Here is a 227,733-nt window from a genome sequence, read left to right as displayed (position 1 = left end):
GCGTACCAGGAGCCCTGCAGGTCACGCACCTCCATGATCTTTTCATGCTCCGGACCCGCCAGCCGGAGCATCTCCGTGATGATCGTGTCCAACTCCAGATAGACCGGCGTCGGATCCCGGCAGTCCTGCGACTCGCTCTCGGCCTCGTCCCCGACTCGACTCGCGGCGCCGGCGACATGCCGAGCCTTGTCGAGCAGCTTGGTCAGGGCCTCCTCCTGGTTCTCAGGCGGAGGGACCGCCGGTTCGGACGTCGTTCCGCTCACCCACGGCAGTTGGCCCGTGCCGCCGGACGGCCCGCCCGTGAGGTCGGCGCCGTCGACCGAAGGCCGACCCGAGTTGCCGACAAGGACAAGGTCTCTGACCAGATACTCGCCGTGCTGTTGAGGCTCCGGCAAGCCGAGCGCCAACATCTTCTGCCGCAGCAACTCGAATATCGCGCCCACCGGCAGACCGTCCGGATGGTCTTTGTGCGGCTCACGCAGAAGCTGCGTCAGCGCGGCGGTGAACGGAGTCAGCTCATCGTCGTCCAAGTGCCAGGTGATGTCCTTCTCAGAGCACGCCGTAAGCACATAGGTATCGGTTTCTCGGTCTTTTCCGGGGACGATATGAGAAATGCTGTCGTGCACGGTGCTCCGATGGAGGGCCCTGCCCGAATGAGAACACTCGACGATCAAGATCTTGATCCTGGCGGGACTGCTTTTCATGCCTTCCTGCACGAGCGTCAACGGAAGTGCCGTATAGTGCAGGTTCTTCGGATTCGTGCGCTGAAGCGCGAACCATAGTTCACCGTCCCGCGCGGCCACCCCGATACCGCTCAGGTACACCACGAGAATATCTGTGGCCTCCGCGGCAACGCTCTGGAGATGCTCCGCGAGCCGTTCCGGACTTTGGAAGTCGGTCATGCCATGGCAGTGCCGCTCGTCGAACCCGCCGACCTCGGCCTGGCTCAGCACTTCCCGCATCACCTGAAGATTATTACGGACCGCCTGAATGTCCGGGTAGTTCTGATATGTCGCGGTACCAATGAGGATGACACGGGACTCGTCACGACGGGGATGGAACACCGCTTTGGCCTTTAGCTGGTTGAATTGCCTATTTCAGATCTCGGTCGGCTCCGCGTAGCGGTACACGGCAGCGGTTTCGGTATGGGCTTCGCAGGACATCGAGAACTCATTGTCCGACGTCCGCGCTAGCCGGCGGGCTTTGCGCATCAGTTCACAGAGTCGGCTCTGCGGGACAACTATTCCCGTCATAGCAAGCCCGGTTCGGTGAACGACCGTAGGCCGCACCGGACGGGAAGCGAACCAACGACTGCCCCCTGGACATCGCGCCGAGGTAAGCAAATCCTATCTTCCCGGTACATGGCACCATGCCACGAGATCGTTTTCGCGGGGAGGTGGTACTTGCGGCCCATTCGCGGTACGCGATCGAGCGTATGAGCCCTCATTAGCAGCCTCCCTTCTGTTGATCCACGAACATACTCCTCTCCGTCGGCGGAGGGATCGACCGGGTAGGCCCTTTCTCGTCCTATCAGCCCACCAAGCGGAAGCAGGCGGATTCATCGCGAGTCAGAGCGGGAACGCGTCACCGACGGTGATTGTTTCTAATCGGGGAGTAGTTGACCCGTCGCGCTCCGATTGCGCGGCTGCGCGCCATCGTCCGTGTAATGATCGAGCCGTGAGCACTCCGGATTCGCCGCTGCTGTTCGTGACATTCCCCGTCGGCACCGATGGAGCGGCCAGGGTCGAACTGCTCGACCTACTCACCGCCGCGGACGTCAGGTTTCGCAGGGTGACCCCAATGGGCGGCCGGCAGGCCAGCGCCGTGCAAGAACCTGCGGCATCGATTCGCGTCAACGTAGAAATAGGCAAATTGCATGTGGCGGAGATCACACGTGCCGCGGTCGCGGTCAGGACCTGGTTGAAGTCCCTCACGGGATCCGGAGACTCGTGCCAGGTTGAGATGGTCTGCCGACGCGATCGGGTAGCCGTTCGGCTCCGCGCCACTGATTCCGACCTGGCCATGCGTCGGCTTCCCGAAGTTTTGGACTCGTGGGCGGGCGGCCGGCCGGTGTACTGGAATGACGAAGAATGGAGTGACGGAACCTCCTCAGCCCGGCCCTCGATCGGGTCCCCGGAGAAGGCCGACCCCGGCGAGGGCAGGACATCGACCGGTCCACGATCAGTGGAAGCGAGCGAGCCGCCGAGACGAATCCTGGCGCTCGCGCTGGAGTGGGGCGCTGGCCACGGCGGGGTGTCCACCTTCAACCGCATGCTGTGCCAGGCCCTGGCCGCGGAGGGGGCTGGAGTCTACTGCGTCGTCCCCAACCCGACCGTTTCCGATCTCGACCATGCCCGCAACGTAGGGGTGCGTCTACTCCCTGCCAGGCCGGTGCCGGGGGCAAGAGGGCGAGAGGTCCTCATGCGAGTACCCGACCTCCCAGACGGAGTGACCCCCGATGCCGTGATCGCGCACGACCACGTGACCGGAGCGCCGGGCTTGAGCATCGCCGAGGACCACTACCCCTCAGCGTCTCGGATTCATATCCTGCACACCGCCGCGGAGCATCTCGAATGGCACAGGACGGATCAGAACGACGACGCCGAACTGCCGCGGGACGCCGGGGAACGTGTGGATCGCCGGTTTGGGATTCTGCGGCAGCTGGCCAGGGAGGCGAGCTTCACCGTCGGCGTCGGGCCACAACTGCACGCGAGTCTCCGATCGGCCTTGGGCGGCATCCCCGGGCTGGCGGAGCCGCTGCACATCGACCCGGGCTTCGACGTGCCCGCCTTCGAACCGGTCATCGGTCCGCCCGAAGGACCGATAAGCCAAGTCCTGATCATGGGAAGACTGAAGGACTACAAGATCAAGGGTCTGGACATAGCCGCCAGGGCGCTGGCCTACGCGATTGATGTAGCCGGACTCGACGAGTCCTCCGTCAGGCTCCTGGCGCGCGGAGCACCGAGAGGCAGTTCCGAAGAGCTGCGGGCGAGAATACTCAAATGGTCGGGAAAGCCCTCGCTGGATGTGCTGCCCCTCCCCTTCACCAATGACGACGAGGCATTGATGCTGAACGTCCGGCAATCCAGTCTCGTCCTGATGCCTTCGCGGGTGGAGGGATTCGGGTTGGTCGGCGCGGAGGCCATTACAACCGGTGTGCCGGTAATCGTGAGCGGACAGAGTGGGCTGGGAAGGCTGCTCACAAAGATCCTGCCGGAAACAGACCATCAGATGGTGTTACCGGCTCACGACGCCACCGAGGAGGTCGTCAGTCGCTGGGGGTACGCCATCGCGCGTGTTCTTCAGGACCAGGAAAAGGCGTTCCGGAACGCTGCTCGAATCCGCGAGGTCATGAGCAGGGAGCGGACGTGGTCGATGGCGGCCAAGGCGATCCTCGAGCGACTCCGGCAACATCAGGCGTAGCGATCCGAGCGAGGCGAGGACGTCCACCAGGCACCCGTGGCGTCGCGCCCTCATGCTCGGCGCGCAGGTATCGGTCAACCCGCCGCGGCCGCGCGCTCCGCGGGCTCGAACGCTTCCGTCGTGACGTCGGCCGCGAGGCTCGTCGCCTCGTGACCGAAGGTCGCGATCGAGTCCACACGCACCATGATGCAGAACCGGCTGGTCGAAGCGAGCGTCTTCGCCAGGGTGCGATACTCCCGCTTCAGAAAGGCGATTCCGGCCCGGTTCCCCACAGATGTCTGGCCGCAGAGGACGATGACAGGCCGGGTCGATCCGCGCGGGGTGAACTTGGCGATGAGAACGTGTTCACGATTGCGCCGATCGCACAGGAAGCGGCGTTCTCCCACCATGAACGCCAGCGAATCCTCATCTGAGCTGTACGGACGCAGCTTCACACCCGGCAGGTGTGCCGCCAGATGTCCGCCGGTCCGTGGGTTGGAGCCCCGTGCGGGACCTCCGATGCAGAACTCGGTGCTGTCGCCATTGTGCCCCCGAAAGTCCGCCCCCTTCGTCACGGAGATCGGGCTGTCGAGCTCCGCGGCCAGGGTGGCTATGTCGATCATCGCGTGTACGTCATGTTGCGCGGTAGTGCCCGGCTTGCTGTACTTGTCGTTCATCACGATCAGGCATTCGACGCCCCGGCCGAGTCCGAAGAAGGCGGCCTTGCGGTGCAGTAGGCGATTGTTGCGGCCCTGCTGCCACAACCAAATGGAGCCGCCGCTGATGACGCTGGTGACCATCCCGATGAGAACATTGAGGATTACGGCCGCCACCTGCATTTCCTTCCGCAGCCTTTTTGTCAATTGTACGCCAGTGCGGTCGAGACGCCGCTGTGGATCCAGGCCGACCCCGGTCACGGGGTCCCCTCCGCCGAGCGGGAAATGGAGCTGGTGGGTCAGGGGGGTGGGGTGTAGTGGGTGGTCAGGGTCTTGGCGCGGGTGTGGAGGGTTGTGCGTAGCCAGTCTGGGGTCAGGGCTTCGGCGTTTGTGGCCAGGTGCCATAGGGCCCATTCGGCGTGTCTTGCGTCTTGGAAGGACACTTGCAGGCGTAGCCAGCCGTCTGGGTCGGGTTCCTCGGCGTGGACGGATAGGGCGGTGTCCAGCAGGTCTTGTCGGCGGGCCGGGTTCACGCGCAGGAGGACGGTGATCTGGTCGCCGCCGGTGCGGAATCGGGTGCTGCGTTCCTGCCAGGCTCTGTCCAGGTCGACTTGGTCTGGGCGTTGGGCCGGTTCGTCGAGTTCCTCGGCGGCCGAGATGCGGGACAGCCGGTAGGTGCGGTCCTCGCCGGATCTTGTGGCCAGTAGGTAGCCCTGGCCTCGTGCCGTGACCAGGCCGATCGGGTCGACCGTCCGCCAGGACGGGGGCCGGCCGAAGGCCGCGTAGTGGATGCGCAGTTTGTGTCCGTCGAACACCGCGCGTCTGACCTCGGCCACGACGGCGTCGGGGACCTCCTCGGTGGGCTCGCGGCGGGAGAGGAGGTCGATGTCCGGGTCGATGAGCAGGCGTTGGGCGGCGTCGGCGGCGGTGTCGCGGTGGGATTCGGGGAGGGCGTCGACGACCTTGAGCATGGCGGAGGCGAGCGCCGAGCCGAGTCCGAACGCCTGCGCGCCGCGCCGTGATCCGGCGATCAGCAGGGCCAGCGCCTCGTCGTGGTTCAGTCCGGTGAGCTCCGTCCGGAATCCGGGGAGCAGCGCGAAGCCGCCGTGCCGTCCGCGTTCGGCGTAGACGGGGACGCCCGCCGCCGACAGCGCCTCGATGTCGCGCAGCACGGTGCGGGTGGACACCTCCAGCTCGCGCGCGAGCGCAGCCGCCGACAGCCGACCGTGCCGGCGCAGCAGCAGCACCAGTGAGACCAGCCGGTCAGCGCGCATACGAAGACTCTACGAAATACACGACAGAGGGTGTCGTGATTCCTCGGGAGGGTTGGTGTCCGCGGGCGTCGGGGGCTACCTGGCCGACTGACGTCCGCACTTGGACGATACGAATCGAATGGGGATGGTGTGGCATGGAGCGTACGGCGGTCAACCCGTGGGCGTGGTCGGTGGAGCTGGGTTACAACCAGGGCGAGATCGTTTCCGGAAGCGCCCGGACGCTCTACTGCTCCGGGCAGACCGCGATGAGCGGCGACGGCAAGCCCGAGCACGCCGGTGACATGGCGGCGCAGTTGGCGCTGAGCCTCGACAACCTGGAGGCCGTCCTCGGGGAGGCGGGCATGTCGCTCGCGAACCTCGTCCGGCTCAACGTCTACACGACGGACGTCGATCGGCTCTTCGAGCACTACGGCGTGCTGGCCGCGCGGTTGGGCGCGGCGGGCGTGCTGCCGACCACCACGATGCTCGGGGTGACGCGGCTCGCGATCCCCGACCTGATGGTGGAGTTGGAGGGCACCGCAGTCGCCTGACCGCGTCGCCTGCGGCTCGTGCCGACCGACAGGCACGAGCCGCAGGCGGGTCTTTTCAGGACGTGTACTGATACGCGGGGTAGGTCAGGTAGCCCTCGTAGAACGTCGCCTCGTCCACGGGAGCGATCGGGAGGGCGCAGGAACGCGACCGGCTGTCCGAGCGCATCGAGGACCTGATCCGCACCCGTGACGCGCTCGACGAGCTGGTGGCCGTGGCGCTGGCGCACCGCGAGACGCTGCGGACGGCGGCGGCCACCTGAGCGGCCCAGCGGAATCTTGCCCAGGCTCCGGTGATGATAACGACAACACGTCGCACCAGCGCATCTCCCGTCGCGTAATCGAAGTCGTCCGTGTACTGGATAGCGGGAGCATTTCAGCAGGTTAAGGCGGTCATCACCGCGCGGCCGCGAGAACAGATCTTCGGCCGGTCGTCCGGCTCTCGCGAAATGCAACTGTTGACTTCGTCAACAGCGCGTTCGAGACTACTCCCACCCGCCACGGGCGTCCGTTGAGGAAGGTCCCGAACGATGCCGCCTCCCCCGTCCGATCCCGTCTCCCCCCGGAGGGTCGCCGCGCCGCCGGACCCCGATCCGAAGGTCCCCGAGCTGCGGCTTCCGCCGCGCAGTTGCGACGCGCACTGCCACATCTTCGGCCCCGGCCACGTCTTCCCCTTCCCGGACGACCGCGCCTACGACCCGCCCGACGTCTCCAAGGAGGATCTGCGGCGACGGCACGACCTGCTGGGTTTGGAGCGTGCCATCGTCGTCCAGTCCGCCGCGCACGGCACCGATCACTCGGCCCTGCTCGACGCGCTGCGCGCCTTCCCCGACCGGTACCGGGGCGTGGCGCTGCTGACGCCGCGGACGGAGCCCGGCGAGGTCGCCGCGCTGCACGAGGCGGGTGTGCGGGGCGTGCGCGTGCAGTTCATGCCGCGGCTCGGGGCCCCGCCGACGCCCGACGAGCTGCGGACGATCCTCGACCTCGTCCGCCCGTACGGCTGGCACGTGGCGTTCCACATCGCCGGCGACGCGGTGGTCGAGATGTCCGGCACGCTCCGGTCCACCGGCCTGCCCACCGTGATCGACCACATGGCGCGCGTCGATCTCGCGACGGGCCTGGACGGCGAGCAGGTGCGCGCCCTCCGCGGCCTGCTCGACGCCGGGGTGTGGGTGAAGCTCAGCGCGGTCGACCGGCTGTCCAGGGAGGGCCCGCCGTATGCCGACGCGGTGGAGCTGGCCCGGCTGCTCGCCGCGCAGGCGCCCGAGCGCTGCCTGTGGGGCACCGACTTCCCGCATCCGAACGTCCGCGAGATGCCTGACGACGGTGTGCTGGTCGACCTGATCGAGCGGATCGTCCCGGACGAGAAGGCGCGGCACCGCATCCTCGTCACCAACCCGGCGGAACTGGCCGATTTCGGTGACACGCCATGACCGCGGCGAAGCGAGGATCATGGCGTCACCGCTGCGGGGGCCTGGGGGCCGCCCCCCAGAAAGGTACGACGCGATGAGCCGGTTGCCGCCGCGCGGGACGGTCTTCACCCGCGCCCCGCGCCCGTCGGACGAGGTGCTGCGCGCGTACGACGGGCTGGCGGCGGCGTCCGTCCACGAGGCGATGGGGCAGCGGAACCTGCTGCGCGGCGTCCGGCCACTGGCGCCCGGCACGCGCGCGGTCGGACGGGCAGTCACGGCGCTCGACCTGTCCGGTAGCAACCTCACCCTGCACGCGATGCTCGAAGTGGCGGGGCCCGGCGACTTCCTCGTGTGGACGTCGCAGCACGGGCCGGTCGACTCGGCCGTGTGGGGAGCGAACGTCAGCGAGTCGGCCGCCGCGCGCGGGCTGGCGGGCGCGGTGATCGAGGGCCGCGCGCGCGACATCGCGGACATCGAGCGGGTCGGGTTCCCGCTGTGGGCACTGGGCGTGACCCCGGCGGCGACCGGCAAGACCCGCGCCGGGTGGGGCAACGTCCCCGTCGTCTGCTGCGGCGCGTACGTCCGGCCGGGCGATCTCATCGTGGCGGACGGCGACGGCGTCGCGGTCGTCCCGCTGGAGGACGCCGCCCGGGTCGCGGACGCCGCAACGGCCCGTGACCTGCGGGAGGCGACCACGCTGACGCCGCGCGTACGCGAGGGCGAGTCGCTGTTCGCGGTGCGCGACTGGGCCGCGAACTTCCCCGCGGACGGCGGCCGCTTCGTCGACGCCGAATGGAACCACGACGCCGATCAAGACCGAGAGAACGGAGAGTGATGAAGGCCGTCGTCGCCGAGAGGACCGGTCCGCCGAGCGTCATGACGTGGACGGACGTCGAGCCCCCGTCCCCCGCCCCCGACGAATGCGTGGTGAAGGTCGAGGCGTGCGGGGCCTGCATGCACGAGGTGCTCGTCAGGCGGGGCGACCGGATCCAGGGCACCGGATTCCCGATCATTCCCGGGCACGAGGTCGTCGGCGAGGTGGTCGAGATCGGCGCCGCCGTCGTGGACTTCGCGGTCGGCGACCGGGTGGTCTCCAACCAGCGCCAGCGCGTCTGCGGCAAATGCCGTGAATGCCGGACTGGCCGGGAGACGCGGTGCCCGCGCAAGGTGTTCCTCGGCGACATCGGCATGAACGGCGGCTACGCCGAGCTGGTCGCGGTGTCGGACGGGAGCCTGGTGAAGGTGCCGCCGGGCGTCACGTCCCCGGACGTCGCGATCGCGTCCTGCGCCATCGGCACCCAGCTCAACGCGCTGCGCGACGTCGCGCACCTGGAGCTGGGCGAGACGGTGCTGGTCACCGGGGCGGGCGGCGGCGTGGGGCTGCACGCGATCCAGCTCGCGAAGGCGTCCGGCGCGCGGGTGGTCGCGCAGACGACGTCGCCCGGCAAGGTCGAGGCGGTCCGGGAGGCGGGCGCGGACGAGATCGTCCTCGTCGAGCGGGGCGCCGACTACAGCAAGGACGTCCTGGACGTCACGGACGGCCGGGGCTGCGACATCGTCCTGGAGAACGTGGGCGCCACGTCCTTCCTGTCGAGCGTCAAGACGCTCGCCCTGCACGGACGCCTCGTGCTGGTCGGCGAGGTGCAGAAGTCGCCGCCGCCGGTGGAGGCGAACCTCGTGGGCTGGCGCAACCGCGACATCTCGATCAGGTCGGCGGCGAGCACCACCAAGCGGCAGCTCGAGGACGTCCTGACGCTGCTGGAAAGGGGCCTCGTGACCCCGGTGGTGACGGAGACGCTGCCGATGTCGGAGGCGCCGAGAGCCCACGAGATCCTCGAAAGCGGTTCGGCGACCGGCCGCATTCTCCTCGTCCCCGACAGCACTGGATGACCTGGCGCCCGGAATGAACTGGGAAGGAAACGGAGATGGGACCTCGTAGACCGGTCTCTCTGGCATTCCGCGTAATACTGATGTGCGTCCTGGTGGCGGCGGCCGGGTGCGGCAGCGGCGACGGCAACTCAAAAGAGAACGGCGAAAACCTGCGGACCGTGAAGGTCGCGCTGGCCATCAAGGCGATGAACTCCAGTTTCGCCGCCATTCCGGTGGCCCGCTATCTCGGCTATTTCAAGGACGAGGGCCTCAAGGTCGAGACCACGTTCACGCCCGGCTCGACCCAGGCGATCCAGGCGGTGGCGGCCGGGCAGATGGACATGGCCGCGCCGGTGCCGCAGTCGCTCATTCCCGACGCGGTGAACAACAGGTCCGATCAGCGGATGTTCTTCAACTGGGCGCGGTCGCAGGTGGCGAGCTTCGCCGTCCGGTCCGACAGCCCCATCCAGAGCTGGGCGGACTTCAAGGGCAAGAAGATCGGCGCGCAGAGCCTGGGCAGCGGCACGATCCCGCTGGCCAAGGCCCTCCTTCGAGAGCAGGGGCTGAACCCGGACACCGACGTCCAGTTCGTGTCGGTCGGGCTGGAGGCCGGCGCCTACCACGCGCTGACGAGCAAGCAGGTGGACGCCCTGATGCTGTTCGACTCGCAGTACGCGGCGATGGAGAACCTCGGCGCGAAGCTCCGCTACTTCAATTCGGCGCTCTCCGAGCAGCTCTTCTCGACCGGGTTCTCCGCGAAGCAGTCGTTCATGAAGGCCAACCCGAAGGTGATCGAGGGGTTCGGGAGGGCGATGGCGAAGGCCGACGTCTTCGCCACCGCCAATCCGGAGGCGGCCATCAAGATGATGTACGCGGTCTATCCGAAGACGAACGTCCCGGGCGTCTCCGACGACAAGAAGATGAAGGACAACAAGCGGATCCTGGCGCTGCGCACCAAGCACCTCACCAGCGGCGACCCGGACGGCCACAAGAACTGGGGCTCGTTCCCCGAGTCGGGCGTGAAGGCGTGGAGCGACTTCTCGGTCGCGACGAAACTGACGCCGACGCCGTTCAAGGCCGAGCAGTTCGTGACCAACGAGTTCGTCCAGGCGTTCAACGCCTTCGACAGTCAGCAGATCAAGAACTCGGCGAAGAACTACAAGTTCGAGGGATGACATGACGACGACGGAGCACGCGGTCGAGCTCGCCGGACTGCGGCACGTGTTCGCCGGGCGGGGGCGCGGACGCCGGGCCGTGCGGGACGTCGAGGCCGTCAGGAACGTGGACCTGGCCGTCCGGCCCGGGGAGTTCGTGAGCATCGTCGGGCCGAGCGGCTGCGGGAAGAGCACCGTCCTGAAGGCGATCGCGGGCCTGCTGCGTCCCACCGCGGGCACCGTGCGGGTCTGGGGCGAGCCGGTCACCGGGCCGCGCCGCGACATCGGCATCGCGCTCCAGGACGCGACGCTGCTCCCCTGGCGGGACGTGATGTCCAACTGCCTGTTCCCGGTGGAGTTGCACGGCAAGGTCACCGGCGAGGACCGCGAGCGGGTGTCCGGGCTGCTGGAGCGGGCCGGGCTCGCGGGCTTCGAGTCGCGGCGGCCGAAGGAGCTGTCCGGCGGGATGCGGCAGCGGGTGGCGATCTGCCGGGCGCTCGCCGACGACCCCCGGCTGCTGCTGCTCGACGAGCCGTTCGGCGCCCTGGACGCCCTGACCAGGGAGCAGATGAACATCGACCTGAACCGCGTCTGGCGGGAGACGGGGAAGACCGCCGTCCTCATCACGCACGGGATCGAGGAGGCGGTGCTCCTGTCCACCCGCGTGGTGATCCTGTCCGAACGCCCCGGAACGGTGGTGGAGGTCGTCACGCCGCCGTTCCCCAGGGAGCGGACGAAGGAGCTGATGGCGACGCCCGAGTTCGCCGAGGTGTGCGGACGAGTCCGGGACCGGCTGTTCGCCGCGGACGTGGGGGTCGGCGGATGACCGTCCCGCCCGCCCGCGCGAGGGCCGGGACGGCGGCGCGCTGGGGCGGCCTCATCATGGTCACCGCCGTGCTGCTCGCGGCGTGGCAGGTCGTCCCGTCCGGTGTGCAGGGCGACGGCTCCTCGGTGCCGAAGCTGGACGCGACGCTGAAGGCGCTCGGGCCGTCCGGCGAATGGGGCGAATACCTGAAGGCGCTGCGGGTCACGCTCGGGGAGGCGTTCCTCGGGCTGCTGATCGGGCTCGTCGCCGGGGTGGTGCTCGGCGTGCTGCTCGGCGAGTCCAAGATCCTGCGGCAGGGCGTCTACCCGTACGCGGTGGCCTTGCAGGCGCTGCCGCCGATCGCGCTGGCCCCGATCTTCGTGATCTGGTTCGGGTTCGGCATGACGTCCAAGATCGGGCTGGTCGGCGCGGCGACCCTGTTCCCGATCCTGGTCAGCACGATGGCGGGGGTGGCCGAGACCGACCGGAACCGGATCGAGATGGCCACGGCGTTCGGCGCGTCCAGGGCCCAGATCCGGATGAAGGTCGTGTTCCCGGGGCTGGTCGCGCCGATCTTCTCCGGGCTGGAGATCTCGGTGGTGCTGTCCTTCCTCGCGGCCATCGCCGGTGAGCTGATCAGCGCGAACGCCGGGGTCGGCGTGATCTTGCAGGTGTACCAGCGGGACTTCCGGCTGGCCGAGGAGTTCGCCGTCCTGCTGATCCTGGTCGCGGTCGGGCTGGCGCTCGCGTCGCTGGTGCGCGTCGCCCGGCACTTCGTGATGGAGCGCATGCCCGATGAATAGAGCGACGGTGGAGCGCGCCGGACCGCGGGAGCCCGCCGTCCCGCGCCGGACGTGGCGTGCCGGGTTCCCGGCGCGGGCGGCGTTCCTGCTGCTGCCCCCGGTGGCGGTCGGGCTGGCCGGGGTCCTGCTGATCCAGCTCGTGATCTCCCGCTTCGAGATCAGCGGGGTGGTGATCCCGAAGCCGACCGACGTGTTCGCGGTGATGCGCTCGGACATCTTCCTGGAGCAGGTCGGGCAGAGCACCTGGGAGACGTGGAAGGCGACGCTGATCGGATTCGCGCTGGGCGCGGGATCGGGCGTGCTGCTCGGGCTGCTGATGGCGGAGTCGCGGATCGCGCGGTTCGTCCTCTACCCGTACGTCGTCGCGTTCCAGTCGCTACCCAAGATCGCGCTCGCGCCGGTGTGCGCGCTGTGGCTCGGGTTCGGGCTGACGATGAAGTTCAGCTTCGCGGCCATGCTCGCGTTCTTCCCGGCCGTGGTCGCGACGCTCGCCGCCCTGGCGGCGGTGCCGGAAACGCGGCTGGAGATGGCGGCGGCGTTCCACGCGAGCCGCCGCCAGCGGCTGCTGCGGATCTCGCTGCCGTCGGCGGTGCCGGGCATCGTGTCCGGGCTGGAGATCAGCATGGCGTTCGCGCTGATCGGCGCGATCGTCGGCGAGTTCGTCGCGCCCTCGGCGGGCGGCCTCGGCCAGCTCCTCCTCAGCTACAGCGAGTCGATCAACGTGGCGGCCGAGTTCTCGGTGCTGGTCGTGCTGATGCTGCTCGGCGTCGCGCAGAACAAGATCCTCTTCGGGGTGCTGCGGGCCGGCACGGAGCGGTTCTTCGAGTCGTCCCGATGACGGCGGAGTACGACCTGCTGGTCAGGGGCGGCCGGGTGCTGTCGCCGGGCGACGGCTTGGACGGCCGCTTCGACGTCGGCGTCCGGAACGGGACGGTCGTCGCCGTGGCGCCCCGCCTCGACCCGGCGCGGGCGGCGACCGTGCTCGACGCCTCGGGCGCGCTGGTGTGCCCCGGCCTGGTCGACGCCCACGCGCACGTCTACTGGGGCGCGACGTCGATCGGCGCCTGGCCGGACGACGTGTGCGCGGACGGCGGCGTCACGACCGTCGCGGACGGCGGCAGCAGCGGAACCGACGCGTTCGCCGGGTTCCACCGCTGGATCGTCGGCGGCTCCCGCACCCGCGTGCTGTGCCACCTCAACCTGTCCCGCGTCGGGCTGACCGGGCTGGTGGGCGAGCTCCGTCCCGCCTTCGTGGACCCGGACGGCGTCGCCCGTCTCGTCCGCGACCACCCGGACGTCATCGTCGGGATCAAGCTCCGCCTCTCCGCGCGGATCACCGGCGGGCCGTGCCGCCCGATGCTGGCGCTCGGGCGGCGCGTCTCGGCCGAGACGGGGAAGCCGCTGCACGTCCATATCGGCGGGACGGTCGAGAACATGGCGGAGCTTCTCCCGCTGCTGTCGTCCGGCGACACGGTGACGCACTACCAGACACCGCGGCCCAACGGCCTTCTGGACGAGAACGGGGTCCTCCTGCGCGCGGCGAGGGAGGCGCGGGAGCGCGGCGTCCTCTTCGACTGCGGCCACGGGATGACCCATTTCAGCTTCGCCGTCGCGGAGGCCCTGCTCGTCCAGGGCTTCCCGCCGGACACGATCAGCAGCGACCTCAGCCGCCGCTCCTTCCCCGACCTGAGACCCGGCCTGCTGACGGTCATGAACAAGTGGCTGGCCCTCGGCATGCCGCTGCCCGAGGTGATCCGGGCGGTCACCGCGTCCCCGGCCGCCGCGCTCGGGCTGGCCGGTCGCGTCGGCGCGCTGCGGCCGGGCGCGGAGGCCGACCTGGCGGTGCTGGCCTGGGACGAGGGCCGCTTCGACTACGTCGACGCGGCCAGCGACCGGCGGACCGCCCGCCGCAGGCTCAGGCCGGTGGCCACCGTCCGCGCGGGCGATGTCCGCCGGGCGTCCTCGCTAGAGTGAGCTGAGAAGCTCCGAAATCCCCCGGAGAAAAAATCGTGGGGGATGTCGAGAACCGGTGCCCGGCTCCGTCCCCGCAGCGAACACGGCCCCGAGGGGCCGTCCGCACAGAGGAGGATCTGATGGCCAAGTACCTGCTGCTCAAGCACTACCGGGGCGCCCCGGAGGCGGTCAACGACGTGCCGATGGAGCGGTGGACGCCGGAGGAGATCTCGGCCCACCTCCAGTACATGAACGACTTCGCGGCGCGGCTCGAAGCCACCGGCGAGTTCGTCGACGGCCAGGCGCTCTCCCCGGACGGCATGTTCGTCCGCTACGACGGCGAGGGGCGGCCGCCGCTCACCGACGGCCCGTTCCCGGAGACCAAGGACCTGATCGCCGGTTGGATGATCATCGACGTCGAGTCGCAGGAGCGGGCGGTCGAGCTGGCCGGGGAGCTGTCCGCGGCTCCCGGCGCGGGCGGCAAGCCGATCCACGAGTGGCTCGAAGTGCGCCCCTTCCTCGCCTCGCACCCCACGACCACGGAGTAGCGCCGGTGGACGAAACACGGCTGCGGGCGCTCACCCCGACCGTGATCGGTGTCCTCGGCCGCCGCGGAGCGGACTTCGCGGCGGCCGAGGACGCCGTGCAGGAAGCCCTGGTCGAGGCCGTCCGCGTGTGGCCGGACGACCCGCCGCAGGACCCCAAGGGCTGGCTGATCACCGTCGCCTGGCGCAAGTTCCTGGACGCCGCCCGCGCCGACGCCGCGCGGCGTCGGCGCGAGGAGCGCGCCGACGCCGAGCCCCCGCCCGGCCCGAGCGACGCCGTGGACGACACGCTCCAGCTCTACTTCCTGTGCGCGCACCCGTCGCTGACTCCGTCCTCGGCGGTCGCGCTGACGCTGCGCGCAGTCGGCGGGTTGACCACGCGGCAGATCGCGCAGGCGTACCTCGTCCCGGAAGCGACCATGGCCCAGCGGATCAGCAGGGCGAAGCGGTCGATCTCCGGCGTGCGGCTCAACCGTCCCGGCGACATCGCGACCGTCCTGCGCGTGCTCTACCTGATCTTCAACGAGGGCTACTCCGGGGACGTCGACCTCGCCGCCGAGGCGATCCGGCTGACCCGCCAGCTGCCGGCCCGGATCGACCACGAGGAGGTCGCGGGCCTGCTCGCGCTCATGCTGCTCCACCACGCCCGGCGTCCGGCGCGCACCGGGCCGGACGGCAGGCTCGTCCCGCTCGCCGAGCAGGACCGCGGCCGGTGGGACACCCGCCTGATCGCCGAGGGCGTCGGCATCCTCCAGGCGGCCCTGGCCCGCGACCGCCTGGGCGAGTTCCAGGCCCAGGCCGCCGTCGCCGCGCTCCACGCCGACGCCCAGAGCGCCGAGGAGACGGACTGGGTGCAGATCGTCGAGTGGTACGACGAGCTGCTGCGCCTCACCGACAACCCGGTGGCCCGCCTCAACCGGGCCGTCGCGGTCGGCGAGGCCGACGGCCCGCGCGCGGGCCTCGCCGCCCTGGCGGAGCTGGACCCCGCCCTGCCCCGCTACACCGCCGCCGCGGCCTACCTGCACGAACGCGACGGCGACCCGGCGACGGCGGCGCGCCTCTACGCCGAGGCGGCCCGAACGGCGCCGAACCTCCCCGAGCGCGACCACCTGACCCGGCAGGCGGCCCGCCTCAACGCCCGGCCGCGCGCCTGAGGTTCAGTTCTCGACGGTCATGTCGCCCGTCTCCGGGGTGCCTTCGACGAGCCCGTAGCGCAGGTGGACGATGCCGTTCGGGCTCGCCTCCGGCGGCTGGACGAGCGTGAGGCTGGTCGGCACCTCGCCGCCGTCGAACACCTTCTTCCCGACGCCGAGCACGATGGGGTGCACCCACAGGTCGAGGACGTCGAAGAGCTTCTCGTGGAGGAGCGTCTGCACCAGGTTCAGGCTGCCGACGACCTTCACCCGCTCGTGCCGGTCGCGGATCTCGCGGACGGCGGCGGGCAGGTCCGGGCCGAGCTGGCTGGACCCCGCCCACGACAGGTCGGGCTTGCCGTGCGAGGCCACGTACTTGGGGACGCTGTTGAACAGCGTCGCGATGTCGTCGGCCGGGCCGCCCTCCTGGTGCGGCCAGTAGGCGGCGAAGATGTCGTACGTCCGCCGTCCCAGCAGCAGGGCGTCGGTGCCCTCGTAGGCGGCGCCGACCTGCGCGCCCGTGACCTCGTCGATCAGGGGCGCCTGCCAGCCGCCGAACGGGAACCCGTTCGGGTCCTCCTCCGGCCCGCCGGGCGCCTGCCCGACGAGGTCGAGCGTCGCGAACATCTCGATCTGTATCTGTCCCATATCCACTCCCGGTTGTTCGTCCCTGTAGAGAGATGGACTGCCCGCGACCGCCGAACTCATCGCCACGCCGGAAAACGAGGGACGCCCACCCCGTCTGGTCGGCGGCCAAGCATCTACCGCAGAAGACGGCGGTGCTCACCCCGGTCGATCGGCCCACACCCCCGCCCGATCAGGCACTTCCACACCCGACTCACGAGCTGGCGGGTGTTGGCCCGGCCGATCTGGAGAGGATCCCACTCCCTGGCCGTCCTCCCACGATCATTGATGCGAAAGCGCCGCCCCGTGGTGGCCGGGGCGGCGCTCTGGGCGGGGGTTAGGGCTTTCGGGCTACGGCGCCGTAGCCGTTTATGTGGGCGGGGAGGCCGTTTTCGGGGTTGTCCGGGCGCCATTGGGTGATGGGGACCAGGCCCGGCTCCACTTTTTCCAGGCCGTCGAAGAAGCCGTCGAGTTGTTCGACGCTGCGCAGGATGTAGGGCAGGGTTCCGGAATCGGCGTATTGGTCGGTGCTCTGCTTGGCGGCCTCGGACGTGTCGGTGCAGTCCCACAATGCCAGCAGGCTGCCCGAGGGGACGCCCGCCATGGTGGCGGCGACGATCCGCTTGGCGGTCTCGTATTCCTGGCAGAAACCGAGCACGCCCATGAACATCACCGCGATCGGCCGGCTGAAGTTCAGGACGTTCGCGGCCTGTTCGAGGATCTGCTCGGGGTCGTGGTAGTCGGCGTCGAGATAGTCGGTGACGCCCTCCGGGGTGGTTCCGCGCATTAACGCGCGTGCGTGGGCGAGGACCATTGGATCGTTGTCGGCGTAGACGACGCGCGCCTCGGGTGCGACGCCCTGGGCGATCTCGTGGGTGTTGGACTCGGCGGGCAGCCCGGAGCCGATGTCGAGGAAGTTGCGGATCTTCTCCTCGGCCGCCAGGTACCGCACGACGCGGACCAGGAACGGGCGCGACTCCCGGGCCAGCGTGATGACCTCGGGGTTGATCGCGGCGGTGGAGTCGCCGACCAGCCGGTCGGCCGCGTAGTTGTCCTTGCCGCCCATCCAGTAGTTCCACGTCCGGGCCGGGGACGGAATGTCGGGCCTGAGCCGTTCGTGAGCGTACTGGGGCAGGTGGGGAGGAAATTCAGCGGTGGGGTCGCCGGAATTCTCGGCAGGAGACATCGTCGGCTCCTCGAAGGGGATTGACCGGTCGAGAGAATCTCATCGCACTTCCCGCCCTATTATGCCCGTGGCCGGGGCGCTGTCGCCGGTTATGCGTTTGATCGTTTCGATCATGGCCAATGGGATTTTGACCGCGATGCCTCAGCCGGGGTTGTGGTCTCCGCTGATGGCGGTGACGCGGTCGTCGAGGTCGAAGAGCACGGTCAGGCGGTACGGGTTCGCGGCGTCCCGCCGTTCGCCCTGGATGCGGGCGGGCGTGTTCGCGACGATCCTGGCGTTGTCGCGTCCGAGGACGGCGGCGACCTCCGGATGCTCCTTGGCGTTCGCGAACGGGCAGCGGACGGTGACGCGGTGCCCGTCCGCCGATTCGACGACGATGACGGCGGGCGACTCGGAGACCTCGAACCCGTGGCGTTCCATGAAGCCGCGGACCACCCGGTGCTGCTCCTCGGGCCAGACCTCGGCGGCGTGCGTGAGAAGCCGGGGGACGGCCAGCGGATCGAACGTCGCGGTGGGGATGCCCGGGTCGTCGACGGCCAGGACGAGACGCCCCTTCCCGCCGTTCACGGTGACGAGGCTGACTCCCTTGGCGCCGATCAGCGCGGCGGCGGAAAGAGCCATCGTGGACGCGCCCTCCGCCGGATGGTTGAACCGCGAGAAGTCCAGGTGGCCCTTGATAAGTTCTGGGATCTGGTGCCGTTCACCGAATCCGCGAATGGTGCGCAGTTCCGCCAGCGCGGGCAGGTCTTGGTCCCAACTCGGGTTGTCCCAGGCCCACAGCCAGGTCTGGGAAAGGTTGGAGAAGCTGCCGAGGACGGTGAGTCCGCGAAGGGTGCGGCCGTCCAGGGTCACGGTCGCGGCCTCCGGGTCCCATTCGATGTGGTTCTGCGCGAAGGCGTCGTTGAAGATGTCCTGCTGCTGGATTCCGACGGCGGAGATCTCGCTAGCGAACGCCTGGAATTCCGGGCTGTAGAACGTCGGGCCGTCCGGGAAAGCGCTCCAGAACCGGGCCATTCGGCGCCGTCCCGCATTCGCGTAGATGTCGGCGAGCCTGCGCGCGGCCTTCTCGTTTCCGACGTCCAGGACCGCTCTGCGCAGCCACGCGACTCCCTCGTTCACGTCCTGCTGTGAGAGATGGACTTCCGCAAGCGCGTAGGCGGCGTCGGGGTGCTTGAGGTCGGCGGCGCGCCGCCATGCGCCCAGGCGCTTTTCGGGTTCACCGCGGTCCTGCCAGACGAATCCCAGGTTGTACGCGGCGATGGCGTTACCGAGGTCGGCCGCCCGGCCGTACCATTCGGCGGCGGCGACCAGGTCGCCCTTCCCGCCGTCGTCATAAATCGCTCCGAGGTTGGAGGCCGCCTTGTCGTTGGCCTCCAGTTCCCAGGCGCGCAGGTAGCACCGCTTCGCCTCGTCCACGTCCCCGCGCTCGCCCAGGAGGACTCCAAGGTTGAGGCAGGCGCCCCCGTGGCCCTTCTCGGACGCCTCCCGGAAACAGCGTTCCGCCTCCACCGGGTCGTCCTCGCGCAGTGCGCGGAGACCCTTCTCGAACAGGGCGGTCGCCTCCGCCGGGTGTCCGGCATCGCTCATGGGAGCACTCCCCGTGATCTCGTGTTCGCCGATCGTTCCGTAATGACCGACGCCGAAAGCGGATCACCGGTTCGCCGCGAGCCTCCGGCCGTCGCCGCGAGGTCGTCTACGTCACTCCGGCATTTGGCATTAGTACCCAATCTCGGGGCCGCCGGGCTGGTTCGCTGAACGCACGCGAGGACCCCGCCGGTGAGGAGAGAACGTGGACACCGATTCCATCGCTCATGACCCCGCCCACGACGCGATGGTCGCCCTGAACGCCATGGGAACCTTCCAGAACTATCTGCAGCACGCCGACGCGAAGGTCTCCGTCCTTTACGCGGTGCTCGCGAGTTCGGCGGCGGCGATGCTGAGCGCGGCGGGCGACACGTCCGCGGTCTTCGCCCTCGTCTACCTGGCCGTGTTCCTCTGCGCGGGCGTCCACCTCACCCAGGCGATCCGGCCGCGTCTCAACGGCGAGCCCACGACCAGCGCGTTCGGCATCCTGGGGATCACCGAGCGGCTTCCCGCCGACGCCGTGTCCCAGCGGGACGAGGCGTGGGCGATGGCGCGGGCCCTCGCCGAGGCGGCCGCGCTGAAGCACCACCACGTCGTCCGGGCGATCCCCTGGACGGCGGCGTCCGTGGTGCTCGCCCTCGTCAAGGTCCTCTGGGGCGCGGTCGGCGGCTGACCCCGGCTCTCACCCGCTGACCATGGCTCACCCGCTGACCATGGCGAACTCCCGCAGCCCGTCGAGGTCGGACACCACGACGCTGCGGTAGCCCGTGCTGATCAGCCCGGCGCCGCGCAGTTGCTTGACGGCCTTGACCGCCGACTCCCGCGCGGCGCCGACCAGCTTCCCGAGCTCCTCCTGGGTGAGCTCGATCCCGAGGTTGACGCCGTCCGCGACCGGGTAGCCGTGCCGTTCGGCGAGCTGGACGAGCACCCGCGCGAGCCGCTGGTCGACCGGGTATCCCGCGAAGTCGAGCCGCCGCTGGTTGGACCAGTCGAGCCGGTCGCCGATCATGGTCGCGAGCAGCCGCCACGCCTCCGGGTTGCGGTGCAGGAAGCCGAGGAACCGCTCCTTCGGCAGCCGGTGGACGGCCCCGTCCGTGCACGCGATCACGGTCGCGGACCGGTCGGTGTCGCGGATCGCCGCGAGCTCCCCGACCAGGTCGCCGCTGACCCTGACGCCGAACAGGACCTCCGCGCCGTTGTCCAGGCAGCCGACCACCTTCACGCACGCCGGGGACCTGCTGCCCCGCGCCCGCAGCACCAGCACCTGGTCGGTGGACGCTCCCTGCGCCATCAGCCGCTGCCCGGCGCGCACGCTCTGCTCGGGCGCGATCGCCAGCAGCTCGGTCTGGAGGGACGCCTTGAGCCCCGCCATGAAAGTCCCGATCGGCCAGTTCTCTGTCCCCGCTTCGCCCACATTCTTACTATCCCCGTCCGAGGCGGGGCGATGGGTGTCAAGCGGTGCAGTGTTTGTCGGTGTCGCGGCGTACGGTGGCGCCGGTGAACTCCTCGACGATGGCGAGGTTCGGCGGGGAGTAGTTCGTCGCGGTGATCTTGTCGGCGTCGGGACTGCCGAGTTTGCCGGTGTAGGGCGCGGACCTGTCCAGCCAGTACGCGGTGCGCAGGAATTGGATCAGGACGAGTTCGCGGAGTTTCGGCTCGTTCTTGATCTTGGCCCAGTAGTCGGGGTGCTTGTCCTTGGCGACGCGCAGGTAGAGGAGCAGATAGCGGAGGTTGGTCGCGGCGATGTCGCGGGCGTTGCTGGCCCCGACGCCCTTGATGTACTCCTGCACGACGGTGACGGCGGGCAGCCCCATGAGCCCGGCGTTCAGTTCCGCGAGGACGCCCTGCAGCTTGTATTCGCCCTGCTGCGAGTCCCGCAGGTAGATGCCGTCCATGCTGTCGCTGAGCTTGTCGGTGATCAGCGGCAGGATCTCCTTGCGGGGGAAGCCGCCGAGCAGCGGGACGGCCGTCGTCTGCTGCGAGGCGTTGATCCAGGACGCTATTCGCACGTCCCACTGCGTCCGGGACGGATCCAGATCCCACATATGGGTCTCCTCGTGGATCGCCACCATCATCGACTCCGCGAAAGACTCGAAGCTCTTCGTGTTCACGAACTGGCTCCAGTACTTGTCGCCCGCCTGCGCGACGGCGAGTTTCTCCCCGCTGGGCCAGCGCCGCCGGTACATCTCCTGGAGGGTCGGCATCCAGTTCGACGGCCCGAAACGGCCTTTGAGATCGCTGACGTCCGCGGTAGGGGTCGAGGGCTCTCCGTAGCAGAACGGCTCCGCCGCAGCCGGTCGGCCCGGCGGCGAGGAGGCACTGGACGGGGCGGCGGCCAGCGGGCCGGACGCCAGCGCCAGCGCGACGGTGGCGGACAGGAGGGTCGAACGACGGCCGGTACGTTTCACGGGAGACCTCGCTTCGGCAGAGCCTGTCGGCCGCGCCCTGCTCCGCTGGGGGCTCCGTAAGGGCGCGACGCACGTCTGCCCGGCGATGGTATTTTGCGTCGTCCCTCTCCGCCTCTGTCGATTGCCGTGAATCGCGGTCAAGTAGGCTCTGAAACCGCAGCTCAATCCCGGCCCTTCAGAGCGTGCGGGCCTTGGAAATTCGATTCCGCGCGGGACGTTGATTCAGGTTTCGTCCGGCCCGTTGAATTCGGCGGCGTGGGCGGCGGCCCATCCGGCGAACGTGCCGGCCGGACGGCCGGTGAGGCGCTCGACGTCACCGGTCACGCGGGACGACGGCGGCCGCGCCACGGCGGCGGTGATCAGCGCCTCGACCAGGGGTTCCGGACGTCCGTCCGCGAGCATCCGCGCTCGCGCGAGTTCGGCGGGGACCGGCTCGAACCGCAGCGGGCGGCCGAGAGCGGCACCGAGGCGGGCGACCAGGTCGGCGCGGCTGAGCACCTCGGGCCCGGTCAGCACGTAGGGGCCTCGGTCTGGTTCGTCCCGAGGCGCGAGCAGCACGGCCACGGCGGCGTCGGCGACGTCGCGCTCGTCCACGACGGGTGTGGGCGCCATGTCCGGGCCCGACACGACGTCACCCGCAAGCAACTGCGACGTCCAGCCACGGGTGTTGGACGCCAGCGTGTCGCTGCGCAGCACCACGGGACGGACGCCGCCGTCGCGGAGCAGGGCCTCCATGTCCGCGTGCACCTGGACGATGGGGTCGCTCTGGCGATCGGCGAGATCGTCGATGGCGGCCGAGGACACGTAGACGACGCGCGCCGCTCGCAGTTCCGCGACCAGCGGACGCGCCGGAGCGGAATCGAGCAGCGGCCAGATGAGAAAGACGGCGTCGATTCCGGTGAGCGCCTCGCGCAGGACGGCCGGATCCGTGAGGTCGCCCACCACCGACTCGACTCCGGGACGAGGACTGCTCCGCCGCCGATCCAGCGTCCGCACGTGGGCACCGCGTGCGAGGAGACGGGCGGCGACTTCGCTGCCGAGGTTGCCGCTCGCGCCGGTGACCAGGATCGATGGACGGTGACGGGTGCCGGTGAGGTGAGTGTCGGGCATGATCGGAACGGTAAGGGTTCAGGTCGGCATGAAGGCAAGGCGCGCATGACGAGGACGATCGGACAGGTCGCCGCCGAACTCGGCGTCGAAGCCCACGTCCTCCGGCACTGGGAGGACGTCGGCGCGCTCACCGTGCCCCGCGACGCCAGCGGATACCGCAGTTACGACGACCATGCGTTGGAGCAGGCGCGCACCGTCCTGAAACTGCGGCGGGTCGGGCTCTCGCTGCCCGAGATCACGGCCGCCATGTCGCCGAAGAAGGCCACGGCGCAGGCGGTCGTGAAGGCGAAGATCGAGGCGCTCGAGACGGAGGTCGTCCACCGGCAGCGGGCGATCTCCTTTCTGCGGCACACCGTCGAATGCCGACATCGGTATCTCGACGAGTGCCCGGACTGCGCGTCCTTCGCCCGCGAAGCCTGACCCCGGCATTCCGTCAGGGCTTCAGGCCCGGCCGACCGCGTGCGGGCGGCGATCGTCGCCCAAGAGGCCGGGCTCGTCCAGGCCGAGGAGCCGCCTCCCCGCCCGGACGAGCCCGGCCTCCCCGCGAACAACGGAAGGCCGTGGCCCCCGGCTCAGTCGGACTCGGTGACCAGGGCGGCGTACCGGTCCAGGTAGAGCTGCCATCCCTCGTCGTTGTCGACGGCGTCGCGGACCGACTCCCAACCGGGCCCGTGCCGGTCGAGGTGGCGGTGCTCCAGCTCCAGGCGGGTGCGCTCCGGGGTCTCGGCGACGAACCGGACCTCGACCTCGCTCGTGTTGTCCGGATCGGTCTCGATCTGCCACTGCGGGCTGATGTCCCAGCTGAACACGACGCGGTCCGGCGGGTCGTAGGCGAGGACGCGCGCCCAGCGGCACTCGGCGCCGTCCGCGCCCCGGTCGTAGATGTGTCCGCCGACCTTCGGCTCGAACACGGTCTCGACGATCGGCGCGCCGAGCAGGTTGTGCTCGGGCGGCTTGAAGTCGCCCAGACGCTCGGTGAATATCTCGAAGGCCCGCTCGATCGTCGCGTCCACGACGATCTTCCGGCGGACCACCACGTCCGCTGCCTGAGTCATGATCACTCCTCGGTGGGTCGGTCGACGACGTCCTGGTAGCCGTTCAGCGCGCGGTCCCAGAAGGTTTCGAGCTGGTCGCGCAGCGCCGCGAGGCCCGCCGGGTTGAGCCGGTACACCCGCCGCGTCCCCTCGGCGCGGTCGGTGACCAGCCCGGCGTCCTTCAGGACCTTCAGATGCTGGGACACCGCCGGCCTGCTGATCGGCAACCGCTCCGCCAGCTGGCCGACGGCCTGCGGCCGCTCGGCCAGGCAGACCACGATGGCGCGCCGGGTGGGATCGCCCAGCGCCTCCCATCCGGAACCGCTTTGGTAAGCATCCACGAACCGTAAGCTACGGCTTACGGTTGGAGCGTGTCAAGGCGCGTCGCTACGCTGCCGTCCGTGCCGCAGACGCGCCTCGACCTCGCCCGGATCCGGGCGGCCCGCCAGGTGATCGACCCGCTCTTCCTCGACTCCCCGCTCTACCGCTGCGAGGCGCTGGAGCCCGTGCTCGGCTGCGCGGTGAGCGTCAAGCTCGAAACGGCGAACCCGGTCCGGAGCTTCAAGGGCCGCGGCACCGAACTCGTCGCGAGCCTGCTCGCCGAGAGCGGTCCGCGCGCGGCGGTGTGCGCCAGCGCGGGCAACCTCGGCCAGGCCCTCGCCTGGTCGGGACGCAAGCGGGGGCTGGACGTCACCGTCGTCGCGTCCCGGTTCGCGCCCGCCGCCAAGCTCGACCGCATCCGCGCGCTGGACGCGGCGCTGGAGCTGGTGGACGGCGACTTCGACCTGGCCCGCGAGCGGGCGGCGGCCATCGCGCGGCACGACGGCGTCCGGCTGGTCGAGGACAGCCTGGACATCGAGACCTGCGAGGGCGCCGCGACCATCGGGCTGGAGCTGGCGGAGCCGGCGGGCGCCGTCCCGCCGTTCGACGCCGTGCTGATCGCGCTCGGCGGCGGGGCGATGGCCACCGGCGTCGGGCACGTGCTGAAGGCGCTGGCGCCGGACGTCGAGGTGATCTGCGTCCAGCCGGCGGGGGCGCCCGCGATGACGCTGTCGTGGCGCGGGCGGCGCGTCGTCACCACCGACTCGACCGACACGATCGCGGACGGCGTCGCCGGTCGGCGCCCCATCGCGGCCGTCCTGGACGACCTCCTCCTCGTCGCCGACGACGCCGTCCTGGTCGAGGAGGCGTCGATCATCGAGGGCATGCGGCTGCTCCTCGACCACGCGGGGCTCGTGGTCGAGCCGTCCGCCGCGCTCGGCGTCGCGGCGGTCCTCGAAGACCGCGACCGCTTCGCCGGACGGCACGTGGCCGCCATCGTGTGCGGCGGCAACGTGGACATGGACGCTTATCGCCAGTGGGCGGGCATATCCACCCCTCACCGGGCTTGACAATTCCGCCATTCGGCCGACGAGCCCGAACATTGCCGCGCCCGGTGCTTCGCGGGCACTGATCGTTGCCCTTTTGGCTGCCTTTCCGAGGCTTACCCGTCCACGCCCGGGATGGAATGGTGAATATGCAAGAACATCCTGCGCAAAAGGAGAGTGTGATGCGCAAAGCAATCCTGGCGGGGGCCTCCCTGGTCGTCGCCGCCCTGGCGACCGGACCGGTGGCCGCTCCCGCCCTGGCCGCTCCCGCCGAGCCCGCTCCCGGCAAGGCCGACGCGTCGTGCGAGGCCCGGCTTTTCGCGGACGAGGTGACGGTCCGCGACCTGGGCCCGGACGGCATCGCCGCGGACGGCTGGTCCGTCCACTGCTCGGCCGACAGCCAGGTGAGGGTGGTCATCGACTACGTCACGGGCCGCCATGTCACCTCGGCGGCGAACGTCGCCGCCGGCGACCAGTGGCAGGGCCTCGACCTCACGCCGTCCCCCGATCGCCGCGGCACGAACGCCGTCGTCTCCGTCTACGAGGGCCGCGAACTCCTGACCCAGGAAGCCATCAACTGGGACTGATCCCCCGCCTCAAGTAGATCATTGACCACGCCGAACAAGGGCCGGAAGAATTGCACGACCCGCGCCCTTGTTCGGCGTGGCATCGCCCCCGGAGCACGACCCGTTCGAGGCGGTCGGTGGCGGCGCGGTGGACGGCGCCGCCCACCGCGCGATGGTTCCGGGTGAGGGACAGGCGGGCGTGATGCGGCAGCCGCGCGAAGAGCCTTTGCCAGTAGGGAACTTTGGGTTGGTATGGGGCTGGACAAATGGACGTCATGGGAGATCTCGCCTTCACGGACCGGACGGATTTCGAGAACGCGGAGCGCGGCCTGGTGGCGTCGCTGTCGCCGGGGGTGGTCAAGGACGCGGGCGGACGGGTCGTGTGGGACAACGACGTCTTCGCCTTCCTCGACGGCCCCTGCCCGGACACGGCGAACCCGTCCCTCTGGCGGCAGTCGCAGTTGTGCGCCAAGCAGGGCCTCTTCGAGGTGACGGACGGCGTCTACCAGGTACGGGGCCTGGACCTGTCGAACATGACGCTCGTCGAGGGCGAGCGCGGGGTGATCGTGATCGACCCGCTCGTGTCGGTGGAGACCGCCGCCGCCGCGCTCGGGCTGTACCGGGAGCACCGAGGTGAACGGCCCGTCACCGGGCTCGTCTACACCCATTCGCACGTCGACCATTTCGGCGGCGCGGAGGGCGTCATCGAGGCCGGGAATCCCGACGGGACACCGATCGTCGCGCCCGCCGGATTCGTGGAGAACGCCGTCGCGGAGAACGTGTACGCCGGGACGGCGATGGCCCGCCGCGGCATGTACCACACCGGCGTCCTGCTGGATCGGGGCCCGGACGGAATGGTCGGGACAGGGCTCGGCCAGACCGCGTCGTCCGGCCGGGTATCGCTCATCCCGCCGAACAAGCACATCACCCGCACCGGGCAGGAGGAAGTCCTGGACGGTGTGCGGATCGTGTTCCAGTTGACGCCGGGAACCGAGGCACCGGCGGAGATGAACTTCCATTTCCCGGAACGGCGCGCCTTGTGCATGGCGGAGAACGCCACGCACAACCTTCACAACATCCTGACCTTGCGCGGGGCGCTCGTCCGCGACGCGCGGGTGTGGGCGCGCTACCTGGACGAGGCGATCACGCTGTTCGCCGACTCCAGCGATGTGGCGTTCGCGTCCCACCATTGGCCGATCTGGGGACGCGACGCAATCGTCGCCTTCCTGTCGCAGCAGCGGGACCTCTACGCCTATCTGCACGACCAGACGCTGCGCCTGCTCAACCAGGGCCACACCGGCATCGAGGTCGCGGAGATGATGGAGCTGCCGCCCGCGCTGTCCAACGCCTGGCACGCGCGCGGCTACTACGGCTCGGTGAGCCACAACGTGAAGGCGATCTACCAGCGGTACATGGGCTGGTTCGACGGCAATCCCGCGCACCTCTGGGAGCACCCGCCGGTCGAGAACGCGAAACGGTACGTGGAATGCATGGGCGGCGCGTCCAAGGTGATGTCGATGGCCCGCGACTACGCAGACCAGGGCGATCTGCGTTTCGCCGCGACCCTTTACAACCACGTCGTGTTCGCCGACCCGGACAACGCCGACGCCAAGTCCGGGCTCGCCGACGTCTACCAGCGCCTCGGCCGGGGCGCGGAGAACGGGACGTGGCGCAATTTCTACCTGACCGGGGCGATGGAACTGCGCGAGGGGATCAAGCCGGTCCCGATGAGCATCTCCGGCGGGATGACCGCCGGGCTGACGGTCGAGCAGGTCTTCGACTCTATGGCGATCCGTGTGAACGGCCCCAAGGCGTGGGACGAGCACGTCACCATCGACTGGGACTTCACCGACACACGCGAGCGGTACCGGATGATGCTGTCCAATGGCGTCCTCATCCACCGGCGCGTCGCCGACGAGAACGACGGCGCCGATCTGACGCTCACGCTCACCCGTCCGCAATTGTTCGCGCTGATAGCGGGAAAGGGCTCGGAAGGCATCACCAGTTCCGGTGACGCGGGGGCGCTGCGGAAGCTGCTGGCCGTCATGGACGCGCCCGAGCCCGACTTCCCGATCGTCACTCCCTGACCATGGGCGAGGTCATCGGAGACCTGCTCCCGCTCGCCGTGGGGGTGGCGATCAGCCCGATCCCGATCATCGCGGTGATCCTGATGCTGCTGGCGCCCCGCGCCCGCGACGCGGGCCTCGGGTTCCTCGGCGGGTGGGTGGCCGGGATCGTGGTCGCCACGACGGTGCTGGTGGTGATCGCGAACGCGATCGGCATGACGGACGCGTCCGGGCAGCCGAAGACGCCGGTGTCGTGGATCAAGCTACTGCTGGGCGTGCTCGTGCTGACGCTGGCCGCCAAGCAGTGGACCGCGCGTCCCGGACCGGGCGCGCCCGCCGAGCTGCCCGCCTGGATGAAGGCGATCGACAGGCTGACCCCGGTCAGGGCCGCGTCGCAGGGGGTCCTGCTGTCGGCCGTGAACCCGAAGAACCTGGTGATGTGCGCCGCCGCCGGAATCGCCATCGCGCAGGGCGAGCTGAGCATCGGCGGCGAGGTCGTCGCGGTCGCCGTCTTCACCGTCATCGCGGCGTGCACGGTCGCGGTCCCGGTGGCCGTCTACGTCACCAACGCCGAGCGGATGCGCGGGCCGTTGGACTCGCTGAGAGCGTGGCTGGAGCAGAACAAGGGCACGGTGATGTTCGTCCTGCTGCTGGTGATCGGGGTCGTCCTGGTCGGGAAGGGCCTCTCCGGCCTCATCGACTGACCGGCACGTTCCCCGGCACGGCCCCGGTCAGCCGCGGCGGTTCCGGTAGTGGTGGACGATCAGGCACGTCGCGCAGGCCATCGTGGCCAGCCCGAACGCCGCGTCGACGACCACGTTCGCGTCGAGCCGCGACAGGACCATGTCGGCCGCCGCGAAGAACACGAGGAGCACCCACAGCACCGGCCGCACGGCCCTGCTCCGCGCCTTCGGGGACGCCCCGGCCGCGGCCGGGGTGGTCGCCTCCGACCGGCTGTGAGGATCATTCATCTTTTTTCTCCGAGTGCGGGGTGACGATCGCCGCGAATCACTCTAGGAACGACGAACGCGGCGAACGATCCAGCCTTCCCGTCCACGTTGGTATAGCAGGCTGTACTCCTGCGCCTCCTTTCGGACGATTTCCGACTTGTCGACTTAAAGTCGGGGGCGCGAGGAGGGTGCGGATGGTGGCGGGCAGGCCGGAGCCGGCGGTTCCCCGGTATGCCGGGCGGGGTCGCCTCATGCGCCGTGCCCGCGCCGTCCTCGACGCGCTGGAGCATCTCGTCGGCGGGCTCGGCACCGCCCTGCTGGCGTTCGTGGCGATGGCGTGGGTCACGTCGGTCGCGGTGCTGTGCCTCGCCGGGGTCGGGCTGCTGCTCGCGCCGAGCGCGCTGCGCGCCGTCCGCGCGGTGGCCTCCCGGGAGCGGGCCCGGCTGTCCCGCTGGGGCCCGGAGATCATCGGGCCGGGGCCGGTGCCGTCCCGGCTCAGCGCCGCCCTCGCGGACCCGGCCGTCCCCCGCGAGCTGTTCTGGGTGCTCGGGCACGGGACGGCGGGCCTGCTGTTCAGCGCGGCCGCGATCACGATGCCGGTCGCGTCCGCGCAGGACATCACCTACCCGCTGTGGTGGCGGTTCCTGCCCGCGCAGAACCGCGAGCCCACGGGTGTGTTCTGGACGGTCCGCGACTTCTCCGACGCCCTGCCGGTCACCCTCTTCGGGATCGGGCTCGCGCTGGCGTTCGTCCTGCTCGGCCCGGGGATGGCCCGGTTGCAGGCGTGGCCGGGACGGCGGCTCCTCGCGGCCACCGACGACACCGACCTGTCCCTGCGGGTCGCGCAGCTGTCGGCGACCCGGGCCGCCGCGCTGGACGCGCACGCGACGGAGCTGCGGCGGATCGAGCGCTCCCTGCACGACGGCGCGCAGAACCGCCTCGTCGGCGTGACCGTGCTGCTCGGCGCGACCCGGCGCGCCCTGGCGCGCGACCCGGCGAGCGCGCCCGCGATCCTCGAACGCGCGCAGGCGGCGGCCGAGGAGGCGCTGGCCGAGCTGCGCGCGGTGGTGCGCGGCATCCTGCCGCCCGTGCTGGACGACCGGGGCCTGACCGGCGCGCTGACCGGGCTCGCGGCGAACTGCGGCGTCCCCTGCGAGGTGGACGTCGACATGCCGGGCCGGTGCGCGGTGTCCGTCGAGGCGACGGCGTATTTCGTCACGGCGGAGGCGCTGACCAACGTGTCCCGGCACAGCGGGGCGCGGCACGTGCTGGTGACCGTCCGCCGCGACGGCCCGCACCTGCGGCTGCGGATCGAGGACGACGGCGTCGGCGGCGCGGACGCGCGCCGCGGCTCCGGCATCGCCGGGATCCGCAGCCGCGTCGAGGCGCACGACGGGCGGCTCGTCCTGACCAGCCCACCCGGTGGGCCGACGATCTTAGAGGTGGAGCTCCCATGCGGATCGTGATCGCCGAGGACGACCCGCTGCTGCGCGAGGGGCTGGCGCTGCTGCTGCGCGCCGAGTCCTTGGACGTGGTCGCGACCACCGACTCCGCGGACGCCTTCCTCACGGCCGTCGACGACTACGAGCCGGACACGGCGATCGTCGACGTCCGGATGCCGCCGACCCACACCGACGAGGGGATCAGGGCGGCGGTCGAGGCGCGGCGGCGGCGCCCGGACCTCGCCGTGCTCGTGCTGTCGGCGTACGTCGAGCAGGCGTTCGCGACCGAGCTGCTGCACGGCGGCGCCCGCCGGATCGGCTACCTGCTCAAGGAGCGCGTCGGCCGCGTCGAGCAGTTCCTGGACGCGCTGTACCGCGTCGCGGGCGGCGGCACCGCCATCGACCCGGAGGTCGTCGCGCAGTTACTCACCCACACCCGCTCGGACTGCGCGCTGGAACGGCTGACGCCGCGCGAGCTGGACGTGCTCGCCCTGATGGCGGAGGGCCTCGGCAACACCGCGATCGCGGAGGGCCTCGTCGTCACCGAGGGGGCCGTGCACAAGCACATCCGGAACATCTTCGCCAAGCTCGGCTTGGAGCCGACCAGCGGGGCGGACCGGCGCGTCACCGCCGTCCTGCGCTATCTGGAGGCCAATTCCCGTAGCTGACCCGGGCGGATGGTGGTGTTGGCTACACCTCATTTCTGGGGCCGCGCTGTCTCGTTCCGGCGGCGGCGAGTGGAGATGCTTTGAGCATCCGAGTAAACGCCACTCGCAAGGAGCTCCCGATGGTTTATCCCATCAAGTCGAAGATTCCTGTTCTGCTCGCCGCGCTCACGGTGTTCGGCGGAGCCGTCGCGGCGGGCGCGCCCGCCCTGGCCAATACGAAGAAAGGCGGGGAACCGGGAAATCCCGCCGTTCAGGCGAAGATGGACGCCCTGGTGCGCGACGGGTTCCCCGGCGTGCTCGCCGCCGTCCGGGGCCGGGACGGGCGCGCCGCCGACTACGTCGCGGGCGTCGGCGACCGCGCCACGGGCGCGAAACCGCCGGTGAACGGGCATGTCCGGATCGCGAGCAACACCAAGACGTTCACGGCGACGGTCGTCCTGCAACTGGTGGGCGAGGGGAAGGTGGGGCTGGACGCCCCGATCGAGAAGTACCTCCCGGGCCTCGTCCGCGGCAAGGGAATCGACCCGAACAAGATCACGGTGCGGAACGTGCTCCAGCACACGAGCGGCATTCCCAACTACTCCCGGTACCTCGACCTGAACGGCTTCAACACGCGCGACATCTACCGGGAACCGCGTGAACTGATCGACATGGCGCTCCAGCATCCCGCCGATTTCCCGCCGGGCGCCAAATGGGAGTACAGCAACACCAACTATGTGATCGCGGGACTCCTCGTCCAGAAGGTGACGGGACGTCCGATCGGCGAGGAGATCACCAATCGGATCGTCCGCCCGCTCGGGCTGCGCGACACGTACTGGCCGCAGGTCGGGGAGCGCGGCATCCGCGGAGCGCATCCGAAGGGCTACGACGCGGCCGAGCCCGGCGGCACGCTGCGCGACATCACCAGGCTCGACCCGTCCGCGGCCTGGGCGGCGGGGCAGCTCGTCAGCACCCCGCGCGATCTGAACCGCTTCTTCGGCGCCCTGCTCGGCGGCCGGTTGCTCCGCCCTGCGGAGCTGGCGGAGATGAAGCGGACCGTCCCGTCGCCGGGCGAGACGCCGGGAGCGTCGTACGGCCTCGGCCTCATGAAGCGGAGACTGTCCTGCGGCGGCGACCTGTGGGGCCACGGCGGCGACATCAACGGCTACGAGACGCGCAACGGCGTCACCACGGACGGCCGGGCCGCCACCGTCGCGGTCACCGCGCTGCCCAGCGCGATCAGGACGACGGAGGACGAGATGATGAAGGTGCACCAGCACGTCGTCGACACGCTGGACACCGCGCTCTGCTCCTGACCCCGCCGCAAGGCGAAGCTCCCGGCCCTCCAGCGGCCGGGAGCTTTTCCCTTGTCAGAGGTTCGGACGGCTCTCAGAGGTTCCGGACGGTCGATCGCGTGAAGAACTCGACCTCCGCTATGCAGACCTGCCGGTTGGGCGCGGCGCCGTAGGCGGAACGGATGGTGAGCCGGACGCGGACGACGCCGTCCCCGCGCAGCTTGAGCTTCTGCGGGCCGGGGGCGTCGTCGAGGCGCAGCTCCGTCGTCCTGCTCTTGCCGTCGGACGAGAAGACGGTCGCGTCCAGGATCTGCGGGCGGGCCTGGGTGGCGTACTGGTCCGGCTGCTTCGAGACCCCCGAGGTGATGATCACGTTGAGCAGGCGGCGCGGCTGGACGAACGACGCCTCCAGGAAGACGCCCTGGCTGCCGCCGCCGAAACCCGTCCCCCAGAAGGTGTTGGTGAGGCCGTCGACGGCGAGCTGCGGGCCGTGCTTCGGGTCGGTGTGCGACGCCTTCGCCGCGTTCGGCGGGGCGGGCGCCCGCTTGACGAAATGGTCCACGACGCCGTTGGCCACGTCGTCGGCCTTCACGACCGCCGTGCCGACGACGGCCACGCCCGCGAGGGCCAGCACGGCGGCGGTCAGCAGGGTGCCGGGGCCGCGCCGGATCCGCGGCCGCTCCCCCGCCCACGGCACCTCCCGGTTCCGGTCGCCGTGGACGAGCCGCTGCCACCAGGTGCGGGTGCGGAACCCGTCCTTGTCCGCCGCCGCGAGCGGCATCGCGCACTGGCGGCAGAAGTGCCGGTCGGGCGGGTTCAGCGTGTCGCACCAGGGGCACGGGACGCCGCCCGTCATCTCCGGGCTCCGCGCCCGCATCTGCGGGCGGGCCGCCTCCGGACGTCCCGGCAGCACCGGCGCCGGGCCCGCGGGAGGGGGTTGCGCCGGAGTCTCCGGGGTCACCGGGATCAGCAGGCGCCGGGCCCGGTCGTCCCGCGCGGGCGGGTGCCCCGGCAGCGGCGCGACCCGCCGGTCGGGCGGAGCGGCCTGCGGCGGCCCGGCGGGCGGACGGGGCGGGCGCGGCAGTCCACCGGGCGAACGGGGCGGGCGCGGCGGCTGGTTGGGCGCGGCGCGCGGCGGGGCGGGCGGGAGGGGCCGTTCGATTCGCGTGTCGGGCGGCGCGGTCGGCGGTTCCGCGGGCGGCGGCGGCTCGCTGGGAGGGGGCAGGGGGACGCCGTGGGCGGGCGTCCAGTTCAGCACCGCGCCGCAGCGGTCGCAGAACGAGCCGCCCTGACCGGTGGCCCCGCAGTCCGGGCAGACTCCTCCGGGGGACGTCATCGGGCCGCTCCTTTCTCCAGGACGTGCACGGCATAGGGGACGTGGGCGGGACGGACCGCGCCGACCAGCGCGTCCAGCCGCCGCGCGTCCACCCGCGACGGGTCGGGGACGCGCAGGATCACCTCAAGGCGCGGCGCGGCCTCGCCCGGGAACGCGCCGAGCGGCCGCTCCGACCAGGTCGCGCCGCCGCTCTCGACGATCTCCGGCGCGACGCCGAACGCCATCAGGACCGCCGCCGCGACACCGTGCCGGGTGCCGCGCAACCGGTGCAGGCCCGTCGCCTTCGCCACCGCGTCCCGGGCCTGCGCCTCGGGCTCGTCGCCCCGCAGCTCGGCGCCGACCCACCCGGCCAGCCAGCCGACGAAGTCGGCCGGGGCGAGCGCGGGCGAGAAGTACGCCTCCAGGTTGTCGAGGACGGCGAGCAGCGGCGCGAAGAGGTCGTCGAGCCCGGCCACGAACCGCTGCGCGAGCTCGTCCTCGGCGAACACCGACGGCAACCGCTCCCCCAACGGATGAGCCGACCGCACCCCGTCAATCCCACCCCTCACGACGCTCCATTCCTCGCTGCGGTCATGACGCTCCTCCGCGCACCCGGATCTTGTGGTCGTAGGAGAAGACCAGGGCGGACGGGTCCAGGTCGATGCGGTCTACGGCGTCGCCGCGTTTGCCGGTCAGGGGGTCGGCGGCGTGCAGGCGGACCTCGTCCACGAGTTCCACGCCCGGCACCCGCTGCAGGACGGCGAAGATCTCGCCCGCCTGGAGGGGGCGGCCGAACTGCCAGCCCTGGCCGTCCGCGCCGCCGGTCAGCGGGTCGAGGTGGGCGTAGAGGGCGTCGAGCGAGGCGCGGCGGACGGACTCGGCCTCAAGGGTCCCGAAGGCGTGCACCGTCGCGACGACCGTGACGCCCTGGTAGAACGGCGGGCCCACGGCGAGCCTGACCCCGATCGGGCGGCGGTCGTCCAGGTAGCGGGTGACGCGGCGGAGCAGGTCGTCGCCGGGGACGAGCTGCTCGAACCGGAGCCGTCCGCCCGGGTCGGCCACGGCCTGCGGCACCACGAGGACGCGGACCGCGCCCGCGCCCGCGTCGTCCACGGGCAGGCAGCGGATCCGGGCGGTCTCGGGCGCGGCGCGGCGGGCCAGTTCCTCGTAGTCGCGGGCGGTGACCGCGCGGTCCTGGGCGCGGAGCGCGACGGGGGTGCGGCGCTTGGCCTCGTCGAGGGTCTCGGCGTCGACGCCGCCGCGCGCCGCCTCGCGGTTCTCGACCTGCGCGACGTACGGGATCGACGTGCGGAGCACGCTCAGCGCGCCGCGCGCCACGTTCCCGGCGCGGCCGCCGCCGGTCCGGTAGCGGCGGGCGCGCAGCACCGCGCCCTTGTCCGGGACGGCCCCGTACTGGCGGAGCGGCCCGTCCGGGGCGCGGACGGCCGGGCCGAACGAGATCTCGCCGGTCGCCGCGTCCAACCGGAAGTGCCGGTCGTCCGGCCCGGACGCGGAGAAGTGGTCCACCATCTCCCATTCCTGCCAGCCGTCGCCGTCCGACGACTCCAGGACGAGCGGCGGGTCGCCCGCCACGACGGGCGCGTGCTCGGTGCGGAACCGCTCGCCGGGGACGCCCGCGGACTCGCCGAGCGTCTCGTCCCGGACCGTCTCGGCGTGGACGGCGCCGGTCGTCCCGCCGACCGTGGCGGCCTCCGCGTCCCGGACGGTCGGCGACACCGAGTAGAACGGCTGGCCGGGCAGCGGCTCGGTGACCCGGCAGCGCAGCCATCCCGCCTCGTGGACGCCGAGCCGCGACATGACGTGCCCGTCCGGGACGTGCAGGACGACCTCCCCGGCCCGGTTCAGCCCGCCGGTCCCGTCGGAGGCGACCTCGCACTCCCGCCAGCCCTCGCCCGTCCACGCCTCCCAGCGCAGCGGCGGCTGCCGGGGGTCGACGCCGACGCCGTCGACCCGGCTGTCCAGCCTGATCATCACCGCGCAGGACGGGACGGCCGCCGACAGCCCGAGCGCCAGCACGTCACCGGGCCGGGGCACGGCGGAGAAACACGCGAAATCCTCCCCGGATCGGACGTCGGCGGTGTGGTCGGCGACGGTCCCGCCGTCCGGCTGGGCGACGACGGCGGACAGCTCGCACGGCACGACGCGCAGGTCGCGCTCGGTGGTGAACACGACGGCCTCCTCGTGCTCGGTGCGCAGTGTCGCGATCTCCGCTCCGGCGGGCAGCAGGACGTCCTCCTCCTGCGGCGCGGACAGCCAGAACGTCACGTCCGTGCGGGCGGCGGCGGGCGGCAGCAGCGTCACGCCGAGCAGGTCGAGGAACGCCACGTAGTTCTTCTCCGGCACGCGGTTGAGCCGGTACACGAGCTGGTCGACCATGTGCGCGACGGTCTCGATCAGCGTCACGCCCGGGTCGGACACGTTGTGGTCGGTCCATTCCGGGCAGCGCTGCTGGATGTAGCGCTTGGCGTCGTCCACGAACTGCTGGAAGCGCCGGTCGTCGAGGTTGGGCGCGGGCAGGGGCATCAGGTTCCGCTCTCGAAGGACGGCCGGCGGCCCGGCCGGGATGATGTCGCGTCCGTTGCGTCCGCCTCGTCCGCCGGGTCGTCGTGGGACGGGATCACATAGAACGGGAAGACCAGGTTGCGCGGGTTGTTCGTGCCGCGGACCTCGTACCGGACGTCGATGAACAGCACCGCCGCGTCGTCCGGCGCCACGCTCACCCGGACGTCGGCGACCTCGATGCGCGGCTCCCAGCGGTCCAGGCTGCCGCGCACCTCGTAGGCGATGCGCCCGGCGGTCTCCTCGTTGACGGGCGCGAACACGAGGTCGTGGATCGCGCAGCCGAACTCCGGCCGGGACGGGCGCTCGCCCGGCGCGGTCGCGAGCACCAGCCGGATCGCCTCCTCGATCTCCCGCTCCCCGGTGACCAGCACGATCCCGCCGGACGCGCTGACCCGCATCGGGAACCCCCAGCCCGCGCCGACGAACTGCTCTCCCATCGGAATCCCCCCGTTCAGCCCGCTGGAATGATCATGACCGGCGAGTGGTTCTGGGTGAGCAGCCCGGTGACGTTGACCTTGCCCTGCACCTCGACGATGCCCTGGACCATGAGGTTCGCCGCGCGGAGCCCGATGCTCGCCGCCTGGAGGTCGAGCCGCGTCGTCGCGGCGACCCGGATGACCGGGCCCGTGACCGACACCGTCCGGTTGCCGGATATCTCGACGCTGCCGTCGCTGTGGACGGTGAGCCGCGTCCCCGTCTCCCGCATCTCCACCGTCATCCGGTCGTCGCCGCTGGCCACCTTCACGCCCTGCTGGCCGGGCGCGTCCACCAGCTCGATCCGGTTCCCGGTGCGGGACGCGACGCTGCGCCAGTTCACCCGGCCGGACGTCCCGACCACCGGCATCCGCCGGTACTTCGGCAGCCGGTCGACGCCGTTGTAGAGCCCGCCGATGACGTAGGGGTGGTCGAGGGCGCCCCGGTCGAACGCGACGAGGACCTCGTCGTTCACGTCCGGCATGAGGAGCCCGCCGCCGCGCACCCCGCCGTACTGCACCACGCGGGCCCAGTCGCTCACGTAGTCGTCGCTCAGCCAGGGGAAGCGGAGCTTGACGCGCCCCTGGTTCCGCGGGTCCTGGATGTCGGTGACGATCGCGGACGCGACGCCCGGCACCTTCGGCGCGGCGGGCGCGGCGCCGCCGGACGCCAGCCCGAACAGCGACCGGTGCTGGCGGCCGGACACCGTCAGCCACGTCTCGTAGGAGTCCCCCATCCCGAACACGTGCCGCGCGGTGGTGACCGTGTACCGGCCCTCGAAGGGGCGCCCGATCCGGTTCACCGCGACCGGCAGCCCGGGACGCAGCTTCGGGTCGCCGTCCGCCGCGAGCTCAAGCTCGGCGAACGCGCCGCTGACGTCGCCCGCGAGCGACCTCGCCGCCTCCTTCACCTGCGCGTGCGTGTCGTACGGGACGCCGGTCTCGACCAGCTCCGCCTTCCCGAACGGCTGGACGGCGTCGACGCCGGTCACCCCGATGTCCAGCTCGGGGTTGCGGGTGGCGTCGGCGCGGCCGATCACCTCGCGCTTGCGGCGGACGTCCCAGCCCCGCACCCGAACCGTGCCGACCTGGTCGGCGGCGGTGACGCCGGTGCGGCAGCGGCGCAGGTTCGTGCCGAACTCCAGCACGTACGGGCTGGACGCGGCCTTCGCCGCCTTGCCGGGCGCGCCCGACGCGGGCTTCGGCTCGACGAACCGGAACTCGCCCTCGTCCGAGAAGTAGACGTCGACGCCGTTCTCGTGCGCCAGCCTGATCAGGAACTCCCAGTCGGTGACGTTCGGCTGGGTGATCGTCTCGTACAGCGTCCGGGTCGGGTCGATCCGGCCGATCCGCAGCCGGTTCCGCGACGCGATCTTCCGCGCGATGTCGGACGCGGTCATGTTCTGGTAGCCCTCGACGCGCCGGTTCCGCAGCAGCCGGTGGCCCGGGTCGTGGCCGCGGACCACGCTGAACTTGCCGGTGTCGTCGAAGTCGGCCTCCAGCGCGGTGACCTCCCCGGTGAACAGCGGCCCGCCGCCGTCCCTGCCGACCGCGAGGGCCCGCAGCACCACCTTCGAGCCGATCTTCACGCCCAGTTCGCCGAGCAGCCGCCGGTACTGGTCCCGGAAGGTCAGCTGGAAGGACGCGGGGACGTTCACGCTGGAGTCCACCCAGGCCTGGACCAGGCTCCGCCGCTGATCGCGCGTCAGCGGACGGCCGTCGACGGTCACCGAGAGCTGGTTGGTGTATGCGCCCTTCGACACGTCTCTCCCCTTCCCGGGCCTCCTAGGCCCGGACGTCCTCGGCGGCGGGCAGCAGGAGCTCCCGCCCCGGCTCCAGCCGCATCGGGTCGTCGATCTCGTTGGCCTCGGCGATCACCCGCCACGCGGTCGCGTCGCCGTACTCCCGCCAGGCCAGCGACTGGAGCGTGTCGCCCGCCACCAGCCGGTGCACGCTCCGCGCCGACAGCGCGCCCGAGGTCGGGTTCTGGTTCGGCGTGTCCTGCGGGATCTCCTCGAGCGACACCCGGCACGTCGCCCGGACCGGCGACCCGGTCGGGCTGAACAGCGTGTACGTCGCGCTGACCCGCCGCACGTAGGCGACGAACTTCACGGTCGCGAACTTGCCCCACTCGAAGATCACCCACGGCGGGGACGACCGGTCCGGGAGGCTGGACGGCGCGGGCCGCAGGCAGGAGAACAGCGTCTCGACGTCCTCCCGCACCCGCGTGCCGTCCGGACGGTTGGACGAGTCGAGGAAGATCTCCAGGTCGAGGCTCTGCTGCTCGGAGCCGAGGAACTCCACCTTGGCCCCGTCCCGCGTCGCGACCGCCGGGGTGTACTTCCAGCTCGCCGACTTGCTCAGCTCAAGCTGCGCCGGGTTGAACTGGAACTTGACCTCCTTCATCAGACCGCCCGGCTGCGTCCCGTTCCCCGCCGGCGGGTTGTGCACGGCGAGCGTCGCCCGGACATGACTCGCGTTCCCTGCCATCAGGTTTGCGCGGAGGGACCGCCTGCTTCAGCAGACGGGGGAATCCGCGCTCCCTCCCTTCGGATTTTGTCGGTGCCGGTCGGTACCGTCGGCGGGGTCTGGTTCTGGTGTGGGGGTGGGTGTGCGCAGGTCGTTCAAGTTCCTGCTGCGTCCTACCGCGCGGCGGGCGGGGTCTTTGACGGCGTGTCTGGAGGCCGGGAGTTGTACAACGCCGCCCTTGAGCACCGCCGCACCGCCTACCGCAAAGCGGACCGGGTTCCCCCGCTTCAAGGGGCGGGGCTGGTTCGCCTCGGTGACCTGGCCCCGGGACGATGACGGGTGCCGCTGGGACTCCCAGCCCCAGCACCCGGCCGCCGCCTTCGTCCGGCTTCAGGGGGTCGAGCACGTCCGCGTTCACCTGCACCGTCCCGTCCACGGCGTGGTGAAGACCATCAGTGTGAAGCGGGAAGGGCGCCGCAAGGCGGTGGTGCGGGTGGCGGCGCTGCACGCCAGGGTGCGCCGTCAGCGGTTGGACGGTGCGTGCAAGGCCGCGCTGAGCCTGGTCCGCGCCAACGACGTGATCGTGCACGAAGACCTGCGCATCACCACCATGACCCGCTCGGCGTCCGGCACCGCTGAGGAGCCGGGGCGCAGCGCGGCGCAGAAGTCGGGGCTGAACCGCAGCATCCTGGACGCGGGTTGGGGGGTGTTCCTGACGATCCTCGCGCACAAGGCTGAAAGCCCCGGTCGAGAGCTGATCGCAGTCAACCCCGCCCATGCCTCCCTCACCTGCTCGCATTGCGGGCACTGCGCGAAGGAGAACCGTGTCACCCAGGCCGCGTTCGCATGCACGGCGTGCGGGCATACGGCACACGCCGACGTGAACGCGGCCATCAACATCCTCAGGGCAAGGCTTGCCCTTCGCGACGCCGCGGAAGCGGCTTAGCGAGAAGCCGCTTCCTTCGGGGAGCGGAGGAGTCACCAGCCCATGAACCCGTGATGCGCGATTTCCAGGACCTCGGTCGCGACGGACGAGGTGTCAGGGTCGAGCGTCGGGCCCGTCCAGCTCACCGGCACCACTTCGAGCAGCGACCAGCGCGCGACCAGCGTCCCGTTGGCCCGCAGCGCCTCGATCTGCGCGGTCGGACGCTCGATGCCCGTCGCCACGGAGGAGATCCAGGCCATCACCTTGGCCGTCTCCTCGTTGATCGGACGGGTCAGCCGGATGTTCGAGTGCCGCACCCGCGTGGGCAGCTGCCACACGTGCCCGTTGTTGCCGCCTTCTTCACGCTGCTCGATGTCCACCTGGGCGTCGAGCCCTTCGCACCCGTTGAAGTTCCCCAGGCTCTCCCCGTCGATGGAGAGCCTGAAGAACGTCGTCGAGCCGGGATCGTTCTTCTTCGGCATCGCATTCCGTTCAGTAGGTCCGCGGGTCGCGCAGCCGCCCGACCCTTTCCCGGTCCATTCGCAGTTCCGCCCGCAGCAGCCGCGTCAGCGGCCCGATGAGGCGGCGGGCGAGTTCGTCCAGGTCGATCTCCGGTTGCCGTTCTTGGGTCTTGCGCTGCGTCCCCGAGGTCTGCGCCCGCCGCTGAACAGGCGCGGGCGCGGCCGTCGCCGTCCGGGCCACGGGCGCGGGCGGGGGCCGCATTGGCGGCACCGCCGGTTCCGTCTCCTGCTGTTTTCGCGCGGGCGGCGGGGGCGACGCCGCTTCCCGCTGCACCGGCAGAGCGGCGGGCGCGGAACCGGACGGCGAACGGGGTACGGGCCCGGCGGCCTCCCAGGCAAGGGCGGTGTCGAAGGAGGCCGCCGGGCGCGCACTGGGCATACCCGGAGCCGATTGAAATCCGGGCGCCCGGCTCACCGGGACGGGCGACGCAGTGGAGGATGGGGCAACCACGCCGCGCCGAGCCGATGGCCGCGAAAGAGCGACCGGCCGAGCCGCACCAGCGCGCTCGACCCGCCGCATGACAACAGGAGCCGCCACCGCCTTGGGGACGTCCCTTCGAGCAGGAGCGGTATTCACACTCCGAGTACGAGCCGCCCGCCGAACCGGCCGAACAACGCCGACCGGACGCGAAGAACCCGCCTTCTCAACCCCGCCAGGAGCGGCACCCGGCACCGTCGAACGCCGAATCGTACGAACGACCACGGGCGGCCGAGGCGCGGAGGCATCGTCATGCGAATCGGCAGGCGGCGAAGCCGTCCCGCCGTCCCCATGCGCCGAAACCGGAGCAACGCCGGTCGCCGCGACACCCGGTGCCGACGAACGTTGGATTGGACGAGCGACCGAAGGCGGTTGTGGCGCGAAAGCACCGCCTCCCTCATCGGGAATTGGTGCGTCGGGCACGGCGCGCGGCATCGGAGGACGTTGGGGCGGAGTCGGGTGCGGATCCGCCGCCGAGCGTTGGACGGGTGGGCCAAGCCCCACCCGCCGTCCCGCCCGTGCGGTGGGCGGGACGACGGGTGAGGGACCCGGAACCTGAGCGGAGACGCGCACGGCACGTAGCGCGCTCTCTTCTCCCGCCGGTTCCGCGGCCGCCCGTCCCATCGAGGTGGGACGGGATCCAGGAAGATCAACTCGGGCTTCTGGCAAGGGGGCGTTCGTTTCCCCGCCAGGTCCTTTCACAGGCGGCTCCACACTCGAAGCCTCCGGCGACGGGACGTCCGCCGCCTTGCGCTGGACCGGACTCCCGGCGGTCGGCGGCGCCGACAACGGCGCCCCCAGCCCCGCGCGCCTCCCAGCCCGCGGGGCCTTGGACACCGGACGCCCCTGCGGCCGAACAACCTCCGCCTGGCGCGCGGGCGCATCGGCCTCCCCGCGCGCGGCAGGCGCGGAAGCACTCGACGGCCGCTCCGAAACCGGCTCCTTCACCGAGCGCTCGAAGGACGTGGGAGCGCTCGCGGGCGGCCTCGAAACCGGCATCTCCGTCGAGCGCTCAACCGGAAGTTCGGGAGCCTTCGACGGCGTCCCGTCTGAGCGCCGAACCGGAGGTTCGGCCCCTATGGGCGCGGCGGGCGTAGGAGCGCTTGACGGCGACTCCGGGACCGGCCTCTTCGCCGAGCGCTCGGAGGGCGTGGGCATGTTTGGCGGCGGCCCCGGAATCGGTGCCCCCACTGAACGCTGGACCGGCAGGTCTGGCTCGGGCGTCGAACCCGCAGCGGACGCAGGAGCCTTCGACGGGCGCTCGACCTGTTCGGGCTTGGACACCGCATGCGCGGCGGGCGCGGAAGTATTCGACGGCCGTCCCGAGACGGGCGGCTCTGCCGAACGCGCAACAACCGGCGGTTCAGTCTTGGGTGCGGTGGGCGCGGGCGCACGCGAAGACGGCGAAACCCGTGCCTCCGCCGAACGCCGCACCGGCGGTTCAGCCTTGGACGTCGCGCGGACGGCAGGCGCGGGAGGGCTCGGAGACGGCCGCTCTGAAACCGGCGCCTTCGCCGAGCGCTGCACCGGGAGTTCGGGCTCAGGCGCAGAAGGTTCGGAGGAGTCGAGGGTTCTCGACGGTGGAGTCAAAGCCGGGGGCTCCGCCGAGACCTGGGCCGGTGGTCGGGGTTCGGGTACCGGACGCGCGGACGGCTTGGAAGCGTTCGGCGGCGAAACTGAAACCGGTGGCTCCGCCGTGATCTGGGCCGGTGGTCCGGGTTGGGATACCGGACGCGCGGACGGCTTGGGAGCATTCGGCGGCGGGGCTGAAACCGGTGGCTCCGCAGGGACCTGGGCCGGTGGCTCAGGTTCGAGGGCCGGGCGTGCGGAGGGCTTGGGAGGGGTCGGCGGCGGGGCCGGAACCGGTGGCTTCGCTGAGCGTTGGATCTGGCGTTCGGGCTCGGAGATCGAGCGGGCGACACGTCCTCCGCGGGACTGCGACCGCGCGGGCGCGGCGAGCGGCTTCGCCGTCGTCCCCCCGCTCGGTTCCGCGACCGAGCGCATCGGCGCGCTCTCCTCGGCTGGCGGCGGAGGAGTACTCGGAGCCGCCCGCCGCGCGGTCGGTGTCGTCCCGGGAGCCGCCGCCTTGCGCTGGACCGGACGTCCGCCAGGCCGCGACGCGGACGCCGGGCCGCCCGCGTCAGCCGGGGCGGCGGGCTCGGCGGCGGCCGGGGCGGGCGGGAGGTCGGCGTCAGCGTCGGCGTCGGTCGGAGGGGGCGCGGGTGAGGGGGTCTCCTTTCGCCGCACCGGCGGGTCGGCGGGGCGTGACCTGAGCGGGCGCACCGGGCGGGGCACCGCGCGCGCCGCCGTCAAGGGCGTCGCCGGGCGCGGTGCCGGGTCGGGCTCCGGGGCCGCCAGTGGCATCGGCGGGGACGTGCCCTCGTGCGCGGGACGGGGCGGGTCCCACTCCATGCTGCTCGGCGCGTCCAACCGGATCCGGCGGGCGATCTCGCCCGACAGCGACGGCGACCGCCACGTCGCCAGGGCCGAGCCGAACGACGTGCTGGAGATCGTCCCGATCGGCGGCGATGTACGCGGCGACGGCAGCGAGCGCCAGCCGGGCGTGCCGGACGGAGCCGCGGCCGGGGCCGGAGCCGGGCGCGGGCGGCGGGTGAACAGGTCGCGGAGGCCCATGGCTCAGTCGCTCACCAGGGACGCGATCTGGGTGACGTACCGGCGCCGGTCCGGATGCTCCAGGTTCATGATCTCCTCAAGGGACCAGTGGAAGTGGTAGGCGATGTAGGCGATCTCCCGGTGCAGGCGGTCCGGCGGGTACGTCACGATTCCCCCAGGCGGCTCCCGGCGAGGTCCACCTGGAAGGACTCCGCGCAGGACGGGCATTCCACGCTGGCCAGGGTGTGGCCCTCGGCGTTGATCTGGCGGTAGAAGTCCTGGAGGAACGCCAGGTCGGAGGCGAACATCCCCTCCACGACGCCGTCGTGGACCTCCGTCAGCGAGCCCAGCCGGGTGATCACCCGGGCGAGCAGCACCACCGACAGGTACGGCGGGTTCTCCCGGACGCGGACGTCCTGGAGGGGGATGAGCTCGTCCTTGGCCGTGGCCAGGCGCATCGCGCCCTCGCGGTGGACGGTCCCGCTCTTGTCCACGTAGCCGCGCGGGAGTTCGAAGGTGAACTCGGTCCGCATCCGGACCGAGTCCACGGCGGGCGCTGACCGGCGCATCAGCCGCCTTCGACCTTCATCTCTTCGTAGGTGATGGTGATCGTCTCGGTGACGGGCGAGGTGCTGCCCGCCTCCAGGTCGTCGAACTTCTGGCTGCTGCACCAGGCGTTGCGGAGGTTGAACCGCCGCACCGGGTTGTTCTGGTAGTCCATTTGGATGATCGTGGCGTTCTTGCGGGCGGCGCTCATGTCGCCCTCGAACGACTTCTTGATCCAGTCGGAGAACGCCTGGCTCTGCGTCGTGGCGCGGACGACCTGGATCTCCCCGGCCTTGGCGACGCCGGGCATCTTCGCGGTCGCCGGCTGGCCCTTCGCCGAGTTCTGCTTGAACTCGATGACGTCCTGCTCCTGGCCGAGCCCGCTCACCCGCTGCAGGTACTCGACGGTGGTGCCGTCGATCTGGAGGCCGAAATTGTGCGCGGCCGCCGAGTCGGCTTTGTTGAATGCCATGGTTCTCCCTGTCCTTGAAGACCGTCACGTATTGAGCGGCGGGGCGCCCTATTCCTCCAGCTCGCCGCCGCCGGAGATCTGCGCCAGCCGGAAGACGACGAACTCGGCGGGCTTGACCGGGGCGACGCCGATCTCGCAGACCACACGTCCGAGGTCGACCGACTCCGGCGGGTTGGTCTCCTCGTCGCACTTCACGTAGAACGCCTGGTCGGCGGTGGCGCCGAAGAGCGCGCCGTCGCGCCATTCGGTGACCAGGAAGGCGGAGATGTTGCGGCGGATCCGCGCCCACAGTTCCTGGTCGTTCGGCTCGAAGACCACCCATTGGGTGCCGATGAGAATCGACTCCTCCAGGTAGTTGAAGTAGCGCCGGACGTTCAGGTACCGCCAGGCCGGGTCGGACGCCAGCGTCCGCGCGCCCCACACCCGGACGCCCCGTCCCGGAAAGGCGCGGATGCAGTTCACGCCGATCGGGTTGAGCAGGTCCTGCTCGCCCTTCGTGACCTGGAGCCCGAGGTCGACGGCGCCGCGGACGATCTCGTTCGCGGGCGCCTTGTGCACGCCCCGCTCGACGTCGCTGCGGGCCCAGATGCCCGCCATGTGGCCGCTCGGCGGGACGAGGCCCGTCTGCCCGGACGACGGGTCGAAGACCTTGATCCACGGGTAGTAGAGGGCGGCGAAGCGCGAGTCGTACCCGGCGGTCTCCTGCCGCCACTCGTGCACCTGCCGGACGTTCAGCCCCGGCGGCGGGTCGAGGATCGCCACCCGGTCGCCCATCAGCTCGCAGTGCGCGATCATCCCGAGCTGGACGGCCTTCACGCTCTCCAGGTCGAGGACGCCGCGCTCGTAGGCGCTCATCAGGTCCGGCGCGGCGACCATCGTGACCGCGTCGATGGCCTCCAGGCCGCCGAAGCCGGTCCGGTCGGCGGTGTCGCCGAGGTAGTGCTCGGGCGTGATCGCCTCCCCGCCGGCGGTCGGCGCGGCGGGCGCGGCCGGGACGGCCAGCGTCACGCTCTGGTTGTCCGGCCGGACGAGCTGCCCCGCCGCGGCCTCCGTCACCGTGATGAGCTTCGACCGCTCCCGCACCTGCGTGACGACGTAGTTGCGGGTGTTCTTCTTCGTCGAGACGTTGAAGCTCTCGACCACCGAGCCGTCGACCTTGACGACGAGCTTGAACCGGTCGTCGGCCTTCTCGCCGCCCTTGTCGCCGCCGTCGGCGTCGGCGACCTCCACCGTGACGCTCGCGGCCGCCGCCCCCGGGACGGCCGCGACGTCGAAACCGCCGAGCCGGGCGGGCTCCGGCGCGGCGGCGAGCTGCTTCGGCGCGCCGGACGCGCCGTTCCCGTTCCGGGCCGTCCCGCCGACGCGGATCACGTAGCAGGTGGCGCCGCCGTTGTTGAAGAACCCGTACACGGCGTGGGCGAGGTAGCAGCCGTCGGCGAAGTCCCCGAACGAGGCGACGTACTGCGACCAGTTCGTGACCAGCACGGGCTCGTTCAGCGGGCCTTCGGGAGCGAATCCGACGAAGGCCGCCACGGACGTGCCCACCCCCTCGATCGGGCGGGACCCGCTGGCCACCTCCTCGACGTAGACGCCGGGCGACAGGTACGTGGGCATTGGCAGCTACTCCCCCGAATCGGGACGGCTTGGTCTACCGAAACCCTGCCGTCCGGCCGCGCCGCCCGGAACGTCCGTTCGTCCCGTCCCGGGGGCACCCTCGGCTGCCCCCGCGGACCCGCCCGTCCGGACCGCCGCCCTCGGCGTCGGGTGCCTCTTTGCCCGAGCACGTCCACACATGGGGGGCAGTGTCAGCGGGGGCAGGGAAGCGTGCACCCGGGGGTGCACGCGGGGCCATGCCCGGCGCGCGCGGGCGCGCCTAGTGTCCGGTCGGTGAGCATCTGGAGTTCTCTTGATCCGGCGTCCGCCACCGTGGACCCGGGTGCCGCCGCGACCGTCACGCTGCGGCTGCGCAACACGACCGACCTGGTGGAGGAGTACCGCGTCTCGGTCGCGGGCGGTCCCGCGGTGTGGGCCGCGGTCGAGCCGCGGTCGCTGCGCCTCTACCCGGGGACGACCGGCGCCGTCGAGATCACGTTCCGGCCGCCGCGCACCCCGGACGCCCCCGCCGGCGGGCACCCGTTCGCCGTCGAGGTGATCCCGACCGAGCAGCCCGGGGACAAGACCGTCGTCGAGGGCCACCTCACCGTCACGCCGTTCACCGAGGTGCGGGCGGAGCTGCTCCCGCACACCGTGGCGGGACGGTTCCGCGCCAAGCCCAAGTTCGCCCTGGACAACCTCGGCAACACGCGGCTGACCGCGTCGCTCACCGGCAAGGACAACACGGGGCAGCTCGGCTTCGAGCTGCATCCCGCGAACGTGCAGGTCGATCCGGGTCGAGCCGCGTGGGTGCAGGGACGGATCAGGCCCGGCTCCATCACCTGGTTCGGGCAGCGCGAGTCGCACCCCTACACGGTGAACGTGCTGCGTTCCGGGGTGGAGCCGGTCGAGGTGGGAGGCGTGTTCGTCCAGCGGGCGGTGATGCCGCGCTGGCTGCTCGGCTTCATGGGCGTGCTCGTCTCGGCCGCCGTCGCTTTCACCATCGCCTGGTTCGTGTTCGACCCGAAATTCGGCTCGCGGGCGCGCGACGGCGGAATGGTCCCGGTGGGGAATCCGCTGAGCATGCCGGACGGGAAGCCGTCCAAGGCACCGGAGCCCGACCAGGAGCCGAGAAAGGCGCCGCCCGCCCCGCCGCCCGGCGGCGGCGAGGAGGAACCGCAGGGCGGCGACGGCGGCGAACGGCAGCTCGGCGGCCCCGGCCGCCGGCTCCTCTACCTGAGCAGGGCCGCCCCGTGGCCGGACCCGCCGAAGCCGGACGAGCAGCCCGCCACCTGGCCGTTCCCCGTGAAGAGCCCGGGGTTCGAGCGGCTGAACGACGAGTGGAAGTGCACGTGGAGCTCCGTCCGGTACACGCTCTGCGGGATGAAGTACGCCTACGTCCCGGGCAGCTCGACGACGTTCGACTTCTGGGTGAAGTCGAACGGCGACCCCAACGCCAGCATTTCCGTCATCTTCGACTGGAACTTCGACGGCGACAAAGAGGCGCTCCAGCGCCGCGAGGTCTTCAAGCCGTTCAAGCTCGAACCGAACCAGGAATGGCAGAAGTACACCGAGGAGGTCGGCCTGGAATTCGCCGAGGGCCAGGACTTCCGCGACATCAACGGTGGCAAGCTGAGCGTCGGCTTCTGGGTGCGGTCGGGCGACTCCCCGATCGAGGTCCGCTCGAACGTCCCGCTCGACCAGGACCAGATCTCCGCGCTGCGCATCCCCTACGACCCGCGGTGACCGAGTCGCCGGGTCAGAGGTCCGCCGCCGGGACGTCGCCCGGCAGCAGGCGGCCCAGCTTGCGGTACTCGCGGCGCGCCCCGGCGAGCAGGTCGGCCATCGCGACGGGACGCCCGGCCGCCGCCGCCAGGTACCCGGCGGTGACGGCCGCGCCGCGGATCGCGCCGCCCGCCAGCTCGAACTCCCGCGCGCACCGGTCGAGGTCGACGGCTTCGTCCACGGGGACGGGCGGGGCGAGGCAGTGCTCCCACAGCGCGCGGCGCTGCGCCGCGTCCGGGAACGGGAAGTCGACGACGATGTCGAGGCGGCGGGTGAAGGCGTCGTCGATGTTGGCGCGCAGGTTGGTGGTGAGGACGGCGATCCCGCCGAACGACTCCAGCCGCTGCAGCAGGTAGGCGCTCTCCAGGTTGGCGTACCTGTCGCGGGCGTCCCGGACGTCGGAGCGCTTGCCGAACACGGCGTCGGCCTCGTCGAACAGGAGCACCGCGTCCATCCGGTCGGCCTCGGCGAAGATCCGCTCAAGGTTCTTCTCGGTCTCGCCGACGTACTTGTCGACGACGGCGGACAGCTCCACGACGTACAGGTCGAGGCCCAGTTCGCCCGCGAGCACCTCGGCCGACATGGTCTTGCCGGTGCCGGAGTCCCCGGCGAACAGCGCCACCACGCCCCGGCCCCGGCCGCCGCCGCTGCGCAGCCGCCATTCCCCGAGCACCCGGTCGCGGTGCCGGGCCCGCTGGATCAGCTCGCGCAGCCGCCCCGCCGGTTCGTCCGGCAGGACGAGATCGTCCCAGCCCACCGCCGGGACGATCCGCCGCGCGTGTTTGTGCAGGCCGCCGGCGTTCTGGAGGCGCGCTCCCCGGTGCAGGTGCGCGGCCGACAGCGGGACGCCGTCGAGCGCCGCGTGGTCGAGCGCCGCCCGCACCGCCCGCCGGACCTGGTCCGGGGTGAAGCGGTAGGTGGCGGTGGCGGCGTCCAGGTCGAAGCCGAGGCCGTCCGGCAGTTCCGCGCGCCAGGCACCGGCCGCGTTCTCCCCCAGGGGGACGTCCAGGACGAGCGGCTGCGCCTCGCTCCACCCCGGGTCGAACGGCTGCGGGCCGGTCAGCAGCACCGGGACCTTCGCGGACGCCTCCGCGAACGCGCGCAGGAGGGCCCCGGCGTCCGGGAGCGGGCCCGCCACGACGGCCGCGCCGCGCATCGCCGCCTCCCGCACGACGACCGGGACGAGCGAGGCGTCCAGCCGGTCCGGGTCGGCGGCCAGCACGGGCAGCCCGGCGGACGCCGCGGCGGATCGGGCCGCCGCGACGCCCGCGCCGGGCCGCGGCTCGTGCAGGTAGACGAGCGGCGGGTCGGCGGAGCGCAGCCGCTCCGCGAGTCCGGGCGGCGGCGACCCGTCGGCCACGGCGTCGCCGTCGAGGCGGACCACGCCGGTCAGCTCGTCGTCGGGCGCGTCGTCGCCGAGCAGGAACGCGGCGACCCGGTCGGGGACGTGCAGCGCCCGGCTCAGGAACGGCCGGTCCGCGTCCTGCGTGGTGACGAGGCGCCCGGCGATCAGCGGCGCCCCGGCCGCGAACCGGGCGCGGCCGGGCGCCGACGTCACGGGCGTCCCGCACAGGTCGAGCGCGAGCCCCACCGACGCGCGGCGGCGGCTCACGTCGTCGTTGAGGTAGCCGTACAGCGCCTCGAACGAGCGGTCCAGGTCGGGCGCGACCGCGATGAGCAGGATCTCCAGGTCGAGGTCGGTGAGCCCGAACGCGGCGGCGAGCCGGTGCACGCGCGCCTCCGATCCCGCCGCGTCCGCCAGCTCCCGCGCGGCCCGGTCGTAGCGGGCGTCCGGGACGGGCCCCGGCCCCGGCCCCCCGGCCAGCCACCTCGCCGTCTCCGGCGGGACGTACAGGCCCCGGTACTCGTCCCCGGCGGACGGGTCGGCGCCCGACCGCTCCTCGACCAGCCGCCTGACGCGGGTGCGCAGCAGCTCGATCCGGGCCAGCAGGTATCCGGCCGGGTCGGTCACGTCAACCGCTTCCGCCGGACGTCCACCAGCGCGGACACGCTCTCGCGCACCGTCACCTCCACCTCGGTGACCGGTGGCGCGGCGCCGAGGTCGGGCGCGACCGGGAACGGCGCGAGGACGACGACGTCCAGCGACGGTTTCAGCTCGCCGCCGAGCGCCGACCACAGGTCGGTGATCGACCGCGGCTCCGGCGGCGGGACGGCGACCGTCACCGGGATCGCCATCCCCGTCGCGGCCAGCACGCCACCGTCCGGCAGCGTCTCCGCGGGGAGCGTCTCGTAGCGCAGGAGGCAGCCGAGCACCGCCGACAGGAGGCGGTGCTCGTCCTCGGGCCGCTTCGTCCACGCGCTGATCAGGTAGGAGAGGCGGTAGTGGCGGGGCGGCTGCCGGTAGCCGGTCACCCGCCCGTCCTCGCCGTGCACGCGGGCCGGGCCGAGCTCCCGCCGCGCCATGTCCTCGCGGACGTCGTACAGGTAGGCGTTCACGGTCGGGGTGTTGCGGCGCGCCGCCCAGTCGCGGGTCGGCGCGTCGAACACCAGCTGCACGTCCCCGCCCGCGAGCGCGCGGGCGCTCAGCAGGGCGCGGAGCGCGTCGTCCACTTCGTGGAGCATCAGATGTAGCCCTCCTTGAGGGCGTAGGCGACGGCGTGGGCGCGGTTGCGCAGATGGAGCCGGGTCATCAGGCCGTGCAGGACGTTCTTCACCGTCCGCTCGGAGTAGGCGAGCTTCCCGGCGATCTCGGACGTGTCGAGCCCGTCCGCGACGAGGCACAGCACCTCGCGCTCGCGGTCGGCCAGCCCCGCGGCGGCGAGGCCCTGCGCCTGCGCGCCGCGCTGCATGCGGCCGACCTGCTTGAGCAGGCGTCCTTGCAGGTCGGGCGGCAGGCTGCCGCCGCCGCCCGCGGCCGCGACGATGGCCCGGACGATCCCGTCCGGGGTGGCCTCGCGCCGCCACAGCATCGCGACGACGCCGCATTCGACGGCCTCCAGCAGGTGCGCCTCCTTGAGGTCGCTGACGATCAGGACGGGGCGGGCCCCGACGGTCCGGGAGAACCGCCGCAGGACCGTCTTGACCTGCTCGTCCACGACCTCGGCGACGACCACGACGACGACCGCCTCGGCCTCGCCGACCAGGTGCAGCTCGGGACGGCGGCGCAGCCCGCCGACCACTCCCTCGTGCGTGATGGGGTCCGGAGCGTGCACCGCCACGGGAATCGTCTGCACGGCGTCACCGCCTCCCCGCCGCCGGGCCGGGGCCGGGCGCCTCGGCGTCCGGGGGTTCGGCGTCCTCCGCCGACAGGTCGGCGGGCGGGGCGACCGTCCCGTCGCGGCGGACGCGCCAGATCGTCCCCGCGCGTTCCGGGCGCCCGACCGAGACGACCGCCGAACCCGGCGGGATCTTCTCCGGCACCTCCATGCCGTCGTCGATGAACACGGCCCGGCCGAGCTCGGCCCCCTCCTCCGGCTCGATCGACGCCTCCAGCGGGAAGCCCACCGTCCGGACGCGGACCGACCAGTGCCACGGGTCCTCCCGCAGCCGCCGCGCCATCCCGAGCGCGGCCCTGCGCGCGGCCTTCCGGCCGCCGACCAGCGCGATCGGCCCCGGATACGCGGCCAGGTTCACCCACATGCCGGGACGCAGCCCCGCGAGCAGCGGATAGGGCGCGAGCGGCTGGACGTCGTCGGTCAGCTCGTCGATGTCGCTCACGAGCAGCCGCCAGCGCCGCCCGCCGGAGACGGCCCGCCACGGCTGCGGCGCGGCCCCGTCGGCGGCGGCCAGGTGCAGCGTGACCTCGGTGTCGTCGATCGTGACCGCGCGGACCTTCGGCACGTCGCGGCCCGCCTGCTCGCAGTCGACCGCGAGCAGCAGGAGCGCGCTGTGGACGCGCGAGGCCGCCCTAGGGTCGGTGCTGGTGCGGGGCACCGGGACGGCGGTGGTGAGGCGGCGGCCCCAGGCCCAGCCGGCCGCGCCTAACGCGAGGAGCGTCGCCACGGTGCCGCCGATGGCGCCGACCGTCCCCCACGGCACGCCGCCGGAGTCGTCGGCGGACTCGTCCGCCGACGCGTTGACCGGCGGCGCCTTGGGCAGCTTCGGCATCGCGTCCAGGGACGGCAGCGCCAGGCTCGGCGAAGGGTCGACCGGCTCTTCGGACTTCTTCGGACGGTCCGCCGGAATGTCGGTGTCCTCCGCGGTCGGCTTCTCGACCGGCCTGGCCTTCTTCGGCTTCGGCCGTCCGGCGGACGCGGGTTTGCCGCACGCCGCGGAGCTGGTCGGATGGATGCGCAGGGAACTGACGCCCGATCCGATCCCGTTCAGCGTCGAGCTGGGCGGGAGGCACGCCATCAAGCCCTTGAAATTGATGTCGTCGTAGAGACCCAGGTAGCTCCCGCTCCGGTTGCTGACCGAGCGTGTCCGATCGTTGAAGAACGTCCAATCACCGTCCATTTTCAGGTCGGTGTCGGGATTGTTGGTGCCGATGAGCCCGCCGCCATCCTGAAGGTCGGGCTTTCCGTACAGGCACCAGAAACCCTCATGGTCGCGGCACGGGACGTCGCCCCGCGCACGCGCCGGAGGGCCCGTCATCGCGGCGGCCACGAGCAGCGCCCCGGACACCGCACCGGCTCTCAGAAAAGACACCGGCGGCCCTTGCCTCATGCGACGCCCCGCAAAAGCGCGGCGGCCGCGACCATGTCCCCCTTCGCGGCGGGCCCGCGGGCCTCCGCGATCACATGTCGACTCATGCCGACAAGCCTCGCGAAGGCCGCCGTCCCCGGAATCCCCGGAGGCTACCCAATCGCCGGTACAGGCTGCTGTACCCGCCGAACGATCTCGCAGTTCAGCGACGCCCCCGCCGCACCTCCGGTAATTCGCTGCTCGACTCCCCGGGGCGAGAAGGCGAAACGGTCACTCCTCGTCTTGGGGAAGGCTCGTCTTCGCCGTCCCGTAGTCGCCGGTCGGCGCGTTCGGGTCGCGGCGGTAGACCAGGTGGAGAACACCCGTCTTGAACGTCTTCGACGAGACGAGCTCCAGCGGCAGTGGGGCGTCGCGGTCCTCGAACAGCCGCGTGCCCTTGCCCACCACGATCGGGTGGACGAGCAGGTGCAACTCGTCGAGGAGCCCCGCCTCCAGCAGTTGCCGGACGATCGACACCGACCCGCTGATCCCGATCTGCGACGTGGACGGCCCCTCCTCCTTCAACGCGGTCACGGTCTCGATGAGGTCGCCCTGGAGCTGCTCGGAGTTGCGCCAGGTGAAGTCGAGCTTCTGCCCGGACGCCACGATCTTGCGCGCCTCGCCGAGCTTCTTCGCGAACGGCGCGTCCTCGCCCCCGGCCTGCTCCCGCTCCGGCCACGCGCCCGCGAAGCTGTCGTAGGTCTTCCGGCCGAACAGCAGCGTGTCGGCGGCGCCGAGCTGACCGTCGACGGCCTGCCCCATCTCCTCGTTGAAGTACGGGAAGTGCCAGTCCTGCGGGTCGTCGATGACGCCGTCGAGCGAGATGAACAGCCCTGCCGAGATCTTCCGCATGGTGCGGCTCCTTCCGATCGGTTCCTCGTGTCACCAAGTACGACCAGGGCCGCGCGCGGAACTCATCGGCATCAGGCCGACTTTTCATGGAATGACCGCTAACGGGTCACGTAGGCGAGGACGCGGCGGTGCCGGTCCCCGTCGTCGGCGACGCGGAGTTCCTGGAAGATGCCGCGCCGGGCTCAGCTCGCGGCGGGTGGGAGGACGAGGCGGAACGTGCAGCCCTGGCCGGGGGCGGTGTCGAGTTCGAGGCGTCCGCCGTGGTTCTCGGCGATGGCGGCGGCGATGGCCAGGCCGAGCCCGCTGCCGCCGTGGTCGCGGGACCGGGACGGGTCGACGCGGTAGAAGCGCTCGAAGAGGTGGGCTGCCTTGTCCGGGGCGAGGCCGGGGCCCTCGTCGGCGACCTCGATGACGCGGACGCGCGTCCCGTCCTCGATCGGCGGGGACGGGCTGACCCGCCCGTCGCGGTCCCCGCCGCAGGCAGGGCCGGCGCGCGCGGTGCCGACGCGGACGTGGATCGGGGCGCCGGACGGCGTGTGCGCCAGCGCGTTGGACACCAGGTTCGTGAGCACCTGCCGGAGCCGGTGCGGGTCCCCGGTCGTCTCGACCAGCTCCAGTTCGCCCGTGTCGTCGTGCAGCGGTTTCAGGCCGATGGGACGGCCGGGGTGCCGGACGGCGGCGGTGCCGATCGCGTCCGCCGCGATGGCGAGCAGGTCGACCGTCTCGCTGCGGTAGACGGGCTCCTGGTCCAGCTTGGCCAGCAGCAGGAGGTCGTCGACCAGGACGCTCATGCGCTCCGCGTTCTGCCTGATCAGACGGTCGGCGGCGGCGCGCTGCCGGGCCGGGAGCTCGGCGTGCCGCAGCGACAGCTCGGCGAAGCCCTGGATCGAGGTCAGCGGCGTGCGCAGCTCGTGCCCGGCGTCGGCGACGAAGCGGCGGAGCCTCGCCTCCGACGACTCGTGCTCGCGCAGCGCGCCCTGGAGCTGTTCGAGCATGGCGTTCAGGACGCCGCCGAGGCGTCCGATCTCGGTGCGGGGATCGGCGTCGGCGACGCGCTCGTCCAGCCGCCCGGCGGTGATCTCCTCGGCGGTCCGCTCCATCCGGGTCAGCGGGAGGAGGCCGAGGCGCACCACCCAGCGTCCGGCGACGACGAGCGCGGCGAGCGTCAGCGCCAGGACGACCGCGTTCAGCCACAGCAGCCTGGACAGCGCGCCGTCGACGGTGTCCATCGGGAGGGCGACGAGGACGACGCGGCCGTCGGGGGCCGTCCCGCGCCGCACCCGCCAGCGGCCGTCGCCGGCGGACGCGGGCAGCGTCCCGAGCCCGCCCGGCCGGACGTCCAGCTCGGCCAGGGTGCGCGGGAGGCGGGGCGCCGACTTCGGGCCGCGGCCGAGGGTGTGCGGGGAGAGGCGTCCGGAGGCGTCGTAGAAGTAGAGGCGGAACTCCGAAGGCAGCTCCGCGCCGTCGGGCGGCGGATGGGGCGGCTCCCGCCGTCCGGACGACGCGTCGAAGTGGCGGGGCGCCGGCGGGAAGCCGCGGAGCTGCTCGTCGACCTGCCCGAGCAGCCAGGACCGCATGACGACGTACCCGATCGCCTGCGAGGCGAGGACCGCCGCCGCCGCGAGCGCCGTCGCGCCCAGCACGAGGCGGCGGCGCAGCGACCCCGGCCCGCCGGGCAGCGCGCGGATCACGGCTCCGCCGTCTCGGCGCGCCCCGCCGTCTCCGCGCCCTCGCGCGGGAGGCGCAGGCAGTAGCCCACCCCGCGGACGGTGTGGATGAGCGGCGGGTCGAAGCGGTCGATCTTGCGGCGCAGGTACTTCACGTAGGTCTCGACGATGCGGCCGTCCCCGTTGAAGTCGTACCGCCAGACGTGGTCGAGGATCTGCGCCTTGCTCAGCACCCGGCGCGGGTTCGCCATCAGGTACGCGAGCAGGCTGAACTCGGTGGGCGACAGCCGGATGTACTCGCCCGCCCGGTGCACCTCGTGGGCCGACTCGTCCAGGACGAGGTCGGCGTAGCGGAGGACGTCGTCGCGCGGCGCCGTCCCGTTGCCGGTCGCGCCGGACCGCCGCAGGATCGCCTGGACGCGCAGCAGCACCTCCTCCAGGCTGAACGGCTTCGTGACGTAGTCGTCCGCCCCGGCGGCCAGCCCGGCGACGCGGTCCCCGACCTCGCCGAGGGCCGTCAGGAACAGGATCGGGGTGTCGACGCCCACGGCGCGCAGGCTCGCGGTGACGGTCAGGCCGTCCACGTCCGGGAGCATGACGTCGAGGAGGATCAGGTCAGGGCGGAACCGCTCGACGGCGAGCAGCGCGCCCTGGCCGGTGCCGCGGCTGTCCACCTCGTACCCGGACAGCCGCAGCGTCGACTCCAGCAGGACGCGGATGCCGTCGTCGTCCTCCACGACCAGCACGCGCCGGGGGACGTGCTCGGCGTCCGTCGCAGCCACGATCGATCACCTCGCCCACGGGGTCAGCGAGCCGCGCAGTCGTAGAGGGTAGCGCCGCGCCCGAAGCCCATCGGGCCGCCGCCGGTCGGCGCGCCCGTGCCGCCGTAGGCGGACGGCGGGACGGCCCGGCAGTGCCCGGACACCCACGCCGCCCGCCGCGCGGGCGCGCCGCCGCGTCCGGGGAACGGGCCGCCACCGGGCATCGCGGAGCCGAGGACGAAGCGGAGCTCGCCGCGGCGCGTCCACCGCTCCAGTTGCCGGACGGACGGGGCGTCGTCCGCCGACATGAAGCCGCCCATGCCGATGACGCGCGAGTCGCTGTGCAGGATGTACGGCGACGCCGCCATCGCTCCGCCCTCGACGGCGAGGGTGATCCGCGCGCGGCCCGACTCGCGGCGCGCGTATTCGAGGATCTTCCGCTGTTCGCCGCTGAGCCCGGCCCCGTCCCGCGGCCCCGGCCCGGGCGGGAACGGCCCCGGCGGAAGGGCCCCGCCGCGCGGCACGCCGCCGGGAGGGCCGCCCGGCATGCCGCCCGGCCCGCCGGGCGTCGGCGGGCCGGGCGGGAAGCCGCGCGGCCGGTTTCGTCCGCTCCCGCCGAAGGGCGTCGTCATCGGGCCCGCCGCCGGGATGACGCCGCCCATCGACGCGGACCCGTCCGCCGGGACGGCCACCGCCCACGCGCCCGGCGCGACGAGCACCGCCGCCGCGCCGACCGCGAGCGCGACGGGCAGCAGCCTCACCGGACGCCACGAAGCCGCGCACAGCAGGACGACGGCCGCCGCGCCGGTCGCGGCCACGGGCCACACCAGCCAGCCGTGCCATTCGGGCGTCCGCCGGATGACGGCGACGGCCCACGCCACCGTGACCGCGACGGTGACCGCCGCGACCGGGGCGGGCCACCGCGCGCCCGCCCGATGCGCGCGGACCAGCACGGCGACCAGCCCTCCGCACAGGGCGCCGACCGCCGGGGCGAGCTGCGTCGTGTAGTACGGGTGGAAGATCCCTTCCTGCATGGAGAACACGCCCGCGCACACCAGTAGCCAGAGGCTCCACAGCACCCATCCCGAGGCGGGAGGGACGGCCACCTCGGACAGCCGTCCGCGGCGGCGCAGCACGGCGACCGCCAGCGCGGTCGCGACCGCCGCCGCGCACACCGGCAGGAGCCAGCTGATCTGGCCGCCGACCGCGTCCCCGAACATCCGCAGCGGGCCGGTGCCGCCGCCGAACATCGCGCCCGGTCCGCGCGGCGCGCCGGGCCCGCCGGGCCCGGCCCACGGCGGCGGCCCCCCAGGGCCGGGACCGCCGCCGGGGCCGGGTCCCTGGCCGAAGACACGGCCGAGGCCGTTGTAGCCGACGACCAGGTCCCAGGCTGAACCGTCCTCGCTGCCGCCGATGTACGGCCGGTCGCCCGGCCACAGCGCCACCATCGCCACCCACCACAGCGACGAGACCGCGAGGACCAGGCCGGACGCCGCGAGCCGCCCCAGCCTGCCGAGCCACGGGCCGCCCGCCCCGGCGAGCCACGCGGCCGTGAAGGCGGGCAGGATCATCCACGCCGCCAGCATCTTGGTGACGAACCCGCAGCCGACGAGGAACGCGGCGCCGCACAGCCACCACGTCGCGGCCCGTCCCGCCCGCTCCTGGAGGGCCCGCGTCAGCGCGTACGCCGCGCACACCAGCAGCAGGAGCAGCGGGGTGTCGAGGTTGTTGCTGCGGGTGATCGCGACGGTGATCGGCGTCAGCGTCAGGACGAGCGCGGCGGCGAGCCCGGCGCCCTCGCCCGCCCAGCGGCGCACCGTCCGGTGCAGGACCAGCACGGCGAGGACGCCCTCGACCGCCTGCGGCAGGACCAGCGCCCACCCGTGCAGCCCGAAGACCTTGGCGCTGAGCACCTGCGGCCACAGTCCGGCGGGCGGCTTGTCCACGGTGACGACGCCCGCCGGGTCGTAGGAGCCGAACATGAAGTTGGTGAAGCCCTCGCCCATCGATTTCACGGCGGCCGAGTAGTACGTGTTGCTCCACCCGAGCGATCCCAGCGCCCACCCGTACAGGACACCGGCGAGGACGAGGATCGCGCCCAGCGCGGCGGTCGGTGCCCAGCCCGGCAGGGCGCGCGGGCGGCTCTCGGACGGCCCCGTCCGGGATCCTTCCGAGGCGACGACGTCGGAGGAGGAGCTCATGAGGGGTCACCTTCCGGACGGCGGCGGAACACCGCCGTGCGCAGCACGACGAAGCGGATCGCGGTGACCAGCACCGACGTGACGGCGAGGACGAGCGTCTCGGCGCCGTGCGACGCGCCGGGGTCGGCCTGCTGGAACAGCAGCACGGCGGCGGACGTCACCGAGTACCCGAGGGCGAACAGGGCCCCGGCGCCGAGATGCGCGCGTCCCGCCCCGACCGCCGAGCCGCGGAACGTGAGCCGCCGGTTGGCCTCGGTGTTGAGCACCGTCAGCACCACCAGCGAGACCAGGTTGGCCAGGGCCGCGGGCCACCACGAGCGCAGCAGCCAGTAGAGCAGCGCCTGCCCGGCGGTCGAGACGACGCCGATCGCGACGAAGCAGACCAGCTCCCAGGTGAGCACCGCCCGTTTCCGCGCGGGCGCGAGCACCGCGTCCGGGTGCGCGGCGCACGGATCGGCCCGGCGCGGCACCGCCACGTCCGCGGCCCCGGACGCCTTCCGCCTGGCCATCCGCCACATCCCCTTGAGGTCGTCCAGCGCCGTCCGGACGACGTTGACGCGGGTGTCGACGTCCTCCACCCAGTCGACCGGCACCTCGTGGATGCGCAGCCCGTTGTGCTCGGCCAGCACCAGCAGCTCGGTGTCGAAGAACCACGCGTCGTCCTCGGTCGCCGCGAGCAGCGGCCGGACGACCCGCGTCCGCGCGGCCTTGAAGCCGCACTGCGCGTCGCTGAACCGGGTGCCGAGCCCGTACCGGAGGAGCGCGTTGTAGCAGCGCGAGACCAGCTCGCGGCGCGGGCCGCGGACGGTGCGGGCGCCGGGCGCGAGGCGGCTGCCGATCGCGATGTCCGAGTGGCCGCTGGCGAGGGGCGCGATGAGCGGCAGCAGGCCGTCCAGGCCGGTGGACAGGTCGACGTCCATGTAGGCGACGATGTCGGCGTCGCTGGTCGCCCACGCCGTCCGAAGGGCGAGGCCGCGGCCCTTGCGGTTCAGATGCAGCACCGTCACTCCCGGCAGCTCGGACGCCAGCCCCCGCGCGACCCGCAGGGTGTGGTCGGTGCTGGCGTTGTCGACGACGGTGACGCGCCACGGGAACGGCAGGTGCTCCAGCAGGTAGGCGTGCAGGGTGTGCAGGCAGCCGGGAAGCGCCCTCTCCTCGTTGTACACGGGCAGGACGATCTCGACGGTCGATGTCCCGGACAGGGTCCTGGACGGCGTCCCGGACGCGGACGCGTCCGGGACGGCGGGGGGCTGGTAGGGCCCGGTCGCGCTGTGCGCGGCCGGGCCCAGCTCGCTGGGAGCGGGCGTCATGGAGACCTCGGAGGGCAGGGAGCGGGGAGCGCCCGCCGCACCGGGCGCGGGGACGCCTGCCGCGCCCCGGGGCGGGGTCCCCATGACACTTCCGGCGGCCCCGGAAGATCAACGGGGAGGACCCTGGGAATTGGCCGAGAGTCCCGAAACCCGCCGCTCGCCCTATAACGGCCGTCCCTAACGGCGTTCCAGCGCGACCCTTGGGAGGAGCCGGGCCAGCGGCGCGGGCAGCCACCAGGCGCGGCGTCCCATCAGCTCCATCGCGGCCGGGACGATCAGGCAGCGGATGATCACCGCGTCGGTGAAGATGGCCACGGCCATGCCGAAGCCGGTCTGCTGGAGCAGCCGGTCCGGGCTGAGCATGAACGCGCCGAAGATCACCACCATGATCGCGCCCGCCGCCGTGCTCACCGAGCCGGTGTGCGCGAGGCCCTCCCGGACGGCGTGCGACGGGTCGTCCGACCGCGTCCACTCCTCGTGGATGCGGGAGATCAGGAAGATCTCGTAGTCCATGGACAGCCCGACGACGATCGCCATGAACAGCGGCAGCCGTTCGGCGACCTTGTCCGAGTAGTCCTCGGACGCGGCCGTCGCCCCGCCGACCAGGTACCGCGCGCCGTTCTTCGCGGACAGCCCCGGCAGGACGTCGTCGCGCAGCGTGCCGACGAGGTCGGTGGTCGCCTCGTCCTGCGGCGCGGAGGACGGGAACGCGAGGATGGTCGCGGCCCGTCCGTCCGGGGTGGGCACCGGGTCGGCGGCGGCCTCCACGCCGGGTGTGTCGTACAGCGCGAGGACCGCGGCCGCGGCGGCCTTCTGAGCGCCCTCCCGGCCACCGTCGGTCACGACCAGCAGCGGGCCGTTGAACCCCGGGCCGAAGCCCGTGGAGAGCAGGTCGTACGCCTTCCGGCTCGTGGCGCCGGACGGGTCGCTGCCCGCGTCCGAGAAGCCGAGCCGCATCCCGAGCGCCGGGACCGCGAGCGCGCCGAGCAGCACGCCCGCCGCGAGCAGCGCGGCCGGCGGCCGCCGCTGCACCGTGCCCGCGAGCCGCCGCCAGGCGGCGCCGGGCGCGGCCCTGCCCTTGGCCTCGCGCCGCTCGGCGCGCCGGGTGAACTGGCGGGCGAAGCGGCGGCCGAAGACGCCGAGCAGCGCGGGCAGCAGCGTCAGCGCGGCGACCGTGGACCCGACGGCGAACAGCGCGATGACGATCGGCAGCCCGGCCGCGATGACCGTGCCGAACATCAGCACCAAGACGACCAGCGCGGCGAGCAGGCCCGCGCCCTCCGCCGCGCCGGTCCCGCCCTGGCCGAGCAGCCGGGCCGCGTCGCCGCCCAGCTCAACCCGGAGCCCGCCGCCCGCGGCCTTCCGGGCCATGTCGAAGATCCGCCGCGTGTCGGCCTTCGGCATCTCCCGCGCCGGGACGTCAAGCATGACGGTGGCGTACCCGATCCTCCTGTCCTCGCTGATGGCGGCCTTGTCCTGGTACGGGCTGCGAACCTGGCCGACCTTGGGCAGCTTCGCGACGTCGCCCAGCATGGCCGTCACGCGCCGTTGCACGTCGGGCTCGCCGAGGCCGCCCTCGTCGTGCAGGACGATCTGCACCGTGTCCCCCCCGCCCGCACCGCGCCGTCACCGGGACATGGGACGGACGGGATCGAACGCCGAAGACCTGCTCGCGAGGTCCTTCGAGGAGCACCGGCCGCGGCTGCTGCGGGTGGCGTACACGATGACGGGCTCGCTGGCCGAGGCCGAGGACTGCGTGCAGGAGGCGTGGCTGCGGCTGCGCGGGCTCGACGACCCGGGGACCGTCCGCGACCTCGCCGCCTGGCTGACGACCGCCGTCGGCAGGCTGGCGCTCGACGCGCTCGGCAGCGCCCGCGTCCGCCGCGAGCGCTACTTCGGGACGTGGCTCCCGGAGCCCCTGGTCGAGGCCCGTTCCGGCGGCGGCCTGTCGGTGCCGGCGGTCACGGTCGACGCCGGGCTGATCATCGCGATCCACCTGGTCCGCAACCCGGACAAGCTGGCCCGCGTCCCCGACCTCCCCTGACCCGTCAGGTGGGGCCCTGCGGGACGAAGACCTCCACGACCCCGTTCACCTGCCGGATCGCGAGGCGCGGCAGGGCCGGGATCGGGGCCTTGAGCCGGTGGTACAGGACGGCGCCGTCGAGGGCGAAGAGGGCGCCGTGGCAGGGGCAGCGCAGCTTGGTCCGCTCATGGACGCCGAGGCGGCAGCCCTGGTGCGTGCAGGTGCCGGACACGGCGCGCAGCCGCCCGCCGTCGCGGGTCAGGAAGCCGTCGACGCCGCCCGCGGAGAACCCGTGCACGGCGCCCTCGGCCACGTCCGCGGCGTTCACGACGGGATGCCAGGCGCCGATGTCGGGGGTGAGGCGTTCGGCGGCGGGCACGGCGGCCGGCGGGCCGACGATCATCCGGTCGGCGAAGACCCCGGCGGCGGCCCCGGCCGCGCCCACCGCGCCGCCGACGAGGAGGCGGCGGCGTACCGGCACGGGCGCGGCGTCGGCCTGGTCGCGGGCGAGGCGGCGGTGCAGCTCGGCGATGAACTCCTCGCGGGGCGCGCCGCAGCCGGGACGGGCCGCGCGCAGCTCGATGGCCACCCGCAGCGTGTCGGCGTCGGCGTCGTCCACCGGGAACGGGCGCGGCCGGCCGCCGTTCAGCAGCTTCTCGACGAAGCGGTGCAGTCGTCTCATGGTCACCTGCTCATCCCTGGGGAGCCTGGGCGGGCGGGTCGGCGCGGTCGAGTTCGGCCGCGCGGCGGAGCGCGCGGTGCTGGAGCACCTTGACGTTGCCCACGCTGAGCCCGAGCTCCGCCGCGGTCTGCTTGATCGTGTACGAGTGCAGGAACCGCAGCTCCAGGACGCGCCGGTAGCGCTCGGGCAGCGCGGCGAGGAGCCGCTCGGCCCGCCGCTGCGAGCCGCCCGTCCCGGCGGCGCCGCCGGACTCGGCGTCAGGCGCCGGGTCGTTGTCGGCCAGCAGTTCCAGATCGATGCTGGTGATCTCCCTTCCGAGGGTGCGCCGCCAGTGCGCGGCCAGCACCGTGCGGGCGGTGGCGAGCAGGTAAGCGCGGACCTCGCCGACCGTCGCCGACACCCGCAGCGGCCGCAGCGCGGTGAGGAACACCTCGGCCGTGAGGTCCTCGGCGTCCGGCCGGTTGCCGACCTTGCTGAACATCAGCCGGTAGATCCGGTCCACGTTGTGCAGGTAGATCGCCTCCCAGTTCGCGTACGTCTCACCGTGGACGAGGTGCAGCCGCGCCCGCGGCTCCGGCTCGTCCCCCGCCGGTTCGGCGGTGCCGCGCCGGGCTAACTTCCAGTAGCGCATGACGGTTCCCTCCGCCTCCTGCCGCCGTGCCGGAGCGCCTGCCTGGAACACGTACGCCGGACCCCGGAGGATCACCCGCCCGGCCGAGTGGACGGGTGATCCGGTCCCGGGAGCCGAGTCCGGCGGCGTCGCCAGGCCAGTCGCCAAGCCAGTCGCCAAGCCGGTCGCTAGGCCAGTCGCCGGTCCTTCACGGCCAGCGCCCGGCGGCCCTTCACGTAGCCGACCTCGCGGACGCCGAGCGCGTCGCGGAGCCGTCCCGCCGGGAGCGTGACCGGGGCGGGCGCGGGGCCGTCGCCCGGGTGCGGCAGCGGGTACGCGGTGGTCGTGGCGCTGTGGAACGTCACGTTTCCCTCCGTCTTCGTGAAGAGCTGGTGGACGTGCCCGTTCAGGCAGGTCACGGACGAGAACCGGCGCAGGAGCGACAGGACCTGTGCGGCGTCGTCCGTCCCCCAGCCCCAGTCCGGGTACATGGCGAACAGCGGGATGTGGCTGAACACCACGATCGGGGTGTCGGACGGCAGCCCGGCCACGTCCTTGCGGACGAAGTCGACCTGGTCCGCGCCGAGATGCCCGAGCTTCTTCAGGTGCAGCGTGTTGACGAGCGCGATGAAGTGGACGCCGCGCACGTCGAAGCTGTACCAGCCGTCGCCGCGCGAGCCCGCGCCGAACGCCGTCCGGTAATTCTGGCCCGCGTCGTCGATGGAGTCGTGCTCGCCGGGGACCGTCCACACGCGGCCCGTCTTCAACGTCCCCATCATCTGCTTCACCTGGTCGAACTGGGCCGGTGTCGCGAGATGGGTCAGGTCGCCGGTGTGGATGACGAAGTCCGGCCGCTCGTCCAGCGCGTTGATCTGCGCGATGGCCCGCGAGAACGAGCCGGTGACGTCGGTGTTGGCGGGCCCCTTGAAGCCGAGGTGGCTGTCGCTGACCTGCACGAAGCGCGGGGACGCGTCGTCCGGGAGCCCCCCGTCGCCGTCGTCGGCGTCGCCGACGACCTTGCTGACCACCTCGCCGCCGGTCACCGCGAGGACGACCGCGCCGCCGAACCACGCGCCGTGCCGCAGCAGCCCGCGGCGCGACATCCCCTCGGCGGCGTGCTCCCCGCTCACGGCTTCACCACCACCGTGCCGTGCATGAACGGGTGGATGGTGCAGATGTAGTCGTAGCGTCCCGGACGGGCGAAGCGGTGGCGGTAGGTCGCCTTGGCGTCCATCGCCGGGGAGCGGAGCAGCCCCTTGCCGGACGTGACGGTGTGCGGTTCCTCGTCGTCGTTCGTCCAGGTGACGGTCGCGCCCGCGTGGACGGTCAGGGTCGCGGGCACGAACGCGAAGCCTTTGATGGACACCGCGTTCCCCGCGACCGGCGCCGCCGGGGCCGACGACCCGGACGGCATCGTCATGCCCGGCATCGGCGCCCCCTTGGACGACGCCGTGCCGGATGACGCCGTGCCGGATGACGCCGTGCCGGACGGCGGCTTCCCGGACGCCGCGTGGCTCGTCCCGCCGCCGCAGGCCGCGAGCAGCAGCATGAGCCCGCCCGCCATCGCGACCGCTCCCGGCCATCGCGTCCGGACGGCGATCTCGCTCATCGGACTCCTCACTCCGGCCCTCAGCGGGTCGCGCCGTGGGCCAGGTCGAACCGGGCGACCCGGACGCCGAGCAGCGCACCGGCGACGTGGTCGGAACGGGTGTGGACGCCCGCGTAGACGCGGCTGATCCCGGCCTCGTCCGCCGCGTCCTGGTAGGACGTGAACGACCGGGTGACCCCCGGCAGCGACTCCGAGCCGACGGTGAACGTGTCGTCCGGCCCGAAGAAGGACCCCAGCACGATCGCCCCGGCCTCGGCGACGACGCTGTGCGCGCCCGGATAGGACGGGTCGGCGGGCGTCGTCGCGAGCGGGTTCCAGCCCGGGTCGGCGTGCGTGTCCGGGTTGCCGTCGGTGTCGGCCTCGCGGATCGCCGTGATCGGACGCCACACCCGGAAGTGGTACTTGCCGTCGTAGAACGCGATGACCGAGTCGGCGAACGTCCGGTCGAGCGCGGCGAACAGCGCGGCGGTGGCGGCGAGGCCGATCCCGTGGCGGCGGGCCGCGTTCTGCGCGATCTCGTTCCAGTAGTTCCAGATCGGCGCGGCCCAGAAGCGGGCCTGCGTGGTCTGGTCGGGCGTCCGGGTGGTGCTGGTGTCCTGGCCCAGCGACTGCACCTCGTTGATCCCCCTGGCGTAGGCGCGGGTGGTCAGCGCCGGGGGCGGGACGGGCCGGAACCGGTCGGCGCGGCCGAGCGCGAACGGCCGCACGGCCGCCCAGTGCGTGAACACCGGGGCGGGGAACGACGGCGGCGTCGGCCGGTAGTCGCCGGGTTGGCCGGTCGGCGTGTACGGCGGCGGCGTCGCGTCCGACCCGTCGTGCGCGCGGTCGGCGAGGACGGCCGCGGCGGCGCGCTGCCCGGCGCGGATCCCGGCGGCCTTCGCCGGGCCGTCCGGGATGCCGGCCAGCTCGTCGGCGAGCCTGCGGTCCAGGTCGGGGCGGCGCGCCGGGTAGAGGGCGGCCAGGCTGTCGTGCCCGGCCTGCGCCGCCGCGGCCTCCCCCGAAGCCGAGCCCGCCCCCGAGCCCGCCCCCGAGCCCGACGCGCCGCGCCCGGTCGCCGCGACGCCGCCCGCGATCGCCGTGTGCAGGATCGCGAAGCTCCGCGTCGGATGGACGGTCGCGGGCTGCGCGCCGGGCGTCCGGACGATCTCCAGCAGGGCCCGGTTCCAGTCGATCACCACCTCCCGGCCCTGCGCGGCACGCGCGCGGCCGCTGCCCTGGATCCCGTCCGGCTGCGCCCCGACTGCCTGGGCCCCGGACGTCGCGGCCACCGCGACCACGGTCCCCAACGCGAGGCCCGTGACGGCCAGCGTTCTCCTCATCTCCCCGTCCCTTCGTCGACAACGGTCGAGAAGAAGTAGGCAGGCGGGTTACACGAGCCCGGACTCCCAAGCCGTGTAACCCCGGCGGCTATCCATTCACCGAGACGAACCACCGCTCAGGGGGAGGAGAACGACGATGCGAATTCGCGCAGGGGCCGGGCTGCTGGTCGCGGGGGCGCTCGCGCTGTCCACGGCCGTCGCCGCGGGAGGCGCCGCCCAGGCGAAGGAGCGCCCGTGCGGCCCTCCGGTCAAGACCTCGGGGACCGGCACGGCGGGCACGCCGTGGAAGCTCAAGTCGCAGTACGACGACGACGGCACGCCGCCGAACCGGCTCGTCGCCGGGGAGGAGTTCGAGATCGACACCGGCGTCGCCGGGCAGCACTGGACGGTGGTGTTCACCGACAACGGCACGGAGTTCTTCCGCAACAACGACGACGTCTCCATCGCGACCGGGATCCGGGAGGTCCACCCGAACCCGGTGCCGCGGGGGCTGCCGAACGTGATGGCCGCGCACGCCGAGCGCAGGGACGCGTCCGGCAACGTGATCGAGACCATCGACGGTTCCGTCAGGCTCGACCCGCCGCCTCCGCGCTGCGGCTGACCGGACGGGCGTCCGGCGGCTCCCGAGCCGCCGGACGCCCCTCCGTCCTCCGGGGCTGCGCAGGGCCTCCGGGGGTCTACGGGCGACTAGGCGGTGCGGCGGCGCAGCCGGGCCTCGGACGCGGCCGCCGCCTCCCGCCATTCGGCGGCGAGCAGCTCGTAGGAGCGGACGCGGTCCGCGTGGCCGTGCGTCACCGTGGTGATGAGCAGCTCGTCCGCGCCGGTGACGCGCTGGAGGACGTCCAGCCCGGCGGCGACGGTGCGGGGCGAGCCGAAGAACTGGGTCTCGACCCGGTCGGCGACGAGGTCCAGCTCGTCCGGCTTCCACTGGTGGGCGGCGGCGTCGTCCGCCGTCGGGAACGGGACGGCGCCGAGCCCCGTCCTGATCCGGTGCACCCACAGCGGGTACGGGGACGCGAGCACCTCCGCCTCGTCGTCGGTCGGCGCCGTCACGACGTCGGCGGACACGATGACGTACGGCGCGTCCAGCACGGCCGACGGGCGGAACGCGGCCCGGTAGGCGTCCACCGCCTGGAGGACGGTCGCCGGGCTGGAGTGGTAGTTCGCCGCGAACGGCAGGCCGTGCCGCCCGGCGATCCTGGCGGTCCGGTGGTCGTCGCCGAGGATCCACGGTTCGAGGTCGGCGCCCTCGCCCGGGTTCGCGCGGACGCGCTGCCCGTCCTGGACGTAGGAGCCGTCCAGCAGGGCGAGCACGGCGGCGACGACGTCGGCGAACTCGGCCGGCATCGCGCCGAGCTGCACGAGCAGCGTCTCCTGGAGCTTCAGCGCGGCGGACCGCGCGAGGCCCGGCGGGTCCGACGCGACGGGGATGAGGAGCCCGTCCACGAACTCCACCGCCCGGCGCGGCGGGCGCCGCCTCCCGCCCGCCGCCCGGACGGTGGCCCGCTCCCGGTCGCGGTCGCGGTCGGAGCGGCCGAGGCCGAGGTCGATCCGTCCCGGGTAGAGGGCGTCGAGCGTGCCGAACTGCTCGACGATCGACAGCGCCGTCCGGTGCCTGGTCTGTAAGGCGCCCGACCCGACGCGGATCCGGGACGTGGCCGCCGCGACCGCCGCGATGAGGACCGGCGGGGCCGCCGCCGCGAGTCCGGGCGCGAGGTGGTGCTCGGCGATCCAGTACCGGCGGTAGCCGGCCCGTTCCGCGTGGCGGGCCAGGTCGAGGGTGTTGCGCACCGCGTCCGCCGGGCCGCCGCCCGCCGGGACCGGCGCGAGATCGAGAACGGAGAGGGGGATCATGGGAGACCGTCCGTCCGGGAGCGGAGGGCGGCGGGCCTGTGTCCCGCCGCCCTGGGGATGGTGAAGGGTCACGTTCCTTGCTGGGGCCGCGCCGTCGCGGCCAGGTCGTTGAAGCGCCGGTCGAAGAACCCGGCGATCGCGACCTTGTGCGGGACGAGCCCGACCGCGGCGAAGGAGTCGGCGATCCGCTGCTCCTCGGCGATCACGGAGTCGTCGATCGCGATGGTCGTGGTGAGCCGCCGCCGCACGGCGCGCTGGGCGACGGGCCCGGGGAGCCGGGTCTGCTTCGCCCAGATGGCCGCCCACTGGTCCGGATGCGTGCTGGACCACTGCACCGCCCGCTGGTACCGGGACAGGAAGTCCTTGAGCGCGGCGCTCCGGGCCTTGTTCTTGAGGGTGTCCTTGGACGTGACCTCGAATCCGTAGCCGTTGGTGTAGCCGGTCCCGTCCGCCAGGATCCGGGCGCCGTTCTGCAGCTCGGCCTGGGCGGTGTACGGCTCCCAGGTGGCCCAGGCGTCGACCCGTCCGCCGGTGAGGGCGGTGAGGGCGTCGGCGGGCTGGAGGTACTGCGGCTGGACGTCGCCGAACTTCAACCCGTTCTTCGTCAGCACGGAAAGCAGGTGGTAGTTGGCGGAGCTGCCCTTGGCGACCGCCACCTTCTTCCCCTTGAGGTCAGCCGGGGTGCGCAGCGGCGAGTCCTTGGGGACCAGGATCGCCTGCCCGGTCAGCCGGGACGTGGTCGCGCCGACGAGCACGATCCGCGCCCCGGACGCCGCCGCGAACACCGGCGGCGTGTTCCCGACCACCCCGAAGTCGACCGACCCGGCGTTGATCCCCTCCAGGATCGGCGGCCCGGACGTGAACAGCGACCACTTGACCTTGTAGGTGAGGCCGTCGAGCTGACCGGCGGCGGCCAGCATGTCCTGGAGGCTGGCGCCCTTCTGGTCCCCGACCCGCAGGACGACCTGCCCGTTCTCGTCCGACCCGTCGCCGGACGAGCACCCGCCCATCGCCGCCGCGACCAGCGCGCCCAACGCGCCCAACGCGAGCGCCGTGCTCCGCCGTCCGTTCACTTGGATCCCTCCAGAGCCACACCCAGACGAGCGAGAAGGACGGAGCGCAGCTCGACCAGCTCCGGGTGGTCGCGCTCGCGCGGCCGGGGCAGATCGACCTCGGACTGGTGGGCGATGCGGCCGCCGTCCAGGACGAGGACGCGGTCCGCGAGCAGCAGCGCCTCGTCCACGTCGTGCGTCACCAGCAGCACGCCGGGACGGTGCCGCTCCCACAGGTCGAGCACCAGCTGGTGGACGTTGATGCGCGTCAGCGCGTCGAGCGCGCTGAACGGCTCGTCGAGCAGCAGCAGGTCCGGGTCGCGGACGAGGGCGCGGGCCAGGGACACGCGCTGCGCCTCCCCGCCGGACAGGGTGAGCGGCCACACGTCCCGCCGCTCGGTCAGCTCGACCTCGGCGAGCGCCGCGTCGGCGGCGGCCACCGGGTCCGGGACGCGCAGCCCGAGCGTGACGTTGCCGAGCACCCGCTTCCAGGGCACGAGCCTCGGCTCCTGGAACGCGACCGCGACCGTGCCGTCGACGCGGAGGTCGCCGGAGGTGTCGCGGTCCAGCCCGGCGAGCACGCGCAGCAGCGTGGACTTGCCCGAGCCGCTGCGGCCGAGCAGGGCGACGAACTCGCCGCGCGCGATGTCCAGGTCGAGCCCGTCGAGGACGACCCGCGACCCGAACCGCTTGGTCAGCCCCTTCACCCGGGCGGCGGTCGGGGAGGTCACGTCCCGAGCAGTCCGCGTCGCCATGACAGGGCCCTCCTCTCCGCCAGCCGGACGAGCGCGTCCGTCGCGAGCCCGAGGACCGCGTACACGAGCAGCCCGAGGACGACGATGTCCACCCGCAGGAACTCGCGGGCGTCGTTGATCATGAAGCCGAGGCCCTTGCTCGCGTTGATCTGCTCGGCCACGATCAGCGCGAGCCAGGCGACGCCGAGGCTCTGCCGGAGCCCGACCAGCGTCTGCGGCAGCGCGCCGGGCAGCACGATGTGCCTGATCAGCGCGATCCGGCCGAGTTGGAGGACGCGCCCGACCTCGGCGAGCTTGGCGTCCACGCCGCGGATCCCGGAGTAGGTGTTGAGGTAGATCGGGAAGAGCACGCCGAACGCGACGAGGATGACCTTCGGCGTCTCCCCGATCCCGAACCAGAGGATGAACAGCGGGATCAGCCCGAACAGCGGCAGCGCCCGCAGCATCTGGAGCGGCGGGTCGAGGAGCCCCTCGCCCGCGCGGCTGAGCCCGGCGGCCAGCGCCAGCGCGAGCCCGGCGGCGGCGCCGAGCGCGAAGCCGAGCACGGCCCGCTGGAGCGAGACGGCGACGGCGGCGCCGAGCGTCCCGTCGGCGGTCAGCGTGGCGGCGGTGCGGGCGACGGTCGCGGGCGCCGGCAGCAGCCGGTCGGACAGGAGGCCCGTGCTGCTCGCGACCTGCCAGAGGATCAGCAGGGCGGGCGGGCTGACCGCGCGGAGCCCGAGGCGCGGCCGCGGCGGCGCCGGGAGCCGCGGACGCGCCCGGGACGCCGGGCGCGCGATATCGACGGACGATGTGGACATGGGCCTGCGAGTCCCTTCGTGAGAACCGGTCGGCAGGACGGCCGGTCGGCGGTCGCCGCGGCGTCCGGAGGCGCGTTCGTCAGCGCGGACACAGGGCGCTCGCCTGCAGCCGCAGATCCACGTGCAGCCGCGCGACGAGGGTGGTCAGGGCACTCACGGGAACCACGATGAACGACATTCCCTACCAAGTCAATAGGAAATACATGAAACTGCCGCCTCGACCTGGGGGGCGACGCGGCGGGCCCAGTCGTCCAGGACCTTGTCCGCCTGGTCGAACTGGCTCTCCAGCAGCACGCCGCCCGGCGTGGGGACGAACGCGCCCAGCTCCACCAGCACCGGACGCAGGTGGACCTCCACGGCGAGCGCGTGCCGCGCGTCGCCCATCACCATCAGCGGCAGCGCCACGGTCGAGGCGAGCGCCCCGCTCGACAGCCGGTCCAGGAACGTCTTCAGCAGGCCGGTGTAGGCGCCCTTGTAGGTCGGGCTCGCGACGACGAGCACGTCCGCGTCGAGGACGGTCTGCACCGCCGCCTCCACCGCCGCCGACGCGGACGGCGAGCCGAGCGCGGGCGCCAGCGCCGACAGGTCGAGGATCTCCTGCTCGACCGGTCCGATCCGGCCGCCGACCAGCTCGGCGGCCTGGACGGCGGCGGCCCGGGTGCGCGACCCCGGCCGGGGGTTGCCGATCAACGAGACGAGGCGCGTGGCCATCGGCCCTTCCTTTCGGTCTGAAATCCAGTGGAGCGGTTTACGTGAGGGCCCATTCGGCGGCGAGCATCTCGTAGGAGCGGACGCGGTCCGCGTGGTCGTGGGTGATCGTGGTGATGAGCAGCTCGTCCGCGCCGGTGACGCGGCGGAGCGTCTCCAGGCGTTCCACGACGGTGCCGGGCGCGCCGGTGAACTGGGTGTCGACGCGGTCGGCGACGAGGGCGCGGTCGGCGTCCGTCCAGCGGTGGGACGCGGCGTCCGCCGGGGACGGGAACGGCACGGCGGCGAGCCGCGAGCGGATGCTGTGCACCCACACCCCGTACGGGGACGCCAGCTCGCGGGCGTGCTCGTCGGTCCGCGCCACGACGACGTCGGCGGACACCATGACGTACGGCTCGTCCAGCTCGGCGGACGGCTTGAACGCCTCCCGGTAGGCGGTGACCGCCTCCAGCACCTTGGCCGGGGCGACGTGGTAGTTCGCCGCGAACGGCAGGCCGCGCTCCCCCGCGACCCGCGCGCTCTCGCCGCCGCTGCTGCCGAGGATCCACAGCCGCAGGTCGGCGCCCTCGCCCGGTATGACGTGGGCGGGGTGCCCGTGCGCGGAGCGGTAGGTGCCCTCCAGGAGGGCGATGATGGCGTCGACCTGGTCGGGATAGGCGGGCGGGTCGGCGCCGGGCTGCTGGAGCAGCTCCTCCATGAGCGCGACCGTCGCGGACCCGGCGAGCCGGGAAGAGTCGAACGGCTTCGGGATGAGCAGGCCGTCGACCACCCGTACCTCGGGAGGCGGGCCCTCGTCGGGCGGGCGGCGCGCGGCCTCGGCGCGCCGCCGCTGCCCGGAGCGGCCGAGGCCGAGGTCGATGCGTCCGGGGTGGAGCGCGTCGAGGGTGCCGAACTGCTCGACGATCGAGAGCGGCGTCCAGTGCCCGGTCTGCACGGCGCCCGAGCCGACCCGGATCCGCTCGGTGGCGGCGGCCACCGCGCCGATCAGGACCTGCGGCGCGGAGCTGGCCACGCCGGGCGCGAAATGGTGCTCGGCGAGCCAGTAGCGGTGGTAGCCGAACTCCTCCGCGCGGCGGGCGAGGTCGAGCGTGCCGCGCAGCGCCTCGCGCGGCGTGCCCCCGGCCGGGATCGGCGCGAGGTCGAGGACGGACAGCGGGACGGCGCTCATGATCGCCCTCCGGTGGTCGCGGCGGCGGCGGGTGCACTGGCGGGCGCGCCGTACCGGCCCTCCGGGCGGGCGAGGCCGAGCCGGGCGCGCAGCGTCGTCTCCCGGTACGCGGTCCGGAACGCGCCCCGGCGCTGGAGCTCCGGCACCAGCCGCCGGGTGATCCCGGTGAGGTCGTGCGGCAGGACGCCGGGTCGCAGCCGGAACCCGGTGAGGCCCGCGTCGCGCCGCTCCTCCAGCAGGTCGGCCAGTTCGACGGCGGTGCCGGTGAAGACCTCGACCGACGACGCGGGCCCGGCGCCGTCCAGCTCGTCCAGCCGGGCCTTGCGGACGGCCGCCGCGCCGGGCCGGTCGTCGATGAAGACCAGCAGGTCGGCGAACACCCGGAGCGGCTCGCCGCCGCGTCCGGCCGCCGCCTCGGCGGCGCGGACGCGGGACACGGCGGCCCCGGTCCCGGCGCGCGAGTCCGGGGTGAGGTAGACGACGTCGGCGCTCCGGGCGGCGAGCTCGTAGGCGGGCGCGGTGTCCGCGAGGACGGTGACGACCGGCTGCCCCTGCGGCGGGCGCGGCGTGATCGACGGCCCGCGCACGTTGAAGTACGGGCCCTCGAAGTCGATGTAGTGGAGCCTGTCACGGTCCAGGAACCGCCCGGTGGAGGCGTCGCGGATCTCGGCGCCGTCCTCCCAGCTGTCCCAGAGCCGCCGGACGACCTCGACCGCGTCGGCGGCCTCCGCGTTCAGTTCGGCGTCGGACGCGATCCGGCCCGGCGGCGCGCCGGCGGACGCGCGGCGGCGGCCGAAGTGCCCGGCCTCCGCGACTCCGGCCGAGACGCGCGGACGCCAGCCCGCGCGCCCGTAGGACGCGAAGTCGAGCGACGCGACGCCGATCGAGACGTGGAACGGCTCGGTGTGCGTGACGTCCGTGGTCGGCACCAGCCCGATGTGCCCGGTGACCGGCGCGAGCCGGGCCGCGACCAGGACCGCGTCCAGCCCGCCCTGCAACCGCCCGGCCGGTCGCGGGGTGAGCGCGTCCTCGATCGTGACGAAGTCGAGCAGGCCGCGCTCCGCCTCCCTCGCGAGGTCGGCCCAGTAGCGGGCGGTGAACAGGTCGGCCGGACGAGCGTCCGGGGCGCGCCACGCCGCCGGATGCCAGCCGACGCCGTCCAGCGCCACGGCAAGGTGCAACCCGGTCCCGCCGTACAGGCCGGTCATGACACGGCCTCGGCGTGGGCGCGCCGCACCGCGCCGCGCGGCGGGCCCAGGCCGAGATGGTCGCGCAGCGTCGTCCCGGTGTAGTCGGACCGGAAGACGCCCTTCTCCTGGAGCAGCGGGACGACGTGGTCGACCAGGTCGTCCAGCCCGCCGGGGGTCAGGTGCGGGACGAAGATGAACCCGTCCGCGACGCCCGTCTGCACGAACTCGTCGATCCGGTCGGCGACGGAGCGGGGCGTGCCGACGAACGTCTGCCGCCCGGTCGCCTCGATGACCAGTTCGCGGATGCTGAGCCCGCGGTCGGCGGCGAGCGTCCGCCACCTGCGGACGGTCTCGCCCCGGTCGCCGCGGAACTGCGCCCGCCCCTTCGAGACGCCCTCGTCCAGGTCGGGCTCGATGTCGGGGAGCGGGCCGTCCGGGTCGTAGGCGGACAGGTCGCGCCCCCACACGCCCTCCAGGTAGGCGATCGCGGTCTCCGGGCCCACCTGCGCGCGGCGGATGTCGGCGGCGCGCTCGGCCGCGTCCTCCTCGGTGTCGCCGAGGACGTACGTCACGGCGGGGAAGATCTTCAACTCGTCGGGGTGCCGCCCGTACCGGGGCAGGCGGCGTTTCACGTCGTCGTAGAAGGCGCGTCCGGCGGCCGGGGCGCCGTGCCTGCTGAAGATCACGTCGGCGTCGGACGCGGCGAACTCGCGGCCCTCCGCCGAGTCCCCCGCCTGGATGATCACCGGGTGGCCCTGCGGCCCGCGCGGCGTGCCGAACCGCCCGGCGATGTCGAAGTGGTGCCCGTGGTGGGCGAACTCCCCCTCCGCTCCGCCGTCGTCCGACCACGAGTCCCACAGTTCGCGGGCGGTCTGGAGGAACTCGGCGGCGCGGGTGTACCGGTCGGCCTCCGCGAGGAAGCCGCCGCGCCGGAAGTTCTCGCCGGTGAAGGCGTCGTAGCTGGTCACGACGTTCCAGGCGGCGCGTCCTCCGCTGAGGTGGTCGAGGGTCGCGAGCCGTCCGGCCACCTCGTAGGGCTCGTTGAAGGTGGAGTTGACGGTCGCGGCCAGCCCGAGGCGCGTCGTGACGGCGGCGAGCGCGGACAGAACCGTCAGCGACTCGGGGCGTCCCGCCACGTCGAGGTCGTGGATGCGGCCCTTCATCTCCCGCAGCCGCAGCCCCTCGGCCAGGAAGAAGAAGTCGAACTTGCCGCGCTCGGCCGTCCGCGCCAAGTGGACGAACGAGGCGAAGTCGATCTGGCTCCCGGACGCGGGGTCCGACCAGACCGTGGTGTTGTTGACGCCCGGGAAATGCGCCGCGAGATGGACCTGCCTTACGGGCATCGCGAGAACTCCCTCCGTCGGAAGACCTTCGTCAGGGCAGTCGGTGGAAGCGGCTGGCGTGGAAGACGAGCGGCTGGATCCCGGCGGCGGCGTCCAGGTCGTGGACGCGCAGCACCACGATGTCGTGGTCGCCGGACCTGACCTGCTGCTCGACGGCGCAGTCGTACCAGGCGGCCGCGTCCTCGATCAGCACGCAGCCGGTCGCGGTGGCGCGCCACGCGATGCCCGCGAAGCGGTCGCCGCCGCGCGCGCCGAGCCGCCGTCCCGTCTCCTCCTGGTGGGCGCCGAGCACGCTGATCCCGATGTGCGGGAGGTCGCGCAGCAGCGGCCAGGTCGTGGACGTGTGCGCCATACAGACCGACACGAGCGGCGGGTCCAGCGACACGGGCACGAACGAGCTGGCGGCGAGGCCGACCGGCCGTCCGCCGACGAGGCCCGCGACCGCCGCGACGCCGGTCGGGTACGTGCCGTAGACGCGGCGCAGGTCGGGCTCCGTCAGCGTCGCGCCCCGCGCCCCGCCGGGCGCGGTCCCGGTGGCGCTCACGCCCGGGCCCCCACCGCATCGGACGCCGCGTCGGACGCCGCGCCGGGTGCGGGGGCGGGCCGGGTCTCGCCGCGGCGCCGCAGCTCGGGCAGGACGCCCTCGCCGAACCAGTACGCCTCCTCAAGGTGCGGGTAGCCGGACAGGATGAACTCCTCGATGCCCAGCTCCGCGTACTCCTGGATCCGGTCGGCGACCTCGGTGTGGCTGCCGACCAGCGCGGTCCCCGCGCCGCCGCGCACCAGCCCGACGCCCGCCCACAGGTTCGGGTAGATCTCCAGCTCGCGGGCGTCCGTGCCGTGGGCGACCTTCCCGTTCGCGCGGTACCGCTCGTGCAGCGCGCGCATCCGCCGCTGGCCGACCGACTCGCTGGCGGCGAGGGCCTGCTGCGCCTGGCCGACAGCGTCCCCGTCGAGGCTGTCGAGCAGGCGCCCGGCCTCGCGCCACGCCTGCGCGGACGTGTCGCGGCTGAGCGTGTGCAGCCGGATGCCGAAGCGCAGCGTCCGGCCCTCCGCGGCCGCGAGCCGCCGCAGCCGGGCGATCTTGGCGGCGACCTGGTCGGGCGGCTCGCCCCAGGTCAGGTAGACGTCCACGTGCCGGGCCGCGACGGGCCCCGCCGCGTCGGACGACCCGCCGAAGTACACCTCCGGGGCGGGCTCCGGCCGCTCCCGCACCGTCGCGCCCTCCACCTGGTAGTGCTTGCCGGTGAAGTCGAACGGCTCGGCGCCCCAGGCGCCGCGCACGACGGACAGGAACTCGTCGGTGCGGGCGTAGCGCTCGTCGTGGTCGAGGTGGTCGCCGAACCGGCGCTGCTCGGTGCTCTCGCCGCCGGTGACGACGTTGAGCGCGAGGCGTCCGCCGGAGATCCGCTGGTACGTCGCGGCCATCTGCGCGGCGAGCGTCGGCGAGATCAGCCCGGGGCGGAACGCCACCAGGAACTTCAACCGGCGCGTCTCGCGGATCAGCGCGGCGGTCACCAGCCAGGCGTCCTCGCACCAGGTGCCGGTCGGGGTCAGCACGGCCTCGAAGCCGAGTTGCTCGGCGGTCCGCGCGATCTGGGCGAGGTAGTCGATGTCGGGGGCGCGGAACCGGTCCGCGGCGCCCCGCCGGCCGGCCGGGAGGCCGACTCCGCGGGGCACGGCGTGGCCGCCGCCGATCAGCGTCCGGCCGTCCCCGTTGGTGGGCAGGAACCAGTGGAATCGCAGCGTCATGGCGTCCCTTCCGTCGTGCTGCTGCTCCGCCGCGCGCCGCTCCCGGCGCGGGCGGTGAGGTCACCGGGTTCTCAGCGTGGACAGAGGGCGCTGGCCTGCAACCGGAGGTCGACGTGCAGCCGCGCGACGAGCAGGATCACGACAGCAAGGACGTGGTGGTACACATCAGACACTCTGCTGAAGATTCCCTATCAAGTCAATAGGAAATATGGGTTGCGCAGGCGGCGAGCCGCCGCGCGGCCCCATCTAGAGCGGGATCGGCTTGAACATCTCCGGTTCCTGGCCCGGCTCCAGGGCGGTCGGCCCGTAGAGCCAGTCGACGAACGAGTAGTCGCGGACGTCGCGGTCGCGGAGCAGCGCGTTGCGCCGGTCGCGGCGCGGCCCGTCGAGGTGCCAGAGGTCGCCCCAGTCGCGGGCCGTGGTCTGCACGCGGCGGCAGTGCTCGGGACGGACCGCCTGGTAGGCCGCGAGGGCGGCGTCCCAGTCGACGGCCCCGGACGCGGACCGGTTGCGGGCGGCGTGCTCGGCGAGCACCCAGCCGTCCTCGATCGCCATGACCGCGCCCTGCGCGAGGTACTGGAGCGGCGGGTGCGCGGCGTCGCCGAGCAACGCGACGCGGCCGAACACCCAGCGGTCGATCGGGTCGCGGTCGAACATCCGCCAGAAGCGGTCCCGCCACATCAGCGGGATGCCGCGCTGGACCTGCTCGCACGCGCCCTCAAAGGCTTGGTCCAGCTCGTCGGGGAGGCCCCAGTCGGCCTGCCCCGCCTTGGCCCGGGGCGACTCGAACACGGCGACCTGGTTGAACATCGAGCCGCCGCGAAGCGCGTACTGGACGAAGTGGCAGCGCGGCCCGACGTACACCACGACGGCGTCCTCGTGGACGTCGTTGCCGCGCACGTCCTCGATCGGCATCGCGCCCCGGTAGGCGACGTACGACGAGCTGACCGGCGCGTCCCCGACGAACGACGCCCGCGCGACCGAGTGCAGGCCGTCGGCGGCGATCACCACGTCCGCGCGCTCGACCCCGCCGTCCGCGCGGATGACGCCCGTCCCGTCCCCGGCGAGCCCGTCGACGCGGCTGTCGGTGACCAGCTCGACGCCCGCCCGCTCGCAGCCCCGGAGCAGCAGCGCGTGCAGGTCGCTGCGGTGCATGACGAGGTAGGGGAAGCCGTAGCGGCGTTCGAGGTCGCGGAGGTCGAGCCTGGTCAGCTCGGACGCGTCCAGCGCGTCGAACATGATCATGTCGGCGGGGGCGACGCCCAGCTCGCGGGCCTCGTCCAGCAGGCCGTACTCGGCGAGGATCCGCGTGCAGTTCGGGGCGATCTGGAGCCCGGCCCCGACCTCGCCGAACGTGGACGCCTGCTCCAGCACGCGGGCGCGCAGCCCCTTGCGGGCGAGCGCGAGGGCCGCGCCGAGGCCGCCGATTCCGCCGCCGACGATGATCGCGTCGGGGATCGCGTCGGGGTCGCTCTGGGACATCGAGGGTTCCGTTTCTCCAGCTTCTACAGCCAGTCGGGGAGCGTGGGCGCGCCCGGCAGTGCGGCGGCGCGTCCGGTGAGGTAGGCGGCGACGTCGGGCAGCCGGGCGGAGACGTGCGCGGGCGCGCCGTCGCCGGGCAGCTCCCAGCGGTCGCCGGAGTCGGTCGCCGTCAGGACGACCCAGGGCCCGGGACGGGTGCGGCGCTTGCCGGCCGCGTCCTCGCACAGCGCGGTGAGGAAGGCCGCCGGGAGGTCGGCGAACCCGACCCCGGCGTCCAGGTCCACGGCGTGGACGCAGACCTCGCGGGCGCGCATCCACGGCACCTCCGTCGCGGGGACGGTGCGCCCCTGTGCGGTGACGACCTCGTGCGCCCACTGCTCGGGAGTGAGCGCGGACATCGCCGCGTCCAGCTCCATGGCCGAGTTCCGCAGCCAGCCGACCAGCTCGGTGTGGCCCAGGACCGCGCCGCGCTCGATCCCGGCCTTCCGCTCCTCCAGCGAGGCGTACATCGGCGTCGGCTCGCCCGTGGCCGCCCAGTGGAGGAGGTTGCCGAGGCCCTCGGCGTTGGCGGCGACATGGGCGGCGACGTGCTTGCGCGTCCAGCCGGGCAGCGGGCTCGGCGCCGCGAACGCGGACTCGTCCAGGCCCGTGGCGGCGTTAAGGAACAGGCGGGTGCCGAGGGACGTCCAGCGGCGGGTGTCGGCGAGCGTCCTGCCGTCCATCAGGCGTCCTTGACGACGCGGTTGACCAGGCGCCCGATGCCCTGGATCTCGGTCACGACCGTCTCGCCGCCGAGCAGGTAGCGCTTCGGGTCGCGGGCGTGCCCGACGCCGCCCGGCGTGCCGGTGGCGATCAGGTCGCCCGGGTTCAGCCGGACGATCGTCGAGACGTACTCCACCAGCGCGACCGGGTCGAAGAGCAGGTCGCCGGTCGTGTCGGACTGCATCCGCTCGCCATCGACGGTCAGCGAAATGTCCAGGGCGGGACGGACGCCGCCGGGCAGCTCGTCCGGCGTCACGACGTACGGGCCCACGGGCGTGGTCGAGTCCCACGCCTTGCCCTGGAGCCATTCTCGGGTGCGGAACTGCCAGTCGCGGCACGTGACGTCGTTGAGGACGGTGAACCCGGCGATCGCCCGCTCGGCCTCCGCCGTGGTGGCCCGCCGGACCTGCGCGCCGATCACGACCGCCAGCTCCGCCTCCCAGTCGAACTCCGCCGTCTCGCCCGGCCGGACGATGTCGTCGCCCGCGCCGATCAGGCTGTCCGCGAACTTGGCGAAGAGGGTCGGGTGGCTCGGCAGGTCGCGTCCCATCTCCAGGATGTGGTTGCGGTAGTTGAGGCCGACGCACACCACCTTGGACGGACGCGGGACGAGGGGCGCGAAGTCCGCGCCCTCCGTCGGGCGGACGGGGCCGGTCGCGTCCGCCGCCCGGTCCCGCCAGTCGGGGCCCGCGAGGAACGCGCCCACGTCGGTCGAGCCGAGGTCGATCAGCCCGTCGCCCTCCGCCTTCACGGCGCGGGTGCCCTCGGACGTGCGGACGGTGGCCAGCTTCATCGGGTTTCCTCACGGCGGTCGAGACGCAGCGCCTCGAAGATGGGCGCGTCGCTGAAACGGAAGAGGTCGAGGCTGCCGGAGTCGGAGTCGGACGGCCCCGCCTCGGACGTGGCGGAGAACGGCTCCCACGACGGCACGACGAAGAGGTCGCCTCGGGAGACCGTCCAGGTCGTGTCGCCGACGGTCACGGTGCCCGACCCGTCGAACACCGTGTAGACCGACGAGCCGGTCTCCCGGACGGGCGCGGTCTCCGCGCCCCGCACGACGCGGTGGAACTCGGCGCGCACGGTCGGCAGGACGTCCCCGCCCGTCGCGGGGTCGGTGCAGCGCACCGCCGCGTGGCCGGGCTCGACCGTCCCGCCGGAGTCGAGCTGGTCGGCGAGGGCGCGGTCGGTGACCTCCCACGGGTAGCGCAGCAGCGGGGTGCCGGTCCCGGCGGGCGCCCCGAGCGGGCGCAGCCCGGCATGTCCCCACAGCCGCTCGGAGCGGGAGCGCTCCGGCGTGGCGTGCTCGTCCGCGGAGATCTGGTCGCGGCCGAACTCGAAGAACTGGGCGTCGGTCGCGTACTGGAACGGGATGTCGAGCCCGTCGATCCACGCCATCGGCTCGGCGGCGGCGTTGTGGTGGGCGTGCCAGTTCCAGCCCGCCTGGGGCAGGAAGTCGCCCCGGTTCATCGGGACGGGGTCGCCGTTCACGACCGTCCACACGCCGGAGCCCTCGACGACGAAGCGGAAGGCGTGCTGGGTGTGGCGGTGCTCGGGCGCGTCCTCGCCCGGCATCAGGTACTGGATCGCCGCCCACAGCGTCGGCGTCGCGAACGGCCGCCCGCCGAGGCCCGGGTTGGCGAGCGCGATCGCGCGCCGCTCCCCGCCGCGCCCGACCGGCACCAGCTCGCCCGCCCGCGCGGCCAGCTCCAGCAGGTTCCGCCACTTCCACAGGTGCGGGACGGCCCGCGACCGCGGCCGCCGCGGCATCAGGTCGCCGATCTCCGTCCACAGCGGGACGAGCAGCTCGCGCTCGAACCCCCGGTAGAGGTCCTCCAGGGCGGGCGTGACGGCCGGCTGGTCCGGCGCGTCGGCGGCCCGGAGCCGGACCGGGGTGTCGTCGGGGATGGTGGCCATACACGTACCATGACCTGAATTACGCAAGACGGAAAAGGACATTCTGCCTTACAGAACCGCCCTGCGGGGAGGAGCCGCGTGGACAAGCCGCTGAAGACCCCGCCGCCGTACGCGGTGGCGAGCGTCGACAACGCCCTCCGCATCGCCGCGATGCTCCAGTTGGAGGGCCCGATGACGGTCACCGAGGTGGCCGGACGGCTCGGCGTCGCCGGGTCCACCGCGCACCGGCTGCTGGCGATGCTCGTCTACCGCGACTTCGCCGTCCAGCAGCAGGACCGTTCCTACCGGGTCGGGCCCGTTCTCGAACTGGCGGCGCACTCGCAGTCGGCGGCGTCGCGGCTGCGGGCGGCGGCGCTGCCGCACCTGCGGCGGCTGGTCGACCTGCTGGACGAGTCCGCGAACCTCGCCGTCCGGACGGGCGACACCGTCCGCTTCATCGCGAGCGTGGAGTCGTCGCAGGCGGTGCGGGTCGGGTCGCGCGAGGGCATGGTGTTCCACGCGCACCGCACGACCGGCGGTCTCCTGCTGCTCGCCGAACTCCCGCCGGACGAGCTGGACGACCTCTACCGCGACACGCGGCGGGACGCGGCGGCGGGCGACCGTCCCGTCCTCGCCGACCTCAAGGCTGAGCTGGCGCGCGTCCGGCGCAACGGGTTCGCGGTCAACGACGGGCGCTCCGAGCGCGGCCTCGTCGCGGTCGGCGTCCCGGTGCGCGACCCGGACGGCACGGCGGTCGCGGGCCTGTCGGTGTCCATGCCGAGCATCCGGTACGAGAAGGAGCGGCTGCCCAGGCTGGTCGCGACACTCCGGACGGCGGCGTCCGCGCTCGAACGGAATCTCCAGACGACCTAGGCGATGCCCGCGGAGGCGCGCAGCCTGGCGACGCGCGCCTCGCCGAGCGCGGCCACGGCCTCGGCGAGCAGCCGCATCGGGGCGGCGATGCCGCGCTCCGGCTCGGCCTGCATCGCGACGAAGGCGCCGTCGAACCCGGCGATGGCGAAGTAGTCCAGCTCGTCCGCGACGGCCTGGGCGATCTCCGCGCCCGCGGCCGCGAAGGACGCGGCGATCATCGTGTTCATGTGCGCGCGGCCGTCCCGCCTGACCTGCTCGATGAGGGCGTCCACCTCGGCCTCGGCCGCCTCGGCGCTCATCACCAGCAGCAGGTGCAGGCGCAGGAAGTCGGTACGCGCCTGGAAGACCTCCCCGGTGCGCAGGAGGTACCAGGTCAGGCGCTCCAGCGGGGTGTCGCCCTCCGGGCCGTCCGCCTGCGCCTCGCGCATCGCCGCGTAGAACTCGTACGCGCCGCGCGCCATGACCGCCGAGAGCAGCCCGGCCTTCGACTGGAAGTGGTGGTAGACGACGCTCTTCGGGAGCCCGCTCTCCCGGCTCAGCACGGACAGGGACGTCGCGGCGTATCCGCGCTCCGCCATGACCCGCGAGGCGACGTCCAGGATCTCGTCCCGGGACCTGCGGCCACGGCGGTTGCCGGTCTTCTCGCTGTCCACCCGTTGAAGCATAGGCACCCCTCTGGCCCGTCCCGTCCCGGCTCCGCGACATCCCGCCCACCTGCCGTTCTGCACAGCGGAATTCCATGGACGGCCACCTGGCCGCCATGTGAGGGTGGTCACGATCGTACCGAACGATCGGTACAATACTTGTTCCGACCGGCACGTCATTCCGGAGTCCGCATGACCCAGCAGTTCGACGCCGACGTCGCGATCGCCGGCTACGGCCCCACCGGCGTGACCGCCGCGCTCACCCTCGCCCGGCACGGCGTCCGGGTCGTCGCGTTCGAGCGGGACGCGGCGATCTACCCGCGCGCCCGCGCCGTCACCGTCAACGACTGGACGATGCGGATCTTCCAGAGCCTCGGCGTCGACGAGCGCGTCGAGAAGGTGATCGAGCCGCAGCGGGCGCTGCGCTGGGTGACCTACGACGGGACCGAGATCATGCGGGTCGAGCACCCGCCGTCCTCGCTCGGCCGCCGGCCCCGCTTCTACAACATCTACCAGCCGGTGATGGAGGCGGAGCTGCGCGCCTGCGCCGCCGACCACGGCGACCTGATCGACGTGCGCACGGGTGTCGAGGTCACCGGCCTCGACCAGGACGACGACGGCGTCACCGTGACGACGACCGACGTCGTGACCGGCGAGACGCGCGCCACCCGCGCCCGCTACCTGATCGGCGCGGACGGCGGCGGCTCCGCCACCCGGAGCATGATCGGGGCGAAGCTGCTCGGCGACACGATCGACGTGCAGTGGATCGTCATCGACTGCCGGGTCAAGCGCTGGTGGCCGGACCGGGACGTCCTCACCTTCTGGTCCGACCGGGAGCGCCCGGTCGTCGACATCGCGCTGTCCGCCGGGAACCACCGCTGGGAGATCCCGCTCAAGCCGGGCGAGACCGAGGCCGACTTCGCCTCCGAGAACGACGTCTGGCCGCTGCTCAAGGCGCTCGGCGTCACCCCGGACGACGTCTCCATCCACCAGTGGGCGTTCTACCGCCACCACACCCGGATGGCCGACACCTGGCGCGCCGGGCGCGTGTTCCTCGCCGGGGACGCCGCGCACCTCATGCCGCCGTGGGCCGGGGCCGGGATGCAGACGGGCATGCGGGACGTCCACAACCTCGGCTGGAAGCTCGCCCGCGTCCTCAGGGGCGAGCTGGACGAGGGCTGGCTCGACACCTACGAGGCCGAGCGGCGCCCGAACGCCGCGTTCTACACCGGGCTCGCCGTCCAGCTCGGCCGCGTCATCAAGCAGGAGGCGACGCCCGCCGAGATCGAGGAGATGAACCGCGTGCCGGAGCACACCGTCACGCCGTTCGAGCCGCCGCTGACCGCGCCGCCGGTGCTCGACGCGGGCTGGATCCGCGGGCCGGTCGGGGACGCGAGCGTCGTCGGCCGCATGGTCCCGCAGCCCATCGCCGGGGACGTCGCGGGCCGCATGGCGCGGCTCGACGACCTCCTCGGGGACGGCTTCGTCCTCCTCGGCGCGGACGTCGACCCGGCCGACCTGCTCACCCCGGAGGAGAAGGCGGGCTGGGACGCGCTCGGCGCCCGCTACGTGGCGGTCCGCCCGCGCGCCGCCTACACGCGCGGCCCGGACGAGCTGGTCGACCTCGCCGAGACGCTGCTGCCGTGGCTCGCGCGGTACGGGGCCCGCGCGGTCGCGGTGCGCCCGGACCGGTTCGTCGCGGCGGCGGACGTGTCCGGCCTCGCCGTCCCCGACCTGCCCGCCTGAACGCCCGTGCCCACGAGGGAAGGAACGTGATGACCGGAGTCAACGAGCTGGCCTACGTCGTGTACGAGGCGAGCGACCTCGCCGACTGGGAGCACTTCGCGGTCGACTTGCTGGGCATGCAGCTCGCGGGTAAGGACACCGACACGCTCGCCCTGCGGACGGACGAGAAGGCGTACCGCTGGCTCGTCCGGCGCGGCCCCGCCGACGACCTGGTGGCGAGCGGCTACGAGGTGGCGGACGGCGCCGCCCTCGACGCGATCGCCGCCCGGCTCGCGGCGGCGGGCGTCGCGGCGACCGAGGGCGACGCGGCGCTCGCCGCGTCCCGCAAGGTCGACCGGATCCTCGTGACCGCCGACCCGATGGGCAACCGGATCGAGCTGGTCACCGGATTCGCCGACGCCGAGAGCCCGTTCCATTCCGACGTGCTGCTCGGCGAGTTCGTCACCGGCTCCGGCGGCGCTGGGCATCAGGTTCTGCTGTCCAAGGGCGTCGCCCGCGAGACCTATCTGGAGTTCTACGAGGGGCTCCTCGGATTCCGCATCTCCGACATCATCGTGGAGGAACTGGCGCCCGGCGTCGTCGCGGACCTCATCTTCCTGCGCTGCAACCCGCGCCACCATTCCGTGGCGTTCGGCGACATGCCGCACCCGAAGCGGACGCACCATTTCATGGTCGAGGTCACCGACATCCGCGACGTCGGCACCGCCTACGACCGCTGCATGGACGCCGGGCAGCCGTTCGAGATGACCCTCGGCATGCACCCGAACGACCACATGTTCAGCTTCTACGTGCAAACGCCGTCCGGGTTCAGCGTGGAGTACGGCTGGGGCGGCCTGCTCGTGGACGACGAGACATGGCAGGTCAAGACCCTGGACCGGCTGCACAGCTGGGGCCACCGCCCGCCGGAGGCCGTCGCCTCCCTGCTCGCCAAGGCCAGCCCCGCCCCCGGAGAGGACGCCCGCTGATGACGCTCACCCAGGCCGAGGCGGCGCGGACCGTCCGGACCAAGGAATGGAACCTCCGCTATTACGAGGCGGGCGAAGGGCATCCCGTCGTCCTTCTCCACGGAAGCGGTCCGGGCGCGACCGGCTGGAGCAATTTCGCCGGGAACATCGAGGCGCTCGCCGAGCACTTCCACGTGTACGCGGTGGACATGCCCGGCTGGGGCGACTCGGACGCCGTGACCGTCGACCGGCTCGACCACGTCGAGGCCGCCGTCCAGTTCCTGGACGCGCTCGGCATCGACAAGGCCGCGTTCGTCGGCAACTCGATGGGCGGGCAGACCTCGCTCCGCCTCGCCACCGAGCACCCCGACCGGATCACGCACCTCGTCACGATGGGCCCGCCGGTCGGCCGGGCGCCGTCGCTCTTCGCGCCCGGCGACGGGCCGTCCGAGGGTCTCAAGGTGCTCATCGAGGCGTACCGCGACGCGAGCCCGGAGAACATGCGGCGGCTCGTCGAGATCATGTGCTTCGACAAGGCCCGCTTCGCCACCCCCGAGCTGTGCCAGGCCAGGTCGGACGCGGCGCTGGCCCGTCCCGAGCACCTGCGCAACTACGTCGACGGGCTGCCCGGCGGCGCGCCGCTGCCGGTCTGGGTGAAGCCCGAGCTGCTGCCCGGGATCGCCGTCCCGACGCTGCTGATCCACGGCCGGGACGACCGGGTCGTGCCGTTCGAGAACTCGCTCCGGCTGCTCGCCGCGATCCCCGACAGCCGCCTGGTCCTCCTCAACCGGTGCGGGCACTGGGCGATGATCGAGCACGCCGACGAATTCAACCGGCTGGTCGCCGACTTCGTCCGGCACGCCTGACGAAATCCCACGTCAACGGGCCTTTATCACGCACCGTAACGGTTTCAGCGCTGATTGAAATCAACATTGAACATCTAGTTGATTCACCCGGTGGTAAAGGCCCGGATCGCTCGACTACCCTCCCGTAGTTGTGGCAACCGCGAGAGAATTAATGGAGCAGCGCAGCGCCCTGTGCAGGCGTTGCTCCATTATGCCGTTCCCTGGCGCCATTCTCGCAACCGGATTCCCGTGCCGTCCGCCGGGAAATTGTCAGGGCGAGCACGTCTCGCCGGCGGAGATCGACACCGCATCGTCGACGAAGGCCCAGGTGGGCAACTTCCCGGTTCTCGGGTGGGCACTTCGCGACCGGCTCCCAGCTCCCGGGTCGACACGCCGCGACGGAATCGCCATTGAGAGTTGCAGTCCCCTCGCCAAACCGGACTCGCATGGCCCGGCAACGCCATGCCCGACCATTCGCGCCGTCGGCGGTCGCGAGGAATCCAGGCCACGTCCGGGACGCGGAGACAGGCTCCGCGGCCCCGAGCGAACCCGCCGTTCCGGGACCGCGCCACCCCGCTCCGATCGCGTGGCGGGAGCACCTCCCCGGAACGAACCGCCGATTGGAGAATCACCATGCGCAAGCTGATGCGAGCGACGGTGGCCGCCTGTGCGGTCGCCCTCGCGCTGAGCGGTGCGTCCGCCGCCAACGCGGCCGGCCCCGACAGCGGGGGCGGCCAGCAGCCGATCATCGGTGGCCACAACGCCACCGAGACCTACCCCTGGATGATCGCGCTGAGCAACGGCTGCGGCGGCAGCCTCGTCGCGCCCCAGTGGCTCATCACCGCCAACCACTGCGGCTCCGCGTCCTCGGGCCGCATCGGCTCGAACAACAAGAGCTCCGGCGGCGAGGTCGCGCAGATCGACCGGCGCGTCACCAACCCCGGCACCGACCTCACGATGATGCACCTCAGCTCCCCGGCCAAGTCCACCCCGGTGAAGATGGCGCAGTCCAACCCCGCCGCGAACACCCCGGTGCGGCTGCTCGGCTTCGGCTGCATGAGCTGGCCGAGCTGCCAGCAGGCCAGCTACCTCCAGGAGATCGACCTCACGATCCTCCCGAGCAGCAACTGCTCCGCGGGCGGCGGCACGTCGAACGACGTGTGCGTCTCCGGCGGCCAGGGCCGGTCCGCCTGCCACGGCGACTCCGGCGGCCCCGCGGTCACCGGCAGCAGCGGCAACTGGACGCTCGTGGGCGAGACCCACGGCCCCGGCGACAACCGCGGCGAGTGCGCCACCACCACCCTCTACACCGGTATCGCGCCGTACCTGAACTGGATCAACCAGCAGATCGGCCGCTGACCCCCCGCGTCCTCGCACCAGAGGAGTTACCGAATGTCCTTCCGTAAGATCATGGCGGCGCTGTCGGTCGCCTTCGGTGTGGCCTTGCTGGTCCCCACCGTCTCCACCGCTCCGGCGTCGGCCGCCGCTCCCGTCGCGGTCCGCACGATCTACTACGACGCCAGCCAGTCCCAGGAGTTCAAGGCGGCCATGGACGAAGGCGCCGCCGCGTGGAACAAGGCCGTGCCGATCATCGAGCTCAAGCCCGCGACGACCGCCGGCCAGGCCACCATCAGGATCACCGCCGACAACGGCTGGCCCCGCACCTACATGCAGGGCTTCGGCCGCGCCGACATCGTCATGGGCCGCCAGGCCGTCCAGGACGGGTTCTACCCGCCGCGGATCGCCGCGCACGAGCTCGGGCACGCCCTCGGCCTGCCCGACAACCGCAACGGCCGCTGTGACTACCTGATGTCGGGCCACAGCTCGCCGACGTCCTGCCAGGTCACCGCCCCGCACCAGACCGAGGCCGACCAGGTCCGGCGGAACGCGGGCGGCCGCACCCCGGTGGCGCTCGCCGCCAAGCAGGCCCAGTACGCGGACTGCTTCGTCTTCTAACGGGTCGTTCACCCCAGGCCCCATCGCGGACACACCGTCATCGCCGTGTCCGCGGTGGGGCCTCGGCATTTCCGGGGGCGGTATCGCCGACCCCGGCCGCGCGGGGCCGATCACCGATCTGACATGCTATGGAGTGCATGATTCATTTCGGATGGTCCCGGACGCGGAGGTAAGCGCTTCATGGGGAGTCAGCCGTTCAGTTGCCCGTTCTTCCTGGCCGTGGGACTGCGGGCCGAACCGGGCGAGCCGGAGGCCGAACTCCGCGCGCTCGCCGACTTCTACGACTCGGTCCATCTCGCCGAGGTGGTCCGTTTCAACGAGGGCTTCGTGAGCGCCGCGCGATATGAGGCCGTCGATCCGGTGGACGACGAGGGCGTCCCCCATTGGCTGGCCGTCTACGGGATCGGCGACGAGCAGTCGGCCCGCGATTTCCTGAAGCGCGAGCGTCCCGTTTACACGCAAGGGCCGGGCGCCTGGCAGCGCGCCACCGCCGTCTGGCGGATGATCTGGGAGAACACGGGTTCGGTCGGCGCGGCCGACGTCGACCCCGGCCGGATGTCGATGATCGGGATGGATCCCGCCGCGGACGCGACCGCCGCCGAGATCGCGGAGTTCGACGATTTCTATACCGGCGTCCATCTCCCCGAGATCCTTCCTCGTTTCGGCTATGACCGGGGTTCGCGTTTCCGGCTGTGGCACGAGTTCATTCACCCCGCGCCCGGCTCCCCCCGGTACAACGCCGTCTACGAGGCGGACGACCCCGAGCCGAAACCGCCGTCCGGAGAACCGCTGACGCCCGGCCCGCGCGCCTGGGAGGAACGCCAGGTGCGGTGGCGGGTCAAGTTCCGGCGGGCGTCCTGAAATGGAGCGCGAAATGGCAGTTCCTCCGGCGGCCTCTCCGGCGACCTATGCGGTCGGCCGGACGCGGATATCGCATCTCAGCGACGGCGTGGCCACCGGGCCGCGCCGCTTCTGGTTCACCGGGGCCGAGCCGTCGGAATGGATGCCGGTCGTCGGCGTCGACGACCCGGACACCCCGTTCCCCGTGACGTTCGGCGGGTTCGTCGTCACCGGCGACGGCCACGTCACGCTGGTCGACGCGGGCTGGGGCCACCGCGCGCACGAGATCCCGGGCCTCGCGGGCGCCGGGAGATTCCTGGACGGCCTCGCCGCGCTCGGCATCTCCCCCGCCGACGTCGACCAGATAGTGCAGACCCATCTGCACGCCGACCATTGCGGCTGGCTGATCCGGGACGACGAGGGCTCGCTGACATTCCCGAACGCGACCGTCCACGTCCACGAACGCGAGGCCGCCTACTGGACGGGCGACGACGTCAAGGCCATCCCCTTCAACAATGGAATGGCCGACAAGGTGCGCGCCCGCCTGCGCGCCGTCGAGAACGCAGGACGGCTCCACCTCTTCGACGGGGACCTCGCCCTCTCCGAGGAAATGCGAATAGTGCGCACCCACGGCCATACGCCCGGACACGTGTCGGTCGTCGTCGCGGACGGCCCCGACACCGCGATCCTCGCCGGAGACCTGGCGCACCATCCGGCGCATGTCGAGCACCATTGCTGGCTGCCGTCCGTCGACGAGGAGCCGTCCGAGTCGGTGCGCAGCCGGGAGAAGATCGCGGCGCTCGCCGCCGACACCGCGGCGATCGTCCTCGCGCCGCACTTCCCCATTCCGACCGCCGTCCAGGTCGGCCGCGACCCCGGCGGCAAGATCAAGACAGTTGCCCGCGACGACCTTCAGGAAAAGGAATGACCGAGCCGCGCATAGCCCCGCTGGACATCGACGCCTACCACCGCCTGGAACGCGAGGCGTTCGGCCCGGACGGATGGACGGGAACCGCGCACGTCTCCCGCACCTGGGCGCACAGCCCCGGCCTGATGAAGGCGCAGCGTCCGCTCCAGCATTACCTGCTCAACGAATCGCCGCTCCCCGCGCGCGACCGCGAACTCGCCATTCTGCGGGTCGTCTGGCGCCGCCGCTGCGAGTACGCCTTCGGGCAGCACGTGCGGATGAGCGCCGCCGCCGGGGTCACCCCGGACGAGATCGAACGTGTGACGCGCGGCCCCGGCGCGGAGGGCTGGACGCCGTTCGAGGCGACCCTCCTCCGCGCCGTGGACGAGCTGCACGACGACGGCAACCTGGCCGACGCCACCTGGGCGGAACTCGCCGGGACCTACGACCGCGCCCAGCTCATCGACCTGATCGCCGTCGTCGGCCGGTACTGGACGGTCGCCACCACGCTGAACACGCTCGGCGTCCCGCCCGAGCCCGGCCTCCCCGGCTTCCCCTCCTAGAAGCTATTGCGCGGACGCCGTCGGGGCGGCGGCGTCCGCGATCGGCGGGCCGTAGATCTGCGTGCCGAGCGACTGCCCGCCGTCCGCGGTGAGGATCGAGCCGGTGACGTAACCGGCGCGGTCGCTCAGCAGCAGCCCGACGAGGTCCCCGACCTCGGGGGCGCTCGCGAACCGGTTCAGCGGGACGGACGCGAGGACGCGCTCGCGGTCGGCGTCGTCCGCCCACAGCGCCGCGCCCGCGCCCTCCGTCTCGGTCGGCCCCGGCGCGACGCAGTTCAGCCGGATCCCGTAGCGCGCCCATTCGACGGCGAGCGTCCGGGTCATGGCGACGACGCCCGCCTTCGCCGCCGCGCTGTGCACGGTGCCGGGGTGGCCCGTCCAGGCGTAGGTGGCGATCACGCTGACGATCGCGCCGGGGGTGCCCGCCTCGATCATCCGGCGGGCGACGGCGGACGTGCAGTTCCACGTCCCGTTGAGGACGATGTCGACGACCGCGCGCCAGCCGTTCGCGGACAGCCGCTCGGCGGGCGCGACGAAGTTCCCGGCCGCATTGTTGACGAGGCCGTCGAGCCGCCCGAACCGGGCGAGCGCCGCGTCGGCCGCCGCCTCGACGGCGGCCGGGTCGCGGACGTCGGCGGGGTGCGCCAGGGCGTGCCCGCCCTGGCGCTCCACGTCCGCGACGACCGCGTCCAAGGGTTCGCCGCGGCGCCCGACCACGGTCACCGACGCGCCGAGCGCGGCGAGGCGGCGGGCGGTGGCCGCGCCGATGCCGGTGCCGCCTCCGGTGACGAGGTAGGCGCGGCCTGCCAATGATTCCACTGCGTTCTCCCTTGGTGCGGGCCGGTGCGCACAAGCGCGGTCAGGACTTCGAGAACTCCTGGAAGCGCTTGAGCACGGTGTCGCGGTTCTTGCCCCACCAGTCGGCGTCCTGGAGGAACTGCACCTCCACGTTCTGCGGGTGGGAGGGCAGCGTCTTCGCGAATTCCTTGTCCATCAGGTCGAGCGCCTTGGCGTTCGACGGGCCGTTCGGGTACTTGCTCCAGACGCTCGCCTGGATGTCCGGACGGACGGAGAACTCCATCAGCTTGAAGGCGTTCTCCTTGTTCGGCGCGCCCTTCACGACCGACCAGGCGGCCAGCTGGAACATGCCGCCGTTCCACGTGAAGTCGAGCGGCGCGCCCTTCTGCTTCAGCTCGCCGATGCGGCCGGAGAAGATGCTCGACGCGCCGACCTGCTTGCTGACCAGCATCTGGCCGGGCTGGGCGCCGGACGTCCACCACTGCGGCACGTGCGACTTGAGCTTGTCGAAACTGCGGAACGCGCGGTCGACGTCGATCGGGTAGACCGACTTCATGTCGACGCCGTCCGCGAGGACCGCGAACTCCATGTCCGGCGGGACGCCGTTGTCGGCGCCGCGCAGCGAGCGCCGTCCGGGGAACTTCTCGGTGTCCCAGAAGTCGGCCCAGCTCTCCAGCTTCTTCCCGCTGCCGACCACCGACGTGTTCCACGCCAGGACGATCGAGAAGAGGTAGTAGGTGAGCCAGTTCGGGTCGACGTAGGACTTGTCGACGCCGGGGATGTTGAGCAGCTTGTCGGGCAGCGTCTCGAAGTACTTGCGCCCGATCGGCAGGACGGTGCTCGGGCCGCCCGCGATGAGGTCCCATTCGATGTTGCCGGTCTCGACCATCGCCTTGATCTTGGCGGGCGTCGGCGGCCCGGCGACGACGACCTCGATGCCGGTCTCCTTGCTGAACGGCTCGAAGATGTACTTCTTCTCCGCCTCGACGAGCGCGCCGCCCCAGTCGGCGACGACGACCTTCTTGCCGCCGCCGCCCCCGCCGCCGGAGCCGCCGCAGGCGGACAGCAGCGGCGCGGCGGCGATGCCGCCGGCGAGCAGGGCGCCGCCGCGCAGCAGGTTCCTGCGGGACAGTGCGGGACCGTGCGAGGTGCCGGGAATGTTCATGATTCGTTCCTTCGTTGCTGGCGCGATTCCGGGGGGTGGGTGGTGACCTGGCCGAGGCGGGAGTCAGCGGAACATTCCTCGTTTGAGCAGGTTGCGGGCGATGATGATGCGCTGGATCTCGGAGGTGCCCTCCCAGATCCGCTCGATCCTGGCGTTGCGGTAGGCGCGTTCGACGTAGGTCTCGTTCATGTAGCCGGTGCCGCCGAAGATCTGCAGGACGCGGTCCGCGACCCGGCCGAGCGCCTCGCTGGCGAACAGCTTCGCCGTGGACGCCTTGGCGTGCACCGTCTTCGGCGGCTGCCCCTGGTCGGCCGCCCACGCCGCCTCGTACGTCATGAGGCGGGAGGCGTGCAGGTCGGTGGCGCAGTCGGCCAGCATGAACTGGATGGCCTGGTAGTCCGCGATGGGCTTGCCGAACTGGACGCGCTGCTTCGCCCATTCCAGACCGTCGTCGATCAGCCGGGCCATCGGGCCGAGGCAGCGGGCGGCGGTCATGATCCGTCCGGCGCTGAGCGCGCCGTGGCCGAGGCCGAAACCGCGTCCCGGCTCGCCGAGCACGTTCGCGGCCGGGACGGCGCAGTCGTCGAAGACCAGCTCCGCCTGCCGGTAGCCGCGGTGCCCCATCGTCTTGTGGAGCTGCCCGACGCCGAACCCCGGCGTGCCCTTCTCGACGAGGAACGCGGTGATGCGGTTCCGCTCGCGGTCGGGGTGGGTGAGCGCGAAGACGATCGCGAAGTCGGCCGTGTCGCCGTGGCTGATGAACCGCTTCCGCCCGTTGATCACCCACGAGCCGTCGTCGCGGAGCGCGGCCCGGGTGCGGATCCCGGCGGCGTCCGACCCGGTGTCCGGCTCGGTCAGCGCGAAGCACCACTGGATGTCGCCGCGCACGCACGGGATCAGGAACCGCTCGCGCTGCTCGTCGTTGCAGGCCAGCATGACGCTCGGCGTCGTCGGGACGCATTCGGCGACGCCGCCGAGCGCACGGAACAGCTCCTCCGTGACGAGGACCTGGCCGAGGACGTCCATCCCTCCCCCGCCGACCTCCTCGGGCATGCCCATCGAGTTCAGCCCGATGGCGAGTGCGCGTTCCCGGATGCGCCGTTCGACGTCCTCCGGAAGCGCGTCGTGCTCCTCCACGTAGTCCTCGTGCGGGATCAGCTCGGTCTCGGTGAACCTGCGGACCGTCTCGCGGAACTCGACGAGATGGTCCGGGATCGCGAAGTCCATCAGGACGCTCCTCCTTTCCTTGCCGGGTCCGCGACGATGAGCGCGTCGAGCGCGAGGCAGCCCTCGCCCTTCGGACGGCACAGCAGCGGGTTGACGTCGATCTCGGCGATCTCGGGGTGGTCGGACAGCAGGCGGCCGACGCGCAGGGCGGCGTCCGCGAGCGCCTCCACGTCGGCGGGCGGGCCGCCCCGGTGGCCGCCGAGCAGGGCGTTCACGCGGAGCCGCGACAGCGCGGCGTGGACGTCGTCGCGGCCGAACGGCCAGAGCAGGCTTGCCGCGTCGTCCAGCAGCTCGGTCAGGACGCCGCCCGCGCCGAGCACGACCAGCGACCCGGCCGTGTCGTTGCGGCCGCCGACGATCAGCTCGACGCCCGGCCCCGCCATCCGCTCCACGAGCACGCCGGGCGGCGGGCCGCCGTCGAGGCCGTCGAGCGCGGCGGCGGCGCGGCGCATGATCCGGTGGAACGCCTCGCGCACCGCCGTAGCGTCGGCGAGACCGACCTCCACGCCGCCTATGTCGGACTTGTGGGCGACGCCCGGGGCGTGGAGCTTGCCCACGACCGGGTAGCCGAGCCGGTCCGCGATCGCCACGGCGGAGTCGGCGTCGGACGCGACCTCCCCGTCCGGCGACGCCACCCCGTACAGGGCCAGCAGCCGCTTGGACTCGGTCTCGGTCAGAGCGCCCGTCCGTCCGTCCAGCAGCTCGGCGGCGCTCCGCCGCGTGGCCGAATCGGTCGGGTCCGCCTCCTCCGCGCGGACGGACGGGCGCGGCCTCCCGGCGAGCGCGATCGCGCGCAGCGCGGGGCGCGCCCCCGCGAGCAGCACCACCCCGTTCCGGCGCGCCAGCTCGCCCAGCTCGGGCGTCACATCGGTGGTCATGGTCATCAGCACGACCGGGACGTCCAGCTCCGCCGCCGCGTCGCCCGCGCCGCCCATCATCTCCGGCCAGCCGAACTCGTCCAGCGGATCGGAGTGCGTCGGGGCGTCGCCGGAGAACGCGACGACGTCGACCGCCGGGCACTCGCCCATCGCGCGGGCGGCGGCGTAGTAGGAGTCCCGGTCGCCCCACGCGGACGCGCCGAGGTCCATCGGGTTGCGCGGCCGCTGGTACGGCGGCACGGCGGCGGCCAGCGCGGACTCGGCGGCCTCGTCCAGGTCGGCGAGCCGGACGCCCGCCGCGTCCGCGACGTCGGCGGTCAGCCCGCACTCGCCGCCGGAGCTGGCGAAGAACCCGATCGCGGTGCCGCGCGGCCGGTTCGGGACGGCGAGCAGCGAGCACAGCGCGACCATCTCGTCCAGGTCGTCGACCCGGTAGACGCCGGTCTGCCGGAACAGGGCCTCGTAGGAGGCGTCCCGTCCGGCGAGCGTCCCGGTGTGCGCGACGGTCGCGGCCTCGCCGCCCGCCGACCGGCCCACCTTGAGGACGATCACCGCGACGTCGCGCTCTGCCGCCCGCTCCGCGAGGACGCGGAACCGGGCGAGGTCCGCGAGCCCCTCCATGACGAGGCAGACGACGCGGACGCCGGGGTCGGTGAGGAAGTACTCCAGGCAGTCCGCCAGGTCGAGCACCGCTTGGTTCCCCGCTGACACGGCGTAGGCGACGGCGGGGAGACGTCCGGACAGCATCGTCGTCAGCGCCATGTTCCCGCTCTGCGCCGCGAGCGCCACCGTCCCGTCGGCGCCCGCGTGGACGTAGGGCATCTCGATGCCCCAGAGCGCGGCGCGGCCCCGGTAGCTGACGGCGCCCAGGCAGTTCGGGCCGATCAGCGGGAGGCGGCCGTCCGCGGCGGCGACCAGCTCGGCTTGGAGGGCGCGGCCCGCGTCGTCGCGCTCGGCAAACCCGGCGCCGTAGACGACCATCGAGCCCGCGCCGACCCGCACGGCCTCGGCCGCCAGTGCCGGGACGCCCGCCGCCGGGATCGCCGCCGCCACCGCGTCGGGCGCCTCCGGCAGGTCGCCCAGCGACGGGTACGCGCGGACGCCGCCGACCTCCGTCCGGCCGGGGTTGACGACGTAGAGGCGTCCCTCGAACCCGACTCCGCGCATGTTCCGCAGAATCCGCAGCCCGTACCCGCCCTTCGGCGACGCCCCGACCACCGCCACACTCTCGGGTCGGAACAGGCGATCTAGCGGATGCCTCTTCATCAGCGGCCCTTGAAGACGGGGCGGCGCTTCTCGACGGCGGCGCGGAGGCCCTCGGCCATGTCCTCGGTGTGGACGCAGGCGTGCCCGCCGCGCTGCTCGTTGCGGAGCGCCTCCTCGATCCCGATGGTGTGCCCCATCCGGATGTTCTGCTTCGCGATGCCGATCGCGACGGTCGGCCCGGCGGCGAACACCGCCGCCTGCTCCAGCGCGCGGTCCATCAGCTTCTCCGGCGGGACGACCTCGCTCACCACGCCGATCCGCAGCGCCTCGTCCGCGTCGATGATGCGGCCGGTGTAGATCAGCTCGGCGGCGCGGGCCTCCCCGACGACGCGCGGCAGCAGGTAGGAGCCGCCCGCGTCCGGGCAGATCCCGCGCTGCGCGTAGACCTGGCCGAACCGGGCCGCCTCCGACGCGATCCGCATGTCGGCGGTGAGCGCGATGTCGAACCCGGACCCGGCGGCGACGCCGTTCACGGCCGCGACCACCGGCTTCGGCAGCCAGTAGAGGCGCGCGATCGTCCGGTGCATCTTCGCGGGCCAGGACTCCTCGTCGGCGTCGGCGCGGGCCGCCCACTCCTTGACGTCCGCGCCGGAGCAGAAGCCGCGTCCGGCCCCGGTGATCACCACGGCGCGGACGGCGGGGTCCTTGCCCGCCCGCATGATCACCCGGTCCAGCTCGTCGATGTCCCGGTTGGAGATCGCGTTGAGCCGGTCCGGGCGGTTCAGCGTCAGCACACCGACGTCGCCGTCCATGTGCCACGTACAGCACGTCAGTGCCGGTGAATTCATCGCTTGCCCTTCCGTGCGAGTGCAGGCATGCCGAACAGAGGTCGTGGCGGGAGGCGGTATGGAGAGAGATCGAGAGAAGCCGTCAGTCGACGCGGGGGAGGAAGCGGCAGTCGCCCGGGCCCCAGCTCAGCCAGTGCGGTGAGCCGACCTCGAAGTCGGCGCGCAGCTCCGCGGGCACCATCGCCTCCAGTTCGGCGCCCTCGGCGGTGCGCAGGTGGACCTCGATCTGCGGACCGAGGTAGACGTGCGCCGCGACCGTGCAGCGCGCCGCGTTGCGGTCGGCCGCGTCCGGGCGCTCCGCGGAGATCCGCAGCCGCTCCGGACGGATCATGAACTCGGCGTCGTCGGCGGCCGAGCAGTCGTTGCCCGCCTCGACCAGGACCCGCCCGTCCACCCCGGACACCTCCAGGACGGTGCGCGCGCCCTTCTCCACCCGCCTGGCGGGCAGGCAGATCGACTTGCCGAGGAACTTCGCGACGAACGAGTTCACCGGCGCCTCGTACAGCTCGTGCGGCGGCGCGGTCTGCTGGAGGACGCCCCGGTGCATGACGCCGATCCGGTCGGAGAGGGCGAGCGCCTCGTCCTGATCGTGGGTGACGTACAGGACGGTCGCGCCGATCCGCTGTTGCAGCGCCTTCAACTCCAGCCGCATGTGGTCGCGGAGGTTGCGGTCGAGGGCGCCGAGCGGCTCGTCCATCAGCAGGACGCTCGGGTCGAACACGAACGCGCGGGCGAGCGCGACGCGCTGCTGCTGCCCGCCGGAGAGCTGCCGCGGGTAGCGGTCCCGGAACTCGGTGAGCTGCGTCATCGTGAGGACGCGGTCGATCTCGCGGGCCGCGTCCGCCTTCTTCATCCGCCGCATCTTCAGCGGGAACGCGATGTTCTGCGCGACGGTCATGTGCGGGAACAGCGCGTAGTTCTGGAAGACGAGGCCGATGTTGCGCTTCTCGGGGACGTCGTCGGTGACGGCCCGTCCGGCGAGGTACACCTCCCCGGCGGTCGCCGACTCCAGCCCGGCGAGGATGCGCAGGCTCGTCGTCTTGCCCGACCCGGACGGCCCGAGCAGCGTCACGAACTCGCCCTTGCGGATCGCGAGGTTGAAGTCGTGGACGGCGGGCGCGTCCCCGTACCACTTGTGGATCCCGGAGAACACCACCTGGTCTTCGGCGGCGGCGGGCGGGTCCGGCCGCACCGGGCGCTCGTCGGTCACCGGCGCGCCGACGCCGGCGCTTGCTTGCTCGCTCATCGGCGCTCCCGCCGTTCACGGAGGATCTTGATCAACTCGGACAGGAGGAACAGCCCGACGCAGACGGCGATGAGGATCGTCCCGGCGACCGCGAGCGTGGGCGTGAGGTCGTAGCGCACGCTGTCCCACAGCTTGCGCGGCAGCGTGACCGACCCGGTGCCGGACACGAAGAGGATGATCACCGCCTCGTCGAAGGCGATCACGAACGCGAACAGCGCGCCCGCGGAGATGGCCGACGTCAGCGACGGCAGCGTGATCCGCAGCAGGGTCTTCGGCAGCGAGGCGCCGAGCGTCCGCGCCGCGTTCTCCAGCTCGGAGTCGAACTGCTGGAGCGCGCTCGACACCGCCACCAGGACGTACGGGACGCCCATCACCGAGTAGGCGACCGCGATCACCTGCCAGTGCCCGATGACGCGGAAGTCGGCGAACGTGAAGTAGTAGCTCATCGCCAGGACGATGATCGGGATCACCAGCGGCGAGTACATCAGCGCGAACACGAGGCCCTTGCCGCGGGCCGGGCTGCGGGCGAGGCCCCAGGCCGCCGCCGTCCCGACGACGGTCGCGATCGCCGCCGCCAGCAGCGCGATCCGCGCGCTGAGCAGCGTCGCGTCCACCCACGCCGAGTCGGCGAAGAACTGCCGGTAGTGGGTCAGCGACCAGCCCTCCAGCGGGAACGACAGGTAGTCGACGCTGTTGAAGGACTCCAGGACGACGATCAGGATCGGGATCACCAGGAAGGCGAGGATCAGCGCGACCAGGCCGCGCAGCGCCCAGCCGAGCGCGCGCTCCGTCTTGGTCGCGGGGCTCCGCCTCCCGCGCCGCCTCCCCGGGGGAGGCTTCGGGCGCGCGGGCGCCGTCGCGAGGGTGCTCACAGCGTCACCAGCCCCTTCACCTTGGTCAGCCGCCGCACGATCATGGTCAGCGCGGTGGCCAGGATCAGGAGCAGGGTGGCGAGCGTCGCGGCCATCCCCCAGTCGAAGTTCACCTGGACGGCCTCCGCGATCACGACCGCGATCGTGCTCTGCTTCGGCCCGCCGACCAGCGCGGGCGTCACGTAGAAGCCGAGCGCGATGACGAACACCAGCATCCCGCTGCTCACGATCGCCGGGACGGCCAGCGGCAGGTACACGTGCGCGAACGCGCGGACCGGCCCGGCGCCGAGGGACCGCGCGGCGCGCGGCAGCGAGGCGTCGATCTGGTCCAGCGTCCCCTTGATGATGAGAATGGGGAACGGCAGCAGAATGTGCGTCATCGCGATGATCACGGCGCTCTCGCTGTAGAGCATGCCCTGCCCGTCACCGGTCAGCGGTTCCAGGATCTTCGTCACGAGGCCGTTGTCGCCGAGCAGGACGATCCACGCGAACGAGCGCACGAGAATGCTCGTCCAGAACGGAATGACGACGAGAAGCACGAGGAACCGCGCTTTGCGTTTGGACGTCCGGGCGAGAAAATACGCGACCGGGAATCCGAGCAGAACGGTCAGCACCGCGACTTCGGCGGACATCCGGACGGTGATCCAGAGGACGTGCCACATCGTGCGGTCGGTCGCCGCCTCGGTGAAATTCCCGAATCCCGCCTTCGGCTCGGTGACGCTTTTCAGCAGCATCGCGCCGACCGGATAGGCGTAGACGATCGCCATGAACGCGACCGGCAGGCCGAGCGCCGCGGTGACGAATCCCGGCCGCCAGGTCCGCCGCCGCGCCGCCGGCGGGCGGATGTCAGCGGCGGGTGGCGGACGCGTCGCCGAGGTCTGCGCCGTCACGATTCACCGTCCCTCCGTTCCGGGGCGCCCTCGAAGGGCGGGTTGCCGTGCCGGGCCGTCGCGGCCCGTGCCGTTGTCGACACAGTGAACGTTTACGGTCTGCCAAATGTCATGGGGGCAGGGTCACAAAAGTCCCTGGGGGTGCCTGTGTGGGGCACACAGTCGCCCAGGAATCGGACGCCTCCGAAGGGCCCGCCGAACTACCGCTCGCCTGGCCGGAGCGGCGGGCGGGGCCCGGCACAACGCCGTTGACGTGGGCCGAAATAGCGTGATACACCTCCACGGACCTGGGTCAGGAGCGTGACGTGAGTCTCCCCGGCCCCGGTCCGGGGAAGGTGATCATGGCATCATCCGACACGTCCGCGGCGCTCGCCGGCCACCTGTCGGCCGTTGCCCGCGATCTGAGGTCGGCGTCCACCGCCATCGCGAACGAGTTCGTCCGGCAGTACGTGAGCACGACCGAAACCGGCACCGTGGACCGCCAGGCGCCCGTCGAGGCGTTCGAGATGGCGGTGCGCGTGATCGAGCTGTGCGGCGACGGGCTCGCCGGGAACACCCCGGTGCCCGAGCTGCCGCCGGGCCGCGGCGCGCGGGTCGCTTTGCAGGGCCGGTCGGTGGCCGAGGCGGTCGAGTGGCTGCGGCTGCTGGAGCGCGTCCTGACCGACCACGTGCTGGCGCACACCGAGTCAGGCATGGACGAGATCCGCATCGTCCTCGGACGGCTCGGTGAGCTGTTCGACGTGCTCTGCACCCACGAACTTGAGGCTTTCACCAGCACTTACAACGAGCTGGCAGGGTGGCAGGCGCGGGTCAGCACCGACCTGCTGAGCTGCCTGATCGCGGGCCCGGCGGTCGACGCGAGCACGGTCAACGACCAGGCCAGGATGCTCAACATCAACCCGCACCAGCCGTTCCGCGCGGTGGCCGCCTACCACGATCCGGTGCCGACGGCGCAGCAGTGGATGCGGATCCGCCGCCGGGTCATGGAGGCGCTGTGGAAGCACGACCCGCGCCGCGAGATCCTGATCCGCGAGCGGCGCGGCGTGCTGCTGGCACTGGTGCCGACCGACCGTCCGGGCCCCGGCCTCGTGCCGCTGCTGAGCGAGATGCTTGAGGGCGAGCCGGGCCGGTCGCTGTTCGTGTCGGCGGGCGAGCCTGGCGCGACCCTGTCCGCCGCCGGGCACAGTTGCCGCCAGGCGCTGTCCGCGCTGGAGATCAGCATCTACCGCGACCAGCGCGGCCAGGTCACGCAGTGCACCGACGTGATCCTCGAAGTCCTGCTCGCGCACAACCGGTGGGTGTCCAAGCGGCTCATCGAGACGCGCATCGGGCAGCTCGTCGAGAAACCGCATCTGCTCGACACGCTCCGCGTCTACATCGCCTGCGATATGGCGTTGCAGCGGACGGCGGAAGAACTCGTCGTCCATCCGAACACGGTCGCCTATCGGCTGCGCCAGATCGCCACGCTGACCGGACGGGATATGCGCCGCATCACCGACATCGGGGATCTCAATGTCGCGCTGATGGCGTTCGACGCCGTCCAGATGCGGCGCGACCGGGAAGAGGCCCGGACCGATCTGCGCGCCCGGCTGTTCGCCTGACCTTCCGGGGCGCTGTGTCCCGAACATAATGCCCGGTGGATTTCTTTGGTGGTCCGGCCTCAACGGTTTCGCGGTGGATGATTCTAGGCTTCGACCCGATCGCGCAGAACTGGATCGCGCAGGACTGGTGAGCGGAGCGACATGGACCACCGTGCGGACACATACATCGACGGAGAATGGGTCGAGAGCAATGGCGAGGACGTCATCGCCGTCATCGATCCCTCCACGGGGCAGTGCGTCGCCACGGTCCGCGAGTCGTCGACCGCGGACATGGACCGGGCGGTGGCGGCGGCGTCCCGGGCCCGGACGGTGCTGCGCGGGATGCCGCCCGGCGAGCGGGCCGCGCTGCTGGAGCGGGTCGCGGACGAGATCGAGTCCCGGCTCGGCGGCCTCGCGGGGCTGATCTCCAGCGAGATGGGGATGCCGCGCAAGCACTCCCCCGACTACCAGGTGCGGACCGCGATCGGAACGTTCCGCAACACCGCGCGGGCCGTCGCGGACGTCGCGTTCACGGCGGAGACCGGCGGCTCGACGGTGCTGCGCGAGCCGGTCGGCGTGGTCGCCGCGATGACGCCGTGGAACTTCCCGCTCCTGCAGACCGCCGCGAAGATCGGCCCGGCGCTCGCCGCCGGCTGCCCGGTGGTGCTCAAGCCCAGCGAGGTCGCCCCGCTGGACGCGTTCGTCCTCGCCGAGGCGATGGCGGCGGCGGGCGCCCCGCCCGGCGCGTTCAACCTGGTCTTCGGCAACGGGATGCACGTCGGCGAGTACCTCGCCCGGCACCCCGGCACGTCGATGGTGTCGCTGACCGGCTCGACCCGCGCGGGACGCCGGGTCGCCGAAGTCGCGGCCGAGTCCGTCAAGCGGGTGACGCTGGAGCTCGGCGGCAAGTCCGCCGCCGTGGCGCTGCCCGGCGGGGACCTCGCCGGGGCGGTCGAGAAGAGTGTGCGGACCGTCCTGATCAACAGCGGGCAGACGTGCACGGCGCTGTCCCGGCTGCTCGTCCCGTTCCAGTCGCTGCCGGAGGCCGAGGAGCTGGTCGCGACGGCGATGGCGAAGTACCGGGTGGGTCTCTCCGACGACCCGGATGCCGACGTCGGCCCGCTCGCCAGCGCGAACCAGCGGCACCGGGTGACCGACCACGTCGAGCGCGCCCTCGTCGACGGCGCCCGGACGATCTGGTCCCACCCCGACTCCGACCTGCCCCAGTCCGGGTACTTCGCGTCCCCCGCCGCGTTCACCGTCACCGACCCGCGCATCGCGCTCGCCCAGCAGGAGGTGTTCGGCCCGATCCTGGCCGTGATCCCCTACGTGGACGAGGACGAGGCCGTCGCGATCGCCAACGGCACCCAGTACGGCCTGGCCGGAGCGGTGTGGGGCGCGGACGACGAGCACGCCCTCCGGTTCGCGGCGCGGATGGAGGCGGGCAGCATCCAGATCAACGGCGCCCCGTTCGACGGCATGGCCCCGTTCGGCGGCTACAAGCAGTCCGGGTACGGCCGGGAGCTGGGCGCGTACGGGATCGCGCAGTTCACCGAGCTGAAGGCGATCCAGCGCCCGGCGGGGAGCGGGCGATGAGCGCCCGCACCGGCGGCGACCTGGTCGCGGAGGCGTTGCGGGCGCTGGACGCGGAGGTCGTGTTCGGGGTGGCGAGCGTCCACAACCTGCCGATCCTGGACGCGGTCCGGCGGCACGGCGGGATCCGGTTCGTGGCCGTCCGGCACGAGCAGGCGGCGGTGCACGCGGCCGACGGGTACTCCCGCGTCACCGGACGGCTCGGCGTCGCGCTCGCGTCGACCGGCCCCGGCACGGCGAACACGATGGGCGGCCTGTTCGAGGCGCAGTTCGCGGGCTCCCGCGTCCTGCTGATCACCGGCCAGATCGAGTCCGGCTACCAGGGGCGCTCCAAGGGCTACCTGCATGAGGCCGACCAGCAGCAGGCGATGTTGCGCACGTTGACCCGCGAGACGTGGTCGGTGCGCCGAGCCGAGGACATCGGGGACGCGGTCGTCGCGGCCGGACGCGCGGCGGGCGCCGGGTGGCCGCGCCCGACCGCCGTGGAGATCCCGGTGAACCTCCAGTACGCGGAGGTACCGGACGCGCTGACCGTCTCAGAGCCCGCGCCGCCCGCGCCGGGCGTGCCGCCCGAGGACCGGCTGCGCGCGGCGGCCGACCTGCTCGCGGACGCCCGCCGCCCGCTGATCTGGGCGGGCGGCGGCGTGCTGAGCGCGGGCGCCTGGCCGGAGCTGCGCCGCCTGGTCGAGCGGCTGGAGATCCCGGTGGTGACGTCCGTCCAGGGACGCGGCGCGCTGCCCGAGGACCATCCGCTGTGCCTCGGCGCGCTGGTCACGACGCCGCCGCTGCGCGGGACGGTCGAGAGCGCCGACGTCGTCCTCGCGGTCGGCGCGCGGTTCCAGATGTACACGACCGACGCCTGGACGCTGCGCCTCACCGACCGGCTGATCCACGCCGACGCCGACGCGAGCGTGTTCGGCCGCACCTACCCGCCCGCCGTCGCGCTGCACGGCGACGCCCGCGAAACACTCCGCGCGCTGGACGAACTCGTCGCAACGAGCGCGGCCGACGAGCGGTGGGGCCCGTCCGCCAGGCGGGCCGCGGCCGACGCGCGCGACGCGGCCCTGGAGACGCTCGGCCCCGACCATCGCGCCGTGATGGCCTCGATAAGGCGGCACCTGCCGCGCGCGGGCGCGGTCGTCCGCGACTCGACGGTCCCCGCGTACGCGTGGGGCGACCGGCTGCTGCCGGTGCTCGCGCCGCGCACGTCGCTGCACCCGGCGTCCGCCGCGATCGGGCCGGGCCTGCCGCTCGCGCTCGGCGCGGCGGTCGGGACCGGGGAGCGCGCCGTGGTGATCCACGGGGACGGCGGCATCATGCTGTCCATCGGCGAGCTGGCGACCCTCGCGCAGGAGGACGCGCCCGTCACCGTCTGCGTGTTCAACGACCGCGGCTACGGCGTGTTGCGCGACGTCCAGGAGGCCACCTTCGGCGGCGACCGGCACGACGTCGACCTGCACACCCCCGACTTCGTCGCGCTCGCGGCGGCGATGGGCGTGCCCGGCGAGAAGGTCGCGTCGGCGGACGGCTTCGACCGCGCGTTCGCCCGCTCGACCGAGGGCTCCGGGCCGTACCTGATCGAGATCGACCTGACCGCGCTCGCCCCGATGAAGCGGCGCGCGGGCCGCCAGCGCCTGCTGAGCTGAGGGACGCCGTGTCGCGACGCAAGGAAGGGGCACGCTCGTCAACCGTCCAGAATAGATGGTACGGTTTGCAGTATGGTTCGCCTCTCGTCCAGCTCCTACCTCGTGCTGGGGTTGATCGGACTGCGCGGTCCGAGTTCGTCCTACCAGCTCGAACGCGCGGTCGAACGCTCGATCGGGCACTTCTGGCCGTTCCCGCACAGCCAGCTCTACGTCGAGCCGCGGCGGCTCGCCGAGGCCGGGCTGCTGGACGAGTCCGCCGAGACCGAGGGGCGCCGCCGCCGCACGTACTCGCTGACCGAGCGCGGGCGCGAGGCGCTGCGCGAATGGCTGAACGACCCCGCCACGGAGGTCTTCCAGGTCCGCAACGAGGCCGAGCTGAAGCTGTTCTTCAGCGAGCTGGGCGACGAGGGGACGGTGGAGCGGCTGGCCGAGTCGCAGATCCGCAGCCACCGCGACCGGCTGGCCGAGTTCCACAAGACGCTGGAACGGCTGTCGGACGTCCCCGACCTGGAGAAGCGGGTCGTCCCGCTGGTCCTCGGCGTGCGGATCGAGGAGGCGTGCCTGTCCTTCTGGCGGGACGTCCGCGACAACGGCGTCCGCGACGTCCTCGCCCGCGCCGGAGTGACACGGCTCAGCAGCGAGCAGCTCCCCGACGAAACGTCCGAACCACCCGGTGGCCGTGCGGGGCGTCACCCGGGCTGAGCAAGCCACCCCGTGCACGGCGGCCCTAGAAAACGGTCCGCGCGGCGGACGGGAAGGGGACTCTCATGGCCATCACCACCTCCGAGATCGGGAAGCAGGGGCTGCGTTGCCGGGGCCCGCGGCAGGAGACGCTGCTGCGGATGCTGGAGAACACGCTGAGCCACGCCGAGCGGCCGGACGACCTGATCGTCTACGCCGGGCTCGCGAAGGCGGCGCGCGACCACGCCGCGCTGGAGAAGATCGTCCGGGCGCTGACGGAGATGGAGGAGCACGAGACGCTCGTCATCCAGTCCGGCAAGCCGATCGGCGTGTTCCCGACCGGGGCGCGGGCGCCGCTCGTCCTGATGGCGAACAGCAACCTCGTCGGCCGCTGGGCCACCAGCGAGCACTTCTACGAGCTGGAGAAGCGCGGCCTCATCGCGTGGGGCGGCTACACGGCGGGCGACTGGCAGTACATCGGGTCGCAGGGCATCGTCCAGGGGACGTACCAGACGCTCGTGGCCGTCGCCGACGAGCACTTCGGCGGCGACCTCGCCGGACGCCTCATGGTGACCGCCGGGCTCGGCGGCATGGGCGGCGCGCAGCCGCTCGCGACCGTGATGGCGGGCGGCGTCGCGCTGTGCGTCGAGGTCGACGCCGACCGGATCAAGCGCCGCGTCGACAGCGGCTACCTGGAGCGCGGCACCGAGTCCCTGGACGAGGCCCTCGCCTGGGCGCGGGAGGCGATGGACGCGAAGCGGCCCGCCTCGATCGGGCTGCTCGGCAACGCGGCCGAGGTGCTGCCCGCGCTGCGCGAGCGCGGCCTCGTCCCGGACGTCGTCACCGACCAGACCGCCGCGCACGACCTGCGGTACGGGTACGTGCCGGCCGGGATGTCGCCGTCCGAGGCGGTCGACCTGCGCGACAGCGACCCGGAGGAGCTGGCCCGCCGCGCCCGCGCGTCCATCGCGACCCACGTCGAGTGCATGCTCGCCTGGCAGGACGCGGGCTCGGTCGTCTTCGAGTACGGCAACAACCTGCGGGCGCAGGCCGCCGAGAACGGCGTCGACGCGTTCCGCATCCCGATCTTCGTGGAACGGTACATCCGGCCGCTGTTCTGCCGCGGGCTCGGCCCGTTCCGGTGGGTGGCGACGTCCGGCGAGCAGGCCGACATCGACGTCATCGACGACCTGGTCGTGCGCGAGTTCCCGGACAACCCGCTCGCCCAGCGGTGGATCCCGACGGCCCGCGAGTTCGTCCGGCAGGCGGGGCTGCCGTCCCGGATCTCGTGGCTGGCGCACGGCGAGCGGGCCAAGCTCGCGCTGCTCGTCAACGACGCGGTGCGGAGCGGCGAGCTGCGCGGCCCGGTCGCGTTCACCCGCGACCACCTCGACCCGGGCGGGGTGTCGCAGCCGCTCCGCGAGACCGAGAACATGCCGGACGGCTCCGACGCCGTGTCCGACTGGCCGCTGCTGAACGCGCTGCTCAACGCCGGTTCGGGCGCCGACCTCGTGGCGATCCACGCGGGCGGCGGCGGGTACGCGGGCTACATGCAGAGCGCGGGCGTCACGCTCGTCGCGGACGGCACCGCCGCCGCCGACGACCGGATCACCGCCGCGCTCACCGCCGACACCGGCATCGGGATCATGCGGTACGCCGACGCGGGCTACGAGACGGCGGCCGACGCCGTCCACGCCAGCGGCCTCCGGTGGTTCGGATGACCGCGCTGGAGCAGGAGGCCGGACGATTGGCGCTGGAGGGCGTCCGGGTGCTCGACCTGAGCCGCGTCCTCGCGGGTCCGCTGTGCGGGCGGATCCTCGCCGACCTCGGCGCGGAGGTCATCAAGGTCGAGTCCCCGGCGGGCGACGACGCGCGCCTGTTCGGACCGTTCACGGACGCGGGCGACAGCACGTTCCACCGCCTGCTGAACCGCGGCAAGTTCGGCATCACGCTCGACCTCAAGGACCCGGCCGACCGGGAGCGGTTCGCGCGGCTCGTGGCGCGCTCGGACGTCCTGATCGAGAACTTCCGGCCCGGCGTCCTCGACCGGCTCGGCTTCCCGCCCGACGAGCTGCTCCGCCTCAACCCGCGCCTGGTCGCCGTCGCCATCAGCGGCTTCGGCCGGACGGGCCCGCTCGCGGACCGTCCCGCCTACGACCTGATCGTGCAGGCGATGTCCGGGCTGATGTCGGTGACCGGGCCGGACGGCGGCCCCGGCGTGCGCGTCGGGATCAGCGTCGGCGACGTCGTCCCCGCCCTGTACGCGGCGGTCGCCGTGTTGTCCGCGTTGCACCAGCGCGGGGAGAGCGGAGGCGGGCAGCACATCGACGTGTCCATGTTCGACGGGCTCGTCTCCGTCCTGGAGTCGGTCGCGATGCGGGCGCTGCACACCGGCGAGGAGATCGCCCCGAGCGGCGGGCACCACGCGATCAGCGCCCCGTACGGGACGTTCGCCGTCAAGGACGGCACGATCACGATCGCCGTCGCCAGCGACGCCCTGTTCGCACGGCTCGCGGACGTCCTCGACCGGCCCGGCTGGCTCGCGGACGACCGGTACGCCAGCGACGCCGAGCGCGGCCGCAACCGGGTCGCGCTCCAGCACGAGATCGAGGCGGCGCTCGCGGACGTGACCCGCGAGGAGGCCCTCGAACGGCTCGGCGCGGCGGGCGTGCCGTGCGGGCCGGTCCTCGGCGTCCGGGAGGCGCTGTCGCATCCGCACGCGCGGGCCCGCGGCCTGGTCGTGGACGAGCCGGACGGCTTCCGCACGCTCGCGGGCGGCGTCCGCACGACCGGGACCGTCCGGGAGTTCCGGCCCGCGCCCGCGCCCGGCGAGCACGACCACCTGCTGGCGCGCTGGCTCGCCGAGGAGCCGCGCGCCGCCGTCCGGAAGGGGTAGCCGTGAAGTCCGTACCGCACAAGATCGACCTCCTGGACGGCCCGGTCACGATCGCGGGCGCGCTCGACGTGGAGCACACCGACACGGGCCTGATCCCCCGGCGGCTCCCCGCGTGGACGCGGCCGCAGCTCACCGACTCCTACATGCGGCTGATGGTGCCGCGCCCGGCCGGGGTGCGGCTCGTGTTCCGCACCGACGCGGACGTCCTTGAGCTGGACGTCTTCGTCACCCGCTACCGCAACGCCTACCACCAGCTCTTCAAGGTCTCGTTCGACGCGGTGATCGGCGGGAACCGGATCCTGTCGGTCCCGGTGACGCGCGGCGACCTCGGCGTCGTCCGCGCGGGCCAGGTGGTGGAGACGGTGCCGGGCCAGGCGGAGACGATCCGGTTCGACGGGCTCGGCCCGTCCTGGAAGGACATCGAGATCTGGCTGCCGCAGGCCGCCCTCGTGGAATTGCGGGAACTGCGCGCCAATGGGGACGTCGCGCCCGGCGGACTCCCGTCCCGCAAATGGATTCACTACGGCAGTTCGATCAGCCATTGCGCGGAGGCGGGCGGCCCGACCGACGCCTGGCCCGCGTGGGTGGCGCGGCGCGCCGGGCTCGACCTGACCTGCCTCGCGTTCGCCGGGAACTGCCATTTCGACCCGTTCGTCGCCCGGACGATCCGCGATCTGCCCGCCGACGTCGTCACCCTGAAACTCGGCATCAATATCCAGAACCTCGATTCGCTGAAGGAGCGCACTTTCCTCCCGGTGTTGCACGGGTTTCTCGACACGGTCCGGGACGGCCATCCCGACACGCGGCTGCTCGTCGTCTCGCCGATCGTCTGCCCGACCGCCGAGGACCGGGCCGGGCCGTGCGTCCAGGACGGGACCGGCCGCTACGTCGCGACGGGCACCACGTCCGGGGGCCTCAGCCTGCGCCGGATCCGGACGCTGCTCGAAGAGGCGGTCGCCGTCCGCGCCGACCCGAACCTGACCTACCTCGACGGACTGTCACTACTCGGCCCGGACGACACGGGCGACCTCTACGACGGCCTCCACCCGAACGCGGCCGGATACCGGCGCCTCGGGGAACGCTTTCACGACCTGGTTTTCAAGAATCCGCGATAGGCGCCTGTGCGCGTCCCATAGCCGCACCCGGAATTCTTTGGTGCGGCGCCCCGAAGACGTCCGAGAAGAACGATCCTACGCTCGTCAAGAATCGCCTGGAACGCACCAATCCAGCCGCGCCTCGACCGGAGAACGAACGCCATGGCACCCGTAGTGACGGACGATCACGCGGCACACGTGATCGACATCATCGACCGGAACGAGTCGGAGATCATCGCCTTTCTGCGCGATTTCATCCGCATTCCCAGCGTGTGGGGCGACGGCCCGAACCTGACCGCCGCCGCCGGGCACCTCGCCGCCGCGCTCACGGACGCGGGCGTCGCCGCGGAGCTGCCCGGCTCCGGCACGGACGGCATGCCGAACGTCCTCGCCCGCGCGGCCGGGGCGGCGCCCCCGGACGAGGCGCTGATCTTCAACGGCCACATGGAGGTCTACCCGCCGTCGGAGTCGTGGCGGCGCGACCCGTTCGGCGGCGACGTCGACGACGGGCAGGTCTACGGCGTCGGCGTCGCGGACATGAAGGCCGGGACCGCGGCCATGACCATGGCGACGGTCATGCTGGCGAGGTCCGGCGTGCCGCTGCCGAGGGACGTCGTGGTGCTCGCCGTCCCGAACCACTTCGAGGGCGGCGAGGGGACGCGGCAGGCGCTGCGCGACGGCCTGCGCGGCGCGTACGCGATCAACTGCGAGCCGAGCGAGCTGCGCGTCCTCACCGGCCAGCGCGGCATCGCCTACGTGACCGTGACCGTCACGGGCCGGGCCGCGCACACGACGGCGCTGGACATCGGCGTGAACGCGGTCGCGCGGGCGGCCGAGGTGATCCGCGAGGTGCTGGCGATGCCGATCACCGGCGCGGGCGGCGACGTCCTCGACGAGGTGAAGATCTGCAACGTCGCGCAGATCTCGGGCGGGGTCGCGCACAACCTCGTCCCGGAGAAGTGCGAGATCACGTTCGACTTCCGGTTCCCGGCCGAGCAGACGCAGGACGACGTGTTGCGCGACGTTCGCGCCGCCGTCGAGCGCGCCGTCGACCGGCTCGCGGAGTTCCCGGTGGACGTGTCGCTGGAGGCGACCTGCCTGAAGAACCCGCGCAGCTCGCTGCGGGTCCCGGACGGCGAGCGGCTCCTCACCGACGTCGCCGCCGCCCACCGCCGCACCACCGGCGAGGACGCGCGGCACGGCTTCCACCAGGCGTGGCCGGACACGCCGATCTTCTGGGAGTCGGGCATCAAGGCCGTCACCTACGGGCCAGGCTCGATGGACTGCTACTGGGACGACGAGTCCGTGCCCGTCGCGGACTACCTCACCGCCGTCCGGACGTACGCGGTCGCGGCGCTCACCGTGGGGAACGGCGATGGCTGAGCCCTCACACCTGCCGCCGGTCGAGGAGATCTGCTCGGACCTGATCAGGTTCGACACGAGCAACCCGGGCTCGTCCGAGCGGAAGGCGGCCGAGTACGTGGCCGCGCTGCTCTCCGGAATGGGGCTGGAACCGCGCATCATCGAGGCGGAGCCGGGGCGGAGCAACGTTGTTGCGCGTGTTTCGGGCACCGATCCGGGCTTGCCCGCGCTGCTCATCCAAGGCCACCTCGACACGGTGCCGGCCGACGCGTCCGCCTGGACGCGCGACCCGCACGGCGGCGACATCGCGGACGGCCACGTCTGGGGACGCGGCGCGGTCGACATGAAGAACGCGGTGGCCATGACACTGGCCGCGGTCGGCGGCACGTTCGCCCGGGGCCGCCGACCGCGCCGGGACCTCGTCCTCGCGTTCCTCGCGGACGAGGAGACCGGCGGAAAGCTCGGGGCGGGCCACCTGGTGGCCGAGCACGCCGACCTGTTCGAGGGCTGCGGCGCGGCGATCGGCGAGGTCGGCGGCTTCAACGTCCCGGTCTCCTCGGGCTCGCCGTTGTTCGTGGTGTCGGTCGCGGACAAGGGCCTGCGCTGGTACGAGGTGCGGGAGGAGGGCGTCGCCGGGCACGGCAGCATGCTGCCGCGGGACAACCCGATCCCCCGGCTGGCGGAGACGACGCTGCGGCTGCTGTCGTCCGAGCAGCCGTACACGGTCACCGAGCCGATGCGCGTCCTCGCGTCCCGGATCGCCGGGCGCGAGGTCACCGACCCGGCCGAGGTCGCGGACGTGCTCGCGACGCGGACCGGCCCGTTCGGGCGGATGTTCGCCGCCGGTGTCCGCACGACGGTCAACGTCACGCGGGTCGGCGCGGGCTACAAGGAGAACGTGATCCCGGGCGAGGCGTGGGCCCGGTTCGACTGCCGGTTCGTCCCCGGGCACGAGGACGACCTGCACGAGCACATCACGTCGAGTGCCGGGGAACGGGCCGAGGTGTCGCTGCTGCGGCGCAGCCCGCCGGTCCTCTCCGACCACGAGAGCGAATGGTTCGGACGGCTCGGCGAAGCGCTCGAAACGGTGAGCCCGGGATGCGCGGTGGCGCCGTTCGTGTTCAGCGGCGGCACCGACAACAAATGGTTCCGGACGCTGGGCATGGAGACGTACGGCTTCACGCCGATGCTGTTCCCGCCCGGCTACGACTATCCGGCGATGTTCCACGGGGTGGACGAGCGCTGCCCGGTGGACGCGCTGCATTTCGGGGTGCGAGTGATGGAAAGACTGATGTCCCTATGAGCCGGACCACGGGCCGGACGGCGAGCCGGAGCATCGGGCCCCGGGTCGCGATCGTGGGCTGCGGTTTCGGCGGTATCGCCGCCGCCGTGAAACTGAAGAAGAAGGGCGTCACCCGTTTCACGGTCTTCGAGCAGTCGGACGGCCCCGGCGGCACCTGGTGGGACAACCGATATCCCGGCTGCGAGGTCGACATCGCCTCGCACGCCTATTCGTTCTCGTTCCTCACCTACGACTGGAGCCGCACCCACGCCCGGCAGGAGGAATTGCAGGAGTACGCGGAGCACGTCCTCGACCGGTTCGACCTGCGGCGGCACTGCCGGTTCGGCGTCCGCGTCGAATCGGCGACGTGGGACGAGTCGGCGTCGCGCTACGACGTCCGGCTCGCGGACGGAACGGTCGAGCGGTTCGACGTCGTCATCAGTTGCCTCGGGCTGCTGAGCCGTCCCCGCTATCCCGAATGGCCGGGCCTGGACGAGTTCGAGGGTCCGAAGTTCCACACGGCCCGCTGGGAGAGCGAGCACGATCTGACCGGGAAGCGGGTCGCGGTCGTCGGCACCGGCTCCACGGCGACGCAGATCGTCCCGGCGATCGCGGGCAAGGTCGAGCGGCTGTACGTCTTCCAGCGGCAGCCGGGCTGGATCCTGGCGAAGGGCGAACGCGACTTCACGGCGCGGGAACGCGCCATGTACCGGCGGTTCCCGATCCTCCAGAAGTTGCGGAGGCTGCGCCTGTTCTACCAGTTCAGGGTGATGTACAAGGGCTACGACCTGCACGGCCGGCGGCAGCAGGAGAACCTGCGTAAATGCCGCGAGTACATTCGGGAAACGATCAGTGACCCGGCGCTGCGCGAGCAACTCACCCCTGACTATCCTTGGGGATGCAAGCGGCCCGTGCTGGCGAGCGGTTTCTACCCGGCACTGAACCGGCCGAACGTGGAACTCGTCCCGCACGCGGTGACGCGGATGACGCCGAAAGGCATCGTGGACGAGACCGGCACCGAACGCGAGATCGACGTCCTGATCATGGCCACCGGATTCCACGCGACGAAATTCCTCGCCTCCCTGGACGTGCGCGGCGTCGACGGAATCTCCATCCACGACACGTGGAAGGACGACCCGAAGGCGTTCATGGGAATCACCGTTCCCGGGTACCCGAACTTCTTCATGCTCTACGGCCCGAACACCAATGGCGGTTTCTCCATCATCGCCCAGCTCGAACGGCAGGCCGAGGTCGCGGCGCGGACGGTGGCCCGAATGCGCCGCCGCCGCGTGCGCGCCGTCGACACCCGTCCGGAGGCGGCCGACCGCTGGGTGCGCTGGGTGGACGACCAGCTCGTGAAACACGCCTCCGCGATGGGCGCGAACTGCACGAACTACTACCGGTCGGAGTCGGGGCGGAACGTCACGCAATGGCCGAAGCCGCACGGCGAGTACTACCTGCTGACGAAGGCGCTCCCCTTCGTCGGCTTCGTGGAACGGCGCTGACCTGATGGACATCGACCCCGAGTTCGAGGCCGCGGCCGCGAGGCTGGCGGACGTCGCGTCGCGGCACCCGTCCTTCGCCCCGAAGATCCGGGAACTGGTCGCGCTCGCGGTGAACGCGGCGGTGACGCATCTGCACGAGCCGGGAATCCGGCGGCATGTGCGCGGGGCCCTGGAGAACGGCGCGACGCGGGCGGAGATCCTGGAGACGTTCCAGCTCGTGTCCGTGCTCGGGATCCACGCGGCGAGCGTCGGTTTCCCGTTGTTGCACGACCTGCCGCTCCCTCCGGCCGACGTGGACCTGGACGAGATCCGGGCGGAGTTCGTCCGGCGGCGCGGCTACTGGGACTCCGCCTGGGACGAGGTGCTGCGCCGCGCGCCCGGCTTCTTCGCCGCCTACCTGGACTTCTCGTCCGTCCCGTGGCGGCGCGGCGCGCTGGACCCGAAGGTGAAGGAGCTGATCTACGTCGCGATCGACGTGTCGGCGACGCACCTGTTCACCGAGGGGCTGCGGGTCCACATCGGCAACGCCGCCCGGCTCGGCGCGACGCCCGACGAGATCGTCGCCGTGCTGGAGATCGCCAGCGCGATCGGCGTCCAGACGTGGGACGTCGGCGTCCCGATCCTCCTCGAAGAGCTCGACAGGCTGGACGGCTCCCCTTGAGCGCCCCGCCGGGCGGACCGTCCGCGAACGGTCCGCCCGGCGGGCAGCCAGCCGGTTACCGGTAGCGGTAGGAATAGACCGAAAGGCCCGCGCCCACGGCCACCCCGGCGCCGCCTCCGGTCGGCGCGACGTCGATGCCGTGGCCCTGCTGGAAGCGCGGGCTCGTGGCGAGGACGCGGCCGTCCAGCGACAGCACGTGGACCTTGGTGCGGTTGCGTCCGCCGCTCTCGCTGACCGCGATGACCGGGTCTCCCCCGCCCTGGGGCAACAGGGTCAACGGCCCGGCGGTGGCGGCCTCGGAGACGATCCGGGTGCGGAACGATATCCGTCCGGTGGCGGCGTCGAGCAGCGCGACCTCGCCCGCGTCGGTCGAGGCGGCCACGCCCGACCGCTGCGGGACGAGGGTGCCGAACCCCACCTTGGAGCCGAGCCTCGTCCGCCAGCGCGGCGCCCCGTCCGCGGCGGACACGGCGGCCACCGAGCCGGTCTCCGACCTGGACCCGAAGATGACGGCGCCGCCGGAGACGGTCAGCCAGTCGCGGATTTCGAAGTTCTCCTGTTTCCACCGGACGTCGCCGGACGGGGACAGCAGCGCGAACGTCCCCGGCGTGTCGGGCGGGTACGGCTTGCTGGAGTAGGCGATCTCGTCGAGGCCGTCCCCGTCGACGTCGGCGGCGGCCAGCGTCGCGCCCGCCGAGCCGATCATGTGCTCCCAGAGCGTCGCGCCGGTGCGGGCGTCGAACGCGGCCACCCCCGACGACCCGCCGCGCTGGACGGCCGCGACGATCGCCTTCGGCCCCGAGGCGGTGAGCCTCGCCGTGATGAGCTGGACGATCCTGCCTTCCGCGCGGCCCGTCCACAGCTCGGCCCCGCGCCCGTCGTAGGCGCGGACGACGCCGCTCTCCTGCGTGCCCGCCCCGCCGGCGACGATGGCCGGTTCGCTCCGTCCGACGTCGGCGAACACGACGTCCTCGGCGTCGGCCTCGTCATCGCCGCCCAGCCAGCGCCGCCACAGTTCCGTTCCCCGCTCGTCGGAGAGGACGACGTGGCCCTGGTCGTCGGTGTGGGCGATGGCGTCCGCCTGGCCGACGCGTCCGGAATCGACGCCGGTGACCCAACTGTGGCCGAGGTAGTCGAAGGCGGGTTCGCCGCTGTCGGCCCACACGGCGTGGACGACGGCGTCGTTCGCTCCGGCGATGGCGACGCGGCGTCCGTGCCAGGTGCCGACCGTGAAGTCGTTGACGCGGCCGTAGACGGTGGACTGCCAGGTCCGGCGGTCACCGTCCCGGTCCGGGTCGACGGCGACGAACCGTCCCACCCGACTGGCGACCGCCACCGCGGCCAGGAGCTTCCCGCCCTTGCCGAGGTCGGCGGGCTCCAGCTTGGTGACCTGCCCTTCCATGGGCTGCGACCAGAGCCGCTTTCCCGCCGCGTCGAAGGCCACGACGTTGTCGTCGGCGGCGGCGTAGACCCGGCCGCCCTGGACGGCGACGGCGCCCACGGACCCTTCTCCCGCCTGGACGCGCCACAGCAGCTCACCGGTCGGCGAATAGGCCGAAACATGGCCTTGGTTGTCGCCCGCCACGGTTTCGGCGAGCCCGTCTCCCGTGACGTCGTCCGCGACCATGGACGTGGTCTGCCCGCCGGGCTTCACCTCCCAAAGCCGCTTTCCGTCCCCGCTGTAGGCGAAAAGGTGCCCGGTGCAATCGGGGCCGCCGCCGGGCCCGCAGTCGGACTCCGCGCCGAACACGACGCCCGGGTTCGCGCCCCGGGTCAATTGCGCGGCGGTCACCCAGCCCGGCGCGAAATCGCCTTCCGGGACGGTGGCCGTCCAGAGCGGACTGCCGTCGGCGCTGGAATAGGCGGTCGTCCCGTATTCGCCGACGATGGCCGGGGGCTTTCCCGCGCCCTGCGAGACGAGGCTCAGGCGGTCGCCGAACGTGTAGAGGAAGGCGTCTGCGCGGCGCCAGACGATCCGCCCGGTCCGGCCGTCGAACCTGATCAGCTCGTTCTCCGAGGTGGACGTGATCTGGTCGGTGCGTCCGGTGGCCGGGTCGCGGAGCGGCTCCACGGCGGTGATCCACTGGTTGTCGCCGCCCTGGCCGCGGACGGGGAAGTCACCCCAGTGGTAGGACCAGCGCGGCTTGTGCGTCTTGAGCGAGTTGTCGTCCAGGACGGCGAGCCCCCGCCCGCCGAGAACGACCTGGTCGCCGGTGCCGCCCAGCGGGGCCATCGCCACCGCGGACCCCTCGCCGAACCCTTCGTAGACGCCGACGTCGGTGAGCGCGGCGGCGGCGTCCGCGCGCCCGGCGGGCAATGCCGACGCGGCCAGCACGACCAGCGCGGCGCCCGTTCTCAACAATGCTTTCTTCCTCGTGGAAATCAAAACTCCTGCCCTTCCCTCCGTGGCCGAGTCGCCTTGATCATGTACACGTCCCGACCGCGAAAGGAAGAACGAAAGCCGAATACTGCCCGCACGCACCGCCCATTCGGGCAAACGACTCTGGCCGAGAGGGCAGCATTCACCGCCGCGGGAATGGGCCGGACGAATAGAAAGCCCCCGGGACCCCAAGTGGGGGACCCGGGCCCCGGGGGCGCTCACGCGGGAAGCACTGGGGTGACGCCTCCCACGTGAGAGTTCATTCGGAGCACTCCGGAGGCGTCGCCGTTTCGTCCAGCGTGTCCCGCATGATTTCCGACGCCAGCGACCGCAGCCGGTTCGCGGTCTCCGGGAGATAGCCGTGGGCGAGCAGGAGCCGACGCATGACCGGATGCACCACATCGCAGGCCGCGCGCAACGCGTCAACGGCGGGCTTCTCCGCCGTCATGGCCAGCAGCCCCCGGGCCTCATCCTCGGCGATCGCGCAGACGACATGTCCCAGCCGCATCGGCATCCGCTCCTGCCGCCACGCCTGCTCGTAGGCCGCGACCGCGACGGGCACCAGCGCCTCCGGCCGCGCGACCAGCTCACCGCCCACGCCCGGACCCTCCCGCCAAGATCTCCATCACCACGCGAACCCCGACATGGAGCCGCCCGGCATCGGCCAGCCACCGCGTTCCATCGCCCCAACCCGTCACGATCCACCACGCGCCGCGCTCCCGGTGATAGGCGCAGCCGACCAACAAAGACCCGCCGCCGTCCAGCCGCGCGACCCGCAAGGCCGGATATCCGCGATCTTCGGTAATGACCGCCGCCAGCCGCCTGTCGGGCGTCAGGAGTTCCTGCATCGTCCGGAGAATCGTCAGCCGCTCGGAATGCACGGGCGAAAGCACGTGCAGCACGTCCAGCATCGCGGATGCGTCCGGCACATCCGGAACGTCCGGAATGCGGCGAGGCTGGACATCCGGAGAAGTCCGCACCGTCCGAGCATTTGCCCGAGTTCGACCGGATTTCCTTTCATGTAAGCCCATGCCCGACACCAACTCCCAGGCCAGATGTTTGTTTCTTCGGCCCCAATGATGCGCTCGCGCGAGGTAAATTCGCTACGTTCGCGAATCGATTGCAACAGGGAGGTGAAGCCGTGGTCGAGCGACTCGATCTCGACCCCGACCGCTCGCTCTGGCACTTAATAGCGGTCCAACTGCGGTTCCACCGCGAGCAACGAGGCTGGTCAGGCACTCGCCTGGCGGACCAGATAGACCGAACCCGTTCGGTGGTTTCGCGCTACGAATCGGGGGCGATTCACCTTCCCCTCAAGCTCGCCAAGGTGATTGACGAGGCTTGGGACACAAATCTGCTGTTCACCCGTCTTGTCGGATTCGCCAACGCGGCGCAAGATGGAGACTGGCTGGTCGGGCTCACGGACTGGGAGCGACGCGCCACACGGCTACGGCTGTGGGAGCTCGTCCTCATCCCGGGCCTCTTCCAGACCGAGGCATACGCGCGGGCCGTGATGGCGTCAGGGCTCTCGGGAGAACTGGAGGAGCGACTGCAGCGGAGAATGGACAGGCAGAAGGCCGTCTTCGAGCGCGCCGACCCCCCGCAGATCTCCGCCTTGATCAACTGGGCGTGCCTCACGCAGCCCATCGGCGACAAGGACGTCATGCGGGACCAGATCGAGCACCTCGCCCGACTGGCGGACCTTCCGAACGTGAGCATCCGACTCGTGCAGCCGGAGGCGAACGCGCATCCGGGTCTCAGCGGCGCGTTCGAACTCCTGACCGTGGACGCCCGCGACGTTGCGTACACCGACGATCCCGACGAGGGGCGACTCATCATCAGCCCGCCGGACGTGCAGCGGTACGCGCTGCTGTACGACCGGATAGGCGAGGTGGCCGCTCCGCGGGGCCCTTCGCGGGCCCTGCTGACGGAAGCACTGGAGAGGTACTCATGACCAACTGGCGCAAATCGAGCCGGAGCAACACGGAAAACGGCGCGTGCGTCGAACTCGCGAGCCTGATCGGACGGGTGGGCGTCCGAGACAGCAAGAACCCCACCGCCCCCGCACTCGCCCTCACCCCCGACTCCTTCCGCACCCTCCTCCACAACGCCAAGGCCGGAAACCTCGACCTCCCCTAACCCGCCACCCTCAACGACATCGAACCCCGGCCGCCTCGGTAGGCCGGGGTTCTCTCATCTAACACCCATCATTAGTCCCGACGACCATGAAAGCCGGGCCGTCAATACCCACCCTCGGACGTTAAAATGACAAGTCCAGATGTACGTTCCTACCAGGCGTGGTCCGATCACGAAGCGAACTAGTCGCTTCGCTGAGCCAGTCCCAGGCGCAGCCAACGGAAGCACTGGAGAAGTACACATGACGATCAAGTGGCGCAAATCCAGCCGAAGCAACGCAGACAACGGCGCGTGCGTCGAACTCGCAAACCTCCCCGGCCGGATCGGCGTCCGAGACAGCAAGAACCCCACCGCCCCCGCACTCGCCCTAACACCAGACTCGTTCCGCGCCCTCCTAGGCGACGCCAAGGCCGGACACTTCGACCTCCCCTAAACCCGCCCTGCGCGGACGACAACGGCGAGACTTCGACAACTCGGGAGCCTCGGACCTCCACAGCGCGCTACTTTGTGTACGCCCACCACGGTCGTGTCAGTGGAGTTGGCCGGTTTGGTGGAGGTGGTCGAAGATGATCTGGTCGACCGGTGATACCCGGTCGCGGTCGGCGTAGGTGAGCCAGACCACTTCCGCGATTTCCCTGCTAGGCGTCGGCTGGCCGTGGTGGTCGGCGGTGTAGCAGGTCATTTGCACGGTGATGCCGGTGCTGTGGCCGTGGGCTTGCGCCTGGAAGGTGCCCACGTGTGCGGCCGTGCCCGGGACGATGGCGATGGCGAGTTCTTCGTCGATTTCCCTGACCAGGGTGTCGAGGTCGCTTTCGCCTTCTTCGCGTTTGCCGCCGGGGATGTAGTAGACGTCCTTGCCGTGCGAGCGGGTGCTGAGGATCTTGCCGTTCTCCAGGTGGATCCAGGCGATCTTGTCGATGGTCGTGGTCACCGCTTGATCTTCTCGCACGAGACTTCCCGCCTGGCGCGGACGCAGCGGATACTGGGCTGATGCGGCAGGCATTCGTCCATGACGCGGTGGTGAGCCTGGCACCGGGCGGCGACGTGCGAGCGCCAGGAGCCGCCATCACCGTCGCCCTCTGCGGACATTGGGAGCACGAGCCGCCGTGCCCGCTCGCGCCCCACCACACCAGCGCGGAACGCTCCGGCGACGAGGTCCGGCTACGGGTGCTCTTCGCGGCCGACCCCGCAGACGAGGCCGAAGTCCGCGGCCGAATCGAAGCGGGTCTCTCCCGAGCCAGCCTCGACGGCCCGGACGGCGCCACCACACACTGGCAGCTCCGCAGCGCACACCCCGGCCGCATCCGACCCGACGAAGCCACCCACGCCGAGCAACTCGTCCAATCCTGAAACCCTCGATCACCTGGCGCTCTGATCACGAGCTGCGGTGTCTCGGACATGGACAGCAACCGGGGTCCGCTCGGCTGGTTGGCCGAGCGGGCCCCGGTTGGGTTGGTGGCGGTCAGTGGTGCTTGGTGCCTATGACCTTGGTCGTGGTGGTGATGGTGCAGTCCCAGCGGACCTTGTCGGTCTCGGGTGCGCGGCAGTGCCAGGTGACGTGGTTGTGCAGCTTGCCGGGCTTGCGGGCGACGAAGGTGTAGGTGATCTCGGCGGTGGCGCCGGGTTCCAGGTCGCCGACCCAGTGCAGCCTGGGCGGGACGTAGGTGACGTGCCCGGTGCTGGCGTGCGGGGATCCGACGAGCTGGGCGTCGTCCAGCACGCCGGACAGGTCGTCGGTGAAGGAGGCGTCCCGGAAGACGGTGTCACAGGTGTTGGTGACGCGGACGCGGTAGGTCACGTGCTCGCCGACCCTGACCGCGGTCCGGTCGGCGGTCTTCTCCACCTTGAGCTTGTCCCAACCGCACGGCCCCGGCGGCTCGGGTTCCTCGGTGATGGTGACCGTCACCGGTTCGGACGTGGAGGGCGGGCATCTGCCGTTCCCCTCGTAGCGGGCCCTGATCTGGCGCTGTCCCGGTTCCAGGCTGGTGGTGGTCAGGGTGGCGGTTCCGGTGGCGTCCAGCTCGGCGGTGCCGATGACGGTGTCACCGTCCAGGAAGGTGACGGTGCCGGTCGGGGCGCCCGCGTTGCAGGTCACGTTGGCGGTCAGGCTCACCTCTTGGCCCGGGGCCGCTTCGGTGGGCTCGGCGGTCAGCGCCGTGGCGCTCCTCGCCGGTTCGGCCAGGAGGAGGGAGTGGTACGCGCCGGCGGAGATCGCGGTCGCCACCTCGCCCTCCGGGAGAATCATGAAGACCGGGGTGGTGCGTTGGGTGGTGGTGCCGTCCCCCAACTGCCCGAATATGTTGTAGCCCCAGGACAGAACCCGGCCATCGGACGTCAACGCGAGACTGTGGAACTGCCCGGCGTCGGTGTCGACGACGGTGACACCCGCCGGCAAGGGCACCTCACCCGGGGTGGAACGGTTGGTGGTGGTGCCGTCCCCCAACTGCCCCTGGAGGTTCCGGCCCCAGGACAGCTCCCGGCCATCGGACGTCACCGCCAGGCTGTGGTAGTAACCGGCGGCGATCTGGGTGATGGTGGTACCTGTGGGCAGCAGCACGTAGACCGGCGTGTGGCGGTCGGTGAGGGTGCCGTCGCCCACCTGCCCGTACTGGTTCCGGCCCCAGGCCAGACCCCGCCCGTCCGAGGTCACCGCCAGGCTGGTCTGCTCGTACGTATCGACCTGGGTGATGGCGGCGCCCGCGGGCAGCAGCACGAAGACCGGCGTGTGGCGCTCCGTGGTGGTGCCGTCCCCCAACTCGCCGTACTGGTTCCAGCCCCAGGCCAGGCCGCGCCCGTCCGAAGCCACCGCCAGGCTGTGGTACTCGGCGGCGGCGACCTGGGTCACGCTGACGCCCGCGGGCAGATCGACGAAAACCGGGGTGCTGCGCGGGGTGGTGGTGCCGTCGCCCAACTGCCCGTGGAGGTTGCCGCCCCAGGCCAGCACTCGGCCGTCGGACGTCACCGCCAGGCTGTCGCTCCAACCGGCGGAGACGTGGGTGACGGTCACGCCCGCGGGCAGATTCACGTACACCGGGGTGGTGCGCTGGATGTTGGTGCCGTCCCCCAGTTGCCCGGAGAGGTTCTGGCCCCAGGCCAGCACCCGGCCATCGGACGTGACCGCCAGACTGTGGTTGCCGCCGCCGGAGACCTCGGTGAGAGTGACGCCCTCGGGCAGCGCCACCTCCACCGGGACGGTTCGCTCGGTGGTGGTGCCGTCGCCCACCTGCCCGGATTCGTTGTAGCCGGTCGCGAGAGCGAGATCGGTGGGCGGGGCCGCCGCGGCCGGACGGCGGGCCGCCGCCGGGTCGGCGATCATGCACATGGCCGCCATCACCAGGGCCATCAGGCCGGTCAGCCATACCCGGCCCCATCGCCGTCTTCGGTCTTTCCTCATGCCGACCCGAGACATGGTCATCGCGTATTCCCCCCGAGATTGCCGCTCACCGGTCTAGGAGGCCGTTCGCGGCATTCAGCGCGACGGCCTCGCCCCACGGACCTCGGGCGGCTGGATCAACTCATCATGACTCTTTGTTCCCGCACAAGATCAGAAAGTAACCTCGGTTTGTTTATGGCGAGTCGTCCAGAAGGGCGTGGTGTGGCCGGGAAGGGTCAGGTAATGGCGACGGTTGTCCAGGTGCTCGTCGACCATTGTTTGGACGGTTTGCGCGTAATGGTGGGCGGGGGTCGTGTCGCCGTCCAGGAGGCCGAGTGCGGCTTCGGCCGCCGGGCTGGCCATGCGGAGGGCGTTGTACAGGCCGGACGATGACAGCGGGTCCACCGCCATGGCCGCGTCGCCTGTTGCGATTAGTGCGTCCGTCCAGGGTGGATTTGCGTGGCCGATCGTCGCTACCCGGTATCCGGACGAGGCGGGGAGCGGTCGGCCCAGGCGTTGCGCCGTGTGCGGTGGGGGCGCGGTATCCACTGCCAGGTGGTCGCCCACTCGCATTACGGTCAATTGTCCGGCGGCGGCGTCGGGGGCCGTGTACCACCAGCCGTCCGGGGCTGCCTCTACCAGTGACCACGGTTGCGGCGTTGGGGCAGGTGTCTTCCACAGGGTGCAGCGCAGACGGTCCAAGCGCGTCCAGGAAAGGCGGGTTCGGGACGCGGCGCGAGTTGCGCCCGTTGCGTCGATCACGATGCGGTGACCTTCGACAGGCTCGTGGACGAGGCGGGCGCCTGCCTGTACGGCGGCGTCGCGGAGCAGGGCGTCCAGGCGGGAGCGGTCAACGGCGAGCGGCGGGCCGAACGGGCTCATGATGGCCGGACGGCAGACGATCGCCGGGCCCGGCCACGCGCTGCGCGCCTCGTGGACGGGCACGGACACGGCGGCCACCGCGTCCAGCAACCCCATCTCGTCCAGGAGGGGACGGGCGGGGGCGGCCAGCTCCTGCCCCACCGGCCGCCACCGGTCCCGCCCGTCGTGGACGAGCGTCACCGCCGCCCCCGCGACCGCCAGCCGCCACGCGACCGCCGCGCCCGCCGGTCCGCCGCCGATGACGGCGACGTCGGGCGGTCGGGTCACGGCAGGTCGTCCGTCCGCAGGAGGCGCTCCCGGACGAAGGGGTGCCCCATCGGAGACGTCCCCGTCACCTGAATCCGCAGGTATTGGGCCTTCTGGATGGCGATCTGGCCCGCGACCCGGTCGGCCGCCGCGCCGGACGCGCCCTCCGACCGCAGCGCGACCTCCTCCAGCTCCCGCTCCGGCGACAGCGGCCGGACGCTGGCCGTGCCGTCGCTGATCGGCGCGCCGGTGAAGTCGACGCGGGCGCTGATGGAGCCGTCCTGCCCGGCGGTCGTCACGGACGGGAACGTGATCAGCGAATCGGCCGTGGCGGCGAGCTGGTACACCACGTCGCGGTCGGCGCTCACGTCCACCCGCCACAGGCCCGCCCTGGCGTAGCGGCCCGCCTGGACGTGGAACGGCAGCTCGACCCGCAGTTCGAGGCGCCCGTCCGCGTGGGACGTGACGACGCCGAAGTCGTCGGGCGCGAGGGCCGGGCCCATCGGCGGCGCGAGCCTGACCTCCAGCCGGTCGAGGTCCGCGCAGCGGATCTCCACGGTCAGCTCGCCGTCGAGCTCGGTCAGCCAGAGCGGCCAGGTGTGAGGGCCGTCCTTCCCGGTCGTCGCCTGGCCGAAGGAGAGCACGGCGACTCCGGTGAGGTCGGCGGCGAGGCGGCCCGGGTCCGGCCACAGGGGCTCCGGGCCGGAGACGGCGGCGTCGACCTCGTGGACGACGCGGGTCAGCTCCCGCGCGGTCGGGCTCGGCAGGCTCCGCGCGACCTCCACGTAGCGGCCGTCGGCGTCGCGCAGCACATAACCGAGCTGCGACCATTTATTGATCATGTTCACGTCGTCGCCGAGGCCCCTGTCCCACGCCACGTATCTGGTCTTGTTGCGGGGGACGACCTCGTTCGGTCGCGGCGCGGGCCACCACACGGGGCCGCAGGCGTAGAAGTCGGCCTGCCAGGGGACCGCCATTCGCGCGGTGACGTCGCCGGGCTTCACATGGGACGCGAACCGGAGCCGCGGATAGGGCGTCTTCCAGTTCTTGGGCTTCCCGTCCTTCTTCTCGATCAGGAATCGGCCCGCTTCGATGCCGGGGTAGAACGCGGCCCCGACGCAGGCGTGCAGGGCCGCCCGGTCCAGGCCGTCCGGGGTTATCGGGAAGGACTCGAACGGCGGCCTGTCATATCCCCATTCCGCCTTCCAGTCGTTGTCGAAGGTCCCCGCGCGCCATTTCTTCATGATCTCGTACTGGCGCGGGGTGAGGCTCGGGTACTCCTTGGCCAGCTCGGTCAGCTGCGGCATGAGGGAGTCGGTGCCGCCGGTGCCGTTCTTCGTGGGGTCCCCGATCCGTTTGAAGACGCGCCGCCGGGTGGGCTCGTCGGTGACGGGATGCCGCCAGCCGTGATGCCCGCCCGCCGCCTCGCTCACCCCCTTCATCGTCCGCGGGCTCTGCAGGATGGGGAAGATGTCGCGCACGTAGGACGGCCGCGCCGGGGCCTTGACGCCGAAGGCGTGCATGATCTGGTCCCACAGCGAGGTCGGGCTCTCGGCCTCCGGCGCGAACTTCGGCGGGGTGGCGAGCACCCAGGCGGGCTCCGCGGTGAACTTCCGCTCCGCGTCGCCGACCTTGATCGTGACCTCCGCTTTCACGGGGCCGTCGGAGACGTCGTCGCACCAGTTGGAGCTGTTGAACGTGTCCCCGAGTTTCGCCTTCGGATGGCGTTGCGAAAGGCCCCGGCCGCCGAGCACCAGGAGGCGTCCGTCCTCGTCGGTGCGCAACTCGCCGAGATAGATCTTGTCGATCACCTTCGCGACGGTGCCGATGGTGAATTTCACCCGGCCGTTGTCGAAGGCGACCGGCGCGGGCGGCGTCGCCGTCTTCGTTCCGACGATGCTGCGCGAACCGGGCGCGATGATCAGGTCCTTTTCCTGCTGGCCGGGGTTGCGCCGCTTCTTGCCGTCCGGGAACTCCAGCGCCGCCGCCTTCTTGTTGGCGAGGGTGACCTCCCATTTGATGGTCACTTCGGCTTTCCCGGTGAGGTCGACGTATTTCCCGGTGTCGTCGTAGCCGAAGCAGCGGAACCGCGCCGCCTGCCGTTTGACGCGGCCCTGCGCGTCCTTGAACCTGGTCTCCAGCGTGCTCCCGGACGGCTCGGGCACGGCGCCCGGCACCTCCGGCCCGATGAAGTACTCGTCGCTGTCGCCGACCCGGGCGATTCCGATGGCGGGGTGGATCTCCACCTTGGTGACGTCCGCGATGCTGATCTCGGCCATTGCTCGCCCCTCAGTCGGTCAACGCGGCGCTGCGGTCCGCTTGTTCGCGTGTGTCGGTTCGCGGGGCGGGCGGGGGTGTGAACTCCGGGCCGTAGATCTTCGGAAGCCTCTTGGCCACCTGGTACTTGATGAGCTCGGCGGCGCCGTCCTCAAGGTTGCGCATCCGGTCGACGGCCAGGTCCATGTCGTCCTCCCGGCCCGTCTTCCAGGCGGTTTCGAGATCGCTCAAGATGAGGTGGTAGGTGTCGTTGCATTCCTTCAGCCTCTTCTTCAGCTCCGCGCTCGGGGACGGGACGCCGGACGCCCCCATCTTCGCCAGCGGATACACGGCCGGACGCTTCATCACCGGCCCGTCGAACTTCCATTTCCGCTGCGCCGAGTGGTATTTCAGGTGGTGGCCGGTCCAGATCTCCTTGAAGCGGTAGTAGTGGGCGACTTTCGCGGGGCTGCGGTCCGCCGGGAATTCTTCGAGGGTGCCGGGACCGGTCTCGGGCCTGCCTTCACCCTGGTCGATGATGAGGTCGACGGCCTTGTTCGCGTCGGCCAGCTTGCCGATTCTGAACAGCCCTATCGCCCGCGCCGTCTGCTGCGTCCCGCCGAACTGCGGCGAAAGCTTGTTGATGCACTTCTTGACCGCCTGGTAGAAGGCGCCGATGGTGGGGAACGTCTCCCGGCCCCCGGAGCCGTCCGTCGGCGCGAACGCCACCGGGTGCTCCGGCATCTCGATCTCCATGTAGACCTTCTTCACCACGTCACCCGGCTTGTTCGGCGCGGCGGCCAGGCCCTCCAGGTAGACGGGGAAGTTCTCCCGCACGCCGCCGGGAAGCTTCGTGGGATAGCGCAGCGCCGCCGCCGAGATCCGGGGCTGCCCGCCGACGGCCGAGAGCAGATTGCACGCCAGGCCCATGTGCAGCATCTCCTGCATCACGATGGCGTGGATATGGCGGTAGACCTCTTGGGACTTGTCCTTGATCGACCACAATCCGTATAGATAGGGCGGAATCGTCGCCAGTTCTACGGCGATGGCCGCCTGCAGGCTCTCGCGCAACCAGGTGATGTCCCGATCGGCCTCGGGCACGGTGAGCTGCGCCGAGATCGTGTCGACCAGCATGGCCATCGCATACCCGTCCTTTCCTAACGCGCTTCGCACTCCCTATGGCCCCCTTACCGAATCGCGCTCGGCGCAACCGCGCCGCTGAGAAATAGCGGGGTGAACCTTTGGTCAAGCAGGCGTACTCTTGCCGCGCCCCCGGACGTACCGCCGGCCCCGTGCCGCGGGACGTACCACCACCATGCTACCGGCCGTCCGCTTGGCCTCCGGGGTTTCTAGATCACCGAACCGGGCCGGCGCGAAGACCGCGCGAAGTTCAATCCGTTTCCTTCGTTCAAGCAGGTTGACCGGCCTTTTCGATGCGATGTAGAAAACTCGTCCGGTCCTGCCGTTTACCCCGCCAATGACCGCGTATAGCATCCACCGAAATCCCCCCTCTGGCGCGGCATGCGCCAGAGCCCCCCGCCAGGAGGAATTGCGAAATGCGCGACACGACACCTGCCAGGCTCCTGAAACGCAGAAGCCTGCTCGGCTCGGCCGCGATCGGCGCCGGGCTCCTCGCCGCGCTGCTGGGAGTCCCCGGCGGCGCGCTGGCGCAGCCCGCCCCGCGTCCGGCGCTCGTCGCCGTCCAGTCGCCGGACATTCCGGCGGCCAACTCGTTGGCGCACGCCCAGCAACTCCAGACCATCGCCACCGCGAACGGCGGCAACCGCGCGCACGGCAAGGCCGGATTCAAGGCCTCCGCCGACTACGTGAAGTCCAAGCTGGACGCGGCCGGATTCCAGACCACCCTCCAGTCCTTCACCTACAACGGCGCGACCGGCTACAACGTGATCGCCGACTGGCCCTACGGCGACGCCAACCAGATCGTGTTCCTCGGCTCCCACCTCGACAGCGTCCCCGCCGGGCCCGGCATCAACGACAACGGGTCGGGGACCAGCGCCGTCCTGGAGACCGCGCTCGCCGTCTCCCGCGCCAACGCCCGTCCGACCAAGCGGCTGCGGTTCGGCTGGTGGGGCGCCGAAGAGCTCGGCATGATCGGCTCGAAGTACTACGTGCAGCAGCTCCCCGCCGCCGAGCGGTCGAAGATCAGCTCCTACCTCAACTTCGACATGGTCGGCGCGAAGAACACCCGCACCTGGGGCGTCTACACCGACTCGTCCACCCTCGGCGCGACGTTCACCGAGTACTTCCGCAGCAAGGGGCTCGCGACGAACGGCATCAACGTCGGCGCCCGGTCCGACCACGCCTCGTTCAAGAGCGCGGGCATCCAGGTCAGCGGCATCAGCAGCGGCGACGACCCCTGCTACCACACGCGCTGCGACGACATCAACAACATCGATTCGTCCGTGCTCGGCACGGCCACGAACGCCGCCGCGTACGCGCTGTGGAAGCTCGCGGGCATCCCCGCGGTGCCGGCCGTCCCGTACCGTCCGGCCGCGTAGGGGCCCGCGATGAGACAACGAAGCCTCAAGGCGGTCCTCGCAGCGGCATGCCTGTGCGCGGCGGTCCTGCCCGCCGGGCAGGCGCAGGCCGACGCTCAGCCCGCGCCGTCCGGTTCCGCCCGCTATCTGGTGACGGGGCCGAAGACGTCCGAGCAGCGGACGCAGCTCGCCCGTACCGGCGCGGCCATCGACCTGCAACGTCCGGACGGCGGGATCGAGGTCAGCGCGATCCCGGCCGAGACCGCCGCGATCAAGAAGCTCGGGTTCAAGGTGCAGCCGCTCGGCGCGTTCCCGCGCTACCCGGCGAGCGCCGCGTCGTACCACACCCACGCGGAGACGATGGCCGAGCTGGACCAGGTCGTCGCGAACTACCCGCAGATCGCGAAGAAGTTCACGATCGGGAAGACCTACGAGGGCCGCGACATCGTCGGCGTCAAGATCAGCGACAACGTCGCGACGGACGAGGACGAGCCCGAGGTCTTCTACCAGGCGAACATCCACGCCCGCGAGCGCCTCACCAACGAGCAGGCGCTCTACTTCATCAACATCCTCACCAAGGAGTACGGCTCCACCAAGCGGATCACCGACCTGGTCAACAGCCGCGAGTTCTGGATCATCCCGATCCTGAACGTGGACGGCCAGATCTACGACATGACCAGCGACACCCAGGCCGGGCGGATGTGGCGCAAGAACCGGCAGGGGCAGGGCACCGACCTCAACCGCAACTACAACTTCAAGTGGGGTTGCTGCGGCGGGTCGTCCACCAGCCCGTCCAGCGAGACCTACCGCGGGCCGTCGCCCGAGTCGGCGCCGGAGCTGAAGGCCGTCACGAACTTCATCCGGAGCCGGAACATCGGCGGCAAGCAGCAGATCAAGATGTTCCTCGACATCCACTCCGTCGCGAACCTGGTGCTGTGGCCGTTCGGGTACACGACGGCCGACACCGTCTCCGGCTCGATGTCGGCGGACGAGGAGGCCGCGCACCGCGCCATCGGCACCCAGGTCGCCCGGATCAACGGGTACACGCCTGAACAGTCGAGCGACCTCTACATCAACGACGGCAGCTCCGGCGACTGGACGTGGGGAGACCAGCGCATCTTCTCCTACACGTTCGAACTCGGCGGCGGCAGCTTCTACCCGGCGCCTTCGCAGATCGAGTCGCTGACCCAGATCAACCGGGACCCGCTCCTCATTCTCGCGGAGTTCGCCGACTGCCCCTACCGGGCCATCGGAAAGCAGGACCAGTACTGCAAGGCGAGCCACTGAACCGTGGCGGTAGCAGCTGGTCGCATTTAGGTCGCATTTAGGACGCGCCGCCGGGCTGTGCTTTCCGCCCGGCGGCGCGTTCATGCGCTCGGACTCAGGGTCGGGTGCGAGCGAAGCCCGCGGTGGCGGCCCATTCCGCGTAGGTGAACGCTGGACGGCCGGTGACCTCTTCGACCGTGGGGAACACGTCGGCGCTTCTTCCGACGTTCTCGGCGAGCAGGTCGAGGAGTTCGTCGACGCCCGCTTCGGGCAGTCCGGCGTGCCGCCGGAGGATCAGTTCCCGGTGTTCGTCCCGGGACAGTTCCTCGAAACGCACCGGCCATCCGACCGTGTCCGCGATGATCCGCACCCGCTCGTACTGGGTGAGCGATTCCGGGCCGGTGAGGGTGAACGACTCCCCGGCGCGCTCATCGAGGAGTGCCCGGACGGCGACGGCCGCGATGTCGCGCGAGTCGACGGGCGCCGTCGCGGCGTTCCCGTACGCCGCGCGGACGACCCCGGCCTCCTGGATCTCCCGCTTCCAGGCCAGGTCGTTGGTCATGAACGCGTCCGGGCGGACGAACGTCCACGGGATTCCGGACGCGCCGACCTCGTTCTCCAGCCGCAGATGCATCTCGCCTATCCAGCCGAGCCGGGGAAAGGTGACGGCCGCCGACGACAGCATGACGAGATGGCGGGTGTCCGCGCGGCACGCCGCGCCCAGAAAACCGTCGAGACCGCTCATGACGGGGAACAGGAACACCCGGGGAGCGCCTGCCAGCGCCGCCGCCAATGTCTCCGGACGTCTCAGGTCTCCGGGGACGACCTCGATTTCGTCCGGAAACGAATGCGCGTCAGGGTCGCGGGTGAGAACCCGCACCCTCTCCCCCGCCTCGACCAATTGGCGGACGACATGACCGCCCACATTCCCGGTGCCGCCGGTGACCAGAATCACGGCGAACTCTCTCCTTTCGCTGTCGGGTCACTCGTTGGACGTCGGGTCATTCGTTCGGTGTCGGGTCATTCGTTTTGGTGTCGAGTCATTCGTCGAGTGCCGGGTCAGCCGTGCCAGGGGCGCAACCGGGGCACCCATCCGGGGACGGCCGACCGGTAGCGCTCGTATTCCTCGCCGTACTGCTCGATCAGCAGCGGGGCCTCGTGGAAGGTCGCGAACACCCACATCAGCGCGGCGACGACGACCGAGTAGCCGAAGAGGACGGGGCGTCCGAGCAGCAGCGCCTGCCCGATGACGGCGACGACCAGCGCGATGTACATCGGGTTGCGCACGTGGCGGTACATTCCGCCGACCACGAGGCGCTCTGGCATGCCGACCGGTGCGGGTGTGCCCCGTCCCTCGAACACGAACTTGGCGAAACTGTGCAGGAGCACCGCCCCGCCCGCCACGACCAGGACCGCGCCCAGCGCCCGCACCGGGAGCCACCACGGGTTCGCATTCCATTTCGTCAGTAACCAGGGGACGAGTCCGGCCACCGTTCCCGGGGCGAGAGCGAGGAACACCGAGCTTCCCATTGCCGCAGTTGAGATACGCACATGATCAAGTATCCACACCGTCAATGGGAATGCCAGACCGGATTGAGGGCACCTGGATCCACATAGCGAGTTTCGGTCATCACCATTCTCACTTCGTCTGACAAGGATGGTGTGCGATCGGGTAGGGCCGCTGACCTGCTGCGACGCGGGAACGAACTCGCTTTGTCGTAAATTACCGATAAAACCCGCTTGGCGGGGTAGGGAAGGCCGTAATCCCGCTGGCCGGGGCGGCGGTCCTCGCCGTGGACGGCGATGGGCGGGTGTTGTGATCGAGGCTGGAGGGCGTTCCCGGTTCTTCTTCTGTGCGCGTGCGGACTTTGTCCGACAAAACCGAGCGGCCGAGCGTGAGACGCCTGGTCTCCCTGGCGAGGTGGCGGCGCGTTCCGCTCCGGCGTAGCCGTGCGGGTCACGGCAGGGCCGTCGCGGCGGTGAACGGAGAACGGCGAGTCGCCGATTTCGGCCACCCCGGCGAAGGTGCATCGGAAGCGTCCCGGACGGTGTACCGCTCCGCGAGACGGTCGTCAGGCGTCATCGACGTCGACCTGCGAGACACCGTCACGCAGCACCAACGTCCTCAGACGATCACCTCCAAGGCTGCCTTCGCGATCATGGCCGCATGGAGGACGTTGAGGTCGTCGTAGCCCATGCGAGCGGTTAGTCGGCCGTGGGCCTTGCGGTTCCTGGTGTTTCGTGGACGCGGGCGATCGTCACCGAGATGTCGAGGCGGAGCGGCCGCTCGCCGATGACCGTGAATCCCGCCCTGTCGAGAAGGCGGCGGTATTCGTCGCGGGTGCGCTCTCGTCCGCCGACGTTGTTCACCAGCATGTTGAGGTCCCACAGCGCGGACACGCAAGGGTCGCTGGGATCGTCGGAGAGGGGGCGCTCGATGACGAGCAGCGTGCTTTCGGTGGTCGCGGCGGCCCGGATGGCGCGCAGGATCGAAAGGCACTTCTCGTCGTCCCAGTCGTGCAGGATCCGGGCGACGATGTAGACGTCGGCGCCGACCGGCATGTGCGCGCTGTCGGTGAAGGAGCCGGGGAAGAAGGAGCAGCGGTCCAGGTGGCCCCGGGCGTCGAGGTTGTCCCTGGCCGCGCCGATGACCTCGGGACGCTCCAGCAGCGCGCATTTCAGGTGCGGGTGGGTGTCGCACAACTGGGCGAGCAGCTCGCCGTTCCCGCCGCCGATGTCGGCGACGAGCGCGGCCTCCGAGAGGTCGACGACGGTCGCGACGTCCGCGAAGAAGGCCGATCCCTCGGCCATCGCCCGGGTGAAAAGGTGCCGCTGGCGCGAATGGTCGGTGAGGTAGTCGAACGGCGCTTGCCCGTACACGCTCGTGAAGGGCTGCGCGCCGTCCCGGATTCCCTCCGTCAGCGCGCCGAAGCTCGCGTAGAAGAGGTCCCCGTACATCCGCGCGAGATGGTGCATCGAGTTCGGTGCGTCGCGCGAAAGGCGGCGGCCCAAGTCGGTCAGCGCGAAGGCCGCCCGCCCGGACGGTGCGACCGCGCCGATCCAGGGGTGGCACAACGCGCGCAACAGCCGGTGGAGCCGGTCGGCGTCGACACCGGTGAGGTTCGCGAGTTCCGCGCACGACAGCGGGCGTTCGGCGAGGTGGTCGGAGAGGTCGAGCTCGGCCATCGCGCGGAGGGCCTGGGTGGCCCAGGCGCCGGTCAGGCGGCGCAGCAGCCGCCGGTCCTCTTCGTCGGCTTCGCGGGAAGCGGTCTCGGCGGCGAAATGGCGCAGCAGAGTATCGGTGTGCCGTCCCGAGGCGATGACCTCCAGGCGGCGCGGCCAGCCCAGCTCGGTGCGACCGTCCGCGCGGAAGTGCAGCACGGTGGCGCCGACTTCGCCGTGGTCCGGGTCGTATCCGCCGCCGTCGGCGCGCGGGCCGCCGGGACGTCCGAGAGCGTCCCGCACTTCCTCCAGAAGGGCGGGATCGGTGAGCCGCACGGCGAGATGGTTCTCGTGTTGCGCCACACGCTCGTCGCGCAGTGCGAGCGCGTCGAGTTCATCGCCCGGATCGACGCAGAAGAGCTCGACGCCACGGGACATATCGTCCGGGAATTGCGCCTGGACGGCCTTGACGTCAAGGCACCCGGACTTCAATCGAGTTTCCGGGACGCGGTACCGGACGGCGAGCCGGTCGCGCACCAGCGCCCCGGAACTCGGCCGCGTCAGCCGAAACCCGAGATCCCGCAGATGGGACCGCACGGCCTGAATATCGGAGGAGAAGACGAGGCAGCCGACGTGATCCACCGCACAGTTCTCGGTCACCGCCTCGACCATCTCAAGTGGAGCGTTCAAGGGCAGGACATCGGCCACGGCATCGGAGTCACTCCGGGACCGCAGATAGTCACGGACTTCCCCGATTCGCCGCCGGTCATCGCCGGTGACGTGGGACGCGGGAGCGACAGCCCTACGCGAGCCGCTTTCCATGCACACTCCATTTAAAACTATGGTTTTCCCGACCCCCGGCGAGAGTACCACTCGCCCCTTAATAACTGTTCTCCGCACCACCCGAACCGGGTCACCGTATTTATGTTGGACCTCAGCATATGATCTTGCTTGTCCTCTAATAAGAAGGCTCGCGAGCCGCGCCGGACGCCGATTCGGAAGGCCGCGATCAGCAGATGGTGCGGAACTTCTGCCCGGGGACGTAGCGCGCCCATTCTTCGCGGGTGAGGGAGCGTCCAGCGATGGCACAGACGGCCGCGTAGAGGCCGCCGCATCAGCTCTGTTTGATCACTCTGCGTGTCCTCACCTACACGCTCATTCCAACCCATCGCGCACGGCGAGGGGCGGCGAACACCGCAGTCGATCAGTGGCGACGCGCGAATGACCAGGTCGTCCAAGCCGGGCGTGTCATGGCGTTAGGAGGAGGTGGCGGTAAGGCGGGAGCAGCCCAGCGTTCCGGACGATCGCCACGCACCGCGGATCCGCGCCGCAGGCCCGTCCAGGATTGGCGGGAGACAGCTTCGTGTTCCTCTCGAAGTGCAGTTTCCGTGGCTCGCCGCACCCCTCTTCCGGGTTCTGCTCGTCGGCCGGAGGCCAGGCCCCGGGGAACTCGCGGCGCTTCACCCAGGAGGGGACGGCGTCGTCCCAGAAGTTGCCGCGATAGCGCACGTTCTGGACGGGCCGGTTCCCCCACTCCTCGCTGCATCCGCCGATCGAGGCGACGTAGTCGTAGACGACGTTGCGATCCACGGTGACCCAATTGGTGCTGTCGTCGGTGTAGATCCCGACGTTCCATTCGGGGTTGAACTTGCTCTCGGTGACGACATTGCCGCTGATGACGGCGCCGTCCGCGAAGCCCGTCCCTTGCTCGCCGCGCAGATAGATGCCGCCGCCGTCCGCCAGCAGGCGGTTGGTGCGGAACACCCGGTTATCGAGAATCCGGTTGCCGCGCATGATGCCCCGCAGATCCTCGCTGGGCCCGGACAGGATTCCGCTGTACGGGACGTCGTTGACCTGATTGTGGGCGATGGTCGTGTGCTGCGTCGCGGTGTCCCAGATGGCGGACGACGCGCTGTACTCCGCCCCCGTCCCGTGAATCCAGTTGTTGGTGACGCGGTTGCCGCGATTCGTGCCCTTCATGTCGGGCGGGACGACGCCCAGCAGGATTCCCCCGTCCGAGACGTCCGTGACGACGTTCCCGTCGACGACGTTGTACGAACTGTTCTTGGAGAACTCCAGCGCCTGGGCGCCCAGGTGAGCGAAGCGGTTGCCCTCCACGGTGATGCGCTCGGACGTGTGGAAGGCGACGTTACCCGGCACCGTCAACGCCGTCATGCCGTCCTTCGCCGGACGCATGTACATGCTCCACGCGGCGGCGAATCCGCCCGGCTCGTTGGGCGCGAGCCACGTCGCGTGGGCGAACGTCAGGCCCTTGAAGGCGATGTCGTGCAATGGACGTCCGGGCCGTCCCGAACCATTGACGAGGGATTGCAGGACAGGGGCCGTCACCCGCACGCGGCGCATGTCCTCCCCCGGCAGCGGACGGTAGAGCAGCACATGCCGACCGGGCCGGGAACGGTCGAGATACCAGCTGCCCGGCCTGCTCGGAAAGCTCGGCGAGTTCTCGATCGCGAACCATTCCTTGAGCGCTTCGGCGCCGTACAGGTTGCGGGCCATGTCCCAGCACGGCTGGTCCATGGTGATCGTGGTCTTACCGGCGCCGCCGGAGATCCCGGCCACTCCGCACCGGCCTTCGACATACGAGTACCGGTAGACGAACTCGATGTCGGCGGGATTGCGCCACGTCCGCGGAACGGCGCTCGTGGTGGTGTAACCGGTCCTCGTCAGTTTCAGCACGCCGCCGTCAGGCCCCGAACTACCGCGGCTGAGGCGCGGCGCCCGCCGGTCGTTGACGTAGAGCTGGCGGACGTCCGTTCCCCCGACGTCGGCCCGCCAGAACCCTTTTAAGTTCTCGGCGGGCCGCCAGCCGGTGACCTCGCGCCCGCCGCTGAGCGTCACCTTCTCCTGGTGCGGCGTCCCGTAGCCGTGCGCCTGGTAGATGACGCGGTGGCCGTTGCGGCCGGAGTCGCCCGCGTCATCCGTCAGGGTGAGCGGCTCCGCCAGCCGGTACAAGCCCGTCCGGAAATCCACCACGACGTCCGACGCCATTGTCGCCGTCAGTTTCCGAACGGCCCGTTGCGCGCGTTCCGGTGTCGCGAAGGGCCGCTCGATGGTGCCCGGCCAGGCGTCGTTCCCCCATGGCGCGACGAACAGCCGCAGGCCGGGCCCCGCCGACGCCGACCGCGGCAGCGTCGCCAGCGGCACGCCGATCACCAGCATCGCCGCGGCCGAGGCCGCGACCGTCCGCTTGATTCCCATTCCGCCTCCCGAAACGGATCGATGAGCTCCTCTCGACCCTCTCCGGAGGCGGGCGGCCCGCGCGTCGGCTGAACGTCGATCGGACCCTCGTCCTCAGGTACCGGAAGACGGCGACTTTCGGACCGAGGGCCTACGACGATCGGCTGACCCGCCCGCGCCCCACCTGGGGGTTGACGTTTCGGAGATACCCCCCTAGGGTAAGCCCCGTTTTCCGGATATATACCCCCTAGGGGTAGGAGAAGGAGATGGTCATGTCCGCTCGTTCCGCACCGTCCGCGAGCCGCCGCTGGTGGGCGCTCGCGCTGATCGCGCTGGCCCAGTTCATGGTGATCATGGACACCTCGATCATCGGGGTGGCGCTGCCGCGCATCCAGGACGACCTGGGCTTCTCGCAGGAGAACCTGTCCTGGGTCTTCAACGCCTACGTCGTCGCGTTCGGCGGCCTGCTGCTGCTCGGCGGCCGGCTGTCCGACCTGTTCGGCGCCCGGCGGCTGTTCTCGGCCGGATGGGTCGTCCTGCTCGCCGGGTCCGCCGTGGCGGGCGCCGCCGGGAACGTCGAGGTCGAGCTGACCGGGCGCGCCCTCCAGGGCGTCGGCGCGGCGCTCATCGCGCCCGCCGCGCTCACGCTGTTGATGATGTTGTTCGGCTCCGAGCCGCGCGAACTGACCAAGGCGCTGTCGCTGTACGGGGCGGCGGCCCCGGCGGGCGGCACGGCCGGGGTGTTCCTCGGCGGCGTCATCACCGAGTACGTGTCGTGGCCGTGGGTGTTCTACGTGAACATCCCGATCGCCGTCCTGGCGCTGGCCGCCGCGCCCGCGCTGATGCCCGGCGGCAGCGGCCGCGCGCGCGGCTCGGTGGACGTGGTCGGCGCGCTGACCTCCACGGCCGGGCTCGGCGCGATCGTGTTCGCCGTCGTCCGCGCCCCCGAGGTCGGCTGGGACGCGGGCGAGACCTGGCTGGTGCTCGCCGCCGGGCTGGCGCTGCTCGGCGCGTTCCTCGGCGTCCAGGCGTCCCGGCGCGCCCCGCTGATGCCGCTGTCGATCTTCCGGGCGCCGAACCTGGGCGCCGCGAACCTCGCGCAACTGCTGCTCGGCGGCGCGTGGATCCCGATGTGGTTCTTCCTGAACCTCTACCTGCAGCAGGTCCTCGGCTACAGCGCCTTCCCGTCGGGCGCCGCGCTCGTCCCGATGACGGTGCTGATCATGCTCGGGATGATCGTGCTGGCGCCGCGGGCGATCGGCCGGTTCGGGCCGAAGGCCGTCACCGTCGCGGGCCTGCTGGTGCTCGCCGCCGGAATGGGCTGGCTGTCGCTCGTCCGCTCGGACGGCTCGTACTGGGTGGACGTCCTGCCCGCCTCGCTGCTCGCCGCGCTCGGCATGTCGCTCGCGTTCATCCCGTCGCTCGGCACCGCGATCTCGGCGGCGCGCCCGGAGGAGGGCGGGCTCGCTTCCGGCATCGTCAACACGAGCTACCAGGTGGGGTCGGCGCTGGGACTGGCGGCGATGACCGCGATCGCCGCGTCGGCCGGAGCGGACCAGGTCGGGAACCTGCCCGCGCTCACCGACGGGTTCTCCGCCGCGTTCGTCGGCGCGGGGCTGGTCGCCCTCGTCGGGGCGGGCCTCGTGGCCGCCACGCTGCGGACGCCGCGGCCGGAGCGTCCGGTCCCCGCGCCCGTCTCCGGGGCGGAGCACGAGAAGTCCGCGGGGCGTTGACCGTCCCAGGAGATTGTGCGGGGGGCCGCGATCGGGCGGCCCCCCGCACAATTCATTAACCGGCCCGAAGTATTGAAAGGCCAATGAACGACAGCTTTTGAGGAGGTTTTGGATTATCGCAACGCGCCTCAGAAACGGCGGCTGGTAGGTCTGGCGAAGAGGCGGTGAAAACCGACACGCGAAAGGACGGACCCCGCCATGACCGAGACCAGCCCATTCCCGCCGCCGAGACGCGACCTGTGCGGGGCCATGCAGGTGCACCGCAGGCTGCTGAACGAGAGCATGACCTACCGCGCCCAGCGGCAGCGGATCGAGAACCGGGCGCTCATGTACGAGACCGGACGGCGCAGCGCCGCGCGGCGCGGCGTGGTGACGTTCCCCGTCGTCGTCCACGTCGTCTACAACGACGCGGACCAGAACATCGACGACGCGCAGATCGCCAGCCAGATCGACGTCCTCAACCGCGACTACCGGGCCACCAACCCGGATGTGTCGAAGGTGCCGGACGTGTGGCGCTCGCTCGTCGCCGACAACGAGTGCCAGTTCGCCCTCGCCACGACCGACCCGCTCGGCAATCCCACGGACGGGATCGTCCGGGTCAAGACCGACCAGACGGGCTTCGACGCCAACGATGGGGTGAAGGCCGCTGCGACCGGTGGGTCCGACCCATGGCCGACCGACCAGTACCTCAACATCTGGGTGTGCCGGTTGGGCGGCGGCCTGCTCGGCTACGCGCAGTTCCCCGGCGGGCCTCCGCAGACGGACGGCGTCGTCATCCTGGACACGGCGTTCGGGACGACCGGCACCGCCGCGGCCCCCTTCGACGGGGGACGCACCGCCACCCACGAGATCGGCCACTGGCTCGACCTCTTCCACATCTGGGGCGACGACGACGGCGCGTGCACCAACGACGACCGCGTCGCCGACACGCCGAACCAGGCCGACTCCAACACCGGCAAGCCTAAGTTCCCGCACATCACCTGCGACAACGGGCCGAACGGCGACATGTTCGTGAACTACATGGACTACGTCGACGACGACACCATGTTCATGTTCACCAAGGGGCAGCGCGAGCGGATCAACGCCTGCCTGGACGGTCCGCGCGCCTCGTTCGTCGTCGCGCACCAGGCCGGGACAGCGCCCGCGCCCGCCGCCGCGCCCGCGCCCGCCGCCGCGAAGGAGCCCGCCGGGGTTCCCGGGCAGGACGGCGACGTCGAGCAGCTCCTGCACGACTCCGAGCGCCTGACCAGGGAGGTCCTCACCGACATCCAGAACATGCTGGGGCTCGTCGGCCACGGCTCCGGCTCGTGAGCGGCTCCGGCGCGCCCGACGGAGCGCCCGACGGAGCGCCCGACGGTGCGCCGCCGGACGTGACCGGCGCCTGGATCCACGCCTTCGAGGAGGACACCGAGGAGGCCGCCGTGTACCGGCCCGCCGACCACCCGTTCCGTCCGGCGCGGCGGCCCCGGCGCCGCATCGAGTTCCGCGCGGACGGCACGTTCGCCGAGTACCGTCCCGGCCCGGACGACCGTCCGCGCGAGGTGCGGGGCCGCTGGGAGCGGCACGGCCCCGACCGGATCGCCGTCGCGTTCCCGGCCGGACGGGGCGCGCCGTACGGCATCACCGTCCTGTCCAGGACCGCCGACCGGCTCGTGATCGCCAAGCCCGCGGAGTGAACGGGGCGCGGCTGGATCATTACCGGTTTTGGCCAAGTACGGGAAAGCGACTGTACGCGACTCGGCGATACTGCGACCGTCGAGATGTGCGAGGGCGGCGCGTTCGGGGCCGCCGCCCGGACGAACGCGAGGGTGGCTGCGATGCCGATCGACGGTTATGGCGTGCTCAAAGCGGCGGTCGCCGACCGCCGTATCGAAACGACCGATACGCCGCATTATCAGATCCATCTCAAGGCCGGGGAGACCGATTTCCGCTGCGCGGTGAACATCCGCTCGCAGACCTCCCCGCCCGACCTCCTCTACCTGGCCGTCGACGATTTCAGGCATCCGGTCACCGATGCCGTCGCCGGGCTGGCGGACGGGTTCACCCCGCTCGACAGCAAGCCGGGCGGGGCGGCGCTCGACTTCGTCCGCGGGAACCTGTTCGACCGGACGGCGATGCGTCCCGCGCCGACGAGCCTGCCCGGCCCCGACAACGACCTCGGGGAGTTCCTCGACCACCACGTCCAGAAGGCCCTGAACGACCAGGACGCCCGCGTGTTCGCGTTCGGGCAGCGCTGGGGCCCGGAGGACAAGCGCGACAAGATCTTCGGGTTCGCGCCGGGGAACGGCGTCCACGACATCCACATGAACCAGGGCAACACCGGACGGTTCACCGCCGACGACGGCGTCTGGCAGGACGGCGGCCTCCTCATCCGGCTGTCGTCGGGACGCTGGATCGCGCTGTTCCTGGCGTTCGGGTCGCAGTCGTGGCACACCGACGACACCACCGGGCACACGATCCCCGACACCGGCGACCCCGGCCCCGCCCCCGGCCCGGGCTCGCCCGACAGCCTGGTGCGGATCGTCGGCGCGCTGGTGAACCCGGTCGGCCCCGCGCCCGAGCACGAGACCGTCACGCTGCTGAACGCGTCGCCGGGGCGGATCGTCCTCGACGGCTGGTCGATCGCGGACCGGTTGAAGAACCGGCTGCCGCTGTCCGGGACGATCGAGCCGGGCGCGGCGCTCGCCGTGCCGCTGGCGCCGCCCGTCCAGCTCGGCAACGGCGGCGGCGCGATCACCCTGCTGAACGCGGACGGCCTCAAGGTGGACGGCGTCGCCTACACGCGGGAGCAGGCGTCCCGCGAAGGCTGGACCCTGGTCTTCTAGGAACTGGTCTTCTAGGAGAAGGTCAAGGCGACCAAGGGTCAAGGGGACCAAGGGTCAGGGCGGCGGGGCGCGGCCCGTCGCGGACGCGGGCGCGGCGGGCGCGGGCCGCGCCGCCGAGGGCGTGGCGGGGACGGGCTCGCGCACGCTGTCCAGCACGGCCTGCCCCTGCCGGTCGACGAACCGGGTGAACAGCTCCTGCGAGTACCCGAGGACGACCGCCCAGGCGATGATCTGCGCCGACGAGTCGAGCGCGTTGAGCCCCGGGACGAACGCGCCGCGCATCAGCAGCAGCCCGAGCACGGCGGTGAGGGCCCCGGTCGGGAGCTTGAGCATGGCGAGCGCGACCGGGATGCCGAACGCGGTGGACGTCCCGCGGATCTTGCGTAGCGCGGTCGCCGCCGCGATCCCGGCCGCGACGATCCCGACGATCTCGACGACGACGTAGTCCGCCCACCCGGCGGTCTGCCGGGTGACCGCCGCGACGTCGGCCCGCGGGACGTCCATCCTGGAGCCCACCGGGCAGACGACGCTGACCTCGCCGTTCGAGCCGGGCGCCGACACGGGGAAGAAGCACAGCGGGACGGCCGAGTCCCGCCACGCGGTGAGCACCCCGATGACGATCACGAGCAGGAACAGGGAGATCGTGACCCAGTGGACGATCCGCACGAAGCTGTTGGCGCGCAGCTTCTCCCGCAGCGCGGCCTGCCGCGCCGCGGACACCGACGCGACCAGGGTGACGAGCTGGTCCCCGGACAGCCGCGCGGGACGCCCGGTGACCTGCGACTTCCGCACCCGGCCGGCGATCTCCTCGACCACGGCCCGGTTCTCGTCGGTCGGCACCAGGTACTGCTTGACCGTGGCGATCATCGCGGGCAGGTAGCACTGGAGGTCCCGGGGCGACAGCGTCCGCATCCACAGGGAGCGCCCGGAGTTCAGGTGCAGTTGGGCGCTCGTCACGTGGGACGCGGTGAGGCCCCTGCGGTGCCTGTCGAGGGCGATGGTGCGGGAAGCCTCGCGCAGGGCGTCGTCGGCGCCGCGCAGCAGCTCGGCGTCCTGGCGGGACACCTTGCCGTCGTTCCTGCGGGCGGCTACGAGGACGTCCAGCTCGCGGATGCCCGCGCGCACCTCCTCGCAGAGCACCCAGGAGCCGCGCTCGCGCAGCCGCTCCCGGAGCCGCGCGGCGCCGGGGATCCAGTCGGTCCAGCGGCTCATCCGGCCTCCCGGCCGTCCGGAGGGGCTAGGCGGGGGCCGCTTCGCGCCAGGCGGCGTCCCAGGTCTGGTAGTCGACATTGCCCGTCACCGGCAGGCCGTAGGCGGCCTGGAGCGCCTTGCAGGCGGCGGCGGTCTCCTCGTCGAAGGAGCTGTCGACGTGCTTGACCGGCCAGCCGCGGTGGTCCGCCTGCTCCTCCCAGACGGCGACGGCGTCGCCGTAGGAGCCCACGTGCAGGACCTCGGCGGGGGCCTGCGGGGCGAGCGTGCTCGGGGCCTCCCAGGCGGCCCGCCAGGTGATCGGGCCGACGATGCCGTCCGGCTCAAGCCGGTGCTCGCGCTGGAAGTTCACGCAGATCCGCTCGCTGATCGGGCCGTACTTCCCGTCCGGGACGAGGTTCCAGCCGCGGTTCTTCATCTGCTGCTGCCACTGCCGGACGGTCGCGCCGCTCGTGATCGGCGGATACTTCATCTCCGGGGGCTGGAACGGTGGGGCCGGCATGGTGATCTCCTCTCTCGCGCATTTCCTCCAGTCAAACAAAGCGATTTGGGAAAAGACCACCAAGGGACCGTAGGTCGTCGACAGGGTTGCGCCCATACGCCCGGCGCGTCTCCATGGCGGGCAAAAGCCGGTGCGGCTACGGGAGGCCGGGAACGGTGACGGCGGCCAGGCCGCCGCCGATGATCCAGCCCATTCCGAAGGCGGACAGGAGGCCGTTGCCGGAAAGGTAGCCGTCCGAATGGGGCCCGGCGAGGCCGCAGGCGGTCCCGCCGCCCGCGTAAAGCCCGGGGATCGGCTCGCCTTCGGCGTTCAGCACGCGCCCGGACGGGTCGATCACCAGGCCGCCCTGGGTGGTGAGAAGGCCGTGGGTGACCCAGGCGAAATGGTAGGGCGCGGTGAGGGGGCGGCGGCCCGGCAGCGGTGTCAGGGCGCGCTCGGTGTCCGCCGCCGTCAGGCTAAGGGAACCCGCGAGTTCCTCGACGGTCGGACGGTCGTGAACGGCCCCCGCGGCGAGGCATTCGCGCATCATCTCCGATTCGCGGGTGGCGGCCATGGCGGTGGCGTCCCAGACCATCGCGGCGCGCTCGCCCGGCTGGTTCCGCAGCACTCCCGCCATGGACGAATAGCCCTTCGACTCCTCGTCCACGAAACGCTCGCCGTCGCGGTTGACCAGGACGGCGCCGTTGAACGGCAGCGCCGGGGACACGCGGGTCCCGTGGCCGACGACGACCAGTCCGGAACGCAGCCCCGCGCCCATGTTCCGCAGTTGCCCGCCGAGGCGCAGCGCCCAGGCGAGCGCGTCTCCGGTGGACGTGGACACTCCGCCGTAGAAAGGCGTCCCGAGGTACGCGAGGTGCTCCGCGACCAACGCCTGGTTACCCGCGAAACCGTCGGCGGCGAGGACGACCGCGTCGGCCCTGACGCGCTGGAGAGAGCCGTTCTGCGAGACGACGACGCCGACCGCCCGGCCCTCGTGCGACACGAGGTCCACGACGGGCGCCTCGTCGACGAAGGCGACATTGTCGTGGGTTTCGAGAACGGCGCGCAGGTGGCGCATGAGCCGGGCGCCGCCGAGCCGTCCGGTGTCGGTGTGCAGCCGCCGCGCGGTCATTCCGGCGCGGGGCATGTCGGTGCCGAGTTCGATCGGGTATCCGGTGTCGGCGATCCATTCCACGACGTGCGGGGCGGCGGCGCAGAGCGCCTCCACCACCGGACGCCATTCCTCGTCGCCGCTCGCCCGCAGAATGTCGTCGGCGTGCCGCTTCGGGGAATCCTCGATGCCCGCCGCCGCCTGCCAGCGGGTGCCTCCGGCGGCGAGCGACCCCGACGAGATGGCGGCGTTGCAGCCCTCGCGCGTGGACTTCTCGAATACGGCGACGAGACGGCCGGGATTGCGCGCGGCGCGGAGCGCGGTCATCACCCCGCAGGCTCCGCCGCCGACGACGGCTATGTCGACCTCGGTGTCCCAGGCGGTCACGTCAGGGTCCTGTTCGTCCCGTAGAAATCGCGGGCGGCGTCGACGAGCGGGCGCGGCGGGCGCGCGCCGTAGAAGCCCCGGCGCGCGGGGACGAGACCGGTGGCCCGGAATTGCGCGGCGCGCAGTTCCGCGACGCGCACGCAGGTGCCGAGGGAATCGAGCACCGGCACGTCGTCGACCCGGGAGACGCCCTGGTCGGCGAGGAACACGTTCAGCGGGCCCTCGCCGGGCACGATGACGTTCGCGCCCGCCTCGATCGCCTTTCGCGCGGCCCACGTGAAGGCTTTCAGCAGTGGTTGCGGATCGGCGTAGGCGGCCATGACGTCGGAGAATTCGGCGTCCACCTGGACGATGGGGCCGACCAGCGGGTCGAGCCGGTAGTCGCGCATGTTCCGGCGGAGCCGCGGTTCGAGGGCGCCGATGAAATTGACGATCCCGACGCGGTCGCCGAGCTGCGCGGCCATGAGCACGGACGTCTGCCCGAACGCGACGACGGGGATGTCGACCAGCGTCCGGACCTCCTCGTACGCGGTGTCGGGAATGGTGGCGATGAGGAAGGCGTCGCAGCCTTCGTCCTCGGCCTGGAGCGCGGCGTGCACGAACTGCTCCTTGTGCAGCCCGGAGAGGTAGGCGTAGCCGATGTGCGTTCCCGGATAGTCGGACGGATACGTGCCCGCCTTCATCCCGTGGAATTCGATCTCGGTGTCGGGACGTGCCTGCGAACGCAGGTGCCGGGCCAGCGCGTCGCGGTAATGCGGGACGTCGTCCAGAACGGTGAACGACTGGTGCCAGATGCGCATGCTCACGTCCCCAGCGCCAGGGCGGCGGCGTTCACGCCGGCGATGCGTCCGAACGTCGCGCCGCGCAGCACGGACGTCGAGCCGGTGTAATTGGAGTAGTACAGCCCGGTCAGTTCCCCGGCCGCGTAGAGGCCGGTCATGGGGCGGCCGTCGCGGTCGACGACCTCGGCCTCCGCCGTCGTCTTGAGGCCGCCGAAGCTGAACACGTTCGCCGCCATTATCGGGTAGGCCGTGAAAGGCCCGTCCGCGATGGCACGGCTCCAGTTCGACTTCGCGGGAGTGAGCCCGCTGGTCGCGAGCCCGTCCGGACGAGTGTGGTCGAACCCGTCCGGCGGCGGGCAGGCCGCGTTGTACTCGGAAATGGTCGACTCCACGGCCTCGACGGGCAGTTCGAGGCGGCGGGCCAGGTCGCCGATGGTGTCGGCGCTGACGGGCGCGATGTCGGTGCGGACGCCCGCCATCAGGTTCGGCACCGCCATTCCCCGCCGGTCGAGAATGACCCAGGCGATCCCTTCGGGCTGGGCCTGGATGGCGCGGGTCGTCCGCTCGTACCAGGCGTCGACGGTGCCGCGCGCCTCGTCCACGAAACGGCGCCCGTCCTTGTTGACGAGCACGCCGTAGGGGAAGCAGAAGATGGCGGCCTCGGGCTCGCCGCTGCGCGGGTCGACCGGCTCGGCGTGGAAGAGGGCGAAGTTCCCGGCGGTCGCGGCGCCGAGCGCGAGCGCCATTTCCAGCCCCTCGCCCTTGTTGTAGTTCCCGCCCTTCGCGACCGGACGGCAGGTCAGCGCCCGGTCGCCGTGGTAGCGGGCCATCAGCTCGAAATTCCCCTGGTAGCCGCCGCTGGCCAGCACGACCGCACCCTCGAACGTGGCGGGCCCGTCCGGCGTGTGCGCGACGACGCCGTTGACGCCCTCCTCGGAGAAGGCGAGCCGCCGCGCGGTCGTCTCGAAATGGAACTCCACGCCGAGCCCGCGGGCGGCCTTGCCCATCGTCTCCACGATGGCGAGCCCGCCGCCGACCGGCGCCATCCGCGTGGTCGACTGGGTGAGGAACGGGGTCGGCATGAAATCGAACCGCACGCCGTGCCCGGACATCCAGCGCAGCGTCGGCGGCGCCTTCTCCGCCAACGCCGCGACATATTCGGGGTCGACGGTGTGGGTGGCGCGATAAAGCGCGCTCTGCCTGCGGGGAGGAAGGGCCGCGTCATTGACGATGGACGGATCCGGGTGACCCATGAAGTCGTCCACGAGGGCGTCGGCGAAACCGTCCGCGACCTCGTCCAGCGACTTCATGCGCAGGAAAGCCTCGGTGTGGCGGGTGTTGCCGCCGGTCTCGGCCTCCGGCGAGCGCTCCAGGACCGCGACGCGGGCGCCGTTCTCGGCGGCGGAGACGGCGGCCGAAAGGCCCGCGACGCCGCCGCCGACAACGACGACGTCATAACGGTGAGTCCGCAAAGCCGTCTCCTCTCAGAATTCCAGCTCGGCGGAACCGACCACGGAACCGAAGAGCGGCAGCATGTTCGCCACGGAGAACTCGTGGAAATCGGGGCGGAAGGAGGCGCACATGTCCTCCACCACCGTCACCTGGAGCCCGGAGTCGGAGGCGTGCCGCGCCGCCGACTCGACCACCAGGTTCGTCGCGACGCCGCCGAGCACGACCTCCGTCACGCCTTCGGCGGCGAGCAGGTCGCGCAGCGGCGTCCCGACGAACGGGTCGACGCAGCCCTTGTCGATCACCGGCTCGCCCGGCTGAGGCGCGAGCGCCTTCACGATCCGCGCCTCCGGCGAGTCGGCGAGCATCGCGCGCTGCTCCTCGTACGGGTCGAAGCGCGGCAGCCGGTTCGTGCGCAGCTTGTAGGACGGGTCGAACGCCAGCCGGACGTGCACGACGAGCGTCCCGGCGGCGCGGGCGGCGGCCAGCACCCGCTCCGCCGTCGCGAGGACGCCGCGTTCGGCGATCTGCGCGGCGAGCGGCGGCATCCGCAGGTGCGGGCCCTCCTCGCACAGCGCGGCCTGGTAGTCGAGCATGAGCAGGGCCTTCTTGGCGGCGGCGGTCATTCGAGTCTCCTCGGTCGGGTCGGTCGGAGGGTCACCACGCGGACCAGCCGCCGTCCACGTACACGACCTGCCCGGTCATGTACGCGGCGGCGGGGCTCGCGAGCAGGAGCAGGGGCCCGGCGAAGTCGGCGTCCGGGTCGCCGAGGCGGCCGAGCATGGTGCGTTCGCCGAACCACTTCAGCCGCTCGGGCTGCGCGCCGAGCGCGGCCGTCATCTGCGTCGGGTAGAAGACGCCGGGGGCCAGGCAGTTGACGTTGACGCCGTGCGGGCCGAGTTCGGCAGCGAGCGCCCGCGTGACATTCACAACCCCGGCCTTGGACGAGTAGTACGCCGACTCCGGCACCGGACCGACCCGTTCGGCGTAGACGGTGGTGAGGTTGACGATGCGCCCGCCATGTCCCTGCCGGGTGAGGGCCTTGCCCGCCTCGCGTCCGACCAGCCAGGTCCCGGTCAGGTTGACCCGGACGACGTGCTCGAACTCGTCCACCGTCGTCTCGTCGTAGGGCTTGCGCAGCATGACGCCCGCCGCGTTGACGACGATGTCGAGCCGTCCATGCTCGGCGACCACGGCATCGAGGGCAGCGGTTACGGATGTTTCGTCGGTGACGTCGATCTCGTGCGCGCTCGCGCCGCGGTCGCGTGCGGTGGCGGCGAGGTCGGCGGCGCGGGACGGCAGGTCGGCGGCGGCGACCGTCGCGCCCGCGTCCGCGAGGGCCCGCGCCGCGCGCTCCCCGAGGCCGCCGGACGCCGCGCCGACCACCAGCGCCACCTGCCCGGACAGGTCGAACAGTTCCGCTGACCTCACCATTCGAGCTCGCTTTCCTCGTTTGCCGCGTTGCGTCCGGCGAGGCGGCCGAAGACGCCCGACTTTCCGATGGACGTCCCGGTCATGTAGCCCGCGCCGTGCAGCCCGCCGGTGATCTCACCGGCGGCGTAGAGGCGCTCGATCGGCGCGCCCCACCAGTCGAGGACGCGCATTCGCGTGTCGACCGTGAGCCCGCAATAGGTGGCGAGCATGACCGTTCCCGACGGGTGCGCGTAAAAGGGCGGACGGTCGATCGGTGTCGGCTTCCCGACTCCCCCGGACAGGTGGGCCCGTCCGAGCGGATCGGGTTCGCCTCGCTCGATCGCCGTGTTGTATTCGGCGACCGTCCGCTGCAAGGAGCCTTCGGGGAGGCCGATCTCGGCTTCGAGCGCGGCGATCGTGTCGGCCTTGGCGAGCATTCCGGCGCGTTCCCGTCCGGCGAACTCGTAGATGGGGACCTCGTCGTTGGCCTGGGCCATCGTCCGGGCGTCGAAGACCTGCCAGGTCGTCACGCCGGGCTGGACGAGCGCGGCGTCCCCGATCTCCTTGTAGTTCCTCGACTCGTCCACGAACCGGCGGCCTTCGCGGTTGACCGCGATCGCGCCCTTGTAGACGGCGAGGATTCCGGTGCCGTCCTCGTCCGGATGCTCGACGTGGTAATGGCCGTAAGTGCCCTTGATATAAGGGGTGTCGCGCAGGCCCGCGCCCAGTGCCATGGCCATTTTCAGGCCGTCGCCCTGATTGCCCGCGCCGCCTTGGCGCAGCGCGTGCTCCATTTGCGGCGCGAACGTGGCGAGCAGTTCCGGGTTCATGGAGAAGCCGCCGGTGGCGAGGACGACCGCGTCCACGCGCACCTCGCGTCCGTCCGCCAGGCGGACGCCGGTCACCCGCGTGCCGTCGTGCAGGAGCCGGTCCGCCGCCGCGTCGAACATGAGCCGCGCGCCGCGCTCACCGGCCGCCCTGAGCAGTAGTTCCAGCATGCGGGTGGTGTCGGTGGGGTGGCTGCGCGGCGCCGACTGCCCGGACGCGGCGTGGATCTCGCCGTACCGGACGCCGTGCCCCTTCAACCAGCGGTACGTCGCGAGCTGGTGCTCGCAGTACAGGTCGACCAGCGCCGGGTCGTTGCGGTTCTTGCCGACGTCGAGCAGGTCCTTGCGGAGCAGGTCGACGGAGTCGGCGATGCCCTGCTCGGCTTGCTCGTCGGTCTCGGAAAAGGCGGAAAGTCCGGCGGACTTCACGGTGGAGCCGCCGATCTCGCCCGTCTTCTCCAGCAGCAGGGCGTATTGCCCGGCCTCGGCGGCGGCGAGCAGCGCGGCGCATCCCGCGAGCCCGGCGCCCAGCACCAGGACGCCGACGCGCTCGGGCAGCTCCGTCTCGACCGGCAGGCCGCCGGGGGCGGAACTCACCCGAAGCTCCCGAACTCGCGGTCGAGCGCGCTCTCGGCGGCGCTGAACCTCGGCAGGTTGAAGAGGTTCTGCCGCTGCGTCCAGTCGGCCATCCGTCCGGCGCGGGACGCGGTCTCCCCGTGTTCCCGCAGGTGCGCGAGCGCCTCACGGCCCGCGAAGTGCATCGAGCGCATCAGGTAGTTGGCGAAGAGCACGACGCCGAAGCCGAGTTCGGCGTATTCGGAAACCGTGAGCTGCGGCGTCTTGCCGCCCTCGACGACGTTGACGACCAGCGGGATCCCGGCCAGCTCGCGTCCGACGAGGGCCAGCTCGTCCACGGTCCGGGGCGCCTCGACGAACAGGACGTCGGCCCCTGCCTCGGCGTAGGCACGGCCCCGCTCGATCGCCTCGTCGATCCCGTGGACGGAGCGGGCGTCGGTGCGGGCGATGATCACGAGCCGGTCGTCCGTCCGCGCCTCGCAGGCCGCCGCGATCTTGGTCTGCATGTGCCCGGCGGGGATCAGCGCGTGCGAGTCGAAATGCCCGCACCGCTTGGGCATTTCCTGGTCTTCGAGTTGGAGGCCCGCGACCCCGGCGCGCTCCAGCAGCCGGACGGTCCGCATCGCGGCGAGCGGCCCGCCGTAGCCGGTGTCGGCGTCGCAGACCAGCGGGACGCGGGTCGCCTCGGCGAGCCGTCCGGCGTGGTCGACCACCTCGGCCTGGGAGATCAGCCCGATGTCGGGCAGGCCGTAGCCCGCGTTGGCGAGCCCGGCGCCGGTCGCGTATGCGGCGGCGAAGCCCGCCTCCTCCACGAGCCGGGCGCCGAGCGCGTCGGTCACGCCCGGCAGCACCAGCGGAGCCCCGCCGGAGGCGAGCGCGGAGCGCAGCGCGACCCGCTTGTCGTGGGCGCTCGGACCGGGCCCGACGCCGGTCAGCGACGCGAGCAGGCCCGGCTCCCAGGGCGGGGTGTGCGGCACAACGACTCCTCCATGTAGTGATTACTACAGAGCCTAACCGTGACACCAGTCACCGCCGCAACGCAACCCCGGTCCAGGGCTTGCCATCTTCAGCTCACAATTTACGCTGGAGCCTCTTGCCTTCCCTGGAACGATCGCTCTACGGTCCATGTAGTGACTATTACAGAGATGTCGGTCACCTGGTGACCGTCCACCCTGACCACCCCGACCACCGAAGGAACTGACGCCGATGACCGTCCTGGACGAGATCCGCCGGTTGGAGCCGGAGTTTCGCGCCGAGGAGGACCTGTCGGCCGAGCAGCGCTCGCTGACCGGCCGGGCCTTCACGTTCATGCAGGAGTCCGGCCTGATGCGCGGCCTCCAGCCGAAGCGCTGGGGCGGCGCCGAGCTGTCGCTGCGTGAGCACCTCACCGCCGTCTACGAGCTCGGCCGGATCGCGCCGTCGGCGGGCTGGGTGGCCGGGGTCATGGGCTCGCACCCGTGGCAGCTCGCGCTGTTCCCCGAGGAGACGCAGGCCGAGATCTGGGAGTCCGACCCGGACTGGAACGCCTCCTCGTCCTACGCGCCGACCGGGAAGATCGAGCCGGTCGACGGCGGCTACCGGGTGTCGGGACGCTGGTCGTTCTCGTCCGGCTGCGACCACGCGCAGGGCGTGATCCTCGGCGGGTTCGCCGGGAAGGTCGAGGCGGCGCCGGGCGTCGAGGTGCCGAACTACGGATCCGCGCTGCTGCACCGCGACCAGTACGAGATCGAGGACACCTGGCACGTGCGCGGGTCGCGCGGCACCGGCAGCAAGGACATCGTCGTCGCGGACGCGTTCATCCCCGCGCGGCGCTTCCTGTCCAGCCCGCTGTACGAGTACAACCCGGACCGTCCCGCGCCCGGCATGGAGACCAACCCGGCCGCGCTCTACAAGGTGCCGTGGGCGGTGATGTTCAACCTGGTCCTCGTCGCGCCGATGCTCGGGCTCGGGCGCCGCGTCCTGGACGACTGGACGTCCGACACCCGCGTCCGCAAGGCGAACTGGGGCGGCACCTACGCCGACGACCCGCTGATGCAGATGCACCTCGCCGAGGCCGAATGGGTGCACGACGCGGCCGTCATGAAGATGTACGACGCGATCGACACGATCACCGAGGCCGCCGAGGCGGGCGTGCACCTCGACAAGCGGCAGCGGGCGCGGCTGCGCTGGAACGTCACCAAGGGCTGCCAGGAGGTCGGGTTCGCGATCAACAAGCTGATGCGCGCCGCGTCCGGCCGGACGGTCTTCGTCGACCACCCCCTCCACCGCGTCTACCAGGACGTGATCGCCGAGCTCGGGCACGCGTTCCTCGTCTCCGACGGCGTCGGCCGGTACTACGGCGCCGCGCTTCTCGACTCGTCCGCTCCGGAGGTCATGCTGTGATTTCGCAACTCGCTTACCTGGGGATCGCGTCCCCGAAGGCCGAGGAGTGGCGCGACTACGCCACCCGGCTGCTCGGCGCGGTCATCGCCGAGGACGGGGCGGACGGCGCCGTCCGGGTCAAGGTCGACGACCGGGGCTACCGCATCGCCGTCCACCCGGCGGAGCGGGACGAGCTTCGCTACGTCGGCTGGGACTGCGGCAACGAGACCGTCCTGCGGTCGTACGTCGCGGAACTGCGCGGCAAGGGCGTGGACGTGCGCGACGGCGGCGCGGACGAGCTGAAAGAACGGCAAGTCGCGGAGCTGTACTGGTTCACCGACCCGTTCGGCAACCGGCATGAGCTGGTCTGGGGCCAGTACTCGCACCCGAACTCGTTTTTTCCGGGGCGTCCCATGCGGGGCCGCTTCGTCACCGGCGACCTGGGGCTCGGGCACATCGTGCTCATCGTCCCGAACCTGGACGAGGCGAACGCCTTCTACGCGGACACGCTGGGCTTCCGCCTGTCCGACCGGGTGAAGAGCGACATCTTCAACCTGCGCTTCTACCACTGCAACGGCCGCCACCACTCGCTGGCCGTCGCGGAGATCCCCGGCATGACCGGGATCAACCACCTGATGCTGGAGGTCGAGTCGTTCGACGACCTCGGCACGGCGATCGACCTGTTCACGGCCGACCCGGAGCGGGAGATCCTGCTGTCCCTCGGACGGCACACCAACGACCTGATGACGTCGATCTACGTGCAGACGCCGTCCTCGATGCAGATCGAGTACGGGCACGGCGGGATCACGGTGGACGACCTGACCTGGGTCGCGGGCACGCACGACCTGCCGTCCATCTGGGGGCACCACCGCTCCCAGGCGTACCTGGACGGCCCGCCCGGAATTTTCCGGACCCTCCCCGAGGCGGCCGAATGAGCGCCTCCGGGATCCGGGTCGAGGACGTCGCGATCGGCGGCGGCCGTCACCTGCGCGTCAACCAGACCGGCACGCCGGGCGCGCCCACGCTGCTCTTCCTGCACGGTTCCGGGCCCGGGGTGACGGCCGCGTCGAACTGGCGGGAGGTCATCGAGGGGCTCGGCGACACTTTCCACTGCGTCGCGCCCGACATCCTCGGCTTCGGCGACTCCAGTTTTCCGGACCCGCAGCCGAAGGGCTTCAAGGCGCAGGCGGAGGTCCGCATCGACGCGCTTTTCCAGCTCGTGGACGCGTTGGGCCTGGAGAAGGTCGTCCTCGTCGGAAACTCGATGGGCGGGATGTACTCGCTGCGGATGGCGCAGCTCCGTCCCGAACTGGTCGAGGGGATCGTGCTGATGGGCTCGGGCGGCATGCCCGGCCTGGAGCCGACACCCGAACTGATCAAGCTGATCACGTACTTCGACGACCCGACCGTGGAGGCGATGGCGGATCTGCTGATCCAGTTCGTCCACGACAAGAGCGCGTTCGGCGACACGGTGGAGAAGGTCGCGGCCGAGCGGATGCCGATCGTCCGGCGGCCGTGGATCGAGGCGGGGCACCGGGCGATGTTCGGCCCGGAGATGCTGAGCTTCACGCCGGACGACCTCGCGAAGATCGACTTTCCGACGCTCGTGGTGCACGGCCGCCAGGACGTGATCGTCCCGCTGGAGTGCAGCTACTACCTGGCCGAACACCTCCCGCGGGCGGATCTCTACGTGATCAACGAGTGCGGGCACTGGACGCAGATCGAGCAGGCCGCGCGCTTCCAGGCGATCGTGCGGACCTTCCTCGGAGGACGGAACGAATGAGCATGATCGACAAGGCGCGGGCGGCCGCGCCGGCGCTCGCGGCGGCCGACGCTTCAAGCGCTGAGCAGGGAAAACTCACCGCGGAGGCGGTGGCCGCGCTCGACTCGACGGGCGTGCTCCGCGCGCTCCAGCCCGCTCGATGGGGCGGCGGCGAGGTCCATCTCGCCGAGTACGCGGAGACGGTGATCGAGATCGGGCGGGCGTCGGCGTCCGCCGGGTGGGTGGCGTCCGTCGTGGGCGTCCACCCGTGGCAGATCGCATTGTTTCCGGAGGAAACGCAGAAGGAGATCTGGGGCGCTGACCCGGGGCGGCGGATCGCGTCGTCCTACACGCCGACCGGGAAAATCGAGAAAGTCCCCGGCGGGTACCAGGTGTCGGGACGCTGGTCGTTCTCGTCCGGCAGCGGGATCTGCTCCGGCGTCATCCTCGGCGGCATCGCCGGACGGCGCGAGCTGAACGGCGTCGAGTACCCCGACTTCACGTCCGTGATCCTCGACGAGGGCGACTACCGGATCGAGGAGACCTGGAACGTCGCGGGCCTGCGCGGCACCGGCTCCAACGACATCGTGGTGGACGGCGTGTTCGTCCCCGAGCACCGCGGCCAGTCGCACGTGTTCTACACGCACGGCCTCGGCACGCCCCTGCCCGGCCAGGAGTTGAACGACGGCCCGCTGTACCGGACGCCCTGGGCCGTCACCTTCAACCTGATCATCGCGGCGGGCGCGCTGGGCGCGTGCCTCGGTTTCTACGACCAGTGGGTCAGCGAGACGCGCGGCCGCCGGACCAACTACGGGCAGCTTCTCCGCGAGGAGGCGACCGTCCAGAACCAGGTCGCGGAGGCGGCCTGGCAGCTCGACGCGGCCGTCCTCAAGGTGCGACGCACCGCCGACGAACTGATGCAACACGCGGAACGCCACGAGATCCCGTCACTGGAGCAGCGCGCCTTCTGGCGCTGGGACGTGGCCCGCTCGGCGAACGCGGCCCTCGACACCGTCCAAACCCTGATGCGGGTGTCGTCCGGCCGTTCGGCCTTCATCGACCACCCTCTCCAGACGAAGTTCCAGGACGCGGTGGCCGCCGGAAGCCACGCCTTCCTCTTCGGCGACCCCCTGGCCAAGGCATGGGGCGGACGCCACCTCGGCGCCGAAAAGCCCGCGGAGGTGCACCTGTGACCTCCCCGATCACCTCCTCCGACATCGCGGTCAGCGTCGGCGGAGACAAACTGACGTTCCGCCTCCACGAGTCCGGCACCCGCGCCACGGAAGCCGTACTTTTCCTGCACGGTTCCGGCCCCGGCGCCACGGGCCTGTCGAACTGGGAACGCACAATCGCCGACCTCGGCGACCGCTTCTGGTGCCTGGCCCCCGACCAGATCGGCTTCGGCGACTCCACCCACCCGCTCGACCCGCCCCGCGGAATGGGCCCGTTCAACGAACTCCGAGCCGAAGCCCTACTGGCCCTGGTGGACGTCCTCGGCCTGGAGAAGGTCCACCTGGTCGGCAATTCCATGGGCGGACAACTGGCCATCCTGATGACGCTGGCCCGTCCCGACCTGGTCGGCAAGGTGCTGCTCATGGGCAGCGGCGGCGCGCCGAACATGCCGGTCAGCCCCGGCCTGACGCACCTCCGCGAGTTCTACGCCTCACCAAGCGCGGAATCCCTGAAGGGCCTGCTCAGCGAGTTCGTGTACGACCTAGAACCCATGCTCGACACCGTAGACCGCGTAGTGGCCGAGCGAATGTCCTACGTGAACCGCGACGACGTCCGCCGGTCGCACGAGGCGTCCTTCGACCCGAACGGCACCCGCCGCTTCTTCACCCGCGAAGAGCTGGCGACCATCACACACGACGTCCTATGCGTCCACGGCCGCGACGACCGAATCATCCCGGTAGAAGCAAGCCGCTACTTCGCCGACGCACTCCCCAAGGCCAACCTCTACGTAATCGCCCAATGCGGCCACTGGACCCAAATAGAACACCCCGAAAAATTCGAGACCCTCCTCTTGGCCCTCCTCAACAACCAGATCTAACGTCGCCGTCCGGCACAGCGAGGCGGCACAGCTCTTCCCAGCCTCATACCGCCTCGCTGGTGCCGACCCTGACATCGGACAAAGCCTCGACCAGCTCCACGGTGAAGGCGCGGACCTCTTCAGTGCTCAGGTGACGGATCCACGGGAACACGTCGGGCATGGCGATGAGAAGACTCCTCTCAGTTGCCCTCGTATCTGGAGAGGTCTTCGGTGGTGCCGACCAGGCGGAACACTTGGCCTCCCGGGGCTTGGAAGTACAGGTGCGGATCCGGGACGTCGAGTACTTTGACGCCGAAGTCGATGATTCTCTGTCGCATTTTCTCGACGTCCTCGGCCTTGAGTTCCAGGAAGATCGCCTTCAGGAAGTCGTCATCGGTCAGGGCGTCCTCTGCGGCGTAGGTCACGCCCTTGTCCACATCTCGCCCGTCACCGGCTTCGTAGAGAAAGGCGATATAGAACTCGTCTCCTATTCGGAAGTCGTCCTTGTCGTCGAACTTCCTGAGGAGTTCGCAGCCCAGGACGTCGCGGTAGAACTTCCGGATTTTGTCCCGTTCCGTCCTGCGCACTCGAACCGCCGAATGGTTCCCGAAGATTACTTGGGTCATGATCTCGCTCTCCTGCATGCGGGCCCTGACGGTCGGGCCTATTCGTTTTTCGGGCGCAGTGCCTGGATCGACTCGGCGATCGTCTTGATGCGGCGTAGGCGCGCGTCCCATGCCGCGCCGACCGAGGCCAGTTGCTCGACGGCGCGGGCGAACTGCGCTTCGTTGACGACGTAACGCACCTCGCGGCCCTCCTTGCGAGGCACGACCAGTTCGGCGCGCTCCAGGACGCCCAGATGCTTCGCGACCGCCTGGCGCGTCACCGGCAGATGGCCGCTCAGGCTCGTCGCCGTGCCGGAGCCGTCGGCGAGCAGCACGTCCAGCAGGCGACGCCGGGTCGGGTCGCCGATGGCCGCCCACAACTCGTCGTCGATCGTCGAGGTCACGACCGCACCAGGCCCGCCACGTAGGCCGCCAGGTTCGGGAGGTGCTCGTCCCAGCCGACACGATGGCTGCGGTAATGCGCCTCAAGCTGCGCGGCCTCCCAGCCGATCTCCCGGAAGCCGGCCTCGGTCAGGCGCAGCAGCGTCCCACCGTCGGCGGGCACCAGCTCGAACGTCACGAGGAGCGAGTTCTGCGGCGTCGCCTGCTGATCCTTCGGGTGAACCCAGCGGAAGACGAACCGCCGCGGCGCGTCCGCCTCGACGACGTGGATCGGCACGACGAGCGTGCCGGTACCGTCCCGCCGTTGCCTGGTCATCCGCCCGTCGCCCCCCGGCACGGCCGGGAACGAGGCGTCAAATCCCCACCATTGCGCGATGTGCTCAGGTTTCGTGATGACCTCGTAGACGACGTCGGGAGTGGCGTCGACATGGATCTCGCGCCCGATGGAGCCGTACTCCATGACCCCTCCCCAGCAAGTAGCAACCATTGGTTGCACTTTAGCTCGCGCCCCATCGACACGCAACCATCGGTTGCGATGATCTGTAATCACATGGTCACTGAGCGGGGTTCTGGGGTACTGGTGCCGAGAAGCGGGGCTCCGGGCCGCGCGGTGGGCAAGGAGGACCAGTCATGCGCAAGCCCGGGCCGAGCCCGGTCGACCGCGCACGAACGGGCTCCAAGCACCACATCCTGACCGACGGCTGGTCGCAGCCAAGGGCATCAAGCACCGGAGCGGCCGCCGCGACACCAAGCACGGCTCCGGCCTGGGCAAGCACCGCTACTTCGTCGAACGGACAATCGCGCTGCTGCGCTGGTTCCGCCGCCTGCGCATCCGCTGGGGGATCCGCGACGACGTCCACGAGGCGTTCCTGACCCCGGCCGCCTCCATCATCTGCTGGCGCCGCCTCGTCCGCTGATCTTTCCGCTAGGACCTCCAAGACTCAGTGGGCGTCGGGTTTGCCTGGGAACGTGCACGTGCGCGGAGGAACCAGTGCGCGGCGACCAAGGGGATGACACCGGCGGGGTACCAGGCGACATCAATGAGGTCGAACCGAGCACCTAGCAGTTGGCGCGCGAGCCAGCTGCGTTGGGAAAGTGCCGCTGGCACGGGAGTGAGCTGTGCGAACTCGATGAACCAGCAATACGCGATCACGGCGCTGCCAGCGGGCACAGGGGAGATCCGCGGCCAGATGAAGATCACTATCGCGTAGACGATGATCGCGGACAAGGCGGCGCCTGAGTACTGTTCGATAGGCCCGTCCATCACGGCGCGGATTGCGTAGGCCGCGCCTGCGGAGCCAGCTGCCAGCACCACCATCAGCAGCCGGGTCAAGCGCGTTGCGAGCGACATCGCGCGATCATAGGTGGCAGCGACGCCATGGCGCGATCGTCTGGTTGAATCAAGATCTCCAAGTGCGGCTGGAGTACCAGCGACCCCTCGACCACAGTGATCATTTGGTTAGGAGCTCTAAGCCCACGGAGAAGCAGCGTCACGCAGGTGTCAGCCGCCTGACAGCAGGAGCCTGGCGAAGCGGTCGGCTCAGGTTCCCCAGCCGAGCGCCTTTCGCAGTGCGGAGCTCGTTCCCGCGACCACTGCCGTCAGGGCGCGAAGGACCACGGATTTTCCACGTATTCTCACCTGAACCCGTTGTAGACCACGTCCTCTATATGCGCCTTGACCAGTCGGAGGTTCGGCGGCCCGTCACGTTCGGTCATTTTGTGGGTGACGCAGCGGATTACCTCCAGCTCCGGGTGCAGGTAGGCGTTGTCCTTTCTTCGCGCCCCGGCGATCTGGCTTATGGCGCCTCGTTCAGCCCAACGTACGAGGGTGGACGGCGACAGGCCGGTGAGTCTGCTCGCCTCATGGGTGCGGAGCCAGTTGCTGGTTTGGACGCCGTACAACACGGCGATCCAGCCCCAACTGATCCGGTCGGTCGTGTCGTTGATCGGGTCGACCAGGATCACGCGTTTACCACCTGGTTGCTGACTTCCAGTTCTGCCCACACGACCTTGCCCCAGGGGGCGACGGGGTAGAAGCCCCACCGCATAGAAAGGGCTTCGACCATCTGGAGGCCGCGCCCGGTCGTGGGGAGCTGATGTGTGAGGAGCGTGGAGTCGAACGATTGCAGCTCGGGTTCGCCGGGTAGGCGATCCCAGACTTCCACGGCCACGGTGGACGAAAAGCTCAGCACCCGAATGCGAATGTACTTGCATACGCCGTTCATCTGCCATTGATCCGTCTGGCAGATCTCACCGCATGCGTCCACGGCGTTCGTCACCAGTTCGCCGCCGACAGTGAGCATGTCGTCCACCACGCTGGGCGCTCCCCAGCGTTGGAGGTTCCGCTTCAGGAAGTGACGTGCGACGGCGAGGGAAGCGGGATGCCCGGTGATGTCGAGGATGTCACTGGAGCGGATGGGATTTGCCAGGTGCGTGGCGTGTTTGAGAGTCATACGTCGTCCTGCAGGCTGGGGCGATCGGGGATGAACTGAACTGCGACGTCCGAGGGTTCGAGGTCGGGGAGGAAGAGGCGCCGCGGCCTGCCGAAGGCGTGGCCGCGCCACCAGCCGGGATGCGGGTCGCTCGGGGGCGTAGAACGCGCCGACTACCGGGCCGTCCCGCTCGGCGATGATGAATACTCCGTTCTTGCTGTACATCTCGTATGCGCTATCGGGGGTCATATGGGCCGCCTTGCCGGGTCGATCACCTGCCGCCACCGCGACGGGGACCATTCCCGCCGGACGGCACGTGAGCGTCTTCCCGCTTTCCGCCCTCTGGAGGGCGGGGTTCACAGCCGCCGCCCCCGCCCGTGGTACTTATCGACCTCCGCGATACGCGCGGTGAGCATTTCGGGAGAGTCGCCCTCGACGATTCCGAACCACGGGTACGGCGGACGGGGCATGCCCCAGTAGTGGCCGGTCGCGTGCCCGTACCAGCACACCCACCGGCCGCGCGTTTGCGACTGGATGCTCTGCGCCGTTGTGTCTTGGGGCACTCTGCGTAGGAGGTCACTCCTAGTCGATGCCGGTTCGTGTAGGTTGCGCACGGGTCGGAACCACCTTTCCGATCAAGGCCCCGCATCCGGTGTTGGCGCACCGGTCGGGGCCGCCCTCATGTCGGGCGTCCCCACCTGCGGGTTACGCGCTCTCGGGGTATTCACAGTGACCCGAGCCACCTAAGATTGGTAGGCGAAAGCACAGGCACGCCGACCGGTCAACCCCCCGCCCCCCATGCGTGCGGAGATGTACCCCCCATGAATCAGCGCAACGGTAGGTCGCCCCGAAAGTTTCTTGGTAAGGAAATCATGCTTGCCCGCCAGGAAAAAGGGATGAATCGGGACGAACTGGCTAAGGCCGTCTTTGTGTCTGAATCCTCTATCCGACAGTGGGAGCGTGGCAGACGGATACCGCGCCCCGAAGACCTGATGAGTGCCGAAAAAATTCTCGGCCTCGGCGATGGGGAGAAGCCTGGCTTTCTCGCCAGGATGCGAAACGAGCTGGTTAGCGATGCGGTGCCGGTCGAGTGGTTCGGCCAGTGGCGGGAAGTCGAAAAAGTCAGCAACGCATGGTGGACGTTCGAGCCGCTTCTCATTCCTGGGCTGCTTCAGACCGAAGACTACGCAAGTACGGTCTTGCGTGCTTCGCATCGAAACGCCGATCCAAAACGCATGCTCGCCGAGCGTCTAGAACGTCAGCAACTCCTGGACGCGGAAGAACCTCCGAAGCTCGTAGCCTTGATCGCTGAGGGCGCTTTACGGAACTTGGTCGCCGATTGCAGGACCATGCGTGGCCAGCTTAGTCACCTGGTCGAGATGGCCCGACGAGCCAACGTCATCGTGCAAGTCATCCCTGCCGATTCCTCAGTGTGCGCCGGATTCCTAAGCGGGTTCGTCATCGCGAGCATTGAGAACGCCGAAGACGTCGCTTACGTAGACAACCAACTGACCGGCGAAGTAATCGAGGACACGCAAGAGGTAGCGCGCCTCAGGTACATGTTCGACGACTTTCGCGCAGAGGCCCTCCGAGCGCACGAGTCAATCAGCTTTATAATGAAGATAATCGAAGAACTATGGACGGAGTCGGATGATGAAATGGCGTAGGTCATCGCACACCGGGGCGAACGGAGGTAACTGCGTTGAACTCGCAGACCTTGACCGATCAATCGCCGTGCGGGATTCCAAGAACCCGGATGGCCCGACGCTGACTGTGGCGCGGCACACGTGGGCCGCCTTGCTCATTGACGTCAAGCGCGGTCGGCACGACCTATAAGGCGGTAAACCAGATAGCCCGCCCCAAAGAACCTCCCGTTGGGGGGTTCTTTGCGTCTATGCCTCCGCTCCAAGGGGAGCCGCACAAAGGAGCCGCCCCAAGGTCGTGCGGAGAGTCTCCGAGCACGAGAATTTATCGCGTTCATCAGGAGAGTGATCGAAGAACTATGGACGGAGTGAAAGTCATGAAATGGCGTAAGTCTTCGTACACTGGTGCCAACGGTGGTGACTGCGTTGAACTCGCAGACCTTGACCGGTCAATCGCCGTGCGGGACTCCAAGAACCCGGATGGCCCGACGCTGACTGTGGCGCGGCACACGTGGGCCGCCTTGCTCATTGACGTCAAGCGCGGTCGGCACGACCTATAAGGCGGTAAAGCAGATAGCCCGCCCCAAGATTTCGCCGGATGGCTCCCGAGTCCGTCGGACCCGGTATCCGAGTATCCGCAGGTCAGAGCCTACTTAGCAGTCTCCGTCGGACTCGGTGGGGTAACCCTTTGTGTCCAGGCCGTAGCCGTTTGCCCTCGGGCGCTGACGAAGGCGGCCCTGCGACCTACGCTGAGGTCATCGAGACCTCCGGGAAGGCAGGGCCATTGCGCGACGGAATCGTGGACGAGGTCGTCCCGGCTGACCTGAGGTCGGCGATCAATCCGCCTTGCGGATTCGGCGGCAACCCGCTGTACGGCACCGCCGACCTCGATCATCCTGACCTCGGCAGGCTCGGCCGCGCCGTCGACGCGGCTGCCGAGAAGTACCACGGCGACGACTACGACGGCTTCGCGGCGGTGATGCCTGCCCTCGTCCGGTCCGCGCACCACCACGTCGACGCCTACGACACCGGGGGCGACCGCCGCGAGGCGCTTCGCCTCCGCGCCCATGTCACTGGACTGGCCGGGCGGTACCTCATCCAGATCCGCGCGCACGACCTCGCGCTGATCGCGTTGCGTACGTCCCTGCGCGACGCACTGGAGATCGGGAACATCCCCCTGGCCGCGGCGTCGGTGTCCTCGCAGGCGTGGGCGATGCTGCGGCAGGGCCGCCTGGACGAGGTGCAACAGCTCTGCGTGGACGCCGCCGACCAGATCGAGCCGAAGACGTCCGCAGCCGCCCGGGGCGAATTGTCCGGCTGGCGATACCTGCTGAGACGTGCCGCTGCTGCCGCCTCCCGCAACAACCGTGCCGCCGAGGCGGGCGAATACGCGCGGAGGGCGGCGACGGCTGATGCGCGGCTCGGTGAGCAGACGCACGACTCGGCCAGACCCAAGACTTTCGGGCTGCTTGCAAGGATTGAGATATTCGACGACCGCCCGGACAAGGCAGTCCAGCCCGTGCAGGACACGTCTCGCGGCGTCGGACGCGTCACCACCTCGACGGACCGGCATCGCCTCGGCATGTCCAAGGGCGCGGCTTCAGCCCGAGGACGTCGACAAGGCGACTGACATTGATGCCTGAGCACAGTGCCCAGTCGAGTTCCCGCCGCCATCGACTTCACCGATGCCCGCGCGGCCACCGCGCGGATCGCGGCGGAGTTCGACGGCTGGGCGCCCGAGCTCACCGCGCTGATCAGCGACTGCGACACCGGGCCGGTCCTGCGGCCCCACTACGCTCTGCCGACCGAGCACCGATGGGGCCGGGTGCCCGGCGTGACGCTGCTCGGCGACGCCGCCCACCTCGCGGCCCCGAGCGGCGAAGGCGCCAACCTGGCCATGCTCGACGGCGCCGAAATGGGCAAGGCCATCGCCGCGCACCCTGACGACCCCGAAACCGCGCTGAGCGAATACGAGCAGGCCATGTTCGCCCGGAGCGCCGCGGTCATCGCCGAACACGAACAACTGAATGAGTTCCTTTTCGGCGACGACGTATCCCGCCTCGTGGAGAAATTCCAGCAGCGGCGTTGAGCCGGGACGGACCCGACTGGTCCTTGATGACTCTGCTTAGAAGAGGTCCCAGAAGTCGGGGCGTTGCTTCATTTGTTCGGCGGTTTCTTCGAGGATTATTTGGCCTGAGCGCATTACGTAGGCGCGGTCGGTTACCTGGAGGGCCTGTTTGACGTTCTGCTCCAGGAGGAGGATGCCGATCTGTTCGTCGTCGGCCAGGGAGCGCAGGCGGGCAAAGATGGTCTCCACGACAGACGGCGCCAGGCCCAGGGACGGTTCGTCCAGGAGTAGGAGGCGGGGGCGGGCCATCAGGGCCATTCCCAGGCTCACCATTCGTTGCTGGCCGCCCGACATTGAACCGGCTGGTTGCTTTTCGCGTTCGTCCAGGATCGGGAACAGTTCCTTGACGGCCGCCAGGCGTTCGGCGGTGTTGGTGCCGGAGGGGGCGTTCGCGGCGCCTAGGAGCAGGTTGTCATGTACTGAGAGGTCGGGGAACACGAAGCGTTCGGACGGGATCATCGCGGCGCCCGCCGCTACGGCGCGGCGGACGGGGCGGCGTGTTGTGTCTTGTCCGGCTATTCGGACCGTCCCGGAGCGGGGGCGGACGGCGCCTAGCACCGACCTGATCGTGGTCGTCTTTCCGGCGCCGTTGTGGCCCATCAAGGTGACGATCTCGCCCGCGTGTACACGGAGGGCGACGCCGTGCAGGACCTCTTTGCGGCCGTAGCCTGCGATCAGGTCGTTTACGTCGAGCAGTGGCTCGTTCTGCACCGTGGTCATCGCGTCCCCCTTACTGTGCGCCGAAGTAGGCTTCGGCGAGCCGGGCCGAGCCGGTCAGTTCCGCGAGCGTGCCGGACGCGGTGATCTCGCCCAGTTCCATGAAGTAGGTGTGGTCGGCCAGTTCGCGCACCACGTCGAGGTTGTGTTCCACGAGGCAGACGGTGCGGCCCTCCTCTCGGACGGCGGCGACCATGCTCAGCATGGTCTCGACCCAGGTGGCGTCTACGCCGGACGCGGGTTCGTCCAGCAAAAGGACGTCCGCGCGGGTGGCGAGAGCCCGTGCTAGCGAGACGAGTTTCGACTGTCCGTAGGAGAGCGCGTCGGCGGGCGTTCCGGCGTGGTCGGCCATGCCGACGAAGTCGAGCCATTCCATCGCCTGCGCGGCGACGGCGCGGTCGGCGCGGGAGACGGCGCGGCCGGGGACGAACAGGCGGCCGAGGCGTTCGCCCGGCTGGTCGGGGACGGCGAGCATGACGTTCTCCAGGCAGGTCAGGCGGTCGAGCAGCCGGACGTCCTGGAAAGTGCGCACCAGCCCGGCTCGGACGATCAGGTCGGGACGCATCCCGACCAGCTCCGCGCCGTTCAGCCGCACCGATCCCGTGTCCGGGACGACGGTGCCGGTGAGCAGGTTGAACGCCGTCGTCTTCCCGGCGCCGTTCGGGCCGACGAGTGCCGTGATGGTGCCGCGCCGCAGTTCGAGGGCGAGGTCCTTGGCGGCGGTGATGCCGCCGAAGCGCTTGGACAGGCCGTCCGCCCGCAGCACGACCTCCGCGTCCGCGTAGGGCGCCCCGGCGGACGGCGAGCGCGGCGTCGCCTTCGCGCCAGTGCCGGGCGGCGCTACGCGCTTCGACCGCTCCGGGAACAAGCCCTGCGGTCGGACGATCATCACGAGCACCAGCAGCGCGCCATAGAGGACGACCTGCCACAGCGCGGCCTGCGTGCTCTGCACGCCGAGAACCTCGCGCAACACCGGCTCGATCATCGTCAGGACGACACCGGCCACGATCGAGCCGACCAGGTTGGCGTTGCCGCCGACGATCACCATCGCGAACACCGCCATGGCGAGCGGGAAGCCGAAAGCGGACGGCGTCGCCTGCCCGAGCCAGCCCGAGTAGACGCCGCCGATCAGCCCGGTCAGCCCGCTGGTGATCGCGAAGATGCCGACCTTGCGGCCGAAGGTGTTCTTGCCGAGCGCGCGGGTCGCGACGGTGTCCTCTCGGATGCCCTTGAGGACGCGTCCGTACGGCGACTCGCCCAAGCGGTGGCAAACCGCGAACACCAGGACCAGCACGACGGCGGACGGAATCAGCCAGTCGGACGGCCCGTCCAACTCGAAGCCGAACAGGCGCAGGCCGTCGACGCCCGTGAGGCCCATGACGCCGCCGAGCGAGTCGAACGTGGCGAAGACGCCGATGATCCCCAGCGAGAACGCGAGCGTCATCAGGATGAGGAACTCCTGCGCGAGCCCGAGCGCGATCAGCCCGATGACCACGCCGAACGCCGTCGCGACAAGCACGGCCACGACCAGCGACGCGAGGTAGGGCCAGCCGTGCTCGCCCGCGAGGAAACAGACGGCGTACCCGCCGACACCCGCGAACGCGGCGTGCGCGACCGACACCTGCCCGGCGTAGCCGACGAGCAGGTTGACGCTGACGGCGAGCGCCGCGAGCAGCAGCGCTTGGTCCAGATAGTTGATCCACACGGCGTCAGGCCCTCCGCAGCGACACGGAACGGAACCGGGGCAGCCGTCCGCGAACCGCGAGGAACGCGAGGTACCCGGCGAGGACGGTGAACACGGCGGTCTGCGTCCATTGCAGCGACAGCCAGATCGACGCCCACTGCTCCAGCAGTCCGAGCCCGATGCCGACCGGCAGCGCGCGCAAAGGAGACGAGCGCGTCCCGGCCAGGAACGCGACCACGAATCCGTAGATGACCGTCGTGTCGCCCATGGTGGGCTGCACCGTGTAGAGGAGGCCGTACCAGAGCGCGCACGCGCCCGAAATCAACCCGGCGATCGCGAAGCAGACGAGGTTGACCCGCCGGACGCTGATCCCCAGCACGGACGCCAGACCCGGGTTGCTGCGCACCGCCTTGATCGAACGTCCGATCGGCGTGAACGCGAGGAACGCCGCCAGCCCGGCGACCAGGACGAGGCAGGTCGCGACCTGGTCGATCTCGAAGTTGGAGATCCGGACCGGGCCGACGTCGTGCCGCACCTGGTCCGGCCCGTAGAACGGCAGGCTGCTGGTCCCGAACTTGAGCTGGAGCAGGGCGATGCCCGCCGTGCTGACGCCGATCGACGTCACCAGGACGGCGAGCATGGCGCGGTCGGCGGCGCGGCGCGCGACCGGCTCGTACACCCCGGCCTCCAGCAGGACGCTCACGACGACGGCCGTGGCGAGCCCGACCAGCGCGGACGGCCAGAACGGCACGCCGAGACCGTCCATCACCCAGAAGGCGATGTAGGGCGCGACGGTGTAGGTGAGCGCGTAGGCGAAGTGGAAGCGGGTGGTGACCCCGATGACGAGCGCCAGCCCGGCTCCGAGCGCCGCGTAGAACGCGCCTCTGACCAGGCCGTTCGCGGTCAGCTGCCAGAGTTCGGCGTCCAGCAGGTCGTGCATGGCTCCTCCGGAGTCGAGGCACGGGGGACGGCCCGCGCGGGCCGTCCCCCTACAGACCGATCAGTCCGCGAGGCGGAAGTCCTGACCCTTGACGTCGTAGGTGGCGAGCGGCTTGACCTTGCCGTCCTTGTACTCGAAGACGCCCATCGGGCGCTTCGCGACGCCGTGCGTGGCGAGGTCGATCTGGAGGGTGCCGACCGTCCCGCCGTCACCGCCGTAGACCGACGCGAACTTCGGGTCCTTCTCCAGCGCGGCCTTGAGCTGGGCGCTGTCGGACGGGTCTCCCCCGGCGGCGACGACGCGGCGGATGAGGTCCCAGACCATCAGGGTCTCCTCGTAGGCGTTCGCGGCGTAGAAGTCGGCGGGCTCCCCGTACGCCTTCTCGTAGGCCCCGGCGAACAGCTTGGCCAGCGGGTTGGACGGCTTGGCCGCGTCGAAGTAGTCCATCGCGAACTTGAAGCCGTCCTTGTCGAGCACGCCCTTGGACGCCTTGACGGCCTCCTGCGTGAACTCGATGCCGAGCAGCTCGCTGCCGATCCCGGCGCTCTTGGCCTGCGCGGCGAACGCGCCGGGCGCGGCGCCGCCGAAGGCGACCCAGAGCAGGTCGGGCTCGTTCTTCTTGACCTTGGAGATCATGCTCGCGTAGTCCTGCGAGCTGGGCGAGACGGTCTCCCACAGGCCGTTGAAGGTGAGGCCCGCGGCCTCGATCTTCGCCTTCATGTCGGCCTGGATCGCGGCGTTCAGCGGCCCGAGGTCGACGCCGACGAGGCCGACCGTCTTCCCCTTGGGGTTGGCGCGCTTGAACCATTCCAGCGCGCCGGGCACGGCGTCGGACGGCGCGACCTCGCGCGTCCCGTAGAAGTACTGGGTGCCCTTGGTGAAGACCTGGGCGCCGCCCACGCCGTCCAGGCTGAGGATCTTGTTCTTGTCGGTGTCGGCGAGCATCGCGCCGAGCCCGTCGCCCATCGAGGTGATCTTGGCCGGGACGCGCTCGGACGCCAGCTCGGACGCGGCCTGCTTGGCGGCGACCGGGTCGGGGCCCTTGATGTCCTTGACGCTCAGCGTGATCGTCGGGCCGCCGGCCGCCTTGATCTGCCTGGTGGCCAGCTCGATCGCGTTCTTCATGGAAGCGCCGTTGCTGGCGGACGGGCCGGACAGCGTCAGCGCGGCGCCGAGCTTGAACTCGACCTTGCCGCCGAGGTCGGTCCCGTCCTTGATGTTCAGGAGTTTGACCAGGTCGGTGGCCTGGCTCTGGGCGTCCTCGGCGCTGACTCCGGCATCGCCGGAGCCGCAGGCCGCGAGGGCCGCCGCGGTGAGCGCGGCGACGACGGGGGCGATCAGCCGCCGCCGGACGGTGGGGCCGCGGTGACTGGTGCGAGGGATGGGCATCCGGGTGGGCATCGTGTTCTCCGTTTCGCTGACCAACGCCGCGGCGTTGCCAGGAAGCACATGCGTCCGGGAAAATCCGTACTGATCACTACACTGACTGGAGTGATCACTACAGGGACGCAAGGCGACCGTACCCATGATGTGATGGGCGGCACAACCCCCTGCCGGGGCCGAGTTTCCAAAGGCCAGAGGAGTAGAAGCGGATGCGGAAGACGGCGCGTCGCCATCAACGGGGCGAGGAGTCGAGGTCGCGGATCCTGGAGGCGACGCTCGCGATCGCCGCCGAGCGCGGCTATGACGGCACCTCGATCGCCTTGGTCACGGAGGCGACCGGGCTGCCGGCGAGCTCCGTCTACTGGCACTTCCGCAACAAGGACGAGCTGCTCGCCGAGACCCTGGAGTTCAGCTACCGGCGCTGGCGCGAGACCGCCCCCACCTGGCAGGACCGGGTCGGCATCTCCGACCCGGCCGAGGAGGTCCGGGACCGGTTGCAGCGCGCCTCGCACGCGATCGCCGACCAGCCGGAGTTCTGGCGGCTCGGGCTGATGCTCGGGCTCGCGAACCGGCCGAAGGAGCCCGCCGCGCGGCGCCGCTACATCGAGGTGCGCGGCGAGACCCGCGCCGCCATCCGCGACTGGTGGGAGCAGGTCCTCCCGGACGGCGACCCGGACCGGGCGCGCGAGGTCGCCGACCGGATGTCCCGGTTCCACCTCGCCGTCATGGACGGGCTGTACATCGGCGTCCACTCGGGCCGGGGCTGGAACCTGGAGCGGATCGTCGACCTGATCGCCGCGGGCGTGCACGCGCAGGCCCTGAGCTGGCTGGACGAGGCGGCGTGACCACGATGGCGACCACCGGCGACTCCCCCGAGGAGCAGGAGATCTCCCGGGTGCGCATCCTGCGGGCCGCGGCCGAGATCGCCTCGGAGCTCGGCTACGAGGGCACGACGATCTCCCGCGTCACCAAGCGCTCCGGCCTTCCGGCGAGCTCCGTCTACTGGTTCTTCCGCGACAAGGACCACCTGATCGCGGAGGTCGTCCGGCACAGCTTCGAGCAGTGGATCGCCGCGCAGCCGCGCTGGGAGCGCGACCCGCGCGACGAGCGCTCGCTCGCCGACGGGCTGCGCGCGATCCTGTCCCGGTCGGTGCGCACGCTGCCCGACGCGCCCGACTTCCTCCGCATCGGGCACATGCTGCTGCTGGAGTCGCGCGAGGTCGAGGCGGAGGCGCGGCAGTACTTCCTCGCCACCCGGGACGCCGTCGCCAACAGCATCGCGGCCTGGTTCACCTCGTATTTCGACGCCGAACTGCAGGCCCGGCGGCCCGAGCTGGCGATGGACCTGGCCCGGATCGTCCTGGCCTCGACGGACGGGCTGTTCCTCGCCCACCAGATCCACGACGACTGGGACCCGGACGACTTCATCGAGGTCATCGTCGCCATCGTCCAGCGGGCCGTCGCGGGCTGAGCTCGCGGCCCCGCGCGGTCTGAGCCGGAGGCCCCGGCGCGAACGAGACGGTTGTCACGCCGGGGTCTCTCATGGCAATCTCTGTAGTGATCGCTACAGGGAGGAGTTCCGTCATGCCGCTGACCGCCAACGGGGACGGCGCGCCGGTCATCGATCAGGCGCGCTTCCGCCACGTGCTCGGCCGCTACCCGACCGGCGTCGTCGTCGTGACCGCGCTCGACGCGGCCGGCACGGCCCTCGGCATGACCGTCGGCTCGTTCACCTCCGTCTCGCTCGACCCGCCGCTCGTCGCGTTCCTGCCGGACAAGAGCTCCAGTTCGTGGCGGGCGCTGCGCGAGTCGGGCGAGCGGTTCTGCGTGAACGTCCTGTCGGCCGCGCAGGAGGACGTCTGCCGCGCCATCGCGATGCGCAAGACCGACAAGTTCCACGACATCGGCTGGCGGCCGTCCCCCGCCGGGAACCCGGTCATCGACGGCGCGGTCGCCTGGATCGACTGCGTCACCGAGCAGCTCCACGACGCCGGGGACCACCAGATCGTCGTCGGCCGGGTCGAGCACCTCCAGCTCGGCGACGACGACACCCCGCTGCTGTTCCACCGGGGCGCCTACGGGACGTTCACACCGCACTAGCGGTTCGGCAGGTATTGAGCGTGTCGGCGGGGCCCGCCCCGGGGACCATCATGATCATCCACCGAGGAGGTTGTGATGTCTCCCAAGCGTTCGTTGTCGGTCTTCGCCGGGCTCGCCGCGCTGGTCGTCGGGCTGTCCGGCTCCCAGCTCCCGGCCGCGGCGGCCTTACCCGCGCGAGCCCCCGCGACCGTGCCCGGGGGCGGTGTGCGGGACGTCGTGTTCGCCGTCCACGGCGGCGCGGGCTCGCTGCCGCGCGGGAGCCTCACGCCCGAACAGGAGAAGGCGTACCGGGACGGGCTCGCCAAGGCCCTGCGCACCGGCTACGGCCTGATCAAGGACGGTAAGCCCGCGCTCGACGCGGTCGAGAAGGCGGTCAACGTCCTGGAGGACGACCCGCTCTTCAACGCGGGCAAGGGCGCGGTGTTCAACACCGACGCCGAGCAGGAGCTGGACGCCTCGATCATGAACGGGAAGGACCAGCGGTCGGGCGCGGTGGCGGGCGTCCACCACACGAAGAACCCGATCTCCCTCGCCCGGCTGGTGATGGAGAAATCACCGCACGTCTTCCTCGCCGGAAAGGGCGCGGACGAATTCGCGCTCCGCAACGGCGTCCCGTACACCACGCAGGACTATTTCTGGACGCAGCGCCGCTGGGACCAGCTCATGGCGGCCAAGGGGAACCCGAGCGCGCGGCAGTCCGAGGTGGGCGGGACGGTCGGCGCGGTCGCCCTGGACGGCTCCCGCGACGTGGCGGCCGCGACGTCCACCGGCGGCCTGACGAACAAGGAGGTCGGACGGGTCGGCGACTCCCCCGTCATCGGCGCCGGGACCTACGCGAACAACCGCACCCTCGCCATCTCCTGCACCGGCACCGGTGAGGTCTTCATCCGGGGCGTCGCCGCGCACGACGTGTCCGCGCTGATGGAGTACGCGCACCTGCCCGTGACCAAGGCCGCCGCGACGGTCGTCAACCAGAAGATCACCGCGCTGGGCGCGACCGGCGGCGTCATCGCCCTGGACGGCCGCGGCACCCTCGCCACCCCGCACAGCACCAAGGGGATCATCAACGGCTACGTGACGAAGGACGGCGAGATCGTCACGCGCCTCTACGACGACGAGACCCCGGCCGAATGAGCGGCTAGTCGAAGGAGGCGATGGCGCGGGCGTGCTCGCCGAGGACGTGCGCGAGCAGCGCCGGGACGCGGGTGCCGTCGCCCGCGTCCGGGAGCACCTCGGGGGTGAGCGTCCAGTCGACGCCGACCCACAAGTCGCCGATCGTGCCCTCGCTGGACGGCAGGTTGTTGCACGACTGGCGGAGCCGGATCGCGCGCACCGACTCCGCGGCCGGGGTGTCGGACTCGACGAGCAGCACGGGGACGCCGACCAGCGGCCCGTCCTCCACGAGGCGGAGCAGGTGGTGGGCGTCCTCGCCGTCGAGGGCAGCGCCCGCGTCCATGATCACCACGAGCCGGACCGGCGGCCCGGCGGCGGCCGGGTCGTCGTCGGAGCCGCCGATCCGGCGCAGGTCGACGAGGTCGAGCAGCCGCCGGACCCGGTCCGCAGCGGCCGGGCCGGTCGCCACGCCGCCGCCGAGCAGGCGCGTCCCGGCCGGGTCGAGCGTGTTCAGCATGCCCGCGCCGGACAGCCCGGTCGGGTCGATCACCTCGAGCCCGGCCACGCCGGGCGGGACGGCGGCGAAGAACCGCGCCACCAGCGACCAGGCGTAGGCCGCCGCGTCGCCGGGCGCCGTCCCGCTGGAGATCCACACACCGCCCCGCCACGGGACGCGCAGCACGAGCGGCACCCGCAGGTCGGGCAGCTCGGCGGTGGACAGGCGGCCGAGCAGCATCCCCTCCGCCAGGTCGGCGCGGGGCCGCCAGGTCAGCCAGGACGGCGCGTCGAACGGCGCCGCCTCCGCCGTGACGTGCGGCTCCACGCCCGCGAGCTCGTCGCGGAGCTGCGCGGCGTCGTCGCGCAGCCGCCGGTCGGCCGCCGCCATGAGCTCGTCGAACCGTCCGCGCGGCGTCCGCCCGGTCACCTCGTCGTTGCGGACGTTGAGCGCGTGCTCGGTGGACGCGCGGAACGCCGCCACCGAACGGCTCGCGTCCTCCCAGACCAGCCAGCACCGTTCGAGATACCCGACCTCCGACGAGGACGGCCCCGGAGTCGGCGGGGGCCCGCTGGAAGGGCCGGGCGGCGCGCCGAGCGACGGGCCGGGCGGCGCGGAGCCGAGACCGGCGTCGGCCGCCTCGCCCGGGTCGTCCACCTCGACCCCGTGCGCCTCGACCAGCTCGGCCAGCCCGCCCGCGTAGCCCTGGCCGACCGCGCGCACCTTCCACTGGTCGGCGCGCCGGTAGACCTCCAGCCCGATGATCGCCTTCTCCGCGCCGAGGCCCGCGACGGTGAACCCCGCGACCGCCTCGCCGCCCGCGGCAGCGACCTGGACCTGCGGGGGCGGGACCGTCCCGAACGAGACGCCGCCGCCGGTCAGGCTGACCGCCACCAGCACCGCGTGGACGCCCGCGGCGACCGCGTCGAGGTCGAGCTCGACGCGCTGCCGTCCGCCGCCGTCGGCCCACCGCACGCCGGGGACCTCGGGCGCGTTGAAGAACACGAGGTCGTCGTCGGACCGGACGCGCATGTCCGGCCCGACCAGCAGCGCGCTGACGTCCACGGGCACGGCGCAGGACACCGTGACCGTGACCCGGCGCGCGGGCAGCGGCGCGTTGGCGCCGGACGAGAGTTCGAGCATCGGCGCTCAGGCCAGGCCGGTGATGGTCGGCAGCATGTCCTCGAAGGTGCGGCCGTGGCACGGCTCGCCGATCGCGTTCATCTTCCACGCCTCGCCGTGCCGGTAGAGGCGGGCCATCACCATCGCGGTGTGCGCGCCGCCGCCGGTCAGCGTGTAACGGGCCAGCTCGCCGCCGTCGGTCTCGTTGACGAGGCGGCAGAACGCGTTCTCGACCTCGTTGAAGGTCTGCCCGTTGAACGAGCTGACCGTGAACACCAGCGACGTGACGTGCACGGGCAGCCGCGTCAGGTCGACGATGACCGACTCGTCGTCCCCGTCGCCCGCCCCGGTCAGGTTGTCCCCGGTGTGCCGGACGGACCCGTCGTCGCTGGTCAGCTTGCCGAAGTACACCACGTCCGCGATGCGGCCGTCGGCGAAGAGCACGCAGGACGCGTCGAGGTCGATCTCGCGCTCGCGGGAGCCGAAGAAGCCCTTCTTCTTCACCGCGTCCCAGCCCAGGCCCATCCGGACCATGCGCAGCGCCCCGCCCGGCTTCTCCAGCGAGATCCGCTGGCCCTTCGTCATAGAGACGGTCACAGCCGTCGCCTCCTCATGTCCCCTGAACGGCGACCCGGTCCCCGGAAAGGCGGACCAGGTGCGACGAAAGCCTGGCAGCCCGGCCCGCCGTTGTCATCCCATTCGCCGGCCCTGGTCATTCTCGTCTTGAGGAGAACTGTCGTACCCGTGCGGGAGGCTGCGCGCCATGCCCATCCACGTGGCCGGCCGCCGCCGCACGACGCTCCACCGCGACTTCCCCGACGCCCTGATCCTGGACGTGACGTCCCGCGCCCCCGAGCCCTGGACGCGCCTCAGCCCCTTCTATCCGCACGGCGGAATTCCGGTTCCCGGCCGTCCGGATCTGACCTCGCAATCCGTGGAGGGCGTCTGGCAGGCGCTGAAGGTCTTCGCCTCCGAAGCGGAGGACTTCGGCAAACTGAACATCACGACGATGAAAGGCATCAAGCGCACGGCCCGGCGCCTGGGACCGCCACTCGGCCACCGCCTGGGTGATCGCCTGTTCGGGTACGAGGAGGCGAGACGCCTGATCTACCTGCCGACCTATTCGTGGATGCTCGACAATCGCGCCGCGGACCTGGTCGCCGAACTCCGCGAACTGAGCCGTGCCAAGACCGTCGTCCTTCTCGACTACACGACGAATGGCGACGTGAGCGACCTTTCCAAGCCCCTTTCCCATGCCGCTTTGATAGCGCGCCGAATCGAGGACCCGCCTAGCCGGACCCGGACGCCCGGCTAGGTCATCCGACATCCAGGACATGTGTGACAATTGGGGCGGCTGTGGCGCTCCCTGATCATGGGCCTGGCCGTGAACGGAGAAACATCGTGAAGCGTACGTTGATCGGGGTGTCGGCCGCCGCCGCCGTGGCGGTGGCCGGGACCGTGACCTGGACGGTCTCGGCCCACTCGACCGCCACGCGGGCGTCCGAGGAGAAGCCGGGCCGCGGCCGGGTGCAGGCACGGGCGCTCGCCGACCTCCCCGCCTCCGGTTCCACGGCCGAGCCCGCCGGACGCAAGGTCGTGGGCCTGCCCGCCGCGCGGACGGAGCCGTTCAGCCTGGTCGGCGTCACCTGGGACAAGCCGCGGGACGAACTCCATGGAACGGTCCACCTCCGTACCCGCGACGCCCGCACCGGCGCCTGGTCGGGCTGGCGTTCCGTCGAGCCGGCGTCCGCCGACGCCCCCGACCGGGGCGGCCGCGGCGGCACGAGCGGGCTGTGGGTCGGGCCGTCCAACGGCGTCGAGGTGCGCGTCACCGGGCAGGGCCGCACCCTCCCGGACGGCCTGCGCGTCGACCTGGTCGACCCCGAGACCGGCCGGACGGTCGTGCCCAAGCCGCGCGCCGCCGCGCCCGGCACGGGGATGAAGCTCGTCGCCGCGACCACTCCGCTGGCCGGGCCGGTCACCGCGCCGAAGCCGACGATCGTGCCGCGCTCCGGGTGGGGCGCGGACGAGTCGATCGTCCGGAACCCGCCGACCTACGACACCTCGGTGCAGGCGGCGTTCGTCCACCACACGGACACGGGCAACGACTACACGTGCGCGCAGTCCGCGTCCGTCATCAAGTCGGTGTTCCTGTACCACGTGCAGAGCCAGGGCTGGGACGACATCGGCTACAACTTCCTCGTCGACAAGTGCGGCACCGTGTTCGAGGGACGGGCCGGGGGCGTCGAGCGTCCCGTCCATGGCGCGCACACGTACGGGTTCAACACCGACAGCACGGGGATCGCCGTCCTCGGCACCTACACCGCCGCCAACGACCCGACGACGCCCGGCGTGACGCCGACCAAGGCGTCGCTCGACGGCGTCGCGAAGGTCGCGGCGTGGAAGCTCGGGCTGACGGGCGTCGACCCGACCGCGAAGACGACGCTGACCTCGAACGTGCCGGACGGCAAGTACCCGCAAGGCCAGAAGGTCGACTTCTACACGATCTCGGGCCACCGCGACGGGTTCGCGACCGCATGTCCGGGCGCGCAGCTCTACGCCGCGCTTCCGGCCGTCCGGACGGCGGCGAAGCAGATCACCGTCCCCGCGCTGGCCGCGACGCTGACCGGCGCGAACGCCGCCGGGGGCCGCTACTACACGACCGGCCCGGCCACGCTGAACTGGACGCCCGCCGACGGCGCGTCCTACACCGTGAGCGTGGACGGCGCGACCGCCGCGACGCCCGCCGCCGGGGACACGTCCGCGCCGGTGAACCTCGCGCCCGGCGCGCACGCGGTGCAGTTGAACGCGACCTTCGCGGACGGGACGACGTCCGCGTCCCCGCAGTTCACGGTGGTCGCGGACACGACGCGCCCGGCCGTGTCGTCGCTGGCGCTCGCGCTGCGCAAGTCGACCGTGAACAGCACCGCGATCCCGGTCACGTTCGGCTGGAAGGCGACCGACAACACGCTGCTCACCGCGCTGAAGGCGACGTCCCCGGCCGCGAAGACGTTCACGCCGACCACGACGACCTGGGCGGCGAGCGCGAAGCCGGGCGCCACGCAGTCGTGGGCGCTGGCCGCCGCGGACGCCGCGGGCAACACCGGGACGGCCGCCATCAGCCGCTACGCGGGCGGGATCAGCGAGGGCTCGGCGCGCCGCACCGGCACGTGGAAGGTCACGACCACCAAGTCCTACCTGGGCGGGCGCGGCCTCTACAGCGGCTCCAAGGGCGCCAGCGCGAGCTGGACGTTCACCGGCCGCACCGCCGGGCTGATCTTCAAGCGGGCGACCAACGTCGGCGCGGTGGTCGTCTACGTGGACGGCGCCAAGATCGGCACGCTGGACACGCGGGCCTCGTCCACCGCCTACCGCCAGCTCCTGTGGACGCGCACCTGGAGCACCGGCGGCAAGCACACCATCAAGATCGTCGTCGCGGGCACGAAGGGGCGCCCGACGGTCGGCATCGACGGCCTGGTCTACCTGCGCTGACATGCGGGTCGGAGCGGGCGGGGGCGCAGGCCCCCGCCCGCTCCTCACCTCTCACCGCTTGAGCAGGGACCGCATCTTCTCGATCTCAGCGGATTGCGACGAGACGATGTCGCCCGCCATCCGCTTCGCCGCCGGGAACCGCCCCGACGCCTGCTCGGCCTTCGCCATCTCCACGGCGCCCTGATGATGCTTGATCATCATTTCCAGGAAGGCCGTGTCGAAGGCCCGGCCCTTGGCGGCCTCCAGGTCCTTCATCTCCTTCGCGGACATCATGCCGTCCATGCCGCCGTGGTGCATGGAGCCCATCCCGGACGACGGCACGGCCACGCCCCAGGACGTCAGCCACCCGGTGAGCCGGGTGATCTCCGGGTCCTGCGCCTTCTTGATCGCGGCGGCGAGCCTCCCGACCTCGGGCGAGGACGCCCGGGACGCGGCGAGATCCGCCATCTCGATCGCCTGCCGGTGATGCGGGATCATCATCTGGGCGAACATGACGTCCTGCTCGTTGTGCGCCGCCTGCTGCGTCCCCGGCTGCGTCCCCGCGCTGGAGGACGAACCGGGCCGCATCGAGTGCTCCGGCATCGAGCCGGAGTCGTCGTCACCGCAGGCCGTCAGCGCGACGGCGAGCACGGGGACGACGGCGAGCGCGAACACGCGCTTCATCGTGAAACCTTCCGTGTCGAGTTCTGTGAAGGGCCTTGCGCACGCCAAAGGGCGCGTGCGCCACGGCCCCGTCACAGCCGCAACACGCTCAACAAGTGCAGGGACGGTGCCGGCGGCGGCCGACCACCTCGCAGGCTCCGGACGAGAGCCGCCATCCGCAGGGCTGAGACGCCCCGTTCGCGCGACCGCGAAGCCAGCAGCACGGCGGCGACGAGGAACACGAGCATCGTCAGCATGGCCAGGCACACCTGGCCGCCGGGATGGTGATCGCCCGAGTCGTCGGAGGCCGGGGCCCGGTCGGCGCCGTGCTGCCCGGCGCTCATCGACGTCAGCGGAACCCCGGACATCTCCATCTGGTTCGGCGACGCCTGGAACCCGTGCATCGCCAGCACGCAGAACAGGAGGAACAGCCCGACGGGCAGCAGGAAGGCGCGCCCGTCGCGGCGCCGAGCCGCGCCCTTCAGCCGTCGCACCCGCCACTCCCGAGCCGTCCGTTTCCGGGGCCAGGGTAGTCGACGATCACGGCCGGGCGATGAGGCCGCGGTCGAGGGCGACGATGACGGCGTGGGTGCGGTCGCTGACGTCGAGTTTCGCGAAGACGCGCAGGAGGTGCGTCTTGACGGTCGCCTCCGCGATGACGAGGCGGCGCCCGATCTCGGCGTTGGACAGGCCGTCCGCGACGGCGTTCAGCACGTCGATCTCGCGCGGCGTCAGCGCGACCGGGGCGGGCGCCCGCATCTTCGCGACGAGCCGCTCCGCGACGCGCGGCGCGAGGACGGTCTCCCCGCGCGAGGCGGCGTGGATCGCGTCCACGAGCTGCGCGCGGGTCGTGTCCTTGAGCAGGTAGCCGATCGCCCCGGCCTCGATGGCGTGCTCGATGTCGGCGTCGGTGTCGTAGGTGGTGAGGACGAGGACCCGCGTCCCGGCGGCGGCGATCTCGGCGGTGGCGGCGACGCCGTCCAGGACGGGCATCCGCAGGTCGAGCAGCGCGACGTCGGGGCCGAGCCGCCCGGCCAGCTCGACGGCGGCGCGCCCGTCGCCCGCCTCCCCGACGATCTCGATGGACGGCTCGGCGGCGAGGAGCGCGACGACGCCCGCGCGCATGACGGCGTGGTCGTCCACGACGATGATCCGGACGGTGCGGCCGGTCATGCCGGGCCCTCCTCTGCGAGGTCGCGGACGGGGACGGGGACGGGGTCGCGGACGGGGACCACGGCGAGGATCCGGGTGCCCTCGCCGGGCGAGCTGGTCACGGTCAGCTCGCCGCCGAGCTCGGCGAGGCGGCGGCGCATGCCGTCCAGGCCGAAGCCGCGCGAGCCGGCGACGGTGAAGCCGCGCCCGTCGTCGGTGATCTCCAGTTCGACGCCGCCGGGACGCCGGCCGAGGACGACGCCGACCGCCCCGGCGGCGGCGTGCTTGCGGACGTTGGCGAGCGACTCCTGCGTGCAGCGCAGCAGCGCGATCCGGGTCGTCCGGTCGCAGTCGACGTCGGGCAGGTCGGCGGTGACGGTGATGCCGGTGTCCTGCGCGAACCGGTCGAGGGTGCGGCGCAGCGTCGGCGCGATCGACGCGACCGCGGCCTCCGGGCCCGGACCGCCCGGACCGCCCGCCGCGCCGGACGCGACCAGCGCGCGCGCCTCGGCGAGGTTCTCCCGGGCGGTCCGCTCGATCGAGGTGAGCTGCTCCGCGCTCCGGCCCGGGTCGGCGGCGAGGCCGTCGCGGGCCGCCTCCGCCAGCACGACGATGGACGCGAACCCCTGCGCGAGCGTGTCGTGGATCTCGCGGGCGAGCCGTTCGCGCTCGTCGGCGGCGCCCTGGCGGCGCTGCGCCTCGGCGAGCCGCTCCCGCGCGTCCGCCAGGTCGGCGGCGAGGACGCGGGCGCGCTCGTCGCGCTGCCCGACGACCCGGTGCATCCAGAGGCCGAACAGCACCCCGGCGGCGCAGCCGATGAGGGCCGCGACGGAGTTGCCGGTGAGGAGTTCGCCGTCCGCGCCCTGCCGGACGGCGTTCCCGGCGACGGCCGCCGCGGTGGCCGCCCCGCTGAGGGCGACCGCCCGCCGCGGCCCGCCGCCGAGGATCCAGAAGTGCGGCAGCGACACGATGAGGAGCGAGGCGGCGCCGTCCATCAGGTAGGAGACGCCGCCGAGCCCGGCGATCAGCAGGCCGAGGAACGCGTACCGGCGGACCGCGAGCGCCCCGGACACGATCTCGGTGAGCGGGTAGGCGAGGCCGAGCACGACGAGCAGCGCCAGCGTCGTCGAGCGGGTCGAGTCGGGCCGGTCCCACACGGCGATCGCGTTCGGGACGAGCCCCAGCAGCACCCACGCGGTGGCGTACCACCTGCGCAGGGCCGCGTTCTGGCGCGCTCGCTCCATGCGCGTCAGCCTACTTTTCGGAGCGACCGCCCGGTCACGTCCGGGTCGGGGGCCGCCGCCGTCCGGGCGCGGCCCGGCCACCAGGTCCGCTCGCCGAGCAGCAGCAGGAGCGACGGCAGGACCACGATCCGGATGACGGCGGCGTCCAGCAGGACGGCGACCGCCAGCGCGAACCCCATCTGCTTCATCTCCATGATGTGCAGGGAGACGAAGCTCGCGAACACCGTGACCATGACGAACGCGGCGCTGGTGACGACGCCCGCCGAGCCGCGGATCCCGTCCAGCACGGCGGCGCGGGTCGAGGCGCCGCGCAGCGCCGCCTCCCTGATCCGGCTGAGCACGAAGACCTGGTAGTCCATCGACAGGCCGAACAGGATCACGAACAGGAACAGCGGGACGCGGGAGCCGATCGAGCCCGTCGAGGTGAAGCCGAGCAGGCCCTCCGCCCACGTCCGCTGGAAGACGAGGGTCAGCAGGCCGAGCGACGCGCCCGCCGACAGCAGGTTCAGCACCACCCCGACCAGGCCCAGGACGACCGACCTGAACGCCCACGCCGTCATCGCGAACGTCGCCAGCAGCAGGGCCCCGATGACGAGCGGCAGCTTGCTCTTCTGGTGGTCGGGATAGTCGGCGTAGCGGGCGACGTCGCCGGTGACGGCGGTCTCGACGCCGAACCGTCCGGTGGACGCGGGCACGAGGTCGCCGCGGAGCGCGGTCAGCGTGGCGCGCGCGGCCTCCGACCCGGCGTCGCGCGGGACGGAGATCTCCAGCAGGCCGATCCGCCCGTCCGGCGAGGTGCGCGGCGCGGACGTCCCGGCGAACCGGGGATCGTCCTGGACGCGGGCGGCGAGCGCGGCCAGCGCGGCGGCCGTGCGCTCCCGATCGGCGCGGACGACGACCCGGTGCGTGGCCTTCAGCTCGGGGAACGCCGCGTTGAGCCGGTCGAACACGCGCATCGCGGGGATGGCGCGCGGGTGGGTCTCGCGTCCCATGTCGGTGAGGTTCAGGCTCAGCAGCGGCGCGGCGAGTGCGAGCATGACGAGGACTCCGGCGGCGAGCGTGACGGCGGGGCGGCGTTCGACGGGACGCAGCATGGCGGCGGTGATCCGTCCGCCGCCCCGGCGTCCGCGGGTCCGGCCGGTCCGGCGCGCGGCGCGCCGCTCCGCCCGCCGGCCGAGCTTCGCGAGCAGCGCGGGCAGGACCGTGAGCGAACTGACGACCGCGACGAGCGTGACGACGATCGCGGCCGTGGCGATGGACGAGAAGATGACGTCGTCGGCGAGGTAGAGCGTCGCGCTGGACACGGCGACCGCCAGCCCGGACAGCACGACGGCCCGTCCGGACGTCGCGGCGGCCAGTTCGACGATGGCCTGCGCGGAGAGCCGTCCGCCGGAACGGGCCCGCTCCTCCCGCTCGCGCTTCAAATAGAACAGCGTGTAGTCGACGCCGACCGCCATGCCGATGAGCAGGATGACGCTGACGCCGACGCCCGCGTCCGGGAAGACGTGCGAGGCGAGCATCGACAGCCCGACCGCCGCCGCGATCGAGGACAGCGCCAGCAGCACCGGCACCACGGCCAGCGACACCGACCCGAACACGACCAGCAGGGTGAGCAGCGTGACCGGCAGGGCGATGACCTCGGTGCGGGACAGGTCCTCGCCGCGCAGCTTGTCCACGCCCTTGCCGATGGACGGCCCACCGGTCTCCTCGACCTTCACGGTCGGGTGCGCGGCCTGGACCTTCGCCGTCTCCGCCTGCAACGGCGCGACGTGCTTCTTCCCGTCGAGTTCGGGGCCCCTCATGGTGACCTCGACCCGGACGGCCGTCCCGTCGTCCGACCGGATCGGCCGGGACACCGACTCGACCTCCGGCAGGCGGCTCATCCGGGCCGCCGCGTCCCGGGCGGCGGCGTCGAGGGCCGCGCCGGGCCCGGCCGTGATCAGGATCTGCTCGACGGGCCGCTGCTGGAGGCCGCCCTCGGCGGCGATCGCCTCCGCGCGTCCGGCCTCGCCGATCCGGAAGTCCTCGGTGGACGCGGCGTTCCCGCCGATCGCGATCCCGGCGCCGAGGCACAGCGCGACGAACAGGAACCATCCGGCGATCGCCCGCCAGGGATGCGCGGCACTCCAGCTCGCCGCCCGTGTCGTGAAATTGCGTAGGGGAGGTTGCGTCATGCCGAAATGCTCGTCTTTAGGCCCTACTCGGCATGAGCCTCGACCGACTGAACCTGATGTCCACCGATCGGTGGACATCAGGGCATGAGGTCGGGACCGCCCGGCAGGCGCGGCAGTTCGTCCGCGACGGCGTCGGCGGCGATGGCCGTGATCCGCCGTCGCTCGCCGGGGTCGGACATCAGCCGCCGCAGCGCCGCCTGGAGTCTCGCCAGGTGGGCCTCCTCCGGCAGTGCGAACGCCGGGCCGATCCGCAGCATCCCGTTCAGCCTGGCGCGTCCCCGCGCGCACCGGCTCTTGACCGTCCCGGCCGGGACGGCGAGGACCTGGGCCGCGTCGTCGACGGAGTAGCCCATCATGTCGACCAGGACGATGGCCGCGCGCTGCTCGAACGGCAACCGCCCAAGGGCGGCGTGGATGTCGAGGGACTGGACGTGCGCGTCCGTCGGATCGGGCATGACCGGCGCGACGGAGTCGAAGGCGGCGTCGTCCCCCAGCGGCGTCGCGGGCCGGGCGGCCCGGCGCCTGATCCGGTCCAGGCAGGCGTTCACGACGATCCGGTGCAGCCAGGTGGTGACGGCCGTGTCGCCGCGGAACCGTCCGGTGGCGCGGAACGCCGACAGGAGGGCGTCCTGCAGCGCGTCGGCGGCCTCCTCGGGGTCGCCCAGCGTCCGCAGCGCGACCGCCCACAGCCGGTCGCGGTGGCGGCTCACCAGTTCGGCGAACGCGCGCGGGTCTCCCTCGGCGTGGCGGCGGAGCAGCTCGTGGTCGGCCACGGCGCCCGGATCCGCGCCGGTCCGGTGATCGCGCTGGTGGGCGGCGTCCTTGCTCACTGCTCGCCCTCCATCCAGTAGGTGAAGTCCTCGCCGAGATCGCGCCTGAGCCGTGCCCTGGCGCTCTCCAGGTACTTCGTCACCGTGCCCTTGCTGATACCCATTCTGGACGCCACCTGCGACACGGAACGGTCGGCGAGGTAGAACATCCGCGCGGCGGCGCCCTCTCGGGCCGGGAGCCTGCCGATGGCCTCGTCGAGGACGAGCCGCAACTCCGGGCTCGCCACCCGCCGGGCGGGTTCGGGGCGCGACGTGAGCTCGTGCGGGTCGGGGTGCGGGACGCACCTGCCGCCCTCCCTGCCGAGCAGCTTCCGGGTCCGGTTCTCGGCGACCCGGTACAGGTAGGCGCGCGGGCGGTCCAGCCCGCGGACGTGGACCCAGCGGAGCCGGGTGGCGAGGAAGCTGTCCTGGACGACGTGCTCGGCGAGCGTCCGCGAGGCGCCCAACCGCACGAGGTGGTTCTCCAGCCGCGCGGCGTGGGCGAGGAAGAGCTCGCAGATCTCCTCGTCGTACTTCGCCCGGAGGTGGGCGGGTTCCTCCTTCACGGCGCCGGATCCACCTCGAGGTCCGCCGGCGCCTCACCGTACGCGCGGCGCCGCGCGGGCGCCCCTCCCACCGCAAGGGTGATCGCGCCGATGTCCGTCACGCGTCCTCCCGGGTCCCGTCGTCTCATCCTCACCGCCTACAGGCCCCGGGGCATCGGAATGATGGGGCGTCCGCGCGGACTTTTTCGCGAGCGCCCCGAAGACCGATGAGTTTTCGGGGCGTTCCGGGTCTGTTCTGGCATGACGACTTCCTATGAGCCCGCGGGGCGGACCCCCGCCGTGGTGCGGCTGCTGGTGCTGGCGACGTTCGTCGTGATCCTCAACGAGACGATCATGATCAACGCGATTCCGCGGCTGATGACGGATCTGCGGGTCAGCGAGCAGGCGGCGCAGTGGCTGTCCACGGCGTTCATGCTGACGATGGCCGCGGTGATCCCGGTGACCGGGTGGTTCCTGCAGCGGGTCAGCACCCGGCGCGCCTACGCCACCGCGATGGGCGTGTTCCTCGCCGGGACGGCGCTCGCCGCGGTCGCGCCGATGTTCGAGGTGCTGCTGCTGGCGCGGATCGTCCAGGCGTCGGGGACGGCGGTGATGATGCCGTTGCTGATGACCACGCTGATGACGGTCGTCCCGGAGAAGGACCGGGGCCGCGTGATGGGCAACGTGACGATGGCGATCTCGGTCGCGCCCGCGATGGGGCCGGCGGTGTCCGGGCTGATCCTGCAGCTCGGCTCGTGGCGGCTGCTGTTCGCGGCGGTGCTGCCGATCGCGGCGCTGATCACCTGGCGCGGGCTCGGCAAGCTGGAGAACGTCGGGGAGCCGCAGCTCAGCACCATCGACTGGTTCAGCGTCGTCGCCGCGGCGGGCGGGTTCGGCTCGCTCGTGTACGGGCTCAGCCGGTTCGGCGAGGGCGGGGCGGCGCTGCCCACGGCGATCGTCGTGACCGGGCTCGTCCTGATCGCGGTGTTCGCGGCGCGCCAGCTCCGGCTCCAGCGGCGCGGCACTCCCCTGCTGGACCTGCGCATCCTGCGGCACCCGACCTACGCGCTGTCGCTGCTGCTGATGTCGCTCGGGTTCATGGCGATGCTCGGCTCGATGATCCTGCTGCCGATCTACCTGCAGAACCTGCGCGGCCTCTCGCCGTTGCAGACCGGGCTGCTGGTGATGCCGGGCGGCCTCGCGATGGGGCTGATCGGCCCGACCATCGGGCGCCTCTTCGACCGCTTCGGCGCCCGGGTCCTGATCGTCCCCGGTTCGGTGGGGATCGGCCTCGCGCTCGCGGGCTTCACCCAGATCTCGCTGACGATGCCGTACTGGCAGGTCCTCGGCCTGCACGCGCTGCTCATGATCTCGCTGGCGACGACGTTCACGCCGGTGTTCACGCTCGGGCTCGGCGCGCTGCCGATGCGGCTGTACTCGCACGGAAGCTCGATGCTCGGCACGCTCCAGCAGGTCGCCGCCGCGTTCGGCACGGCGCTGGTCGTGACGGTCATGGCCGGACGCGCCGAGAGCCGCGTCGCCGAGGGCGTCGGACAGGCCGCCGCCCAGCTCGACGGGATGCGGTTGGCGTTCGTCATCAGCGCGGTGCTGTCGGCCGTGATGGTCGGGGTCGCGGTACTGCTCCCGAAGCGCCCGAAGGCCATTGTGGAAACGGCCGTCCCGGACGACGCGGCCGACCTCGGCGCGACTCCCGGCGCGGGTCTCGAAACCGTCCACTGAACTGCGATAACAGAGTTTTTCAAAGCCGGTCTGATCTCCCTGGAACTTCCTGACTCCCCGAGTCGTCAAACTGTCAACAAATCAAAACACCCCGCGTACCCCGCGCAACCCCGCGCAGCACGAGGGCCGCCGCGAAACGGACCGGTGGCCTCCGCACGAACGGGAGTTCCAGGGGAATTTCGCACATGCCAGTGAAAAGGGTGTACGACGTCGTGGCGATGCACGTGCCGATCGTCTACGACGCACACGGGGACCATGACCGCAACGGAATGATCTTCACCCTCGCGGAGCACGAGGGGACGCTGACCGAACTCCGAGAGACCTTTCCGACTCCTTTTCCCGACCCGCTGAAGGAGCCGGAGCGGCTCCCGAGACCCCATCCCCTGGTCCGGCCGCTCGTGCTGCGGGCGCGGGCCGGGGAGCGGGTCGTCGTCCGGTTCCGCAACGAGCTGCGGCGGCGCGCCGGGATCCACGCCCAGGGCGTCGGCTACCGGGTGCGGAACGCCGACGGCGGCGCGGTCGGGCGCAACCCCGACTCGTCCGTCGAGCCGGGCGGCACCATCACCTACGAATGGGACGCCTGGCATGAGGGCGTCTTCCACTTCGGCGACCTCGCCGACCTGCGCGGACGCGAGGACGGCTCGCAGGCGCACGGCCTGTTCGGCGCCCTCGTCGTCGAGCCCGAGGACGCCACCTGGACCGACCCGGTCACCGGCGGCCCGCTGGTGGACGGGCTGTACGCCGACGTCCACGTGCCGGGACGGCCGAGCTTCCGCGAGTACACGTTGTTCATGCAGGACGAGACGCCGAACGACAACCCCGTCCCGCCGCCGCATCCGACCTACGAGTGCGAGCGGCCCCGGCCGCACACGCACTCCCCGGCGGCGGGCGGGGAGCGGCTCGCGCCCGTCCTGTTCCCGGACCACGACGGCGGCCACGGGGACGGGGACGGGCACGGCGGCGGCCAGGACGAGCACGCCATGTCGATGATGCTGATGAGCTACCGCACCGAGCCGATGGGCTGGCGCTCGCTCGCCTACGAGCGGCTGCTCGAACGCGGCGAGATCGACCCGGCGCGGGACGCGATCGTCGGCGAGGAGCAGCACCACAGCTCCTGGCTGTTCGGCGACCCGGAGACGCCGATCTTCCGCGCCTACGGCGGCGACCCGGCCAAGATCAGGCTGGTGCACGCCGGGGTGAAGGAGACCCACGTCTTCCACCTCCACCTGCACCAGTGGCGCGCGGCGCCGGGGCACGACGAGTCGCCGATCATCGACTCGATCACGCTCGGCCCGCAGCAGGCGTTCACGATCGAGCCCATCCACGGCGCGGGATCGGTGCAGGAGGCGACCGGCGACATCATCTTCCACTGCCACCTCTATCCGCATTTCCACTCCGGGATGTGGGGGATGTGGCGGGTGTTCGACGTCCTCCAGGACGGCGCCGGGCACTACCCGGACGGCACGCCCATCGCGCCGCTCCGCCCGCTGCCGACCCGTCCGGCGCCGCCCGCGCCGACGCCGGAGCAGCCGGGATTCCCGGCGTTCATGGAGGGCTCGTACCCGCAGAAGTCGCCGCGCCCGCCGCGCACCCCGGGAATGCCCAAGGGAATGGGACGCGAGCCGTCCGCGCTGGAGCGGAACGCATTCGCCCCGGACCCGCAGCCCGGCGAAGCGTTCACCAAGGTCACGCTCAATCCCGATGCCCCGGTGCGCCGCTATCACCTGGTCGTCATGCAAGGCACGCTGCACTATTACCAGGGCAAGGAAAGCGGCGGGCACCACAACACGTGGCATGACCATCGCGGGGTGTTCTTCGTCCTCCAAGAGGAAATCGACGCGGCAGGCGGCATCGAGAAATTCCAGCGCGAACTGGAGGAGGGAAAGCGGCGGATCGAGCCCATCGCGATCCGCGCCCGGAAAGGCGAGGTCCTCGAACTCACGCTCACCAACGCGCTGCCGCCCGGCTGCCACGAGGCGACGGCGTTCGACACCGTCCTGCCGTTCCAGCCGGAGGCCGGACTGCACGTCCACCTGGTGAAGTTCGACCCGCTGGTGGCGGACGGCGCGAGCGTCGGCTGGAACTACCTGTCCGGGACGACGACCGCCGACGCGGGCGAGCTGGACCACGAGCGCTACCGGTCGTGGATCTACCGCTGGTACTGCGACGAGGAGTTCGGCGTCGTCTTCTTCCACGACCACCTGCTCGCCAACGAGCGGCAGCGGCACGGCCTGTTCGGGTCCATGACGGCCGAGCCGGAGGGCGCCGTCTGGGTCGACCCGCACGACCTCGGCCGGGAGGTCCGCAACGCGGCGACGGCCGTGGTGAAGCTCCCGGACGGGACGGCCTTCCGCGAGCGGGTCGTCCCGGTGGCGGACTTCGTCCCGCTGTTCGAGCACGGCGCCGGGGAGACCGGCAACCCGATCAACCCGCCGTCGTTCCCCGGCGCCATGGACGACCAGGGGACCATGGCCGTCGGCTACCGGTGCGAGCCGCTGCACGAGCGTCCCGGCGACCCGGCCGACTGGTTCTCCAGCGCCGTGCACGGCGACCCGCAGACCCCGATGCTGCGCGGCTACCCGGGCGAGAAGGTGCGCGTCCGGCTCTACCAGGGGTCGCACGAGGAGCAGCACGGGTTCACGGCGAGCGGGCTGCGCTGGCACGCCTGGCGGGACGACCCGCGCTCGCCGCTGCGCACCCAGCAGACGCTCGGGATCTCCGAGGCGTTCAGCCTGCACCTCGGCGAGGCGCCCGTACCCGGCGACTACATGTGGTCGTTCTCGGCCGTCGACGACACCTGGCTCGGCTGCTGGGGCCTGTTCCGCTTCCACGAGGAGCCGCAGGCCGACCTCCCGCCGCTGCCCGGCGCGTTCCGCGGCGCGGGCCTCCCGCCGTTCGACCCGGCCACGGCGCGCCGGTACAACGTCCGGGCGGTCGCCCGCGAGATCGCCTACAGCGACCGGCGCAGCGACCCGTTCGGCCTCGTCTACACGGTCGACGGCCAGGACGACGAAGGGCCGCTGGTGCTGCGCTGCCGGGCCGGGGAGTGGGTCGAGGTGACGCTCACGAACGAGGTGGACGTCCCGCCCGAGCCGACCCCCTACGACCCCCGGCTCCCGGCGCTCGACGAGCCCGCCGAGCGCGAGGTGTCGGCGCGGGTGTCGCTGCACCCGGTGGGGCCGCTGCGGTACGACGTCCGCGACAGCGACGGCGCGCACGCCGGGCGCAACGGCGACGGCACCGTCAAGCCGGGCGCGGCCGTCACCTACCGCTGGTTCGCGGACACCCCCGGCGTCGTCCTCCTGGAGGACCGCGCCGACCTCCGCACCCACCGGCACCGCGGGCTCGTCGGCGCGCTGGTCGTGGAGGCGGCCGACGCAACGCCGAGGGGCGGCGCCTGGACGGGCCACCAGGCGACGATCCGCCGCCCGCAGGGCGACGACGTCCACGAACTGGTGCTCGTGCTCCAGGACGGCGTCCGCCAGTACCACCACGGCGACCCGACCCAGCCGGTGACCGACCTGGACGACGAGCCCGAGGACTCGGGGCAGAAGGCGTTCAACTACCGCAGCGCCCACCTGCTCCCCTCGCGCCCGTCGCTGGCGGTCGAGACGCCGGGGACGCCGCTGCTCGTGTGCCGTCCGGGCGAACTCGTCCGGGTGCACCTGGTGGTGGCGGCGGACCGGCCGCGCAACCACACCTTCCAGATCCACGGCCAGACGTGGCCCATGGAGGAGCACCTCGAAGCGCCGCGCGTCGGCGCGATCGGCGGGCTGGCCAACGGGTCGCTGCGCACGCTGACCTTCAGGGCCGGTCCGCCCGGTGACTACGCCTACCGGACGGGCGCGTTCCGCTGGGCGCTGACCGAGGGGCTGTGGGGGGTGATCCGCGTCCGCTGACGTCCTAGACGACCGCCGACCGGTGGGACGGCCCACCCCCACCGGCCGGCGGTTCCGCTTAGAGGGCGAGGACGCGGAGGAAGCGGTGCGGCTGGGCGGCGTCGCCGGGGGCGACGACGGGAACGTCCGCCGCCTCGACCCAGGCGTGGAACCGGTACGGGTCGGGGACGGCTCCGAGGCACCAGTTCAGGCGGCGTCCCGTCAACGCCGTCATGAGGACGGCCGCGAGGGACTGTTCCATGCACGCGGCGCGGAACGGGTACCTTCGGGCCGCGCGCTCGACGGCCGCGACGATCCGGGTGGCACGTTCTACCGGGACGTCCGCGCGGCACCACAGCCGGGTCAGCGACACGGCCGCGCAGGCGGCGCGGAACGGCGCCTTCGTCAGAATCACCGCCGCGACCAGGAACGGGAAAGCCGCCAGCGCGAGGATCCGGCCGGACGCGGACCGCGCGGGCACGGCGGCCTCGACCATGGTGACCGCTTCGCCCGCCGAGCACGACGCCGGGTCAGCCTTGAGGAGCCCGCGTTGGACGAGGTCGCCGAGCAGGCGCGCCGCGTCCTCACGCAACTGGTCGGCCGGGACGTCCGGGTGCCGTCCCGCGACGGCGGCGACGGACTGCTCGAACCCGGAGCCCTCGCTCCAGTGCCGCCACAGCAGCCCGGCGGTCGTGTTGAGCGCGTGCCATTGGCCGGTCTTCCGGTTGAGCACGACCACCCCGCCGTGCGCGTTGGACCGGTGGTCGAGGTGGGCGGGCACTTCGATGGCGAGCATGGCGAACCTCTTGGTCTGGTGGCTTGGTCTGGTGGCTTGGTCTGGTGGGACGGGAGACGGAGTCAGGGGCGCGCGGCGGGTTCCGGGCCCGCCGGCGCGGGCAGGCCCGGGACGGGCGGCGCGGGCGAGCGCAGCCACGCCTCGGTCGCGAGCAGCACGTTCAGCGACCCCAGCGGCACCTCCACGCCCGCCAGCAGCCGGTCGACGGTGCGGCCGACCGCGGCGGGGTCGACGACGCCGAGGTCGGCGAGCCGGGAGCCGGCGAGCAGCCCGCGGATCGCGGCGGCGGCGCGGCGGGCGCCGCGGTAGTCCTCGCCGGTGTAGTCGCCCTTGGTGCGGCGGCCCAGCACCTCGCCGGGCACGAGGCCGTGCACGGCGCGGGCGAGCAGCGGTTTGAAGGCGTCCGGCGCGACCTTCGCGGACGCCGGGACGCGCAGGCACGCCGCCACGACCGCGTCGTCCAGGAACGGCGCGTGCACCGCGACGCCGAGTCCCGCGCCGAGTTCGCGCAGGTGCCGTTGCGTGTCGGCGGAGTGCCGCAGCTCGGTCCGCGCCGCCATGTCCGCCGCCGAGCGGACGCCGGGCACGGCGCTCCCACCGGCGGCGAGGTCGGCGAGGTCGGCGCGGGCGCGCGGGGTCAGCCACCGCAGGGCATCGGGCGCGACCGGCCACCAGGCGACGCCGTCCGGCCAGCCGAAGGCGCCCGGCTCCGGCGGCCGGGCCAGCGTCCCGGCCAGCGCGGACAGCGCTTCGGCCGGATCGCACTTGGCCGTCCGCCGGGCCCGGACGGCGAGCCCGAACGCCGACGTGTGCCGGAGCCTCGCCTGCCGCGCGCAGTGCGCGGCGAACCGCCGCGCGGACCCGGGACGGGCGAGTTCGGCCAGGTAGGACGGGGCGGCCCCGAGCAGCGCGTCGGCGCCCTCCCCGGTCAGGTGCAGCCGCGCCCGGACGGCCGCGGCGTGCTGGAGCCGCAGCGCGGAGCGCCGCCAGGCCAGCGCGCCCGGCGCGGGCTCACCGAAGGCGGCGGGCTCCCCGAGCGCCTGGTAGGGCAGGGTGTCGTCGGTGCCGTGCACGACCGCCGGACGCAGCCGCGAGTCGAGCGCGGCGCTCCGCGACGCCTCCGCGAGGTCGGCCGCCGGGACGGCGGGATGGTGGTAGGTGACGGCCTCGACCGGCGCGGCGGCGTGCCGGGCCGCGAGGAACGCGACGGACGTCGAGTCGAGCCCGCCGCTCAGATCGGCGGACACCGGCTCGGACTCGGTCGCACCAGCACAGCGCAGCCGGACGGCCTCGTCCAGCGCGGCCCGCAGCTCGCGGGCCCCTTCGTCCAGCGACACCAGTTCGCGGGCGGAGCCGCCCGGCGTGGCCTGTCGGCCGGACGAGGTGATGTGCAGCCAGGTGCCGGACGGGAGTCGCGTGACGTCCTGGTACGGGGAGCGGTCGCCCCACAGAGGCATGACGTGCGGGCAGGCGATGCGGCCCGCGAACGACAGCGGGTCGAACCCGCGCCCGTGCGCCTCGGCCACGAGATTCGGATGGGTGCCGACGACCGTCTCGCCCGCGCGCCCGGACGAGTACAGCGGGAACTGCCCCGCCAGGTCGGTGCGCGCCTGGAACTCGCAGGCGTAGGGCGGCTCGCCGGGACGCGGAAGCCGGACGATCAGGATGAGGCAGGCGCCGAAACGCCCGGTGAGCCGGTCCGGGTCGCCGGATTCCAGGGCGGCGCGGAAGTCGGCGGCGACCGTCCCGGCGCCGGCGAGACGGTGGTCGGCGAGATGGTGGTCGGCGAGATGGTGGTCGGCGAGATGGTGCCCGGCGACGAGGAGCCGCGCGGACGGCTGCCGGACCGAGATCACCTCGTCCGGACGCCATCCGCCGTAGAGGCGGACGCCGGGGACGTCGTCCCACACCGGGCTCCCGGCGAGGGCCGGCGGCGCCCCGGACGCGGACGCCACGGCGATCACGCCGGGCGGTGTGCCGCGGGCCATGGCATTACCAGTAGTACTGGGAATTGGCGTCCGAGGTTCCGCTGGCGGAGCTGCCCTTCACGAGGTCGCGGATCGTACCGACGTCCAGGACCGCGGGCGGCTCGTAATTCGATTCGGTGATCTTGGGAAGCGGGCCGGCAAGGTGGTCGGCGCCTTGGTCGGTGCGGCCGGGGAGGATGTCCCCGGAAAGGCTGGGAATGGTCATGGCGTTCCTCGCGTTCGCGGACATGGCCTGCTCATGCGCGCCGCCACCGCCGAGCACAACCTCGGGTTTCTTCAAAAAGCGTAACACCGAACGCGGCTCTGTAAAGCCGAACGCAGGCAAACTCTGCGGGTCGAAAATGCAGGATAGATTCAGAGAATTGGAGGCTTTGAATCTAACGGTGCGCCGGACGCGCCATTGCGGCACGGTTAGAATCAGCCAGCCGGAAATCGAGTACCGAATCAATCCCGGTAGGTGGTGCCCTCCAGGCCGAGCAGCAGCGCGCCCTGCGCGGACGCGTGCTCGACGGTGCTGGCCTCCACCACGAACCCGGTGTCGGCCTCGTAGGCGGCCGTCATCGCGGTGGCCTCGATCGCGTCCCGGCACGGGCCGAGCACCAGCGACCCGGCCTGGGCGAGGCTCCCGCCCACCACCACGACGTTGGGGTTGATGATGTTGCAGGCGTTCCCGATGGCGTATCCGAGCTGCGTCCCGGCCTCGCGGAGCATGCGGCCCGCGAGCGCGTCCCCGGTCCGGGCCTTCTCGATCATGTCGGTCAGCCCGCGATAGGCGGTGATCTTGTCGCCGAGCACCAGCCGGGCCCGGTCGACCAGCCGGTCCGCGCCGATCAGGGTCTCCAGGCAGCCGCGCCCCCCGCACAGGCAGAACCGGCCGTTCGGGTCGACCATGACGTGCCCGATCTCGCCCGCCACCCCGTTCGCCCCGCGGAACAGCCGCCCGCCCACGCACAGCCCCGCCCCGACGCCGGTCGACGCCTTCACATAGAGCAGGATCTCCCGGCCGGAGTGGGCGTAGATGCTCTCCGCGAGCGCGCCGAGGTTGGCGTCGTTGTCGAGGAGGGGCCGCGGCAGCGGCGCCCGCTCGCCGCCCCCGGTGGCGGCCCGCAGGTCGGCGAGCTCCTCGGCGAGCGCGACGTCCGGGACGCTCCCCTTCTCCCAGGGCGGCAGCGTCGGCGGCGCGAACCTGCCCGTCCGCGGGGAGATCATCCGCGGCACGGCGAGCCCGAGGGTGGCGAGGTCGTGCGGCTCGCCGAACTCCGAGACGAGCTCCTGCACCGCCACCGCCACCGCGCGCACCCAGTGCGTCTCGCCGCTGGACGCCCCGACCTGGAGGGTGCGGCTCACGCACTCGTGCCGCTCCTGGTGGGCGAGCCTGCCGACGATCACCGTCTTCTGGTAGCCGAGCTCGACCCCGACCGCGACGCCCTCGACCGGGGCGAGCCGGACGAGCGTGTCGCGGCCCTGCTTCTCCGTGCGGACGATCCCGTTGCGCTCCAGCTCGCGGACCGCCTCCGAGACCGTGGCGGACGACATGCCGCTGCGCCGGACGAGGTCGGTCTGGTTGCCCGCGCGGCTCAGCACGGCCCGGACGATCTTCTGCCGGTTCTCCTGCTTCGCACCCCTGGTCACGCTCAACAGCTCACGCAGCCGCACGCCCGTCCCCCTACCGTCGAGTCGACCCCGCCTCATTTCTCGGCCTTTTCAACATAAATGAGGCGGACATCGCTCGAAGTGAACTGACGTTCGGCTTGATTAAGCCGTTATGCGAGGCCCAAGGCGCGCCGGATTCTCCGGTATTACGGCGCGCCGCAAACAGAATTGTGCACCGTCCGGCGGCAGTGGTTCAGCGGTGTGGTTCAGCGGTGGTGGATCACATCCCGGACCGGCTGCGCGCGAAGGCCCCCTTGGCCGCGACGTGGCGGTCGGTGATGAGCAGCACCGGAACTCGGCCGAGCATGTCGGCGTGCTGCGCGCCGCGGCAGACCATCCGCTCCCGGAACGGGGTGTCGGACACCAGCAGCTCGCCGATTCCGGGGGCCTGCAGCACGCTCCCGCCGAGCCAGACCTCCGCGCCCTCCGGGTGCGACACGAGCAGCAGGTCGCGGAGGAACTGGCCGAGTATCCCGCCGTACAGCGAGAGCAGTTCGCGCGCGAAGCCGTCGCCCGCACCGGCCGCCGCCGTGAGCACCGGGCCGAGCTCGCCGCCGGACGCGATCCGCTCCGCGACCCGTTCCCGCAGGCCGGGGCCCGCGTCGCGGCGCGTGCTGAGGAAGTCGTACAGGTGCCCGAACCCGGCCAGGCCGCCGAGCACCTGCTCGACCGTGACGACCGGCCCGCCCGCCGACGCGCGGACGAACCGCAGCAGCGCCTCCTCGTCGTCCGTCACCGGCTGCCACGACACGTGGCCCGCCTCGCTGGACCGGACGGCGCCGTCCGCGTCCACGACGGCCGCGCCCACGCCGGTGCCGACCGCGACGACCGCGCGGGCCGCGCCGCCGAGCCGCGGGACGTCGGGCAGCAGCGCGCGGTAGCCGTTGCCGTCGAGCTCGCCCGCGCCCATCGCGGTCGCGACCAGGTCGTTGACGACCGCGACGTCGACGCCGTGCGCGGCGGCGAACGCCGCCCGGCGGAACACCGGCCACGCGGGGCGGTTCGTCACGTGCACGTCGCCGTCCGGCAGCACCCGGCCCGCGACGCCCGCGACGAGCGCGCGCGGGACGCACCCGGCCAGCCGGAAGCAGTCGCTCAGCAGGTCGTCCAGCGAGTCGTAGCGCTCGCACCGCGTCTCCACGGACCGGACCTCGCCGGTGCGCGGATCGGGGTAGCGCATGTGCGCCTTCGTGCCGCCGACATCGACTCCGGCGCCGCCGGTGCGCGGCAGTCCGCGCCCGGGTCCGTCCGTTCTGGCCGTCATCGCCACTCCCTCTGGGACGTTCATGGCACTTCCCTCTCCTTTCCCTGGACGTCCTGCTGGGGCCCGCCGAAATGCACTGACCTGATCCAGCGCAGTCGGCGCAGGACGTGTTCGATGTCGTCGACGGCCGAGCGCAGCGCCGCGCCCTCGCCGTCCGGTTCGTGGACCGCCGTGGAGCGGACGAGGTCCGCCGCGCACGCGACCAGCTCGCCCGTCGCGCGGACGACCCGCCCGTCGTAGCCGGTGGCGCTGCTCGCGGCGGCCAGCCCGGCGAGGCGGTCGAGCGCGGCGTCCAGGGCGGCCGCGGCGTCCTCGGGGGTCGCGGCGCCGTCCGGGATCGTTCCGGCGTCCGCGGTCATTCCGACGTCCCGGAGCGGCCGCGGATGAGCAGGCGGGGCAGGCTTTTCAGCATGTGGGTGCTCTCCACGTGGGTCCGCGCGATGTTGAGGTCTTCGAGCGCGGTCAGCTTCGCCAGCGGGGACACGTCCCGCACCCGTGTGCCCTCCAGGTCGATGGACCGCAGCTTGGTCAGCTTCGCGAGCGGCGACACGTCCACGACCGGCGCGTCGACGAGCGACAGCTCCTCCAGCCGGGTCAGCCCGGCGAGCGGGCCCAGGTCGCGGACGGACGTCCCGCTCAGGTCGAGGACGCGCAGCGTCCGCAGCGGCGCCAGCTCCGCGGCGTCGGCCAGCGCGCACGACACCTCAAGGTGCGTCAGCCGCGACACCGACGCCAGGTGCGGCAGGTACGCCGGGTCCTGGACGGCGACCGGGATGCCGGTGAGGTCCATCCCGGCGAGGACCTCGGCGGCGAACGCCTCGGGCGTCTGCGAGTCGTACCAGGCCCGCACCACCTCGGCCCGGACGGTCTCGTTGTGGTGCTCCCGGAAGCGCTTCAGCATGCCGAGCGTCTGCGGGCCGCCGACCAGCCGGATCGTCAGCACCGTCGCGGCGGCCTGCTCGCCGCGCGGCGGCCGCCCGTCGATCGCCTCCGCGAGCAGGTCGAGGACGAACTCGCCGGCCGCCGCGAGGCTCGCCGCCTCGTCGGCGTTGCGCGGCGGCAGCAGGCCGCGCGTCTTGCTGCGGATGCGCTCCGACAGCTCGGGGTCGACGATGTCGACGTCGGCGATGCAGGCCGCCGCGAGCAGCCACAGCCGCCGCGCCTCGGTGGACCCGCCGCGCTTCTCGGCCCGCGACACGAGCCCCTGCAGGATGAGGCGCTGCCGCTGGTCCTCGCGCTGCTGCTGCCCGACGACCATGATCAGGACGTCCTGGAAGAGCGGGTCGTCGGCGTTGCGGAGCAGCTCGTCGACGTAGTTCTTGCGGAACACCTCGATCCCGGCGAGGTAGTCCTGGAAGCTCGGATGGCAGAACTCCATCAGGTCGCCGTCGAACTGGAGCACCCCCGACCGCTCCACGAGACGGCGCAGCACGAGCGCCGCCGCGCCCTGCCCTCCCGTGTGCCCTCCCGTGTGCCCTCCCGGGTACGCGCCCGGATGCCCGCCCGGGTGCCCGTCCGCGTCCGGGAAGTGGACGCGGACGCTGGGCAGCAGGTCCTCGATGAGGTTGAGGGCGTCGCGCTCCGGGATCGTCCGGCGGAAGTTGTGCGTCATCCACATCGCCATGTTGGCGAGGAACGCCTCGCTCTGGACGTAGGTGAGGGTGACCGTGTCCTCCGGCACCCCGCGCTCCCGGTCGAGGTTCTCCAGCAGCATCTCCAGCGCGGCGCGGTACAGCGCGATGCGCCCGCGCGGAAGCTCGGCGCTGCGCACCCGGTTCAGCGCGCACAGCACGCTGCACAGCAGCGGGTTGGTCGCCAGCCTGGACAGGTCGCGCCGCTTGAAGAGGGCCTTCTTGAGCGCCACCCGCGGGTCGGGACGGTCGTCGGCGTCGGCCGAGACGACCCGCGCGCTCCCGTACCAGCGGTCGATGAACCGGTCCACCTGGAGCGGGGTCATCGGGTCGAGCGTGGTGGTCACGTAGCCGCGGCGGCGCAGGACGCGCTGCTCCTCGTCCAGCTCGCCCGCCGGACGGGACGTGACGACGAACCGCGCGTCCGGGAAGGCCTCCTCCAGTTCGCGCAGCCAGTCGAGCACCGCGCGCCTGCACCGCGACGGCACCTCGTCCAGGCCGTCCAGCAGGACGGCGGCGCGCCCGCCGCGCAGCAGGTCGGAGGCCCAGCCGTCCGGGATCGTGCCCTGGAGCATCCGCACCGCCTGCACCGGGAAGCTCTCCGGGGCGGGCAGGTCGAGGTCGCCGTTGCGCAGGAACTGGCGCAGCCGGAGCGGGAACGGCACGACGTCGCGCCAGGACTGGAGCTGTTCGGGGAGGCGGTCGCGGCACAGGTTGAGCGTGAGCATCTTCAGCAGCGTCGACTTGCCCGCGCCCGCCGACCCGATCAGCAGCACCCGGGAGCTGGTGGCGAGCAGGCTCTCGAAGGGGCGGCCGCGCGCCGTGGTCTGCCGCTCGCCGCCGTCCGCCGACTTCGTCCCGCGGTCGGTCCGCACCCGTGTCGACAGCTCCACGTACGCGGTGTCGAGCGGGTACTCCACGTCCTCCTCGGGCAGCGCCAGGCCGAACAGCCTGGTGTTGCGGTGCCGCCGGGAGAGCAGCGCGCGGTAGCGCTCCTCGAACGACAGCGTGACGCGGTCGCCGCCGGGGAGGCGTTCGTCCAGCTCGCCCAGCTTGCGGAAGATCTCCAGGAGCGTCCGCGCGGTGAACTCGGGATTGCGGGTGAAGTACTCGACGATCTGCGTGGCGCAGGGCCCGACCATCAGCTCGTAGAGCCGCCGGCCGCGCTCGCTCAGCCCCTGGGCCGGGTCGTGCGCGGCCTCGGTCATCGCGGCGGCGAGCCGGTCCGGGTCGGCGTAGACGTCGTGCAGGGTCTCCCAGGTGACGTCGCCGAGCGCCATCAGCGTCCGCGCGACGGCCTCCACGACGGCGTCGCCGTCGTCCTGCAACCGCAGGTCGGGGTGCTCCTCGGTGACGACCCGCGCCATCTTCCCGGCGAGCCTCCGGACCTCCCGCGCGACGATCGTCCGCGCGTCGCCCCGGCTGAGGACGCCCCGCCCCTTGAAGCCGATCTGGTCGGCCAGGCCCGCGCCGGGCAGCGGAGCCGGCATGAGCTTGCCGATCAGCGGTTTCACCACCGCCGCCGCGAGCGGGCCGATCGGTACGTCCACGAGACCACCCCTCCCGCGACCGCCGGGGGACGGTCGCGGAATTACCGCCGAAATCAACGCCGCCGGGAGTGTAACGCGAAATGGAAAGGCGTCCCGTTTCGATCTTGAATGAAGGCCACATTTGGACACTTCATTTCTAACGGTCGGATCGTGCGATCCAATCGCGCGGCATTTTCTTTTCGACGGGAAAGGGCGGCCGGGCGGCCGCGGTCAGCGGCCGGTGGTGCCCGCGGGCGGGGCGGTGAGCGCGTAGATCAGCAGGACGCACATCGCGATCGTCAGCACCGACCACAGCGGGAACGCCTGGAGGAAGGCCAGGTGCCCGATCGCGGCGACGACGGCGAAGAAGACGCCGACCGCGCGGGCCCACAGCTTTCCGGACAGGATTCCCGCGCCGACCGCTATCTGGACGATCCCGAGGATCAGCCAGATCCAGCCCCACGCGGTGTAGTCGAAGACGAGGATCCTGTTCTCGCCGACGAGGTAGTAGTTGTCCCGGAAAAGGGCGACCAGCCCGTCGATGATGTTGAACGCGCCGACCACCAGCGAGAGGGTCCCGGCGAAGGTCAGCCAGCCGGACGTCCGGTACCGCCGCTCCGGGACGGAGCCGGCGCCATGGGTCATCCTGCTCGTCATCGAACCTCCCTGAATCAGGTACCGGGGTGCTAATCACGTGGTACCGGGGTGCAGGGAGAAATGCCACAGATCGACCCCCGCAAACCCTGATCAATGGCCGCTTGTCCATTTCTTGGGCGGTGATTTACCGCCCTCCGGCGCGCGGATCAACCAGGCGTGGCCGCGCCGAGGCTGCGCAGGACGAAGGTCGTCACGCGGGCGACGGTCTCGTCCAGGTCGCGGGCGCCCTGGCCGAGCGGGTAGCGCTCGGCGCCGAGGCAGGCGAGGACGAGGTGCGCCGTCCCGGCCGGGTCGCACGGCGCGAACTCCCCGGTCTCGACGCCGTCCTCGATCATCTCGGTGAGCAGCCGCCCCAGCGGGCGGACGTGGGCGTGCATCTCCCGGTAGCCGTCCGGGCCGAGGAGGGTCGCCAGCTCCGGCCCGGCGGGCTGCGGGTAGGCGGCGAAGTCGGCGAGCTGCTGCCGGACGTACATGGTGATGCGCTCGGTCGGCCCGGCGGCGCCCGCGAGCGCGCGGTGCAGCTCGTCGGTGAAGCGGGTCGTCTCGTGCTCGGCGTGCGCGATGATCAGCGCCCGGACGTCCGGGAAGTAGTTGTAGACGACGCTGCGGTTCAGCCCCGACCGGCTCGCGACCTCGGCCATGGACAGCCGGTCGACGCCGTCCTTCGCCATGATCTCGCGGACGGCCACGAGGACGCGCTCGCGCGTCGCGGCGCGGTGCTCGTCGAGGGAGCCGGTGATGCGGGGCACGCCCGCATGCTAGAAGGCAGCAATACTACGAGACGTAGTAGCAGACTGTCTGTATCGTTGCCCGCGTGAAATCCGACCCGGGCACCACGACCCTCGATTCAGATGCCGGCGCGGCCTGCACGGTGAACGGCCTGGTCCGCGCCTATCGAGGCACGGACCGCCGCGCCGTCGACGACGTGTCCTTCGACGTCCGGCCCGGCGAGGTGTTCGGCGTGCTCGGCCGGAACGGCGCGGGAAAGACGACGCTGGTCCGCATGCTGGTCGGCCTCCTGCGCCCGGACGGCGGGACGGTGCGCGTCGCCGGTTCCGACGTGACCGGACGCGCCGCCGACGCCGCCGCGCACGTCGCCTACCTGCCGCAGGCCGAGTCCGCGCTGACCGACATGAGCGTGCGGACGGCGGTCGAGACGACGGCCCGGCTGCGCGGCCTCCCCCGCGCGGACGCCCGCCGCGAGACCGCCGACCTGCTCGCCGAGCTGGAGCTGACCGGCCTCGCGGGCGCGCGGGTCGGGAAGCTGTCCGGCGGGCAGCGCAGGCTCGCCGGGGTCGCCGCCGCGCTCGCCGGTGGCCGCCGCCTCCTGGTCCTGGACGAGCCGACCACCGGCCTCGACCTCGACGCCCGCCGCGCCGTGTGGCGGGCGCTCGACCGGCGGCGGGCCGGCGGCGCGGCCGTCGTCCTCGTCACGCACAACGTGCTGGAGGCGGAGACCGTCCTCGACCGCGTGCTGGTCCTGCACCGGGGCCGGACGGTCGCCTGCGACACCCCGGGACGGTTGAAGGAGCGGTTCGGCGGGCTCGTCCGGCTCGACCTGTCCTGGCGGGACGCGCCGCCGCTCAGCCCCGCCGACCTCGGCGGCGAGGTCCGCGCGACCGGGAACCGCTGGTCGGTGCGGCTGCCGCTGGAGGACGCGCGGCGGGCGCTCGACACCGTCCTGACCGGGGCCGCCTACGCCGCGCTCGACGACTTCGGCCTCGCCCCGCCCGGCCTGGAGGACGTCCTGCTCGCCTGCGACGCCGAGGAGCGGGGCGCATGACACCGATGATCACGAGCATCGCCGCCGTCCACGCCGCGCAGCTCGGCCGGGCCCGCGCGGGCGGCGGCGCGGTGGTGGTCGTCGCGACCGTCCAGTCCCTCGCGATCCTCGCGCTGCTGCGCGGCGTCGGCGGCACGGCCGACACGGGCGCGCGGGCCGCCGTCGTCTCCGGCGCCGTCCTCACGGTCGTCGCGTTCATCGCCTGGAACCTGCTCGCGCAGCGGCTCGCCGCGCTCAAGGCGGGCGGCGGCCTCGACTACTTCGGCACGCTCCCCGTCCGCCCGGCCGCGGTCGTGCTCGGGTTCTGCTCCAGTTACGCGGTGTTCGCCGTGCCGGGCGTCGCGCTGACGGCGGTCGCGGGGATCGCGCTGTTCGGGCTGCCGTTCGCGCAGCTCTGGGTGCTGGTCCCGGCGGCGGTCACGGCGGCCGTCGCGTTCGGCGGGCTCGGCGCGCTGAGCGGGCTCGGCCCGGCCCGTCCGGAGACCGCGACGCTCGCCGGGCAGCTCGGCCTCACCGCCGTGATGTTCGCCGGGCTGATCCCGCCCGGACCGCTGCCCGGCTGGGTCGCGGCGGCCCGCGCCGCGACGCCGCTCGCCTACGACGTGGACGCGTTCGCGTCCGCGCTCACCGCGCACCCCGACTGGCCTGGCATCGCGCTCCGCCTCGCCGGATCCGCCCTGTTCGGCGTGGGCTGCCTGGCCCTCGCCGCCCGCGCGTACGGGCGGTCCCTGAACCGCTGACGGGCCCCTCGGGGTTCGTCCGTCCCGGTACGATTCGGCGGGCGAGTACGGATTTCGGTACCAGCGACGTTCGGCGGAGGCATGGCAGCGAGCGGGCGGACGCCCGGAAGGCGGCCCGGCGCCGCGCGGACCCGCGAGACGATCCTCGACGCGGCCCGCCGGTGCTTCGCGGAGGACGGCTACGCCGGGACGTCCATCCGCCGGATCGCCCGCGACGCGGACGTCGACCACGCCCTCGTCCTCCACTTCTTCGGCACGAAGGACGCGCTGTTCGGCGTCGTGCTGCGCTCCGTCCCGCTGCTCTCGGGCCTCGTCCGCGAGGTGGGCGAGGGCGGTCCGGACGGTCTCGGCGAGCGGTTCGTCCGCGGCTACCTCGGCCTCTGGGAGGACCCGGACGCCGGGCCCTGGCTGCGGGTCGTCGTCCGGGCGGCGTCCGCGTCGCCGAACGCGGCGGCGGCGCTCACGTCGCTCATCGCCGACGAGGTCATGGCCGTCCTCGCCCGCCGCATCGGCGGGGACGACGCGGAGCTGCGCGCGAACCTGATCGGCGCCCAGCTCCTCGGCGTCGCGACGGCCCGCTACGTGCTGCGGACGGAGCCCCTCGCCTCCGCCGCCCACGAGGACGTGGTCGCTCACCTGGCGCCACTCGTCCAGCACCTCGTGACCGGCGAGGCCGCCGCGCCCTGACCCGATCGTGCCACCCGGCTGGAATACCTGCCGGTCGTGCGGTGCAATGTCATATGTTGTTGAGCATGAAGGTGGATCTGCCGTCCCTGGGGCCCCGGCAGAAGGTCCGCGAGCAGGTCGCGCACGCGCTGCGGGCGGCGCTCGTGTCCGGGGAGATGCGGCCGGGCGTCGTGTACTCGGCGCCGGCGATCGCCGTCCGGTTCGGGGTGTCGCCGACGCCGGTCCGCGAGGCGATGATCGACCTCGCGCGGGAGGGGCTCGTCGCCGTCGTCCGCAACAAGGGGTTCAAGGTCACCGAGCTGTCCGACCGCGAGCTGGACGAGATCACCGAGGTGCGGGAGCTGATCGAGGTGCCCGCCGTGGTGCGCGCCGCCGAGCGCGGGCAGGCCGCGCGGGTCCGCGCGCTGCGCCCGCTCGCCGGGGAGATCGTGGCCGCCGCGGAGCGCCGCGACGTCCTCGCCTACATCGACGCCGACCACCGCTTCCACCTCGAACTGCTCGGGCTGTGCGGCAACGCGCACCTCGTCCGGCTGGTGAGCGAGCTGCGGTACAAGGCGCGCCTGTACGGGGTGCCGCGGCTCGCCGAGCGCGGCGAGCTGGCGCCCTCCGCCCGCGAGCACGAGGACCTGCTCGACGCCGTCGCGGCGGGCGACGGCGATGGCGCCCGCACCCTGATGCGCCACCACCTCCGCCACATCCGCGGCATCTGGGCGGACCGTCCCGAACAACACGGGCCCGAACACCACCGGCCCGAAAGGCGCTGACCGGCCCGTCACGCCAGGTCCTCGCAGTGCCGGACGACCTGCTCGACGACCTCCACCTCGTCCGACGGCGGGTACCGGACGGCGACCCGGCCGGGGCCGTCGAGGTCCAGCGCGCCCGCCCGGGGCGTCGATCGGCCGCGGCGCCGGGCGCCGCGTCGAACACCTTGAAAACGATCTCCGGATTCGTCCGGCCGCGCAGGTACGCCCAAACCTCGGCGCGTTCCCGGCCGCCGTGCAGAATGGCGTTCGCGGCCAACTCCGAAATGATCAATTCCGCATCGGCGGCGGTTTCCGGCGGCAACTCGAATTGGGCGAGGACGGTACGGGCGATGCCCCGCGCGGCCCCCGCCGCGCGGGGTCCGGGCGGCAGCGCCCAGGCCGGGAAGGCGCCGCCGCCCACGTCGGTCATGTCAAGCTCGGCCAGCCGCGGCTTTTCCGCCATGACGATCACTTTCCATGAGACGCACGGGACGGCCCGGCCGGGAAGCCGCCGGGAGAGGGAGGCGGTGAGGAGGCCCTCTCCCGGCGGGAGGAGTACCGGCATTCTGTCCGCACTCCCCGGCCGCACGTCATCCGCTAGTGCATAATTTCCGGCTATGGATCTCGATATCAGCCATCTGCGCATGGTGTGCGCGATGGCGGAGACCGGGAGCATCACCCAGGCGGCGGCCCGGATGGGCATGTCGCAGCCCGCGATGTCGAACCAGCTGCGCCGCGTGGAGGAGATCGTCGGCGGGCAGCTGTTCGTCCGCAGCCGCACCGGTCTGGAGCCGACGACGCTGGGCGGCCAGGTCATCTCGCGGGCGCGGACCGTCCTGTCCGAGCTGGACACGCTGTTCGGCGACCTGCACGGCGGGGACGGCCCGGCCGGCACGCTCGGTCTCGGCTGCGTGCACCTGGCCTGCGTCGCGAGCATCGTCGCGCGGGTGAGCGAGGCGCTTCCCGGACGCACGGTGTCGCTGCGCATCGAGCCGTCGTCGATCCTGCTCGGCGACGCCCTGGCGCGCGGCCATCTCGACGCGGCGCTGATCGGGGTCATGGAGGGCTTCGACGTTCCGCTCAGCGCGCCGGTCGTGACCCGCACGCTGGTGCCGCGCTACCCGATCTACGTGACGCTCGCGGCGGCGCACCCGCTGGCGGACCGGGACGAGATCAGCCTCTCCGACCTGAAGGACGAGCACTGGATCGGTCCGCCGGGCGCGGACGACGGCTCGCTCGCCTCGCTGCGGGCGTCCTGCCGGAAGGCGGGCTTCGAGCCGACCGTCCAGTACGAGGCGCCGAGCGGCGCGGCGATCCCGCTGGTCGCGGCGGGCCAGGCGATCCGGCTGGTGGACCCGTCCTGGCCGCCGAACCCGGGCACGGTCGTCCGCCCGCTGGCGGGCGAGCCGCAGGTGGCGAAGCTCCTGGTGGCCTGGCGGCGGGACCGCCTGAGCCCGGAGAGCGCCACGGCCCTCTACCGCGGCCTGGCCGCCGCCTTCGTGGAACACGTGGGCAACAACCCGTCCTTCGGCGACTGGTGGGAGTCCCACCCGGAAGTTCACCCGATCGTCTAACCAGGACGGCGGGCCGCCGAGACCAGATCCGAACCAGCGAACCTATATTCTGATCGTTGGTGAGGAGGGGGCATATGGATCCGGTGGCCGATGCCCTGGTCGGGCTGCCGGAGCTCGGCGGGCGCGACAGCCTGCGCGGGCAGGTCGCCGAGGCGTTGCGGAACGCGCTGATCGGCGGAAAGCTGCGCCCCGGCGTGGTGTACTCCGCCCCCGCGCTGGCCGAGGAGTTCGGTGTGTCGGCGACGCCGGTCCGCGAGGCGATGATCGATCTGGTCCGGGACGGACTGTTCGAGGCCGTGCGCAACCGCGGGTTCCGGGTGGTGCCGCTGTCGGCGCGCGATCTCGCGGAGCTGACCGAGCTCCGGGAGATGGTCGAGGTGCCCGCCGTGGCGCGGCTCGCCGGGGCCCTCCCGGACGACGCGCTGCTCCGGCTCCGCGCCCTGGCCGCAGAGACCGCGACCGAGGCGGGCACGGGCGACCTCCTCCGGTTCCTGGACGCCGACCGCCGCTTCCACGCCGAGCTGCTCGCGCTGACGCAGAACAGGACGCTCGCGCGGACCGTCCTCGACCTGCGGAGCCGGTCCCGCATGTACGGGCTGGCGAAGCCCGCCGCGAAGGACGACCTGGAGACGGCGGCGGCCGAGCACGCCGAGCTGGTGGACGCGCTGGCCGACGGCGACACCGCCAAGGCGCGCGAGATCATGCTCCGCCACCTGGACCACGTGCGGAACGCCTGGAGCTGACGCTCCCCCGCGAGAACCCGCCGGAACTTCGGGTCTTGGCAAGTAGGGTTTTACATTTTACAGTGCAATTTCACATTGCAGAGCGGACGCCACCGCCTCCGGTGGCAGCCCCCGTCCGCGAAGGAGGAACCCCCCGATGGTCCGCCCGAAACGCAGTAGCGCGGCCCTGGCGATCGCCTCGGCCGCCGCGCTGACCTCGGTCTTCACGGCCGTACCGGCACACGCCGGTGCGCCCGCAGGCCGTGGCGCGTCCCCCGCGCACCCGCAGCAGGAGGCGAGGCAGGCACTCGTCCAGCAGATCGTCAAGGACCAGGGCGTCCCGGCGGCCGAGGCCGCGCGGCGCGCCGACCGGCAGCCCGCGCAGCTCAAGCTGGCCGCGTCGGTCGGCCGGACGCTCGGCGCCCGGTACGGCGGCGCCTGGATCGACCAGAGGCACGGCGGCAGGCTCACCGTCGGCGTGACCACGGACAAGGCGGCGCCCGCCGTGGCCGAGGCCGCCACGACAGCAGGGATGGGAGACACCGCGACGGCCCGCGTCCGGTACGGGTACCGGCACCTCCAGCGGGTGTCGGACGCGCTCGCCAAGCGGGTCGCCGAAGCCAACAAGGGCGCGAAGGACGGCCTCCAGACGGGGCTCGTCACGTCCGGGAACAAGGTGCGGCTGACCAGCCTGCGCGGCGCGCCGGTCACCGCCGCGCAGCGGGACGTCCTGCGCTGGGCGAAGCGCGAGTTCGGCGGCGCGGTCGAGGTCTCGGCCCACGCGCAGAGGTCGGTGCCGCGCTACTGCCAGGACGACTACGCCTGCGACCCGCCGCTCCGCTCCGGCCTGGCGATCTTCACCGGCGGCGCGCGCTGCACGTCGGCGTTCACGGCGTACTCCGGCGGCGGCTACTACATGATGACCGCCGGGCACTGCGCCGAGATCGGCTACTGGTGGGACGTCTCCACCTACAGCTACGGCTACCAGAACGTCGGGGGCGTCGCCGGCTACGAGTTCAGCTGGTACGGCGACTCGGCGATCGTCTCCGTCGGCGATCCCGGCTGGTGGCAGCCGCGCGGCTGGGTGCTCTACGAGACGCCGGTCTCCGGCAGCGAGGCCGACTACGTGGGCGGCTACGTCTGCAAGCAGGGCTCGACGACCGGCTACACCTGCGGGACGGTCACCGAGGTCGACGCCACCGTCTCCTACCCGGACCGGACGCTCTCCGGCATGACCTGGAGCACCGCGTGCGACGGTCCCGGCGACAGCGGCAGCGGCGTGTTCGCGGGCGGCTACGCCCACGGCATCCTGAGCGGCGGCCCGTTCTCCGGCTGCGGCATGATCCACGAACCGATCGGCCGGGCCCTGTCGGCCTGGGGCGTCTCACTGCTCACCGGCTGAGCCGCCGAGTACGAACGGCGCCGCGCCGGGCCCCCGACCCGGCGCGGCATCGTCCATCCCCGGCTCAGGCGAGCGACTGCACCCAGTGCTCGACCTCTTCCGGATGGCGGGGCAGCCCGGCGGACATCAGGCGGGCGCCGTTCTCGGTGACGACGACGTCGTCCTCGATCCGGACGGCGATGCCCCGCAGTTCCTCCGGGACGGTCAGGTCGTCGGGCTGGAAGTAGAGCCCCGGTTCGACGGTCAGGACGTGTCCCGGTTCCAGGACGCCGTCGAGGTACTGGGACGCGCGGGCCTGCGCGCAGTCGTGGACGTCCATCCCGAGCATGTGCCCGCTGCTGCACAAGGTGTAGCGGCGGTACACCCCGGACGCCGGGTCGAGCGCCGCATCCGCGTCGGGCAGGACGCCCCACTCCGCGAGGCCCTCGGCGATCACACGCATCGCGGCCTGGTGGAAGTCGCGGAACCGCGCCCCAGGCCGGACGACCGCGAGCGCCGCCTCCTGCGCGTGGTAGACGAGGTCGTACACCTGCCGCTGGCGCGGCGTGAACCAGCCGTTGACCGGGATGGTGCGGGTGATGTCGGCCGTGTAGAGCGTGTCGGTCTCCACTCCCGCGTCGAGGAGGAGGGTGTCGCCCTTGCGGAGCGGGCCGTCGTTGCGCGTCCAGTGCAGGACGCAGCCGTGCGCCCCGGCGGCGGCGATCGTGTCGTAGCCGACGCCGTTGCCGGACGCGCGGGCGGCGCGCTCGAACGTCCCCTCGATCCAGCGCTCGCCGCGCGGGCGGCCGAGCGCGCACGGGATGGCGGCGACGGCGTCCGAGAACCCGTCGGCGGTGTGGCCGACGGCGGCCTGGAGCTGGGCGATCTCCCAGTCGTCCTTGACGAGCCGCAGTTCGGCGACGGCGGCGGCGAGCTCCCGGTCGAGCGCGGGGTCCTTGACGGGGACGGCGGCGTCGACCTCCGAGTCGACGCCGCGCATCGTCCGCGCGGGGACGGCGAGCCGCAGCGCGCCGGGCAGCGCGTCCAGCGGGCGGCAGACGACCCCGAGCCGCCGCTCCGTCTCGGCGAGCGTCTCGCGCGGCCCGACCCAGAACTCGCCGTCGCGGCGGTCCCGGTAGAAGGCGTCGCCGTGGCGGCCGGACGGCGGCCGCCGGTACACGACCGCCTCGTGCCCGCCGCCGGACGGCTCCAGGACCAGGACGGCGCCCGGCCCGGTGTCGGCCGTCGTGTCCCCGGTGAGGTGCGCGTACGCGGTGTGCGGCCGGTAGCGGTGGTCGCAGTCGTTGCTCCGCACCTTCGGCGGCCCGGCGGGGACGACGAGCCGCTCGCCCGGGAACCGCTCCGCCAGCGCGGCGCGGCGGAGGGCGGTGAAGGGCGCGACGGGATCTGTGGCGGTGGGAGGCGTGGCGGGGGGCGTGGCCCATTGCGTCCGCATGAAGGCGGCGAGGGCCGGCGAGACCGGCAGGTCGTGGCTGCCGGTGGCGAGACGGTCCATGTGCGGTCCCGAGGGTCGGAGAGTCAGGCGAGGTCGGAGGGGCGGACGGGGTGGAGATTCGGTAACGCTTCTCGACGTACAATTTTACTGTACTATTTTATATGACACTTCGCCCACCGATGTTCGGAGTGTCATGACACGTCCTCTGGGCCGCTCGCGCGGTCCGCTGCGCACCACGGCCGCCCTCTCGCTCTCCCTCGTCCTCGCCGGCGGGCTCGCGTCCTGCGGGTCGGACGGCGACGGGTCCTCCTCCGGCGCGGCCGGCGGCACGCTCACCGTCCTGTACACGCAGGACGTCGCCCACCTCGACCCGCAGCGCAACTACGTGATGTTCGCGATGGACTTCGGCGTCCGGCTGCTCTACCGGACGCTCACCACCTACGCCGCGAAGCCCGGCCAGCCGGGCACCGAGATCGTCCCGGACCTGGCCGAGGACGCCGGGAAGACCTCCGACGGCGGTCAGACCTGGACGTTCCGCCTCAAGCAGGGCCTCAAGTACGAGGACGGCACGCCGATCACCAGCCAGGACGTGAAGTACGGCGTGGAGCGCTCCTTCGCCCCCGACCTCCCGGAAGGCCCCGGCTACGCCCGGACGATGCTCGCGGGCGGCGACAGGTACAAGGGTCCGTACAAGGGCGGGAGCCTCGCCTCGATCGAGACGCCGGACGCCCGCACGGTCGTGTTCCACCTGAAGGAACCGTCCATGGACTGGCCGAAGATCGCGACGCTGCCGACGTTCGCGCCCGTCCCGAAGGCGAAGGACACCGGGGTCAACTACGACAAGCGGCCCTTCTCCTCGGGCCCGTACAAGGTCGAGTCGTACGACCGGGGACGGCGCCTCGTGCTCGTCCGGAACCCGCACTGGGACAAGGCCACCGACACCGTCCGGCAGGGGAAGCCGGACAGGATCGTCCTGGAGGAGGGCCTCGCGCAGACGGCCATCGACCAGCGCCTCATCGCCGACCAGGGCGCGGACAAGCGCGCCGTCACCCTCTACAGCGTCGCGGCGGCGAGCATGCCGCGCATCCTGACCAGGGCGGACGTCAAGAAGCGGTTCATCAGCGCCACGAGCCTGTGCACGCGGTTCCTGGCGATGAACGCGTCCAAGCCGCCGTTCGACGACCCGCGCGTCCGGCAGGCGATGCAGTACGCCGTGGACAAGGAGGCGTACCGCACCGCGCACGGCGGCAGCGGCGTCGGGGAGCTGGCGGGCTCCTACCTCCCGCCGACGATGACCGGCGGCAAGGCGCTCGACGTCTACCACGCGCCGCCGAACGGCGACCCGGCGCGGGCGAGGCAGATGCTCACGGCCGCGGGCAAGGCCAACGGGTTCTCGGTCACGCTGACGACCACGAGCACCGAGCAGGGCAAGGCGGAGGGCGAGGCGGTGCAGCAGGCGCTCGCCCGCGTCGGCGTGAAGGTCCGGCTGAACCCGGTCGCGAAGAGCGTCTACTACGACGCCATCGGCGACATCAAGAAGGAGGACGAGCTGGTCTTCTACGGCTGGTGCGCCGACTTCCCGTCCGCGTCGTCGTTCATCCCGCCGGTCTTCGACGGGCGCAACATCACGCCGAAGGGCAACACGGTCGTCTCGCAGTACGACGACCGTGCGCTGAACGAGGCGATCGGCGCGGCGGTGAAGGGCGGCGACACGGCCGCCTGGCAGGCCGTCGACCAGCGGATCATGCAGGCGTCGCCGATGGTCCCGCTGATCCACGACAAGCTGCCGCTGCTGCGCGGCTCGAAGGTCACCGGGGCCTTCGGCCACCCGATCTGGGAGGGCGAGTTCGACTTCGCCACGCTCGGGGTGTCGGAGTGAGCGCACCCTCCCTGGCCGAGGGGCGGGCGGCGACCCCGCCGCCCCTCGGCCGCTCCCCGTGGCGGACCGCCGCCGGGCGCCTGCGGCGCGATCCCGCCGCCCTGATCGGGCTCGGGATCGTGCTGCTGTTCGTCCTGATGGCGCTGACCGCGCCGCTGCTGACCGCGCTCAACGGGCACGGCCCGAACGAGTTCCACCCGGAGAAGATCGACAAGGCGCTGGCGGGCGCGCCGAAGGGCGCGCTCGGCGGCGTGGACGGCGACTTCTGGCTGGGCGTCGAGCCCGGCACCGGACGGGACGTGTTCAGCCGCATGGTGCACGGCGCGCGGATCTCGCTGCTGATCTCCGTCCTCGCGACCGGCGTCGCGACCGCCGCCGGGACCGCGCTCGGCCTCCTCGCGGGCTTCTCCGGCGGACGGCTGGACGCCCTGATCAGCCGCGTCATGGACCTCGTCCTGTCGTTCCCGCAGCTCATCTTCATGATCGCGCTCGTCTCCGTGCTGCCGGAGGGGAACCGGACGCTGGAGCTCGTCTTCGTCATGGGCTTCTTCGGCTGGCCCTACGTCGGGCGGATCGTGCGCGGGCAGGCGCTCGTCCTGCGCAGCCGCGAGTTCGTGGAGGCGGCGCGGGCGGCGGGGATGACGCGCGCCCGCATCCTGTTCCGCGAGGTGCTGCCGAACCTGCTGGCGCCGATCCTCGTGTACGCGACGCTGACCGTCCCGATCAACATCGGGACGGAGGCGGCGCTGTCGTTCCTCGGCATCGGCGTGCGCCCGCCGGACTCGTCCTGGGGGCAGATGATGGCGACCGCGATGACCTGGTACCAGGTCGACCCGATGTTCTTCGTCGTGCCGGGCGTGTGCCTGCTGCTGACCGTCCTCGCGTTCACGCTGCTCGGCGACGCCTTCCGGGACGCCCTCGACCCGCGGAGCGCCGCCCGATGATCCGCTATGTCGCGCTGCGGCTGGCCGGGATGGCGGGCGTCCTGCTCGTCATCTGCGCGGTCACCTTCACGATCTTCTACGTCTTCCCCGCCGACCCGGCCCTCCAGGCGTGCGGCAAGTCGTGCACGCCGGAGCGGCTCGCGATGCTGCACCACCAGATGGGCCTGGACCGTCCGCTGTGGCGGCAGTTCACCGGCTACCTGACCGGCGTCTTCGCCGGACGGTCGTACGGCGAGGGTGCGCTCGCCGTCCAGTGCCACTTCCCCTGCCTCGGCTTCTCGTACCAGAACAACACGCCCGTCTGGGACCTGATGATGCGGCGGCTGCCGACGACGCTGTCGATCGCGGCGGGCGCGGCCGTGCTGTGGCTGGCGGGCGGCGTCGCGGTAGGCGTGATGTCCGCGCTGCGCAAGGACACGCTGCTGGACCGGACGATGATGGTCGGCACGCTTACCTCCGCGTCCCTGCCCATCTACTTCACGGCGATGACGCTGACGGTGCTCGTCGTCCAGGTCGGCGGGCTGCTTCCTTACTCCAGCTACGTTCCGGTTGGGCAGGACCCTGCGGGATGGGCGAAGAACCTCGTCCTGCCTTGGGTCGCGCTCGCCTTGCTGTATGCCGCGATGTACGCGCGGATGACGCGGGCGTCGATGGTCGAGACGATGGCGGAGCCGTTCATCCGCACCGCCCGCGCCAAGGGCCTCCCGGAGCGGACGGTCGTCGCGAAGCACGGGCTGCGCGCCGGGCTGACGCCCGTCCTCACCGTGTTCGGGATGGACCTCGGCGCGCTGCTCGGCGGCGCCGTGATCACCGAGAGCGTGTTCGGGCTGCCCGGCCTCGGACGGCTCACCATCGACTCGATCGAGACGTCCGACCAGCCGGTCGTGATGGGCGTCGCGCTGCTCGCCGCCTTCTTCATCACGTTCGCCAACCTGGTCGTGGACCTCGCCTACGCCGTCGTCGACCCGCAGGTGAGGTTCTCATGAGCTTGTTGAACGTCCGGAATTTGACCGTCGAGTTCCCGCATCCGAAGGGGCCGCTGCGGGCCGTGGACGGGGTGTCGTTCGCCGTGGAGCCGGGGCGCACGGTCGGGATCGTCGGGGAGTCCGGGTCCGGCAAGTCCGCGACCAGCCTCGCGATCATGGGGCTGCACGCGGCGGCGCGGATCGGCGGGTCGATCGAGCTGGACGGCGTCCAGCTCGTCGGCGCGGGCCGCGAGAAGATCCGCGCGGTGCGCGGGCGGCGGGTCGCGATGATCTTCCAGGACCCGCTATCGTCGCTGCACCCGCACTTCCGCGTCGGCGAGCAGATCGCCGAGGCGCGGCGGCTCCACTTCGGGGAGTCGCGGCGGGCCGCGCACGCGCACGCCGTCCGGCTGCTCGCGGACGTCGGCATCCCCGACCCGGACGAACGGGCCCGCGACCATCCGCACCGGTTCTCCGGCGGGATGCGCCAGCGCGTCATGATCGCGATGGCGCTGGCCTGCGAGCCGGACCTGCTGATCGCGGACGAGCCGACGACCGCGCTGGACGTGACCGTCCAGGCGCAGATCCTGGAGCTGATCGCGGGCGCGCGGCGGGAGCGCGGGCTCGCCGTCCTGATGATCACGCACGATCTCGGGGTGGTCGCGCGGGTCGCCGACGACGTCCTCGTGATGTACGCGGGACGGGTCGTCGAGCACGCCGACGCGGAGACCCTGTTCGCCGCGCCCCGGCACCCCTACACGCGCGGGCTGCTCGGCTCGCTGCCGCGGCTGACCGGGCCCGCCGGGGAGCTGAGCCCGATCCCGGGGAGCCCGCCGTCGCCGCTGGCCCCGCCGTCCGGCTGCCCGTTCCATCCGCGCTGCCCGGACCGGGTCGCGGCGTGCGAGATCGCGCGCCCCGAGCTGGAGGGCGCGACCCACCGGGCGGCCTGCCACCTGACCGCCGCGAAGGAGCCCCGATGACCGCAGCGAAGCGAGGATCTTCGGGGCTCCCGCCCGAGGGTCTGGGGGTCGTCCCCCAGAAAGGTGACCCGGCGCTGCTCTCCTTGGAAGGGCTGACGAAGACGTTTCATACTCGGCGCGGGAGTGTCCGTGCGGTGGACGGGCTCGACCTGGAGGTGCGGTCCGGCGAGACGCTCGGGCTGGTCGGGGAGTCGGGCTGCGGGAAGTCGACGACCGGGCGGATGCTCGTCCGGCTGCTCGACCCGACGTCCGGCCGCATCACCTTCGACGGGACGGACATCACCGCGCTCCCCCAGCGGCGGATGCGCCCGCTCCGGAGCGAGTTGCAGATCGTCTTCCAGGACCCGTACTCGTCGCTGAACCCGCGGCAGACGGTCGCGTCGATCGTCGGGGCGCCGCTGCGGGTGCGGGGCGTCCCGGCGGCGGAGGCGCACGCCCGCGTGCGGGAGATGCTGGGCCTCGTCGGGCTGGACGCCGAGCACGCCGGACGCTACCCGCACGAGTTCTCCGGCGGGCAGGCGCAGCGCATCGGGATCGCCCGCGCGCTCGTCACCCGGCCGCGGCTCGTCGTCGCGGACGAGCCGGTGTCGGCGCTCGACGTCTCGATCCAGGCGCAGATCGTCAACCTGCTGTCTGGGCTGCGGCGGGAGCTGGACCTGGCGCTCGTGCTGATCGCGCACGACCTCGCCGTCGTCCGGCACGTGTGCGCGCGGGTCGCGGTGATGTACCTCGGCCGGATCGTCGAGATCGGCGACCGGGACGCGATCTACGACGCGCCCGCGCACCCGTACACGCGGGCGCTGCTGTCCGCGATCCCGCTGCCCGACCCGGTGGCCGAGCGGGCGCGGGAGCGGATCGTGCTGCGCGGCGATCCGCCGAGCCCGGCGGCGCCGCCGTCCGGCTGCCCGTTCCATCCGCGCTGCCACAAGGCGGAGTCGCGGTGCCGGGTGGAGCGTCCCGTCCTTTCGCGCGTCGCCGGACGCGAAGTCGCCTGCCATTTCCCCGACACCTCCTGAGTTCCGGACGAGAAAGGGCCGGGATCGGGCTGCGGGGCCCGATCCCGGCCTTCTTTCACGCAGGGTCACACAAGGTCGGAATCAGTACTCGACCTTTACCGAAGCTCCGTTGAAGGCCTCCTTTCCGTACAGGCTGATGTAGTTGTAACCGGCCGGCGGGCTGCTGACCGTCAGGGTCTCCGCGTTGCCCGCGTTCATGGACCGCTGGCTGTAGGACGTCGGCGTCGCCCACGTGCTGCCGTTGTAGTAGAGGTCGGCGTCGCCGGTCCCGCCGGACGAGGTGATGGTGATCGACCGCGTTCCCGACGGGATGTAGATGTACAGGTAGTACGTGCCGCCCTTCGCGGCCGAGAGGTTGCTCCGCTGGCAGTTCCGGTCGAGCTGCCTGGTGTCGGAGCCGGTGCACTCCTTCGTCCCGCCGCCGCCTCCGGCGGACACCGAGACCTGCTGCGTCACGGTGTCGGTGCCACCGGCGTTGTCGGTGACGGTGAGGGACACGGTGTAGTTGCCATCCGCGCCGTAGGTGTGGGACGGGTTCGCCGACGTGGACGTGGTGCCGTCGCCGAAGTCCCAGCGGCGGGACGCGATCGTCCCGTCGGAGTCGGTGGACTGGTCGGTGAACGCGACCGCCAGGCCGTTCGCCTGGTAGCCGAACCGGGCGACGGGCGCCTGGTTGCCGCCACCGCCGCCACCCGCGCAGGCGCCGGCGGCGCAGGCGGCGAGCCACGTCCACCAGTCGCTGTCGTAGCGGCTGCCGATGGTGCTGGTCAGGTACGTCCGGGCGGCGTTCCAGTTGCCGGTTCGGTAGTAGCCGAGAACGGTGGAGATGTCGCCGGGATGCTTCTCGAACATGTACCGGACGGCGAGATATCCCCAGTAGTAGATGCGCGTCGTGTCATGGCTGTACGTGGTGTTGAAAAGGGTGCTGAGCGCGTACGTCCGCCGGGCGGCCTCGGCGATGGCCGAGTCGTTGTTCACCTTCCGGTAGGAGTAGGAGACGTACTCGGCGAAGCCCTCGATCCACCAGATGGTCGGCGTGGTGACATTGGCGTTGAAGTCGCCGTACATGTCGAACCGGCCGTCGAGGTAGTGGGTGTACTCGTGGTTGAGGTTCCAGATCTGGAACGTCGGGCGCACCCATTCGGCCTCGTAGGCGATGAACCTCGGCTGGTTCCCGGACGCGGCCGGGTCGCCCTCCAGGTACATTCCGCCGTTGTTGGTGTCGATGCCGAACATCGCTCCGGCGTACGTCTGGTAGTCCGTACTGGAGTCGAAGACGCAGACCTCGATCGTGGTGTTGTTGTCGTTCGCAACCGGCCTGTTGCCGTCCTTCACCAGGCCGTGGAAGTAGGCGTCCTGGTTCATCAGGCTCGCGCACGACTCGGACAGTTGCGACGCCGTCATGTCCTGCGCCCGGATCCGGATGCTGGAACTGCACGTGTGGTTGATGGTCAGGACGTTCTGCGCCAACCGCTGCTGGAGGTTGCAGGTGTCGTAGTAGGTGCAGTTCGCCTTGTCGTAGAAGTCGGTCATCTCGGCGATGCCGACCCACAGCGGAGCCGTCTTCCCGGTCATCGCGCTCTGCCCGAGAAGGCCCTTCGCCTGCGGCCTCACTTTCGCCTGGAGCGGCGAGTGCTGGAGGAAGCGGGCCATTTCGCGTCCCGCGTTGGAGACGAGGTAGCTGCGGTCCGTTCCGAGCAGGGAGAGGTGTCCGGACGCGAACGAGTTGAGCGTGTCCAGAACACTCGGATCGGACTGCACCGCGGACACGAACTCCGGAACCTGGTGACCGCGGAACAGGATCGTGTAGACGTTGTTGACCGCGTTGAGCATCCACCAGTAGGCGTCGTAGGAGCTGTTGTATCCGCTCAGCATCCGCTTGATGACGTAGATGTACCGGGCGTTCTCCTGGGCGCTGTCGACCAGCGTGACCGCCTCGGCGAGCACCTCGCCGTTGGCGTCGCTGACCGTCGACGACCTGGAGTTCCCGAAGTAGGCGTCCAGCCCCGACTGGATCGCCGTCTTCAACGACGCGCCATAAGCGCCCACGTCACTCGGGTAGTACCACTGCACGTAATAACCGGCGCGCAGGTAAAGGACGAGCTGGGCAGTGCCCGTGGTGTTGTCGCCCGGGTAGTAGAGGCCGTTGTCGCGCAGCGCGTACGCGACCGTCGACATCTGGGATTCGCGGAAGGCGTAGTAGGCGTCGCCTCCGGTCAGGCTGAACAGCGTGTTGACGCAGTCCGTCGTGCTGCTCTTGATCTGCTGCACGAGCGCGCTTCCGGAACGGCTGGTGAAGTCACTAGGACTGCACGCCGCCGCCGCTTTCGCCTTCGGCGCGCCCTTCGGGGCCTGCTTCATGGACGGCCGCCGCCGTTCCGCGGATTTCCGCGGCTTGTCCGGACGGCTCTTCAGCGCGTCGTCCGTGGCGGGGACCGGCGGCCGGTCCTTGACCGGGAGCGGCGACTTCCGCAGGTGCCCGCTCGCGTCGTCTCCGGTGCGGGCCGTGACGGGGTGCGGACGGGGCGTGGGAGCCGCGCCGGCGGGGTTGGCGGGCGAGACCATGAAGCTGATCCCGAGCACAAGGACCAGCGACGCCCGCAGGCATCTGATCGAGGTATGTCTTTTTCTCACGGGGGGTTCCTCCGGGGCATCCCGGCGGGGCCGGGATGGGATTCCGATGGCTCGTGGACGAAAAGGCGCCGCCGGCCTCCAACTCCCGACGGTCTAGGCGATCTCTGCGCCCGCAGTGTGAGCGCCCCGTCCGTCCAGCGGTCATACGCCGCCCCATACATCTCCGTTATGCAAGACCCCCGAGTCCGCGGCCGCGTGCTTTGGCGGTGAGCGTCCCCGAGTTCAGTCGCGGGCGCGGGACTCGATGCCGAAGGTCAGTTCGGCGTTCTGCTCGTCCAGGTTCCACCGGCCTTCGCCGCGCGCCTGGTTGCTGATCCAGAACACCATGACGCGCTGGTCGGGGAACCGGGCGAACTCGCCGAACGACCAGTCGTTCCCACCGTCGTGCTCCACGAGCCAGCGCGCACCGGCGTGGACGACGCCCCAGCCATATCCGTAGTACGCCTTGAGGCCGTCGCGCTCTCCGACGTAGACATGCGGCTTGAACATCTTGCGCTTGGCGTCGTCCGAAAGGACGCCGGTGCCTTCCAGGGCCCGATGCCAGCGGAACATGTCGCGCGGCGTCGACAGCACACCGCCATTGCCGCGCAGATACCAGTAGGGCCCGTCGGACGCCCACGGGTGCTCGTTCGGCCGTCCCTGGGAACGCCCGTGCTCGTCGTATTCGACCGCGATGTCGTCACGCTTCCAGCGCGGCAGGACGTATCCCGTCTGCGTCATCCCGGCAGGCGCGAACAAATTTGTGGCCAAGTAGCGCTCGTAGCCGACACCCGAGACCTTCTCCACAACCGCGGCCAGAACGCTGAATCCCAGGTTGGAGTAATGAAACTCGGTGCCCGGCTCCGACTGGAGTTTCGACCGGAGCGCCACTTTCAGCATCCCGTCGCGCGAGATCGGCTCGTAGTCGTCGCCGCCCTGCTCGTCGTCCAGCCCGGATGTGTGCGTCAGCAGGTGGTGCAGCGTGATCCCTCGCTTGTCGGCGGGCACCGGCCCCACGTATTCGGAGATCGGGTCGCTGACCCGCAACCGCCCCTGCATCTCAAGCTTCACAATGGCGGCGGCGGTGAACTGCTTCGTCATCGACATGACGTCGTAGACGGTGTCGCACCGCGCCGGGATTCGCCGCTCGCGGTCCGCGAAGCCGAAGCCTCGGCAGTGCACGAGCGTGCCGTCGTGGGCGGCGGCGACCGTCCCGCCGGGCCCGTTCGGAATCTTCGCCCGCAGAAACTCCTGAATGGACAAGTCCACGGGTTCGGCCGGACGTTCGTGAGCCCGAAGCGCCGCCCGTTCATCGTCGCCGCACCCGCTGAACGCACCCGCCACCGCGAGCAGAACGGCGACCATTCCGATTCCCCACACATAATGGCTCCGCCTCATCCCCGGAACGCTACGGAGACGACCGCCGGACGTCGTCCCTCCACAAGGGGAACCGTGCACCCCTCCCGCCGGGGACGCCGGTCACTCGTCCGGGCGGACCACTATCGCGTCGGCGGGCAGGTCGTCGAGCGGGGACAGGTCGCCGTCCAGGATGTCGGCGCGGATACGCACCTCGCGCAGGGCCGGGAGTTCACGGAGCGGCCGAAGGGAGACGATCTCCCCCGTATACGCCAACGTGATCGTCTCAAGCCCCTTTAGGCCGGTCAGCACGGAAAGGTCGAGGCGCGTCCGCACCTTCGGCTGGTAACCGGGCATGAGGCGCAAGACCCGGAGGCCCGTCAGTTCACGCAGCGGCTCAAGACTGTCCACCTGCGCATCGCTGACCTCCAGTTCGGTCAGGTCGCGGCATCCTTCGATGCCGTCCAACGTCGCCAGCTGTTTCTTGCCTTCGAGGCGCAGCACCTGGAGCGGCGGCGGAGGGTCGCCGAGAAAGGACAGATCCGCTCCCTTCCACAAGCAGATCAGCAGCTCACGCAGCTCTCGCAGTTCCGCGATGTGCTCCTTGCCCGGACGGTCGTCGATTCCGAGCCGGGTCAGACCGGCCGCGGCGAAGCCGGGGATCGCCCGCGGGCTGCGCGTCAGCAGGACCAGTTCCCGCAGATCCGGCAACCGGAACGACGCCAGATCGTCACGAATGCGTCCGGTGACCTCCAGATACCGGAGCCCAGGACAGTCCGCGAGGAAATCGAGGCTCTTGAACGCCGCCGGATGCATGAACCGCAGGTTCAGCCCGTCATACCCGCCCTGGAGGTACTGCTCGGTCAGGCGTGCGAGGTCCCAGGGGCCGTCTGTCGGCCCCCGGGACAGCACGTCATAGTCACCTCTCATCACACCGCCAGGCTCTCAGGGGACTTCGTTTCTGCGATTGAGCAGCGTACCGCCCCCGATTCCGCCATAGGTTTCGATGAACTCCTGCTCGACGTATTGGATGTCCTCCCAGCTCATTCCGCGCAGCGGGGTGACGTAGATCGCGCGGATGTTCCGCTTCGTCAGTGCCGCCTGGTTCACGGCGGACTTCGGATCGGTGAAGGCTTTGTGGAGCCGGTTGTGGACGTCGGTCGCGCTTGAGCCGACGTAGATCTTGCCGTTGTCGAACACGATCTCGTAGATTCCGGGATGCGTCGGCGCACTCGTGATGCCGTAACGGCGGAAGCTGCGGCAATTCGCATTGTGGACGAGGACCGTCAGGGAACCGGCGCGGACGTAGAAGGTGTGGAAACCGGCGACGGTCAGGTCATGGACCTGCGGATGCCCGGTGCCGCGCTCGACGCGGACGACGTGGAGCGTCCGGCCCTCGGCCGTCCTGACCGTGGAACCCCGCTGGAGCTCGTCGGCGCGTACCCACCGCTGCCCCGCCGGATCCCAGAACCGGTGGTGCTCGGTCGCCGTGACCGCGCCGGTCGCGTCGCCGCGCCTGCCGTCCGTGTCGATCGTGATGACGACGATCCGGCTGTATTCGAAGCCGCTGTAGGAGGCCATGACCTCCTTGCGTTCGGTCTTCCCCGTCCGCGGATCGGTGGAGACGACCTCGTCGCCCGGCCGGACGTCCTCGATGCGCTTGTAGGCGCCGTTCGCCAGGAGGACGAGAGTCCCGCTGGTGAAGCTGTTGCAGAGCCTCGTGCGCTGCCCGAACTTGGCCCCGATGCCCGCCCCCAGGCCGTTCTGGAGCATTTCCCCGAAGCTCGGCCCCTGCGGCCACGGCCATTCGATGTTCCGCCCGCTCGCGAGGGCTTCGAGGGGCGAGTTGCAGTGCAGATAGCGGCAGTAGTCCTTGCCGAGCGCCTCGGCGACGTCGACGCCGAAGCCCTGCTTGATCAGCTCCCGCTGGACCTGGCAGACCACGTCGTCCGCCCCGCAGATTCCTGACGGTCCCTGATCGGCGAACGCCTTGAACAGCGGGTCGTTCATGCCGCGTCCCTTGAGGACGTTGCGGCTGCCTCCGCACCCTCCCTGCATGCGGCAAACGGTCAGCAGGAGCGCCGTCTTCACTTCGAGGTCACGCTGGCTGCCAGGCCCGTACTCGTTGCGGCCGGGTGTGACGCCGTCCGAGCCCATCCCGTTGGGGATGCCGTCGTTGTCGGTGTCGGTGCAGCCGCCGAGGCCGGGCGCGCAGCGCGCCTGCTCCGGGGTCGGGCACACGCCGACGTCGCACTTCGTCTTCCCGTCCGGGTCGCTGGACGTGACCGGCGAGTTCCCGGCGTAGCTGTAGCCGTTCATCTGCTGCGGGTCGGTCAGGTCCATGACCGGGTCGACCGAGATGAAGCGGCCGGTGCCCGCGTCGTACTCGCGGGCCCCGAGGTGGACGAGCCCCGTCGACACGTCGTTCGTGCCGCCCACGAACCCGCGCTCGCCGGGCCAGGCGTCCGCCGGGGTGCCGCGCGCCTGCCCGAACGGGTCGAACCGCCGGACGGTCGTCGTCAGGTCGGCGGCGTTCGTGGCGATCTGCGCGGTGCCCTGGTGGTCGCCCGCGAGGTGGACGACGCCGGACGCCTTGCGCAGCGCGACCGTCTGCCCGTTGTGCGTGTAGTAGCGGGTGCCCGTCTTCACCGCGCCGGGCGCGACATGGATCTCGGTGCCGGGCAGGTAGAGGGTCGTGCCGGACGAGTCCCTGCGGATCAGGCGGTTGCCCTCGGCGTCATAGACGAACGACGTGTCGTTCCCGCCCTGGGACGCCTTGGTGAGGAGCCCTTGGCCGTCCCAGTCGAACGTCTGCCCGCCGGGGGCGGCGCCCCGCGACGTCATGTTCCCGATGGCGTCGTAGCCGTACCTGTCGGTGCGGGCCCCGGCGTCGCCGGTCTGCACGACCTGGTTCAGCCTGCTGCCGTGGCCTGGGTCGGCGTAGGAGTAGGTGCGGACGGTGTCCGGCCTGCCGCCGATCCCGTGCCTGGTCTCGGTCTTGCGGTTGCCCACCTTGTCGTAGGTGAACGTCTGCCAGTAGGGCGCGGGCCCGCCGATGACGCCCGCGGACGGGGCGGCCGAGCAGGTCCCGTCGGACTCCGTCCACGCCTCGGCCAGCCTGCGCAGACCGTCGTAGCCGAAGCACTGGTCGTCGCGGCCGTCGCGGGACGCGTCGTCGATCGACAGGATGTTGCCCGCGTCGTCGTACCGGTAGGTGGCGTTGCGGTCGTCGCCCGCGACGGTCTCGCGGTAGGCGCGGGACGTCTGGAGCCGCTGCGTCCCGGGCTCGTAGGCGAACGTCTGCCATTGGCGCTTTCCGGTCGTCCCCAGCTCGACGAGCTTGGGCTTGCCGGTCGGCGTGTACTGCGTGGTGCCGACGTACGTGCCCAGCGGGCTGGTCAGGCCGATGGGACGCTGGAAGTCGTCGTAGGTGTGGGTGACCGTCTCGGCCGGGAGGTCGCCCGCGGCGGGGAGCGTCTGGGTCTTGACGGTGCCGTCGAGGTTGTAGGTCTGGCCGAAGGTGTAGGAGCCCGCGAGGTCCCCCTCCGACGCGGGGACGGTGACGGTGGTCGCCTCGGTGCGTCCGAGCACGTCGTAGCCGGTGACCTGGCTGACGTAGTCGCCGTTCGTCCCGTGCCGGACAGACGTCGCGGGCAGCCCCTTGCCGCGCGGCGCCGTGTCGTAGGTGAGCGAGGTCAGCAGGGGCCCGGACGGCGAGTCCGCGCGGGTCTCGGTCTCGCGGCCGAGGCCGTCGTAGAGGGTGAAGACCTTCTTGCCGCGCGCGTCGGTGCTGCTCGTCTCCCGGTCGAGGTCGTCGTAGGTGTAGGTGGCGTCGCCCTTGTCCGGGTCGGTCGTCGCGACCTTCCGGCCGCGCAGGTCGTAGCGGGTCGTCCAGGTGCTTCCGGTCGGGTCGGTCGCGCGGACGAGGCGTCCGGCCGCGTCGTAGGCGTAGGTGGTCGCGTCGTACGCCCCGGTCGGCCCGTCGCCCGAGTACTGGCGGCGTTCGACGACCTGGCCGCGCGCGTCGTAGACGGAGGCGGACGGGACGCCGCCGCGCGGCGGGTCGATCGTCGACCAGTTCCCGCCGTAGGCCATCGTCGTGCGCCACTTCTCGGTGGCGCCCGTCCCGGCCCCGGCGAGCGTGCGCTCGACCGTCTTGCGGCCGAGGCCGTCGTAGGAGTAGGCCGTCTGCGTCTCGACCGCGCCCGGCGTGTCGACGCCGAACAGGGTCGTGGAAGGCGCGCCCGCGGCCGAGTACGTGGCGTACGTCGAGGCGACCTGGCCGCGCGCGTCGTAGAACGTGTCGGTGATCAGCCGGCCCTCGGGGCCGGGCGACTGCTTCTGCCGGGAGCGCAGCAGCCCGTCGAACAGCTCGACGGAGGGCCGCTGCTTCCCGTCGTTGGCGAGCGTCTTCGCCGTGACCGCGACGATCTTCCCGTCCGCGACCTGGTAGGCGTACTCCAGGTTCGGGACGTCGCCCTTGGTCTTGGACCGGTCGGGCAGCCACACCTTCTGGAGGCGTCCGAGCGAGTCGTACAGCAGGTCCGTGCGCAGCGAGTTGGCGTCGATCTTCGCGGTGGCCTGGCCGCGGGCGGGGTCGATCTCCTGGACGGTGGTCTGCGCCGTGCTCGCGTCGCCGGGCTTCGCGGGCGGCGTGATCTGCGTGGTCCTCGTTGTCAGGCCGACCGTGTCGGTGTAGCGGGTCGTGGTGGTGCGGTCGGCGGCGTCGGTGACGGTCAGCGGGCGGCCGAACTTGTCGTAGGTGGTCTTCTTCTCCACCACGTAGGTCGCCGCCGAACCGTCGTGCTCGGCGATCTTGTCGGTCTTGGTGATCTCGCCCTTGGTCGGCGCGTCGCCCAGACCTCCGCCGTCGTAGAACGTCCGCTTGTCGGAGACGACGTCGTCGGGACGCTTCGGCGTCTTGTCGCAGGCCACCGACACCGTCTCCGTGCGGGACGGGAACGACACCATCCACGCGCCGACGTTGTCGGCGTACTCGGTGGTGGTGCATTTGTCGTCGGCGGCCGTGGACACGTCGCCGAGGTCGTTCGCGGTCTTGAGCCGTCCGACCGTGGCGAAGTCGGTCTCGTAGGTGTTGGCGATCTTGGTCTGGCGCCATGCGCCGCCGTCCAGGGCGGTCCAGGTCTGGGCGTTGCCGACCTTGATGGCGTTGGCGGTGACGGTGCCCCAGGAGCGAGTGCGGGAGGCGGTCTGCTGCCGCCAGGGGGTGTTGACGGTCTTGTCGTGGACGGTGCCGCCGGGGGCGGTGTAGTGGACGGTCTTGAGTTCGAAGCCGTCGAGTCCTTCGGCGTCGGTGTGGGTGCCGCCTTCGCCGTCGGGGACGGTGACGGTCTTGGTGCCGCCGTCGGGTGTGGCGCGGTCGCCGTGCATGCCGCGCAGGTAGTAGGTGTCGGTCTGGGTGGACGGCGTGGCCGGGCTGCCGGTGGTGACGCGTACCTGGCCGTACCCGCGCCATTGCGACCAGGTCTTGTTGCTCTCGCGGGTCAGGCCGTCGTCATCGTCGAAGTGCCAGGCGGCGCCGCCCAGGTACTGGTAGCGGGTGGCCATGTCGGGTCCGCCGCCGGTGCGGTCCTTCTGCACCACTGCGGTGACGACGTACTTGTTGAACCAGTCGGGGATCGGGGTGGGTGAGCCGGGCACCCGGTACAGCAACGGGTAGCAGCGTTTGGTGTTGGTCTCCGGGGTGGGTGGTGAGGCGCGGGAGCATTCAGGGTCGGAGTAGGTGACGTCGATCTCGCCGCCGGACTCGTCGAAGACCCTGCTGAGCCGGTAGCGGGTGTAGGCGGGCAGGCCGTCGCCCGCCTGGTCGAGCCGGTTGGCCTTGGGGTCGTGCTTGAAGGTGACCTTGGGCAGGGCGATGTCGTCGGCCGGGGTGGGCCCGGCGTGCCCGGTGTGCTGGATCTCCTTGAGCAGCAGGTCGCGCTCGTCGTTGACCGCGCCCCATTCGTGGTCCAGCGTCCAGGAATCGATGTCGCGGGCGGGCCAGCCCGCGCCGCGGTTGATCCGGGCGGTGACCTTCTTGAGGCGGTAGCGGGACCAGAAGGTGGGGGTGGTGGAGCCGTGGCCGTCCTTGCATTCCTGACCGGCCTTGCAGTTCATGTCCCAGGGGACGTCCCACCACTGGTCCGGATTGGTGTCGATCTTGGCCGGGGCGCAGTCGAAGGTGGCGGTGGGGACGCAGCGTTCGGCCTTGTCGAACAGGACGTAGGCGGGGGGCGCGCCGCGGAAGACGTTGTCGCCGCGCAGCCCGTACTCGATGGAGGTGAGGTAGCCGCCGCGGGTGTAGGGGGTGGCGTCGGCTGGTTTGAGGTTGCGGCCGTAGTAGTTGGTCTCTTTCTCGTACAGGTAGATGGCGGCGTTGTCGTGCGGGTCGACGACCATGTCCAGGTTCCACCGCCACGCCTGCTGGCACCAGGAGTCGGCGAAGCCGGAGTCCTTGTGGCAGGGCTCGGTCGGGTCGTCACCGAACACCGGGACCGTCCACGCCGAGTTGGTCTCCGGGCCACCCGAGCCGAAGCCGGGCAGCCGGTTCAACCCGAAGTAGTACCGGGTCCCGTCGGTGGTGGTGACCTTCCAGTACTCGCCCTCCTTGTCACCGTTGCCGGTGTCGAGGGAGGTGAGCTTCTCGAACTTGGTGCCGTCGTCGTTCTTCAGCCGCCACGTCCCGTCGGCGGCCTTGACCAACTCGCCGCCCTTGCCGTTCCAGGTGACGGTCGCGTTCTCATAGCCCCAGCACAGGTCGCCCGGGGACCTGCCTTGCGGGTCCTTGGGCGCGCCGTCCTCGGCGCACGGCTTGTATTCCTGCTCGATGAAACCGGGCCAGAAATCGAATCCCTCGCCGATCCAGGACGGCTGGCTGTTGGTGTTGGTCGTCCGGCCGTCCACGCTCTGCGCCGAATAGCCCAGCGCGATCGAGGGCTCCAGCCCGCCCGGCACCGGCGCGCCCTTCATGGGATACGACCAGGTGAAATCGCCGGTGTTCCCGGACGCCTTCCACGTCGCGGACGGCTCCAGTTTCGTCGCCGAATAGTCGCCCTGCGACCCCGCCGGAGCCGCCACCGCCGCCAGAACGGTCGGGCTCCCGGACGCCGTGGTCACGTCGGCGGCGAGCGTGCGAGTCTCGCCATTGTTGACGGTCGGAATCGGAGACGAGGAACGGCATTCGGGCTTGGCCGGAGTGGTCAGGGCGCAGGCCGGGAGCTGGGCCAGGCGCAACCGCGCGCCATACGAGCCACCGAACGCCTGCGCGAACGCGGCGTAATCCACCCGCACCCCGACCCGTCCCGGCTCGGCGGCTGCCAGGGTGAACAGCGGGCCCGCGACCCCGTTCCGCCGCGCGGTATCGCGGTCCAGGACGGCGACCTTCACCGCGCCCTTCAACGCCGGCGCGGTTCCCGGTCCCGGCGCCGCCAGCGCGATCGGCAGGTTCTCCGCGCGCACCAGCCCATGCGACGAGCCAGAACGTCCGGCCTCCCGGCCCGACACGGTCAGCTCGGCCGTGCCTGGCTTGGGCCATGCCGCCTTGGCGGCGGGTACCGGCTTGCCCGCCGGATCGGGCTCCCGGGGACGGACCTTCAACGGCCTGCCCTCGACCGTCCGTTCATGGTCGGCGACCCTCGGACGCTCCGAGTGCGGCGGATCGGCCTGCGCGGCCGGAGCCGCGACCAGCCCCGCCGCCATGATCACCGCCGTTCCGGCAGCGGCCGAGCGGAGCGAGCGTCCCATGCGCAGCAGTTGCCGTCTGCCGGTCCCCGTCACCAGTTCCTCCACGACAGCGGGCGGCCTCGACGGCCGGGAGCGGACGCCGGCGGCGCCCCGCGGGGTTAGGGCGCATGCCGGTGGTCGGACGTCCACGACGATGCGTCCGCAGCCGCAGATGATCAAGACCCGGAACGGTCGGCGGCCGCGCCCGGAACGCGGAACCGCAGGCCATCGACAAGATCAAGTCCGTTGTCGGACACGATGGCAACCAATCGGCGGGGAAAGGCGTCCGCGCGCCCGAAATTAATAATGCCTAACCGTCGAACAGATATGCGGAACCCAAATAACAAAAACGGTCGGACTCGATGTTGTCGCGGGCCCGATGAAATGTGATGATCATGACGACCCCGGATCGCGACATTTCCTGGATGGACTTGATGAGCCCGGCACGCCGACTCGCACCGGAACGTCCGCCACGACTCCGTCACCTCCGCCATCGGCAACTCCGCACCCGTCCCGGCGCGGCCGTCCTGGTCGCCGCGCTCGCCGGCGCCCTCCTCGCCGCCGCCCCGGCGGCGGCCGACACCGCGCCGCCGCCCGGACAGCCCGCGACCATCACCGCCGACCCGCTGCCCACCTGGCAGACCGACGGCGTCGTCTGGTCGATCGCCGTCGTCGGGAGCACCGTTTACGTCGGCGGGAACTTCGACCACGTCCGCCCGCCCGGGGCCGCGCCCGGCGACGCGCGGGAGCAGACGCGCCACAACCTGGCCGCCTTCGACGTCGCGACCGGCGAGCCGCTGCCGTGGGCGCCGAACGTCGACGGCACCGAGTTCACCAGCACGACCCCGCAGCACGACTGCGACGATCTCGGCGGCAACCGCTGGCGCTGCGACGCGGTCTGGGAGGTCAGGCCCTCGCCGGACGGCTCCCGGCTCTACGTCGGCGGCGACTTCACCAAGGTCGACGGGCTGCGGCGCGGGAAGATCGCCGCGTTCGACCTGCCGGGCGGCGCCCTGAACGGCTTCCAGCACGAGGTCAACAGCCGGGTGCAGGCCCTCACCGCCAGCGCCACGACCGTCTACGCGGGCGGCTTCTTCACCACCGTGGACGGCACGCCCCGCCAGCGCCTCGCCGCCTTCGCCGCCGCCGGGGGCGCGCTGACCGCGTGGGCGCCCACCGCCGACCGCGGCGTGCACGCCATGATCCTCTCTCCGGACGGCAGCCGGGTGATCGTCGGCGGCGACTTCAACCGGCTCAACGGGAACCCGCCGCACGGGCTCGGAGCCGTCCTCACCGCCACCGGGGCGAGCGCGCCGTGGGCCACGGGCGTCGACTACATATCTGACACCCGCCGCTCCTGGGTCACCGACCTGGTCACGGACGGCGAGGCGATCTACGCCTCCGCGAACGGCGAGAGCACCTTCGACGGGCGGCTCGCCCTCAACCCCGACGACGGCACCACCCGCTGGATCGACAACTGCCAGGGCGCGACGCAGGCGATCACCATCCTGGACGGCCTGCTCTACAGCGGCTCGCACGCCCACAACTGCGCCACCCAGCCGAACGGGTTCCCCGAACTCACGCCCGGCCTGCCCTACCAGCGGCTCCTCGCCGAACCGACCCACCCGGCGGCGGAGTACGACACGCCGCCGATCCTCTACTGGTTCCCCAACACCAACGGCGGCCCGACCACCGAGAGCCAGGGCCCGCGCGCGCTGGGCAACGACGGCCGCTACCTGTGGGTCGGCGGCGACTTCACCACCGTCAACGGCTCATCCCAGCAGGGGCTCACCCGCTTCGGCTCCCTCGCCGTCACCCGCGACGCCGACCCGGCCGAGCTCATCCGCAAACCCGTCGCCGCGAAGCCCGACGGGACGACCGGCCAGCTCGCCGTCACCTGGACGGAGACCTGGGACCGCGACAACCAGAAGCTCGTCTACGAACTGATCCGCGACGACAACACTGTCATCGACACCTTGCAATCCACGTCCGTCTTCTGGGATTTGAAGACCCACACCTTCACCGACACCGGCCTGGCCTCCGGCAGCACGCACACCTATTCCGTGCGCGCGATCGACCCGTTCAACAACCGCGTCCGGTCGTCAAGGAGCGTCCCCGTTCAGGCGGGCTGACTCTCACTCGGGGCGGGCGAGGGGCCGCGAACCAGGATCACGGCCAGCAGCAAGGCCAGCAGTACCGCGATGACGACCAGGGCCCCCACCACTCCCACGGCGGGGGCCGCGAAGGTCGTGAGGAGGGCGAGGACGGCCGTCCCGACGATCAGTTCGGGACGGACGGCCCGCCGTCCCAGTGGCGCGTGCAAGACCGCGAGCATGACGAGCACCACGGCGAGCGGTACCGCGACCGCCGCGACCACGGTCCGGTCGCCCGCCGGGATGTGCGGGCCCGCCGACACGACCGCGACCTCCAGTCCCGCGCCGAGCGCGGCCAGTGCGGCGAAGACGGCGTAATGGCCGTAGCCCCAGACGAACGACCACTCGCGGTGCTCGGCGAGCAGTTCGCCCGCGGGCTCGGAGAAGTAAATCCACCAGAGCGTGAACAGGATGGCGAGGCCCGCCAGGGCGATCGTGACGAGCTCGCCGCTGAGGCCGTGCTCGACCGCGTCCTGGACGGCGTTCGTCGCGGCCAGCACGCTCTCCCCCAGCAGGATGATCGTGAACAGGCCGTACCGTTCGGCGATGTGGTGCGGGTGCCACGTCGTCATGCCGGGACGCTCCGCGATCAGCGGGACGGAGACGTCCATCAGCACCAGCACGAAGAACAGCCACGTCGGTCCGTCGCCAGGCAGGGCCAGCCGGGACACCCAGAAGACCTGGACGATCGAGACCCCGACCGCGTAGCGGAGCGCGGTGCGGCGGCCGTCCGGATGCTCGATCGCGGCGCGCACCCACATGCCGACCAGGCCGACGCGCATCACGAGGTAGCCGAACGTCACCGTGGCGAAGTCGCCGCCGAACGCGTCCGGCACCCCGGCCGCCAGGAGCAGCACGCCCGCCATCTGCACGAACGTCATGACCCTGTAGAGGACGTCGTCGGTCTCGTAGGCGGACGCGAACCACGTGAAGTTCATCCACGCCCACCAGATCGCGAAGAACACCATGAGGAACGGCTGCACCCCGTCGCCGGCGTGCCCCTCCTCGACGGCGTGCGCGAGGCGCCCGGCCACCTGCGAGACGGCGGCGACGAACGTCAGGTCGAAGAGCAGTTCCAGCGGGCTGGAGACGCGGTGGGGCTCGCCCAGGTCGCGCGCGACCATCCGGCTGCGGAACGGCTGCATGCGTTCACCCTACGGACGCGGCACGCGTTCAGAGGAAGGCGGGGCCGCGTCGCAGGACCGCGTCGTCCAGCATGTGCTGGACGTTCTCCCGCACGTGGTCGGTGATGTCGAAGAGCGTCATCGGGTCGTCGGCGGTGTCGGCGTCGTACTCGTCCAGCGTCATCGGCTCGCCGAACCTGATCAGCCACTTGGACGGCAGCGGGATCAGCCCGGCCGGTCCGAGCAGCGGGAACGTCGGCGTGATCGGGAAGTACGGCAGCCCGAGCAGCCGGGCCAGCGGCCGCAGGTCGGCGATCTTGGGGTAGATCTCCTCCGCGCCGACGATCGCGCACGGCACGATCGGGACCCCGGCGCGCAGCGCGGTGCCGACGAACCCGCCGCGCCCGAACCGCTGGAGCCTGTACCGCTCGGAGAACGGCTTGCCGACGCCCTTGAAGCCCTCCGGGAACACGCCGACCAGTTCGCCCTTGGCGAGCAGCCGCGCGGCGTCGGCCTGGCACGCGAGCGTGTGCCCCGCCTTGCGGGACAGGTGCCCGAGCAGCGGGATCTGGTAGACGAGGTCGGCGCCGAGCAGCCGGACCCGCCGGTCGGCGTGGTCGTGCAGCGCGACCGACAGCATCAGCGCGTCGATCGGGATGGTGCCGGAATGGTTCGCGACGAGGAGGGCGCCGCCGTCCGGGACGTTCTCCACCCCTTCGAGGTCGACGCGGAACCAGTGCTCGTAGAAGGCGCGGGCGAGCGGCAGCAGGACGGTCGAGTTGAACTCGGGGTCGAAGCCGAACTCGTCCACCTCGTACTCGCCGGACAGCCTGCGCCGCAGGAAGGCCAGCCCGGACGCGATGCCACGTTCCAACGACCCTCGCTCGGGCGCTCCGCCGGACGTGTCGTCCTTCGCCTCATCGCCGTCGCGGACGGAGGCCAGCCGGATGACCCGCGCGCCCGCCTCCCCGTCGTCCGGATCGTGCGGGTCGTGCGGGTCGTGCTCGTGGCGGGCGTCGTTCATCGTCGTCGCCTTCCGTCAGCCGCGTCCGAGCAGCGTGGTCAGCGGGCCGTGGCCGAACCCGTGGGCCGCGGCGAAGTCGGCGAACGCGGCCTCGGAGCTGTACTTCGGACGCCACGCCAGCTCGTCCTCCAGCGCCGCGGTGTCGATGACGCGGCCGTACGTCAGCCAGCGCAGCAGCTCCGGCGAGAAGCCGGTCAGGCCCGCGAAGCGCCGCCCCATGTCGCCGAGCACCGACAGGGAAGGGGACGGGACCGGCAGGTACGGCCGCCCGGCGCGGCGCAGCGCCTGCGACAGCAGCAGGACGCCGTCGCCCGCGACGTTGTAGCAGCCGGGGTGGTCCTCGACGGTCATCCGGCGCAGCACCTCGACGCCGTCGTCCTCGTGGACGAACTGGAGCCGCGGGTCGAAGCCGAGCACGGTCGGCACGACCGGCAGGCGCAGGTAGCGGGTCAGCGGCGAGTCGACGCCGGGGCCGAGGAAGTTCGCGAAGCGCAGCACGGACACCGTGAGGTCGGAGCGGCGCCGCGTCAGCCCGCGGACGTAGCCCTCCACCTCGACCGCGTCCTTCGCGTACCCGGACTTCGGCGGCTCGACGGGCTCGTCCCACTCGCCGAAGACGGCGGGGTCCATCGGGGACGACCCGTACACGGCGGCCGAGGACCGCACGACCAGCTTGCGCGTGTCGGGCGAGCGCTGGCACGCGGCGAGGAGCTGCATCGTCCCGATGACGTTGAGCTCCTTCGCCTTCGCCCGCGACGCGGACGCGGACGTGACGAGGTTGAGGTGCACCACCGTGTCCACCCCGGCGGACTCGATGATCTTCGCGATGCCGGGGGTGCGGATGTCGACGCGGACGAACTCGGTGCGGCCGAGCGGCACGTCCGGCGCGACGGTGTCGACGCCGATGACGCGCTCGATCCCCGGGTCTGCCTGAAGGGTGTTCGCGACCCGCGCCCCCAGGAAACGGGAGACGCCCGTGACGAGGACGACACGGGCCGCGGCGGCGGGCATGGAGGTCACCGTGCGCCCCACCCCCTCAAGCGAATGGCCGGCGTGGCTACTTCTTGTTTCGGCGCTGGATGCGCGTCTTCTTCAGAAGCTTGCGGTGCTTCTTCTTGGCCATCCTCTTGCGACGCTTCTTGATGACAGAGCCCACGGGACCTCGCTCGGCGTTTCGGGTGGTGTTCAGGAGGCGGGCGTGCCGCAGGCGAGCTTCACTCGATACGCGCACACGGTCCGCCGCCCAAGGGTACCGCTGTACCGGAGAAGTGCACGCCTCGGCCCCGGTGGCACGCCTGCCGCGGGACGGGCGGGCGTGTACGGGCGCCGGCACCGCAAGTCGCGCGGTGCCGGGCACCGTTCCGCGCGGGCCGAGGCCCCCCGCCCCTTTCGGGGGGCGCGCCTCGCCCGCCCGGTGTCCGGACCGTCGTCGCGGTCCTCGTCCCTGTTCCCCAGCTTCGGGGCGATCACGGGGATCGTCCCGACGCCCCCTGCGCGGCCGGGTATGGAGTTCGCGGCGGGGCCTGTCTAACGCCCCGCCCCTACCCGTTATCCGGCTTCGATGTACGCGTCGCGCAGGTAGTCGTGTACGGCCTGCTCGGGAACCCGGAACGAACGTCCCACGCGGATCGCGGGAAGCTCGCCCGAGTGGACGAGACGGTAGACGGTCATCTTGGACACCCGCATCACCGCCGCCACTTCGGCGACGGTCAGGAACCTGACCTCGCTCAGAGGTCGCTCGCCTGAGGTCATCGGACGCCCTCTTCCACACGTGCCGCGCACCGGCCTTTCGGGTGA

The 227,733-nt window shown here is 71.6% G+C and carries 209 protein-coding genes and 1 pseudogene (1 of these 210 only partly in view); 86 read left to right on the top strand and 124 right to left on the bottom strand.

Annotated features, from left to right (window positions below):
* On the bottom strand, positions 1-1,064 hold the 5' portion of the coding sequence (locus FXF68_RS13235) for a tetratricopeptide repeat protein (protein WP_148759188.1). Its footprint begins 517 nt before the window's first position; 1,064 of the gene's 1,581 nt are visible here — the first part of the coding sequence; the start codon lies at positions 1,062-1,064; its stop codon lies off the left edge, out of view.
* A 613-nt stretch (positions 1,065-1,677) separates the two neighbouring features.
* On the opposite strand from FXF68_RS13235, the gene FXF68_RS13230 reads away from it, so the two are divergent.
* Complete coding sequence (locus FXF68_RS13230; protein ID WP_148759187.1) at positions 1,678-3,423, top strand: glycosyltransferase family 4 protein; 1,746 nt, start codon at positions 1,678-1,680, stop codon at positions 3,421-3,423.
* Positions 3,424-3,497: 74 nt separating this feature from the next.
* Here FXF68_RS13230 and FXF68_RS13225 read toward each other — a convergent pair whose 3' ends face one another.
* Positions 3,498-4,319, bottom strand: a complete 822-nt coding sequence (locus FXF68_RS13225) for a hypothetical protein (protein ID WP_222869909.1) — start codon at positions 4,317-4,319, stop codon at positions 3,498-3,500.
* A gap of 38 nt (positions 4,320-4,357) precedes the next feature.
* On the bottom strand, positions 4,358-5,332 hold the full coding sequence (locus tag FXF68_RS13220) for a helix-turn-helix transcriptional regulator (protein WP_148759186.1): 975 nt from the start codon (positions 5,330-5,332) through the stop codon (positions 4,358-4,360).
* A 134-nt stretch (positions 5,333-5,466) separates the two neighbouring features.
* On the opposite strand from FXF68_RS13220, the gene FXF68_RS13215 reads away from it, so the two are divergent.
* The 11 genes from FXF68_RS13215 (at position 5,467) to FXF68_RS13165 (ending at position 15,554) form a co-directional block, all read left to right on the top strand.
* Entirely contained in the window at positions 5,467-5,862 is a 396-nt protein-coding gene (locus FXF68_RS13215; protein WP_148759185.1) for a RidA family protein, read from the top strand.
* A 527-nt stretch (positions 5,863-6,389) separates the two neighbouring features.
* On the top strand, positions 6,390-7,292 hold the full coding sequence (locus FXF68_RS13210; protein WP_148759184.1) for an amidohydrolase family protein: 903 nt from the start codon (positions 6,390-6,392) through the stop codon (positions 7,290-7,292).
* Between the two features lie 73 nt (positions 7,293-7,365).
* Positions 7,366-8,106, top strand: a complete 741-nt coding sequence (locus FXF68_RS13205; RefSeq protein ID WP_187437889.1) for an RraA family protein — start codon at positions 7,366-7,368, stop codon at positions 8,104-8,106.
* Complete coding sequence (locus FXF68_RS13200; protein WP_187437888.1) at positions 8,106-9,161, top strand: alcohol dehydrogenase catalytic domain-containing protein; 1,056 nt, start codon at positions 8,106-8,108, stop codon at positions 9,159-9,161. The genes FXF68_RS13205 and FXF68_RS13200 overlap by 1 nt, the downstream gene beginning before the upstream one ends.
* A gap of 80 nt (positions 9,162-9,241) precedes the next feature.
* Positions 9,242-10,315 carry an ABC transporter substrate-binding protein gene (locus FXF68_RS13195; RefSeq protein ID WP_187437887.1) on the top strand — a complete coding sequence of 358 codons (1,074 nt, stop codon included), beginning with the start codon at positions 9,242-9,244 and terminating at the stop codon, positions 10,313-10,315.
* Position 10,316: 1 nt separating this feature from the next.
* On the top strand, positions 10,317-11,120 hold the full coding sequence (locus FXF68_RS13190; protein WP_148759180.1) for an ABC transporter ATP-binding protein: 804 nt from the start codon (positions 10,317-10,319) through the stop codon (positions 11,118-11,120).
* A complete protein-coding gene (locus FXF68_RS13185; RefSeq protein WP_148759179.1) occupies positions 11,117-11,902 on the top strand; it encodes an ABC transporter permease in 786 nt (261 codons plus the stop codon). The genes FXF68_RS13190 and FXF68_RS13185 overlap by 4 nt, the downstream gene beginning before the upstream one ends.
* The gene (locus tag FXF68_RS13180) at positions 11,895-12,740 is read left to right on the top strand and encodes an ABC transporter permease (RefSeq protein WP_148759178.1); all 846 of its coding nucleotides are present in this window, start codon (positions 11,895-11,897) and stop codon (positions 12,738-12,740) included. The genes FXF68_RS13185 and FXF68_RS13180 overlap by 8 nt, the downstream gene beginning before the upstream one ends.
* Positions 12,737-13,876: an amidohydrolase family protein gene (locus tag FXF68_RS13175; RefSeq protein ID WP_148759177.1), complete on the top strand. Its 1,140-nt coding sequence runs from the start codon at positions 12,737-12,739 to the stop codon at positions 13,874-13,876. Before FXF68_RS13180 ends, FXF68_RS13175 begins: the two co-directional genes overlap by 4 nt.
* Positions 13,877-13,995: 119 nt before the next feature.
* Positions 13,996-14,403, top strand: coding sequence for a YciI family protein (locus FXF68_RS13170; protein ID WP_148759176.1), 408 nt, complete (start codon positions 13,996-13,998; stop codon positions 14,401-14,403).
* Between the two features lie 5 nt (positions 14,404-14,408).
* Positions 14,409-15,554 carry an RNA polymerase sigma factor gene (locus FXF68_RS13165; protein ID WP_148759175.1) on the top strand — a complete coding sequence of 382 codons (1,146 nt, stop codon included), beginning with the start codon at positions 14,409-14,411 and terminating at the stop codon, positions 15,552-15,554.
* Between the two features lie 3 nt (positions 15,555-15,557).
* Here FXF68_RS13165 and FXF68_RS13160 read toward each other — a convergent pair whose 3' ends face one another.
* The 3 genes from FXF68_RS13160 to FXF68_RS13150 form a co-directional block, all read right to left on the bottom strand.
* Positions 15,558-16,181, bottom strand: a complete 624-nt coding sequence (locus tag FXF68_RS13160) for a dihydrofolate reductase family protein (protein WP_148759174.1) — start codon at positions 16,179-16,181, stop codon at positions 15,558-15,560.
* 313 nt (positions 16,182-16,494) lie between these two features.
* On the bottom strand, positions 16,495-17,343 hold the full coding sequence (locus FXF68_RS13155) for an SAM-dependent methyltransferase (RefSeq protein WP_148759173.1): 849 nt from the start codon (positions 17,341-17,343) through the stop codon (positions 16,495-16,497).
* 141 nt (positions 17,344-17,484) lie between these two features.
* Positions 17,485-18,930: a tetratricopeptide repeat protein gene (locus tag FXF68_RS13150; protein WP_148759172.1), complete on the bottom strand. Its 1,446-nt coding sequence runs from the start codon at positions 18,928-18,930 to the stop codon at positions 17,485-17,487.
* A gap of 202 nt (positions 18,931-19,132) precedes the next feature.
* On the opposite strand from FXF68_RS13150, the gene FXF68_RS13145 reads away from it, so the two are divergent.
* Positions 19,133-19,600, top strand: a complete 468-nt coding sequence (locus tag FXF68_RS13145) for a Pycsar system effector family protein (RefSeq protein WP_148759171.1) — start codon at positions 19,133-19,135, stop codon at positions 19,598-19,600.
* Positions 19,601-19,627: 27 nt separating this feature from the next.
* Here FXF68_RS13145 and FXF68_RS13140 read toward each other — a convergent pair whose 3' ends face one another.
* The 3 genes from FXF68_RS13140 to FXF68_RS13130 form a co-directional block, all read right to left on the bottom strand.
* Positions 19,628-20,299 carry a Crp/Fnr family transcriptional regulator gene (locus FXF68_RS13140; RefSeq protein ID WP_148759170.1) on the bottom strand — a complete coding sequence of 224 codons (672 nt, stop codon included), beginning with the start codon at positions 20,297-20,299 and terminating at the stop codon, positions 19,628-19,630.
* Positions 20,300-20,378: 79 nt separating this feature from the next.
* Positions 20,379-21,335: a hypothetical protein gene (locus tag FXF68_RS13135; protein WP_222869908.1), complete on the bottom strand. Its 957-nt coding sequence runs from the start codon at positions 21,333-21,335 to the stop codon at positions 20,379-20,381.
* A 222-nt stretch (positions 21,336-21,557) separates the two neighbouring features.
* Positions 21,558-22,445: an NmrA family NAD(P)-binding protein gene (locus FXF68_RS13130; protein ID WP_148759169.1), complete on the bottom strand. Its 888-nt coding sequence runs from the start codon at positions 22,443-22,445 to the stop codon at positions 21,558-21,560.
* Positions 22,446-22,490: 45 nt separating this feature from the next.
* On the opposite strand from FXF68_RS13130, the gene FXF68_RS13125 reads away from it, so the two are divergent.
* Positions 22,491-22,865: a MerR family transcriptional regulator gene (locus FXF68_RS13125; RefSeq protein ID WP_148759168.1), complete on the top strand. Its 375-nt coding sequence runs from the start codon at positions 22,491-22,493 to the stop codon at positions 22,863-22,865.
* A gap of 152 nt (positions 22,866-23,017) precedes the next feature.
* Here FXF68_RS13125 and FXF68_RS13120 read toward each other — a convergent pair whose 3' ends face one another.
* Both FXF68_RS13120 and FXF68_RS13115 read right to left on the bottom strand, forming a co-directional pair.
* The gene (locus FXF68_RS13120) at positions 23,018-23,500 is read right to left on the bottom strand and encodes an SRPBCC family protein (protein ID WP_148759167.1); all 483 of its coding nucleotides are present in this window, start codon (positions 23,498-23,500) and stop codon (positions 23,018-23,020) included.
* Positions 23,501-23,502: 2 nt separating this feature from the next.
* The gene (locus tag FXF68_RS13115; protein ID WP_187437886.1) at positions 23,503-23,820 is read right to left on the bottom strand and encodes an ArsR/SmtB family transcription factor; all 318 of its coding nucleotides are present in this window, start codon (positions 23,818-23,820) and stop codon (positions 23,503-23,505) included.
* A 60-nt stretch (positions 23,821-23,880) separates the two neighbouring features.
* Here FXF68_RS13115 and FXF68_RS13110 point away from each other — a divergent pair, with 60 nt between their 5' ends.
* The 4 genes from FXF68_RS13110 to FXF68_RS13095 all read left to right on the top strand — a co-directional run bounded on the left by FXF68_RS13110 (position 23,881) and on the right by FXF68_RS13095 (position 28,182).
* Positions 23,881-24,870 (top strand): threonine ammonia-lyase, encoded by a 990-nt coding sequence (locus tag FXF68_RS13110; RefSeq protein ID WP_148759166.1) that lies wholly within the window; start codon positions 23,881-23,883, stop codon positions 24,868-24,870.
* A gap of 158 nt (positions 24,871-25,028) precedes the next feature.
* The gene (locus FXF68_RS13105; protein WP_148759165.1) at positions 25,029-25,433 is read left to right on the top strand and encodes a hypothetical protein; all 405 of its coding nucleotides are present in this window, start codon (positions 25,029-25,031) and stop codon (positions 25,431-25,433) included.
* 254 nt (positions 25,434-25,687) lie between these two features.
* On the top strand, positions 25,688-27,499 hold the full coding sequence (locus tag FXF68_RS13100) for an alkyl/aryl-sulfatase (RefSeq protein ID WP_148759396.1): 1,812 nt from the start codon (positions 25,688-25,690) through the stop codon (positions 27,497-27,499).
* A gap of 2 nt (positions 27,500-27,501) precedes the next feature.
* The gene (locus FXF68_RS13095; protein ID WP_148759164.1) at positions 27,502-28,182 is read left to right on the top strand and encodes a GAP family protein; all 681 of its coding nucleotides are present in this window, start codon (positions 27,502-27,504) and stop codon (positions 28,180-28,182) included.
* Between the two features lie 27 nt (positions 28,183-28,209).
* On the opposite strand, the gene FXF68_RS13090 is transcribed toward FXF68_RS13095, so the two are convergent.
* Positions 28,210-28,449 (bottom strand): hypothetical protein, encoded by a 240-nt coding sequence (locus FXF68_RS13090; protein ID WP_148759163.1) that lies wholly within the window; start codon positions 28,447-28,449, stop codon positions 28,210-28,212.
* A gap of 230 nt (positions 28,450-28,679) precedes the next feature.
* Between FXF68_RS13090 and FXF68_RS13085 the strand changes: the two genes are divergently transcribed.
* The 3 genes from FXF68_RS13085 to FXF68_RS13075 all read left to right on the top strand — a co-directional run bounded on the left by FXF68_RS13085 (position 28,680) and on the right by FXF68_RS13075 (position 31,833).
* Positions 28,680-29,894: a sensor histidine kinase gene (locus FXF68_RS13085; protein ID WP_246178653.1), complete on the top strand. Its 1,215-nt coding sequence runs from the start codon at positions 28,680-28,682 to the stop codon at positions 29,892-29,894.
* Complete coding sequence (locus FXF68_RS13080) at positions 29,882-30,538, top strand: response regulator (protein ID WP_148759161.1); 657 nt, start codon at positions 29,882-29,884, stop codon at positions 30,536-30,538. The genes FXF68_RS13085 and FXF68_RS13080 overlap by 13 nt, the downstream gene beginning before the upstream one ends.
* A gap of 119 nt (positions 30,539-30,657) precedes the next feature.
* Positions 30,658-31,833 (top strand): serine hydrolase domain-containing protein, encoded by a 1,176-nt coding sequence (locus tag FXF68_RS13075; protein WP_148759160.1) that lies wholly within the window; start codon positions 30,658-30,660, stop codon positions 31,831-31,833.
* A gap of 73 nt (positions 31,834-31,906) precedes the next feature.
* On the opposite strand, the gene FXF68_RS13070 is transcribed toward FXF68_RS13075, so the two are convergent.
* The 6 genes from FXF68_RS13070 to FXF68_RS13045 are packed head-to-tail and all read right to left on the bottom strand — an operon-like array spanning position 31,907 to position 38,589.
* Positions 31,907-33,148: an NADase-type glycan-binding domain-containing protein gene (locus tag FXF68_RS13070; RefSeq protein ID WP_148759159.1), complete on the bottom strand. Its 1,242-nt coding sequence runs from the start codon at positions 33,146-33,148 to the stop codon at positions 31,907-31,909.
* A complete protein-coding gene (locus FXF68_RS13065) occupies positions 33,145-33,696 on the bottom strand; it encodes a phage tail protein (protein WP_148759158.1) in 552 nt (183 codons plus the stop codon). The genes FXF68_RS13070 and FXF68_RS13065 overlap by 4 nt, the downstream gene beginning before the upstream one ends.
* Positions 33,697-33,718: 22 nt before the next feature.
* On the bottom strand, positions 33,719-35,671 hold the full coding sequence (locus FXF68_RS13060; RefSeq protein ID WP_148759157.1) for a putative baseplate assembly protein: 1,953 nt from the start codon (positions 35,669-35,671) through the stop codon (positions 33,719-33,721).
* Complete coding sequence (locus tag FXF68_RS13055) at positions 35,671-36,147, bottom strand: GPW/gp25 family protein (RefSeq protein ID WP_148759156.1); 477 nt, start codon at positions 36,145-36,147, stop codon at positions 35,671-35,673. Before FXF68_RS13055 ends, FXF68_RS13060 begins: the two co-directional genes overlap by 1 nt.
* Positions 36,148-36,161: 14 nt before the next feature.
* Positions 36,162-37,946, bottom strand: a complete 1,785-nt coding sequence (locus tag FXF68_RS13050) for a VgrG-related protein (protein WP_148759155.1) — start codon at positions 37,944-37,946, stop codon at positions 36,162-36,164.
* A 22-nt stretch (positions 37,947-37,968) separates the two neighbouring features.
* Positions 37,969-38,589, bottom strand: coding sequence for a CIS tube protein (locus FXF68_RS13045; protein ID WP_222869907.1), 621 nt, complete (start codon positions 38,587-38,589; stop codon positions 37,969-37,971).
* A 502-nt stretch (positions 38,590-39,091) separates the two neighbouring features.
* Between FXF68_RS13045 and FXF68_RS43840 the strand changes: the two genes are divergently transcribed.
* The gene (locus FXF68_RS43840; RefSeq protein WP_246178652.1) at positions 39,092-39,598 is read left to right on the top strand and encodes an RNA-guided endonuclease InsQ/TnpB family protein; all 507 of its coding nucleotides are present in this window, start codon (positions 39,092-39,094) and stop codon (positions 39,596-39,598) included.
* A 32-nt stretch (positions 39,599-39,630) separates the two neighbouring features.
* Here the strand turns inward: FXF68_RS43840 and FXF68_RS13035 are convergent, their stop codons facing one another.
* The 6 genes from FXF68_RS13035 to FXF68_RS13015 form a co-directional block, all read right to left on the bottom strand.
* Positions 39,631-40,059, bottom strand: a complete 429-nt coding sequence (locus FXF68_RS13035) for a phage tail protein (protein ID WP_148759153.1) — start codon at positions 40,057-40,059, stop codon at positions 39,631-39,633.
* Positions 40,060-40,069: 10 nt separating this feature from the next.
* On the bottom strand, positions 40,070-40,300 hold the full coding sequence (locus tag FXF68_RS13030) for a hypothetical protein (protein ID WP_148759152.1): 231 nt from the start codon (positions 40,298-40,300) through the stop codon (positions 40,070-40,072).
* A 2,913-nt stretch (positions 40,301-43,213) separates the two neighbouring features.
* Positions 43,214-43,357 carry a DUF6760 family protein gene (locus FXF68_RS42310; protein ID WP_169809383.1) on the bottom strand — a complete coding sequence of 48 codons (144 nt, stop codon included), beginning with the start codon at positions 43,355-43,357 and terminating at the stop codon, positions 43,214-43,216.
* Positions 43,354-43,758, bottom strand: a complete 405-nt coding sequence (locus FXF68_RS13025) for a hypothetical protein (protein WP_222868598.1) — start codon at positions 43,756-43,758, stop codon at positions 43,354-43,356. The genes FXF68_RS42310 and FXF68_RS13025 overlap by 4 nt, the downstream gene beginning before the upstream one ends.
* Complete coding sequence (locus FXF68_RS13020; RefSeq protein WP_148759151.1) at positions 43,758-44,207, bottom strand: phage tail protein; 450 nt, start codon at positions 44,205-44,207, stop codon at positions 43,758-43,760. The genes FXF68_RS13025 and FXF68_RS13020 overlap by 1 nt, the downstream gene beginning before the upstream one ends.
* 48 nt (positions 44,208-44,255) lie before the next feature.
* Positions 44,256-45,821 carry a phage tail sheath family protein gene (locus tag FXF68_RS13015; RefSeq protein WP_148759150.1) on the bottom strand — a complete coding sequence of 522 codons (1,566 nt, stop codon included), beginning with the start codon at positions 45,819-45,821 and terminating at the stop codon, positions 44,256-44,258.
* A 273-nt stretch (positions 45,822-46,094) separates the two neighbouring features.
* Here FXF68_RS13015 and FXF68_RS13010 point away from each other — a divergent pair, with 273 nt between their 5' ends.
* On the top strand, positions 46,095-47,546 hold the full coding sequence (locus FXF68_RS13010) for a COG1470 family protein (RefSeq protein ID WP_148759149.1): 1,452 nt from the start codon (positions 46,095-46,097) through the stop codon (positions 47,544-47,546).
* Between the two features lie 13 nt (positions 47,547-47,559).
* On the opposite strand, the gene FXF68_RS13005 is transcribed toward FXF68_RS13010, so the two are convergent.
* The 10 genes from FXF68_RS13005 to FXF68_RS12960 all read right to left on the bottom strand — a co-directional run bounded on the left by FXF68_RS13005 (position 47,560) and on the right by FXF68_RS12960 (position 60,619).
* Complete coding sequence (locus FXF68_RS13005; protein ID WP_148759148.1) at positions 47,560-49,557, bottom strand: ATP-binding protein; 1,998 nt, start codon at positions 49,555-49,557, stop codon at positions 47,560-47,562.
* Positions 49,554-50,168, bottom strand: coding sequence for a Pvc16 family protein (locus FXF68_RS13000; RefSeq protein WP_148759147.1), 615 nt, complete (start codon positions 50,166-50,168; stop codon positions 49,554-49,556). The genes FXF68_RS13005 and FXF68_RS13000 overlap by 4 nt, the downstream gene beginning before the upstream one ends.
* Positions 50,168-50,779 carry a helix-turn-helix transcriptional regulator gene (locus tag FXF68_RS12995; RefSeq protein WP_222869906.1) on the bottom strand — a complete coding sequence of 204 codons (612 nt, stop codon included), beginning with the start codon at positions 50,777-50,779 and terminating at the stop codon, positions 50,168-50,170. Before FXF68_RS12995 ends, FXF68_RS13000 begins: the two co-directional genes overlap by 1 nt.
* 4 nt (positions 50,780-50,783) lie before the next feature.
* Complete coding sequence (locus tag FXF68_RS12990; RefSeq protein ID WP_187437885.1) at positions 50,784-52,193, bottom strand: peptidase inhibitor family I36 protein; 1,410 nt, start codon at positions 52,191-52,193, stop codon at positions 50,784-50,786.
* A gap of 267 nt (positions 52,194-52,460) precedes the next feature.
* The gene (locus FXF68_RS12985) at positions 52,461-53,081 is read right to left on the bottom strand and encodes a dihydrofolate reductase family protein (RefSeq protein WP_148759145.1); all 621 of its coding nucleotides are present in this window, start codon (positions 53,079-53,081) and stop codon (positions 52,461-52,463) included.
* Between the two features lie 182 nt (positions 53,082-53,263).
* A complete protein-coding gene (locus tag FXF68_RS12980; protein WP_222869905.1) occupies positions 53,264-54,772 on the bottom strand; it encodes a sensor histidine kinase in 1,509 nt (502 codons plus the stop codon).
* On the bottom strand, positions 54,769-55,530 hold the full coding sequence (locus FXF68_RS12975; protein ID WP_148759144.1) for a response regulator transcription factor: 762 nt from the start codon (positions 55,528-55,530) through the stop codon (positions 54,769-54,771). The genes FXF68_RS12980 and FXF68_RS12975 overlap by 4 nt, the downstream gene beginning before the upstream one ends.
* Before the next feature lie 23 nt (positions 55,531-55,553).
* Positions 55,554-57,710, bottom strand: a complete 2,157-nt coding sequence (locus FXF68_RS12970; RefSeq protein WP_148759143.1) for an ArnT family glycosyltransferase — start codon at positions 57,708-57,710, stop codon at positions 55,554-55,556.
* A complete protein-coding gene (locus FXF68_RS12965) occupies positions 57,707-59,104 on the bottom strand; it encodes a bifunctional glycosyltransferase family 2/GtrA family protein (RefSeq protein WP_246178651.1) in 1,398 nt (465 codons plus the stop codon). The genes FXF68_RS12970 and FXF68_RS12965 overlap by 4 nt, the downstream gene beginning before the upstream one ends.
* A gap of 93 nt (positions 59,105-59,197) precedes the next feature.
* A complete protein-coding gene (locus FXF68_RS12960; protein ID WP_246178650.1) occupies positions 59,198-60,619 on the bottom strand; it encodes an MMPL family transporter in 1,422 nt (473 codons plus the stop codon).
* Between the two features lie 37 nt (positions 60,620-60,656).
* Between FXF68_RS12960 and FXF68_RS44445 the strand changes: the two genes are divergently transcribed.
* Positions 60,657-61,064, top strand: coding sequence for a sigma factor (locus tag FXF68_RS44445; protein WP_148759142.1), 408 nt, complete (start codon positions 60,657-60,659; stop codon positions 61,062-61,064).
* Between the two features lie 4 nt (positions 61,065-61,068).
* Here the strand turns inward: FXF68_RS44445 and FXF68_RS12950 are convergent, their stop codons facing one another.
* The 5 genes from FXF68_RS12950 to FXF68_RS12930 form a co-directional block, all read right to left on the bottom strand.
* The gene (locus FXF68_RS12950) at positions 61,069-61,725 is read right to left on the bottom strand and encodes a Rieske (2Fe-2S) protein (RefSeq protein ID WP_246178670.1); all 657 of its coding nucleotides are present in this window, start codon (positions 61,723-61,725) and stop codon (positions 61,069-61,071) included.
* A 10-nt stretch (positions 61,726-61,735) separates the two neighbouring features.
* Complete coding sequence (locus FXF68_RS12945; protein WP_148759140.1) at positions 61,736-62,356, bottom strand: RNA polymerase sigma factor; 621 nt, start codon at positions 62,354-62,356, stop codon at positions 61,736-61,738.
* A gap of 167 nt (positions 62,357-62,523) precedes the next feature.
* On the bottom strand, positions 62,524-63,465 hold the full coding sequence (locus FXF68_RS12940; RefSeq protein WP_222869904.1) for a metallophosphoesterase family protein: 942 nt from the start codon (positions 63,463-63,465) through the stop codon (positions 62,524-62,526).
* Positions 63,462-63,944: a cupredoxin domain-containing protein gene (locus FXF68_RS12935; RefSeq protein WP_148759139.1), complete on the bottom strand. Its 483-nt coding sequence runs from the start codon at positions 63,942-63,944 to the stop codon at positions 63,462-63,464. The genes FXF68_RS12940 and FXF68_RS12935 overlap by 4 nt, the downstream gene beginning before the upstream one ends.
* A gap of 20 nt (positions 63,945-63,964) precedes the next feature.
* Positions 63,965-65,263, bottom strand: a complete 1,299-nt coding sequence (locus tag FXF68_RS12930) for a vanadium-dependent haloperoxidase (RefSeq protein WP_148759138.1) — start codon at positions 65,261-65,263, stop codon at positions 63,965-63,967.
* Positions 65,264-65,399: 136 nt separating this feature from the next.
* Between FXF68_RS12930 and FXF68_RS12925 the strand changes: the two genes are divergently transcribed.
* Positions 65,400-65,864, top strand: coding sequence for a hypothetical protein (locus FXF68_RS12925; RefSeq protein ID WP_148759137.1), 465 nt, complete (start codon positions 65,400-65,402; stop codon positions 65,862-65,864).
* A gap of 86 nt (positions 65,865-65,950) precedes the next feature.
* Here FXF68_RS12925 and FXF68_RS12920 read toward each other — a convergent pair whose 3' ends face one another.
* The 14 genes from FXF68_RS12920 to FXF68_RS12850 all read right to left on the bottom strand — a co-directional run bounded on the left by FXF68_RS12920 (position 65,951) and on the right by FXF68_RS12850 (position 80,043).
* Positions 65,951-67,117, bottom strand: a complete 1,167-nt coding sequence (locus FXF68_RS12920; protein ID WP_148759136.1) for an LLM class flavin-dependent oxidoreductase — start codon at positions 67,115-67,117, stop codon at positions 65,951-65,953.
* Positions 67,118-67,185: 68 nt separating this feature from the next.
* Positions 67,186-68,190, bottom strand: coding sequence for an ABC transporter substrate-binding protein (locus tag FXF68_RS12915; protein WP_246178649.1), 1,005 nt, complete (start codon positions 68,188-68,190; stop codon positions 67,186-67,188).
* Positions 68,187-68,924 carry an ABC transporter ATP-binding protein gene (locus FXF68_RS12910; RefSeq protein ID WP_148759135.1) on the bottom strand — a complete coding sequence of 246 codons (738 nt, stop codon included), beginning with the start codon at positions 68,922-68,924 and terminating at the stop codon, positions 68,187-68,189. The genes FXF68_RS12915 and FXF68_RS12910 overlap by 4 nt, the downstream gene beginning before the upstream one ends.
* Positions 68,897-69,724 carry an ABC transporter permease gene (locus FXF68_RS12905; RefSeq protein WP_148759134.1) on the bottom strand — a complete coding sequence of 276 codons (828 nt, stop codon included), beginning with the start codon at positions 69,722-69,724 and terminating at the stop codon, positions 68,897-68,899. The genes FXF68_RS12910 and FXF68_RS12905 overlap by 28 nt, the downstream gene beginning before the upstream one ends.
* A 189-nt stretch (positions 69,725-69,913) precedes the next feature.
* Positions 69,914-70,435: an NADPH-dependent FMN reductase gene (locus FXF68_RS12895; protein ID WP_148759133.1), complete on the bottom strand. Its 522-nt coding sequence runs from the start codon at positions 70,433-70,435 to the stop codon at positions 69,914-69,916.
* A 37-nt stretch (positions 70,436-70,472) separates the two neighbouring features.
* Positions 70,473-71,600 carry an LLM class flavin-dependent oxidoreductase gene (locus tag FXF68_RS12890; protein WP_148759132.1) on the bottom strand — a complete coding sequence of 376 codons (1,128 nt, stop codon included), beginning with the start codon at positions 71,598-71,600 and terminating at the stop codon, positions 70,473-70,475.
* Positions 71,597-72,808: an LLM class flavin-dependent oxidoreductase gene (locus tag FXF68_RS12885; RefSeq protein ID WP_148759131.1), complete on the bottom strand. Its 1,212-nt coding sequence runs from the start codon at positions 72,806-72,808 to the stop codon at positions 71,597-71,599. The genes FXF68_RS12890 and FXF68_RS12885 overlap by 4 nt, the downstream gene beginning before the upstream one ends.
* A complete protein-coding gene (locus FXF68_RS12880) occupies positions 72,805-74,133 on the bottom strand; it encodes an NtaA/DmoA family FMN-dependent monooxygenase (protein WP_148759130.1) in 1,329 nt (442 codons plus the stop codon). Before FXF68_RS12880 ends, FXF68_RS12885 begins: the two co-directional genes overlap by 4 nt.
* Positions 74,134-74,164: 31 nt before the next feature.
* Positions 74,165-74,677, bottom strand: coding sequence for a flavin reductase family protein (locus tag FXF68_RS12875; protein WP_148759129.1), 513 nt, complete (start codon positions 74,675-74,677; stop codon positions 74,165-74,167).
* Positions 74,674-75,885 (bottom strand): LLM class flavin-dependent oxidoreductase, encoded by a 1,212-nt coding sequence (locus FXF68_RS12870; RefSeq protein WP_148759128.1) that lies wholly within the window; start codon positions 75,883-75,885, stop codon positions 74,674-74,676. Before FXF68_RS12870 ends, FXF68_RS12875 begins: the two co-directional genes overlap by 4 nt.
* A 246-nt stretch (positions 75,886-76,131) precedes the next feature.
* Positions 76,132-77,367: an FAD-dependent oxidoreductase gene (locus FXF68_RS12865; protein ID WP_148759127.1), complete on the bottom strand. Its 1,236-nt coding sequence runs from the start codon at positions 77,365-77,367 to the stop codon at positions 76,132-76,134.
* Positions 77,368-77,390: 23 nt separating this feature from the next.
* A complete protein-coding gene (locus tag FXF68_RS12860; RefSeq protein WP_148759126.1) occupies positions 77,391-78,089 on the bottom strand; it encodes a maleylpyruvate isomerase family mycothiol-dependent enzyme in 699 nt (232 codons plus the stop codon).
* Positions 78,089-78,922, bottom strand: a complete 834-nt coding sequence (locus FXF68_RS12855; RefSeq protein WP_148759125.1) for a fumarylacetoacetate hydrolase family protein — start codon at positions 78,920-78,922, stop codon at positions 78,089-78,091. The genes FXF68_RS12860 and FXF68_RS12855 overlap by 1 nt, the downstream gene beginning before the upstream one ends.
* On the bottom strand, positions 78,919-80,043 hold the full coding sequence (locus FXF68_RS12850) for a cupin domain-containing protein (protein ID WP_148759124.1): 1,125 nt from the start codon (positions 80,041-80,043) through the stop codon (positions 78,919-78,921). Before FXF68_RS12850 ends, FXF68_RS12855 begins: the two co-directional genes overlap by 4 nt.
* A gap of 78 nt (positions 80,044-80,121) precedes the next feature.
* Between FXF68_RS12850 and FXF68_RS12845 the strand changes: the two genes are divergently transcribed.
* Positions 80,122-80,895: an IclR family transcriptional regulator gene (locus FXF68_RS12845; protein WP_148759123.1), complete on the top strand. Its 774-nt coding sequence runs from the start codon at positions 80,122-80,124 to the stop codon at positions 80,893-80,895.
* Here the strand turns inward: FXF68_RS12845 and FXF68_RS12840 are convergent.
* Positions 80,892-81,548 carry a TetR/AcrR family transcriptional regulator gene (locus FXF68_RS12840; RefSeq protein WP_222869903.1) on the bottom strand — a complete coding sequence of 219 codons (657 nt, stop codon included), beginning with the start codon at positions 81,546-81,548 and terminating at the stop codon, positions 80,892-80,894. The genes FXF68_RS12845 and FXF68_RS12840 overlap by 4 nt on opposite strands.
* A gap of 183 nt (positions 81,549-81,731) precedes the next feature.
* Between FXF68_RS12840 and FXF68_RS12835 the strand changes: the two genes are divergently transcribed.
* The 8 genes from FXF68_RS12835 (at position 81,732) to FXF68_RS12800 (ending at position 89,340) form a co-directional block, all read left to right on the top strand.
* The gene (locus FXF68_RS12835; RefSeq protein WP_148759121.1) at positions 81,732-83,285 is read left to right on the top strand and encodes a bifunctional 3-(3-hydroxy-phenyl)propionate/3-hydroxycinnamic acid hydroxylase; all 1,554 of its coding nucleotides are present in this window, start codon (positions 81,732-81,734) and stop codon (positions 83,283-83,285) included.
* Positions 83,286-83,314: 29 nt separating this feature from the next.
* The gene (locus FXF68_RS12830) at positions 83,315-84,250 is read left to right on the top strand and encodes a VOC family protein (RefSeq protein ID WP_148759120.1); all 936 of its coding nucleotides are present in this window, start codon (positions 83,315-83,317) and stop codon (positions 84,248-84,250) included.
* Complete coding sequence (locus FXF68_RS12825; protein WP_148759119.1) at positions 84,250-85,095, top strand: alpha/beta fold hydrolase; 846 nt, start codon at positions 84,250-84,252, stop codon at positions 85,093-85,095. Before FXF68_RS12830 ends, FXF68_RS12825 begins: the two co-directional genes overlap by 1 nt.
* Positions 85,096-85,707: 612 nt before the next feature.
* Positions 85,708-86,433, top strand: a complete 726-nt coding sequence (locus tag FXF68_RS12820; RefSeq protein WP_148759118.1) for a S1 family peptidase — start codon at positions 85,708-85,710, stop codon at positions 86,431-86,433.
* Positions 86,434-86,466: 33 nt separating this feature from the next.
* Positions 86,467-87,030, top strand: a complete 564-nt coding sequence (locus tag FXF68_RS12815; protein WP_148759117.1) for a snapalysin family zinc-dependent metalloprotease — start codon at positions 86,467-86,469, stop codon at positions 87,028-87,030.
* A 180-nt stretch (positions 87,031-87,210) separates the two neighbouring features.
* The gene (locus FXF68_RS12810) at positions 87,211-87,891 is read left to right on the top strand and encodes a hypothetical protein (protein WP_148759116.1); all 681 of its coding nucleotides are present in this window, start codon (positions 87,211-87,213) and stop codon (positions 87,889-87,891) included.
* Positions 87,892-87,904: 13 nt separating this feature from the next.
* On the top strand, positions 87,905-88,798 hold the full coding sequence (locus FXF68_RS12805; protein WP_187437884.1) for an MBL fold metallo-hydrolase: 894 nt from the start codon (positions 87,905-87,907) through the stop codon (positions 88,796-88,798).
* Positions 88,795-89,340: a carboxymuconolactone decarboxylase family protein gene (locus FXF68_RS12800; protein ID WP_148759114.1), complete on the top strand. Its 546-nt coding sequence runs from the start codon at positions 88,795-88,797 to the stop codon at positions 89,338-89,340. Before FXF68_RS12805 ends, FXF68_RS12800 begins: the two co-directional genes overlap by 4 nt.
* A 3-nt stretch (positions 89,341-89,343) precedes the next feature.
* On the opposite strand, the gene FXF68_RS12795 is transcribed toward FXF68_RS12800, so the two are convergent.
* The 8 genes from FXF68_RS12795 to FXF68_RS12760 all read right to left on the bottom strand — a co-directional run bounded on the left by FXF68_RS12795 (position 89,344) and on the right by FXF68_RS12760 (position 98,470).
* The gene (locus FXF68_RS12795) at positions 89,344-90,159 is read right to left on the bottom strand and encodes an SDR family oxidoreductase (protein WP_148759113.1); all 816 of its coding nucleotides are present in this window, start codon (positions 90,157-90,159) and stop codon (positions 89,344-89,346) included.
* A 40-nt stretch (positions 90,160-90,199) separates the two neighbouring features.
* The gene (locus FXF68_RS12790; RefSeq protein ID WP_148759112.1) at positions 90,200-91,303 is read right to left on the bottom strand and encodes an ABC transporter substrate-binding protein; all 1,104 of its coding nucleotides are present in this window, start codon (positions 91,301-91,303) and stop codon (positions 90,200-90,202) included.
* Between the two features lie 63 nt (positions 91,304-91,366).
* Positions 91,367-92,530 carry an acyl-CoA dehydrogenase family protein gene (locus FXF68_RS12785; protein ID WP_148759111.1) on the bottom strand — a complete coding sequence of 388 codons (1,164 nt, stop codon included), beginning with the start codon at positions 92,528-92,530 and terminating at the stop codon, positions 91,367-91,369.
* Positions 92,530-94,674, bottom strand: a complete 2,145-nt coding sequence (locus tag FXF68_RS12780; protein WP_148759110.1) for an acetate--CoA ligase family protein — start codon at positions 94,672-94,674, stop codon at positions 92,530-92,532. Before FXF68_RS12780 ends, FXF68_RS12785 begins: the two co-directional genes overlap by 1 nt.
* Positions 94,674-95,426 (bottom strand): enoyl-CoA hydratase/isomerase family protein, encoded by a 753-nt coding sequence (locus FXF68_RS12775; protein ID WP_187437882.1) that lies wholly within the window; start codon positions 95,424-95,426, stop codon positions 94,674-94,676. Before FXF68_RS12775 ends, FXF68_RS12780 begins: the two co-directional genes overlap by 1 nt.
* 118 nt (positions 95,427-95,544) lie before the next feature.
* Complete coding sequence (locus FXF68_RS12770) at positions 95,545-96,708, bottom strand: ABC transporter ATP-binding protein (RefSeq protein ID WP_148759108.1); 1,164 nt, start codon at positions 96,706-96,708, stop codon at positions 95,545-95,547.
* A complete protein-coding gene (locus tag FXF68_RS12765) occupies positions 96,705-97,580 on the bottom strand; it encodes an ABC transporter permease (RefSeq protein ID WP_187437881.1) in 876 nt (291 codons plus the stop codon). Before FXF68_RS12765 ends, FXF68_RS12770 begins: the two co-directional genes overlap by 4 nt.
* On the bottom strand, positions 97,577-98,470 hold the full coding sequence (locus FXF68_RS12760) for an ABC transporter permease (RefSeq protein WP_148759106.1): 894 nt from the start codon (positions 98,468-98,470) through the stop codon (positions 97,577-97,579). Before FXF68_RS12760 ends, FXF68_RS12765 begins: the two co-directional genes overlap by 4 nt.
* Positions 98,471-98,811: 341 nt before the next feature.
* Here FXF68_RS12760 and FXF68_RS12755 point away from each other — a divergent pair, with 341 nt between their 5' ends.
* The 11 genes from FXF68_RS12755 to FXF68_RS12705 all read left to right on the top strand — a co-directional run bounded on the left by FXF68_RS12755 (position 98,812) and on the right by FXF68_RS12705 (position 112,770).
* Positions 98,812-100,071: a PucR family transcriptional regulator gene (locus FXF68_RS12755; RefSeq protein WP_148759105.1), complete on the top strand. Its 1,260-nt coding sequence runs from the start codon at positions 98,812-98,814 to the stop codon at positions 100,069-100,071.
* Between the two features lie 141 nt (positions 100,072-100,212).
* Complete coding sequence (locus FXF68_RS12750) at positions 100,213-101,646, top strand: aldehyde dehydrogenase family protein (protein ID WP_148759104.1); 1,434 nt, start codon at positions 100,213-100,215, stop codon at positions 101,644-101,646.
* Complete coding sequence (locus FXF68_RS12745) at positions 101,643-103,289, top strand: thiamine pyrophosphate-binding protein (RefSeq protein WP_148759103.1); 1,647 nt, start codon at positions 101,643-101,645, stop codon at positions 103,287-103,289. Before FXF68_RS12750 ends, FXF68_RS12745 begins: the two co-directional genes overlap by 4 nt.
* A gap of 72 nt (positions 103,290-103,361) precedes the next feature.
* The gene (locus tag FXF68_RS12740; RefSeq protein WP_148759102.1) at positions 103,362-103,991 is read left to right on the top strand and encodes a PadR family transcriptional regulator; all 630 of its coding nucleotides are present in this window, start codon (positions 103,362-103,364) and stop codon (positions 103,989-103,991) included.
* A 65-nt stretch (positions 103,992-104,056) separates the two neighbouring features.
* Positions 104,057-105,691 (top strand): urocanate hydratase, encoded by a 1,635-nt coding sequence (locus tag FXF68_RS12735; RefSeq protein WP_148759101.1) that lies wholly within the window; start codon positions 104,057-104,059, stop codon positions 105,689-105,691.
* Complete coding sequence (locus FXF68_RS12730) at positions 105,688-106,866, top strand: CaiB/BaiF CoA transferase family protein (RefSeq protein WP_148759100.1); 1,179 nt, start codon at positions 105,688-105,690, stop codon at positions 106,864-106,866. The genes FXF68_RS12735 and FXF68_RS12730 overlap by 4 nt, the downstream gene beginning before the upstream one ends.
* 2 nt (positions 106,867-106,868) lie before the next feature.
* Positions 106,869-107,981, top strand: coding sequence for a GDSL-type esterase/lipase family protein (locus tag FXF68_RS12725; RefSeq protein ID WP_148759099.1), 1,113 nt, complete (start codon positions 106,869-106,871; stop codon positions 107,979-107,981).
* A 141-nt stretch (positions 107,982-108,122) separates the two neighbouring features.
* Positions 108,123-109,343 (top strand): M20 family metallopeptidase, encoded by a 1,221-nt coding sequence (locus FXF68_RS12720; RefSeq protein WP_148759098.1) that lies wholly within the window; start codon positions 108,123-108,125, stop codon positions 109,341-109,343.
* The gene (locus tag FXF68_RS12715) at positions 109,336-110,625 is read left to right on the top strand and encodes a M20/M25/M40 family metallo-hydrolase (RefSeq protein WP_148759097.1); all 1,290 of its coding nucleotides are present in this window, start codon (positions 109,336-109,338) and stop codon (positions 110,623-110,625) included. The genes FXF68_RS12720 and FXF68_RS12715 overlap by 8 nt, the downstream gene beginning before the upstream one ends.
* Complete coding sequence (locus tag FXF68_RS12710; protein ID WP_148759096.1) at positions 110,622-112,109, top strand: flavin-containing monooxygenase; 1,488 nt, start codon at positions 110,622-110,624, stop codon at positions 112,107-112,109. Before FXF68_RS12715 ends, FXF68_RS12710 begins: the two co-directional genes overlap by 4 nt.
* A gap of 4 nt (positions 112,110-112,113) precedes the next feature.
* On the top strand, positions 112,114-112,770 hold the full coding sequence (locus tag FXF68_RS12705) for a carboxymuconolactone decarboxylase family protein (protein ID WP_148759095.1): 657 nt from the start codon (positions 112,114-112,116) through the stop codon (positions 112,768-112,770).
* A 55-nt stretch (positions 112,771-112,825) separates the two neighbouring features.
* Here the strand turns inward: FXF68_RS12705 and FXF68_RS12700 are convergent, their stop codons facing one another.
* From FXF68_RS12700 to FXF68_RS12695, 3 genes are all read right to left on the bottom strand, one after another.
* Positions 112,826-115,129: an outer membrane protein assembly factor BamB family protein gene (locus tag FXF68_RS12700; RefSeq protein WP_187437880.1), complete on the bottom strand. Its 2,304-nt coding sequence runs from the start codon at positions 115,127-115,129 to the stop codon at positions 112,826-112,828.
* 280 nt (positions 115,130-115,409) lie between these two features.
* On the bottom strand, positions 115,410-115,748 hold the full coding sequence (locus tag FXF68_RS42305) for a hypothetical protein (protein ID WP_187437879.1): 339 nt from the start codon (positions 115,746-115,748) through the stop codon (positions 115,410-115,412).
* Entirely contained in the window at positions 115,738-116,061 is a 324-nt protein-coding gene (locus FXF68_RS12695; protein ID WP_148759093.1) for a hypothetical protein, read from the bottom strand. The genes FXF68_RS42305 and FXF68_RS12695 overlap by 11 nt, the downstream gene beginning before the upstream one ends.
* Positions 116,062-116,291: 230 nt before the next feature.
* Here FXF68_RS12695 and FXF68_RS12690 point away from each other — a divergent pair, with 230 nt between their 5' ends.
* The 3 genes from FXF68_RS12690 (at position 116,292) to FXF68_RS12680 (ending at position 117,719) form a co-directional block, all read left to right on the top strand.
* A complete protein-coding gene (locus FXF68_RS12690; protein WP_148759092.1) occupies positions 116,292-117,104 on the top strand; it encodes a helix-turn-helix domain-containing protein in 813 nt (270 codons plus the stop codon).
* On the top strand, positions 117,101-117,289 hold the full coding sequence (locus FXF68_RS12685) for a DUF397 domain-containing protein (RefSeq protein ID WP_148759091.1): 189 nt from the start codon (positions 117,101-117,103) through the stop codon (positions 117,287-117,289). The genes FXF68_RS12690 and FXF68_RS12685 overlap by 4 nt, the downstream gene beginning before the upstream one ends.
* 238 nt (positions 117,290-117,527) lie before the next feature.
* Positions 117,528-117,719: a DUF397 domain-containing protein gene (locus FXF68_RS12680; RefSeq protein WP_148759090.1), complete on the top strand. Its 192-nt coding sequence runs from the start codon at positions 117,528-117,530 to the stop codon at positions 117,717-117,719.
* Between the two features lie 96 nt (positions 117,720-117,815).
* Here the strand turns inward: FXF68_RS12680 and FXF68_RS12675 are convergent, their stop codons facing one another.
* Positions 117,816-118,217: an NUDIX hydrolase gene (locus FXF68_RS12675; protein WP_222869902.1), complete on the bottom strand. Its 402-nt coding sequence runs from the start codon at positions 118,215-118,217 to the stop codon at positions 117,816-117,818.
* Between the two features lie 59 nt (positions 118,218-118,276).
* Between FXF68_RS12675 and FXF68_RS12670 the strand changes: the two genes are divergently transcribed.
* On the top strand, positions 118,277-118,636 hold the full coding sequence (locus tag FXF68_RS12670) for a hypothetical protein (RefSeq protein ID WP_148759088.1): 360 nt from the start codon (positions 118,277-118,279) through the stop codon (positions 118,634-118,636).
* Positions 118,637-118,748: 112 nt separating this feature from the next.
* Here FXF68_RS12670 and FXF68_RS12665 read toward each other — a convergent pair whose 3' ends face one another.
* The 4 genes from FXF68_RS12665 to FXF68_RS12650 form a co-directional block, all read right to left on the bottom strand.
* Positions 118,749-120,680: an RCC1 domain-containing protein gene (locus FXF68_RS12665; RefSeq protein ID WP_187437878.1), complete on the bottom strand. Its 1,932-nt coding sequence runs from the start codon at positions 120,678-120,680 to the stop codon at positions 118,749-118,751.
* Between the two features lie 150 nt (positions 120,681-120,830).
* Positions 120,831-121,808, bottom strand: a complete 978-nt coding sequence (locus FXF68_RS12660) for an NAD(P)/FAD-dependent oxidoreductase (RefSeq protein WP_148759086.1) — start codon at positions 121,806-121,808, stop codon at positions 120,831-120,833.
* Complete coding sequence (locus tag FXF68_RS12655; RefSeq protein ID WP_148759085.1) at positions 121,805-124,066, bottom strand: LodA/GoxA family CTQ-dependent oxidase; 2,262 nt, start codon at positions 124,064-124,066, stop codon at positions 121,805-121,807. The genes FXF68_RS12660 and FXF68_RS12655 overlap by 4 nt, the downstream gene beginning before the upstream one ends.
* A gap of 10 nt (positions 124,067-124,076) precedes the next feature.
* A complete protein-coding gene (locus FXF68_RS12650) occupies positions 124,077-125,183 on the bottom strand; it encodes a ferritin-like domain-containing protein (protein ID WP_148759084.1) in 1,107 nt (368 codons plus the stop codon).
* A 416-nt stretch (positions 125,184-125,599) separates the two neighbouring features.
* Here FXF68_RS12650 and FXF68_RS12645 point away from each other — a divergent pair, with 416 nt between their 5' ends.
* Positions 125,600-126,562, top strand: a complete 963-nt coding sequence (locus tag FXF68_RS12645) for a M28 family peptidase (protein ID WP_148759083.1) — start codon at positions 125,600-125,602, stop codon at positions 126,560-126,562.
* A 9-nt stretch (positions 126,563-126,571) separates the two neighbouring features.
* A complete protein-coding gene (locus FXF68_RS12640; protein ID WP_148759082.1) occupies positions 126,572-127,828 on the top strand; it encodes a M14 family metallopeptidase in 1,257 nt (418 codons plus the stop codon).
* A 94-nt stretch (positions 127,829-127,922) separates the two neighbouring features.
* Here FXF68_RS12640 and FXF68_RS12635 read toward each other — a convergent pair whose 3' ends face one another.
* The 4 genes from FXF68_RS12635 to FXF68_RS12620 form a co-directional block, all read right to left on the bottom strand.
* Positions 127,923-128,762, bottom strand: coding sequence for an NAD(P)H-binding protein (locus FXF68_RS12635; protein WP_148759081.1), 840 nt, complete (start codon positions 128,760-128,762; stop codon positions 127,923-127,925).
* 104 nt (positions 128,763-128,866) lie between these two features.
* Positions 128,867-129,337 carry a methyltransferase family protein gene (locus FXF68_RS12630; protein WP_148759080.1) on the bottom strand — a complete coding sequence of 157 codons (471 nt, stop codon included), beginning with the start codon at positions 129,335-129,337 and terminating at the stop codon, positions 128,867-128,869.
* A 675-nt stretch (positions 129,338-130,012) separates the two neighbouring features.
* Positions 130,013-131,629, bottom strand: coding sequence for a methyltransferase (locus tag FXF68_RS12625; RefSeq protein WP_187437876.1), 1,617 nt, complete (start codon positions 131,627-131,629; stop codon positions 130,013-130,015).
* A 588-nt stretch (positions 131,630-132,217) separates the two neighbouring features.
* Positions 132,218-134,188, bottom strand: a complete 1,971-nt coding sequence (locus FXF68_RS12620; protein WP_222869901.1) for a right-handed parallel beta-helix repeat-containing protein — start codon at positions 134,186-134,188, stop codon at positions 132,218-132,220.
* Positions 134,189-134,439: 251 nt separating this feature from the next.
* On the opposite strand from FXF68_RS12620, the gene FXF68_RS12615 reads away from it, so the two are divergent.
* From FXF68_RS12615 to FXF68_RS12600, 4 genes are all read left to right on the top strand, one after another.
* Entirely contained in the window at positions 134,440-135,900 is a 1,461-nt protein-coding gene (locus FXF68_RS12615) for an MFS transporter (RefSeq protein ID WP_148759078.1), read from the top strand.
* Between the two features lie 198 nt (positions 135,901-136,098).
* Positions 136,099-137,211 carry a zinc metalloprotease gene (locus FXF68_RS12610; protein WP_222869900.1) on the top strand — a complete coding sequence of 371 codons (1,113 nt, stop codon included), beginning with the start codon at positions 136,099-136,101 and terminating at the stop codon, positions 137,209-137,211.
* Positions 137,208-137,576 (top strand): hypothetical protein, encoded by a 369-nt coding sequence (locus FXF68_RS12605; protein WP_148759077.1) that lies wholly within the window; start codon positions 137,208-137,210, stop codon positions 137,574-137,576. Before FXF68_RS12610 ends, FXF68_RS12605 begins: the two co-directional genes overlap by 4 nt.
* A gap of 141 nt (positions 137,577-137,717) precedes the next feature.
* Positions 137,718-138,725, top strand: coding sequence for a DUF2278 family protein (locus FXF68_RS12600; RefSeq protein ID WP_148759076.1), 1,008 nt, complete (start codon positions 137,718-137,720; stop codon positions 138,723-138,725).
* A 54-nt stretch (positions 138,726-138,779) separates the two neighbouring features.
* On the opposite strand, the gene FXF68_RS12595 is transcribed toward FXF68_RS12600, so the two are convergent.
* From FXF68_RS12595 to FXF68_RS12555, 9 genes are all read right to left on the bottom strand, one after another.
* Entirely contained in the window at positions 138,780-139,937 is a 1,158-nt protein-coding gene (locus tag FXF68_RS12595) for a hypothetical protein (protein WP_148759075.1), read from the bottom strand.
* A gap of 25 nt (positions 139,938-139,962) precedes the next feature.
* Positions 139,963-140,436 (bottom strand): peptidoglycan-binding domain-containing protein, encoded by a 474-nt coding sequence (locus FXF68_RS12590; RefSeq protein WP_187437875.1) that lies wholly within the window; start codon positions 140,434-140,436, stop codon positions 139,963-139,965.
* Positions 140,437-140,572: 136 nt separating this feature from the next.
* Complete coding sequence (locus FXF68_RS12585) at positions 140,573-141,913, bottom strand: FAD-dependent oxidoreductase (protein ID WP_148759073.1); 1,341 nt, start codon at positions 141,911-141,913, stop codon at positions 140,573-140,575.
* The gene (locus FXF68_RS12580) at positions 141,910-142,713 is read right to left on the bottom strand and encodes an aspartate/glutamate racemase family protein (RefSeq protein ID WP_148759072.1); all 804 of its coding nucleotides are present in this window, start codon (positions 142,711-142,713) and stop codon (positions 141,910-141,912) included. Before FXF68_RS12580 ends, FXF68_RS12585 begins: the two co-directional genes overlap by 4 nt.
* A 2-nt stretch (positions 142,714-142,715) precedes the next feature.
* On the bottom strand, positions 142,716-144,167 hold the full coding sequence (locus FXF68_RS12575; protein ID WP_148759071.1) for an FAD-dependent oxidoreductase: 1,452 nt from the start codon (positions 144,165-144,167) through the stop codon (positions 142,716-142,718).
* A 12-nt stretch (positions 144,168-144,179) separates the two neighbouring features.
* Positions 144,180-144,770, bottom strand: coding sequence for a cysteine hydrolase family protein (locus FXF68_RS12570; protein WP_148759070.1), 591 nt, complete (start codon positions 144,768-144,770; stop codon positions 144,180-144,182).
* Between the two features lie 31 nt (positions 144,771-144,801).
* Entirely contained in the window at positions 144,802-145,578 is a 777-nt protein-coding gene (locus FXF68_RS12565) for an SDR family oxidoreductase (protein WP_148759069.1), read from the bottom strand.
* On the bottom strand, positions 145,572-146,981 hold the full coding sequence (locus tag FXF68_RS12560; protein ID WP_148759068.1) for an FAD-dependent oxidoreductase: 1,410 nt from the start codon (positions 146,979-146,981) through the stop codon (positions 145,572-145,574). Before FXF68_RS12560 ends, FXF68_RS12565 begins: the two co-directional genes overlap by 7 nt.
* Positions 146,978-147,937: an isocitrate lyase/PEP mutase family protein gene (locus FXF68_RS12555; protein WP_148759067.1), complete on the bottom strand. Its 960-nt coding sequence runs from the start codon at positions 147,935-147,937 to the stop codon at positions 146,978-146,980. The genes FXF68_RS12560 and FXF68_RS12555 overlap by 4 nt, the downstream gene beginning before the upstream one ends.
* A gap of 229 nt (positions 147,938-148,166) precedes the next feature.
* On the opposite strand from FXF68_RS12555, the gene FXF68_RS12550 reads away from it, so the two are divergent.
* From FXF68_RS12550 to FXF68_RS12530, 5 genes are read left to right on the top strand one after another with little or no spacing between them, the layout of a single operon-like run.
* Positions 148,167-149,342, top strand: a complete 1,176-nt coding sequence (locus tag FXF68_RS12550; RefSeq protein ID WP_148759066.1) for an acyl-CoA dehydrogenase family protein — start codon at positions 148,167-148,169, stop codon at positions 149,340-149,342.
* The gene (locus FXF68_RS12545) at positions 149,339-150,256 is read left to right on the top strand and encodes a VOC family protein (protein WP_148759065.1); all 918 of its coding nucleotides are present in this window, start codon (positions 149,339-149,341) and stop codon (positions 150,254-150,256) included. The genes FXF68_RS12550 and FXF68_RS12545 overlap by 4 nt, the downstream gene beginning before the upstream one ends.
* Complete coding sequence (locus FXF68_RS12540) at positions 150,253-151,104, top strand: alpha/beta fold hydrolase (protein WP_148759064.1); 852 nt, start codon at positions 150,253-150,255, stop codon at positions 151,102-151,104. Before FXF68_RS12545 ends, FXF68_RS12540 begins: the two co-directional genes overlap by 4 nt.
* Positions 151,101-152,276: an acyl-CoA dehydrogenase family protein gene (locus tag FXF68_RS12535; RefSeq protein ID WP_148759063.1), complete on the top strand. Its 1,176-nt coding sequence runs from the start codon at positions 151,101-151,103 to the stop codon at positions 152,274-152,276. Before FXF68_RS12540 ends, FXF68_RS12535 begins: the two co-directional genes overlap by 4 nt.
* Entirely contained in the window at positions 152,273-153,133 is an 861-nt protein-coding gene (locus tag FXF68_RS12530) for an alpha/beta fold hydrolase (RefSeq protein ID WP_222869899.1), read from the top strand. The genes FXF68_RS12535 and FXF68_RS12530 overlap by 4 nt, the downstream gene beginning before the upstream one ends.
* 179 nt (positions 153,134-153,312) lie before the next feature.
* Here FXF68_RS12530 and FXF68_RS12525 read toward each other — a convergent pair whose 3' ends face one another.
* From FXF68_RS12525 to FXF68_RS12495, 7 genes are all read right to left on the bottom strand, one after another.
* On the bottom strand, positions 153,313-153,738 hold the full coding sequence (locus tag FXF68_RS12525; protein WP_148759388.1) for a VOC family protein: 426 nt from the start codon (positions 153,736-153,738) through the stop codon (positions 153,313-153,315).
* A 38-nt stretch (positions 153,739-153,776) separates the two neighbouring features.
* On the bottom strand, positions 153,777-154,121 hold the full coding sequence (locus tag FXF68_RS12520; RefSeq protein ID WP_148759061.1) for an ArsR/SmtB family transcription factor: 345 nt from the start codon (positions 154,119-154,121) through the stop codon (positions 153,777-153,779).
* Positions 154,118-154,579, bottom strand: coding sequence for an SRPBCC family protein (locus tag FXF68_RS12515; RefSeq protein WP_148759060.1), 462 nt, complete (start codon positions 154,577-154,579; stop codon positions 154,118-154,120). The genes FXF68_RS12520 and FXF68_RS12515 overlap by 4 nt, the downstream gene beginning before the upstream one ends.
* A gap of 465 nt (positions 154,580-155,044) precedes the next feature.
* The gene (locus FXF68_RS12510; protein WP_148759059.1) at positions 155,045-155,470 is read right to left on the bottom strand and encodes a ribosomal maturation YjgA family protein; all 426 of its coding nucleotides are present in this window, start codon (positions 155,468-155,470) and stop codon (positions 155,045-155,047) included.
* A gap of 284 nt (positions 155,471-155,754) precedes the next feature.
* The gene (locus FXF68_RS12505; protein WP_148759058.1) at positions 155,755-156,084 is read right to left on the bottom strand and encodes a MerR family transcriptional regulator; all 330 of its coding nucleotides are present in this window, start codon (positions 156,082-156,084) and stop codon (positions 155,755-155,757) included.
* Positions 156,081-156,572, bottom strand: a complete 492-nt coding sequence (locus FXF68_RS42300; protein ID WP_187437874.1) for an ATP-binding protein — start codon at positions 156,570-156,572, stop codon at positions 156,081-156,083. The genes FXF68_RS12505 and FXF68_RS42300 overlap by 4 nt, the downstream gene beginning before the upstream one ends.
* Positions 156,573-156,907: 335 nt before the next feature.
* Positions 156,908-157,114, bottom strand: a complete 207-nt coding sequence (locus tag FXF68_RS12495; protein WP_148759056.1) for a hypothetical protein — start codon at positions 157,112-157,114, stop codon at positions 156,908-156,910.
* A gap of 258 nt (positions 157,115-157,372) precedes the next feature.
* Here FXF68_RS12495 and FXF68_RS12490 point away from each other — a divergent pair, with 258 nt between their 5' ends.
* The 5 genes from FXF68_RS12490 to FXF68_RS12470 all read left to right on the top strand — a co-directional run bounded on the left by FXF68_RS12490 (position 157,373) and on the right by FXF68_RS12470 (position 160,283).
* Positions 157,373-158,218 carry a helix-turn-helix domain-containing protein gene (locus FXF68_RS12490; protein ID WP_148759055.1) on the top strand — a complete coding sequence of 282 codons (846 nt, stop codon included), beginning with the start codon at positions 157,373-157,375 and terminating at the stop codon, positions 158,216-158,218.
* On the top strand, positions 158,202-158,387 hold the full coding sequence (locus FXF68_RS12485) for a DUF397 domain-containing protein (protein WP_187437873.1): 186 nt from the start codon (positions 158,202-158,204) through the stop codon (positions 158,385-158,387). Before FXF68_RS12490 ends, FXF68_RS12485 begins: the two co-directional genes overlap by 17 nt.
* Before the next feature lie 58 nt (positions 158,388-158,445).
* Complete coding sequence (locus FXF68_RS44635; protein WP_342787122.1) at positions 158,446-158,754, top strand: DUF397 domain-containing protein; 309 nt, start codon at positions 158,446-158,448, stop codon at positions 158,752-158,754.
* A 239-nt stretch (positions 158,755-158,993) separates the two neighbouring features.
* Positions 158,994-159,824 (top strand): hypothetical protein, encoded by an 831-nt coding sequence (locus FXF68_RS12475; RefSeq protein ID WP_148759053.1) that lies wholly within the window; start codon positions 158,994-158,996, stop codon positions 159,822-159,824.
* Between the two features lie 18 nt (positions 159,825-159,842).
* Positions 159,843-160,283 (top strand): FAD-dependent oxidoreductase, encoded by a 441-nt coding sequence (locus FXF68_RS12470; RefSeq protein ID WP_246178648.1) that lies wholly within the window; start codon positions 159,843-159,845, stop codon positions 160,281-160,283.
* Positions 160,284-160,319: 36 nt separating this feature from the next.
* On the opposite strand, the gene FXF68_RS12465 is transcribed toward FXF68_RS12470, so the two are convergent.
* From FXF68_RS12465 to FXF68_RS12450, 4 genes are read right to left on the bottom strand one after another with little or no spacing between them, the layout of a single operon-like run.
* Positions 160,320-161,042: an ABC transporter ATP-binding protein gene (locus tag FXF68_RS12465; protein ID WP_148759052.1), complete on the bottom strand. Its 723-nt coding sequence runs from the start codon at positions 161,040-161,042 to the stop codon at positions 160,320-160,322.
* A gap of 10 nt (positions 161,043-161,052) precedes the next feature.
* Entirely contained in the window at positions 161,053-162,744 is a 1,692-nt protein-coding gene (locus FXF68_RS12460) for a branched-chain amino acid ABC transporter ATP-binding protein/permease (RefSeq protein ID WP_148759051.1), read from the bottom strand.
* Between the two features lie 4 nt (positions 162,745-162,748).
* A complete protein-coding gene (locus FXF68_RS12455; protein ID WP_148759050.1) occupies positions 162,749-163,663 on the bottom strand; it encodes a branched-chain amino acid ABC transporter permease in 915 nt (304 codons plus the stop codon).
* Positions 163,664-163,723: 60 nt separating this feature from the next.
* On the bottom strand, positions 163,724-165,052 hold the full coding sequence (locus tag FXF68_RS12450) for an ABC transporter substrate-binding protein (RefSeq protein WP_187437871.1): 1,329 nt from the start codon (positions 165,050-165,052) through the stop codon (positions 163,724-163,726).
* Positions 165,053-165,255: 203 nt separating this feature from the next.
* On the opposite strand from FXF68_RS12450, the gene FXF68_RS12445 reads away from it, so the two are divergent.
* From FXF68_RS12445 to FXF68_RS12430, 4 genes are all read left to right on the top strand, one after another.
* Positions 165,256-165,891, top strand: a complete 636-nt coding sequence (locus FXF68_RS12445) for a TetR/AcrR family transcriptional regulator (protein ID WP_148759048.1) — start codon at positions 165,256-165,258, stop codon at positions 165,889-165,891.
* A 5-nt stretch (positions 165,892-165,896) separates the two neighbouring features.
* Positions 165,897-166,517 carry a TetR/AcrR family transcriptional regulator gene (locus tag FXF68_RS12440; RefSeq protein WP_148759386.1) on the top strand — a complete coding sequence of 207 codons (621 nt, stop codon included), beginning with the start codon at positions 165,897-165,899 and terminating at the stop codon, positions 166,515-166,517.
* A 113-nt stretch (positions 166,518-166,630) separates the two neighbouring features.
* Positions 166,631-167,146, top strand: coding sequence for a flavin reductase family protein (locus FXF68_RS12435; RefSeq protein ID WP_148759047.1), 516 nt, complete (start codon positions 166,631-166,633; stop codon positions 167,144-167,146).
* A gap of 75 nt (positions 167,147-167,221) precedes the next feature.
* Positions 167,222-168,280: an isoaspartyl peptidase/L-asparaginase family protein gene (locus tag FXF68_RS12430; protein WP_148759046.1), complete on the top strand. Its 1,059-nt coding sequence runs from the start codon at positions 167,222-167,224 to the stop codon at positions 168,278-168,280.
* Positions 168,281-168,284: 4 nt separating this feature from the next.
* On the opposite strand, the gene FXF68_RS12425 is transcribed toward FXF68_RS12430, so the two are convergent.
* Both FXF68_RS12425 and FXF68_RS12420 read right to left on the bottom strand, forming a co-directional pair.
* Positions 168,285-169,898, bottom strand: coding sequence for a TerD family protein (locus FXF68_RS12425; RefSeq protein ID WP_148759045.1), 1,614 nt, complete (start codon positions 169,896-169,898; stop codon positions 168,285-168,287).
* Positions 169,899-169,904: 6 nt separating this feature from the next.
* The gene (locus tag FXF68_RS12420) at positions 169,905-170,474 is read right to left on the bottom strand and encodes a TerD family protein (protein ID WP_067902026.1); all 570 of its coding nucleotides are present in this window, start codon (positions 170,472-170,474) and stop codon (positions 169,905-169,907) included.
* A 178-nt stretch (positions 170,475-170,652) separates the two neighbouring features.
* Between FXF68_RS12420 and FXF68_RS12415 the strand changes: the two genes are divergently transcribed.
* Together FXF68_RS12415 and FXF68_RS12410 are read left to right on the top strand one after the other, a co-directional pair.
* A complete protein-coding gene (locus FXF68_RS12415; RefSeq protein WP_246178647.1) occupies positions 170,653-171,192 on the top strand; it encodes a DUF6939 family protein in 540 nt (179 codons plus the stop codon).
* An 86-nt stretch (positions 171,193-171,278) separates the two neighbouring features.
* On the top strand, positions 171,279-173,369 hold the full coding sequence (locus tag FXF68_RS12410; protein WP_148759043.1) for a peptidoglycan recognition protein family protein: 2,091 nt from the start codon (positions 171,279-171,281) through the stop codon (positions 173,367-173,369).
* Positions 173,370-173,420: 51 nt separating this feature from the next.
* Here FXF68_RS12410 and FXF68_RS12405 read toward each other — a convergent pair whose 3' ends face one another.
* The 7 genes from FXF68_RS12405 to FXF68_RS12375 all read right to left on the bottom strand — a co-directional run bounded on the left by FXF68_RS12405 (position 173,421) and on the right by FXF68_RS12375 (position 179,956).
* On the bottom strand, positions 173,421-174,032 hold the full coding sequence (locus FXF68_RS12405) for a DUF305 domain-containing protein (protein WP_148759042.1): 612 nt from the start codon (positions 174,030-174,032) through the stop codon (positions 173,421-173,423).
* 71 nt (positions 174,033-174,103) lie between these two features.
* The gene (locus FXF68_RS12400) at positions 174,104-174,505 is read right to left on the bottom strand and encodes a DUF6153 family protein (RefSeq protein WP_148759041.1); all 402 of its coding nucleotides are present in this window, start codon (positions 174,503-174,505) and stop codon (positions 174,104-174,106) included.
* 46 nt (positions 174,506-174,551) lie between these two features.
* A complete protein-coding gene (locus FXF68_RS12395) occupies positions 174,552-175,184 on the bottom strand; it encodes a response regulator (protein ID WP_148759040.1) in 633 nt (210 codons plus the stop codon).
* Entirely contained in the window at positions 175,181-176,407 is a 1,227-nt protein-coding gene (locus tag FXF68_RS12390; RefSeq protein ID WP_148759039.1) for a sensor histidine kinase, read from the bottom strand. Before FXF68_RS12390 ends, FXF68_RS12395 begins: the two co-directional genes overlap by 4 nt.
* Before the next feature lie 5 nt (positions 176,408-176,412).
* Positions 176,413-178,581 carry an MMPL family transporter gene (locus FXF68_RS12385; RefSeq protein WP_148759038.1) on the bottom strand — a complete coding sequence of 723 codons (2,169 nt, stop codon included), beginning with the start codon at positions 178,579-178,581 and terminating at the stop codon, positions 176,413-176,415.
* Between the two features lie 77 nt (positions 178,582-178,658).
* Positions 178,659-179,354 carry an RNA polymerase sigma factor SigM gene (sigM, locus tag FXF68_RS12380; RefSeq protein ID WP_222869940.1) on the bottom strand — a complete coding sequence of 232 codons (696 nt, stop codon included), beginning with the start codon at positions 179,352-179,354 and terminating at the stop codon, positions 178,659-178,661.
* A 53-nt stretch (positions 179,355-179,407) separates the two neighbouring features.
* Positions 179,408-179,956: an RNA polymerase sigma factor gene (locus FXF68_RS12375; RefSeq protein WP_148759036.1), complete on the bottom strand. Its 549-nt coding sequence runs from the start codon at positions 179,954-179,956 to the stop codon at positions 179,408-179,410.
* Positions 179,957-180,196: 240 nt separating this feature from the next.
* Between FXF68_RS12375 and FXF68_RS12370 the strand changes: the two genes are divergently transcribed.
* The gene (locus tag FXF68_RS12370; RefSeq protein WP_148759035.1) at positions 180,197-181,675 is read left to right on the top strand and encodes an MDR family MFS transporter; all 1,479 of its coding nucleotides are present in this window, start codon (positions 180,197-180,199) and stop codon (positions 181,673-181,675) included.
* Between the two features lie 185 nt (positions 181,676-181,860).
* Entirely contained in the window at positions 181,861-185,574 is a 3,714-nt protein-coding gene (locus FXF68_RS12365; RefSeq protein WP_148759034.1) for a multicopper oxidase domain-containing protein, read from the top strand.
* Between the two features lie 58 nt (positions 185,575-185,632).
* Here FXF68_RS12365 and FXF68_RS12360 read toward each other — a convergent pair whose 3' ends face one another.
* The 9 genes from FXF68_RS12360 to FXF68_RS12320 all read right to left on the bottom strand — a co-directional run bounded on the left by FXF68_RS12360 (position 185,633) and on the right by FXF68_RS12320 (position 195,820).
* A complete protein-coding gene (locus tag FXF68_RS12360; protein ID WP_148759033.1) occupies positions 185,633-186,349 on the bottom strand; it encodes a lasso peptide biosynthesis B2 protein in 717 nt (238 codons plus the stop codon).
* Between the two features lie 62 nt (positions 186,350-186,411).
* Entirely contained in the window at positions 186,412-188,337 is a 1,926-nt protein-coding gene (locus tag FXF68_RS12355) for an asparagine synthase-related protein (RefSeq protein WP_148759032.1), read from the bottom strand.
* 4 nt (positions 188,338-188,341) lie between these two features.
* Positions 188,342-188,785, bottom strand: coding sequence for a lasso RiPP family leader peptide-containing protein (locus FXF68_RS12350; RefSeq protein WP_148759031.1), 444 nt, complete (start codon positions 188,783-188,785; stop codon positions 188,342-188,344).
* Positions 188,782-189,993, bottom strand: coding sequence for an ROK family transcriptional regulator (locus FXF68_RS12345; RefSeq protein ID WP_187437870.1), 1,212 nt, complete (start codon positions 189,991-189,993; stop codon positions 188,782-188,784). Before FXF68_RS12345 ends, FXF68_RS12350 begins: the two co-directional genes overlap by 4 nt.
* Before the next feature lie 217 nt (positions 189,994-190,210).
* The gene (locus tag FXF68_RS12340; RefSeq protein ID WP_148759029.1) at positions 190,211-191,278 is read right to left on the bottom strand and encodes a glucokinase; all 1,068 of its coding nucleotides are present in this window, start codon (positions 191,276-191,278) and stop codon (positions 190,211-190,213) included.
* A complete protein-coding gene (locus FXF68_RS12335) occupies positions 191,275-191,613 on the bottom strand; it encodes a hypothetical protein (RefSeq protein WP_148759028.1) in 339 nt (112 codons plus the stop codon). The genes FXF68_RS12340 and FXF68_RS12335 overlap by 4 nt, the downstream gene beginning before the upstream one ends.
* Positions 191,610-194,435 carry an NACHT domain-containing protein gene (locus FXF68_RS12330; protein ID WP_148759027.1) on the bottom strand — a complete coding sequence of 942 codons (2,826 nt, stop codon included), beginning with the start codon at positions 194,433-194,435 and terminating at the stop codon, positions 191,610-191,612. The genes FXF68_RS12335 and FXF68_RS12330 overlap by 4 nt, the downstream gene beginning before the upstream one ends.
* A gap of 210 nt (positions 194,436-194,645) precedes the next feature.
* Positions 194,646-195,071 carry a DUF7144 family membrane protein gene (locus FXF68_RS12325; protein WP_148759026.1) on the bottom strand — a complete coding sequence of 142 codons (426 nt, stop codon included), beginning with the start codon at positions 195,069-195,071 and terminating at the stop codon, positions 194,646-194,648.
* Positions 195,072-195,217: 146 nt separating this feature from the next.
* Positions 195,218-195,820, bottom strand: coding sequence for a TetR/AcrR family transcriptional regulator (locus FXF68_RS12320; RefSeq protein ID WP_148759025.1), 603 nt, complete (start codon positions 195,818-195,820; stop codon positions 195,218-195,220).
* A 65-nt stretch (positions 195,821-195,885) separates the two neighbouring features.
* On the opposite strand from FXF68_RS12320, the gene FXF68_RS12315 reads away from it, so the two are divergent.
* The 4 genes from FXF68_RS12315 (at position 195,886) to FXF68_RS12300 (ending at position 199,045) form a co-directional block, all read left to right on the top strand.
* Positions 195,886-196,854, top strand: coding sequence for an ABC transporter ATP-binding protein (locus tag FXF68_RS12315; RefSeq protein WP_222869897.1), 969 nt, complete (start codon positions 195,886-195,888; stop codon positions 196,852-196,854).
* Positions 196,851-197,594, top strand: a complete 744-nt coding sequence (locus FXF68_RS12310) for an ABC transporter permease (RefSeq protein WP_148759024.1) — start codon at positions 196,851-196,853, stop codon at positions 197,592-197,594. Before FXF68_RS12315 ends, FXF68_RS12310 begins: the two co-directional genes overlap by 4 nt.
* 81 nt (positions 197,595-197,675) lie before the next feature.
* Positions 197,676-198,281, top strand: a complete 606-nt coding sequence (locus FXF68_RS12305; RefSeq protein WP_148759023.1) for a TetR/AcrR family transcriptional regulator — start codon at positions 197,676-197,678, stop codon at positions 198,279-198,281.
* Positions 198,282-198,346: 65 nt separating this feature from the next.
* Entirely contained in the window at positions 198,347-199,045 is a 699-nt protein-coding gene (locus FXF68_RS12300; RefSeq protein ID WP_246178646.1) for a GntR family transcriptional regulator, read from the top strand.
* An 8-nt stretch (positions 199,046-199,053) separates the two neighbouring features.
* Here the strand turns inward: FXF68_RS12300 and FXF68_RS12295 are convergent, their stop codons facing one another.
* Together FXF68_RS12295 and FXF68_RS44765 are read right to left on the bottom strand one after the other, a co-directional pair.
* Positions 199,054-199,254 (bottom strand): hypothetical protein, encoded by a 201-nt coding sequence (locus FXF68_RS12295; protein WP_148759021.1) that lies wholly within the window; start codon positions 199,252-199,254, stop codon positions 199,054-199,056.
* Positions 199,233-199,454 (bottom strand): annotated as a pseudogene (locus FXF68_RS44765) (ATP-binding protein); the annotation flags it as partial. The pseudogene FXF68_RS44765 and the gene FXF68_RS12295, both read right to left, overlap by 22 nt.
* A gap of 187 nt (positions 199,455-199,641) precedes the next feature.
* On the opposite strand from FXF68_RS44765, the gene FXF68_RS12285 reads away from it, so the two are divergent.
* The 3 genes from FXF68_RS12285 to FXF68_RS12275 all read left to right on the top strand — a co-directional run bounded on the left by FXF68_RS12285 (position 199,642) and on the right by FXF68_RS12275 (position 202,722).
* Positions 199,642-200,598 (top strand): LysR family transcriptional regulator, encoded by a 957-nt coding sequence (locus FXF68_RS12285; RefSeq protein ID WP_148759020.1) that lies wholly within the window; start codon positions 199,642-199,644, stop codon positions 200,596-200,598.
* Between the two features lie 74 nt (positions 200,599-200,672).
* The gene (locus FXF68_RS12280) at positions 200,673-201,341 is read left to right on the top strand and encodes a GntR family transcriptional regulator (protein WP_148759019.1); all 669 of its coding nucleotides are present in this window, start codon (positions 200,673-200,675) and stop codon (positions 201,339-201,341) included.
* Between the two features lie 136 nt (positions 201,342-201,477).
* Positions 201,478-202,722 (top strand): S1 family peptidase, encoded by a 1,245-nt coding sequence (locus FXF68_RS12275; RefSeq protein ID WP_148759018.1) that lies wholly within the window; start codon positions 201,478-201,480, stop codon positions 202,720-202,722.
* A 64-nt stretch (positions 202,723-202,786) separates the two neighbouring features.
* On the opposite strand, the gene FXF68_RS12270 is transcribed toward FXF68_RS12275, so the two are convergent.
* Positions 202,787-204,217, bottom strand: coding sequence for an aminopeptidase P family protein (locus FXF68_RS12270; protein WP_148759017.1), 1,431 nt, complete (start codon positions 204,215-204,217; stop codon positions 202,787-202,789).
* A 133-nt stretch (positions 204,218-204,350) separates the two neighbouring features.
* Here FXF68_RS12270 and FXF68_RS12265 point away from each other — a divergent pair, with 133 nt between their 5' ends.
* The 5 genes from FXF68_RS12265 to FXF68_RS12245 are packed head-to-tail and all read left to right on the top strand — an operon-like array spanning position 204,351 to position 209,941.
* On the top strand, positions 204,351-206,036 hold the full coding sequence (locus FXF68_RS12265) for an ABC transporter substrate-binding protein (protein ID WP_148759016.1): 1,686 nt from the start codon (positions 204,351-204,353) through the stop codon (positions 206,034-206,036).
* Positions 206,033-206,980, top strand: a complete 948-nt coding sequence (locus FXF68_RS12260; protein WP_148759015.1) for an ABC transporter permease — start codon at positions 206,033-206,035, stop codon at positions 206,978-206,980. Before FXF68_RS12265 ends, FXF68_RS12260 begins: the two co-directional genes overlap by 4 nt.
* Positions 206,977-207,966 (top strand): ABC transporter permease, encoded by a 990-nt coding sequence (locus FXF68_RS12255; protein WP_148759014.1) that lies wholly within the window; start codon positions 206,977-206,979, stop codon positions 207,964-207,966. Before FXF68_RS12260 ends, FXF68_RS12255 begins: the two co-directional genes overlap by 4 nt.
* Positions 207,963-208,925 (top strand): ABC transporter ATP-binding protein, encoded by a 963-nt coding sequence (locus FXF68_RS12250; RefSeq protein WP_148759013.1) that lies wholly within the window; start codon positions 207,963-207,965, stop codon positions 208,923-208,925. Before FXF68_RS12255 ends, FXF68_RS12250 begins: the two co-directional genes overlap by 4 nt.
* A complete protein-coding gene (locus FXF68_RS12245; RefSeq protein WP_148759012.1) occupies positions 208,922-209,941 on the top strand; it encodes an ABC transporter ATP-binding protein in 1,020 nt (339 codons plus the stop codon). The genes FXF68_RS12250 and FXF68_RS12245 overlap by 4 nt, the downstream gene beginning before the upstream one ends.
* Positions 209,942-210,022: 81 nt before the next feature.
* Here FXF68_RS12245 and FXF68_RS44440 read toward each other — a convergent pair whose 3' ends face one another.
* The 4 genes from FXF68_RS44440 to FXF68_RS12225 all read right to left on the bottom strand — a co-directional run bounded on the left by FXF68_RS44440 (position 210,023) and on the right by FXF68_RS12225 (position 221,689).
* Positions 210,023-212,575, bottom strand: coding sequence for a collagenase (locus tag FXF68_RS44440; RefSeq protein WP_281292205.1), 2,553 nt, complete (start codon positions 212,573-212,575; stop codon positions 210,023-210,025).
* Between the two features lie 222 nt (positions 212,576-212,797).
* The gene (locus tag FXF68_RS12235) at positions 212,798-213,952 is read right to left on the bottom strand and encodes a serine hydrolase domain-containing protein (protein WP_148759011.1); all 1,155 of its coding nucleotides are present in this window, start codon (positions 213,950-213,952) and stop codon (positions 212,798-212,800) included.
* Between the two features lie 81 nt (positions 213,953-214,033).
* Positions 214,034-214,726, bottom strand: a complete 693-nt coding sequence (locus tag FXF68_RS12230) for a hypothetical protein (RefSeq protein ID WP_148759010.1) — start codon at positions 214,724-214,726, stop codon at positions 214,034-214,036.
* A 129-nt stretch (positions 214,727-214,855) separates the two neighbouring features.
* A complete protein-coding gene (locus FXF68_RS12225) occupies positions 214,856-221,689 on the bottom strand; it encodes a polymorphic toxin-type HINT domain-containing protein (protein WP_148759009.1) in 6,834 nt (2,277 codons plus the stop codon).
* A 380-nt stretch (positions 221,690-222,069) separates the two neighbouring features.
* Between FXF68_RS12225 and FXF68_RS12220 the strand changes: the two genes are divergently transcribed.
* Entirely contained in the window at positions 222,070-223,767 is a 1,698-nt protein-coding gene (locus tag FXF68_RS12220; protein ID WP_187437869.1) for a hypothetical protein, read from the top strand.
* On the opposite strand, the gene FXF68_RS12215 is transcribed toward FXF68_RS12220, so the two are convergent.
* The 5 genes from FXF68_RS12215 to FXF68_RS12195 all read right to left on the bottom strand — a co-directional run bounded on the left by FXF68_RS12215 (position 223,755) and on the right by FXF68_RS12195 (position 227,688).
* Positions 223,755-224,933: a low temperature requirement protein A gene (locus tag FXF68_RS12215; RefSeq protein ID WP_222869896.1), complete on the bottom strand. Its 1,179-nt coding sequence runs from the start codon at positions 224,931-224,933 to the stop codon at positions 223,755-223,757. The two genes, FXF68_RS12220 and FXF68_RS12215, sit on opposite strands and share 13 nt — an antisense overlap.
* A gap of 28 nt (positions 224,934-224,961) precedes the next feature.
* A complete protein-coding gene (locus tag FXF68_RS12210) occupies positions 224,962-225,936 on the bottom strand; it encodes a lysophospholipid acyltransferase family protein (RefSeq protein ID WP_148759007.1) in 975 nt (324 codons plus the stop codon).
* Between the two features lie 15 nt (positions 225,937-225,951).
* Positions 225,952-226,947: an NAD-dependent epimerase/dehydratase family protein gene (locus tag FXF68_RS12205; protein ID WP_148759006.1), complete on the bottom strand. Its 996-nt coding sequence runs from the start codon at positions 226,945-226,947 to the stop codon at positions 225,952-225,954.
* 46 nt (positions 226,948-226,993) lie between these two features.
* The gene (locus FXF68_RS12200) at positions 226,994-227,092 is read right to left on the bottom strand and encodes a 30S ribosomal protein bS22 (protein WP_018654693.1); all 99 of its coding nucleotides are present in this window, start codon (positions 227,090-227,092) and stop codon (positions 226,994-226,996) included.
* Positions 227,093-227,484: 392 nt separating this feature from the next.
* Positions 227,485-227,688: a helix-turn-helix domain-containing protein gene (locus FXF68_RS12195; protein WP_021591693.1), complete on the bottom strand. Its 204-nt coding sequence runs from the start codon at positions 227,686-227,688 to the stop codon at positions 227,485-227,487.
* Between the last annotated feature and the right edge of the window lie 45 nt (positions 227,689-227,733).

Origin of the sequence: Actinomadura decatromicini, assembly GCF_008121305.1 — a bacterium.
Classification (GTDB): domain Bacteria; phylum Actinomycetota; class Actinomycetes; order Streptosporangiales; family Streptosporangiaceae; genus Spirillospora; species Spirillospora syzygii.
This window is presented reverse-complemented; position numbering and strand designations above follow the sequence as displayed.

Bases quoted from the DNA above. Each gene is read 5' to 3' on its own strand.
- FXF68_RS12255 (WP_148759014.1), top strand. From the start codon at position 206,977: ATGATCCGCTATGTCGCGCTGCGGCTGGCCGGGATGGCGGGCGTCCTG.
- FXF68_RS13200 (WP_187437888.1), top strand. From the start codon at position 8,106: ATGAAGGCCGTCGTCGCCGAGAGGACCGGTCCGCCGAGCGTCATGACG.
- FXF68_RS42300 (WP_187437874.1), bottom strand. From the start codon at position 156,572: ATGACTCTCAAACACGCCACGCACCTGGCAAATCCCATCCGCTCCAGT.
- FXF68_RS12680 (WP_148759090.1), top strand. From the start codon at position 117,528: ATGACGATCAAGTGGCGCAAATCCAGCCGAAGCAACGCAGACAACGGC.
- FXF68_RS12805 (WP_187437884.1), top strand. From the start codon at position 87,905: ATGGCAGTTCCTCCGGCGGCCTCTCCGGCGACCTATGCGGTCGGCCGG.
- FXF68_RS12340 (WP_148759029.1), bottom strand. From the start codon at position 191,278: ATGAACGTCCCAGAGGGAGTGGCGATGACGGCCAGAACGGACGGACCC.
- FXF68_RS13075 (WP_148759160.1), top strand. From the start codon at position 30,658: ATGGTTTATCCCATCAAGTCGAAGATTCCTGTTCTGCTCGCCGCGCTC.
- FXF68_RS13155 (WP_148759173.1), bottom strand. From the start codon at position 17,343: ATGTCTCCTGCCGAGAATTCCGGCGACCCCACCGCTGAATTTCCTCCC.
- FXF68_RS12425 (WP_148759045.1), bottom strand. From the start codon at position 169,898: ATGCTCGAACTCTCGTCCGGCGCCAACGCGCCGCTGCCCGCGCGCCGG.
- FXF68_RS12925 (WP_148759137.1), top strand. From the start codon at position 65,400: ATGCGAATTCGCGCAGGGGCCGGGCTGCTGGTCGCGGGGGCGCTCGCG.
- FXF68_RS12365 (WP_148759034.1), top strand. From the start codon at position 181,861: ATGCCAGTGAAAAGGGTGTACGACGTCGTGGCGATGCACGTGCCGATC.
- FXF68_RS12750 (WP_148759104.1), top strand. From the start codon at position 100,213: ATGGACCACCGTGCGGACACATACATCGACGGAGAATGGGTCGAGAGC.
- FXF68_RS12705 (WP_148759095.1), top strand. From the start codon at position 112,114: ATGGACATCGACCCCGAGTTCGAGGCCGCGGCCGCGAGGCTGGCGGAC.
- FXF68_RS12385 (WP_148759038.1), bottom strand. From the start codon at position 178,581: ATGACGCAACCTCCCCTACGCAATTTCACGACACGGGCGGCGAGCTGG.
- FXF68_RS12285 (WP_148759020.1), top strand. From the start codon at position 199,642: ATGGATCTCGATATCAGCCATCTGCGCATGGTGTGCGCGATGGCGGAG.
- FXF68_RS12830 (WP_148759120.1), top strand. From the start codon at position 83,315: ATGACCGGAGTCAACGAGCTGGCCTACGTCGTGTACGAGGCGAGCGAC.
- FXF68_RS12445 (WP_148759048.1), top strand. From the start codon at position 165,256: ATGCGGAAGACGGCGCGTCGCCATCAACGGGGCGAGGAGTCGAGGTCG.
- FXF68_RS13025 (WP_222868598.1), bottom strand. From the start codon at position 43,758: ATGCGCCGGTCAGCGCCCGCCGTGGACTCGGTCCGGATGCGGACCGAG.
- FXF68_RS12615 (WP_148759078.1), top strand. From the start codon at position 134,440: ATGTCCGCTCGTTCCGCACCGTCCGCGAGCCGCCGCTGGTGGGCGCTC.
- FXF68_RS12870 (WP_148759128.1), bottom strand. From the start codon at position 75,885: ATGACGCTGCGATTCCACTGGTTCCTGCCCACCAACGGGGACGGCCGG.
- FXF68_RS13015 (WP_148759150.1), bottom strand. From the start codon at position 45,821: ATGCCCACGTACCTGTCGCCCGGCGTCTACGTCGAGGAGGTGGCCAGC.
- FXF68_RS13045 (WP_222869907.1), bottom strand. From the start codon at position 38,589: ATGAAGGAGGTCAAGTTCCAGTTCAACCCGGCGCAGCTTGAGCTGAGC.
- FXF68_RS12485 (WP_187437873.1), top strand. From the start codon at position 158,202: ATGATGAAATGGCGTAGGTCATCGCACACCGGGGCGAACGGAGGTAAC.
- FXF68_RS13095 (WP_148759164.1), top strand. From the start codon at position 27,502: ATGGGCGAGGTCATCGGAGACCTGCTCCCGCTCGCCGTGGGGGTGGCG.
- FXF68_RS13175 (WP_148759177.1), top strand. From the start codon at position 12,737: ATGACGGCGGAGTACGACCTGCTGGTCAGGGGCGGCCGGGTGCTGTCG.
- FXF68_RS12440 (WP_148759386.1), top strand. From the start codon at position 165,897: ATGGCGACCACCGGCGACTCCCCCGAGGAGCAGGAGATCTCCCGGGTG.
- FXF68_RS13035 (WP_148759153.1), bottom strand. From the start codon at position 40,059: ATGCCGAAGAAGAACGATCCCGGCTCGACGACGTTCTTCAGGCTCTCC.
- FXF68_RS12970 (WP_148759143.1), bottom strand. From the start codon at position 57,710: ATGAGCTCCTCCTCCGACGTCGTCGCCTCGGAAGGATCCCGGACGGGG.
- FXF68_RS12395 (WP_148759040.1), bottom strand. From the start codon at position 175,184: ATGACCGGCCGCACCGTCCGGATCATCGTCGTGGACGACCACGCCGTC.
- FXF68_RS13000 (WP_148759147.1), bottom strand. From the start codon at position 50,168: ATGCTCCACGAAGTGGACGACGCGCTCCGCGCCCTGCTGAGCGCCCGC.
- FXF68_RS12595 (WP_148759075.1), bottom strand. From the start codon at position 139,937: ATGAGCCGCTGGACCGACTGGATCCCCGGCGCCGCGCGGCTCCGGGAG.
- FXF68_RS12510 (WP_148759059.1), bottom strand. From the start codon at position 155,470: ATGTCGCTCGCAACGCGCTTGACCCGGCTGCTGATGGTGGTGCTGGCA.
- FXF68_RS12815 (WP_148759117.1), top strand. From the start codon at position 86,467: ATGTCCTTCCGTAAGATCATGGCGGCGCTGTCGGTCGCCTTCGGTGTG.
- FXF68_RS12755 (WP_148759105.1), top strand. From the start codon at position 98,812: ATGGCATCATCCGACACGTCCGCGGCGCTCGCCGGCCACCTGTCGGCC.
- FXF68_RS13130 (WP_148759169.1), bottom strand. From the start codon at position 22,445: ATGCCCGACACTCACCTCACCGGCACCCGTCACCGTCCATCGATCCTG.
- FXF68_RS12670 (WP_148759088.1), top strand. From the start codon at position 118,277: ATGCGGCAGGCATTCGTCCATGACGCGGTGGTGAGCCTGGCACCGGGC.
- FXF68_RS13190 (WP_148759180.1), top strand. From the start codon at position 10,317: ATGACGACGACGGAGCACGCGGTCGAGCTCGCCGGACTGCGGCACGTG.
- FXF68_RS12785 (WP_148759111.1), bottom strand. From the start codon at position 92,530: ATGGACTTCGCGATCCCGGACCATCTCGTCGAGTTCCGCGAGACGGTC.
- FXF68_RS12930 (WP_148759138.1), bottom strand. From the start codon at position 65,263: ATGAGGAGAACGCTGGCCGTCACGGGCCTCGCGTTGGGGACCGTGGTC.
- FXF68_RS12880 (WP_148759130.1), bottom strand. From the start codon at position 74,133: ATGCCCGTAAGGCAGGTCCATCTCGCGGCGCATTTCCCGGGCGTCAAC.
- FXF68_RS12935 (WP_148759139.1), bottom strand. From the start codon at position 63,944: ATGAGCGAGATCGCCGTCCGGACGCGATGGCCGGGAGCGGTCGCGATG.
- FXF68_RS12695 (WP_148759093.1), bottom strand. From the start codon at position 116,061: ATGCTGGACGTGCTGCACGTGCTTTCGCCCGTGCATTCCGAGCGGCTG.
- FXF68_RS13125 (WP_148759168.1), top strand. From the start codon at position 22,491: ATGACGAGGACGATCGGACAGGTCGCCGCCGAACTCGGCGTCGAAGCC.
- FXF68_RS13140 (WP_148759170.1), bottom strand. From the start codon at position 20,299: ATGGCGGGGCTCAAGGCGTCCCTCCAGACCGAGCTGCTGGCGATCGCG.
- FXF68_RS13020 (WP_148759151.1), bottom strand. From the start codon at position 44,207: ATGGCATTCAACAAAGCCGACTCGGCGGCCGCGCACAATTTCGGCCTC.
- FXF68_RS12850 (WP_148759124.1), bottom strand. From the start codon at position 80,043: ATGGCCACCATCCCCGACGACACCCCGGTCCGGCTCCGGGCCGCCGAC.
- FXF68_RS12740 (WP_148759102.1), top strand. From the start codon at position 103,362: ATGGTTCGCCTCTCGTCCAGCTCCTACCTCGTGCTGGGGTTGATCGGA.
- FXF68_RS12685 (WP_148759091.1), top strand. From the start codon at position 117,101: ATGACCAACTGGCGCAAATCGAGCCGGAGCAACACGGAAAACGGCGCG.
- FXF68_RS44445 (WP_148759142.1), top strand. From the start codon at position 60,657: ATGGGACGGACGGGATCGAACGCCGAAGACCTGCTCGCGAGGTCCTTC.
- FXF68_RS12270 (WP_148759017.1), bottom strand. From the start codon at position 204,217: ATGGACCGTCTCGCCACCGGCAGCCACGACCTGCCGGTCTCGCCGGCC.
- FXF68_RS13160 (WP_148759174.1), bottom strand. From the start codon at position 16,181: ATGGGACAGATACAGATCGAGATGTTCGCGACGCTCGACCTCGTCGGG.
- FXF68_RS12390 (WP_148759039.1), bottom strand. From the start codon at position 176,407: ATGGAGCGAGCGCGCCAGAACGCGGCCCTGCGCAGGTGGTACGCCACC.
- FXF68_RS12250 (WP_148759013.1), top strand. From the start codon at position 207,963: ATGAGCTTGTTGAACGTCCGGAATTTGACCGTCGAGTTCCCGCATCCG.
- FXF68_RS13030 (WP_148759152.1), bottom strand. From the start codon at position 40,300: ATGCGGCCCCCGCCCGCGCCCGTGGCCCGGACGGCGACGGCCGCGCCC.
- FXF68_RS12800 (WP_148759114.1), top strand. From the start codon at position 88,795: ATGACCGAGCCGCGCATAGCCCCGCTGGACATCGACGCCTACCACCGC.
- FXF68_RS12325 (WP_148759026.1), bottom strand. From the start codon at position 195,071: ATGACGAGCAGGATGACCCATGGCGCCGGCTCCGTCCCGGAGCGGCGG.
- FXF68_RS12810 (WP_148759116.1), top strand. From the start codon at position 87,211: ATGGGGAGTCAGCCGTTCAGTTGCCCGTTCTTCCTGGCCGTGGGACTG.
- FXF68_RS13220 (WP_148759186.1), bottom strand. From the start codon at position 5,332: ATGCGCGCTGACCGGCTGGTCTCACTGGTGCTGCTGCTGCGCCGGCAC.
- FXF68_RS12435 (WP_148759047.1), top strand. From the start codon at position 166,631: ATGCCGCTGACCGCCAACGGGGACGGCGCGCCGGTCATCGATCAGGCG.
- FXF68_RS12275 (WP_148759018.1), top strand. From the start codon at position 201,478: ATGGTCCGCCCGAAACGCAGTAGCGCGGCCCTGGCGATCGCCTCGGCC.
- FXF68_RS12715 (WP_148759097.1), top strand. From the start codon at position 109,336: ATGGCTGAGCCCTCACACCTGCCGCCGGTCGAGGAGATCTGCTCGGAC.
- FXF68_RS12265 (WP_148759016.1), top strand. From the start codon at position 204,351: ATGACACGTCCTCTGGGCCGCTCGCGCGGTCCGCTGCGCACCACGGCC.
- FXF68_RS12205 (WP_148759006.1), bottom strand. From the start codon at position 226,947: ATGCCCGCCGCCGCGGCCCGTGTCGTCCTCGTCACGGGCGTCTCCCGT.
- FXF68_RS12465 (WP_148759052.1), bottom strand. From the start codon at position 161,042: ATGACCACGGTGCAGAACGAGCCACTGCTCGACGTAAACGACCTGATC.
- FXF68_RS13215 (WP_148759185.1), top strand. From the start codon at position 5,467: ATGGAGCGTACGGCGGTCAACCCGTGGGCGTGGTCGGTGGAGCTGGGT.
- FXF68_RS12860 (WP_148759126.1), bottom strand. From the start codon at position 78,089: ATGGACGGCAGGACGCTCGCCGACACCCGCCGCTGGACGTCCCTCGGC.
- FXF68_RS12780 (WP_148759110.1), bottom strand. From the start codon at position 94,674: ATGAAGAGGCATCCGCTAGATCGCCTGTTCCGACCCGAGAGTGTGGCG.
- FXF68_RS12905 (WP_148759134.1), bottom strand. From the start codon at position 69,724: ATGTCCACATCGTCCGTCGATATCGCGCGCCCGGCGTCCCGGGCGCGT.
- FXF68_RS12550 (WP_148759066.1), top strand. From the start codon at position 148,167: ATGACCGTCCTGGACGAGATCCGCCGGTTGGAGCCGGAGTTTCGCGCC.
- FXF68_RS12220 (WP_187437869.1), top strand. From the start codon at position 222,070: ATGAGCCCGGCACGCCGACTCGCACCGGAACGTCCGCCACGACTCCGT.
- FXF68_RS12195 (WP_021591693.1), bottom strand. From the start codon at position 227,688: ATGACCTCAGGCGAGCGACCTCTGAGCGAGGTCAGGTTCCTGACCGTC.
- FXF68_RS12620 (WP_222869901.1), bottom strand. From the start codon at position 134,188: ATGGGAATCAAGCGGACGGTCGCGGCCTCGGCCGCGGCGATGCTGGTG.
- FXF68_RS12310 (WP_148759024.1), top strand. From the start codon at position 196,851: ATGACACCGATGATCACGAGCATCGCCGCCGTCCACGCCGCGCAGCTC.
- FXF68_RS12655 (WP_148759085.1), bottom strand. From the start codon at position 124,066: ATGGCCGAGATCAGCATCGCGGACGTCACCAAGGTGGAGATCCACCCC.
- FXF68_RS13150 (WP_148759172.1), bottom strand. From the start codon at position 18,930: ATGAGCGATGCCGGACACCCGGCGGAGGCGACCGCCCTGTTCGAGAAG.
- FXF68_RS12370 (WP_148759035.1), top strand. From the start codon at position 180,197: ATGACGACTTCCTATGAGCCCGCGGGGCGGACCCCCGCCGTGGTGCGG.
- FXF68_RS12945 (WP_148759140.1), bottom strand. From the start codon at position 62,356: ATGCGCTACTGGAAGTTAGCCCGGCGCGGCACCGCCGAACCGGCGGGG.
- FXF68_RS12640 (WP_148759082.1), top strand. From the start codon at position 126,572: ATGAGACAACGAAGCCTCAAGGCGGTCCTCGCAGCGGCATGCCTGTGC.
- FXF68_RS13185 (WP_148759179.1), top strand. From the start codon at position 11,117: ATGACCGTCCCGCCCGCCCGCGCGAGGGCCGGGACGGCGGCGCGCTGG.
- FXF68_RS12730 (WP_148759100.1), top strand. From the start codon at position 105,688: ATGACCGCGCTGGAGCAGGAGGCCGGACGATTGGCGCTGGAGGGCGTC.
- FXF68_RS12215 (WP_222869896.1), bottom strand. From the start codon at position 224,933: ATGCAGCCGTTCCGCAGCCGGATGGTCGCGCGCGACCTGGGCGAGCCC.
- FXF68_RS13080 (WP_148759161.1), top strand. From the start codon at position 29,882: ATGCGGATCGTGATCGCCGAGGACGACCCGCTGCTGCGCGAGGGGCTG.
- FXF68_RS12580 (WP_148759072.1), bottom strand. From the start codon at position 142,713: ATGCGCATCTGGCACCAGTCGTTCACCGTTCTGGACGACGTCCCGCAT.
- FXF68_RS12515 (WP_148759060.1), bottom strand. From the start codon at position 154,579: ATGGAGTACGGCTCCATCGGGCGCGAGATCCATGTCGACGCCACTCCC.
- FXF68_RS12645 (WP_148759083.1), top strand. From the start codon at position 125,600: ATGCGCGACACGACACCTGCCAGGCTCCTGAAACGCAGAAGCCTGCTC.
- FXF68_RS12650 (WP_148759084.1), bottom strand. From the start codon at position 125,183: ATGGCCATGCTGGTCGACACGATCTCGGCGCAGCTCACCGTGCCCGAG.
- FXF68_RS13055 (WP_148759156.1), bottom strand. From the start codon at position 36,147: ATGGGAGAGCAGTTCGTCGGCGCGGGCTGGGGGTTCCCGATGCGGGTC.
- FXF68_RS12775 (WP_187437882.1), bottom strand. From the start codon at position 95,426: ATGGACGGCGACGTCGGTGTGCTGACGCTGAACCGCCCGGACCGGCTC.
- FXF68_RS13085 (WP_246178653.1), top strand. From the start codon at position 28,680: ATGCGCCGTGCCCGCGCCGTCCTCGACGCGCTGGAGCATCTCGTCGGC.
- FXF68_RS12300 (WP_246178646.1), top strand. From the start codon at position 198,347: ATGAAGGTGGATCTGCCGTCCCTGGGGCCCCGGCAGAAGGTCCGCGAG.
- FXF68_RS12570 (WP_148759070.1), bottom strand. From the start codon at position 144,770: ATGACCGCCGCCGCCAAGAAGGCCCTGCTCATGCTCGACTACCAGGCC.
- FXF68_RS12450 (WP_187437871.1), bottom strand. From the start codon at position 165,052: ATGCCCATCCCTCGCACCAGTCACCGCGGCCCCACCGTCCGGCGGCGG.
- FXF68_RS12735 (WP_148759101.1), top strand. From the start codon at position 104,057: ATGGCCATCACCACCTCCGAGATCGGGAAGCAGGGGCTGCGTTGCCGG.
- FXF68_RS12825 (WP_148759119.1), top strand. From the start codon at position 84,250: ATGACGCTCACCCAGGCCGAGGCGGCGCGGACCGTCCGGACCAAGGAA.
- FXF68_RS12360 (WP_148759033.1), bottom strand. From the start codon at position 186,349: ATGCTCGCCATCGAAGTGCCCGCCCACCTCGACCACCGGTCCAACGCG.
- FXF68_RS12985 (WP_148759145.1), bottom strand. From the start codon at position 53,081: ATGCGGAAGATCTCGGCAGGGCTGTTCATCTCGCTCGACGGCGTCATC.
- FXF68_RS13205 (WP_187437889.1), top strand. From the start codon at position 7,366: ATGAGCCGGTTGCCGCCGCGCGGGACGGTCTTCACCCGCGCCCCGCGC.
- FXF68_RS12230 (WP_148759010.1), bottom strand. From the start codon at position 214,726: ATGCATCCGGCGGCGTTCAAGAGCCTCGATTTCCTCGCGGACTGTCCT.
- FXF68_RS12610 (WP_222869900.1), top strand. From the start codon at position 136,099: ATGACCGAGACCAGCCCATTCCCGCCGCCGAGACGCGACCTGTGCGGG.
- FXF68_RS12600 (WP_148759076.1), top strand. From the start codon at position 137,718: ATGCCGATCGACGGTTATGGCGTGCTCAAAGCGGCGGTCGCCGACCGC.
- FXF68_RS12405 (WP_148759042.1), bottom strand. From the start codon at position 174,032: ATGAAGCGCGTGTTCGCGCTCGCCGTCGTCCCCGTGCTCGCCGTCGCG.
- FXF68_RS12335 (WP_148759028.1), bottom strand. From the start codon at position 191,613: ATGACCGCGGACGCCGGAACGATCCCGGACGGCGCCGCGACCCCCGAG.
- FXF68_RS13210 (WP_148759184.1), top strand. From the start codon at position 6,390: ATGCCGCCTCCCCCGTCCGATCCCGTCTCCCCCCGGAGGGTCGCCGCG.
- FXF68_RS12890 (WP_148759132.1), bottom strand. From the start codon at position 71,600: ATGAGCGCCGTCCCGCTGTCCGTCCTCGACCTCGCGCCGATCCCGGCC.
- FXF68_RS12455 (WP_148759050.1), bottom strand. From the start codon at position 163,663: ATGCACGACCTGCTGGACGCCGAACTCTGGCAGCTGACCGCGAACGGC.
- FXF68_RS13060 (WP_148759157.1), bottom strand. From the start codon at position 35,671: ATGCCCCTGCCCGCGCCCAACCTCGACGACCGGCGCTTCCAGCAGTTC.
- FXF68_RS12770 (WP_148759108.1), bottom strand. From the start codon at position 96,708: ATGAGCGAGCAAGCAAGCGCCGGCGTCGGCGCGCCGGTGACCGACGAG.
- FXF68_RS12630 (WP_148759080.1), bottom strand. From the start codon at position 129,337: ATGGGAAGCTCGGTGTTCCTCGCTCTCGCCCCGGGAACGGTGGCCGGA.
- FXF68_RS13090 (WP_148759163.1), bottom strand. From the start codon at position 28,449: ATGAATGATCCTCACAGCCGGTCGGAGGCGACCACCCCGGCCGCGGCC.
- FXF68_RS12540 (WP_148759064.1), top strand. From the start codon at position 150,253: ATGAGCGCCTCCGGGATCCGGGTCGAGGACGTCGCGATCGGCGGCGGC.
- FXF68_RS12895 (WP_148759133.1), bottom strand. From the start codon at position 70,435: ATGGCCACGCGCCTCGTCTCGTTGATCGGCAACCCCCGGCCGGGGTCG.
- FXF68_RS13170 (WP_148759176.1), top strand. From the start codon at position 13,996: ATGGCCAAGTACCTGCTGCTCAAGCACTACCGGGGCGCCCCGGAGGCG.
- FXF68_RS13195 (WP_187437887.1), top strand. From the start codon at position 9,242: ATGTGCGTCCTGGTGGCGGCGGCCGGGTGCGGCAGCGGCGACGGCAAC.
- FXF68_RS12490 (WP_148759055.1), top strand. From the start codon at position 157,373: ATGAATCAGCGCAACGGTAGGTCGCCCCGAAAGTTTCTTGGTAAGGAA.
- FXF68_RS12710 (WP_148759096.1), top strand. From the start codon at position 110,622: ATGAGCCGGACCACGGGCCGGACGGCGAGCCGGAGCATCGGGCCCCGG.
- FXF68_RS12525 (WP_148759388.1), bottom strand. From the start codon at position 153,738: ATGACCCAAGTAATCTTCGGGAACCATTCGGCGGTTCGAGTGCGCAGG.
- FXF68_RS12665 (WP_187437878.1), bottom strand. From the start codon at position 120,680: ATGAGGAAAGACCGAAGACGGCGATGGGGCCGGGTATGGCTGACCGGC.
- FXF68_RS12210 (WP_148759007.1), bottom strand. From the start codon at position 225,936: ATGAACGACGCCCGCCACGAGCACGACCCGCACGACCCGCACGATCCG.
- FXF68_RS12855 (WP_148759125.1), bottom strand. From the start codon at position 78,922: ATGAAGCTGGCCACCGTCCGCACGTCCGAGGGCACCCGCGCCGTGAAG.
- FXF68_RS12885 (WP_148759131.1), bottom strand. From the start codon at position 72,808: ATGACCGGCCTGTACGGCGGGACCGGGTTGCACCTTGCCGTGGCGCTG.
- FXF68_RS12245 (WP_148759012.1), top strand. From the start codon at position 208,922: ATGACCGCAGCGAAGCGAGGATCTTCGGGGCTCCCGCCCGAGGGTCTG.
- FXF68_RS12720 (WP_148759098.1), top strand. From the start codon at position 108,123: ATGGCACCCGTAGTGACGGACGATCACGCGGCACACGTGATCGACATC.
- FXF68_RS13105 (WP_148759165.1), top strand. From the start codon at position 25,029: ATGCGCAAAGCAATCCTGGCGGGGGCCTCCCTGGTCGTCGCCGCCCTG.
- FXF68_RS12820 (WP_148759118.1), top strand. From the start codon at position 85,708: ATGCGCAAGCTGATGCGAGCGACGGTGGCCGCCTGTGCGGTCGCCCTC.
- FXF68_RS12590 (WP_187437875.1), bottom strand. From the start codon at position 140,436: ATGCCGGCCCCACCGTTCCAGCCCCCGGAGATGAAGTATCCGCCGATC.
- FXF68_RS13120 (WP_148759167.1), bottom strand. From the start codon at position 23,500: ATGACTCAGGCAGCGGACGTGGTGGTCCGCCGGAAGATCGTCGTGGAC.
- FXF68_RS12910 (WP_148759135.1), bottom strand. From the start codon at position 68,924: ATGGCGACGCGGACTGCTCGGGACGTGACCTCCCCGACCGCCGCCCGG.
- FXF68_RS12565 (WP_148759069.1), bottom strand. From the start codon at position 145,578: ATGGTGAGGTCAGCGGAACTGTTCGACCTGTCCGGGCAGGTGGCGCTG.
- FXF68_RS12835 (WP_148759121.1), top strand. From the start codon at position 81,732: ATGACCCAGCAGTTCGACGCCGACGTCGCGATCGCCGGCTACGGCCCC.
- FXF68_RS12965 (WP_246178651.1), bottom strand. From the start codon at position 59,104: ATGGGGACCCCGCCCCGGGGCGCGGCAGGCGTCCCCGCGCCCGGTGCG.
- FXF68_RS12535 (WP_148759063.1), top strand. From the start codon at position 151,101: ATGAGCATGATCGACAAGGCGCGGGCGGCCGCGCCGGCGCTCGCGGCG.
- FXF68_RS44635 (WP_342787122.1), top strand. From the start codon at position 158,446: ATGCCTCCGCTCCAAGGGGAGCCGCACAAAGGAGCCGCCCCAAGGTCG.
- FXF68_RS12920 (WP_148759136.1), bottom strand. From the start codon at position 67,117: ATGATCCCCCTCTCCGTTCTCGATCTCGCGCCGGTCCCGGCGGGCGGC.
- FXF68_RS12305 (WP_148759023.1), top strand. From the start codon at position 197,676: ATGGCAGCGAGCGGGCGGACGCCCGGAAGGCGGCCCGGCGCCGCGCGG.
- FXF68_RS12235 (WP_148759011.1), bottom strand. From the start codon at position 213,952: ATGAGGCGGAGCCATTATGTGTGGGGAATCGGAATGGTCGCCGTTCTG.
- FXF68_RS13070 (WP_148759159.1), bottom strand. From the start codon at position 33,148: ATGACGTCCCCCGGAGGAGTCTGCCCGGACTGCGGGGCCACCGGTCAG.
- FXF68_RS12865 (WP_148759127.1), bottom strand. From the start codon at position 77,367: ATGTCCCAGAGCGACCCCGACGCGATCCCCGACGCGATCATCGTCGGC.
- FXF68_RS12355 (WP_148759032.1), bottom strand. From the start codon at position 188,337: ATGGCCCGCGGCACACCGCCCGGCGTGATCGCCGTGGCGTCCGCGTCC.
- FXF68_RS12280 (WP_148759019.1), top strand. From the start codon at position 200,673: ATGGATCCGGTGGCCGATGCCCTGGTCGGGCTGCCGGAGCTCGGCGGG.
- FXF68_RS13180 (WP_148759178.1), top strand. From the start codon at position 11,895: ATGAATAGAGCGACGGTGGAGCGCGCCGGACCGCGGGAGCCCGCCGTC.
- FXF68_RS12950 (WP_246178670.1), bottom strand. From the start codon at position 61,725: ATGAGACGACTGCACCGCTTCGTCGAGAAGCTGCTGAACGGCGGCCGG.
- FXF68_RS12745 (WP_148759103.1), top strand. From the start codon at position 101,643: ATGAGCGCCCGCACCGGCGGCGACCTGGTCGCGGAGGCGTTGCGGGCG.
- FXF68_RS13100 (WP_148759396.1), top strand. From the start codon at position 25,688: ATGGGAGATCTCGCCTTCACGGACCGGACGGATTTCGAGAACGCGGAG.
- FXF68_RS12790 (WP_148759112.1), bottom strand. From the start codon at position 91,303: ATGAACATTCCCGGCACCTCGCACGGTCCCGCACTGTCCCGCAGGAAC.
- FXF68_RS12430 (WP_148759046.1), top strand. From the start codon at position 167,222: ATGTCTCCCAAGCGTTCGTTGTCGGTCTTCGCCGGGCTCGCCGCGCTG.